Raw genomic sequence first — 173112 nt, forward strand, 5'->3', positions numbered from 1 at the left:
AGGCCGAGCAGGCCGGGGTCGTCGGGCGGCGGCTCGGGTTCGACGAAGACCGCGACGTTGTCCATCAGCCGGGTCAGCTCCGCCGGGATCCGGTCGAGCGCCTGCGCGACCAGTTCCTCGAACTCCTCGTTCGGCATGTCCAGCACATGGCCCATTCTGCGTCAGACCGCTGAATACCGGGGGGTCACACCGGGCATACGATGCGAATGGCCCGCGAAGTGCCTTTTGCGGTCTCCCCCGTCCGCGCCCTGTTCGAGCGGCTGCGCCGCGCCCCCGCCCGTGTCCGCCGTTTCCCCGCCGCCGTCCGCCGGCTGTCCGGCCGGGCCCGGCGGGCGGCGGGGCGGCGACGGGACCCCGGGGGCCGCCGGACCCGCGTCGAGTCGTCCCTCGTCCACCGCCCCCACCCCTACGCCCGTGCCCTCGGCTTCGCCGCCGTCACCGTCGTCGGGGCCGGGCTCGGGCTGCTCGTCGTCGGCGGGGTCGAGACGTCCGTCGGCCCCATGGACACCCGGATGGCGCTCACGCCGTCCGCGACCGGCGACACCCGGATCCGCGTCGCGCCGCTGGGCGCCATCGACATGGACAGCCACGACGCCCCCCTCCGCCTGGACGTCGAGGTCGAGCGGCTGGACCCCGACCGCTCCCGCGCGCTCGTCGCGCACCCCGAGGAGTTCTCGGGTCTGGAGGAGGAGGTGACCGCCGACATCCGCCGGAGCACCATCGACCTGGGCGTACGCACCGGCGGTGCCGCCCTCGTCGGAGCCACCGCGCTCGGGCTCGCCGTCTACCGCACGCCGCGCCGCGCGCTGGCCGCCGGCGGGCTGGCGCTCGCGCTGCTCGCCGCCTCCGGCGCCGCCGCCTTCGCGACGTGGAACCCGAAGTCCGTGCTGGAACCGAAGTACTCCGGGCTGCTGACCAGCGCGCCCAGCGTCATCGGCGACGCGCGCAGCATCGTCACCGAGTTCGACGTCTACCAGCAGGAGCTGGCCCGCCTGGTCACCAACGTCAGCAAGCTGTACGACGCCGCCTCCACCCTCCCCGCGTACCGGCCCGACCCCTCCACCGTCCGCTTCCTGCACGTCTCCGACATGCACCTCAACCCCGCCGCCTGGGGCATCATCCGCTCCCTCGTGGACCAGTACGAGCTGGACGCCGTCATCGACACCGGCGACACGATGGACCACGGCTCGGCCGCCGAGAACGTCTACCTCGACCCGATCGCCACCCTCGGCGTCCCGTACGTGTGGGTGCGCGGCAACCACGACTCGCTCACCACCCAGGCCGCCGTCGCCGGCCAGAAGAACGCGCGGGTCCTGGACGACGGCGAGTCGGTGGTCGTGGCGGGCGTGCGGATCGCGGGCATCGGCGATCCGCAGTTCACCCCGGACCGCTCCGTCGCCGCGGCCGGCGACCCGGCGGAGGTCGCGGCGGGCGAGCGGCTGGCCGCGGCGCTCGCCGGGCTGCGGGACCGGGGCCGGCCGGCGGATCTGGCGGTCGCGCACAACCCGGTGGCGCTGGAGCAGGTCGACGGCCTCGTGCCGCTGGCGCTCGGCGGCCACCGCCACCAGCGCAAGCAGCACGACCTGCCGGAGGGCACGCGGCTGATGGTCGAGGGCTCGGCGGGCGGCGGCGGGCTGCGGGCGGTGGAGGAGGACGTGCCGGAGAAGGTGTCGGCGTCCGTGCTCTATTTCGACCGGAGTACGCGCCGGCTGCAGGCGTGGGACGAGATCACGCTGGGCGGGCTGGGACTGACGTCGGCGGAGGTCAGCCGCCATCTGGTCGAGGAGAACCGGCCCGGTGGCGCCGAAGGGACGGACCCGCCGGCCGCCCCCGGCGAGGACTCTTGACAGCACTCCGTCACAAGAATTAACTCAACCAGACTCGAACAAACAGAGTGCAACACGCCAGTTCTCCCGGTTCCTCCTGCTCATCCGATGTGTAAGGAGTACCCGTGCCTCTCTTCGGCCCGCTCGGACGACGGCCGGCCGGCACCCTGCTGACCGCGTTCACCGTCCTGGCCACCGCCTGGCTGTCGCCCGCCGCGGCGACGACCGTCGCTGAGCCTCCGCCCCGTACGGCCACAACCTCCGATGTCTGGACCGTGGCCGCCCCACAAAACCAACACGATGCCCTCGCGGCCGACGTCGTACGCGACGAGGCCACCGGGGCGCTCACGCTCACCGTCCGCCGCGGCGCGGACACCGTGCTGCCCGACTCCCCGCTCGGCCTCCGCACCGAGGGCGCCGACCTGACCCGCGGGCTCGACGTCCTCGGCCGGGACGACCGCCGCGTCCACGAGCGGTACGAGATGACCACCGGCAAGCAGCGCCGCGTGCGCTCCGCCATGACGGAGTCCCGCTTCGCGCTGCGCGGCGACGGGGGCGTCCGCATGGACCTCGTCGTCCGCGTCGCCGACGACGGCGTCGCGTTCCGCTACGAGCTGCCGGACTCCGCGGGCACCGTCGTCACCGGCGAGGCCACCGGCTACACCCTCCCCGCCGACGCGCCCGCCTGGCTGCTGCCGCACACCGCCTGGTACGAGAACGTGCGCGGCGAGACCACGGCCGGCGGTGCCGCCGCCGACGAGTACGGCTACCCGGCCCTCTTCGAGGTCGACGACAGCTACGTGCTGCTGACGGAGTCCGGGATGGACTCCGGGTATCCCGGCAGCCGGCTCGACCATCCCGCCGGCGGCGGCGCGTACAACCTCGAACTCGCCGAGGCCGAGGTGGTCTCGGAGGGCGACCTGGCGACCCCGTGGCGTACCGCGATCGTCGGCGACCTCGCGACCGTCACCGAGTCGACGCTCGTCAGCGACCTCGCCCCTGACTCGGCGGTCGCCGACACCTCCTGGATCCGTCCCGGCACGGTCTCCTGGTCCTGGCTCGTCGAGCACAGCAGCCCGGCGGACTTCGAGCGGCAGAAGGACTTCGTCGACTACGCCGCCGCGCACGGCTGGGAGTACACGCTCGTCGACGAGGGCTGGAGCCGCGACTGGGTGCCGGAGCTGGTGCGGTACGCGCGCGCCAAGGGCGTCGACATCCTGCTGTGGTACCGCTGGTGGGAGGTCGACACCCCCGAGGAGATGGACACCGTCTTCGGCGAGCTCAACGACTGGGGCGTCAAGGGCGTCAAGGTCGACTTCATGAACCAGGGCGACGGCGACCCGGAGGGCGTCGGCCGGCACGCCTGGTACGAGGACGTCCTCGCCGCCACCGCCGAGCACGAGCTGCTCGTCAACTTCCACGGCGCGACGATCCCCAAGGGCATCCAGCGCACCTGGCCGCACCTGATGACGTACGAGGCGGTGCGCGGGCACGAGTACTACACGTTCAACCAGCCGCTCACGCCCACGTACAACACGATGCTGCCCTTCACCCGCAACGTCGTCGGCTCCGCGGACGTCACCCCGGCGACGTTCTCCATGACCAACAGGACCCACACCGACGCCCACGAGCTGGCCCTGCCCGTGGTCCACGAGTCCGGGCTCCAGCACCCCGCGGACAGCCCGGAGAGCTACGCGCAACTCCCCGAGGCCGAGCGGGTGCTCGACCAGCTCCCCACCGTCTGGGACGAGACCCGCTACCTCGGCGGGCGGCCCGGCGACGACGCGGTGCTGGCGCGGCGCGCGGGCGAGCGGTGGTTCGTCGGCGGCATCCACGCGGGCGCGGCCGGCGAGACCGAGGTGGACCTCGGCCGGCTGGGCGCGGACGACGACGACCGGCTGCTCGTCGAGCTGGTCACGGACGGCGCGGACGGGCTGGCGCGCGAGACCCGCAGGGTCGACGGCGACGCGGAGCTGACCGTGCCGGTGGCGGCGGACGGCGGGTTCGTGGCGCTCGTCTGCCCCGCCGAGCGCGGGCGTACGACGTGCGACGAGCCGGTGTCTCGAGCGCCGGCGACCGCGGTGACGATCACCCCGGAGACGGCCACCGCGGCGGCCGGTGACGAGATCGAGGTCTCCGGCCGCTTCGCGGCCACGGACGACGTGACCCTCAGGGACGTCACGCTGGGCGCCCGGCCGTGGGCCGGCTGGACCGCCGCGGGCGACGACGTCGAGCGGTCCGTGCTGCGGCCCGGCCGGTCGCTGGCGGGCACGTGGACGGTGCGGGTGCCCGAGAACGTGCGGCCCGGCTACGCCGACGTGCCCGTCGCCGCGGAGTTCCGCAGGCCCGGCGCGGCGCGCGGCGAGCCGCCCGTGCACGTCGAGCAGGCCGTCCGGGTGCTGATCGCCCCGCCGGTGCCGCAGGGCGAGGCGCACGTCGGCGACCTGCCGTTCCTGTCTGCGGCGAACGGCTGGGGCCCGGTCGAGACCGACACCAGCGTCGGCGACCAGCAGCCCGGCGACGGCGAGCCGCTGACCATCGGCGGCACGACGTACGCCAAGGGCCTCGGCGCCCACGCGCCGTCCCGCGTGACGGTCTACCTCGGCGGCGCCTGCACCTCCTTCACCGCCCAGGTGGGTGTGGACGACGAGGTCGGCGACCGCGGCTCGGTGAGCTTCCGGGTCCTCGGCGACGACACGGAGCTGGCGGCCACCGCCAACCTGCGCGGCACGGACGCCGCGCAGCCGGTGACGGCGGACGTGACCGGCGTCGACCTCCTCACCCTGGAGGTGGCGGACGGCGGCGACGGCATCAGCTACGACCACGCGGACTGGGCGGAGCCCGTGGTGTCCTGCGCCTGACGCACGCGCACGCGACGCGGAGAGCGCCGCGGTCGGCCGGTGGCCGCCGCGGCGCTCTTCCGTGTGTACGCCCCGGGCGCCTGCCCCGGGTGACCGCCCGTCATCTGTCGAGTTTCGCGAAGTCCGGAGCAATCCACTTCTTCACGGAGGAATACGGAACAAGGAGTCCATGACGGGCGCAGAGGTCGGAGGGCTTCAGAACACCGCGCTGGCGAGCGTCACATGGACGGCGGTGCCGCCGAGTATCGACAGCGGGACATTGCGCCGCCACAGGTGGACGGCCGCGGTGGCGGCCAGCGCCAGCAGCGTCGGCCACGCCGCCGCGGGGTCGCGCGGCGTGAGGTGGCGCAGCGTGTAGGCGGCGAGGATCACCATCACGCCCACCGGCATCGCCGCGGCGAGGTACGCCACGAGCGGGCTGGACCGCAGCGGCGCCAGCGCGGCGAACGGCAGGGCGCGCAGCGCCCAGGTGACGGCGACGGCGACCGCGACGGCGGCGAGGAGGTAGCCGGCGGCGGGGGTGTCAGGCACGGGCGCCCGCCTCCCGGCGCCGTACGAGCGCGTAGCGGGCGAGGAGCACGGCGCCGAACAGCAGGAACGCGGCGAAGAGTTGTCCTGACGGCACCGCGAGCCGCGCGGCCAGCGCGCAGCCCAGCGCCAGCGCGGGCACGGCGCGGCCGGGCCGGTCGCGGAGCGCGTCGAGGGCCAGCACGGTGAACAGGGCCGTGACGGCGAAGTCCAGGCCCTCGACGCCGGTGGGGACGGCGGCGCCGAGCAGCGCGCCGGCGGTGGCGCCGCCCGCCCAGTACAGGTGGATGAAGACCTGGAGCCACAGCACGCGGCGGCCCGGGTAGGACTGCGCGGCGGGGTGCGCGGTGACGGCGTACGCCTCGTCGGAGAGCGCGAAGGTGCTGTACGCCCTGGCCGCGCGGCCCCGGACGCGGTGCAGCGGGAAGGACAGCGCGTAGAAGACGTGCCGGAAGTTGACCGTGAACGCCGTCAGCGCGATCTGCCCGAGCGGCGCCGCGGCCAGCACCAGGCCGAGGAAGAGGAACTCCAGCGAACCGGCGTAGATGAGACCAGAGAAGACGCTCGCCCACCACCAGTCCAGGCCCGCGTGGGCGACGAGGACGCCGAAGGCCACGCCCATGGGGAAGGCGCCGAGCCCGACCGGTCCGGAGTCGGCGAGCGCCCGGGCGAGGTCGGCGCGCAGTTGGCGTGGCATGAGTCGATCCTAGAAACATCCACGCCTCATATGGTTGCAGATTATGGCAGTAAACTGATGGAGTGAGCAATGAAAAGAAACTCGATGACCTTGATCGCGAAATCTTGCGTCAGCTCCAGCACGATGGCCGGCTGACGAACGTCGAGCTGGCCCGCCGCGTCGGCCTGACCCCGCCGCCCTGCCTGCGGCGGGTGAAGCGGCTGGAGGAGGCCGGGATCATCACGGGCTACCGGGCCCGGGTGGACGAGGAGGCAGCGGGGCGCAGGCTCGAAGTGATCGTGTCCATCGAGGTGTCGGTGAGCGACCTCGACACCCTCGCCGGGTTGGAGGCGACGATCGGCGCGTACGACGAGGTGGTGGAGTTCCGGCGGGTGTTCGGTACGCCGGACTACTTCCTGCGGGTGCTGGTCGCGGACTACGCGGCGTACGAACAGTTCCAGACCGGGAAGATCATCGGCATTCCGGGCGTCGCCCGGGTGATCTCGCAGCCCACAATGAAGAAGATCAAGGTCGTGGACTGATTTCCCAGCACGCCCGCATTCGTCAAATAAATGGCCTGACACGTAAGTGAGTTGAGAAATCGAATTCAATTGGTCGGATCTCTTGCTACGCGACTGGTGCCCGACTACGTTACGGCTCGCGTCCCTTGGCGCGGCGCCTTTCGCCGCCGCCGGGAATTCCCCCACCGCAGGCCCGAACGTGAGGAAAACCCTCGTGACGATCTCCCGACGCAAGCTCATCGTCTCCGGCGCCGCCGCCTCCGCCGCGGCCGCCGCCGGCGGCGTGCTCTCCACGCAGTTCGCCGGCGCCGCCGAGGAGCCAGCGGCGGCGCCGCGGCCCGGCGCGAAGCCGGCCGCGAGCCCGATCGGCGACGTGGTCGGCAAGATCACCGTCGGCTACCAGGGCTGGTTCGCCTGCCCCGGCGACGGCGCGCCCATCAACGGGTGGTGGCACTGGAGCCGCGACATGAGCCGGCCGCCGTCCCCGGACAACACGACCATCGCGTCCTGGCCGGACATGCGCGAGTACGAGAACACGTACCCCACCGCCTATCCGGACCTCAACGGCGGCGGCCAGGCCACCCTCTTCTCCTCCTGGGACGACCAGACCGTCGACACGCACTTCCGCTGGATGGCCGAGAACGGCTGCGACACCGCCGCCCTCCAGCGCTTCAACCCCTTCGGCGGCGAAGGCGCCACGCGCGACGGCATGGCCGCCAAGGTGCGCGCGGCGGCCGAGAAGCACGGCCGCAAGTTCTACATCATGTACGACGTCACCTCCTGGACGCAGATGCAGTCGCAGATCAAGGAGGACTGGACGACGAAGATGAGCGCGTACACGTCGTCCGGCGCGTACGCCGTGCAGAACGGCAAGCCGGTGGTGTGCATCTGGGGCTTCGGCTTCAACGACGACGGCCGCCCCTTCGAGCCCGGGCCCTGCCTCGACGTCGTCAACTGGTTCAAGAACCAGGGCTGTTACGTCATCGGCGGCGTGCCCACGCACTGGCGCACCGGCCAGTCCGACTCCCGCCCCGGCTTCCTCGACGTCTACCACGCCTTCCACATGATCTCGCCGTGGATGGTGGGCCGGATCTCCGACGTCGGCGGCGCCGACCACTTCTACAACAACGTCAACGGGCCGGACAAGGCCGACTGCGACGCGCACGGCATCGACTACCAGCCCTGCGTCATCCCCGGCGACCTGCAGAGCGGCCACCGCGCACACGGCGACCTGATGTGGCGGCAGTTCTACAACCTGGTGCGGCTGGACGTCGCGGGCTTCTACATCTCCATGTTCGACGAGTACAACGAGGCCAACCAGATCGCCAAGACCGCGGAGACCGGCGCGCAGGTGCCGTCAGGCTCCGGGATCCGCGCGCTCGACGAGGACGGCACGTCGTGCTCCTCGGACTACTACCTGCGGCTGACCGCGGACGGCGGCCGGATGCTCAAGGGCGAACTCGCCCTCACCCCGGACCGGCCCACCCCGCCGCGGCCCTGATCGCGCCGCCGGGCCCGCGCGCAGGCGCCCCCGCGCGCGGGTCCGGCGGCGACCCGCGGCCCCAGGCGGCGCTCCCCGCGCCCGCCGGGCCGCACCCGCGCGCCCCGCGCGCCCCACCCCCGCACCACCCGAGTCTTCCGTCGCACGAACGATCTTCGAGGTGAGTGACATGTCCGGAGACATCACCCGCAGAGCCACCGTGAAGACCGCGCTCGCCGCCGCGGGCGCCCTGACGCTGGGCACCCCCGCCCTGGCGTACGCCGCCCGCCGGGCCGCCGCCGACCCCGGCGACGCCTGGCGCCTGTGGTACGACAAGCCCGCCGCCGACTGGGAGCGCGAGTCGCTGCCGCTGGGCAACGGCGCCTTGGGCGTCGGCGTGTTCGGCACGCTCGCCTCCGAGCGGCTGACGCTCAACGAGAAGACGCTGTGGACCGGCGGCCCCGGCTCCGGCGGCGGCTACGACTTCGGCAACTGGCGGGAGCCTCGGCCGGGGGCGCTGGAGGCCGTACAGGACCGGCTCGACGCCGAGGGCCGGCTCAGCCCCGAGACCGTCGCGCAGCAGCTCGGCCAGTCCAAGCACGGCTTCGGCGCGTACCAGATCCTCGGCGAGCTGCTGCTCGACCACCCGTCGGCGCCCGGCGGCCCCGACGGCTCGTACTGGCGCGACCTCGACATCGCCGAGGGCGTCGCGGCCGTGGCGTACGCGCACGAAGGGGCCGACCACCGCCGCGAGTACTTCGTCTCGCACCCGGACGCGGTGGCGGTGGGCCGGCTGACGGCGAGCCAGCCGGGGCGGGTGTCGTTCACCCTGCGCTACACCTCGCCGCGCAACGACTTCCAGGCCACCGCGAGCGGCGACCGGCTGACGATCCGCGGCGCGCTCCAGGACAACGGCATGGTCTTCGAGGCGCAGATACGGCTGCTGACCGAGGGCGGCAGCGTCTCCGCCGGCAACGGCACGCTGACGGTGAGCGGCGCGAACAGCGCCTGGTTCGTGCTGGCGGCCGGCACGAACTACGCCGACACCTACCCGGACTACCGCGGCGCCGACCCCCACGACCGCGTCACCGGCGCAGTCGACCGGGCCGTCCAGGCGGGCCACGGCACGCTGCGCGAGCGGCACGTCGCCGACCACCGCGGGCTGTTCGACCGCGTCGCGCTCGACATCGGCCAGCAGCAGCCCGCGCAGCCCACGGACCGGCACCTCGCCGGCTACGGGAGCGGCTCGGCGGCCGACCGGGCGCTGGAGGCGCTGTTCTTCCAGTACGGGCGCTACCTGCTGATCGCCTCCTCCCGGGCCGGGTCCACCCCGGCGAACCTCCAGGGCGTGTGGAACAACGTCACCAACCCGCCGTGGAGCGCCGACTACCACGTCAACATCAACCTGCAGATGAACTACTGGCCCGCCGAGGTCACCAACCTCGCCGACACCACCGGCCCGTACGACGACTTCGTCGAGGCCCTGCGCGCCCCCGGCCGCGTCTCGGCGCAGGAGCTCTACACCACCGGCGGCTGGGTCGTCCACAACGAGACCAACCCCTTCGGCTTCACGGGCGTGCACGACTGGGCGACGTCCTTCTGGTTCCCCGAGGCCGCCGCCTGGCTGACGCAGCAGATGTACGAGCACTACCGCTTCGACGGCTCGACGGACTACCTGCGCACCACCGCGTACCCGGTGATGAAGGAGGCCGCCGAGTTCTGGCTCGCGAACCTGCGCACCGACCCGCGCGACGGCAAGCTCGTCGTCACCCCCAGCTACTCGCCCGAGCAGGGCGACTTCACCGCGGGCTGCTCCATGTCGCAGCAGATCGTGTACGACCTGCTGACCAACACCCTGGAGGCGGCGCAGACCCTCGGCGACAGCCCTGACTTCCGCACCCGCCTGGAGCAGACGCTCGCCGACCTCGACCCGGGCCTGCGGATCGGCTCGTGGGGCCAGTTGCAGGAGTGGAAGGCGGACCTGGACGACCAGAACAACGACCACCGGCACGTCTCGCACCTCTTCGGCCTGCACCCCGGGCGGCAGATCGAGGTCGGCAGCCAGTGGGCGGAGGCGGCGAAGGTGTCCCTGACCGCCCGCGGCGACGGCGGTACGGGCTGGAGCAAGGCGTGGAAGATCAACTTCTGGGCCCGGCTCACCGACGGCGACCACGCGCACAAGATGCTCGGCGAGCAGCTCAAGTCCTCCACGCTGCCCAACCTCTGGGACACCCACCCGCCGTTCCAGATCGACGGCAACTTCGGCGCCACCTCCGGCATCGCCGAGATGCTGCTGCAGAGCCAGCACGGCCCCATCGAGGTCCTGCCCGCCCTGCCCGGCGCCTGGCCCGCCGGCTCCGTGACCGGGCTGCGCGCCCGCGGCGGCGCCACGCTCGACGTCACCTGGGCCGGCGGGCGCGCGACCCGGATCGCCCTGCACGCGAGCCGTACGCGCCAACTCACCCTGCGCAGCGACCTGCTCCCCGGCGGCGAGCAGGTCATCGACGCCGTGGCGGGGCAGACGTACACCTTCGGCGGCTGACCCCGCCCGCGTACCGCCCGGGCCCGCGACGTGCGCCGCGGGCCCGGGTCCGGGGCGCACCGGGCAGGCCCGTGCCCGTTTGTCAGGCAGTTGTTTTCCAGCCTTGCACACGGCGTCTTTTAATTCGCCTGACAATGCACCAGCGCCCTTTGCAGACCAGCAACTAAAAGGCGTTTTCAGGGCGTTGACTTAGTAACACACGTGGTTTTACATGTGCGACACGAGCCGCACAGGAGGCCACGCCATGCACCCCCACAAGCAGGCGACCGTGACCGCTGCCGCACCGCCCTCCGCCGAGGACACCGGTGTGCTGCGGCAGTGGGCGGCCGAGGGCGGGGCGCTCGAACTGCGGGCCCGGATCGTGCTGCTGGCCGGGCAGGGCATGCGGGACACCGACATCGCCCGCCGGCTCGGCGTCTCGCGGCAGACGGTCGGCACCTGGCGGCACAAGTGGGCGGACGAGGGCATCGCCGGGCTGCGGCACCGCGCCCGCCCCGGGCGGCCCCCGACCGTCGACGAGGCGGAGGTCCTGGCCCGTACTCTCCTCGCCAGCGACGGCGCCGCCGCCTCCCGGGCCGTGGGCCGCGAACTGGGCCTGTCACACGCCACCGTCGCCGCCATCCGGCGCCGCTGGTCCGACCACCCGCCCGCGGACCCGCCGCTGCCCGGCTCCGACCTCTGGATCGTCGGCCTGTACGCGGACGCCCACGGCGCGGTGCTCCTCGCCGGCGCCCGGCCCGGCTCCGCCGCCCAGCCGCGCCCCGCCGGCAACGCCGTGGGCGCCGACGTGCTCGCCGGGCTCGACCGCGCCTGCGACGCCCTGCCCGGCGCCGTCGCCGGCAGCCGCCCGCCGGCGCCGCACCGAGCGCTCGCCGCGTTCCTCACCAAGGCCCGCAGGCGGCATCCCCGCATCGAGTTGTCCGCGCTCACGCTCTGGACCGCGGACCCCGCGGCAGACCACCCGCACGCCTCCCCGCCCGCCGCACCCGTACCGGCACCCGGCCCCGTGCCCGGCCCCGTGCCCGCCGCCGCGCCCGGCCGGCCGACCGCCCGCCCCCCGCAGCCGCCGCCCGCCATCCGCCCCGAGGCCTCGCCCCCCGCCACCCTCCACCGCATCCCCGCCACCTGCACCTGGCGCAGCTACCTCCGCGCCCTCGTCGCCCTCGACAGCTCCCGCCACCCCGAGTCCTCCCGCCGCGTCTACCGCGACCTCACCGGCGCCGTCGAGGCGTACGCCCGGAAGCCCGCCGGCGAGCCGCTGCAGTGGCTGCGCGAGTCCATAGCCAGCCACGCCGCCCCGCCCCGCCCCCGTACCCGCCCCGGGGGCGGGGCCGGGACCGGGCGCCTGGACGCCGCCGGCGGCGCGAACCACATCGACCTCGGCTCGTTCAACGAGTGCGTCGTCATCGAGGCGGTCCGCCTCGCCGGCACCGTCACCCGCGGCGAGATCGCCCACCGCACCGGCCTGACCCAGCAGTCCGTGTCCCGGATCGCCCGCTCGCTGCTGGCCCGCGGCATCCTCGTCGAGGAGAACCGCCGCCAGGCGACCTCCGGCAAGCCGCGCACGCCCGTGCGGCTGCGCGGCGAGGCGGCGCACGCCGTCGGCATCCACATCGACCCGGAGGTCTTCACCGCCGTCGTCATCGACCTGGACGGCGCGATCGTCGCCGAGCGCACCCGGCCCGTACAGCCGACCTCCGACCCCGACGTGCTGGTCAGGCAGGTGGCCCAGCTCGGCCGCGGCGTGCTGGCCGACGCCCGCGGCGCGGTACGGCCCGGGGGGTTCCTCGGCATCGGCGTGGCCGTCCCCGGCCCTGTGGACACCGACTCCGGCACGGTGCTCGACCCGCCGCTCATGTCGGTGTGGACGGACCTGCCGCTGCTGTACCTCCTCAAGGACCACTTCCGGTGCCCGCTGATCATGGAGAAGGACGCGACCGCGGCGGCGGCGGGCGAGCGGTGGATCGGCCGCGACCGGCGGGCCCGCGACTTCGCGTACGTCTACCTCGGTACGGGCGTGGGCTCCGGCCTCTACCTCAACGGGGACCTGCACCGCGGCACCAGCGCGAACGCCGGCGAGTTCGGGCAGTTGTGCGCCGTCGCGCTCGGCCGCGCCGAGACCGGCGGCCGGCCGGAGGTGCTGCCCGAGTGCAACCCGCCGCTCGGCCTGTCCCGGCTCGCCGCCCGGCACGGCTACCCGCTCGACGGCGCGCTGGCCGGCACCACCGCCGGCTACCGCGCCGTCACCGAGGCCGCCGCGGCCGGCGACCCGGCCGCCACCGCCGCCGTACGGGACCTGGCGCGGGCCGTCGGGCAGGGCACCACGAGCCTGGTGGACCTGCTCGACATCGACCTCGTCGTGCTCGGCGGGCCGTTCTTCACCGACCCGGCCGCCCCGCTGTACCTGTCCCACATCGGCGAGATGGTCAACGACTTCCCCACCGCCCGCCGGCTGCGGCACGTCGACGTCGAGCGGTCGGTGCTCGGCCCCGAGGCCGCGGCGGTCGGCGCGGCCTCCACGATCTTCCACGCCGCCTTCACCCCGAGGCTGCGCGGCGGCACCGCCCTGCGGGCCCTGTGAACCGTACGGCCCGGGAACCCCGGGCACCCGCACGAACCGTCACCCCCGACGTACCAGGAAGGAAACCCATGAGACGCACCCCCCACCGGCGGTCCCGGCAGAGACGGACGGGCAGACCCGGCGGCGCCCTGCGCACGCTGGCCGCCCTCGCGCTGGTGCTCGGCGGCGGCACGCTGGCCGCCGGCGGCCCGGCCGCGGGCGACCCGGCCGACATACCCCCCGGCGACTACCAGCACGTCCAACTGGCCTCCGGCACGGCCGAGCTGGGCGAGCCGATGTCGCTCGCCGTGCTGCCGGACCGCTCGGTCGTGCACACCGCGCGCGACGGCACGGTCCGCTTCACCGACGCGGCGGGCAACACGAAGACCGCCGGGAAACTCGACGTCTACAGCCACGACGAAGAGGGGTTGCAGGGCGTCGCCGCCGACCCCGGTTTCGCCACCAACCGGCAGATCTACCTGTACTACTCGCCCACGCTGAACACCCCGCCCGGCGACGCGCCCGTCACCGGCGCCCCCGCCGACTTCGAGCCCTGGAAGGGCCACCTGAACCTCTCCCGGTTCACGCTCAACGCCGACGGCACCCTCGACATGGGCAGCGAGCAGGTCATCCTCGAAGTGCCCAACGACCGCGGCCAGTGCTGCCACGTCGGCGGCGACATCGACTTCGACGCCCAGGGCAACCTGTACCTGAGCACCGGCGACGACACCAACCCGTTCGCCTCGTCCGGCTACTCCCCCCTCGACGAGCGGGCCGACACCAACCCGCAGTTCGACGCCCAGCGCACCTCCGGCAACACCAACGACCTGCGCGGCAAGGTGCTGCGGATCAAGCCCACCGCCGACGGCTACACCGTTCCCGGCGGCAACCTCTTCGCGCCCGGCACCCCCGAGACCCGCCCCGAGATCTACGCGATGGGCTTCCGCAACCCGTTCCGGATGTCCGTCGACCGCGAGACCGGCGCCGTCTACCTCGGCGACTACGGCCCGGACGCCGGCACCACCGACCCCAACCGCGGGCCGAACGGCCAGGTCGAGTTCAACCGCATCACCGAGCCCGGCAACTTCGGCTGGCCGTACTGCACGGGCACGAACACCGCGGCGGAGACGTACAACGAGTACACCTTCCCCGGCGGCCCCTCGGGCGCGAAGTACGACTGCGCCGGCGGCCCCGTGAACAACTCCCCGCACAACACCGGCCAGGACAGGCTCCCCGCGGCCGAGGCCGCCTGGATCCACTACGGCGGCGACGCCGGCAGCCCGCCGGAGTTCGGCGGCGGCTCGGAGTCCCCGATGGGCGGCGAGGTCTACCGCTACGACCCGGACCTGGACTCGGACGTGAAGTTCCCCGCGTCGCTGGACGGCCGCTACTTCGCCGGCGAGCTGGGCCGGCAGTGGATCAAGGCCATCGAGGTCGGGTCGGACGGCTCCCCCGGGCTGATCGAGGACTTCCCCTGGGACGGCACGCAGGTCATGGACACCGACTTCGGCCCGGACGGCGCGCTGTACGTCCTCGACTACGGCACCGGCGGCGGCAACCAGGCGCTGTACCGCATCGAGTACCTCGCCGGCGCCAACCGGAACCCGGTCGCCGAGGCGACCGCGGACGTCACCTCGGGCGGCACGCCGCTGACCGTGGCGTTCAGCTCGGCGGGCAGCGCGGACCCGGAGGGCGGCGCGCTCACGTACCACTGGGACTTCGGTGACGGCGCCACCTCGAACGAGGCGAACCCCTCGCACACGTACACCGCGTCCGGCACCTTCACCCCGACCCTCACCGTCACCGACCCCGAGGGCCTCACGGGCACCGACAGCCTGGTCGTGACCGCCGGCAACACCGCGCCGACGGTGAACCTCCAGACGCCGGGCGACGGGCGGCTGTTCTCCTTCGGCGACGACGTGCCGTTCACGGTGGCGGCGAGCGACCCGGAGGACGGCGCGATCGACTGTTCCAAGGTCGAGGTCACGTACTCGCTCGGGCACGACAGCCACACCCACGAGATCACCTCGACGACCGGCTGCAGCGGGACCCTCGACGTGCCGGAGGACGGCGAACACGACAGCGCCGCGAACCTGTACGGGGTCTTCACCGCCGAGTACACCGACTCGGGCGGGCTGACGGGCACCAGCGCCCGCACCCTCCAGCCGCGGCACCGGCAGGCCGAGCACTTCGGCGCGATGTCCGGCATCCAGATCGCCGGGCACGGCGGCGCGGAGGGCGGCGCCACGGTCGGGTTCACGGACGACGGCGACTGGGTGTCGTTCGAGCCGTACGCGCTGGACGACGTGACCGGCGTCAGCGCGCGGGTCGCCTCCGGCGGTCCCGGCGGCACGATCGAGATCCGTACGGGCTCGCCGACCGGCGGCCTGCTCGGCACCCTGAACGTCCCGCCGACCGGCGGGTGGGACACGTACGTGGACGTCTCCGCCTCGCTGAACCCGGCGCCGGCCGGGACGACGACGCTCTACCTGCGGTTCGCGGGACCCACGGGGCAGGGGAACCTGCTCGACGTCGACGCCTTCACGTTCACGACGTCGTAGGGAGACGAACCGGCCGGAGAACCCGGTCCGTTGCGGCGGACCGGCCGAAGGACGGCCGGCACGGTGCGCCCGGCTGGGCGGAGCGCACCGTGCCGGTCTCTTCGACGCCGTCTCTCTTCGACGCCGTCCGCGTGACTCCCTCAGGTCACTCCGCCGCCGCCAGCGCCGCCAGCAGCTCCCGCTCCCGCGCCGGGCTCAGCCCCGCCCGCCGCGGCCGGTCGAGACCCTGCCCCCGTTCCCACGCCAGGGTGTCCGCCAGCATCTCCGCCCGCGGCCTGTGCGTCAGCCCCGCGGCCTGGGCCGCGGCGCCGCTGCGGGCCGCGAAGCCCTCCCAGCCCGGCTCCTCCAGCCACATCGCCAGCGACTCCGGCCCCATGAACGGCTCCACGCCCTGCCCGCGCAGCCACGTGGAACCGGCCTCGGCCACCGGCCCCGTGTGCCCGCCGACCTCCCGGGAGAGCCGGATCCACTCCTCCAGGGAGAGGACGGGCCCGACCGCGTTGTACGTCCCGGTGGTGCCGGACTCCGCGTTGTCGAGCATCCAGTCTGCGAGGTCCCGGACGTCCACGACCTGCGTCGACAGGTGCGGCCCGTGCGGGACGAGCATGGCGCCCAGGGGGTCGCGGGCGGCGCGGGCGACCCAGTAGCCCGTACGGTCCGTGTGGTCGCCGGGGCCGCCGATGAGCCCGGCGCGGGCGATGACGAGCCGGTCGCCGACCGCCTCCCGGGTCGCCTGCTCGCAGGCCGCCTTGGCCTCGCCGTACGTCTCGCGGTCGGCCTCGTCGCGGTCGGTGGGCTCCATCAGCGGCGCCGACTCGTCGGCGCCGGGCTCGTCGTGGGTGGCGTAGACGTTGCCGGAGGAGACGTACGTCCAGTGCCGGGCGCGGTCGGCGAGCGCGGCGAGGGCGCCGCGGACGAAGCCGGGCTGCCACGACACCTCGACCACGGCGTCCCAGGGGCGGTCGGCGCTGCGGGCGGGCAGCGCGTCGTACGCGCCGGGCTCGCGGCGGTCGGCGGCGACCAGCTCGGCGCCGTCCGCCACCCCGCCGCTCTCGCCGCGCGCGAGGCACGTCACGCGGTGCCCGCGGGCGAGCGCCAGCCGCGCCACTTCCCGGCCCAGCCAGGCCGTACCGCCCAGCACGAGAATGTCCATCCCCGCACCCAAGCACCGATTCCGGCCCGGCACAGCATCGCTACGCCGACAGCAGAAGCCGTCACCCGCGAACGGGCCGGGTGGGCGGTCCGGAGAGGCGGGCCTGAAGGCCGTCGAGGATGAAGTCCAGGCCGGCCGCGAAGGTGCCGTTCCAGTCGTCGTCGCGGAGGTAGTCGCTGGCGGCGAGCGTCGGGTAGCGGTCGGCCTCGGCGCGCACCCGCTCCTGGGCGAGGTCCCGCTCCTCGGCGCTGACGTCCAGCGCCGCCTGGGTGGAGGCGGAGCCGAGGACGTGGTTGTGCAGCGCCCAGGTGGCGGCGAGGAGGTCGCGGCCGGTGAAGCCGGCGCGTACGAGCGTGGCCTGGAGGACCTCCATCCAGGCGAGGAAGTGGGGGCCGAGGCCGGGCTTGCGGCGGGCCGGGACGGCGGCGGCCCAGGGGTGGCGCAGCAGCACGGCGCGCCAGCCGCCGAGGACGGCGGCGACGTCCTCGCGCCAGCCGCCGGCCGGGTCCGCGGCACCGGGCGCCGGCGGCTGCGTTTCGCCGAAGACCGCGTCGACCGCGAGGTCGATGACGTCGTCCTTGGTGTCGACGTGCCAGTAGAGGGAGGGCGCGACGACCGCGAGCCGGTCGGCGAGGCGGCGCATGGTGAGCCGGTCGATGCCGTCCTCGTCCAGCAGCGCGACTGCCGCCGTCCCGATCCGGGCCCGCGTCAGCGGCGGCTCGCCGCGGGTCGGCGTCCGCCCCGGGCGCAGCCAGATGCTCTGCGTACCGTCGCCCTTGCCGCGTTTCCGCTGGTCACCCTGCTTTTTCTCGCTACCCACCCGGCCGAGTGTAGTACGGTGTGCGACGCCCCCTAACACCGTTAGGGAGTCACATACACCGTTAGAGAAGGTGGGATACCGTGCCGGATGAGACGCACGCACGCGCCGGGGGCCGGCGCCGCTGGTGGACCCTGCTGGCCGTCAGCACCGCCCAGTTGCTCGTCGTGCTGGACAGCACGATCGTGAACATCGCCCTGCCGTCCGCGCAGCAGGCGCTCGGCATGACCGACGCGAACCGCCAGTGGGCCGTCACCGCCTACGCCCTCGCCTTCGGCGGCCTGCTGCTGATCGGCGGGCGCGTCAGCGGACTCCTCGGCCACCGCCGCGCGTTCGCCGCCGGCCTCGTGGGCTTCGCCGCCGCCTCCGCCCTCGGCGGCGCGGCGACCGGGCCGGAGACGCTGTTCGCCGCCCGGGCGCTGCAGGGCGTCTGCGCCGCGCTCCTCGCGCCCGCGGGGCTGTCGCTGCTGACGACGACGTACACCGGGAACCGCGAACGCGGGCGCGCCTTCGGGGTGTTCGCCGCCGTCGGCGCGGCGGGCGCGGCGGTCGGGCTGATCGCGGGCGGGCTGCTGACGCAGTACGCGGGCTGGCGCTGGTGCCTGTACGTCAACGTGCCCGTCGCGCTCCTCGCCGCCCTCGGCACCGCCTTCGTGCCGCACGCCCCGCGGCTGCGCGCCACGGGCCGGCTCGACCTGCCGGGCGCGCTGCTCGGCACCGCCGGCTTCGCCGCCGTCGTCTACGCGTTCAGCGAGGCCGAGCCGCGCGGCTGGGGCGACGCGAGGGTGCTCGCGCTGCTCGGCGGCGGGGTCGTGCTGCTGGCGGCGTTCGCCGCCGCGGAGCTGCGGGCGCCGCAGCCGCTGCTGCCGATGCGGGTGCTGCTGCACCGGGCGCGCGGCGCGGCGTTCCTGGCGATCACGCTGATGTTCGTCGCGGTGTTCGGCTTCTACCTGTTCATGAGCTACTACACGCAGGGCGTCCTCGGCTACTCACCCGTCGAGTCCGGGCTGACGCTCCTCGTCAACGCCGCGGCCGCCCTCGCCGGCTCGCTGCTCATCGCCGGCCGGCTGCACGGGCGGGTGGCGCCGGCGGCGCTGATCGTGCCGGGTCTTGTCGCCGCGGCGGCCGGGATGCTGCTCCTCACCCGGCTGACGGCGGACAGCTCGGCCGTGCTGGGCGCGTACCTCGTACCGGCACTGGTGCTCACCGGGCTGGGCCTCGGCTGCGTCATGCCGCCGACGGCGGCGCTGGCCACCGCGCACATGCGCCCGCACGAGATCGGCGCGGCGTCGGCGGCGTACAACGCGTCCCAGCAGTTGGGCGCCGCGCTGGGCACGGCGCTGCTCAACACCCTCGCCGCGAGCGCCGCCGCCGCCCACCTCTCGTCGGCGGCGGGCACCACGGCGACGGCGGCCACGGTGCACGGGTACACGACGGCGCTGACGGTGGGGGCGGCGGTGCTGCTGGGCGCGGCGTGCCTGACGTCGCTGCTCGCCACGCCGCGCCCGGAGCGGGAGCCCGCCGCGGCGCCGCCCGCGGAGCCGGAGGCGGCGGCGGCGGGGCAGGAGGCGGCGGCGGGGCAGGAGGCGGGCGTCGGGCCGGAGGCGGGCGTCGCTCAGCAGGTCTCGCGGACGTAGCCCGCGGCGCCCCGCGGGGACACCGCGACGTCGCGGCGGACGACGCTCAGGCGGTCGCCCCAGTCCCCGCAGGCCGCCGCGAGGCCGCCGGGCGTGTACTCGACGACCAGCACCCGGTCGTCGAACGCCCCGGCGTAGGCGGCGCACTCGTCGTACGCGCCGCACTCCTCCGCGACCGCGAAGTCCAGCCCGGTACGCGCCCGGTCGCCGGCCAGCTCCGGGGTGTTCTTCTGCGCGACGGCCAGCCCGCGGTCGTGCGCGCGGCGGGTGAGGAGCGCGGCGTACGACCGGGCGTGGGCGGCGGTCAGCAGGCGGGGGAAGCGGACGTACGTGTCGAGGTTGTCCGGCTCGACGGCCTGGAAGCCCCGCGCGGCGCAGCCGTCGATCCAGCGGCCGACCTTCGCGGCGATGCGCTCGCGCTTGCCCGCGGTGCGCAGGTCGAGCACGGCCTCGCCCCAGTCCTCGTCGTAGACGACCTCGCCGTCGGCGTCGCGCAGCAGCAGGTCGGGGTCCCACGCGTCCTCGGCGCCGGGCTGGGCCTGGAAGGCGTTGACGTAGCAGACGTTGTACGCGCCGGGGGCGGGGGCGTCGCCCCGGTCGCGGACGACGACGCCGACGCCGGGGGGCGGGTCGTACGCGCCGCCGATCTGGTAGTCGAGCCCGGCGCCCGGCGGGGGCAGCGCGGGCTCGCGCGGTTCGTCGCCGTCCCCCCGGGCGGCGAGGAGCAGGGCGGCGGCCACGACGGCGGCGCCGGCGAGGGCGGCGCCCACGAAGACGGCGCCGGCCGCGCGGTTTCGTACGCGGGTCACCCCCTCACTATCGCCTCCGCAGGAAGGCGCTCGTCGAGGCGACCCCCATCAGCTCGAACGCGGTGTCCCCGGCGAGGTACTCGTCCGCCGCCTCCTTCACCCCCGGCCAGGTGCGGTCCCCGTAGTCGTCCACGACCACCAGGCCGCCCGGCGCGACGATCTCCTCGACCCACTCCAGATCCGCGCGCACCCCCTCGGCGGAGTGGTCGCCGTCCACGATCACCGTCCCGTACGCGCGGTCGGAGACCGCGCGGCGGATGGCGGGGTCGCCGGAGAACCCCTGGTGCAGCCGGACCCGTTCGGCGGGCACGCCGGACAGCTCCAGGTTCGTCCGCACGACGGACTCGCTGACCGGAGTGCCGGAGGGGTCGGCGGTGTTGGCGGTGCCCGGCTGGAGCTGCACGTCGGCCAGCGGGTCCACGATCGTCAGCGAACAGTGCCGGCCGGCGCGCGCGAACTGCCGGGTGAGCGCGGAGGAGAACAGGCCGAAGAGGGTGCCGATCTCCAGCACGTCGTCGTTGGGCGGGCCGAGGAGCAGCGGGACGGTGAGCTTGCCGAGGATGTTGGGCGTGCCGCCCGCGATCCGGCCGACGCCGCGCAGCTCCACCTCGACCAGCGTGCGGAACGCGGCCACGACGTGGGCGCGGGCGTCCCGCTCCCCCGTCGCGGCCTCGACCTGCGTGACCAGGGTGTCGACGGACCCCTTGGTCGGCATGCGCGCCCCGCGTCCGTCGAGCCCGCCGAAGAGCAACTCCTGCGTGTAGCGGGCGACGCGGGCGTCCCGGAGCTCCTGTTCCATCGCGTCGACCCGCCCGCGGAGTTCGTCGACCTCGCTGACCCTGCGGTTCCTGCCGTTGGCCGGACCGGACTTCCGGACCGCGCGCTCCAGGCGGCGTCCGATGCGTTCGATGGTGCGGATATTCGACATGCACTGCACCCCATCAGAAACGGGGCGTACGGGACGAGGAAGAAACAGCCGCACAGGCGCCCGACATGAAGAGTTAATCTCCCGCTCATACGACCGGGCGGAGTGTCGCGGCCAAGCGCACCGTGTCCGTACACACCCGGAACGAACCTAGAATCGGCCACATGCGCGGCGGGGGTGGAGGGAACGGCATGGCGCAGCAGCGACCGGGCGACGCCGGGGCGCCGACGATGCGTGACGTCGCCGACCGCGCCGGGGTCAGCACCATGACCGTCTCGCGCGTGCTGAAGGACGACAGCCGGGTGAGCGAGACCACCCGCCGACGCGTCCTGGCCGCCGTCGACGCCCTCGGCTACCGGCTCAACGCGACCGCCCGCAGCCTCCGCCTCGGCGGCAGCGGCATGATCGGGCTGATCGTCACCAACCTCGCCAACCCCTTCTACTCGCGGCTCGCGCTCGGCGTCCAGGAAGTCGCCGCGCGGCACGGGCTGAGCATGCTGCTCAGCAACACCGGCGAGGACCTGGACCGCGAGCGCGGACTGGTGGAGGACCTGGCGTCGCGGCAGGTCGCGGGCATGATCGTGGTGCCGGCCGGCGACAGCCACGGCCACCTCACGCCCGCGGCGCTACGCGACATGCCCGTGGTGCTGGCGTCCCGGCCGCCCTCGGGCATGGCGGCCGACTGCGTCCTCGTCGACGACTTCGGCGGCGCCCGCGACGCCACCGCCCGCCTCCTCGCCGCCGGCCACCGCCGGATCGGCTTCCTCGGCAACCCGCCGGCCATCCACACCGGCACCGAGCGCTACCGCGGCTACCGCGCCGCCCACGAGGCGGCGGGACGTGAGCCGGACGACCGGCTCGTACGGCGCGGGCTGACGGACGTGGCGACGGCGGAGCGGGCGGCGCGGGACCTGCTGGCCGGGGCCGGCAGCCCCTACCCCGCGCCCACGGCGCTGTTCTGCACCAACAACCGCCTCACCCAGGGCGCCATCCGCGCGGTCCGCGCCCTCGAACTGCCCGTCGCGCTCGCCGGGTTCGACGACTTCGACCTCGCCGACGTCCTCGGGATGCCGCTGACCGTCGTGTCGTACGACGCGGACGAGATGGGCCGGCAGGCGGCGCGCCTGCTCATCGACCGCATCAACGGCGGCCCCGCCGCGCCCCTGCCCCCGCAGCGCACCGTCCTGCCGACGCACGTCATCCGGTACGGGCCGGTGGTGTGAGGTTGTCGTCAGACCTCCGCGTCGTACGCGACGGCGAGGTCGGCGTTCCCGGTGACCCGCAGCGGCACGCGCACCGCCGGGTCGAGACTGTCGTTGACGGCCTCCAGGCTCGCCCGCAGGTCGGCGGGGGGCGACTGCGTGTAGAGGTCGAAGCCCTCGTCGAGCACCGCCCGGATGCCGGGCGCCGCGCAGGTGTAGTTCAACAGCCGGTCGTGGGCGGTGTGCTGGATGTGCAACTCGACGGTCTCGGTCGCGTACGCCGCCTCCAGGAACTCCTGGACGTTGCCCTCGCGGAGCAGCATCCCCGTGTCGAGTTCGGACGTCATCGCCGGCAGCGCGAGCGAGGCCCGCAGGAAACCCTCGTGCGCGTCGAGGTAGAGCACGGCGCCGTCGGCGACGATCGCCTCGCCCAGGTCGTACAGATCGGCGCGCAGCCGCGGCGTCATCCGCACGACCATCGCGGGGCGGCGGGCGAGGCCCATGACGACCACCTGGTCCTCCTCGGCGAACATGCTGTGCTGCATGATCACCGCCACCGGCCCCGTACCGGGCGGGTGGAGCCCGCGGGCGTGCGCCGTGAGCCGGTCGCTGAAACTGGAGACCGTGATCCCCGGCAGCCGCCGCTCGCCGAGCAGCAGCCCCGGCCGCTCGACCGGCCCGGGACGGCGGGGGTCGAACACGTTGACCGAGATGCTTCCGGCCGTCCTGCCCTGGGTCTTCCGTGCGCGGTTACGCCGCCAGAACGCCATGCGGTGAGGTTAGTGCGCCCGCGCCGGGACGGGTCCCGGCGCGGCGCGGCGCGTTGGATCAGGCGCGCGTGGGGACGTCGTCAGCAGGACATGCCGTTGGGCGCGTCGATCTCGACCGAGCTGAAGAAGTCCCGGAAGGACGAGAAGAAGTTGCCCTTGCCGCCGACGCCGGTGACGGCCATGCAGCCGGTGTAGTCGGCGTCCGACCACAGATTGATCCGGTAACCCGTCCGGTTCCAGTCCGACTTGGCGCGGTTGTCCATGCCGACGGCGGCCAGGTTCGGGGTGTCGTCCTGGAGGGCGACCATCTCCCCGGTGCCGTCGAGGCCGGAGAACAGGCAGTAGTGGTCGGCCGGACAGCGGTCGTACCCGTCGGCCACCGCCTGGGCGGACGCGCCCGGGGCGGCGAGCAGGGCGCCGGCCGCGGCGGCGGTGACGAGGGCGGCGTACAGCTTCTTGGTCATCTCTCTCCTCGGTGGGGGCAGCACCCGAACACCCCGCCGCCGACTGGCAACCCGGGGCGGCGGGGGAGCAAACAGGAGCGGCGACGAGCGCCGCTCGGTTCTCGGACGGTCTCCGTCCACGGACGCGGGCGCGGGCGCCGTGACCGGCTTCCGCTTGATGGTCCGTGATCTGGTAGTCCGCCCCGAGTTTGTAGCATTCCTCCTTGGGCGTCAACGTATGCCCGCAGACACCACTTCTGCTCGCCGAACACCTCGGGGCGCCCGTCGGGGGGGTGTCGGGGTAGGTCACCGACCGTGGCCGCCACCTGTTGCTCTGCCCCCCGGAGCATCGGGGGAGCGTACGGGGGCGGACTAGGGAACCGCTTGGGGCCGACTTGGCGGCCGGCTGGTTCGCTAGGGTTCGTCAGCCGGCCGGTGAAACGGGCGTGCGGGATGTGGGAATCCCAAGTCGGCCCCAATTCAATCTCCAGTGCCGCACAAGGCGTCTGTCCCATGCTGTCCGCATCGGAGCCGGAACGCTTTGCCGCGGAGGCTGGAAAACTGAACGCGAATGCAAGGAAAAACGCGAACACGAACGCGGACATGAACGCGGGCGCGGCCGCGGGCGCGGAAAGGCGAACCGGCGAACCGGCGATCCGGTGAACACGTGAACGGGTGAATCGGTGAAGACGGCCCACAAGGCACAGGAGAACGCCCCGCCGGCCCCGCGCCGGCGGCAACGACTGGGAGAGACGGCAGACCACGTCGCCTACGGCGACGGCTGACGCCGTCCTTCGCGGACACCGCGCCCTCGTCCCCGGGTCGGTCGGGGACGAGGGCGCGGGAGTGTCTCGGGCGACGCGGCGGGAGCAAGAGGCGGGGGCCGGCCGAACCCAGGAGGGCCGAACCTAGGAGGAGGGGAGGTGGCCGGTAAAGGCGGTCTGGAAGGACGCGTTCTTGGTGAAGTGTTCGAGATAGCGGGGGTCGCTCACCTCGAGAGTGAAGGACGCCGAGCCGCCCTCTTCATCGTCGATGCCATCCATGTTGTCCTTGTCCTCCTCGATCTCCCACGAGACGATGATCTCCTCGGTCCGGCGTGCGAACGCGCCCGGCTCCGGAGTCAGGGAGAGGTAGTGGACGCCGTCCGAGAAGCCCCGGCCGCCGTACGGGTCGAGCCGGCCCTTGTAGACCTCCTCGGCTTTGACGCGGGGTATGCGCACCTCGGTGGAGCCGTCTTCCAGCAGGTACCCCTCCTCGTCCACACGTGCCTTCGGCCCGAAGTAGAGCTCGAAGAGCTCCTCGAACTCGGCTTCCGTCTGGGCCGAAACGGGTCCGGCACCGAAGTCGCCGCCCTCCTGCCAGGCGGCCATGATGAGCTGCAGCCCGAACGCGGGCCCTTGGCTGAACCCGTAGTTGTCGGGGTCGCGGTACTGCACGGTGCCGGAGAGGGTGGTACCGCGGGCCGCTTCGGTGAAGACGTCGAAGATCATGGTCATGCAGCAGGAGCGTAGTGAGCAGGACTGACATCGTGTCGGCTACGGCAGAAGAGGCAGGTCAGCGACCCGGGTTGGCGCGCGGGACCGGGGAGAGGGCGGGCGAGGGGGGCGGTGCCCGGAACCCGAGAGCCGGCAGCCAGCACCCGTCGCCTGTCGCCTGTCGCCTGTCGCCTGTAACCCGTCAGCCGTCAGCCGTCAGCCGTCAGCCGGAATCCGCTCGGAGGGGGATGCCCGGGCAATGCCCGTTCTCAGTAATACCCCTTCGTCCCGTCGAGCAGTTCCCGGACGATATCCGCGTGGCCCGCGTGCCGCCCGGTCTCCTCGATGAGGTGGATGAGGATCCAGCGGAGGTTGCCGTGGTTCCGCGGGAAGTCGGGGTGGCGGGCGACGTCGTCCAGGGAGGCGGAGGCGACGATTTCGTCGCTTCGGACGCATTGGGCGTCGTAGTCCGCGAGGACCTGCGCGAGGGTGAGACCGTCGGTGAACCAGTCGGCGTCCTCGTCCGCGGACACGTCGAAAGACGGGTTCCGCGTGCTGTCCCCGCCGAGGAACAGGATCTCGAGCCAGGCGTGCTCGACCCAGCGCATGTGGACGATGAGCCCGGCCATGGTCATGAGCGGCGAGGTCGGGACGACGGAGCGGTGCGCGTCCGCCTCGCCGAGACCCTCGCACTTCCAACGGAGGATCTTGCGCTGGAGCTTGAGCCAGCCGGTGAGCGCGGTGCGCTCGTCGGCGAGAAGGGGAGGACGTTCGAAGACAGGTGACATGGATGCGGACGTTAGCGCGACCGGTCACGGGGTGTCGTCGGATTTTCGCTGGCCGCAGGAAGGTGCAGACGCGCACGGGGAGGGGAAGGCGGTAGTGCCGGAAGGCACGGGCGCGGGGAGGTGCGGGCGCCGGGTAGCGAGGCCGGGTGCCGGGGGGCGCGAACGACGGGCAGAGAGACGGGTCCGGGGGGATCGCCGCCGGGGGCACCGCTGTGCACCCGATTCCCGAGTCCGGAGTCCCGATTCCCCACTCCCCCTCACACCCACCCAGGGTATGCGCCCGCTCTGACAACGCACCGGGCCACCGGCGCTGCGGTTGGTGCGATGTGGGCGTTGACCTGGTACGGGGGTGCGCGTGGGCCCGGCGCGGGAGAGCGGTGCGAGGGCGGGCGCCGGTCCGCGGGGCGGGCGCCGGGTGCGAGGGCCCGGCGCGGGGATGCGGTCCGTGGACCCGGTGCGGGGATGCGGTGCGTGGGCCCAGGGCCGGTCCGCGGTGCGGGGCGCCGGGTCCGTGGGTGCGGTTCGTGGGTGCGGTTCGTGGGCCTGGTGTCGGTCCGCGGGGCGGGCGCCCGCACCCCACGCACCGCCCCCGTACCACGCCACGCCCACGCCCACGCCCACGCCCCCAACGTGCCTGCCCGCAGCGCCGGTAGCCCAGTGCCTTGTCAGAGCGGGCGCATACCCTGGGCGGGCGTGAGGGGGAATGGGGAATGGGGAATCGCGATTCGGGTGGACAGCGGTACCCCCGGCGTCGATCCTTCCTACCCCTCCGGCTTCTTCGCCATCACCACCACCCCCGGCCCCGTCTGCCCCTCCCCCGGCAGTCGCAGGTCGGCGACCACCTTCAGCCCCGCCCCCTCGATCACGGCCACGAACTCCTCCGGCCGCCACCTGTGCGTCGTCCAGCGCACGCCCTCGCTCCCGTACGCCTCCGTCCGCACCCGGTCCCCCTCCCCCACATGCGTCCCCGTGAGAAAGTGCCCGCCCGGCTTCAGCGCGCTCGCGAACAGCGCCACCACCTGGGGCAGTACCGCGCGCGGAAGGTTGAACAGCGACCACCACCCCAGCACTCCGCCCAGCGAACCCTCGTCGAGTGCGAGATCGGTCGCCGAGGAGACGCTGAAGCGGCACTGCGGGTGCAGGCGGCGGGCGTTCTCGATCATGCCGGGCGAGAGGTCCACGCCGGAGACGTCCAGGCCGCGTTCGGCCAGGTACGCGGTCACCTGGCCCGGTCCGCAGCCGACGTCCAGTACGGGACCGGAGTCCGCCACGGCGTCGGCGAAGACGTCCATCGCGGCCTTGAGCCACGGGTGGCGGCGGATGTCGCCCATGCCGGTCGTCTGGAGCAAGTGGACGTAGTTGTCGGCCACTTTGTCATAGGACTCGCGGACGGCATCAAGGTCGGCCGGGCGGTCGATACGAGGCGCGTGTGCGTGCATCCCGCCAAGCTAGGGCAGGGCTCTGACAGCCAAGCTGGAGCAGAGCTCTGACAGCGACGACGCGGCGATGCGACGACGCGGCGACGCCCCCCGCCCCTCAGTCCTTGCGGCCCACGCCCGCGTAGATGCCGATCTCGCCGTACCGCGCCGGCGGCGGCGTGTCCGGGCGCCAGAACGGGACCTGCACCAGGCCCGGTTCGACCAGGCTGAAGCCGGCGAAGAACGGCTCGATCTCCGCGTGCGGGCGCAGGTTCAGGCCCGCCGTGGCCTTGTTGTAGACGGCCTGGGCGTCCGTACGGTCGGCGAAGTCGCCGGTGGCGTGCGAGAGCACGAGGAAGCTGCCCGACGGCATCGCGTCGCGCAGGGTGGCGACCACCTCCCGGGGCCGTTCCGCCTCGGTGAGGAAGTGGAGTACGGCCACGAGGAACACCGCGACCGGCTCGTCGAAGTCGAGGACTCTGCGGACGTCGGGATGGTCCAGGATCGTCTGTACGTCCCGGACGTCGGCGAGCACGATGCTCGTCGAGCCGGCGTCGCTGAGCAGCGCGTCCGCGTGGGCGCGGACGATGGGGTCGTTGTCGACGTAGACGACGCGGGTGTCCGGCGCGGTCTCGTGGGCCGTCTCGTGCACGTTCGGGGCGGTGGGCAGGCCCGTACCGATGTCGAGGATCTGGCGGATGCCGCTGTCGACGACGTAGCGGACGGCCCGCTGGAGGAACGCGCGGTTGGCGCGCAGGCCGATCCGCGCTTCCGGGGCGGCGGCGACGAGTTGTTCGCCGGCCTCGCGGTCGACCCCGTAGTTGTCCTTGCCGCCCAGCAGATAGTCGTAGATCCGCGCGGGATGCGGTCTGGTGACGTCTATCTCCTCGAAACGGAAGCCATCCGGTGTCACAACTGCGCTCCTCTCGACATCGCCAGCGTAGTACGCCCCTCCTGCCCTGTGATCGCGGACGCGGCATCGCCCCTGTCAGACGCACAGCACTGGGAGGACCGATGTCGATCAGTCTCCGGCGTGCTCGGACGGCCGCCGCCGAGCACCCCACACGGAGTCGGCGTCCGGCCGGGGTACGGCGATGCCCCCGTAGCGGTCCCAGCCCTCGGAGGTGCGGGTGTGGTACGTGTCCGCTTCGGCGGCGTCGCGGAGCCAGTCCCACTCGCCGCTCGCCGCCCGGTCGGGGTGGTCCCTGACGGCGTCGGCGATCTGCCGGGCGTCGTCCAGGCCGGTCCAGATCAGCGCCTTGAGCTCGTCGGTCCGCTGCTCGGGCCCCTGGACGTAGATGCGGTAGCCGAAGTAGGCGGTGGCGACGGCGTGGTGCTGCCGGGCGGTGAGCACGGTCCGCTCGAAGTAGGCGTTCAACTGCCGGTAGTCGGCCTCGGACAGGTGCGCCCTGGCCTGCTGGATGTCGCGTAGAGCGGCGCGCGCGACGTTCACGCCGTGCTTCTTCTCCGGGACACGTACCGCAGGTACTCGTGGTTCATGGCGTTGCGGTCGGTGACCCAGCCGTTCTCCCACACGTACGGGGCCTCCTCCCGCAGGGTGTCGGAGGTCTTGCACGTGACCGGGCCGAGGTACTCCACGACGTCGCGCCAGAAGTGGAACGTCCGGTTCACCGTGTGCCGGACGCAGCGTGAGGGCTGGGTCTGGGGTGAGCCGCTAGAGATCCTATGTATACGACACGTGGCTCAGACCGCACTTCGCGATAGTGCGCATGCAACCGCTTGCCGTCGAGCGTCTACCACCGAGTAGGGATTGACTGATCGGATCTATAACGAGATTCTGCGGCCGAACGTCATGCACGCTACGAGCCGCAGAGCCACCGCGAGCCCCTTGCCGAACGGTCCAGGAGATGAGGTGGAAGGCATGGCGCGACGTACGGTCACCTTGCTGGCATCCGTGGGGCTGCTCGTCGGCTCAGCGGCGCTCCCCACCGCTGCCGGACCGGCGCTCGCCGCCGACGCGACGACCGCGACCGCGGGTCTCCCGGCAGGTGCGGGCGCCGGCGCCGGGCCGGCACCCGCACCTGCCCTGGACGACGGGCTGGCGCGCACGCCGCCGATGGGCTTCAACAACTGGAACGACACCGCGTGCGGGGCCGAGTTCGACGAGGCGTACGTCAAGGCCATGGCGGACCTCTTCGTCTCGACCGGACTGAAGGACGCGGGGTACGAGTACATCAACCTCGACGACTGCTGGGCACGCCCGCAGAGCAGCCCCGAGGGCTCACGCGACGCGGACGGCCACCTCGTACCCGACCCGGTGCGGTTCCCGAACGGCATCGGCGCGGTCGCCGACTACGTGCACGACAGGGGCCTGAAGTTCGGCATCTACCACGACCGCGGCACCCGCACCTGCAACGACCTGGGCTTCGACGGCACCCTGGGCGCCGACTGGACGCCGGGCGCCCGCACGTACGAGGAGATCGACGCCCGCGACTTCGCGGACTGGGGTGTCGACTACCTCAAGTACGACAACTGCAACAACGAGGGCCTCGACGCCGTCGAGCGCTACACGGCCATGCGCGACGCGCTGCGGGCCGCCACCGCCGAGACCGGCCGCCCGATCGTCCACAGCATCTGCGAGTGGGGCGAGAACCAGCCGTGGACCTGGGGCGCGGACATCGGCGAGCTGTGGCGGACCACCGGCGACATCGCGCCCAACTACCCCAGCATGTCGCGGATCGCCCGGTTCAACCTGACGCTCGCCGAGTACGCGGGCCCGGGGCACTGGAACGACCCCGACATGCTCCAGGTCGGCAACGGCACGTGGAGCGTCACCGAGCAGCGGACGCACTTCAGCCTGTGGTCGATCATGGCCGCGCCGCTGCTGATCGGGACCGACCTGCGGCGGGCCACGCCGCAGACCATGGAGATCCTGCTCAACCGGGACGTCATCGCCGTCGACCAGGACCCGCTCGGGATCCAGGGCAAGGTGGTCGGATCCGCCGCCGACGGCCATTACGTGATCGCCAAGCCGCTCGCGAACGGGGACGTCGCGGTCGCGCTCTGGAACGACACCCCGACCACCGCCCGGATCGGCACCTCGGCGGCGGAGATCGGGCTGCCGAAGGCGCCCGCGTACACGCTGCGGGATCTGTGGACGCACACCTCCACCTCGACCGCCGGGAAGATCGCCGCCTCCGTGCCGGCGCACGGCGCGGTGATGTACCGGGTCCGGCCCGGCACCCCCGGCGAGGCGCCGCCGTCCACCGCTCTGGGCGTGCGGACCAAGCAGCGCTATCTCCTCCCGGGCCGGCAGAGCAGGGTCACGGCGACCCTGGAGAACAACGCCCGGGTCGCCGTCGAGGACGCCTCGCTCTCGCTGAGCACTCCCGACGGGTGGACGGCAGAACCGGTCGCACCGACGGACTTCGGCGCGATCCGGCCCGGCGGATCGGTGACGGCACGGTGGGTGCTGACCGCGCCCGAAGGGGCGGTACCCGGCCGGCACCCGGTCTCGGCGCGCGCGGCGTACGTCTACGGTGCCGACTCCACGCCGGCGAGCCAGGAGGCGTCCGACTCCGTCGTCGTGCCGCCGCCCCCGCGGAAGCTCTCCGAGTCGTACGACAACAAGGGGATCAGCGACGACGGCAATACCGACGCCGCGGACTTCGACGGCAACGGCGCCAGCTTCTCGGCGCAGGCCCTCGCGGCGGCCGGAGCCGTGCCCGGCGCGGAGCTGACGCACGGCGGGACCACGTTCACCTGGCCGGACGTGCCGGCCGGTGAGCCGGACAACGTGGTGGCCTCCGGCGAGACCCTGGAGCTGTCGGGCTCCGGCCGGACGCTCGGCCTGCTCACCGCCTCGGCGTACGGCCAGACCTCGGCCACCGGAGCCGTGCTGTACGACGACGGCAGCGCGCGGGAGTTCACCGTGTCGGTGCCGGACTGGTACGCCGCTCCGCCCGCGGACGGCGACTCGGCGATCGTCACGCCGTACCGGAACCGCCCCGGCAACGTCCAGCAGCCGCGCGCGTCCGGGGTCCACGTCTACTTCGTGGGCGTTCCGCTGGATCCGGCCAGGACCGTGCGCGGGGTGGTGCTGCCGGAAGTGAGCGAAGGGGTCGCCGCGGGCCAGAACTCCCTGCACGTGTTCAGCGTGGGCATCGGCTGACCGGCGCGGCTCGCATGCCCTGACCGACTCGATCACACCAGCCCCGACCCGCTCAGAGGAGACCCCCATGATCCCCAGTCGCAGAGCCGTCCTGGGCACCGCCCTCGGCGGCGTGACGGCAGCGGCCGTCCCGTCGGCACCGGGTGTCCACGCCGCGACTCCGGCCGCCGCCCTCGACAGTTGGGAGCTGCGCTGGTCGCCGTCCGCGGCGGCCGACGCTCTGCGCGCCTTCGAGACCATCGAGGACGACCGCGCCGACTCGCACCCCTCGGGCCAGCCGCACATCCGCCCGTCGGGAGACGACTACCGCTTCACCATGCACATGGTCGACCGCGACACCAGCACCGACCGGCAGCGCCAGGAGGTGACGGGGATGCGCACCCCGGCCGGGGGCTCGCATCTGGTCTGGCGGCTCGGCGAGACCTGGCGGATGACGTACTCGATGTACATCCCCTCCTCGCTGAAGGCGACGACCACCTTCACCCACATCCACCAGACGAAGCAGCCGGGCACCGGCACCAGCCCCATCACGGTGATGTCGCTGCGCCGCGTCGACGGGGCGCAGACGATCGAGTACAAGATCTTCGACAGCGATGTGCTGGTCGGGCGGACGGCGCTCGCGCCGCTGCACGACTCCTGGGTCGACGTCGACATCCAGATGGAGATCGGCAACGGCACGGCAGGGTCCGTCCGCTGGATCCTCCGCAAGGGGGGCACCACCCTCATCGACGCGTCCAAGGGCGGTGTCGACACCTTCCTCGCCGACCGGGTGCGCCCGAAGTGGGGCATCTACCGCTCCCTCGGCGACACCTCCGGCTCGCTCCAGGACTGCTATCTGCTGCTCCGCAACATGCGCGGCTACCAACTCGTCCCCGGCGCCGGCGGCGCCTGAGCGCCCGGGAACCTCGCCGTCTCACCCCGTTCCGGCGGGGTGAGACGGCGGTGTCAGGAGGAATCGCGTACGACCGGGCGCGGCACGATGACGGTCCCGCCCGCCCGGGAGCCCGCCGGTCGGGCGGCGACCGGGGACCGGTGGTCGCAGGCGCCGGCTTCACGGGCCGGCGGGCCGGCGGACCGGCCGCCGCCGGCCGCGGGACCGCACACGCCGCACGTGCCCGCGCCGGGGCTGCTGTCCCTGCGCGTGGCGGAGGAGCGCGAACACCGCACCCGAGGATCCGAGGAGTGACACAGATGGCAGCACGGCTTTCGAACCGCACCCGGCGCAGAGCACCGGTCCCCCGGTGGCGCGCCCTGTGCGCGGCGCTCGTCCTGGCGCTGGCCGCCGGCCTCCTTGCCGCCCCCGCCGCCCAGGGCGAGGTCCGGCACCCGCGGCAGGAGTGGCTGCGCGACTCCACCGCGGGGCTCTTCCTGCACTGGGGCATGTTCACCGCGCCCAGGCACCTGGACTGCGCGGAGTGGGAGCGCGACGTCACCGAGGGCGGCTGGAGCGCCGACTACTGGGTGGACGAGGCGAAGAAGCTCGGCGCCTCCTATATCGTGCTGGCGACCTTCCACAGCCGGCTGGGCTACGCCCGTCCCTGGCCCTCACAGATACCCGGAAGCTGCGCCACCGAGCGCGACCTACTCGGCGAGCTGGTCGAGGCCGGCAAGGAGCAGGACGTCAAGATCATCATGTATATGACCGACGACCCGCAGTGGCACAACGAACAGGGCGTCGAGACCCTCGACTCGGCCGCCTACTCGGCCCACAGGGGCGAGGACGTCGACCTGACCACCCGCCGCGGCTTCGGCATGTACAGCTACGACCTGTTCTTCGAGCTGATGGAGAACTACCCGGATCTGTCGGGCTTCTGGATCGACAACGACAACGAGTACTGGGAGGAGAACGACCTCTACGAGCAGATCCGCGAGCGCCGGCCGGACTGGCTGCTGAGCAACAACAACGAGGACACGCCGATCATGGACACGGTCAGCAACGAGCAGAAGACCGGCATGACGCCCTCGTACGACTACCCGGCGGCCGTCACCGTGCCCATGCCCCGGCTGACCGAGGCCGACTACAAGCTGCCGACCACCGGCGACTGGTGGTACGACGGCGGCGACCACGAGGTCGACTACCGGTTGAACACCGGCCGCTACGTCACCAACGCCGGCTCCTCCATCAAGTCGCTGATGGCCGAGACGCCGATGGTGAACGGGAAGATGCCTGCCCAGCAGGAGGAGTTCAACGACTTCATGGGCCGGTGGGTCGAGCCCGTCCGGGAGTCGGTGTATGGCGTCGAGGGCGGCGGCTACATGCACGGCGGCATGCAGCCGGGCTTCTGGAACGACGGCGCCCACGGCGTGGTCACCGTCGGCCGCGGTGAGGACGGCGACCGCGCCCAGTACGTCCACGTGGTGACCCGGCCCCGCACCGACACCGTCCGGCTGCGCGACATCGGCTACACCGTCACGGGCGTGACCGACGTGCGCACGGGCGAAGAGATGCGCTTCAGCCAGTCCGGCGGCCACCTGTCGATCCTGGACATCCGCGACTGGGACCCGTACGACACCGTCTTCAAGGTCACCACCGACGGCCGCCGGCCCTTCTACGACGCCTCCGGAGTCGCCGCCACCGCCTCGTCCGCGCGGGCGGGCCACCCGGCCGCCGACCTCGCCGACGGCGACTTCGAGACGTACTGGGACAGCGACGCCGAGCTGCCCGTCTCCGTCACGCTGGACCTCGGCGCGCGCAAGCGCGCCACCTCGCTGGCGGTGAACCAGCGCGAGTGGTCCCCGACGCACGCCCGGTCCACTTTCGGCCGCCCCGAGGACTCCGCGCGCATCAAGGACTACCGCGTCTACGCCAGCGCCGACGGCAAGCGCTGGAAGGAGGTGCGCGCCGGCGCGATGCGCAGCGCCCGCGGGGTGCAGTCCATCGACATCGGCGACCAGCACGCCCGCTACCTGAAGCTGGAGGTGCGCAGCCTGTGGGGCGGCCCGCAGGCGCCGCAGTTCCACAACCAGTTGCGCATCGACGAGATCCAGGTCGCCTACGGCCGGCCCCGGCCCACCGGCACCCCGCTGCCGCTGGAGGCGGAGGCGCGGGACAACCGGCTGCGCGGCGGAGCGCGCGTCGTCGACTGCGGCGCCTGCTCCGGCGGCCACCGGGTCGTGGGCCTCGGTGGAGGGGCACGCAGCTCCGTGACCTACCGCGACGTCGAGGTCCCCGAGGACGGCGACTACCGCCTCCAGCTCGACCACGCCGCGCAGGCCGCCACCTCGCTTTCGGTGAGCGTCAACGGTGCGGCGCCGGTGGAGGTCCCGGTCGCCGGCAGCAATGCGGAGGTGCCGGAGAGCACCGCGGTCTCCGTGCCGCTGAAGGGCGGCGCCAACACGGTGAAGGTCTTCAGCACCGCCCGCTCGGGACCCGGCCTGGACCGGATCGCGGTCGCGCCGCTGCCCCCGGCCTCGTACACGCCGCAGACGAGGCTGACGGTGGAGCCCCACGGCCTGCAGTGGGTCGGGCCCGGGCAGCGCTCCATGACGGTGACCGCACAGCTCCGGCTCGACGACGACGAGCAGCTCGACGGCGTCGTCCTCGCCCCGCGGCTGCCGGACGGCTGGACCGCGGACGGCGGCCCCGCGACGGCCCGCTCGCTCCGCCTCGGCGAGAGGCTTGAGGCGAGTTGGACCGTGACCTCCCCGCCCGGCCAGGACGTCGGCCCGACCGACATCCCGGTCACGGCGGACTTCGAGGTGCTGGCCCGTGAGAAGAGCGTGTCGGACGAGGTGGCGGTGCGGCCGCTGCCCGCGGACCGGGTCTGGGCGCGCGAGGCCGAGGACTCGGCCAACGACCTCGGCAGCACCGGCATCACCGGCTGCGGGCCCTGCTCCGGCGACGAGAAGGTCCGCAACATCGGCGGCAGCCCCGAGGCCGCGGTGACCTTCCCCGACGTCACCGTGGACGAGGGCGGCGAGCGCACGCTGTACCTCGACTACACGGTCAACGGCACGCGCTCGTTCCACGTCTCCGTCAACGGCGGCCCGCCGGTGGAGGCGACGGTGACGGACGTCGGCAACAACACGCCGCGTACGACGTCGGTGCCGGTAACGCTCAAACCGGGCACCAACACGATCAAGGTCTCCAACGACGCGGAGTCCGCGCCCGACCTCGACCGGCTCTCCCTCGGCTAGCCGCGGCTTGCCGGCCGCTTCGCGAACGCGCCGGACGTACAAGGGCCGACCGCCTCGGCGAAGCAGTCGGCCCTTGTACGGAACCTGTACGTGCCCCCAACGGGATTCGAACCCGTGCTACCGCCTTGAAAGGGCGGCGTCCTGGGCCACTAGACGATGAGGGCCGACGGCCCGCCGGGGCGCTGGCTGAACGGCGCTCGGGGGCTCCAGCAGGATATGGGATGGCGGGGGAGATCGCCAAAACGATTCCTTCCGGAGCCCTCCGCGCGCACCCGGCGGGCCGTGGGGAGGGGGTGAGGGACGGGTGAGGGGACGAGCGGGGCCCGTCAGGCGATGACGAAGAGGAGTGAGGCCAGGCCGAAGGCCGAGAGGCCGATCGTCGTCTCCCTCACCGTCCACGTCTTCAGCGTCGTCTTCACGTCCATGTTGAAGAACCTCCCCACCAGCCAGAACCCCGAGTCGTTCACATGGCTGGCCGTGACCGACCCCGCCGCCGTGGCCAGCACGATCGCGGCGAGTTGCACCGCGTTGCAGTCCGCGTCCATCACGACCGGCTGGATCAGCCCCGCGGCCGTCGTCAGGGCGACGGTGGCCGGGCCCTGGGCGACGCGGAGAGCGGTGGCGACGACGTACGCGACGCCGCCGCCTTGATGTCGCCCCTTGCCAGAGGAACACCCGCAGGTAGTCGACGCTTTCCGGTGATGGCGCGTCCATCTGCGCGGCGTCCGGTCGGCCCGCCACAATCGAGCGCGGCAGTGCCGTGCGCCTTCCCTTCTCAGATCATGAGATGGACGCCGTCGTTACCGACCCCCCTACGACGACGTGATCGACTACAGCGACTCCAGTGACATCTTCTGTGTCTGGGCCAAGCGCGCGTTGATGACCGCCGATCGAGCCCTGTCGCTGTCGATACACCCGGCGGGGGTGCAGGAAAAGGACGAGGAAGTCATCATCAAGCGCGGAGGAGCACCGGCGCGTGATCACCGTGACAAGAAGCATTACGCCACCATGATCGGCCGTGCCTACGCCGAGATGGCCCGTGTCGTCGACGACGACGGCGTGGTGACGATCGTCTTCGGCCACGGTGACCCTGAGGTGTGACACCGGATGCTCAAAGCACTGTCGGAGGCGGAGCTGGTCCTCACCGGGTCTTGGCCGGCGAAGACGGAGTCCGGTGGTGGCAGCGCAGGCTCCGCCAACATCGTCACCACGCTGACGATGTCCTGCCGACGGGCTCCCGAAGACCGCCCCGAGGGGCGGATGGCCCAGGTGGAGAACCAGATCAAGGCGCAGATCCGAGAACGCATGAATCTGTGGAACGCATCCGGCCTGGCGATCACGGACATGCTGATGGCCTCGGCGGGGCCCGCTATGGAAGTGGCTGGGACGTACAGCAAGATCACGACCAGCATGGCCGAGGAGGTCGAACTGGACCGCTTCCTGGTGACCGCGCGGCGCGCCGTCCGCGAAATCTCAGCAATTCCCAAACTGCGACTGGAGGACTAACACGGATCCTGCTGCTAGAGTGCTCAACGCCCCCCGCGAACTCGCCGGTCGATTGCGGAAAGTGAGCCTCCGCATTCGTTCGGAATTGCAGATTCCGCCCGCTCACCGGGGCTTTTCAGCCGTACCTGCAAAGCCTGGCCGCGGCTGCCCCGGGCCGCGAAGCTTGTCGATGAACCCGTTCATCGACCAAACGGGGAGACAGACCATGGCTGCACGCAAGGCGGGCGCCGCGCTCACCGCGTTAATCATGCTCTCGGTCGGCCGCACGCTGACCGGCACCACCACCGCGAAGGCCGCAAAAAACTGCTACGACGGCTTTAAGAGCCCAACCAAGGCCGGGGGTCGCTCCTACTACCCGACCAACCGGGACGCGTACTGCCAGAGCAGATGGAAGATCATGCCCAAGGACAAGTGGAGGTCATCGCCACGAACGTCAAGGATGGCACCAAGTTCCGGTTCAGATTCAAGGGAGCACCATAGCCCGCGGCATCTGAGCCGCCTGAGCCCACCCACGTCCGGAACTCCGGCGGGGGCCGGCCGGCGGCGTGCGGTGGAGCGCGAACGCAGTGGACACGATCGGTGATCCGAACCGAAAACCTCAGAAGACCCTTCGTGGGTGGCCCTCCCATGACACCGATCACATTGATCTAGTGGACACGTGCCTTGCCACTTCCTCAAGTCCAGTTCCTCAAAGAAAGGGATGCACACTATGACGACCTCCGGACGTTCACCAATCTCAGGTTTCGCACCGCGGCGAAGATCACTTCTGCTCGGTGGGACCGGTGGTGCCGCGGCGCTGGCTCTGGGGTTAGGCGGCAGGGCTGCCGCCGGCCAGCGCGACGAGCCGCTCCAGGTCGATTTCGACCTCGAGAACGGCAACTACATCGAGTTCACCCGGCCCGCCGATGAGGCGGACGCCGCGAATGACGCCTTAGCGAATTTTTTCGGCCCCATGGACGTGACCGTGATCCTATGGGTCGCCCAGCACATCCTGTTCTCGTGGTTCGACGCGTTGGCGCCTTACCACCCGACCGCGGTAGGCGTGCATTCCCGGATCGGCCGCCGTCCCTCCAGCGAGTCTGCCACCAACGGGAATATGAACATCGCCTGCATTTACGCACAGCAGCAGGTGCTGAAGAGCCTGCTGCCGACGCGGGCGCAGGACGTCCGGGATCTGATGACCGCGCTCGGTTTGGATCCCGACGACGAGTCGGAGAACCCGACCAGCCCGGTCGGCATCGGCAACATCGCCGGCAAGGCCGTCGTCAGGGCCCGCGAGCGGGACGGCATGAACTTCCTCGGTGACGAGGGCCGCACGTACAATGGTCAGCCCTTTGAGGACTACACCGGCTACCGGCCCGTGAACACCTCCTACAACCTCGTCAACCCCTCGCGCTGGCAGCCGGCGTCGGGCCCGCACGCCGGCCGCCGCGTCGGCGGAGGGCATGGTGACGTAGGCGTATTCGTCGACCAGCGGTTCATCACCCCGCAGCTGCGGCTGGTCAAGCCCTACAGCTTCGACGACCCGAGCCGGTTCCATGTCCCCCCGCCCGAGCACATCGACCACACCAGGCCCCGCGATTTCAAGCGCTCGGTGGACGAAGTCCTGAAGGCGTCGGCTGCGCTCACGGACAAGCAGAAGATGTTCGCGGAGGTCATGGACAACAAGTTGTGGGGCCTCGGCTACTCGTCGGTGGTCATAGCTCGGAACCACAGCGCCGAGCTGGACATGCACGGCTGGCTTCACATCACGCTCACGCACACCTTGGCGACGTTCGATGCGCTGATGCCCGTCTGGGACCAGAAGGTCAAGTACGACTCCGCGCGGCCGTTCAGCGCGGTCCGGCACGTGTACGGCAGCACCCCGGTGACCGCCTGGGGCGGAGTCGGCAAGGGGACGGTCAACGACATCCCCGCCGATGAGTGGTCCAGCTATCTGCCCGTGGGGAACCATGCGGAGTACCCGTCCGGCTCCACGACGCTCTGCGCCGCCGCGGCGCAGGCATCACGGCGCTTCTTCGACTCCGACACCCTGGACTGGCGGTTCACCGTGCCTGCCGGCTCGGGGCTGACAGAGCCGGGGATCGCCCCCGCCAACGACGTCGAGCTGCACTTTCCCACCTGGACGGACTACGTGAAGATCTGTGGTGCGAGCCGGGTATGGGCCGGGGTGCACTTCAAGAAGACGATCGAGCGGTCCATCGCATTCGGTGAGCAGTTCGGCGACCTGGCCTACGAATTCGTGCAGCGCCACATCAACGGCGACGTCAGGGACTGATCCCGCCGCCGCGGCGGCGGGGTGACTGACCCCGCCGCCGCGGCGCCGGCCGCTTGAGGGCCTTCGACAGGTACGGGCGCCTGGCGGCCATGGCGGCGAGGAAGGTGTTTTGGTTTCTGAGTGTGGTCGCCCGAGCCCGCCCACGAGGCTCTGGTGGACCTGGAGGCCTTCGTGCTGGCCCAGCAGGTCGCCGAGCGCCGGGCGCGCTCGCGCACCGCCGCCGGCGCCAACCGGCACCCCGCCACCCGCCGCAGTTACCCGCTGCGCAGCTACCTCTTCCACGCCGGCTGCGGACGCCGCACGGGATTCGAACCCGTGCTACCGCCTTGAAAGGGCGGCGTCCTGGGCCACTAGACGATGAGGGCCGACGGCCCGCCGGAGCGCTGGTGATCGGCGTTCGGGGACCCCAGCAGGATATGGGGTGGCGGGGGGATCGCTAAAACGATTCCTTCCGGGGGCGGCTAGGCGGCGACGAAGAGGAGGCAGGACAGGCCGAAGGCGGAGAGGCCGATGGTCGTCTCCATCACCGTCCAGGTCTTCAGCGTCGTCTTCACGTCCATGTTGAAGAAGCGGCCGACCAGCCAGAACCCCGAGTCGTTCACGTGGCTGGCCGTGACCGAGCCCGCCGCCGTGGCCAGGACGATCGCGGCGAGCTGGACCGCGTTGTAGTCCGCGTCCATCACGACCGGCTGGATCAGCCCCGCCGCCGTCGTCAGGGCGACGGTCGCCGAGCCCTGGGCGATGCGCAGGGCGGTGGCAACGAAGTACGCGACGACGATGACCGGCAGGCCCAGGTCGCTCATCGCGTCGGCGAGGGCGTCGCCGATGCCGCTGGCGCGCAGGACGCCGCCGAACATGCCGCCCGCACCCGTGATGAGGATGATCGCGCAGACCGGGCCGAGCGCGGAGTCGACGAGCTTCTCGATCGTCTCCAGGCCCTTCCCCCGGCGGGTGCCCAGGACGTACGACGCGACGAAGACCGTCAGCAGCAGGGCCACCGGGGTGGAGCCCAGGGCGCGGGCGACGTTGTACCAGGACTCCGTGTCCTCCACCCAGCCCGCCGCGCGGGCGGTGTCGAGGCCGGTGTTGGCGAAGATCAGCACCAGCGGGAGCATGAGGAGCCCGATAACGGTCGACGCGCTCGGCGGGTCGGCCTCCTTCTCCTCCTGCGGGCCGCCGGTGAGGATGTCCGGAACCTCCAGGACGATCTTCTCGCCGATCCACAGGCCGTAGAGGTAGCTGGTGACGTACCAGATCGGGATGGCCATGACCACGCCGATCGCCACGACGAGCCCGACGTCCGCGCCCAGCAGTTCGGTGGCGGCGACGGGGCCGGGGTGCGGCGGGACGAAGACGTGCATGACGGAGAACGCGCCCGCGGCCGGCAGCCCGTAGCGCAGGACGCCGCCGCCGAGGCGGCGGGCGACGGTGAAGACGATCGGCAGCATCACGACGAGGCCGGCGTCGAAGAAGATCGGGAAGCCGAAGATCAGTGACGCGAGGCCGAGCGCGAAGGGGGCGCGGTCCTCGCCGAACTTCCGGATCATGGAGTCCGCGAGGCTCTGCGCGCCGCCGCTGACCTCCACCAGCCGGCCCAGCATCGCGCCGAGGCCGACGAGCAGCGCGACGCTGGCCAGCGTCGAGCCGAAGCCCTCGGTCGCCACCGGGACCACCTGGGCGGCCGGGATGCCGGCGGCGAAGGCGGTGAGGATGCTGACGGTGACCAGCGCGAGGAAGGCGTGGACGCGCAGGTAGATCACCATGAACAGGAGCACGGCCACGGCCGCGCCGGCTATCGCGAGCAGCGGGCCCGCGGACATCGTCTGGGTCCAGTCTTCGACCTCTTGGGCCAGATGCACCGTGGTCATCGGAAAAGCTCCATCGCTTCTCGGTTACGGGGACGGTTGTGGGGACGGTTACGGGGACGGGGTTGCGTCGGACGTTCGGGGACGTGTGGGGTGTGCGTCGCCAGAGGCGTTACGGGGCCGGTCGTTGGGGTCCGCCGTGCCGCCCCGCCGTGCGGTCGAGGTACAGGCCCTACGGCCTACCCGCCCGCCTCGCCCGCCGGCACCGCCGGTCCCAGGCGGCGCAGCGCCTCCTCCGCCACCTCCTCCGGCGTCCCCCCGATGTCCACCACCACCCCGTCCTCGTCCGGCCCCAGCGGCTCCAGGTCCGCCAACTGCGAGTCGAGCAGCGCGGGCGGCATGAAGTGGCCGGATCTGCCCTCAAGGCGGCGGGCCACGGTGTCGTGGTCGCCGTTCAGGTGGACGAAGCGGACGCGGGGGCCGGCGTCGCGGAGGACGTCGCGGTAGGTCCGCTTGAGTGCGGAGCAGGTGACGATCGCGTTCTCGCCGGCGTCCGCCCACGCGGCCAGCCACGCGGCGATGGCCCGCAGCCAGGGGCGGCGGTCGGCGTCGGTGAGGGGGGTGCCGGCGCGCATCTTCTCGATGTTCTTACGGGGGTGGAAGTCGTCGGCCTCCGCGAGCGCCCAGCCGAGCCGGTCGGCGAGGAGCCGGGCGACGGTGCTCTTGCCGGCGCCGGAGACGCCCATGACCACGAGCCCGGTCTGGGTGCCCGGGGTGATCAGCCGTCGCGGCGAGGGCGAGGACATGACGGCCTCCCTAGAATGGTGTTACCAATCGCTGGGAAAGGTAGCACCAATGACCGAGACCGGGGAAGGGTCGCGCCCGGGATACTCTGCAGCGGTGGAGCTACGGGGCATTGGCCATGGAAAGCGGAAGAACACGACGACGTCCCCGCCGCCCCCCGCCGTGGCCGCCGTCGTCCTCCACAGCTCCGTCCTCGACACCATCGGCGAGGAGATCACCGGCAACGCCCTGCCCGAGGGCCACGTGCTCACCCTGGAGCAGATCCGCGAGCGCTTCGGCGTCTCCCGCACCGTCGCGCGCGAGACCATGCGGATCCTGGAGTCGATGGGCCTGGTCCGCTCCCGCCGCCGCGTCGGCATCACCGTCCAGCCCCGCGCCTCCTGGAACGTCTACGACCCCCGCGTCATCTGGTGGCGCCTCTCCGGCCCCGGCCGCAACGCCCAGCTCCGCTCGCTGACCGAGCTGCGCATCGCCGTCGAGCCGCTCGCCGCCGGGGCCGCCGCCCGCAGCGCCTCCGCCGCAGAACGCGAACGGGCCACCGAGATCGCCGCCACCCTCCGCGCCCTCGGCGAGGCCGGCGACCTCGACCGCTTCCTGGAGGCGGACGTCGCCTTCCACACCCTGCTGCTCCAGGCCAGCGGCAACGAGATGTTCGGCGCGCTCGCGGACGTCGTGGCCGTCGTGCTCCAGGGCCGCACCCAGCTCGGGCTGATGCCGCACCACCCCGAGCCGGAGGCGCTCGACCTGCACGAGGCCGTCGCGGACGCCGTCGCGGGCGGGCGCGCGCGGGACGCGGAGACCGCGATGCGCGAGCTGCTGGCGGAAGTGCGCCACGCGATGCTCCCGCTCTGGGAGCCGCGCACCCGCGGGTGACCCTCCGTACGCGTACGGAAATCGGAAAACGAGAAGGGCCCCGCCGGCCGTCCTTCGACGGCTGGCGGGGCCGCCTCGCGGGGTTGTCCGCGTTGTCCGGCGCTCAAGGGCCGGACAACGCTCAGTGCTTCTCCAGCTCCACCTTCGGCAGGATCTTCGCCAGCGGCGCCGGCAGCCACCACGCGCGCCGGCCCATCAGCTCCATCGCGGCCGGCACCACCATGCACCTGAGGATGACCGCGTCGACGAAGATCGCCACCGCGAACGCCAGTCCCGACTGTTGCAACAGCCGTGTCGGGCTGAGGATGAAGGCCGCGAAGATCACGATCATGATCGAGCCCGCCGCCGTGATCACCGTGCCGGTGCGGGCCAGGCCCTCCCGGACGGCGCGCGACGGGTCGCCGTCCTTGGAGGTGACCCATTCCTCGTGCATCCGGGAGATCAGGAAGATCTCGTAGTCCATCGAGAGGCCGAAGACGATCGCGAAGACCATCACCGGCACGAACGCCTCGATGGGTCCGCCCTCGAACCCGAACCTGCCGTCCTGGAAGACCAGCTTCATCACGCCGAGTGCGGCGCCGATGCTGAGGACGTTCAGGAACGCGGCCTTCAGCGGGATGAGGACCGACCGGAACACCGCCATCAGCAGGATGATCGCGAGCCCCACCACGATGATCATGAACAGTGGCATGCGGTCGGCGAGCTTGCCGGCGTAGTCCTCGGACCCGGCCGTGGGCCCGCCGACGAGGTACTCCGCGCCGTTGTCCTGCGTCAGCCCCGGCAGCACGTCGTCGCGCAGGGTGCCGACCAGCTCCGTGGTCTCCTCGTCCTGCGGCGAGGAGGCGGGGTAGACGATGAGCGTCGCGGCCTCGCCGTCCGGCGTGGGGATCGGGGGCGCGGTGGCCGCGACGCCCTCGGTCTCGCCGAGCGTCTGCGCCGCCGCCGCGGCGGCGTCCTCGGCGTTGCCGTCGCCGCCCTCGGTCACGATCAGCAGCGGGCCGTTGAACCCGGGGCCGAAGGCCTCGGTGAGCAGGTCGTACGACTGCCGGCTGGTGGAGTCGCTCGGGTCGTTGCCCGCGTCGTTGAAGCCGAGGCGGATGTTCAGCGCCGGGAAGGCGAGGGCGCCGAGGATCACCGCGGCGGCCAGCAGGGCGGCCAGCGGGCGCTTCTGCACCCCCGTGGCCAGCTTCCGCCAGCCGTCACCCTCCTCGCCCTTGCCCTTGGCCCTGCGCTTCTCGGCGCGCGCGAGGAACTGGCGGGCGAAGCGCTTGCCGAAGATGCTGAGCAGCGCGGGCAGCAGGGTCAGCGAGGCGATCATCGTCATCAGCACGGTCAGCGCCACGGACAGCGCCATGCCCTGGATCGAGCCGAGGCCGAGGGCGGTGAGGCCGAAGAGCGCCAGGATGACGGTGCAGCCGGCGAAGAAGACCGAGCGGCCCGCGGCGTCCATGGCCGTGATGGTGGCCTTCTCCGGTTCGACGCCGCGCACGAGTTCTGTTCGGTAGCGGGCGAAGATCAGCAGCGCGTAGTCGATGCCCACGCCGAGGCCGACGAGGAACATGGTCGGTGGCGTCCAGGACGCGATGGTGAAGAGGTGCGACGCCAGGAGGATGATGCCGACCGTCGAGCCGACCGCGAAGAGGGCGATCATGATGGGCAGGCCGGCGGCGATGAACGTGCCGAACATGATCACCAGGATCACCAGCGCGGCGACCAGACCCACCATCTCGCCGACGCCGGTCTCGCCCTCGGACAGCGTCCGGATGGCCTCACCGCCCAGTTCGACCCGGAGTCCCTCGCCCTCGATGTCCTGCGCGACTTCCTGGATGCGTTCTGTGTCCTCGACCGGGATGTCCGCCGACGCCACTTCCAGCTGCGCGGTGGCGTAGCCGATCGTGCCGTCCTCGGAGACCGCCGTCGGGTTGTCGTAGACGCTCTGGACGTCGCCGACGTTGGGCAGCTTCGCGACCTCCGCGAGCATCGGCTCGACGCGGTCCCTTACGCTGGCGAGCCCGCCCTCGTTCTGGAAGACGATGTCGATGGTGTCCCCGGCGTTGCCCGCGCCGTGCTCTTCCAGGAGGTCGGCGGCGGCCTGCGACTCGGTGCCGGGGAGTGAGATGTCGTCCTTGTACGCGTCGCCCGCGGCGGTGGCAATGGCCCACACGCCGGCCAGGACCGCCACCCACAGGGTCACGGCGAGCCATTTGCGGCGATAGGCGAAGCCCCCGACCCGGACGAACACCCCCTTCTGGAGGGGCGGTTCTGAGCTTTGTTCTCGGTTCTCGGTAATCGTCATGATCTCTTCCCCGGAGGGTCGTCAAGGGTCCCCGGGGTGGGCCCCGGGCTTCCGTAGCCTGTTGACGACGTAGCCTTCCGAGGTGTGACATGGACACTCGTCGGAGCGGGTCCGTGCCACAACGTGACCGTTTTTCGCCCAGTACGGGACAGGGGAATGATGAAGCGGGACGTACGGGACACCAGACGAAACACCCCACAAGACACCGCCCGGGACACCGAGGAGCTGCTCGCGCGGTCCTTCGAGGCCAACCGCCCCCGGCTGCTGCGCGTGGCGTACACCATGACCGGCTCCCTGGTGGAGGCCGAGGACTGCGTGCAGGAGGCGTGGCTGCGGCTGCGCCGGCTCGACGACCCAGGCACCGTACGGGACCTGGGCGCCTGGCTGACGACGACGGTCAGCCGGCTGGCGCTGGACGCCCTGAGCAGCGCGCGGGCGCGGCGCGAGCAGTACGTCGGCACGTGGCTGCCGGAGCCGCTGGTCGCGGACCGCTCATACGACCCGGTCGACCGGGTGACGCTGGACGAGTCGGTGAGCATGGCGCTGCTGGTGGTGCTGGAGCGGCTGTCGCCGGCCGAGCGCACCGCGTTCGTGCTGCACGACGTGTTCAGCGTCCCGTTCCCCGAGATCGCCGACGTCGTCGGCCGCTCGCCTGCGGCCGTACGGCAGTTGGCGTCGCGGGCGCGGAAGCAGGTGGAGGACGGCCGGCCGCGGACACCGGCGACGGAGGCCCAGCAGCGGGAGCTGGTGGACGCGTTCGCGGCGGCGTGCCAGAACGGCGACCTGCCGGGGCTGATCGCGCTGCTCGACCCGGACGTGGTGATGCGCGGCGACGGCGGCGGCAAGGTCGCCACGCTGCAGCACATCGAGCGCGAGGCGGCGCGGGTGGCGCCGATGATCCTGGGGCACGCCGACGCCGTGGGGCCGCTGGACATCCGCCCGATCGAGGTCAACGGCACGGCGGGGCTGGTGACCCGCGAGGCCGACGGGCAGATTGCTGTCACGTCGTTCACGGTGGACGCGGGGCGGATCAGCGCGATCAACATCATGCGCAACCCCGACAAGCTCGCGATGGTCCCGGACCTGGACTGAGCGGGCCGCTCACCTGCGCGGGACCGGGAAGGCCACCGGGCTGCGGCGGCCCTCCCGGTCCACCGCGCGGACGCCGAAGAAGAGGTTGTCCTTCGACTCCGGCACGGTGTGCCGGGTCACGTCGCCGACCGGCTCCACGTGCGTCCACTCCGGCGCCGTCGTCTCCCGCCACACCACCTCGTAGCCCGCGAGGTCCGGCTCCGTGCCGCGGTCCCAGACCAGTTCGGTGTCGTTGGTCAGCGCGGAGGTGACGATCCCGGCGCCCGTCGGCGTGCCCGGGGCCTGCGCGAGGGTCCAGACGGCGGCGAGGTTGACCCGCGCGACGCGCGCGATGTAGCCGAAGTCACAGAACTCGGGCAGGTCGCCGTACTGCTTGCCGTCCTCCACGCGGACGTCCTGGTGCTGGTGCGCGTAGTCCTCGGCGGGTTCGGTGAAGCGGGCGGCGGGGAAGCGGCGTTCGAGGAACGGGATGTGGTCGCCGCCGCGCAGATAGCGGTCGCGGCGGTAGATGACGCGGACGTCCATGCCCGTCGCGTCGCCCGCGGCCACGTCGCGTACGAAGCGGGCGAGCTGGCGCGCCGGGGAGTCGTTCTCGCCGCCGACCGAGCGGCGGGTGTTCGCCTCGTCGGGGGTCTCGGCGGTGGGGACGCCCTCGGCGAAGAGCCGCACGGTGTGCGGGTCGCGGGTGCCGTCGTCGGCGGTGGAGCTGCCCACGATGTCGTTGGTGAACATGCCCTGGACGCGGGTGCCGCGGACCCGGAACTGCTCCGCCATGTGCGCGGCCCCGTACAGCCCCTGCTCCTCCCCCGCCACCGCGGCCAGCACGATCGTCGCGGCGGTGCGGCGGGTGGCCAGGATGCGCGCCAGCTCCATGGCGATCGCGACGCCGGAGGCGTCGTCGTCGGCGCCGGGGGCGTCGGAGGTGGCGTCCATGACGTCGCTGGCGCGGGAGTCGTAGTGGCCGGAGACGACGTAGACGCGGTCGGGGTCGGTGTCGCCGCGCAGGGTGGCGACGACGTTGGTGATGCGGGTGGGGACGGGGATGCGGTTGGCGGGCTGCTGGACGTACGACTGCAGCTCGACGGTCATCCGGCCGCCGGACGCGGCGGCGTGCCGGCGCAGCCGGCGGTGGATCCAGTCGCGGGCGGCACCGATGCCGCGCTCGGGGTCGTCCTGGGCGGAGAGGGTGTGCCGGGTGCCGAAGGCGGCGAGGCGGCGGACGTCGGCCTCGATGCGGTCGGGGTCGATCTCGGCGAGCAGGGCGCGCAGTTCGCGGCCGGGGCGCTGGGCCGTGGCGGGTGGCCCGTCGAGGGCGCCGTCCGCGCCGGCGCCCCGGGCACCGGACTCGGGGGCGCCGGACTCCGGGGCGGTGGGCTCGGTGGCGGCGGGGCCGGCCGCGGGGGCGGCCGAGGCGGGCGGGCCCGCGGCGACTCCGGCGGTGGCGGCGGCGCCGGCCGCCAGGACCGTTCTCCGGTTCGTCCCTCTCGTACCCCTGGAACCTCGCGGTTGCGGTGACACGGGGATCTCCCCTCCACGGCGGCGGCTGTGGTCATGTCGGTCGGGTCAACGACGGGCGCTGTCATGCTCGTTGACGCCGGAGCGACTGACAACCCCCGCGGCCGGGAACAAGACGCCCCCACACCGGTGGTGGGCCGGGTGGGGGCGTCGGGCCCGGACACGGGGGTCCGGGGTGGGCGGGCGGGGGAGGGTCCGCCCGGCCCGTCAGGGGGCGGTGCCCCAGGTGAGCGCGCCGGAGGTGTAGACGCCGACGCGCGGGTTGTCCGCCCAGGCGGTGTGCGTCGCGCGGCTGTAGTCGTCGGACTCGTCGAAGCCCGACCAGTCGCTCTTCGCCAGCCGCACCTGGATCTCGCCGGTCGACGCGCCCGGCGCCAGCGTGCCGGAGGCGAAGCCGACCGCCAGGTACCGGTCCGCGCCGGGCGCCGCCGAGCCGGAGGCGCGTACGCCGTGCGTGACGGCGCCGCAGCCGGCGGCGGCCCAGTCGCACCATGTCGCGAACGACGTCGCGCCGGTGTCGCCGCTGAACCAGTAGCGGGCCTCGACCGTCGCCAGGTCGACGGGCGTGCCGCCGGTGTTGACGAGTCGGAGGCCCATCCGGATCTGGTTGTCGCTCATCGCCGTGTCGGTGTTCACGTACTGCACCTTCACCGGCCCGCCTCCGCCGCCGCCGTCGCCGGTGGTGGCGGTCACGGGTGCCGTACGCGCGGAGGCGTTGCCCGCCGCGTCGCGCGCGCGGACGGCGTAGGCGTACGAGGTGGCCGCCGTGAGCCCGCCGTCCGTGAACGCGGTGCCGGCCGTCGAGCCGACCTGCGTGCCGTCGCGGAAGACGTCGTACGCGGTGACACCGACGTCGTCGCTCGACGCCGTCCACGACAGGGAGACGCTCGCGCCCGTCGTCCCGGTCACCGCAAGACCGGCGGGCACGGTCGGCGCCTCGGTGTCGTCGCCGGGGCCGGAGCCGCCGACCGGCGGGTGGGCGTTGGCGACCAGCTCGCGGAACTGCGCGGGGAACCAGTGGCCGGCCAGCGGCGAGTCGGGCAGCGCGCCGGGCGGGTTGTTGCCGTTGCGCGGGTTGCCCTCGTACGTGGGGTCGCACATCCGGTCGAAGCCCTTGCCCTCGTCGTTGTCGATGGGCTCGCTGGAGCCGTCGGACTCGCCCGGCGGCTTGGCCCACACGTAGGCGTCGATGCCCGGCTCGGGCGCGGCGACCGGGCGCTCGCCGAGGCCGGCGCCTGACTGGTTGCACCAGTTGCCGGCGTGGATGCGCCGGTCGACGCGGCCGCCGTCGACGAAGGCGTCGACGGAGGTGGTGGGCCCGGGGCCGGTGGGCCGGGCGGCGCCGCCCCAGCCGTTGCGGGAGGTGTCGACCAGCATGCCGAGGCCGGGGTCGAAGCCGCCGCGGGAGACGAGCAGGTCGCGCAGCGCCTGCGCGTAGGTCAGCTCGTCCACGTACTGGTTCCAGTCGATCCACTTCGCCTGCCGCACGGGGGTGCCGCCGACGTTGCCGCCGACCTCGAAGTGCGGCTCCTTCAGGGCGGAGTAGTTGGCGGTGTTGACGATGAAGCCGTGCACGTCGTCGACGGTGGCGCCCTCGGAGGTGGCGGCATTCTTGAACTCGTCCACGGCCGGGGCGAGGTTGGAGTCCCAGCCGAGCCAGCCGTGGTGGGCGGCGTCGACGTAGGTGTAGACGTGCGGGATGGCGGCCAGGGTGTCCAGCGCGTAGCCGACGCCCTTCTCGTAGTTGCCGAGTTCCTTCATCCGTACGCAGGCGTCGGTGGAGCCGGCCGTGCCGCCGGCGTTGGTGACCATGTTGGGCAGCGAGTCGGGCTCGATGAGCGTGACGATGCGCAGGCTCGCGTACTTGGGGTCGGCGAGGATGTCGGCGATCGGGTCGATGTACTGGGACTTGTAGACGTCGAGTTCCTCGGGCTTCAGCTCGCCGTTGGAGGCGAGCGCGGCGCAGTCGCGGCCCGGCAGGTTGTAGATGACGACCTGGAAGAGGTCGGCGTCCTGCGCCAGCGCCTCGTCCAGGTGCCGCTTGAGGCCCCACGCCTCGCCGACGCCGCCGATGGCGGCCCGGCGGTCCATCCAGACGAAGGTGGGCTGGTCGGCGATGGCGGCGCCGCCGTCGGCCGCGGCCTTCGCGGACCACTGGGGGTTCACGTACGGGGTGGCGCCGGCGTACGGGTTGTCCACGCGGGCGGCGGCGCCGGCGGCGGGCGCCGCGGTGCCGGTGAGGACCAGGGCGGCGCCGACGGCGAGTGCGGCGAGGATCGCCGCGGGGCGCAGGGGTCTGCGTCCGGGTCTGTGCCGGGTACGGGCCGGGGTGCCGGTGCGTCGTCGTCGGCTGCCGCCGCGGCCGGGGCTGCTTCCACCGGTGCTTGTTCGCGCTGTCATCGCGGTTCTCGTGCTCCTCTCGGATAGCGGGACCGGTGGCGGGATGCAGCGGGAAGGCTCTCCCGCCACCGGGGCTTCGCGTGCGTGCGCGGCACGTGGGGGAGTGCCCTCGACGCTCTTGGGGCACATGTCCGGTATGGGCATGCGCCTCGTCACGTCCGTGCAAGGTGCGTACTGCGTCCAAGGCTTGAAGCTATGGGAGCGCTCCCACCATCTGGCAAGCCCGCGGGGCCGTCAACCCCCCGCGCACGACCCGTTCCCGCGCCCCCCGCCCCACCGGCGCCGTTCCTCGTACGGAGATCTGAAGAATCCGCCGGGGCGCAACCCTTTGCCCGCCGCGTCGTTTTCCGGGCCGGAAACACCTCTCGCATGGACGGGCGGACAATGCTGCGGCTACTGAACAGAGCACTCGGCCGATGGACCGGCCTCCAGATCCGGCGCGCCCCCCGGCCGCAAAAAAAGAAGACCAAGGCCGCAGCCCTCGCCGTACGCGCCGGCCGCCTGCCGGACTACCGCCCGCCCACGAACCCGCAGGTCGACCGGCTGGTACGGGAGCCCGTCTTCCTCATCACCCCGGTACGTTCCGGCGCCACCCTGCTGCGCATGCTCCTCGGCGGCCACTCCCGCCTGCACGCCCCGCACGAGCTGCACGTGCGCCGACTGGAGGTCACGGCCGGCACCGATCTCGCCGTCGAGGCGATGAGCGAACTCGACCTCCAGCGGACCGACCTGGAGCACCTGCTCTGGGACCGCGTGCTCCACCGCGAGCTCGTCCGCTCCGGCAAGGACGTCCTGGTCGAGAAGACGCCGAACAACGCCTTCGCGTTCCAGCGCATCGCCACCTGCTGGCCCGACGCGCGCTTCGTCTTCCTGCTGCGCCACCCCGTCTCCATCGCGCAGTCCTGGTACGAGGCCGACCCCTCCAGCCGCACCCCGGAGGAGGCCGCGGTCCAGACCCTGCACTACACGCGGGCCACCGAGCGCGCCCGCCGCGAGCTGCCCGGGCACGTCGTGCGCTACGAGGACCTGACCACCGACCCCGAGGGCGTGCTCCGCAGCATCTGCGGCTTCCTCGGCATCGAGTACGAGCCGGAGATGCTCGACTACGGCACCCGGGAGGAGGGCGAGCTGCCGAAGGGCCTCGGCGACTGGAAGGAGAAGATCCGCAGCGGGCGCGTCCAGCAGGGGCGCGCGCTGCCCGAGCCCGCCGAGGTCCCCGAGGCGCTGCGCGAGATCAGCATCGCCTGGGGCTATCTCAGCGACCCCGCTACCCCGGCCGGCACCCTCAGCGCCGAGGTCACCGGGGTCTGGCCGCGCGACGGCCTCATCCGCATCGCCGGCCGCTTCCTGGGCGCCCCGCCGGCCCCGGACCTGACCGCGGGCCTGACCTCGGACCCGACCGCAGACCCGGCTGCGGACCCGGCCGGAGACCCCGCCGTCCGGTGGCGGCTGGCCGTCTCGATGACCGGCGCGCCCGAGCACCACCTCGACTACCCGGCGACGCTCCACGGCGCGACCTTCGAGGTGAGCGTGCCCGTCGCCGATCTGGCGCCCCCGGGCATCGCGCTGCCCGCGAAGTGGGATCTCCACCTCACCGCGGACACGGACGGGGACGTCCGCCGCGTACGGCTCCAGGCCCCGCGGACGCTGCACGACATCGAGCAGAAGAAGAACATCGTGGTCTTCCCCGCGCAGTCCGTGTCGTCCGACGCCGACACGATCCAGGTGAAGCCCTACTACACGGTCCGGAACAACCTCTCCATCACGTGCCAGCTCCGCGACGACCTCTCCCGGACGGCCTCATGAAGATCCGTTATCTGCTCCTCAACGCGTACGGCAAGGGCGGCACCATCCGCACCGTGTTCAACCAGGCCGGCTCCATGGCGGCGGCCGGGCACGACGTCGAGGTCGTCAGCGTCGTACGCCGCCGCAAGTCGCCCCGGTTCCCGCTGGACCGCCGGGTGCGCGTGACCGCCATCGTCGACTCCTACGGCGCGCCGCCCGCCCCCGAGCCGTCCGCGTGGGCCGCCCGGTTCAGCGGCCGCGGCCGGGCCTCCCGGTTCGTACCGAACGGCGAGGTCGCGCGCGAGCACTTCACCCGGGACGTGGAGTCGCGGGTGATCCGCTGGATGGCCCGGCTGCGCGGCGGGGTGCTCGTCACCACCCGCCCCGCGCTCAACATCCTGGCCGCCCAGCACGCCAGCACGGACGTCGTCCGGGTCGGCCAGGAGCACATGAACCTCGCCACCCACCCGCTGGACGTGGGCACCGCCATCGTCCGCCTCTACCCGCGCTTCGACGCGGTCGCCGTGCTCACCGAGCGCGACCGCGAGGAGTACGCGCGGCTGCTCCCCGGCACCCGCGTCGTGTGCATCCCCAACGCCGTCCACACCGGGCGCAAGCGGCAGTCGTCGTACGCGAACCCCGTCGCCGTCGCCGCCGGCCGGCTGAAGGGCCAGAAGGGCTTCGACATGCTCATTCCGGCGTTCGCGAAGGCGGTCGCCGAGCGCCCCGAGTGGCAGTTGCGGATCTTCGGCAACGGCGACAGGGAAGCGCATCTGCGCAAGCTCATCGACAAGCACCACGTCTACAACCACGTCTTCCTCATGGGCTTCACGCCGCACCTCGACGACGAGCTGGCCAAGGCGTCGATGTTCGTGCTCAGTTCGCGCTTCGAGGGCCTGCCGATGGTGATGATCGAGTCCATGACGCACGGGCTGCCCGTGGTCAGCTTCGACTGCCCGACGGGCCCCGCGGACGTCCTCACCGACGGCCGGGAGGGGCTGCTCGTACCGCCGCGGGACATCGACGGGCTCGCGGTGGCCATGGGCGAGTTGATGGACGACGAGGGCATGCGCGTGGACATGGGCACGGCGGCGCTCGCCAAGTCGCGGATGTACGCGCCGGAGGCGGTGCACCCGCGGTGGGAGGAGCTCTTCGCGGAGCTGGCGGCGGAGCGGGCCGGGCTGCGGCGCAAGCTCGTACGGACGGCCGCCTGAGGGTCCGTACGGCGAACGGCCCCCGATCCGTCGCCGGATCGGGGGCCGTCCTCATCACTGCCGTACGGCGGTGCCGCACCTGTTCATCTGCGGTGCGGGCCGCCCGCGGTCACCGCGCCCGGTAGGCGTCGAAGATCCGCATCTGGACGCTGTTGCCCTGCTGGTCCACCGCCTTCGCCTTGAACGACACGCTCTTGCCCGCGGCCGGGTTGACCACGGTCACCTTGCCGTCCCGCACGGGCAGTACCTTCCAGGTCGCGCCGGCGTCGGTGGAGGACCACACGCTCAGCGACCTGAGGTTGTCCCCCGCCGCCGCGCCCAGCACCTTGACCGGCACCTTCTTCGCCGCCCCCGCGTTGGAGCTGCTCGCCGCCGACAGCGTCGGCGAGAAGCGCACCACGGACAGCGGCAGCTTCTTCGCGCTGTCGGTCCTGGCGGAGGCGAAGGTCCAGGTGGCGGTCACCTTCGTGGACGTCCGCGCGACGGTGGCCGGGCGGGTGGAGGAGGTGGTGAGCTTGTAGTCGGCGCTGCCCGCCGGCACCGTGAACCGGGTGCCGATCGGGATGTCGGCCACCGACTCCAGCTTCTCGCCGTTGCGGTACAGGGTGGTGTCCGCGTTCTCGTACGCCGAGTAGCCGAAGTGCGCGGTGCTGTCGAGATAGATCGGCACGAGGGTGTCGATCGTGTTGCCGTCGCGGTAGACGCCGGTGTCCCGGGTCAGAATCGGGCCGACCACGGCGGCGTTGAAGGACTCCTTGTACGTGCTGCCGCCGGCGTAGGTGCGCGGCTGCGTAATGTACGCGATGTCCTCCCACTCGTCGCCGAGCTGCCAGTACTCCAGCTCCCAGTTGATGCGGTCCCCGCCGCGTACGTACAGCGTGCCCTCGTACGGCAGGTCCCGCGCGGTGGCCGTGGCGCCCGTGCTGCCGCCGATGTACGGCACCGCCCACACCCAGCCCTGCCGGTCGTCCGCCGAGGAGCCGAGCGTGAGGTCCAGTTCGGCCAGCTCGCTCTGCGGGGTGGCCCGCGTGATGCCGGTCCACGCGGTGGTGCGGTTGGCGTCGCTGTAGACGGTCTGGTACTCGGTGCGCTCGTCGCCCGCGAAGTTCACCTGCACCTGCTGGTACAGCTCGCCGGCCGCGGTCGCCGGGCCGAGGTGCGCGGTGCGGGCGTCGACGTCGCCGTCGACGAAGGTGCCCATTCCCGCGCCCAGGTCACCCGCGTCGACTTCCAGGCTGATGTCGACGTTCGTCCGTACCGCGGCCTCGTCCGGCACGGTGACGTTGATCGGCTTCGCCGTCCTGGCGTCCAGGGTGACGGTGGTGTCCCCGGTGACGTCCAGGCGCGGCTGGTTGATCCAGTCGTACTCGGTCAGCTTCTCGCCCGCGTACGTCGCGACATCGCCGCTGACCAGGTAACGGCCCTTCGGGACGCGCACGGTGGCGGTGCTCTGGCCCTCGGTCCCCTCCCAGACCTCCCAGTTGCCCTCTTCCATGCCCGTCAGCAGCGCGGAGCCGCCCGTGGTCGGCTGCCCGTCGCGGCCCAGGAACGTGAGGGTGACGTCGTACGCCTCGCCCTCACGCTCCACGCCGCCCGGGGTGACGACACGCTGTCCGCCGCCGGTCGCCGTGACGTACACGGAGTACACGCCGTCGGTGCTCCCGAGGCGGGTGTCCGCGGTCACCGGCACCTCGGCGGTGCCGCCGGCCGGGACGGTGACCTCGTCGGCGCCCAGGGTGAACATCCCCGCGGGCGCGGCGGCGCCGCCGGGCTGCACGGTGGACGACGACAGTGCCAGCGTCACGTCCTCCTCGCCCAGGTTCCGGTACGTGATCGACTTCGTCACCGGCTCGTCGTCCTGGTGCGGCCACTCCTGCCTGCCGAAGCTCAGCGACGCCGGCTCGCTCACCACCGACTGCCCGAGCGCCTGGTCCGAGGCGATGAGCCCGGCGCCCTGGCCGAACGCGCCGCGCTTGGCGGCGGGCTTGGCGGACGCGGACAGCGCCGCCTTGAGCTGCGCGCCGGTCCAGTCGGGGTGCTGCTGCGCCAGGAGCGCGGCGGCGCCCGCGACGTGCGGTGTCGCCATGGACGTACCGTCGATCGTCAGATACCCCTCGGGGTTCTGGCCGACCTCCTGGTCGATGACGCTGCCGGGCGCGGCGGCCGCGGTGATCGCCACGCCGGGGGCGGTGACGTCGGGCTTGACGGCGCTGTCGCCGATCCGCGGGCCGCGGGACGAGAAGCCCGCCAGGCCGCCGTTCGGGCCCACGGCGCCCACGGTGAGCGCGGCGTCGGCGGAGCCCGGCGAGGAGATGGTGTGGCTGCCCGACCCCTCGTTGCCGGCGGCCACCGCGAACAGCACGCCCTCCTCGGCGGAGATCCGGTTGACGGCCTCCTCCAGCGGGTCGACCTCGGGGGTGTCGCCGCCGCCGAGGCTGAGGTTGACGATGTCGGCGTCCTGGGCGACCGCCCACTCGAAGCCGGCGAGGATGCCGGAGTCGTCGCCGAAGCCGTCGTCGTCGAGCACCTTGCCCGCGAGGAGCTTCGCGCCGGGTGCCACGCCGGTGAGCTTGCCGTCCGACTTCGCACCCGTACCGGCCGCGATGGAGGCGACGTGGGTGCCGTGGCCGTAGCGGTCCTCGGCGTCGGCGGCGGGGGTGAAGTTCTCGGTGCCGACGACCTGGCCCGCGAGGTCCGGGTGGGTCTCGTCGACGCCGGTGTCGAGTACGGCGATCTTCACGCCGTCGCCGTCGTAGCCGGCGTCCCAGGCGGCCGGGGCGCCGATCTGCGGCACGCTGACGTCCAGGCTGGCGCGGCGCACGCCGTCCAGCCAGACGCGCCTGACGCCGGACTCGGCGGCCAGCGGCGCGGCGGCGGCGGCGTCTCGTTCGACGCGGGTCAGCGCCTTCCAGACCGCGGCGGCCTCGCCCTTCTCGGTGGTGACGGCCTCGGCGTTGAGCCGCGGGAAGCGGTGCTCGACGTCGGTGCCGTCGGCGGCGTGCAGCCGGTTCTGCGCCGGAGGGCTCTCGCCGCGGTAGTCGACGATGAGCTTCAGGCCCGCGCGCTGCTGGCGTACGTACTCGGGGCGGGCCTGCAGCGTGACGTCGAACAGGCGGCGGTCCAGCGTGCCGTCGGCGACGAGCGCGGTGGCGTCGCGCGGGACGACGTAGGTGTGGCCCTCCGACTCGAAGGTGCGGATGGGTATCTCCGCGCGGCCCGGCCCGCGGGCGATCGCCGCGGCCTTGCCGTCGGCGTCGACCCGTACCCGGTCGCCGGTGATCAGCGTCACCCAGGTGCCGCCCTGCTTCGCGAACTGCGCCTGGCCGTTCCCCCCGGCTGAGCCGGCCGATCCCGCTGATCCGGCTGAAGGCGAAGCGGACGCCGCGGGCGCGGCCGTGAGGCCCGCCGTGAGCGCCGCCGCCGCGGCGGCCGCTAAGGCGGCGGAACCCGCCCTCTTGATGTGTCTGCGCACTGAACCCCTCCCTGTGCCTCAAGGGGTCAGGAGTCACTGGCGCCCCCACCCCTCCGTCACGCAATAATCCGCCAAACTTCACGGATTGGTTCCCTCCGTTTTGCGGCTCCCTCGGGCGGGGCGGGCGAAAGCGCAGGTCAGGGAGGAACAGGCGGGATTGTTCAGAGCGCTTTTTTGTTCAGCGGCGACAAGTACCGGCGTGCGTACGGCTGCTGCGTCCCGTACCGCTCACCGCACGTCGTCCTCGCGGAACTCGGCCCAGATCGCCTTGCCGTCCCCGCGCGGCTCCACGCCCCAGCCGTCGCACAACTCCTGCAGCAGCAGCACCCCGCGGCCCGACGACGCCATCTCGCCCGGGTGCCGGCGGTGCGGGAGGTTTCCGTCCGCGTCGGCGATCGTCATGCGCAGCAGGCGCCGTCCCGGCGGTCCCGTCACGTCGGCCATGACGTTGGCGGTGCTGTCCGTGTGCATCATGACGTTCGCGATCATCTCCGAGAGCGCCAGCTCCGCCGCGTCGATCTGGTCCGCCGTGGCCCAGTCGTAGAGCATGCCGCGCAGTTGGTGCCGGGCGTCCGAGATGCGCTGCTGCTCGGTCTGCGGCACCGCCAGGTACATGTGCCGCTCCGACTCCGGGTGCGCGAGCCGCGTCGCGCCCGCGGTGCGGAGCAGGACGAAGGCGATGTCGTCCTGGCTGCGCCCGGAGTGCGGTCCGCGGGTGACGTACGCGCCGGGCCCCGCGACCGCGTCCACGATCGCGTCCGCCACCGTCTCCAGGCCCGCGCCGAGCGTCGCCGCGAACGCGGCGCCGAGCCGGGCCTGCCCGCTGTAGAGGTCGTGGCCGCCGGTCTCGACCAGGCCGTCGGTGCACAGGAGCATGGTCTCGTCCGGGTCGATCTTGTGCTCGGAGACGGGGTACACCGGATCGTCCTCGATCCCGAGGGGCAGGCCGCCGTCGCTGGGGTGGATGATCATCGTGCCGTCGGGCAGCGCCACCGCGGGGTCGAGGTGGCCGGCGCGGGCCACGGTCAGGGTGCCGGCCGCCGGGTTGGCCTGGAGGTACAGGCAGGTGGCGAAGCGGGCGTCGGCGGGGTCCTCGAACTGCCGCTCGTTGAGCCGGGTGAGGAAGGCGGACGCGCGGGTCAGCACGGCGTCCGGGCGGTGGCCCTCCGAGGCGTACGCGCGGATCGCGATGCGGAGCTGGCTCATCAGCCCCGCCGCCCGTACGTCGTGCCCCTGGACGTCCCCGATGACCAGGGCCGTCTGACCGGAGGGCAGCGCGAAGACGTCGTACCAGTCGCCGCCGATCTGGAGCCCGCCGCCGGAGGGGACGTACCGCGCCGCCACGTCGAAGCCGGGGACGAGCGCGACCGCCGGCTTCATGCTGCGCTGCAGCCCCTCCGCCAGTTCCCGCTCCGACTCGTGCACGTGCACGTCCGACAGCGCCTGCCCCAGCATCCGCGCCACCGTGGTCAGCACCGACCGCTCGTCCGGCGTGAACGACACGACCTCCTCGAACGCCGCCATCCAGGCCCCGACCGTCCGCCCCTCCGCCATCAGCGGCAGGAACGCCCACGACCGGTGCGGCACGCCCTCGGCGCGCCGCCACGCCTCGGGGTAGCGGCGCGCGTACTCCTCGCGGCCGGCGATGTACACGGCGCGGCCGGTGCGCGCGGCCTCCGGGGCGGGGAACGGGAAGTCCATCGGGGTGGTGCGGAAGGGCTCGGCGTTCTCGGCGCGGTGGCCCTGCTGGCCGATGAGGACGAGGTCGTCGCCCTCGACGGCGAAGACCGCCATGCCGTCCGGCGAGAAGCCCGGCATCGACAGCGACGCCGCCACCCGCAGCACCTGGTCGGTCGAGCGCGCCTCCGCGAGCGAGCGGCCGGCGGAGAGCAGGAACGCCTCGCGGGACAGCCGCCAGTCGCTGGTCCCCCGCGGCCCCTCGCCCCGCCCGGAGGGCTCCTCGCTGAGGTCCTCGATGGTCCCGACGACGTCGATCTGCTCCGCCGCCGACTCCTGCGCCCGCATCCGCCAGCGCACCACCCGTACGACGTCGCCGCCGGTGTCGACGACGCGCAGCCGGCCCTCGGCGAGGGTGCCCTCGGCGAGGGCGAGGTCGAGGATGCCGTTGAGCTCGATGAAGTCGACGCCGTGCACCCGGGCGCGTACCGCGGAGCCGTGGACGTTGACCCGCACGGGCGGCAGCCCGAGCAGCCGGGCGGCCTGCGCATCCAGCACCACCCGGTCGGTGTGCGCCGCCCAGCGCCAGACGCCCGTACCCAGCCCGGAGAGGACCTCTTCGGTACGCATTGTCCACATTTTATGTCTCCGTGCGCGGAGTGGGGCGCTTTGGGCCGTGCGTCCGGCGCGGGCGGGGCGGGCGGAGGAGCCGGGGGCCCGGAAACGGCTTACGCGCGACGTCCCGCCTGGTGGACGATCGAGACGGGCACGTCGTCGCCTCACGTGGGCCGAACGGGAAGACGGGTACTGTGACCAGCACTGATGCCGAACGGGACCGGATCGCGGCGTTCCGCCGCGCGCTGGGCCTCGACCACCTGATCGACGTGCACACCCACTTCATGCCGCAGCGGGTGCTGGCGAAGGTGTGGGCGTACTTCGACGCCGTCGGCCCGCTGGTCGGCCGCTCGTGGCCGATCACGTACCGGCAGGAGGAGGCCGAGCGGGTGGCGCTGCTGCGCGGCTTCGGGGTGCGCGCGTTCACGTCGATGCTGTACCCGCACAAGCCGGGCATGGCGCGGTGGCTCAACGACTGGTCCGCCGACTTCGCCGCCCGCACGCCGGACTGCCTCCACACGGCGACGTTCTTCGCGGAGCCGGGCGCGGCGGACGACGTGCGGCGGGCGGTGGCGCAGGGGGCACGGGTGTTCAAGTGCCACCTCCAGGTCGGCGCGTACGACCCGAACGACCCCGTCCTCGACGAGGTCTGGGCCCTCCTCGCGGACGCCGCCCTCCCGGTCGTCACCCACTGCGGCTCCGGCCCCGTCCCCGGCCGCCACACGGGCCCGGCGCCGATCGCGGCGCTGCTGAAGCGGCACCCGCGGCTGCGGCTGATCGTGGCACACCTGGGCATGCCGGAGTACGAGGACTTCCTGACCCTGGCGGAGCGCCACGAGGACGTCATGCTCGACACGACGATGGCCTTCACGACCTTCGCCGAATCCGCGGCCCCCTTCCCGCCCCACGCCCGCCCCCGCCTGTCGGCCCTCCGGGACCGCGTCCTCCTCGGCACGGACTTCCCGAACACCCCGTACACGTACGCGGACGCCCTGGACGCGCTCACGACGCAGGACCTCGGCGAGGACTGGCTCCGCGCGGTCTGCCACGACAACGCGGCCCGCCTCTTCGGGCTGTAGGGCCCCGCCGCTTCGTTTAGGGGCCGGGGCGGGGGTTCTGCTACGCTGATCCAGCGACGTCACGGCCCGTAGCCGACGATGGAGAATCCCGGTAGGGATCACGCGTCACACTGTGCGAGACTGGCTCTCGTGCAAGCCTGGTCCTGTGGAGCAGTTTGGAGTGCTCGCCACCCTGTCAAGGTGGAGGCCGCGGGTTCAAATCCCGTCAGGACCGCCACCCTCAGGCACGCCTGAGGGCCACCCGACTGGGGACCCCGGTCCCCAGCCACCGGGCTGGGTAGCTCAGTTGGTACGAGCGTCCGCCTGAAAAGCGGAAGGTCGCCGGTTCGACCCCGGCCCCAGCCACATAGTGTGAGCAGCACAAAGACCCGGACAGTGATCTTGTCCGGGTCTCTTCTTGTGCCGGTGACATCACCAGCCGACATCAGTGGGTCAGGTAAGCCAACGCCGGCACGCCTACGTCTCGTAGTCCCAGTCGATCTCCCACACCAGCGCATCGCCGTCCGCCATCCCGGTGATCGCATGGTGGGCGTCGGGGGTCATGGCGGCGGAGGCGATGTAGCCGAGTTCGCGCTGGTGCAGGCACTGTCCCGTGGCCAGGTCCCAGAGGCGTAGCGTGCCGTCCTCGCTCACGGACAGGGCGTGGCGCCCGTCTGTGCTGATCGCCACCGCATTGATCTGCGCGGTGTGACCGGTGAGCGTGCGCAGGTGGCCGGGCGCCGCCAGATCCCAGGCGTGGAGCGTGCCTTCGGCGTCACCGGAGACGGCCCGCCGCCCGGTGGGGGTTGCCGCGACCGCGGTCACATGGGCGGTGTGCTCGGTGAACTCGTGCACCAGCCGGCCGGTGTTCAGGTTCCACCACCGAAGGCCGGTGCCGGGACCGCTGGACAGCGCCCGGAGGCCGTTCGCGAGGACGGCCACGGGGCTGAATCCGCCCTCGATCGCCTTGAGGCAGCGGCCTGCGGGCAGGTCCCACCACCGCAGCACCCCGTCGGCCCCGGCGGACAGCGCGCGGCGGCCGTCGGGGGTCATGGCCGCCGCGAACACCGGCTTGTCGGTCGGTACGGTGATCTCGCGCTGGCAGGTGCGGCGTGTCAGCTCCCACCACCGGAGGGTTTCGGTCGCCGTGAGGGCACGTCGTGCGTCCGGCGTCACGGCGAGGGAGAGGAAGCCGTTGTGGCTGGGGAACGTGGCCACGCACTCGTCGGTCTTCAGATCCCACCACCGCAGCACGCAGTCGCCGGCGGCGGTGAAGGCATACCGTGCGTCCGGAGTGATCGCCACCGACTGCGCCAGGTGCGCGGGGGAGGGTAGCCGCCGTAGCAGGCGGGTGCCGAGCACCGTGGTGCGCCGCCCGCCGTGACCGGCTTGGCGCCAGAGCGTCGCGAGCGTCGTGTCGTTCTCGAACCCGGGTACGGCGCGCGCCCGGCGCAACTCGGCGATGGCGGAGCGGGCGTCACCGTGGGCGAGCCGGGACCGGGCGGTGTCCAGCCTGCGTTCGAAGTCGTCGGCGTCCGCGTGGAGGTCGACGGCGGTACGCGGGCGGCTGTAGGCCCACGCGGCCGGTTCACCAGGGGTGAGGTCCCTCCGGTGCACGGTTCCGTCGATGCCGGCGGACAGCGCGGCGCGGCCGTCCGCGACGAACCGCACCGAGCGCACCGCTCCGCGGTGCCCGTGGAACGAGCGGAGACATCGACCGACGGCCAGGTCCCACCACGTCACCAGGCCCTCGCTGTCAGCGGCGAGCGCGTGACGTCCGTCCGGGCCGACCGACAGCGCGACCTGATTCGGCGCGAGCATCTCCACGATCGGGTGCGGGTAGGCCCGCACCCACAGGCACCCACCGCCGGGTATCTCCCAGAGCCGGATGCTGCCGTCCTCCCCGCACGAGAGGAACCTCTCCTCGCCGGGGACGGGCTCGACCACGTTGACCTCGTCACGGTGGCCCGTGAACACGCGGACGCACGTGCCCGTGCCCAGGTCCCACAGCCGCACGGTGCCGTCCGCACCTGCCGACAGCGCCCGCGTTCCCGTCACCCCTGCCACGTGATTGACCACACCGTCGTGGCCGGTCAGGGTCCGCAGGCAGCGACCGGTGCCGAGATCCCACCACCGGACGGTGCCGTCGGCGCCACCGGAGAGTCCCCGGCCGTCGTCGGTGCACGCCACCGCGGAAACCCGTCCGTCGTGGCCGGTCAGCGTGGTCACGCAGGCGCCGGTGCCGGAATCCCACCGGCGGATACGGCCGTCCTCGCCGCCCGACAGCGCGCTGCCCCCGTCGGCGGAGAGTGCGACCGAGGACACCTCGCCCACGTGCCCCGCGGCGGTGCGCAGGCACGCGCCGGTACGAAGGTCCCACCAGCCCACCGTGCCGTCCGCGCCGCCGCATACGCCCTGACGGCCGTCCCCGGACAGCGCGAACGTACCGGCCGGGCCACCGGCGGCACTGCCGGCGGCAAGACTCACCGGGCTGTGGTCGACGGTCTTCCGCCCGGCCAGCGCGTCCTGTACCGCCACGACTTCCGGATCGGCCGGCAGAGCCCGCGCCGCCCGTCCCACCAGGTCGGCTGCGGCAGGGATGTCGTTGCGTTCCAGGTGCACGGTGCCGATCAGGAAGTCCATCCGGTGCCGGCCGGGATCGGTGCCGGGCAGGGCGGACCGAAACCGTTCGAGCCGTTGGACCAGCTCGCCGTCCGCGATCTGACCGGTCCGCCACCGCGCGAGGTACCGGTTGAAGGTCGAGTACACGTGATGCGGGTCGACTTCCAGCGCCTGGCGCCAGGACGTCTCGGCCTGGTCGGCGCGGCCCAGGTCCATCAGGGACAGAGCGGCGTTGTTCCGCCCGTCGGCCAGCCAGGTGGTGGCATCGGCCGCGGTGCGCGGATAGGGGACGCCGACCTCGGCGTGGTACACGGCGATCAGGCGCTCGGCCAGCGGACCGAGGTCGGCGGGACGCCCGGCCGGATCGGGGACGAGGCACTCCCGCAGCAGGTCGACGACGCTCCGGGGCATCGCCGCGTCACTCAGCGCCTCGGCGGCGAGCGCGCCCCACCGCCACGTCACCTGCCCGGCGAACAGCTCCAGTACCGACACCGCCCACGACCAGACGTCGCTGCGCCGCCCCACGCGCTGCCCGGCGGTCTGCTCGGGCGAGGCGTACGCCGGGGTGAGCCCGCGACGCGTGGCGAGAATCGACTCGCCGACGGCGACGTCGCCGGTTCCACCCGTACGCTGCTGGGCACTGGCCAGCCCGAAGTCCGTGATCTTCACCAGGCCGTCCGCCGTGATGAGCGCGTTGGACGGCTTGACGTCCTGATGTACCACCCCGGCCTGATGGGCGGCACGCAGGCCCCAGGCCATCTGGATGGCCACGTCGAGGATGTCCGCCACCGTGCGCAGCCGCCCGGCCCGCAACGCCTGCGCCACGGTGCCGCCCTCGACGAGCTCGGCGAAGATCCGCGGCACACCGCCGATCACACGCACGTAGTGACACGTGCACACGTGCGGGTGCGGCGGCAGTCCCACCCAGACCCCGGCCTCGTCGATGAACGCGTCGGCCCCCTGGCTCCACAACGTCGGCCGGGGACTCTTCACGGCGAGGTCCACCTGCCAGCCGAGGTGCCGCACCCGGTGCACCTCACCCATGCCGCCCTGCCCGAGCAACTCCCCGATCTGATACGTCCCGAGCAGCACCTCCCCGGTCCGCCAGGCCACGGGCCGCGGTACGACGCCCCCCGCTTCCGGGTCCAGGGTCGTGTCCTGCGGACGGGCGTCGTGTGTCATCGCGGTCCCCTCAGCCGGCGAAGTCGTAGGCCCAGTCCAGCGCCCACCGCACGATCGAGCCGTCCCGGCCGGCCGACAGCGCGTGCTGGCCGTCCGGGGTGAGCGCGAGGGCGGAGACTTCGTCGGCGTGCGCGACCACCGAACGCAGCCGCTCGCCGGAGCGCAGGTCCCAGCAGCACAACGTGCGGTCGTGGCTCGCCGACAGCGCGTGCGTGACGTCGGCGGTCGCCGCCTGCGCGATGACGCTGCCCTGGTGCCCGTGGTACTCGTCCGCGTGGCGTCCGCCGGGCAGCCGCCACATGACCAGGTTGCCGCACTCCTCACCCAGGAACGCCCGGTCGCCCTCGGGTGAGACCGCGACGGAACGCACCCCGCAGTGGTGGCTCCGGCGCAGCGCCTTGTGCTCCCCGGTGCCGAGGTCCCACAACCGGACGGTGCCGTCGGCGCCACCCGACACGGCCTTGCGTCCGTCCGGCGTCAGGGCCACGGCGACGACCTCGTCCTCGTGCCCGGACAGGACGCGCAGGCACTCCCCCGTGGCCAGGTCCCACCAGCGCACGGTGTGGTCGGCGCTGCCGGACACGGCGCGGTCGGCGGCGGGCGAGAGCGCCACGGAGGTGACCGCACCGCCGTGGCCGACGAGCACCCGGCGGCACGTCCCGGGCGCGAGATCCCACCAGCGCAGTGTCTGGTCGGTGCCGCCGGACAGCGCGCCGCGCCCGTCCGGCACGACGGCCACCGCGGCAACGGCGTCGTCGTGGCCGTACAACTCGCGCACGCACTCGCCTTCTGCCAGGTCCCACACCCGCACCGCCGTGTCCCAGGCCCCCGACACCGCACGGGCCCCGTCCGCCGTGACGGCCACACCCGTGGCTCCCGACGGATCCTCCACCGTCCACACGGGACGGATGTCGAGGAACGCCGTACGCCGCCCGTGCGCACCGAGCTGACGCACGGTCTCCAGCAGCTCCGGCCGACGGGCGTGCCCCGGCACGGCCCGCGCCCGCCGCAACCGGTCGGCCGCCGCCACGACCTCCCCGTCACGCGCCAACCGCCGGGCGGCCGCCAGGTGGGAGCCGAACTCCCGGGCCGAGGTCTCAAGGTCGACGGCCGGGCGCCGCGCCCACGGCGCGGCCGTCCGGTCGGCGAGACGCCAGGCGCGCACGTCCCCGTTGCTGAAGGTGGCGACCGCCTGACGCCCGTCCGGTGTCAGCGCGACACCGAGCACCATGATCTCGTGCTCGATCGTGCGCAGGCACCTGCCGGTTGCCAGATCCCAGAACCGCACGGACCGGTCCGAGCTGCCCGACACGGCGAGCCGCCCGTCCGGCGTGACGGCCACCGTGCTCGCCATGGTGGTGTGCCCGACGAGCGTACGCAGGCACTCGCCGCCGGCGACGTCCCACCACCGCACCTCACCGTCGGCACCCGTGGACAGGGCATGGCGTCCGTCCGGTACCAGGGCGACCGTGTAGACCGCGTCCGTATGCCCGGTGAAGGTCCGCAGGCACTCCCCGGTGCGCAGGTCCCAGTACCGCACCATCCCGCGGTTCTCCCCGGACAGCGCATGCCGCCCGTCAGGCGCCAGCGCAGCGCTGTAGATCGCGAGTTCGCCGGCGGCTCGGCCGAGCTGCCCGCCGGTGTTCAGGTCCCAGAGGATGATCTGACCGTCCGTCCCCGCGGACAGGGCCGACCTGCCGTCCGGGGTGAACCGGACGGAGCGCACCGACCGGCTGTGACCGGTCAGCGTGCGCAGACAGGAGCCGGACGTGAGATCCCAGTGGCGGATGGTGCCGTCGTCGGCCGCGGACAGCCCGAACCGGCCGTCGGGAGTCATGTCCACGCGGCGGACACCGTCGGTGTGACCGGTGAGCTTCCGGGGTCTCCTGCCCTTCTTGCCGGGAGACCACAGGCGCAGCGCCCCGTCCTCGGCGCCCCACAGCGCCCTCGTGCCGTCCGGGGTGACGGCGACCGACCAGATCCAGCCGGACTCGCACCGGAGCTTGACGGGATCCGGCCCCTCGGCGCCGTGCGCGTGCGCGAGCGCCGCGGCGATGTCCGGGTCGTTCGGCGCACGCGCGGCGGCCTCCCTCAGGTGGGTGACCGCAGCGCCGGGATCCCCGCGTTCCAGGTGGACGAGCCCGGTGAGGTACCGGGTACGCACCTCGGCGCCGTCCAGCGCACGGTTCGCCTGGCGCACCGCCGTCAGGCGCCGCAGCACCTCGTCGTCGGTGACCTCCCCGCCCCGCCAGTGGAGCAGGCCGAGGTTGTACGTGGCGTCCGGGTCGCGCGGGTCGAGTTCCAGCGCCCGCGCCCAGGCCGCCTCGTCCGGCCCGGCCGCCTTCTCCCCGCCCGGCCACGGCACGGCGTCGGTCCACGGTCCGGCGTCGGTCCACGGTCCGGTCTGCCCGGCGGCACCGTCGCGCGACCTGCGCCTGAAGAGCGCCCAGTTCCGGCTCACCCGACAACCTCCACAGCCACCGTCGACGTGGGTCCAAGATTTCACACCGGCACGGGAGGGGTCCCTGACTTCGAGTTGCTTGCCCGGTCACACCAACGGGCGGTCCGGAGGGCGGGTGTTCAGGTGTCGGCTGTCAGGAGGCGGTAGCCGGCGTCGAGGCTGTCGCGGGGGAGCAGGCCGGCGTGGCGGTGCTGCCAGCGGCCGGTCGACAGGTCGGCGGCGAGTGCGGCCAGGCCGGGGGCCAGGGCGGCCTCGCCGGTCTGGGCGAGGAGGGAGATGGCGGCGCGTACGCGGGGGTCGAGGTACGCGTGGGGGCGGCGCCAGTAGGCCGCGGCGAACCCGTCCGTGCAGTCGTGCGGGACGGGGACCGGCTCCACGCGGGCGCCGCCGAGGAGCGCGGCCAGGCGGTCGACCGGGGTGGCGCGGGTGTCGTCGAAGTCGGCGGCCTCGGGGAGGTACTCGCGTACCAGCCAGAACCGCTCGCGGAAGACCCGCTGGTCCCAGGTCAGGATGACGACGCGGCGGCGGGCGACCCGGCGCAGCTCGGCGATGCCGGCCGCCGGGTCGGTCCAGTGGTGGAGGGTCAGCACCGCGAGCGCGGCGTCCGCGGCGTCGTCGCGCAGCGGCAGGCGCTCGGCGACCCCGCGCACCGCGGGCGCGGATCCGGGTGGGCGCTGGGCGAGCATGACCGGGCTGGGCTCGACGGCGAGCACCGTGTGCGCCGGTTCGTACGAGCCGGTGCCCGCCCCGACGTTGACCACGTCCGCGGCGTCGCCGAGCGCGGCGTGGAGCCGGGCGGCGATCCGCGGGTCGGGCCGGCGGGTCGTGGCGTACGTGGTGCCGATCGTGTCGTAGACGGCCATGCTCTAGTGATCCCCCACCGGCTCCTGGAAGAAGCGCATCCGGTGGGCGATCGCCGCCGCTTCTCCGCGGCTGGCGGCGCCGAGCTTGGCCATCATGTGGGAGACGTGCACGCTCGCCGTCTTCGGCGAGATGAACAGGTCCTCCGCGATCTGCCGGTTGCTGCGTCCCGCCGCGACCAGCCGCAACACCTCGCGCTCGCGCGCGGTCAGGCCGAACCCGTCCAGCGGGTCGCGCGCCGCGGGGGCGTCGGCGCAGGTGGTGGTCAGGGCGATACGGGCGCGGCCGGCGAGGAGTTCGGTGTCCTCCCGCAGCGGCTTGGCGCCGAGGCGTACGGCCTCCGCGTGCGCCTGCGCCAGCAGCTCCGCCGCCTGCTCGCGGGGCCCGGCCGCGGCGTCGGCCCCGGTCCCGGCCGCGGCCCCCGGACCGGACCCGATCCCCGCCACGCCGGCGGCCAGGAGCGCCTCCGCCCACCGGCACCGGATACGCGCCAGGACGTGCGGGCACCCGCTCGGCTCGACGGCGTGGGCCGCCCGGGCCCACAGGGCGGGGTCGTCCTCCTCCCGGGCGCGGGCGAGTTCGGCGGCCAGCCACGGCAGGAGCGCCGGCCAGCCGGGAGCCAGGCCCGCCGCCGCGCCGGACAGCCGGTCGACCACGTCCCGTCGCTCCGCGGCGTCGAACCCGGGCAGGCCCGCGGTGTCCCCCGCCAGTTGGGCGCCGGAGATCAGCAACTGCGTCACGTACCAGTCCTGGCCGGCCAGCGGCAGCGACGCGAGCGAGGTCCGCAGCACCTCGAACGCCTCGGCGTACCGGCCCCGGCCGGCGGCGGTGTCCAGTTCCACCACCGCGACGGGCAGCTCGAACTGCGGCTCCCCCAGCCGGCTCACCTGCTGCCGGGCAGCGGCCAGCAGCGCGGGAACCGCGTCGTACGCGCCGCGGGCGGCGGCGGTGCGCGCGGCGACCAGGTGCAAGGACGCGTAGCCCCGGGAGGTCGAGCCGTCGCGCCACTTCTCGACCAGCGTCTCCGCCGCGTCCCACTCGCCCAGATGGAACAGCGACTCGGCGACGTTCGCGGCGGTGAACGAGGCGGCCCCGTACAGCCGCCGGCGGCTCAGCTCCTCGACCCCGGCCCGGCCGGCCTCGACGGCCTCGGCCGCCCTGCCGAGCTTGTGCAGCGCGTCGGTCAGGTTGATGTTCACCCGGCCGAGCAGCCGGGGCGCGTCGGCCCGGGTGGCCGCTTCGCGCAGCTCGTACAGCTCGGCGATGGCCGTCTCGGTGTCGCCCAGTTGTGCGCGCACGTGCGCCAGCGTGGCGCGCGCGTTCAGCTCCAGCTCGCCGGCCCCGGTGGCCCGGGCCAGCTCCACGGCGCGGGCGGCGAGCGCGACGGTGTTCTCGTCGGCGTCGTGCAGCCGTTGCCGGGAGGCGAGGTAGTGCAGGACGTCCGCGTGGGTGGGCGACGGGGGCGTGTCGCGTACGAGGTCGTAGGCGTGGTCCAGCTCCGCCCCACCGTCGCCGCGGTCCGAGAAGGCGGTCAGCCGCGAGCGCTCCATCCAGAACCAGGCCGCCCGCAGCGGGTCCGCGCGCTCGTCGACCAGCCGCTCCGCCTGCCGGACGAAGGTCAGTCCGCGCTCCGGGGCCCAGCTCAGGAGGGCCGCGCGGGCGGCCTCCGCGAGCAGGTCGATCAGGTGCAGGCCGGGCTCTCCCTGCCGTTCCTCCCGCGGCGGGTACGACTCCAGCGAGGACCGCCACACGAGGTCGCGGCGCTGCTCCTCCGGCACCCGGTCCCACAGTTCGATCGCCCGCTCCAGCAGCTCCAGGTGGGCGTCGTAGACGTGGCGCTCGCGCGTCTCCGCGAGCGCGTCGAGCAGCGCGGGCAGCGCCCGGGCCGGCTCGCGGGCGTGGTACCAGTACCCGGCCAGCCGGACCGCCCGCTCGTCGCTGCCGACGAGCGTGGCGTCCGCCGTGAGCGCCTCCGCGTAGCGGCGGCCGAGCCGGCGGCGGTCGCCCGGCAGCAGGTCGTCGAGCACGGCCTCGCGCAGGAGGGCGTGCCGGAAGCCGTAGCCGTCGGCTCCCAGGGCGCGGACCGGCATGAGGATGCGGGCGCCGACCGCTTCCCGCAGGCCGTCCAGCAGTTCGTCCTCGTCGAGGCCGGCGACGGCGGCCAGCAGCTCGTGCTCGACGACGGCGTCGAGGGCGGCCGTACGCACCACCTCGATCGCGGGCTGCGCCAGCGACTCCACCCTGATCAGCAGCAGCTCCCGCAGCGAGTCGCTCATCCCGTGCCCCGCCGCCTCGCTGAGGCTCAGCTCCTCGACGAAGAAGGGGTTGCCCTCGGACCGCCGGTAGACCTCGTGCGCGGCGGGCCCGGGCGCGGTGCCGCCGCGGATGCCGGCGAGCTGGGCGAGCACCTCGTCCCGGCCGAGCGGGGCGAGGTCGACGTGCCGTACGGTGCCGCGGAGCCGGTCCAGCTCGCCGAGGAAGGCCCGGAGCGGGTGCGTGCGGTGCAGCGCGTCGGAGCGGAACGTCGCCAGCGCCAGCAGCCGGGCGGGCGGCATGGCCCGTACGAGATAGCCGAGCAGCTCGCGCGTGGACCGGTCCGCCCAGTGCAGATCCTCCAGCACGACGACGACGGTGCGGTCGGTGGCGAGCCGCTCCAGCAGCCGGACCGTCGTCTCGAACAGGCGGGTACGGCCCTCGGAAGCGACGTCGCCCAGCTCGGGCAGCAGCCGGGCCAGGTCGCCCTCCATGCCCGCGGCGTGCTCCGCAAGCGCGGGGCCGAACTCGCGGTGCAGGGCGCGCAGTACGGCGACGAAGGGGGCGAACGGCAGCCCGGCCGCGCCCTGGTCCAGGCAGGCGCCCACGGCGACGACGGCGCCGCCCTGCTCCGCGTCCCGCTGGAACTCCTGCACCAGGCGGGTCTTGCCGATCCCGGCCTCACCGCCCACGAGGCGCACCTGCGACTCGCCCGCGCCGGCCTGCCGGAGCGCCGACCGCAGTGCGTCGAGCTGCTCTTCCCGGCCGACGAACACGGGACTGACGAACCGGGTCTTCACCCGACCGAGGATGGCACACGCGCCGCCCGGCGGCCCGGACGCGCTCTTCTAAGGCGGTAACCGGGGAACTCTCCCGATGTCTGGCCGCCCCGCCCCCGACAGGCTGTCACCGACAACCGCCGCTGCCTTGGGGAGCAGACCATGACCGCACCGACAGACGCCGATCCGCGGCGCTGGGTTGCGTTGGCCTTCATCGGGCTGGCGCAGTTGATGATCGTCCTGGACGTCACGATCGTGAACATCGCGCTGCCGTCCGCGCAGGCGGATCTGGACATCTCCGACGGGGACCGGCAGTGGGTGATCACCGCGTACACCCTGGCCTTCGGCGGCCTGCTGCTCCTGGGCGGCCGGATCGCCGACTACACCGGCCGCCGCCGCGCGTTCCTGACCGGGCTGCTCGGCTTCGCCGCCGCCTCCGCGGTGGGCGGCGCGGCACCGAACTTCGCCGCCCTCCTCAGCGCCCGCGCCGCACAGGGAGCCTTCGCCGCCCTCCTCGCCCCGGCGGCGCTGTCGCTGCTCACCACGAGCTTCACCGAGCGGCGCGAACGCGCCCGCGCGTTCGGGATCTTCGGCGCGATCGCCGCCGGCGGCGGCGCGATCGGCCTGGTCACGGGCGGAGCGCTGACCGAGTACCTGGACTGGCGCTGGTGCCTGTACGTGAACGTGCCCATCGCGGTGGTGGCCGCGGCCGGCTGGTGGGCCCTGCCCGCCGACACCCGCACGGCCCCCCGCCCGAAGATCGACGTCCCCGGCGCGCTGCTCGCGGTGACCGGCCTGGTCGCCCTCGTCTACGGCTGCAGCGAGGCGGAGTCCGAGGGCTGGGACTCGGCGCTCGTCCTCGGCCTGCTCTTCCTCGGCACCGCCCTGCTGACGGGCTTCGTGCTGCACGAGCGCATCGCCGCCGAGCCGCTGCTGCCCCTGCGGATCCTGATCAGCCGCACCCGCGGCTCCGCCTTCCTGAGCATCGCCCTGGCCACCGTGGGCATGTTCGCTATGTTCCTGTTCCTGACGTACTACATGCAGGTCGTCATGGGCTACTCCGCCCTGAAGACCGGCGTGGGCTTCCTGCCGCTGACCGCCGGCGTCCTGGCCGGTGCCGGCGGCCTGGCCACCCGCCTGCTGCCCAGGGTGCCCCCGCGCGCACTCATCGCCCCCGGACTGCTGTTCGCCGCGGCCGGCACCGGCTGGCTGGCCACGCTGGAGATCGACACCTCCTACGCGGCCGGGATCCTGCCCGCCGAACTGGTCATGGGCCTCGGGATGGGCATGGTCATGGCCCCCGCCATCAACTACGCCACCCACGGCGTGGGCGAGGACGAAGCCGGCATCGCCTCGGCCACCGTCAACACCTCCCAGCAGATCGGCGGCTCGATCGGCACCGCCCTGCTCAACACCGTCGCCACCAGCACCACCACCGACCACCTCACCGACCGCCTGCCCGGCCCCGGCGCACTCGAAGAACGACGCGCCGCCGGCGGGCCCCTCCCCGACGTCGTCAAGGCCGGCCTCGTCGAAGGCTTCGCCTCCGCGTACGCCGTGGCCTCCGCCCTCATGCTCGCCGCCGCCCTGGTGGTCGCCGCGCTCATGAACACCCCCCGCCCCGACCGCACCAAGCCCCCCGCGACCGAACTCACCCGGTCCGACTTCGTCCACCTCGTCTGACGGCCCCCGGGGGCGCCGGCGCGCTACGGCGCCGGTGCCCCCTCCCCCGGTACCGGCTCCCGGCCGCCCGGGTGGCGGTGGCGCCAGGTCCAGAAGACCGCCGTGCCGGCGATCGCCCACCCCGCCAGCACCAGGTACGGGAACGGGTGCTGGTGGCCCGCGAAGTACACCGCCGTGTGCTGGGCGTTGACCGACGCGCCCGGCGGCAGCCAGCGGCCGATCTCGCCCAGCGGCGACGGCAGCAGCGGCCACGAGACCGCCCCGCCGGACGACGGGTTGCCGACCACCACCATCACCAGCCACGTCGGCAGGACCGCCCACCTCCCCAGCAGGGTGTTGAACATGGTGAAGACCATGCCCGACGTGAACATCGTCAGCGCCAGCGTCAGCCACGACTGCGGGAAGGGCAGCCGCACCACTTCCAGTTGCCAGTCCACCACCGCGTAGATCGCGAAGCCCCCGAGCAGCGCGTACGCGACCGTGAACCCGACCCGCTCCGCCGGGTTCAGCGAGGGCGCGTGCACGCTCAACTGGAGGGCGCCCATGAAGCCGATGATCACCGCCGCGAGCGTGATGTAGAAGAGCGCGAGCCCCTGCGGGTCCCCGGACTGCATCGGCTTGATGTCCCGTACGGTCAGCGCCACCCCCGCCCGCTTCGCCACCCTCGGCGCCTCGTCGGTCAGCAGCCGCGCCACCGACGCGCCGGCTGCGCCCGAGAGGTCCATCCGGACCCGGTCCTGCCCGACCCGCAGGATGGCGAAGACCCGCTGCTCCTCGACCGCGTTCCTGGCCTGCGCGTACGTGGCGTACGGGCGCAGCTCCACGGACGCGCCCGTGGCGTCCTCCAGGCCCCGCACGAACGCCCGCGCCCCCGGTTCCGCGGCCACGTCGCCGACCACCGCGACCGGCAGGTCGCGCGGTGTCGGGTTCGCCATCGCGGCGGTGTACGAACCGGCGAAGAGCCCCGCGACGGCGGCCAGGAGCAGCACCAGCACCACCGGCGTCAGGAAAGGCCCGGCGCGGAAGGCGCGGATCTGCTCGGGTACGGGCCGCGGGGGCGGCCGGCGGCGCGTACCGCGGGAACGGCCCCCGGTGTCGTCCTCGCGCCGCCCGTCGTCCTCCGTCACGAATGACCAGCTTAGTGTGATATACGCCTTTTACCCGTCTCAGACCCTCCGCCGAAATGGTTCGCCGCCGCCCCCGCCCGGGTGAGATCCTTGAGTCCGTATGTCCACTTCCGCCATCCCCAGCTTCGCCGACCTCGGCGCCCGCCTGTCCGCCCTCACGCTCCGCGACGAGCAGCGGCTCGGCCGCCGCCTCGACGGCGCCCGCCGCCTCCGCAAGCCGGAGGCGCGGGCCGGCGTGCTCGCCGAGATCGCCGCCGCGGTCGACGCCGCGGAGCTGACCGCCGAGCGCCGCCGCGCCGCGGTGCCGCCCGTGTCGTATCCGCACGAGCTGCCCGTCAGCCAGAAGAAGGACGACATCCTCGCGGCCATCCGCGACCACCAGGTCGTGATCGTCGCGGGCGAGACCGGGTCCGGGAAGACGACCCAGATCCCCAAGATCTGCCTGGAGCTGGGCCGCGGCGTGCGGGGCCTCATCGGCCACACGCAGCCGCGCCGCATCGCCGCCCGTACGGTGGCCGAGCGCGTCGCCGAGGAGCTGCGCACCCCGCTCGGCGAGGCCGTCGGGTGGAAGGTGCGGTTCACCGACCAGGTCGGCGGCGACACGCTCGTCAAGCTGATGACCGACGGCATCCTGCTCGCCGAGATCCAGACGGACCGCGAGCTGCGGCAGTACGACACGATCATCATCGACGAGGCGCACGAGCGCAGCCTGAACATCGACTTCCTGCTCGGCTACCTCGCCCGCCTCCTCCCCCGCCGCCCCGACCTCAAGGTCGTCATCACCTCCGCGACGATCGACCCGGAGCGCTTCTCCCGGCACTTCGGCGATGCTCCGATCGTCGAGGTCAGCGGCCGTACGTACCCGGTCGAGGTGCGCTACCGCCCGCTCCTCGAAGAGGGTGCGGAAGACGCGGACCGGGACCAGATCACCGCCATCTGCGACGCCGTCGACGAGCTGCAGGCCGAGGGCGACGGCTCCGGCGACATCCTCGTCTTCCTCTCCGGCGAGCGCGAGATCCGCGACACCGCGGACGCGCTCGCAAAGCAGAAGCTCCGCGACACCGAGGTCCTGCCCCTCTACGCGCGCCTCTCGCACGCCGAGCAGCACCGCGTCTTCCAGAGACACGGCGGCCGCCGCGTCGTGCTGGCCACGAACGTCGCGGAGACCTCCCTGACCGTCCCCGGCATCCGGTACGTCATCGACACCGGCTTCGCCCGCATCTCCCGCTACAGCCACCGCACCAAGGTCCAGCGCCTGCCCATCGAGCCCATCTCGCAGGCCAGCGCCAACCAGCGCAAGGGCCGCTGCGGCCGGCTCGCCGACGGCATCTGCGTCCGGCTGTACGCGGAGGAGGACTTCCTCGCCCGCCCCGAGTTCACCGACGCCGAGATCCTGCGGACGAACCTGGCGTCCGTCATCCTCCAGATGACCGCCGCCGGCCTCGGCGAGATCGAGAAGTTCCCCTTCATCGACCCGCCGGACAGCCGCAACATCAAGGCCGGCGTCCAGCTACTCGAAGAGCTGCACGCGCTCGACACGGACCAGAAGGATCCGAAGAAGCGGCTGACCCAGACCGGCCGCAGGCTCGCCCAGTTGCCCGTCGACCCGCGGCTGGCGCGCATGGTGCTGGAGGCCGAGCGCAACGGATGCGTGCGCGAGGTCATGGTCATCGCCTCCGCGCTGTCCATCCAGGACCCGCGCGAGCGCCCCGCCGACAAGCAGCAGCAGGCCGACCAGCACCACGCCCGCTTCCGCGACGAGTCCAGCGACTTCGTCACGTTCCTCAACCTGTGGACGTACGTGCGCGAGCAGCAGAAGGCGCTGTCCTCGTCCGCGTTCCGCCGCATGTGCAAGCGCGAGTTCCTCAACTACCTGCGCATACGCGAGTGGCAGGACATCTACTCCCAACTGCGCACCATCGCCCGCGGCATGGACATCCACCCGGCGGACCAGGACGCGGCGCCCGAGCTTGTCCACCGGTCGCTGCTGGCGGGGCTCCTGAGCCACATCGGGCTGAAGGACACGGACGCGAAGAACGAGTATCTGGGCGCGCGCAGCGCCAAGTTCGCCGTGTTTCCGGGCTCCGCGCTCTTCAAGAAGCCGCCGCGCTGGATCATGTCGGCCGAGCTGGTCGAGACCTCCCGGCTGTGGGCGCGGGTCAACGCGAAGGTCGAGCCCGAGTGGGTCGAGCCGCTGGCGCAGCACCTGGTCAAGCGCACGTACAGCGAGCCGCACTGGGAGAAGGACCAGGCCGCGGTCATGGCGTACGAGCGCGTCACGCTGTACGGCGTGCCGCTGGTGGCCCGGCGCAAGGTCAACTACGGCCGCATCGACGCCGAGACGTGCCGCGACCTGTTCATCCGGCACGCGCTGGTCGAGGGCGACTGGCGTACGCACCACAAGTTCTTCGCCGCCAACCGCCGCCTCCTCACCGAGGTCGAGGAGCTGGAGCACCGGGCGCGCCGCCGCGACATCCTGGTGGACGACGAGACCCTCTTCGACTTCTACGACCAGCGCGTCCCCGCGGACGTCGTGTCCGGGGCGCACTTCGACTCCTGGTGGAAGAAGAAGCAGCGCGAAGAGCCGGAGCTGCTCAACTTCGAGAAGTCGATGCTCATCAACGAGCGGGCGGAGGGCGTCACCAAGGACGACTACCCGGACTCGTGGCGGCAGGGGAAGCTGAAGCTGCGCGTGACGTACCAGTTCGAGCCGGGGACGGACGCGGACGGCGTCACCGTGCACGTACCGCTGCAGATCCTCAACCAGGTGGTCCCGGACGGCTTCGACTGGCAGATCCCGGGGCTGCGCGAGGACGTGGTCACCGAGCTGATCCGCTCGCTGCCGAAGCCGATCCGGCGCAACTACGTGCCGGCGCCGAACTACGCCAAGGCGTTCCTGGAGCGTGCCGTGCCGGTGCAGGAGCCGCTGACGACGGCGCTGGCGCGGGAGCTGCAGCGGATGGTGGGGGTGCCGGTCGCGGCGGAGGACTTCGACTGGGCGAAGGTGCCGGAGCATCTGAAGGTCACGTTCCGGGTGACCGACGAGCGGCGGCGGCAGCTCGCGGAGTCGAAGGACCTGGAGGAGCTGCGGCTGAGGCTGAAGCCGAAGACGCAGGCGGCGATCACGCGCGCCTTCGACGAGGCGTCGGGCACGTCGGGCGGCGGGAAGGGGTCCCGCGGCGCCGAGTCGGCGGGCGACGGCGGCGGACCCGCGCTCGACCGGCGCACCGGCCTCACCTCCTGGACCGTCGGCGCCCTCCCCCGCACCTTCGAGACCCGGCGCGGCGGCCACACCGTCAAGGCGTACCCGGCGCTGGTGGACGAGGGCGAGACCGTCGCCGTGCGGCTGTACGACACGGAGGCGGAGCAGGCCGCGGCCATGTGGGCCGGCACCCGCCGCCTGATCCTGCTCCAACTCCCCTCCAACCCCGCGAAGTTCGCCAACAGCACGCTGTCCAACCAGGCGAAGCTGGCCCTCTCCCGCACCCCCCACGGCGGCGTACAGGCCCTCTTCGAGGACTGCGTCACCGCCTCCGCGGACCGGCTCATCGCCGCCCGCGGCGGCCCCGCGTGGGACGAGGAGGGCTTCCGCAAGCTCTTCGACTCCGTACGGGCCGACATCGTGGACGCCACGATGCAGACCATCCGGCAGGTGCAGGAGGTGCTGGCGGCCTGGCACGCCTGCGAGGGACGGCTGCGGGGCGTCACGAGCCCGGTGCTGGCCGAGTCCGCGGCGGACGTGCGCGAGCAGTTGGCGTGGCTGGTGAAGCCGGGCTTCGTCACCGAGCACGGCGCGGGCCGGCTGCCGGACCTGCTGCGGTACCTCGTCGCGGCGGACCGCCGGCTGCAGCAGCTCCCCACGAACGCGGAGCGGGACCGGGCGCGGATGGCGAAGGTCAAGGAGATGCAGGACGAGTACGCGTGGCTGCTGGAGCAGCAGCCGCGGGGGCGGCCGGTGCCGCGGGCGGTGCGGGACGTGCGGTGGATGATCGAGGAGCTGCGGGTGAGCTACTTCGCGCACGCGCTGGGGACGGCGTATCCGGTCTCCGACAAGCGGATCGTGAAGGCGGTCGACGCGCTGGTACCGCCGGCGCGGTGAGTCGCAGGGAAGTGGTTCGACCGGGGGCCTGAGCTGCTGTAGAGTCGGGCACGCGCGTTCGCGCCAGCAAGGTCCTGTGGAGCAGTTTGGAGTGCTCGCCACCCTGTCAAGGTGGAGGCCGCGGGTTCAAATCCCGTCAGGACCGCCTAGTTCTCGCAGGCCCTGTCTGAGGCCGCGCCCGCGGCGAAGCCGCAGACGGATGCAGCAAATCCCGTCAGGACCGCCTAGTTCTCGCAGGCCCCGCCTGAGGCCGCGCCCGCGGCGATCCCACCAGCCTCCGTCGTCACGGCGGAGGCTTTCTGTCTCTCCCGTGACGCATTCCCCCTGGTACGCGGTCTAGACCGGCTGCTCGTTTCCTTGACGGACGTGCGGCCCCCCGGTACTCAAGCTCTATGACGACGACCGCGCGGCACGAGACGAAGGCCCTCCTGCGCGCCCATCTCTCCGCCGCGTCGTCGTACGGTCACCTCACCCCCCACTGCGCCGTCTGCAGCCGCCTGCTGCGGCTGGCGATGGAGTCGGCGCCGCCGGAGACCGCGGACGCGAACGACGCGGCGACGGCAGACGACGCGGCAGACACGGCCGAGCCGGACGGGGCAACGCTCCCGACCTAGGGCAGAAGTTGACGGGGGGTCATTATCGCAGCGGTCAGCACGGCGCAAGCGGACGAGAGTGTGACGGGGATCACTCATCTTGTTTCGAAACAAGGGGATTTACGCACCCCTTAGGTCGGGTCAATTTTGTATATGCCATTGCACCCGTGCCCGGACGGGCATCCGCCCCGGCCGCCGTCGCGTACGCGAACGGCCCCCGGCGGCCGCCCCGGCGAGGGCGGCCACCGGGGGCCGTGCGGCAAATCGCGCTGGACCCGGCGGAGTCCAGCGCGATCGACGATGCTGCGTCGCGGGTGGTGCGAGGGGCGTGAGCCGGGCTAGGGGGTCCCGGCCGGCCCCGGCGACGCGGGTGGTCAGGCCTCGCTGCGCTGCTGCGGAATGCCCGCCAGCAGTGCGCGGACCTCCGCCTCGCGGTAGCGGCGATGCCCGCCGAGCGTGCGGATCGACGTGAGCTTGCCGGCCTTCGCCCAGCGCGTGACCGTCTTCGGGTCAACGCGGAACATCGTGGCTACCTCGGCGGGGGTCAGCAGCGGCTCGGCGTCAGGGGTGCGAGCGGTCATGAGCGGCCTCCTCGGGAGAACCGAACCTTCTCGGTTCTTTCCTCTAAATTCTGCACCTTGACCCTCGTTGACCGATATGGCCAACGGGGGTCGAGTCGGTAATAGGACGAACGGCTTGTCCTCGGCACTACAACTACACCATCTGTCCAGCGGCGTCGGCCAAACCGATGGAATTGCCCTCTGAGGTGTTCAACCTCGACGGATCCCGCTGGACCGTGCCATAGCGGACAGTCACACCCTCGTGACGATCAGTCACAGCACCACCAGGGGCCACAAGGTCTCCCACGAGTGGATCAATGCTCGGCATTCCACCCCAAGTTGGACGGAACATACCCCATCTGGACTCCTTGCCCTATATCGTCACCCAGGCTATGCGGTGACGGCAAGACCCAGGTACGTGCTTTCCATCACGCTTGACCAAATAGCCTGGTTCGGGACCTTCGTCCGGGACCAAGGTCCCCATGGGCAGGGACCGGTCGGCCCCTTCCGTGCCGGGGTCTGGCGGGACACTAGTCCGGATTTGTTCGTCGCACTAGTGAGCCCTCGTCCGACCTCTTGACCCGCAGCCCGACCGGCCATGGCCGAAACCCGTCCGCCGGGCGCCCGTCGCCCCGCGCCCGCCGCCCGCGCCCGTACGCGCTAGCTGGCGAACTGCCGCTCGCGCACCACGCCCCAGCGGTCCGTCAGCCGCTGGTACGCGCGCCCGGCCCGCTCCTCGTCCCCCGCCGCCAGCGCCGCCAGGCCCTCGGCGACCTCCGCCGCGGACCGGTCCTCCGCCAGGTGCTCCCTCGGCAGTACGTGGACGAGCCCGCCGTAGTCCAGCTCCACCAGCGACCGCGGATGGAACTCTTCCAGCCACTTTCCGACGTCCACCAGGCCCTCGACCAGCGGCGCCTGCCCGACCGCGTCGCGCAGCGCCTTCAGGCCGCGCGCCACCCGGCGCCGGGCCTCCACCATCGGCGTGCGGTAGCGCAGCAGGGTGCGCTCGCCCGTCTCGTACTCCCTCTCCTCGTCCGAGAAGAGCACGAACCAGCGCATCGGCACCGTCCAGACCGCCGACCTGATCCACGGCCGGGCGTCCGGGTTGTCCACCCGCCAGCGCGCGTGGTCGGCGAGCGCCTGTTCGCGTACGACCTCGGGCAGCGCCGCCTCCAGCACCGGCGGGGGCAGCTCCTCGACCAGCTCGTCCAGCGCCAGCCAGCTCCGCAGCCGGGTGCGCCAGGGGCAGACGCAGGTCACGCCGTCGACGTCGGCGACGAAGGCGTCGCCGCTCTCGTGCGCCGGGGCCGCCGTCGGCGGGGTGCCGGCCAGCCCGGCCAGCGCCCGCAGCAGCTCGTCCTGACTGGTGGGGGCGGTCTCGCGGGCGGCGTAGCGATACCAGTGGGTCCGTTCGGGTTCGGGGAAGGCGGCCAGCGGCTCGTACACGCGCAGATATGTCGCGTACGGGATCACCAGTGACGACACCACGGACACGCCCTCTCCCTCTCTCCCGCTCCCCCGTACGTCTCCGAGTCTGCCGCAGACTAGGGTGCTGAGTCCTCCGGGGGGACGCCTCCGGGGACCCGAGACCCGCCGGGGGGTTCCGGGAGGCGGGCGCCGCTCTACGCTTGAGCCACTACCTGCCCTCCCCCACCCCTGGGGGGCAGCAGCCCGCGACCAAACCGGAGTCACCACCGTGACCGACGTTCTCTCCACACTCTTCCGCTCCGACCAGGGCGGACATGAACAGGTAGTCCTCTGCCAGGACCGCGAGACCGGCCTCAAGGCGGTCATCGCCCTCCACTCCACCGCCCTGGGCCCGGCACTCGGCGGCACCCGCTTCCACTCCTACGCCTCGTCGGACGACCCCGAGCAGGCCGCGGTCCTGGACGCGTTGAACCTCTCCCGCGGCATGTCGTACAAGAACGCCATGGCCGGCCTCGACCACGGCGGCGGCAAGGCCGTGATCATCGGCGACCCCGACAAGGTGAAGACCGAGGCCCTGCTGCTGGCGTACGGCCGCTTCGTCGCCTCGCTCGGCGGGCGCTACGTCACGGCGTGCGACGTCGGGACGTACGTCGAGGACATGGACGTGGTCGCGCGGACGAACCGGTGGACCACCGGCCGCTCGCCGGCGAACGGCGGCTGCGGCGACTCCTCGGTGCTGACGGCGTTCGGCGTCTTCCAGGGCATGCGCGCGGTGGCCGAGCACCTGTGGGGCACGCCGTCGCTGCGCGGGCGGCGGATCGGCGTCGCCGGGGTCGGCAAGGTGGGGCACATCCTCGTGGACCACCTGGCCGCGGAGGGCGCGGAGGTGGTGATCACCGACGTGCGGGCGGCGTCGGTGGCGCGGGTACGGGCCGCGCATCCCGGCGTGACGGTCGTCGCGGACACGGACGCGCTGATCCGCGAGCCGCTGGACGTGTACGCGCCGTGCGCGCTGGGCGGGGCGCTCAGCGACGACACGGTGCCGGTGCTCGCCGCGAAGGCCGTCTGCGGCGCGGCGAACAACCAGCTCGCGCACCCGGGCGTGGAGAAGGACCTGGCCGACCGCGGGATCCTCTACGCCCCCGACTACGTGGTCAACGCGGGCGGGGTCATCCAGGTCGCCGACGAGCTGCACGGCTTCGACATGGACCGGGCGCGGGCGAAGGCCGCGCGGATCTTCGACACGACGGTGGAGATATTCCACCGGGCGGCGTCCGACGGCGTACCGCCGGCGGTGGCGGCGGATCGAATCGCGGAGCAGCGCATGGCGGACGCCGGGCGCCGCGCCTGACCGCCCGGCGCTCCTCGGCCCGCCCCGCGCACGCCGGGGCGGGCGGGGCGATGTGTGCACCTTCACCAAAGCAAAGCAGCGACGTCGCGTAACGCATGTCACCACCGTGCGGCGGGTCGCTCCTCGTCAGACGATAGAATCGGGTCTTGACCAGCGGGGACGCGGGCCTCACCGGGATCGGCGGCGGGGCCTGTGCTGCCAGCGACGTACCGTCAGGGTGCAGAAACAGGTACCGTTGAACCCCGATGGACGGTCCCTCTTCACCGAGGGTCCGCATCCGATCATGAACGCGTATCAGACTCTGGGGCCATCGAGCCCCGTCGTTTGAGGGGGTCGACCCATGGGGCGCGGCCGGGCCAAGGCCAAGCAGACGAAGGTCGCCCGCCAGCTGAAGTACAGCAGCGGTGGGACTGACCTCTCACGCCTTGCCGAAGAGCTGGGCGCATCGACGGCGAAGCCGCCGTCGAACGGACAGCAGCAGCAACAGCACGTCGAGGAAGAGTCGCCCGACGACGACCTGTATTCGCGCTACGCGGAGCTGTACGAGGACGAGGACGACGAAGACGGCGAGGACTCGGCCGGCTCGTCGGAGCAGCGCCGCGGGGCCTGAACCGCAGGCAGCAAATCGGAGCTCGGCTCGGGGACATCCCCGGACGGGCCCTTTTTGCTGCCGAAAACCGGCCGTGACCGGGGGCCTGAGCGGGCCCGGTCCGCCTGCGGCCGGGGGCCTCAGCGGGCATAGTCTCCCGTAAGCTCGACGTCACCCGCCCCCGCCTCCTCCTGCCCGCGCACCTCGCCGGCGACCCAGGCGTCGACCCCGCGGTCCGCGAGCAGCGCCAGCGTGACGTCGACCGACTCCTGCGGCACGACGGCGACCATGCCGACGCCCATGTTCAGCGTCCGCTCCAGCTCGGCCCGCTCGACCCGGCCCACCTCCCCGACCACGTCGAAGACGGCGCCCGGCGCCCACGTCGTCCGGTCGATGACGGCGCACAGCCCGTCCGGCACGACCCGGGCCAGGTTGGCGGCGAGGCCCCCGCCCGTGACGTGCGAGAAGGCGTGCACCTCGGTGGCGCGCAGCAGCGCGAGGCAGTCGAGCGAGTAGATCTTCGTCGGCTCCAGCAGCTCCTCGCCGAGCGTGCGGCCGAACTCCGGCACCGCCCGGTCCAGCGCCCAGCCGGCGCGGTCCAGCAGGACGTGGCGTACCAGCGAATATCCGTTGGAGTGAAGGCCCGAGGAGGCCATCGCGACGACCGCGTCACCCGTACGGATGCGTTCGGCGCCCAGCACCGCGTCCGCCTCGACCACGCCGGTACCGGCGCCGGCCACGTCGTACTCGTCGGGGCCGAGAAGCCCGGGGTGCTCCGCCGTCTCGCCGCCGACCAGCGCGCAGCCGGCCAGCACGCAGCCCTCGGCGATGCCCTTGACGATCGCCGCGACCCGCTCCGGGACCACCTTGCCGACGCAGATGTAGTCGGTCATGAACAGCGGTTCTGCGCCCGTGACGACCAGGTCGTCGACGACCATGGCGACCAGGTCGTGGCCGATCGTGTCGTGCACGTCCATGCCCTGCGCGACCGCGACCTTCGTGCCCACGCCGTCGGTCGCGGAGGCGAGCAGGGGGCGCTCGTAGCGCTTGAGCGCGGAGGCGTCGAAGAGGCCGGCGAAGCCGCCGAGCGCGCCGACCGACTCCGGCCGCCGGGTCTTCTTCACCCACTCCTTCATCAGCTCGACGGCGCGGTCACCGGCCTCGATGTCGACGCCCGCCGCCGCATAGGAGGCGGCGGGGGCCGCGGGGGCGGGGGGCTGGCTGGCACCAGACATGGGCTTGGGGTCCTCCGGGTCGTTCACCTGGGTCGGGTGGGGCCTGGGCGCCGGCGCTACGGGCGGCGCAGCGCGTCGGCGGCGTCGTGCCCGCCGGCGACCTCGGTCTCCAGCAGGTGCTTGCCCAGCAGCTCCGGGTCGGGCAGCTCCATCGGGTACTCGCCGTCGAAGCAGGCGCGGCAGAGGTTGTTCTTGGGGATGCCGGTGGCCTCGATCATCCGGTCGGTCGAGATGTACGCGAGCGAGTCCGCGCCCAGCGACTGGCCGATCTCCTCGACCGACATCCCGTTGGCGATCAGCTCGGCGCGGGTGGCGAAGTCGATGCCGAAGAAGCACGGCCACTTGATCGGCGGCGACGAGATCCGCACGTGCACCTCGGCGGCGCCGGCCTCGCGGAGCATCCGCACCAGCGCGCGCTGCGTGTTGCCGCGGACGATGGAGTCGTCCACGACGACGAGGCGCTTGCCGCCGATGACCTCCTTGAGAGGGTTCAGCTTCAACCGGATGCCGAGCTGCCGGATGGTCTGGGACGGCTGGATGAAGGTCCGGCCCACGTAGCTGTTCTTGACGAGCCCGGCCCCGTACGGAATGCCGCTGGCCTCCGCGTACCCGATGGCGGCGGGGGTGCCGGACTCGGGCGTCGGTATCACCAGGTCGGCATCCGCGGGGGCCTCGGCGGCGAGCTGGCGGCCCATCTCGACGCGGGCGAGGTAGACGTTCCGGCCGGCGATCTCGGTGTCGGGCCGGGCCAGGTACACGTACTCGAAGACACACCCCTTGGGCTTTGCTTCGGCAAAGCGACTGGTGCGCAGCCCGTTCTCGTCGACCGCGATCAGCTCGCCGGGCTCCACCTCACGGATGAAGCTCGCCCCGACGATGTCCAGCCCGGCGCTCTCCGACGCCACCACCCAGCCCCGGTCGAGACGCCCGAGCACGAGCGGCCGGATGCCCTGCGGGTCGCGGGCGGCGTAGAGCGTCTGCTCGTCCATGAAGACGAGGCTGAACGCGCCCTTGGCCCGCCGCAGCACCAGCGGCGCGGCCTCCTCCACGGTCAGCGGCTTGCCGTCGTCGTCGACCTGCCCGGCGAGCAGCGCGGTGATCAGGTCGGTGTCGTTGGTCGCCGCGGCCCGGCCGCCGCGCGATCCGCCGTCCGGGGGCAGCGCGGCGACCAGCCCGGACAGCTCGGCGGTGTTGACGAGGTTGCCGTTGTGACCGAGCGCGAGCGACCCGTGGGGGGTGGCCCGGAAGGTGGGCTGGGCGTTCTCCCAGACGGAGGCGCCGGTCGTCGAGTAGCGGGCGTGACCCACGGCGATGTGGCCCTGGAGGGAGCCGAGGGAGGTCTCGTCGAAGACCTGCGAGACCAGGCCCATGTCCTTGAAGACGAGGATCTGCGAACCGTTGCTCACCGCGATGCCCGCGGACTCCTGTCCCCGGTGCTGCAGCGCGTACAGTCCGAAGTAGGTGAGCTTGGCGACCTCCTCGCCCGGGGCCCAGACGCCGAAGACGCCGCAGGCGTCCTGGGGGCCCTTCTCGCCGGGAAGCAGGTCGTGGCTGAGTCGTCCGTCACCACGTGGCACGTATTCGAGTCTAAGGCAGGTTGGCCCGGCACCCGCACGGCCGGAACGTGGCCCGGATCACGTCCCGGCCCCCCGCCGGGAGGGTGGGGCGGGCCGCGCGGGGGCGGCGGCCACCGGGGGGCTGGACCCCGTACGTGGTCCCGGGGTGGTCTCCCATCAGGCGAGCTCAGCCCAGGTCGAGCACCATGGCGTCGTACACGGGCGAGTCGTCACCCGGCTGCGACCTGCCCACGCGCCGGTACCCCCAGCGCGTATACGCGGCCCGTGCGGGCGCGGCCTCGGGCTCCGGCCGCACCGTCAGCGTCACCCGCTCCACCGGCAGGCCCGCGAGCAACGCCGCGTGCAGCCGGCGGGCGACACCACCGCGGCGCCATGGCCTGCGCACCGCCAGCTCGATGACGGCGAAGGTGCGCCATCCGCTCTCCGCGGTGAACTCCGCCGGGGCCGGCGCGAGGAGGTTGTGCCACCAGCCGGTGTCCTCGGGCAGGCAGAAGCCGTAGGTGAAGCCGACGAGCTCGGCCCCGTCCCGGGCGAGCGCCACCCGGAAGCCCGGGCGGGTGGCCTGGCGGGCGAACATCTCCACGAACTCGGCGACGTCGTCCGGGCCCTCGCGGTACGGCGGCTCTGCGTAGACCTCGCGGTAGGCGGGCAGGAAGGCCTCGCACATCCCGGCTGCGTCGGGTCCGTCGTAGCGCTGCACCGTCACCTCGGCCATGTGGACACCCCTTCACCGGACGTGCGGGTGATGCTGCGGCCGCCTCTCGCGCCGGCCCGGTGTCGACTGGCGGAGTTGCGCGAACGGCCAGGTGGCCGTTGCTTTCCTTGTACGTGCCCGGCCGGGGCATCCCGGCAGACTCAGCCGAGCCACGCGGTTGAGCTGATTGGTTACCCGCCGGCAGTCGCGCACGAGTTTTGTGTGCTTACCCCTGCGGGTTCGGCAACGCCTTCATCCCCTCGTACGCCTCACGCAGCTCCGCCGCTTCCGGCATCGTCCGCGACTCCGCGGCCTTCACGACCTCCAGGGCACGCCAGTGGTTCGACGGCACCACCCGTCCGCTGAGTATCGCCAGCCGGGCCGCGTCGCACGCCTCGTCGAGCCGGCCGTCGGCGAGCAGCACCAAAGCGAGATCGATGTTGGCGGAGGCCACCCGACGCGGCCACTTCAGCACGTCGTCCGACGGGCTCAGCCGGGCGATCACCTCGCGCGCGTACGGCTCCGCGGCGCGGTCCCCCAGCCACGCGAGCGTCGTCGCCGTGTAGGCGAGCGCCTTTGCCGGGTCGTACTGGTAGTGGTGTTCCCTCGGGCGGTCCGACAAGCCCATGGCGGCAGACATCCACTGGACGCGCTCGACAGCCGCGTAGGTCTCCCGCGCCTCGCCCAGCCGCGCCAGCGCGCGCCCCTCCTGCGCCGTCGCCTGGACCTGCGCCGAGCTGCCGGCCGGGGCGATGGACTGTGCCGCGCGGGACAGTTCGAGGGCGCCTGCGTAGTCCCCCGCGGTCAGTACGCGCCAGGCGTCCGTCTCGTAGCACCACGCCTCTATCTCGCGGTGCTCGGCTTCGCGCGCCAAGGTCCCGGCGGTCCGCATGTGCGCCGTCGCCGCGTCCCCCTGGTCGAGGTCGACGTGCGCCGTCGCGCCCAGGAGCGACAGCCAGCCACCCACGGTGAGGAGGCGGCGGCGCTCGGCAAGGGTCGCGCGTTTGTCGAGGAGTTGCGCGACGTACGCCGTGTGCTTGCGAACTCGCCGTAGGAGGACCTGCGGGGGCGTGACGGGATAAGCCGTGGCGAGATCATCGAAGGCCCGCTCAAGGCGCGTCAGCGTCTCGCCGCCCACGTCGCTGGCGTTCACCCGCCGCGCCAGTTCCCACGCCGCGGCCTCGTCGTCCACCTGTTCACTGTCGGGTGTGGCCCAGTGCGCCGGGTGCGGGGCCAGGAACGCGGAGAGCTGAGCGGCGGTCACGTCCAGAGCACGGGCCAGTTTCGGGCGTTGCCAGGGCTGCGGGTTGCTTTCGCCGCTCTCCCAGCGCTGCACCGTCGATAACGCGACGCCGACGCGTTCGGCCAGGTCTTCCTGCGAATATCCCAAGGATCGTCGACGCTCGGACATACGTACTCGTCTGGCAGCCATCGCCTCACCGCTTCGAATCGTATATCTCCCCTGGTCAGCCTACCCGTTGGGGTATCGGTGGGGCCGAGATGCGGTGTTCTTGCTCTGGTCTCGCCGTGCGCCGATCGGTTGCCTGGTTACCGGCAGTTGCATACCCGTACTGCCGCTGCGGCGATCCCATCTGCGCATTCCCACGGAGACGAACATGGAGAACGATTCGAGGCAGACCGGCACCGGTACGCCTTTACCGCGAAGAACCCGCGGCGCAAGCCTCGACCACCGGGGCCGTATCGTCCGTCCGGGCCGGATCCCGGATCCACCCGCGGAAACCCCTCCGGCCAAACGGCAGTTCGCGCGGAGGGCGCGGGACGTGGCGCGGGCACGGGAGTTCGTCGTGGGGCTGCTCGCTCCCGGGGTCGAGGCCGGGGTCGCCGACGACATCCGCGTGTGCGTCTCCGAACTCGCCACCAACGCCCTGCGGCACACACCCCCCGGCCGCGAGTTCCTCGTACGCGTCCTGCCCCGCGACGACGTCCTCCGCATCGAGGTCCACGACGCCGGCACCGGCACCCCGCACCTGTGCGCGCCCTCCGGGTCCGGCGACCGCGGGCGGGGCCTGCGTCTGGTCGACGCCCTCGCCGACGACTGGGGTGTCAGCGCGCGGTCCGGGCCCGGGAAAGCCGTCTGGGCCGAGTTCAAGGTCGCCGGACGTGCGGCCTCTACGGCCCGGGAGTAGCCGGGCGCCGGGCGCGGGCCCGGACCCCGGCGCGCAGGCCGTCACGAACCGGCGGCGTGCTCCCCAGCCTCCTGGGACAGGCTGAACTCCACGCCCTGGTCATCGGTGCAGTGGGCGTACGCGCCGGACGGGATGGTGACCGGGTCCTCCGCCGTGCCGCCGAGTTCGCGCACCCGGGCGACGGCGGCCTCGATGTCGTCGACGGCGAAGTAGATCCGCGGGTGCCGTGACTCGTCGCCGTGCGGCGCCCCGCCCATCGGCTCGGGCCCCTTGATCATCGAGTAGCCCGGGAAGTTGCCCTCGTAGAACGTCCAGCCGAACAGCGAGCCCCAGAACTGCTGGGTGGTGGCGATGTCGCCGCTCGGCAGCTCGAAGTACGTGACCTGTCCACTCATGACCGCGCTCCCTTATGTCAGCTTCCTGACATCCACCGTATGTCAGACTGCTGACATGGAGCAAGCGGAGACGGTCGGCGACCTCGAACTGTCGGTGGGCTACGTCCTCAAACAGGTGCACGCCGCACTGCGCACCGCCATGGACGAGGTGCTGCGGCCGATGGACCTGACCGTCCCCCAGTACGCCTGCCTGGAACTCCTCGGCCGGCACCCCGGGCTGTCCAACTCCGAACTCGCCCGCCGTGCCTTCGTCACCCGCCAGTCGATGAACCTCGTTCTGCGCCGCCTCCAGGAGCGAGGGCTGCTCACCCGGCCCGAGCACGCACCCCACGGCCGGGCGCTGCTGGCCGAACTCACGGAGGACGGCCGGACGACGCTGCGCAGGGCCAGCGTCGCGGTCCGCGCCGCCGAGAAGCAGCTCTTCTCGCCCCTCTCCCGCGAGCAGCAGCGCCGGCTCCGGGAGGAACTCGCCTCCTGCGTGGCCGCGTCGTCCGTCGCCGACCCGCCCGAGCTGCCCTGACCGCGTCGGGAGCCCCAGGGCTGCCGCTCAGGACGGCCGGCCGCCGAAATGCCAGTCGTGCACCTCGACCGCCGCGTACGCGTCCGCCGTGAGGACCGCCCCCGCCGCGGCCGCGTCCGGGGCCCGTAGCAGCGCCGCCGTGCCCAGCCAGAGCGCTCCGTCGTCCGACAGCAGCGGGCCGTACGCGATCAGCTCGTCCCGGTCCTGCGGCGGGGCCAGGTCCGCGGGGCTGCCCGTGCCGAGGCCCAGGACCAGGTAGCGGTTGCCGTCCGTGGCGCCGCCGGGGAAGTCCCACATCGTGCGGCCCAGCGTGTTGCGCCAGCGGCGCAGCATCACGTCGCGGTACGCGCCCGCCTGGTAGCCGGGCTCGGCGAAGGCGAACGCGCGGGCGGCGGCCGCGTCCGGGAGGTCGAGGATGTGCACGCTGCCGGTCGGTACCTCGCCGTCGTCGGTCAGGGTCGGACCGCGGGCGATCATTTCCGCCGCGTACCCGTCCATGTAGGACCAGTGGTCCTCCAGCAGCTCCATGCGCAGTTCCAGAGAGCCGGGCCGGTCACGGTGGTAACAGAAGAACTCCATTCCCTCAGTGTGGCCTCCGGGCCGCGGAGTACAGTCGGGCACCGGACCGGTGGGGAGGGGGTGCGGGTGTGCGTGGCCGGGGGGTCGGGTTCGCCGGGGTCGTGGCCGGGCTGTTGCTGGGGCTGTTGCCGGGGCTGGGGCTCGGTGCCGTGCCGGCCGCCGCCCAGGACGGGGAGACGCAGGCCGACTACCTCGCCCAGCGGCTGCGCGAGGACCCCGTCTACGTCTCCGATCAGGTGCCTCTCGCCGTCCCGCGCTCGGCGGCCGGGGAGTTCGCCAAAGTGGCCGAGCGGACCGGCGTGCCGACGTACGTGCTCGTGCTGCCGAACGAGCCCCTGTTCGTGGACCAGTTGCTCGCCGCCGTGCGCGACCGCCTGGGCGAGGACGGGCTGTACGTCGTCATCGACGCGGGCATGTCCTGGATCGACGCCGCGGCGTACGGGGTGGACGTTCCCGTACGGGACGCCAGGTCGGTGACCACGTACGAACTGCCCCACGACGCCTGGCCGATCGAGTCGTTCCGGCTCTTCGTCGAGGCGCTGACCGATGACGACGTCGCCGCGCGGGCGCAGGCCGCGCGGGAGAAGTACGGCAGCGGGCCCGACGGGCAGTCGCCGACGGCCACGCCCCCGCCGCTCCACGGCGCCCGGGAGGAGCCGCAGACCGACGACACGGACGAGGTGTCGGTCACCGATCGGAAGAACCAGAGCTTCCTCACCGGGATCTCGCTGGCCGGGCTGCCGTTGCTCATCCTCCTCCTCACCGCCTACGCCCGGCGGCTGCGGCGCCTCCCGTACGCCGCCGGACGGGGGCGGCACTGATGTGGAGGTGGCTGCGCAGGCGGCCGGAGATCGCCGTCGCCGTCCTGGTCGCGGTGCTGATCGCCGTGGTCGCACAGCAGCGGTTCGGGGACCGCTCCGCGACCTCCGCCGACAGCCGGCCCGCCCCCGGGCCCTCCGCGGCGCACGTGCCGGGCGCGGCCGATCTGCGGCTGCGGGTGGAGCGAGTCGGGGCGGCGCTCGCCGAGGAGCCGCTCTACGAGGATCCGGAGAGCGAGCGGGCCCTGGACGCCGCGGAGCGCGGCGAGTTGCTCGACCGGATCCGTGCCTTCGACCACGGGGTCTACGTCGCGATCGTGCCGATGCAGCGGGAGGACGAGTCCGGCGGCGACTCCCTGGAGCTGATGCGGCGGCTGCACGAGCGGGTCGGACGCGACGGCGTCTACGTCGTCGCCGACCCGTACGTCGGCGACATCGACGTCGCCAACTACGGGACGCTGCTGGACAGCGACTACCTCGCGTACGAGCTGCCCGAGCGTCTGCCGCGCGCCGACGCGAACGCCGACGTCGACGACGTGCTGCTCCCCGAGCGGCTCGGCGCGCTGCTGACCCTCCTGGGGGAGGCGCCGCGGAACAGTACGCCCGGCGAACCGCCCTATCAGCCGCTGCCGGAGGACGACGAGGAGTACGAGCCGGAGCCGCTGCCGTCGGTGTTCGGCGCGGACTTCGGGCCCGGCCTGGCCATCGGCGCCGTGCTGGCCGCGGCGCTGTTCGGCCTGGTGGTCGCGGCGTTCACCCCGCTGCGGGTGCGGCGGCGGCGCCGGGCCGCGATGTGGGTGCCGCTGCCCGCCCAGCTCCCTGCCAAGCCGCTGGGAGCGAGGGCGGCGGGCGCGGTGCCGGCGGTCGCGCCGCGCGCGGACGACTTCCGCGCGCCCGGGCGGGCGGAGCTGCACCGGGCCGCGCAGGACGCCCTGCGGTCGCTCGCCCAGCGGTACGCGGCCGTGGCCGACGGCCCCGGCGGGCCCGGCGGAGCCGGCGTCGTCCGGGCCGCGGACTGTCTCGACGCCGCGCTGCTCGCGGTGGACGGGCGGCAGGACGGGCGCGTCGACCGCGACGCCGACGCCGCGGCCCTGGTCTGCGCCCTCGTGCTCGCCCGCGCCGGCCACGCGGCGCTCAGCGGTGCCCCCCACCACCCCGTGGACTACCGCTGCTGCGCGACCAACCCGCTGCACGGGCCCGAGCTCCCCAGACCGGACCCCGTACCGCTCTGCGCCGCCTGCCGGCACTCCGCCGTCCCGACGCAGGAGTTGCGGCTGCTGCTGCCCACCGCCCAGGGGCCCCTTCCGTACGACGAAGTTCCCGGACCGCCGGCCGCCGCCGCGACCGGGATCACCGCACTCATCCGCCAGGTCCGGGAGTACGCCGGTGTGCCGCACTGATACCGCTCGACGCCTGCTCGTCGCCCTGCTCGCCGGGGCCGTCGCCGTGCTGCTCGGCGCCGGGCCCGCCGGAGCGCAGCCCAGCGCCGCCGAGGAGATCGCCGACGCGCTGCGGCGGTCGCCGGTGTACGTGGACGACGGGTACGAGACCGCGCTGCCGCCCGCCCGGCAGCGGGAGCTGGCCGCGCAGGTCGAGGAGACCGGGCTGCCGCTGTACGTCGTGGTGGTGCCGCTCACGGCGGGCGACGCGTTCGGCGGAGACGCCGGTCAGCTCGCCGGCGCGGTGCACGACCGGCTGGGTCACGATGCCGTCATCCTCACCAACAGCGCCTCCGCGGACTCCCTGGAAGGCTGGGAGTGGCCGCACGGCAAGCACCAGGCCGGGCCGGCGGCTTCCGCCGTCTTCCACCTCGACGAGACGCGGGACGCCGGCCTCGGCACCCAGTTGGCCAGGGCGGTCGAGATCGTCGCCGCGGGCAACGGGGACGAGGTCTACGAACGGGCCACCGCCGACCTCCGCACCCCGACGCCGACCCGCACCACCGATCCGGCCCCGACCGACCCGGCGTCGGCCGGCAGCGACGCCGCGGAGCCCGGCGGCGGCGTGGGCACCGGTACCGCCGTCCTGATCGCCGCCGCCGCGGTCGCGCTGACCGCCCTCGCCGGGCTGCTGCTGGCGCGCCGCCGCCGGCGTTCCGGAAGTCCGGCTCCGTTCACCTTCCCCCGGGCGGTGTTCGCCGCCGCCGCGGCCGCCGACGAGGCGGATCTGCGCCGCCGGGCGGAGGCCGAGGTCATCGCCCTCGGCGAAGCGGCGCGGGCCCATCCGGACGACGCCGACCCGGCCGGCCTCCAGAGCGCGCTGGACGCGTACGCCGCCGCGGGCACCGTGCTCGACGGCGCCCGTGGCCGCGCCGACCTGGCGGGCGTGCTGGCGCTGGTCCTCGAAGGCCGCGACGCGCTGCAGGGCGCGCGGACCGCCCGGCCGCTGTGCTTCTTCAACCCCCTGCACGGCCGCGGCGCCCGCCGCCTCAAGTGGCGGCCCCTCGGCCGCCGCGACCACCTGCGCGTCTGGGCCTGCGCCGCGTGCGCCACCGCGGTCCAGGCCCGCCGCGCCCCGGAGGTGCTGACCGAGCGGGTGGACGACCGCGACGTGCCGTACTTCGAGGTCCCGGCGGAGCGCAGCCTGTGGGCCGCGACCGGCTACGGTTCGCTGGCCGGCGACCCGCTGGCGGCACGGGTGGCCCGCGGCGACTTCACCCGCGCCCTGGAGCACTGACCCCCGCCACCACCTCCGGAACGCTCCGGCACCCGGCGTGGCCCGGCACCCCCGCGCCGCCCAGACCGGCGCACCGCGTCACGCCAGCACCGGGAGCACCCCGCTCAGATCCGCCCGCTCCCCGCTCGCCGCCACGGCCCCCTCCGCCAGCGCCGTCGACCACTCCGTACGCCCCGTCGCCAGCCGGACCCACGTCAGCGGGTCCGTCTCCACCACGTTCGGCGGCGTGCCCCGGGTGTGGCGCGGGCCCTCGATGCACTGGACCGCCGCGTACGGCGGAACGCGCACCTCCACCGCCGCGCCCGGGGCCTTCGCCGCCAGGGCGTCCGCCAGGACGCGGACGGCGGCGGCCAGCGCGCCCCGGTCCAGCGGGACGTCGACCCCGACGGCCCTGGCCAGGTCGTCGCTGTGCACGACGAGTTCGACGAGGCGGGTGACGGTCATGTCGAGTGCGGTCATCGGGCCGAAGCGGTGCGGCACCAGGCGGTCGGTCCGTACGGCCTCGGGCCCGGCCGCGGCCAGCCGCTCCGCCGCCGCGTCGAGCGCCGCGGCCGGCGCCGAGGGCCCGTCCCCGTACTCCGCGGCGATGCGGGCGGCCTCGCGGCGGGTGTGATCGTCCAGCCGGTCGGCGATGCCCGCCGTCGACACGGCCCACCGGTCCAGGGCGACCACGTCCTGGCCGGCGCCGCCCGGTCCCGCGCCCCTCCGCGCCGCCGGCGGGGCCTCGGCGAGCAGCCGCGGCGTCGTCTCGATCTCGTCGACGACGTGCGCCAGCAGCAGCCGCACGTCCCAGCCCGGCAGGCCCGACGGCAGCGCGAGCAGGCGCTCGTCCAGCGCGTGCGCCGCGGCGCTGAGCGCGCGCACCTGCGCCGTGAGCGCCGTCCACGTCTTCTGCGGGTCGTACGTACGCGCCCTGCGGGCGCCGCTGCGTCTGGCGGTCGGCATGACAGGAGCGTACGACCGATGTGTGACAACGCGGTCCTGTGCCACCATGCGCGCATGCCTATCGCCGACCGCTACCTCGCAGAAGACGAGTCGCTGGTGTACGTGACCCGCCAGCACTGGACCACGCTGGTCAACGAGTTCCTGGCGTTGTGCGTCATCGCGGTGGCCGCGGGGGCGCTCGTGTGGTGGGTGCCGCGGGACGAGGACTGGGGGAAGTACACGAGCTTCGGGGTGCTCGCGGTGGCGGCGATCTTCGCCTGCTACTTCTGGCTCATCCCGCTGCTGCAGTGGCGCAGCACGATGTACATCCTCACCACCAAGCGGCTGCACAAGCGCAGCGGCTTCCTCTCCAAGTCCGGCCGCAGCATCCCCCTCGCGCGCGTCAACGACGTGTCGTTCCGCGCCAACCCGTGGGAACGGATCATGCGCTACGGGACCCTCAACGTGCAGTCCGCGTCCGAGCAGGGCGTGATGACGCTGCGGCACGTACCCGACCCGGAGGGGCTGAAGGCCGAGATATACCGCGCCGTGGACGCCCTCGGAGGCGGCCCCGCGCCCGCCCGCTGACCCGCCCCCGCACCCCGGCCCGTCGTCGCGGGACCGGGGCGGCTTCCTCGCCGCTACTCCGGCGGCTGCCGTACGGGGTAGGGCGGTTGGGTGGACAGGCCCACGGGGAAGAGGTGGGTCTCCCCGCCTTTCGCCTCCCAGTCGTCCTTCACTTCCACCGACCTCACGCCGGCGGCCAGCCACCGGCCGTCGGGCGACCACGCCAGTTCGTAGCTCTGCAACGGGTACCAGCCCCGGCCGATGGCGTGCCGGGTGACGACCCGGTGGTCACCGACGCGTCGGATGAGCACTTCCAGCCGCCCCGCCGACTCCCCTGAGATCGCCAGATGGTCACCGCCGGGACTCACCCGAAGGGAACGGATCTCGATCCCCTCGTTCCCGATCACCTCCAGGATGCGGCCGTCCGCCGGGTCCACCACGTACACCCGAGACCCGCGGCCGACGAACATCCTCGACTCGTCCGCGGAGAACGCGACGGCCTCGTACGGATCGGGCGCCACCGGCCCCGGCTCGCCGTCCTCCTCGTCGCCGCTCCCGTCCAGCGCCACCACTCGCGTCTCCCCGGCCGGGGAGAGCAGGCCGACGGCGGGCCCGGACACCCATTCGGTGCGGTACCGGCCGGTGGGCGAGCGCAGCCTGCCCGACTGCGGGGGTGCCTCGACCGGCGTGTCCCGCACCGCGTCGTATGCCACCTGCGGGCGCAGGTCCTCGTGGTGGCGGAGGGTGACGACCGGCTCGCCGGGCACCCACATCAGCCAGGGAGAGACGTAGTCGTCTGCGCGGGCACGAAGGCGCTCGCGCCATCCGGCCGTCTCGTACACGACCAGTTCGCCCTCCTCGCTGGTGACGGCGAGAAAGCGGCTGTCGTCCGAGAACGCCAGATGGCGCGGCTCGTCGTCCCCGCCGAAGGGCGTCAGCACGGCTGCCGGACGGCGCAGATCGGGGATCGCGCCGGCTTCGCCGGCGAGCGGCCGGTCGGCGTGCGTGGGGTACGACGCGGTGCGCCACCAGTCGCCGGCCGTCAGGTGCTCGATCCACCGGGGGTCGGTGACCACCACGTCGTAGTCGGCACCGACGTTCGTCTCCTCGCTGAGGACGAGGTCCGCGGCGGCCTCCGGGGTCATCTCGCCGAACCGGGGCTGTTCTTCCCAGGGGAAGCCGCCGCGGTCCTCGTCGTCCAGCAACTCGTCGACCTCCTCGTCCGTGAGGGGGTGGTGACGCGTCGCGACGCGCTCCACGCTCTCGACGAAGAACCGGGTGTGGGCGTCGACCCAGGTCTCGTCGAGGCGCTGGTCCTGGGTGAGCACGTCACCCAGCGGCGCACCGTCCGCTCTCTCCCCGAAGACGCGGAGGAAGAAGCTCGCGTCGTCGGTCAGGGGCGCGTGCGAGCCCCTGTCGTAGTAGATGACGGTGGTGCGCAGGCGGATGCGGCGCCGCGGCAGGTCGACGGCCAGCACCCGCACGCCGTACAGATCAGTCATAGCCCCCGGTCTCCGTCGTTCGGCGATCGTCCCGGCGCCGGCATGAGCGCCATGAGCGCCATGAGCGCCGGGACAGCCTAGGCGAACAGCTCCGGGATCGTCCGCTCGTACGTCTCGCGGAGTTCCGTCAGCGGAAGCCTGAAAAGGCCCTGGAGCTCGACGGTGTCCCCGTCGACCACGCCGATCCGCGTCGCCGGCAGCCCCCGTGCACCGCACATGTCCGTGAACCGCATCTCCTCGCTGCGCGGCACCGCCACCACCGCGCGGCCCTGCGACTCCGAGAAGAGGAACACCGCGGGATCCAGGTGTTCCGGGACCACCAGCCGGGCGCCGTGACCGCCCTTCAGGCAGGACTCGACCACCGCCTGGACCAGCCCGCCGTCCGACAGGTCGTGCGCCGCGTCGATCATGCCGTCGCGCGACGCGGCGATCAGGATCTCGGCGAGCAGCCGCTCCCGCTCCAGGTCGACGGCCGGCGGCAGCCCGCCCAGGTGGTCGTGGACCACCTGCGACCAGGCCGAGCCGCCCAGCTCCTCCTTCGTCTCGCCGAGGAGGTAGAGCAGTTGGCCCTCCTTCGCGAACGCCATCGGCGTGCGCCGCGCCACGTCGTCGATCACGCCGAGGACGCCGACGACCGGCGTGGGGTGGATCGGCTGGTCGCCGGTCTGGTTGTAGAGGGAGACGTTGCCGCCGGTGACCGGGGTGCCCAGGGTGCGGCAGGCGTCGGCCAGGCCGCGGCACGCCTCGGCGAACTGCCACATGCCCGCCGGGTCCTCCGGGGACGGGAAGTTGAGGCAGTCGGTGACCGCGAGCGGGCGGGCGCCGGTGGCGGCGACGTTGCGGTACGACTCCGCCAGCGCCAGTTGCGCGCCCGCGTACGGGTCGAGCTTGGCGTAGCGGCCGTTGCCGTCGGTGGCCAGCGCGACGCCGAGGCCGGTCTCCTCGTCGATGCGGATCATGCCGGAGTCCTCGGGCTGCGCCAGGACGGTGTTGCCGAGGACGAAGCGGTCGTACTGCGAGGTGATCCACGACTTGTCCGCCTGGTTCGGCGAGCCGACGAGCCGCAGCACCTGCTCCCGCAGGCCGGCGCCGTCCGCGGGCCGCGGCAGCTTCGCGGCGTCGTCGGCCCGGAGGTCGTCGAGCCAGCCGGGGCGGGCCATCGGCCGCTCGTAGACGGGGCCGTCGTGCGCGACGGTGCGCGGCGGTACGTCGACGATCTGCTCGCCGTGCCAGTAGATCTCCAGCCGGTCGCCGTCGGTGACCTCGCCGATGACGGTGGCGGTGACGTCCCACTTCTCGCAGACGGCCAGAAAGCGGTCCACCTTCGCGGGCTCGACCACCGCGCACATGCGCTCCTGCGACTCGCTCATGAGGATCTCCTCGGGCGAGAGCGTCGCGTCGCGCAGCGGTACGACGTCGAGTTCGACGCGCATGCCGCCGGTCCCGTTGGAGGCCAGCTCGGACGTCGCGCAGGACAGCCCGGCCGCGCCGAGGTCCTGGATGCCGACGACGAGGTCCTCGCCGAACGCCTCCAGGGTGCACTCGATGAGCAGCTTCTCCTGGAACGGGTCGCCGACCTGGACGCTGGGCCGCTTGCTGGGCTTTGCGTCGTCGAAGGTCTCGGAGGCGAGGATCGAGGCGCCGCCGATGCCGTCGCCGCCGGTGCGGGCCCCGTACAGGACGACCTTGTTGCCGACGCCCGCGGCCTTGGCGAGGTGGATGTCCTCGTGCCGCATGACGCCGACGCAGAGGGCGTTGACGAGCGGGTTGCCCTGGTAGCAGGGGTCGAAGACGACCTCGCCGCCGATGTTGGGCAGGCCGAGGCAGTTGCCGTAGCCGCCGATGCCGGCGACGACGCCGGGCAGCACGCGCCTGGTGTCGGGGTGGTCGGCGGCGCCGAAGCGCAGCGGGTCCATCACGGCGACGGGGCGGGCGCCCATGGCGATGATGTCGCGGACGATGCCGCCGATGCCGGTGGCGGCGCCCTGGTAGGGCTCGACGTACGAGGGGTGGTTGTGCGACTCGACCTTGAACGTGACCGCGTAGCCCTGGCCGACGTCCACGACGCCCGCCTGCTCGCCGATGCCGACGAGGAGGGCGTCGGAGGGCGGGGCCTTGTCGCCGAACTGCTTCAGGTGCACCTTGCTCGACTTGTACGAGCAGTGCTCGGACCACATGACGGAGTACATGGCCAGCTCGGCGCCGGTCGGGCGGCGGCCGAGGATCTCCCGGATCTGCTCGTACTCGTTCCGCTTCAGGCCGAGTTCGGCCCAGGGCTGCTCGGCGTCGGGGGTACCGGAGGCGTGCTTGACGGTATCCAGGGGGGTGCGCGTCATACGGAGATCAGCCTCTTGAGGATCGAGGTGAAGAAGCCCAGGCCGTCGGTGCGGCCGGTGCCGACGAGGGCTTCGACGGCGTGCTCGGGGTGGGGCATGAGGCCGACGACGTTGCCCGCCTCGTTGGCGATGCCGGCGATGTCGCGCAGCGAGCCGTTGGGGTTGCCGTCCAGGTAGCGGAAGACGACGCGGCCGGTGGCCTCCAGCTCGTCGAGCGTGCGCTCGTCGGCGGTGTAGCGGCCGTCGATGTTCTTGAGCGGGATGTGGATGTCCTGGCCCGCGGTGTAGTCGGCGGTCCAGGCGGTGCCGGCGTTCTCGACCCGCAGCTTCTGGTCACGGCAGATGAAGTGGAGGTGGTTGTTACGCAACATCGCGCCGGGCAGCAGATGAGTTTCCGTGAGCACCTGGAACCCGTTGCAGATGCCGAGCACCGGCAAACCGGACCTGGCCTGCTCGATGACCGTATCCATCACGGGCGCAAAGCGCGAAATGGCGCCCGCCCGCAGATAGTCGCCGTAACTGAAACCCCCGGGGAGCACGACCGCGTCGACCTGCCGCAGGTTCTTGTCCCGGTGCCAGAGCGAGACCGGCTCGGCGCCCCCCAGCCGAACCGCCCGGAGCGCGTCCCGGTCGTCGAGAGATCCCGGAAAGGTGACGACGCCGATACGAGCGGTCACTTCGCGTCTCCCCGGTGCGCGACTTCCTCGACACGTACGGTGAAGTCCTCGATCACGGTGTTCGCAAGGAACGTCTCGGCCATCGTGTTGATCTGCGCGAGGGCGGCGTCGTCGACCGGGCCCTCCACTTCGAGCTCGAAGCGCTTGCCCTGGCGGACGTCGGCGATCCCGGCGAAGCCGAGGCGCGGCAGCGCACGCTGCACCGCCTGTCCCTGCGGGTCGAGGATCTCCGGCTTGAGCATGACGTCGACTACGACGCGGGCCACTGGCTACTCCCGGTAAGGGTTGTGAAGAAGCGGTGACGCCAGCGTACCTTGCGGACAAATCTACCCGGGTAGATATGCGTCGGGCCGGTTACGGTTCCGCATCGCCCGTGATATCCACTTGGGTAAAGGGCCCAATAAAAGTAGGGTCCGCATTGCGACGTGACACGCGGGCCCTTTTGCTCGGCTTCCGCATCGGAATCCGTCGCGATACAAAGGGAAAGCACTGATCAAATGAGCCGGCGCTCCCGCAGCCCCGGTCTTCCGCGCAGGTCGCGCGGCGGGCGGGAAAGCGGCAGGCGCGACCGACGGAAGGACCGGTTTCGTGGCGCAGCGCGTAGTGGTCAGCCTCTTCGACGACATCGACGGCGGAGAAGCGACCGAGACGGTCAACTTCGGACTCGACGGGAAGTCGTACGAGATCGATCTCAATGCCTCGAACGCCAAGAAACTGCGCAGCACGCTCGCGCCCTTCCTGCGGGCCGGGCGGAAGCGGGCCGCGTCCGGGCGGGCGTTCACCCGCACCGACGTCGCGCCCAACCCCGCCACCGTGCGGGCCTGGGCCGGGTCGCAGGGCATGGACGTGCCGGCCAGGGGGCGTATTCCGAAGAAGGTCTACGAGGCGTTCGAAGCCGCACACTGACGTGCGCATGGCGCCGCTTCCGGCCGCCGCGCGGCCGGTCTTGTCGCCGTTCGACGGCCCGGGTTGCCATCTGCCCCCCGGGATCCGCTAGAGTCTGGCTACGCGCCAAGGGGCCACCCCCCGAGGCCACGCGGGTGTAGCTCAGTAGTAGAGCGCCCTCTTTCCAAGAGGGAGGCGCAGTGTGCGATTCCTGTCACCCGCTCCGCCACCCGGCCCCTTGTGAGTAGTGGGGTAGAGTGGAGCACGCGCCGGACGGTGAGAGCTGTTCGGATGCACGCGGACGTGGCTCAGTTGGTAGAGCATCACCTTGCCAAGGTGAGGGTCGCGAGTTCGAATCTCGTCGTCCGCTCAGTGGAGGGCCCCGGCTTCGGCCGGGGCTCTTTTCGTGCGCCGCCGCGATCTTCCTGCATCGTCTCCGTGATGAGCTCCGCCATGACATCTGTCATCGCGTCCGATGACAGCGTGCACTGCACCGGCGCCCGCTGCGGCGGAAGCCTGGAGACATGATGACCAGTGCACAGGAGAACGTGATCAGCGTCGCGGGGCTACGGCGCGCGTACGGGGACTTCGAGGCGGTGCGCGGAGTCGACTTCGCCGTCCGCCGGGGCGAGTTGTTCGCCCTGCTCGGTACCAACGGCGCCGGCAAGACCTCCACCGTGGAGCTGCTGGAGGGGCTGGCGGAGCCCAGCGGGGGCGAGGTGCGGGTGCTGGGGCGCGACCCGTACCGCGAGCGCGGACAGGTGCGCCCGTACACCGGCGTGATGCTGCAGGAGGGCGGGATGCCCTCGCAGCTCACGGTCGCCGAGACGGTACGGATGTGGGCCGGCTGCACGGCGCGCCCGCGGCCCGTGGCGGAGGCCCTGGAGCTGGTCGGGCTCGCCGACCGCAGGGACGTACGGGTGGCGCAGTTGTCCGGCGGCGAGCGGCGGCGGCTCGACCTGGCGCTCGCGCTGCTCGGGCGGCCCGAGGTGCTCTTCCTCGACGAGCCGACCACCGGACTCGACGCCGAGGGGCGGCACGCGACGTGGGAGCTGGTGCGCGAACTGCGCGCCGGCGGTACGACGGTGCTGCTCACCACGCACTACCTGGAGGAGGCGGAGGAGCTGGCGGACCGGCTGGCGATCATGGCCGGCGGGCGGATCGCGGCGGCCGGCACGGTCGAGGACATCGTCGGCTCGCACCCGGCGACCGTCTCGTTCCGGCTGCCGCTGGGCTGGCTGCCGGGCGACCTGCCGCCGCTGCCCGCGCTCGGCGTGACGGGGCACGAGCTGGCGGGGACGAGCGTACGGCTGCGTACCGACGCGCTCCAGCGGACGCTCACGGGACTGCTGCTCTGGGCCCAGGACAACGGCGTGGAGCTGGCCGGTCTCGACGCCCGGTCGGCGTCGCTGGAGGAGGCGTTCCTGAAGATCGCGGGCGCCGCGCACGACGACCGCAGGGCGGCGCCGGCCAAGCGGCCCGGCAAGGACGCCGCGCCCGCGACGCACACCGCCGCCGCGGTCCGTACCGACGAGAGGAGCGGCCGATGACCGCCGCCACCACCACCGCCACCCACCCGCACCACCTCGACGACCGCACCGCCGACGTCCCGGGGCCGCTCGCCCGGCTGGCCGCGATCGGCCGCGCCGAGCTGACGCTGATGTGGCGCAGCAAGCTCGTGCTCTTCGGCGCCCTGGTCACCCCGGCGGGCTTCGCGTTCGCCACCCGGTCCGCCGTCGAGGAGATGGACCTGTCGGACACCGGCCTCACCGCGGCCACCGTGGTGCTGCCGAGCGCGGTCGTCTTCGCGCTGATCTTCGTCGTCTACGCGAACCTCGTCATCGTCTACGTCGCCCGCCGCGAGGAACTCGTCCTCAAGCGGCTGCGCACCGGCCTGCTCGCCGACCGCGAACTGCTCGCCGGCGCGGCGCTGCCCGCGCTGTGCGTGGCGACGGCGCAGTGTCTGGTGCTGGCCGTCACGGTGAGCCTGGCGATGGACTCGCCCGCGCCCGAAGCGCCGCATCTGGCGGTTCTGGGGGTGCTGCTGGGGATGGCGATGCTGACGGTGCTGGCCGCGGCGACCGCGGCGGTGACGAAGTCGGCGGAGAGCGCGCAGTTGACGAGCATGCCGCTGCTGCTGGTGTCGATGTTCGGCTCGGGGCTGTTCGTGCCGTTCGAGGTGCTGCCGGACTCGGTCGCGGAGGTGGCGCAGCGGCTGCCGCTGTCGCCGGTGGTCGAGCTGGTGCGCGGCGGCTGGACCGGGGAGATGGGCACCGGCGCGGTCGTCGAGGCGCTCGTCGTGGCGGTGGCGTGGACGGCGGCGGGGGCGTGGGCCGTGAAGCGGTGGTTCCGGTGGGAGCCGCGCGCGTGAGCGGGGTGCGGGCGGCCGTGCGGCCACCGGGGGGCGGTGGGCGTACGGTACGGCCGTACGGGGCGATCACGCCGGCCGGGACGACCGGGGCGAGCGGGACGGAGGTGACGTACCAGATGACCGAGCCGGACACGGACACGGACGCGGACGCGGGCCCCGCCCCGGATCCGGGACCGGGACCGCGGCGGGGAGGCGGCGTGCTGCGCTGGCTGCACCGCGCCCGGCGCATGAGCGGCCCCGAGCGCTGGCGCCGCTACACCGTCTCCACCATGTACTTCCTCGCGCTGGTCGAGGGCGTGCTGCTCATCGTGTGGCTGAACAACACGGGCGACGAGATCGGCGAAGCGCCCGTCGCCGGCGTGGTCGTGCTGCTCGCCGTGCACCTGACGCTCCAGGTCAAGCTCTCCCTCACCGCCCCGTTCCTCGGTGCCGCGGGACCCACCCGGCCGCTGGTCGCCCTGCACCTCGCCGCCGCGTCGGCGCTGCTGGCCGCCGGCCTCGCGCTGCGCGCCGCGGACCGGGTGGACACCTCGGAGCTGGGGCCCTTCCTGGTCTGGGTGCTGATGTTCTCGGCCGGCCCGGTCGTGCTGGCGCTGCCGCTGCGCCGCGGGGTGGCGGTCGTCGGCGCGCTGTGCGCCGTCACGCTGCTCGCCGCGCTGGCCATCGGGCCGCGCGGACAGTGGGTGGCGGCCACCGCGTTCAGCACCGCGATCGGCGCGCCGTTCATGGGGCTCACCTACCGCCTCTCCGCGTGGGGCGTGAAGCTGGTCGACGAACTCGACGCCGCCCGCGCCGCTCAGGCCCGGCTGGCCGTCGCCGAGGAACGGCTGCGCTTCGGCCGCGACCTGCACGACGTACTGGGCCGCAACCTCGCCGTCATGGCACTCAAGAGCGAGCTGGCCGTCCAGCTCGCGCAGCGCGGACGGCCCGAGGCCGCGCACCAGATGGCCGAGGTACAGCGCGTCGCGCAGGAGTCGCAGCGCGAGATCCGCGCGGTCGTACGCGGCTACCGCGCCGCCGACCTGCACGCCGAGCTGGCCGGCGCCCGCGCGGTGCTGCGCGCGGCGGGGGTCGACTGCGAGGTGGACGAGGCGGACGTGACGGCTCCGGGCGCGCGGGTGGAGGTGCCGGAGCGGGTGCAGTCGGCGCTCGCGTGGGTGGTCCGCGAGGGCACGACGAACGTGCTGCGGCACGCGGACGCCCGCATGTGCACGATCACGTTGCGGGCCGGGGACGGCGTGGCCGAACTCGTCATGGACAACGACGGCTCCCCCGACTCCGAGCCCGGCACCCCCGCCGACGGCGCCGGGCTCACCGGGCTGCGGGAGCGGCTGGCGCCCGTCGGCGGCACGCTGAGCGCGCAGCGCAGGACCGGCGGACGGTTCCGGCTGGCGGCCCGTATCGACCTGGAGGTGTGGTGATCCGAGTCCTGCTCGCCGACGACGAGCACCTGATCCGCGGCGCGCTGGCCGCGCTGCTGGCGCTGGAGGACGACCTCACGGTCGTCGCCGAGGCGGCGGGCGGGGACGAGGCGCTGGCCATGGCCCGCGCCCACCGGCCGGACGTCGCGGTGCTCGACCTCCAGATGCCGGGGCTGGACGGCGTCGCCGTGGCCGCCTCGCTCCGTACGGCGGCACCCGGCTGCGCGGCGATGATCGTCACCAGCCACGGGCGGCCGGGCGCGCTGAAGCAGGCGCTGTCCGCGGGGGTACGGGGCTTCGTGCCCAAGACCGTCTCGGCGCAGCGGCTGGCGGAGGTGATCCGCACGGTGCACGCGGGCGGCCGGTACGTCGACCCGGAGCTGGCGGCGGACGCCATCGCGGCGGGCGACTCGCCGCTGACGCCGCGGGAGGCGGAGGTGCTGGAGCTGGCGGCGGACGGCGCCCCGGTGTCGGACATCGCCCGCCGCGCGTCGCTGACGCCGGGGACGGTACGGAACTACCTGTCGTCGGCGATGACGAAGCTCGACGCGGAGAACCGCCACGCGGCGGTCCGTCTGGCGCGGGAACGCGGCTGGCTGTGAGGAGGGCCGGGCCCGGCGGGGACGCCCGGCGGGCCACGGACCCGGGCATCCGGCGCGGGGGCGGCGCCCCGGCGCCGGCGGACCCCGGCGGAAAGCCCGCCCGGGCACCGGCACGGGGGCGGCCGCCCGGCGTCCGGTGACCCGGGCCGCGTACACCCGGACCGGCGGCGTGCCTCAGGCGCGCTGCCGGAATGCGGCCCTCCGCGGGCACGCGCCCGCTGTCGCAGCCGCTCTCCCGGCCGGCCGCAGCCCCTGCGTTCCCCTGCCCGCGCCGCCCCCGCCCCCGCCCGGTCCGCGGCCCATCGCGGGGTCCGCGGCCCCGGTACCGCGATATAGTGAGCAACCGTCCCACGGCCGCGCGGACGTAGCTCAGTTGGTAGAGCACCACCTTGCCAAGGTGGGGGTCGCGAGTTCGAGTCTCGTCGTCCGCTCCACGCACCGGCGCACCGCTCCCTTTACGCCTCCCGGTGCCACAACACGCAAGGCCCCCGGCGCTGCCCGGGGCCCCGCCCCTTTCTGTGCCAGGATCAGGGGTGCCATGACTGCGACCACAGCAAGTACCGCATCCGCGCCCGCCCCCGCCGGCGGTGCGCCCGCCCCCGCGCCCGAGCCCGCGGCGCTGCACGGGCCAGTCCTCCAGTGGTTCCGCGAGCACGCCCGCGACCTGCCGTGGCGCCGGCCGGAAGCCGGCCCCTGGGGCGTCATGGTCAGCGAGTTCATGCTGCAGCAGACGCCGGTGAGCCGCGTGCTCCCCGTCTACACGCAGTGGCTGAAGCGCTGGCCCCGCCCCGCCGACCTGGCCGCCGAGGCGCCCGGCGAGGCCGTGCGCGCCTGGGGCCGGCTCGGCTACCCGCGCCGTGCCCTGCGGCTGCACGCCGCCGCCACCGCGATAAAGGAGCGGCACAACGGCGACGTGCCCAAGCGGCACGCGCAGCTCCTCGCGCTGCCCGGCATCGGCGAGTACACCGCCGCCGCCGTGGCCTCCTTCGCGTACGGGCAGCGGCACGCGGTGCTCGACACCAACGTCCGCCGGGTCTACGCCCGGCTGGTCGGCGGCACCGAGTTCCCGCCCGGCGCGACGACCGCCGTGGAGCGCCGCGTCGCACGGGAGCTGCTGCCGGAGGAGGACGCCGAAGCGGCCCGCTGGGGCGCCGCGACGATGGAGCTGGGCGCGCTCGTCTGTACGGCCCGCAAGCCCGAGTGCGGCACCTGCCCGGTGGCGACGCTGTGCGCCTGGCGGCTCGCCGGGCACCCGGCGCACGCGGGCCCGCCGCGCCGTACGCAGACGTACGCCGGCACGGACCGGCAGGTGCGCGGCCGGCTGCTGGCCGTGCTGCGGGACGCGGACGGGCCGGTGCCGCAGCAGCGCCTCGACGCCGTGTGGCACGAGCCGGTGCAGCGGGCGAGGGCACTGGACAGCCTGGTGTCGGACGGTCTCGTGGAGCCGCTGGCGGACGGGCTGTACCGGCTGCCGCAGAGCTGACGGCCGCCGCCTGCCGCCCACGGGGGCGGCGGGCGGCGGATCCGCCCGCCTCTCCGGCCGGCTCCCGCCGGCCGCCGCGGGCGCCACGGGACGGGCCCCTCCGGGACGTCAGCCCCAGGGCTTGCTGTGGTCCAGTCCGCCCTCCTGCCGCTGCGTCAGCGAATACCAGTTGCCGCTGTCGTCACGGAAGATCGCCTCGGTCCCGTAGGGCCGCTCCTGGGGCTCCTGGATGAAGTCCACGCCCCGGTCCCGCAGCTTCTCGTACGTCGCCCGGCAGTCGTCGGTGTGGAACGCGCCGGCGCCCAGCACGCCCTTGCTGACGAGCGTCGTCAGCGCCTCGGCCGACTCCGGGTCGAGGCCGGGTCCCGTGGTCCGCATGAGGGCGAGCATGACGTCCGGCTGGCCGGGGACCCCGACCGTGATCCAGCGCATGCCCTCGCCCATCTCGATGTCGTCCCGGATCTCGAAGCCGAGCTTGTCGGTGAAGAAGTCGCGGCTCCGCTCCTGGTCGGTGGTCCATACGGTGGTGATGGCGAGGTTTGTGATCATGGCGTTCTCCCTGGTGGGGTGGTGCTTCGGTACGCGGCCACGCTAGGCGGGCGCGGCCTCAGCCCGCTTCCTCAGAGTTGCGCTCCCTGATCCGGGGGTCGAACCCGCCGGCCCACAGCAGCGCGAAGCAGCCGGGTATGAGCGCGGTCCCGCGGCCCACGTGCGCGTCGCGGTAGGCGCTGGGGGACAGCCCGGTCCGCCGTTTGAAGCTGGCGGAGAACGTGCCGAGGGCGGAGAAGCCGACCAGGTGGCAGACCTCGGTGACGGAGAGGCTGCACGTACGCAGCAGGTGCTCGGCGCGCTCCAGGCGGCGGCGCGTCAGATACTGGCCGGGGGTCTCGCCGTAGGCGGCCTTGAAGGCGCGGATGAAGTGATACCGGGAGTAACCGGCGCGCGTCGCCACCGCGTCCAGGTCGACCGCCGGGTCGGCCCAGTCGCGGTCCATGGCGTCCTTGGCGCCGCGCAGCGCGCGCAGATCGGGGCGAAGCACTCTTCGAGCATGGCACGCGCCACCGACAACCGGCCCGCGCACGCCGCCGCGCCCGCGGCACCGCACGCCGTACGGGCCCGGCCCTCCGGTCCGTACGGACACGGAAGGGCCGCGCGCCCCCCGCCCGCTACCGCGGGAGGCGCGCGGCCCGGCCGCCGGGGCCCCGGCCCGCTCTCAGACCTTCGCCGGGGCCTCCGTCTCCGCTTGCGCGGAGCCCGGACCGGCGTCCCCGGCCGGTCCGGCGTCCTTCTTCGCCGGGGCGGCCCCGCGCAGCGGGACCTCCTTGACGAACCACGAGGCGAGGAACGCGAGCGCCGCGATCGCCGTGCCCCACAGGAAGACCTGGTGGGTGCCGTTCGAGACGGCGTTCAGGTACGCCTCCTTGATCTGCGCGGGCAGTTGCTCGATCCGCTCCGGGGTCAACTGCCCGCCGCCGCCCGCCGCCTTCTCGCCCGCGGGCCCGGCCTCCTCGGCCATCGTGTCGGCGACCCGGCTGCTGAAGACCGCGCCCATCAGCGCGACGCCGAAGGAGCCGCCGATGGTGCGGGTCAGGGTGATCGTCGAGCTGCCGGCGCCCATGTCGCGCATCTCCAGGCTGTTCTGCCCGACGAGCATCGACATCTGGATCATGAAGCCCAGCCCGGCGCCCATCACCGCCATGTAGATCCCGGAGGTCAGGCGGCTGGTGTCGGTGTCCATCGTGGACAGCAGGTACATGCCGGCGATCAGGGCGGCGCCGCCGACGATCGGGAAGACCTTGTAGCGCCCGGTCTTCGTCACGGTCCGGCCGACGAACAGCGAGACGACCATGACGGGCAGCATCATCGGCAGGAGCAGCAGCCCGGAGTTGGTGGCCGAGGCGCCCTGGACGCTCTGCTGGAAGAGCGGGAGGAAGGTCACGCCGCCGAACATCACGAAGCCGACGATGAACCCGATCACGTTCATCACCGTGAAGTTGCCGTTGCGGAAGATGCGCAGCGGGATGATGGGTTCCTCAGCGCGGGTCTCCGCCCAGCCGAAGGCCGCCAGCGCGGCGGCGCCGAGCACGGCCAGGCCGATGATCTGCACCGACGCCCAGTCGTACTCCGTACCACCCCAGGAGGTCACCAGCACCAGCGCGGTCAGCCCGATCGAGAGCAGGGCGGCGCCCGTGTAGTCCACGCGCGCCTTGATGCGCTTCTTCGGCAGGTGCAGCACGGTGGAGATGACGAAGAGCGAGACGGCGCCGAGCGGCAGGTTGATGTAGAAGGCCCAGCGCCAGCCGAGGTGGTCGGTGATCGTCCCGCCGACCAGCGGGCCGCCGATGGTGGCGATGCCCATGACGGCGGCCATCATGCCCTGGTACCGGCCGCGTTCGCGGGGCGGCACGAGGTCGCCGATGATCGCCATCACGCCGACGATGAGACCGCCGCCGCCCAGGCCCTGGACCGCGCGGAAGGCGATGAGCTGGCCCATGTCCTGGGCCATGCCGGAGAGGGCGGAGCCGACCAGGAAGAGGACTATGGAGGACAGGAAGATGCCCTTGCGGCCGTACAGGTCGCCGAACTTGCCCCACAGCGGGGTGGAGACGGCGATGGCCAGGGTGTACGACGTGACGACCCAGGCGAGGTGGTTCAGGCCGCCCAGCTCGCCGACGATCGTGGGCATCGCGGTCCCGACGATCAGGTTGTCCAGCATGGCCAGCATCATCGTGATCATCAGACCGAGCATGATCAGCCTGATGTTGCGCGGCGGTGCCGGGACCGCCTCCTCGTCCTTGTCCGCCATGGGCCTCTCCCTACTTACTTGCCGCCCGGCTAGTGGGTACCATGTGAACGTACGCCGCTACTTGCCGGGCGTCAAGTAAGTTGCTGACGGAAGCAGGGATCATGGGAACGACCAGGGGAGACACCCGCCAGCGCATTCAGGACGTGGCGCTGGAACTCTTCGCCGACAAGGGCTACGACAAGACTTCCCTGCGTGAGATCGCCGAACAGCTCGACGTCACCAAGGCCGCGCTGTACTACCACTTCAAGACCAAGGAAGACATCCTGGTCAGCCTGGTCGAGGACCACTTCGGGCGGGTCGACGAGCTGATCGCCTGGGGCCGGAGCCAGCCGCCCACGCTGGAGACCCGGCTGGAGCTGCTGGCGCGGTACAGCGCGCTGCTCGCCGGCGGCAGCACGCTCTTCCGGTTCATGCAGGAGAACCAGGCGAGCATCCGCGACCTGAGCCTCGGCGAGTCCTTCAAGGCCCGGATGGGCGACATCATCGGGATGCTCCGCGACAAGGACGCCGACCTGAGGGACCAGGCCCGCAGCGTCTCCGCGATCTTCACCATGCACGCCGGGATGTTCGCCCTGAACGACGCCAAGGGCGACCCGGAGGAGAAGCGGCTCGCCTGCCTGGAGGTCGCGCAGGAGCTGGTGACGGCGGCGTACCGGGGCTGACCCGCGCCGCCCGCCCCGGCACGTACACGAAGAGCCGCCCCGGACCGGCTGGTCCGGGGCGGCTCTTCGTGTCGTGCGGCGGAAGCCGAGCCGCTACGGGCTCACGCCTCCTTGGTCAGGTTCGGGCCCGCGCCGCCGGCGGCGGCGTCGACCGGCGGGGCGTCGGGCAGCGCCGACTTCTCCTCGCCGCGGAAGGTGAACGTCGCGTCGTCACCCTCGCCCTCCGTGTCGACCACCACGATGTGGCCCGGGCGCAGCTCGCCGAAGAGGATCTTCTCCGAGAGCACGTCCTCGATCTCCCGCTGGATCGCGCGGCGCAGCGGCCGGGCGCCCAGCACCGGGTCGAAGCCCCGCTTGGACAGCAGGTCCTTGGCCTCGGTGGAGAGCTCGATGGCCATGTCGCGGTCCTTGAGCCGGTTGTCCAGCTCGGCCAGCCGCAGGTCGACGATCTCGATGATGTCGTCCCGGGTGAGCTGGTGGAAGACCACGACGTCGTCCACACGGTTGAGGAACTCCGGCCGGAAGTGCTGCTTGAGCTCCTCGCTGACCTTGGACTTCATCCGCTCGTAGCCGCTCTTGACGTCGCCCCCGGCGGCGAACCCCAGGCCGAAGCCCTTGGAGATGTCCTTGGTGCCGAGGTTGGTCGTCATGATGATGATCGTGTTCTTGAAGTCCACGACCCGGCCCTGGGAGTCGGTCAGGCGACCGTCCTCCAGGATCTGCAGCAGCGAGTTGAAGATGTCCGGGTGGGCCTTCTCGACCTCGTCGAAGAGGACGACCGAGAACGGCTTCCGGCGCACCTTCTCCGTGAGCTGACCGCCCTCCTCGTACCCGACGTAGCCGGGCGGGGAGCCGAACAGCCGCGAGACGGTGTGCTTCTCGCTGAACTCCGACATGTCGAGCTGGATGAGCGCGTCCTCGTCGCCGAAGAGGAACTCCGCCAGCGTCTTCGACAGCTCCGTCTTACCGACGCCGGACGGGCCGGCGAAGATGAACGAACCACCGGGGCGCTTCGGGTCCTTCAGGCCCGCCCGCGTACGGCGGATGGCCTGGGAGAGCGCCTTGATGGCGTCCTCCTGCCCGATGACGCGCTTGTGCAGCTCGTCCTCCATGCGCAGCAGCCGCGAGGACTCCTCCTCGGTCAGCTTGAAGACCGGGATGCCGGTGGCGGTGGCCAGGACCTCGGCGATGAGCTCCTCGTCCACCTCGGCGACGACGTCCATGTCGCCGGCCTTCCACTCCTTCTCCCGCTGCGCCTTCTGCGCCAGGAGCTGCTTCTCCTTGTCGCGCAGCCCGGCGGCCAGCTCGAAGTCCTGCGAGTCGATCGCGGACTCCTTCTCGCGCCGCACGTCGGCGATCTTCTCGTCGAACTCCCGCAGGTCCGGCGGCGCGGTCATCCGGCGGATGCGCATCCGCGAGCCCGCCTCGTCGATCAGGTCGATCGCCTTGTCCGGCAGGAAGCGGTCGGAGATGTACCGGTCGGCGAGCTGGGCCGCGGCGACCAGCGCGGCGTCCGTGATGGACACCCGGTGGTGCGCCTCGTACCGGTCGCGCAGACCCTTGAGGATCTCGATGGTGTGCTGCAGCGACGGCTCCGCGACCTGGATCGGCTGGAAGCGGCGCTCCAGGGCCGCGTCCTTCTCCAGGTGCTTGCGGTACTCGTCGAGCGTGGTGGCGCCGATGGTCTGCAGCTCGCCGCGGGCCAGCATCGGCTTGAGGATGCTCGCCGCGTCGATCGCGCCCTCGGCGGCCCCCGCGCCCACCAGGGTGTGCAGCTCGTCGATGAACAGGATGATGTCGCCGCGGGTGCGGATCTCCTTGAGCACCTTCTTCAGGCGCTCCTCGAAGTCACCGCGGTAGCGGGAGCCCGCGACCAGCGCGCCGAGGTCCAGGGTGTAGAGGTGCTTGTCCTTCAGCGTCTCGGGCACCTCGCCCTTGACGATGGCCTGCGCCAGGCCCTCGACGACGGCCGTCTTGCCGACGCCGGGCTCGCCGATGAGCACCGGGTTGTTCTTCGTCCGGCGGGACAGCACCTGCATGACCCGCTCGATCTCCTTCTCGCGCCCGATGACCGGGTCGAGCTTGGACTCGCGGGCCGCCTGCGTGAGGTTCCGGCCGAACTGGTCGAGCACCAGGGACGTCGACGGCGTGCCCTCCGCGGGGCCGCCGGCGGTCGCGGTCTCCTTGCCGCCCTGGTATCCGGAGAGCAACTGGATGACCTGCTGCCGCACCCGGTTCAGATCGGCGCCCAGCTTCACGAGGACCTGGGCGGCGACGCCCTCGCCCTCGCGGATGAGGCCGAGCAGGATGTGCTCCGTGCCGATGTAGTTGTGCCCGAGCTGAAGGGCCTCGCGGAGCGACAGCTCCAGGACCTTCTTCGCCCGGGGGGTGAAGGGGATGTGGCCGGAGGGGGCCTGCTGCCCCTGGCCGATGATCTCCTCCACCTGCTGGCGGACCGCCTCGAGCGAGATCCCGAGGCTCTCCAGTGCCTTTGCGGCGACACCCTCACCCTCGTGGATCAGGCCCAGGAGGATGTGCTCGGTGCCGATGTAGTTGTGGTTGAGCATCCGGGCTTCTTCCTGAGCCAGGACGACAACCCGCCGCGCGCGGTCGGTGAACCTCTCGAACATCGTTAATCGCTCCTCAGAGCGGTCAGGCAGATCGGGGACGTTCCCCTCCCTGTCCTTCCGCAGCTTAGTCCCGCAAGCGGGGACCGCTCATTCCAACTGCCGACACCCGGACGCTGACTCCCTCAGTCTCCTGCAGTCTCCTGCACCGAACAGCCGGCACCTGCTCCAACCCGATGGTGCGAGACGATGTTCCCGCAGGCCAGGCGAATACGCTCAATGCCGCTACGCCCATGGCGAACGCCGCCCGCCGAGGCCTGCCGAAGTCACCGCTCTCACCAGCGCCACTAGTCCAAGTCTTACCCGCGTCATGGGCGGTGCCATCAGATTTTCCGGCCTCTTCACTGCGCTGACGGCGAACACGGCGGAACGGCCGCGGGCACCGCCGCGGGGAAGGAGAAGCGCGCTATGCGACCGGGATGACACATGTCGTAACCAAGGCGGGCGCGGCCCCGTTGCTCAGGGCGTGACCGGCTCCGTGATCCCGCGCCAGACCGGCTCGCAGGGCAGGCCCGGCCCGGCGGGCGGGAGCGGCGCGGGCGGCCGGAATGGGTCGGGTGCGGAGGCGGGCGGAAAGCCCGCCGCGGGACCCGGGCCGGAGTCCGCGGCCGGGTCCGTGGCGGGGCCCGCGGTGGGGCCCGCCACGGGGTCTGGGGCCGGGTCTGTGGCGGAGCCTGCGGCGGGGCCCGCGCCGGTGTCTGTAGCAGGGTCTGTGCCGGGGTCTGCGGCGGGGACCGCCTCAGCCGGCGCGCTGCCGCCCGCGGCGCTGCGCTGCGACGTGCTGGACATGCCCGCGGAGGCGGGCTGGGCGGTGCTGCGCGGGCGGCCGGCCACGGGGCCGGTGGGGCTGACCGGCGGCCGGATGCGCTTCCTGATCGCCGAGGGCGGCGCGGCCGACCTGCCGGGGCTGCTGGACTGGCTGGAGTGGGGCGGCATCCCGCTGGACCTGAGCGCGGCGCCGGCGGCGGTACGGAGCTGGCCGCCGACGCTGTGGCTGCGCCCCCCGGTCAGGGCGGCGCTGGCGCGGCTCCCCGCGGTGCGGCTGCCCGTGGGGACGGGCGCCGGCCGCTGGGGCGGAGTCGTGGACGGGGATGTCGTAGGAGAGGGGACGGACGGCGGCGGGGATGCCGACCGGGATGCCGTCGTCCGGGATGCCGTCGAAATCGACGGGGACCTGAGTGACGCGAACGGCGATGCCGTTCCGGCGCGGAACCGGGTTGCGGACCGGCCGGATCTGGTACGGCTGGTGAGCGCGGCGGCGACGGCCTGCCACCGCCTCGCCCTGAACGTCAGCCGTTCGCCTTTTCGTATGCCTCGCGGATGTTCGCCGGAACACGGCCACGCTCGCTGACCTCGTAACCCTGCTCCTTCGCCCACGCGCGGATCTTCGCCGTGTCCTGGCTGCCGGACGCCCCGCCGCGAGAACGCTTCGTGGCGCGGCCACCGGTCCTGCGACCGCTCTTCACGTACTGCTCCAGAGCGGTGCGCAACTTTTCCGCGTTGGCAGTCGTGAGGTCGATCTCGTAGGACTTGCCGTCGAGAGCGAACGTCACGGTCTCGTCTGCCTCACCGCCATCGAGATCATCGACGAGAAGGACCTGAACCTTCTGAGCCACCGGGCTTCCCTTTCATCGGAACAATGTGTGCTGGCGAAAGCAAACCGCTTTTCAGCGGAAAACTCAAACCCTGCCGGAGAACTCGCTCGACTATATCTTCGCGATTCGGACATAGCGACATCACAGATGCAGCAGCATCCTGCTGTTGCCGAGGGTGTTGGGCTTCACCCGCTCCAGGTCCAGGAACTCGGCAACGCCCTCGTCATACGAGCGGAGCAGCTCGCTGTAGACGTCCTGGTCCACCGGAGTCTCGCCGATCTCGACGAAGCCGTGCTTGGCGAAGAAGTCGACTTCGAAGGTGAGGCAGAAAATGCGGACGACACCGAGCCAGCGGGCGGTGTGGAGCAACTTCTCCAGGAGTTGGTGGCCGATGCCGGTGCCCTTGCTGGCCGGATCCACGGCCAGCGTACGCACCTCCGCGAGGTCCTCCCACATCACGTGCAGCGCCCCGCAGCCGACCACGGCGGCGTCCGCGTCCTGCTCGGCGACCCAGAACTCCTGGATGTCCTCGTAAAGCGTCACGGTGGCTTTGTCGAGAAGGATGTCACGGTGCACGTAGGGGTCGAGCAGCCGCCGGATGGCCCGGACATCCGAGGTGCGGGCACGCCGGATGGTGACCCCGTGAGAATCGCTGGGCATGGCATGACGCTATCGTCACGCGCTTGCTTCGCCGTCACCGGCTTCGGTGTCACCGGGTGAGTCCAGCGACACGACGCGTAGCGCGTCGCGCAGGGCCTCGAGCTGGGCCGGAGACATCATGCCGAAGAACGCGACAAGGGCGGCCGCCGGATTGTCGCTGGCGGACCACGCCTCGTTCATGAGTGCGGCGGAGTACGCCGCGCGGGTGGACACCGCTTCATATCGATAGGCGCGGCCCTCCGGAGCCCGCCGCAGCCAGCCCTTCTGGCGGAGGTTGTCCATTACGGTCATGACGGTGGTGTACGCCAGAGAGCGTTCCTGCTGGAGGTCTTCCAGCACTTCCCGGACCGTGACCGGGCGGTTCCACTCCCACACCCGGGTCATGACCGTGTCTTCGAGCTCTCCCAATGGCCGTACCACGCCAGCACAATACCCGTAGGAGCGTGAACAACGGGACGATTGGGACGGTGAAGGGTGCGACGGGCGTGGCGATTCGCGCCGCGCGGGAGCCCGCTCTGCCGGGTGCTGAGTTACCCGGTGTTGCGCGGTGTTGCCCAGTGGTGCCCGGCGTTACCCGGCGGACTTCTGCTCCGACGCCTCCGCCTGCGCGAATGCGGCGTCGACGGCGGCGTCTTCCTTTGCCTTGTTGGGGCCGCCCTGGTTCTTGACGATCGTCACGATCATCACGGTGAAGGCGACGGCCATGACGGTCGACGGCAGCAGCGCGGAGAGGTAATCCATGAGAGCCATCCATCGTTGCGGGCTACTGGGCGCGGGCGCCGCGGAGGTGCCGCGGGCTCCAGCGTAGCCCGCCCCCGTCGGCGCGGGGGCGGAGGGGTGCGGCGGTGCCGCCGGGGCGTTCGGGGGCTCAGGCCGTACGTGCCGCGTGGGGGCGCAACAGGTGCTCCCGGGGCGGGGCCGGGCGGCGGCGGGGCGGGAAGACCTCGGCGGGGGTGGGCACCGGCCGGTTCGGGGACGCGGGCTGCCGGTCCGGGGGGTTGTCGCGGGGCGGGCGCTGCTGCGGCCGCTCGCCGGGCTTGCGCGGGCGCCGCCCGGGTGACGGCTCCGGCTCCTCGGACCCCAGCGCCTCGCCGTGCCCTCTGCCGCCGGGCAGTGCGCGCAGCGCGGGGCGCGGAAGGAGGCCCGACGGCACGGGGGGCGGAGACGGCGCCGACCCTGCGCCGGGCGGCGGCGCCGGGCGGCGGCGGGGCGGCACCTGGGCCGCCGTCAGCGCCTCGCAGCGCCGCAGCAGCCGGCGCCGGCGCTCGGCCAGGCGCGAGTCCGCCGGCTCGGCGCACAGGGCGCGCAGGGCGGCGACGTCCGCCTGCCGCGGGACGTAGCCGGCGGCCAGGGCGTCGTGCAGCACCTCCGCGTACCCGGAGGCGCTGCCGGGCAGCGCGGCGCGGTAGCGGGCGAGGTCGGTGCTGCGGAACAGGCGCATCCGGTCCGCCTCGGCCGCCGCCTCGTCCAACGCCGCGGCCAGCTCCGTGCAGTCCCGTACGACGGCACCGCGCGGGACCGCCGGCGCGGCGGCCGACTCCGTCCCGTCACCCCTGGCGGGCCTGGGCAGGCCCCAACTCGACTCGATGGCGATGGCCAGCGCGTCACGCACGACGCGGAGCTCGTCGGCGCTGAGCGCCACACCGCCTCGGGAACCGTATGGCGTAGGCATAATCCGACTTTAGGCCCTGAAAGGGACTCATGCCGCGAAGGCGCGCGGAAGGGGCCGGGCGTCGCCGGTCGCGGCGCCGCCGCGGGCGCGTCAGGTGGTCGAGACGTTCCGCTCGTAGACGAGGCGGAGGCCGACCAGCGTCAGCCACGGCTCGTGCTCGTCGATCACCGAGGAGTCGGCCAGCATCATCGGCGCCAGCCCGCCCGTCGCGATGACGGTGACCTCGTCCGGGTCGTCCGCCAGCTCCGCGGCCATGCGGTTGACCACGCCGTCGACCTGGCCCGCGAACCCGTACAGGATGCCGGACTGCATCGCCTCGACCGTGTTCTTGCCGATCACCGAACGCGGCCGGGCCAGTTCGATCTTGCGCAACTGCGCGCCGCGCACCCCCAGCGCCTCGGTGGAGATCTCGATGCCGGGCGCGATGACCCCGCCGACGTACTCGCCGCGCTCGCTGACCGCGTCGAACGTCGTCGCCGTGCCGAAGTCGACGACGATGGCCGGGCCGCCGTACAGCTCGGCCGCCGCGAGGGCGTTGATGATCCGGTCGGCGCCGACCTCCTTGGGGTTGTCCATCAGCACGGGGACGCCGGTCTTCACGCCGGGCTCGACGAGGACGGAGGGGACGTCGCCGTAGTAGCGGCGGGTGACCTCGCGCAGTTCGTGCAGGACGGACGGGACGGTGGAGCAGACGGCGATGCCGTGGATGCCGTCGCCCAGCTCCTCGCCGAGCAGCGGGTGCATGCCCATCAGGCCCTGCAGCAGCACGGCCAGTTCGTCGGCGGTGCGGCGCGCGTCGGTGGAGATGCGCCAGTGTTCGACGATCTCCTCGCCGTCGAAGAGGCCGAGGACGGTGTGGGTGTTCCCGACGTCGATGGTGAGGAGCATCTAGCCCTCGCCCTCCTCGCGCAGGTCGAGGCCGATGTCGAGGATGGGGGTGGAGTGCGTCAGCGCGCCCACGGCCAGGTAGTCGACGCCCGTCTCCGCGTACGCGCGCGCGTTGTCGAGCGTCAGCCGTCCGGAGGACTCCAGCCGGGCGCGGCCAGCGACCAGCGCGACGGCCTCCTCGGTCTCCACGGGCGTGAAGTTGTCCAGCAGGATGAGGTCGGCGCCCGCGTCGACCGCCTCGCGCACCTGGTGCAGGGTGTCCGCCTCCACCTCCACGTCCAGGTCCGGGAACTCGGCCCGGACGAGCCGGAACGCCTCGGCCAGGCCGCCCGCCGCGACCACGTGGTTGTCCTTGACCAGCGCCGCGTCCGACAGCGACATGCGGTGGTTGACGCCGCCGCCGCAGCGCACCGCGTACTTCTCCAGCGCGCGCAGGCCGGGCGTCGTCTTGCGGGTGTCGCGCACCCTGGCGGCGGTGCCCTCCAGGGCGTCGGCCCAGGCGCGGGTGGAGGTGGCGATTCCGGACAGGCGGCAAAGGAGGTTGAGCGCGCTGCGCTCGGCGGTGAGGAGGTCGCGGGTGCGGGTACGGACGGTCAGCAGCGGCTGTCCGGCCGCGACCAGGTCGCCGTCCTCGGCGTGCCGCTCGACCTCCATGTCGTCGGTGCAGACGACGGACAGGACCGCCTCGGTGACGCGCAGGCCGGCGACGACGCCGGCCTCGCGGGCGGTGAAGTCGCCCGTGGCGACGGCGTCCTCGGGGACGGTGGCCACGGTCGTCACGTCCACGCCGTGGTCGAGGTCCTCCTCGACGGCGAGGTGGGCGACGTCCTCGACGTAGACGGGGTCGAGGCCGGCGTCGACGAGGAGCTGGGCGAGGCCGGGGTCGAGGCCGCACTCCAGGGGGTCGTGGCCGTACGCCGCGCCGGCGTCACCGCCGTCCGCCCCGCAGCCGCAGGCGTCGCCGCAGCCGCCGGAGCCGGTGTCCGGGCCGCCGAGGGGCAGGAGCGTCAGCTCCACGGGCTGGGGTCGCTGGGGCTCTGGGGTGCTGCTCACGGGGTCTCCCGGTGGAAGGCGGTGCCGGCCGTGGTCCGGACGGCGAGTGCGGGGTCTGCGAGGTCTGTGCGGGCCGCGGGGGCCTCGTCGGCCTCGGGGGCTTCGGTGCGTACGGGATCGGGGGTGAGGGTGACGAGGAAGTGCCGGGCCCAGCGGGCGTCGTCGCGGTCGGCGTGGTCCTCGCGCCAGTGCGAGCCGCGGGTCTCGGTGCGGCGCCGGGCGCACTCGACGAGGACCTGGGCGACGAGCAGGAGGTTGGTGGCCTCCCAGGTCTCCACGCACGGCGCCGCGGGGGCGGGCCGCGCGGCGTCCCGTACCGCGCGCAGTTCCGCCGCTGCCCCGTCCAGGCTGGCGGCGGAGCGCAGCACGGCGGCGCCGAGGGTCATGACGCGCTGGATGTCAGCGCGGGCCCGCGCCGGGAGGAGGGGGATCTCCCACGGCGGACTCTTCGCCTCCGGTGCCGTCGGTGCCGTCGGTGCCGTCCGTTCCTCCGGTACGGGTCCGGCCGCGACGTCCGCCGCGATGCGCTCGGCGAAGACCAGGCCCTCCAGCAGGGAGTTGGACGCCAGCCGGTTGGCGCCGTGCACGCCCGTACAGGCCACCTCACCGCAGGCGTACAGGCCCGGGACGCTCGTCCGCCCGCGCAGGTCCGTGACGACGCCGCCGGAGGCGTAGTGGGCCGCGGGGGCGATCGGGACGAGGTCGTGGACCGGGTCGAAGCCGTGCGCGCGGCAGGCCGCGAAGATCGTGGGGAAGCGCTGCTTCCACATCTCCGCGCCGAAGTGCCGCCCGTCGAGGTACATGTGGTCGGCGCCGTGCTCGCGCATGCGCCGCATGATGCCCTTCGCCACGATGTCGCGCGGCGCCAGCTCCGCCAGCTCGTGCTGCCCCACCATGAACCGCACGCCGTCCGCGTCGACGAGGTGGGCGCCCTCGCCCCGTACCGCCTCGGAGACCAGCGGCTGCTGGCCCTGGGCGTCCGGGCCCAGGAACATCACCGTCGGGTGGAACTGCACGAACTCCAGGTCCGACGCCTCCGCGCCGGCGCGCAGCGCCAGCGCGACGCCGTCGCCGGTGGAGACCGCCGGGTTGGTGGTCGCGGAGAAGACCTGACCCATGCCGCCGGTGGCAAGCACCACGGCGGGGGCGTGCACGGCACCCACGCCGTCGCGCGCGCCCTCCCCCATGACGTGCAACGTGACGCCGGCCGCACGCCCTTCCGCATCCTTGATCAGGTCGAGTACGAGTGCGTGCTCGACGGTCTCGATACCCGCCTCGCGCACCGCCCCGACCAGCGCGCGGGAGACCTCCGCACCGGTCGCGTCGCCGCCCGCGTGGGCGATGCGGCGGCGGCGGTGGCCGCCCTCGCGGGTCAGCTCGATGGCGCCGGTGGCGGGGTCGGTGTCGAAGGCGGCGCCGGTGGCGATGAGGCGGCGTAGGGCGGCGGGGCCCTCGGTGACGAGGGTGCGCACCGCGTCCTCGTCGCACAGCCCGGCGCCGGCGACGAGGGTGTCCGCGAGGTGCTGTTCCGGGGTGTCGCCGTCGCCGAGGGCGGCGGCGATCCCGCCCTGGGCCCAGCGGGTGGAGCCGTCGTCGAGGCTGGCCTTGGTGACCACGGTGACCCGGCGGCCCGCCTCGGCGCAGCGCAGCGCCACGGTGAGGCCGGCGACGCCGGAGCCGACCACGACGACGTCGGTGTCGAGTACCCAGCCGGGGAGCGGTGCGTCGAGCCGTATCGCGGTCACCGGGCACCTCCGAAGGTGAGGCGGATGTTGTCGATGAGGCGGGTGGCGCCGACCTTCGCGGCGACGGCGAGGACGGCCTCGCGGGCCGTGCCGTTCCCGGGTGTCGCGCCGCCCGCCTGCTCTGCCGTGCCGTCCGGGACCGGGGTGAAGTCCGCGGGGTCCACCAGCGCGGCGTAGTCCAGCTCCAGCGGGGGCGTCAGGGCGCCCGCGTCGTGCAGCACAGACTGTGCCGCCGCCAGCGCTTCCCGCGGGCCGCCCGCCGCGCCGCGCGCCGCGAACAGCGCGCGGGACAGCGCGAGCGCGGTGCGGCGCTCCGGCGCGGAGAGGTACACGTTGCGGCTGGAAAGCGCCAGCCCGTCCGCCTCGCGTACGGTCGGCACGCCGAGGATCCGTACCGGGAAGTTCAGATCCCGCACCATCCGCGTGATCAGGGCGAGTTGCTGGGCGTCCTTCTGCCCGTACAGCGCCACGTCCGGCCGCGTGAGATGCAGCAGTTTGGCGACGACGGTCAGCACGCCGTCGAAGTGCCCGGGCCGGAAGGCGCCCTCCAGCCGCTCCCCCATGGGCCCGGCGCTGACGCGCACCTGTGGCTCGCCGCCCGGGTAGACCTCGTCGGCCGGCGGCGCGAAGACGACGTCCGCGCCCTCCTTGCCCGCGAGCAGGACGTCGGCGTCGAGGGTGCGCGGGTAGCGGTCCAGGTCCTCGCCGGGGCCGAACTGCAGCGGGTTGACGAAGACGGTGACCACGACCTGCCCGTACGGGCCGACGTCGGCGCGGGCGGCGCGGATCAGGGCGGCGTGGCCCTCGTGCAGCGCGCCCATGGTCATCACCACGGCGCGCGCCGGGCGTTCGGGCGCCGCATCCGGCGCATCCGGCGCGTCCTGGGGCTCATGCGCCCCCGGCGGCTCCGGCAGATCCGCGGCGTGGTGTACGAGTAGAGCGGTCATCGTCGCCGTCCCTCAGCGTCCTCCGTCGGCGAGGACCCCGAGCAGGTCCTCGGCCAGCTCCGGCTTGAGCAGCCCGCCCGCGAGCGCGCGGTCGGCCGTCGCGCGGGCCATCGCGACGTACGCCGGCACGGCCTGCGGTGCGTGGACACGCAGCTCCGCGATGTGGGCCGCCACGGTGCCCGCGTCGCCGCGCGCGACCGGGCCGGTGAGCGCGGCGTCGCCGCTGCGCAGCGCGTTGTCGAGGGCGGCGCCCAGCAGCGGGCCCAGCATCCGGTCGGGGGCGGCGACACCGGCCTTGGCCAGCAGCTCCGTCGACTGCGCGACCAGGGTGACGAGGTGGTTGGCGCCGATGGCGAGCGCCGCGTGGTACAGCGGCCGGGCCGCCTCCTCCACCCACTCCGGCTCGCCGCCCATCTCCACGACCAGCGCCTCCGCCGCCGTACGCAGCTCGCCCGGCGCGGTGACGCCGAAGGAGCAGCCGGCGAGGCGCTGGACGTCGACGGCGGTGCCGGTGAACGTCATCGCGGGGTGCAGCGCGAGCGGCAGCCCGCCGGCGCGGGTGGCGGGCTCCAGCACCGCGGCCCCGTACCGGCCGGAGGTGTGCACGAGCAGTTGCCCGGGACGGACGGCGCCGGTGCCCGCCAGGCCCTCGGCGAGGCCGGGCAGCACGTCGTCGGGGACGGTGAGCAGCACGAGGTCGGCGCGGGCCAGCACCTCGGCGGGCTCGGTGACGGGCACGTCGGGGAGCAGTTCGTCGGCCCGCCGGCGGGCGCCGTCGGAGACGGCGTGCACGGCGACGGGACGGTGTCCCGCGAGCGCGAGCGCGGCCGCGAGCGGCGGGCCGACCCGGCCGGCGCCGACCACGCCGACGGCGAGCCGGGCGGGCTTCTCCTGCGGCTCGGGGGTGGGGCTGGGGTTCACGTCGCCTTCCGTTCCAGTCCGCTTCGGGTACCGGACGTACGGGTTCATGGTACTTGCGGCGGGGGGCCACCGCCGTTGTGTGCCTGACCACGGTGCACCGGCACGGGCGGAGGTGCGGCGGACGCGCGTACGCGCGCGCGTGCCGCCCTGCCTCCGGTGCGGCGTCCGGCTGCCGCGGGGGCGTAAACCCGGTGTGGCGGAGGTGCGGCAGCGGGCATGATCTGGCCTCATGACCGACGCGGACGACCTCATGACCCGTAGGCGCGCGACGTGGGCGGCGGCCGAGCACACCCTCTCGGCGCCCTTCCCCACCATCTCCGCACGCCTGGCCCGCCTCGCCACCACAAGCCCCGGCGGCATCGACCTCCACCAGCAGGTCGACATCTACGGCGGCGGGATCGTCGCCGAGCTGGAGGAGCGCACGGCGGACCTGCTCGGCTGCGAGGAGGCGGCGTTTTTCCCCACCGGCACGATGGCCCAGCAGGTCGCGCTGCGCTGCTGGGCGGAGCGCACCGGCAGCAGCGTCGTCGCCTCGCACCCGCGCGCCCACCTGGAGGTGCACGAGCGGGCCGCGTACGCGGTCGTCAGCGGGCTGCGCACCGTCCACCCCACGCACGCGCCGCGGATCGCGACGGCGGCGGAGGTACGCGCGCTGGGCGAGCCCTTCGGCACGCTGATGCTGGAGCTGCCGATGCTGGAGCCGGGGTACGTGCTGCCGGAGTGGGAGGCGCTCCAGGAGGTCGTCGCGGCGGCGCGGGAGCGGGACGCGGTGGTCCACTTCGACGGCGCCCGGCTGTGGGAGTGCACGACGCACTTCGGGCGCGGGCTGGCGGAGATCGCGGAGCTCGCGGACAGCGTGTACGTCTCGTTCTACAAGTCGCTGGGCGGGCTGTCCGGCGCGGCGCTGGCCGGGCCCGCGGGGTTCGTGGCCGAGGCGCGGGCGTGGCGGCACCGGTACGGCGGCCAGGTGTTCCAGCAGTGGCCGGCGGCGCTGGCCGCGCTGGAGGGGCTGCAGCGGGAGCTGCCGCGGCTGCCGTCGTACGTGGCGCACGCGCGGGTCGTCGCGGAGGCGCTGCGGGAGGGGCTGGCGGGGGCGGGGGTGCCGTACTTCCGGGTGCATCCGCGGGTGCCGCACACGCACCAGTTCCAGGTCTGGCTGCCGTACGGGGCGGAGGCGCTGATGGAGGCGGGGACGGCGCTGACGGAGGAGACCGGGACGTGCCTGTTCCGGCTGTGGACGGAACCCGGCGATCCGCCGGGGCTGTCGGTGACGGCGGTCACGGTGACGGAGCCGGGGCTGGCCTGGACGGCGCAGGACGTGGCGCGGGAGGCGGCGGCGCTGGTGGAGCGGGTGCGGAAGGCGGAGGCGGCGGGGAAGGGGACGGGCTGACCCGACCGCGGCGCCGCGGCTACGCGCCGGAGGCTCCCGCGCTGTCAGTCCCGTGCCCGACCATGGCTTCATGAGCGTCACCCTCGACATCACCGGCCTGCCGGTCGAGCGCATCGGCTTCACGCCCTCCCCGCTCGCCGAGCTGGGCGCCGCGCTGCACGCGCTCGCCTCGCCCGGGCACCACCCCGGGGCGGCCGGCTGGGCGGACGCGACCGCGGCCACGCTCGACGCCGGGCTCGCGGACCGGCTGAGTGAGGCGGAGTTCCTGTGGAGCGCCGGGCGGGCCGACATCCTGCTGCCCGCCGCGCCGGGAGCGACCCTCGCCGAGGAGCTGGACGCCCTCGACCGGATACCGGACGACGCGTTCGTCACCGCCGCGTTCGAGATCGTCTGCAACCCGGCGTACCAGCACGGCAGCCCCTCCCCGCTCGCCGACCCGGCCACCCGCAGGATGGCCGTCGAGCGCGCCGCCGCCCGCGGCCCGCGCCAGGCGGGGTTCGTGGAGCGGATGCTCGCCGACCCCGACGGGCTGCGGGTGTGGCTGCGGCGGCTCTTCGAGGACTGCGCGCGGGCGTTCTTCGACGAGACGTGGGAGCGGGTCAGGCACTCCCTGGCCGCGGACGCGCGGCACAAGACGGACCTGCTGCGGCGCAAGGGCCTGGCGGTGGCGCTGGCGGACGTGTCGGGGGCGCTGCGTCTCGACGAGGGCGAGGACGGCTCGGTCCGGATCGTCGCGGACAAGCTGAGCAACGGAGGCGCGGTCGCGAGCGAGAGCGTGACCTTCCTGCCGACCGCGTTCGGCTGGCCGCACATGCTGGTGGTCTACGCGCCGGGCTGGCAACCGGTGATCCAGTACCCCATACCGTCGCCCGATCTGCCCCGGACGCCGCCGCTGGAGACGCTGCAACTGCGGCTGGAGGCGCTGGCGCACCCGGTGCGGCTCCGGCTGTGCCGCACGATCTCGCGGACGCCGACCACGACCGGCGAGCTGGCCGCCGTGCACCAGTTGACGGCGCCGGAGGTCTCCCGCCACCTGGCGGTGCTGAAGAAGGCGGGGCTGGTCGTCACGCGGCGCCGCGGGCGGTACGTGCAGTACGAGCTGTCGCTGCCGGCGGTCGCCCGCCTCGGCGGGTCGCTGCTGGAGGGCCTGCTGCGCTGAGGCGGGCCGCGGTCAGCCCCCGGCCCGTACCAGACCCGTCTCGTAGGCCAGGACCACCGCCTGCACCCGGTCCCGCAGCTCCAGCTTCGTGAGGATCCGCCCCACGTGGGTCTTGACCGTCGCCTCCGACAGCACCAGCCGAGTCGCGATCTCCCCGTTCGACAGCCCCTGCGCGATCAGCAGCAGCACCTCGCGCTCCCGGTCCGTCAGCCGCTTCAGCTCCGGGTGCGCCCGCTCGCCCGCCGGGGCGGGCATCACGGCCGTGAACCGGTCGATGAGCCGCCGCGTCGTGCTCGGCGCGACGACCGCGTCGCCGCTGTGCACGGCCCGGATGGCGGTCAGCAGGTCCCCGGGCGGCACGTCCTTGAGCATGAAGCCGGACGCCCCGGCCTGCAGGGCCGAGAAGGCGTACTCGTCGAGGTCGAAGGTGGTGAGGATGAGCACCTTCGGCGGCGCCTCCGCCGGCTTGTTCGCGCAGATGCGCCGCGTGGCCTCGACGCCGTCGAGGCGCGGCATGCGGACGTCCATGAGCACGACGTCGACCTTCGTGACGTCGAGAAGCTGCACCGCCTCGTCGCCGTCCCCCGCCTCCGCGACGACGTCCATGTCGGACTGGGCCGCCAGCACCATTCGGAAGCCGGTGCGCAGCAGCGCCTGGTCGTCCACGAGCATGACCCGGATCGTCACGTGAGTCCCTTCCTTCTCGGCAGGGCCGCGTGGGCCGCCCTGGGTTCCCGCCTTCTTCCGCGTTCGACGGTAAGCCGCCGGCCCGGCCGCCCGTCAGGCGGCCGTCTTCAGTGGCAGCACGGCACGTACGCGGAAGCCGCCGCCGGGCCGCGGCCCCGCGTCCAGCTCGCCGCCGGTCATCCCCACGCGCTCGCGCATGCCGATGAGCCCGTGGCCCTGGCCGTCGGCGCCGCCCTCCTCGTACAGCTCGGGCAGCGATCCGCGGCCGTCGTCCTCGACCAGCACCTCCAGCTCGCCGTCCGCGTACGTCAGCCGCACCGCGGCGCCCGCCTCGGGACCGCCGTGCTTGCGGGTGTTGGTCAGCGCCTCCTGCACGATGCGGTACGCCGCGAGCTCGATGCTGCTCGGCAGCTCCCGCGGCGAGCCGGCCACCTCGAACGAGACCGTGAGCCCCGCGCCGCGCACCTGCTCGACCAGCTCCGCCAACTGCTCCACGCCGGGCTGCGGCACGTACTCGCCGCCCGCGCCCGCCTCGCCGGTGCGCAGCACGCCGAGGAGCCGGCGCATCTCCGCCAGCGCCTGCCGGCCGGTGCCGGAGATGGTGGTGAGCGCGTCCTTGGCCTGCTGCGGCGCGCTGTCCAGGACGTACGCGGCGCCGTCGGCCTGCACGACCATGACGGAGACGTTGTGCGCCACCACGTCGTGCAGCTCGCGGGCTATCCGCGCGCGCTCGGCCGCGACCGCGATCCGCGACTGCGTCTCCCGCTCCCGCTCCAGGCGGGCGGCCCGTTCCTCGAGCTGCGCGTAGTAGGCGCGGCGGGTGCGCAGCGAGTCGCCGAGCACCCAGGCGAGCAGGAACGGGACGGTCAGGAAGGCGAGGCCGACGCCCTTCTCGAAGACCGTCTCCTCGGCGGCCGGCCACCGCAGCAGGTTGACCGCCGGCGCGACGGCGGCGCCGACGAGCGCCAGCCGCGACGCCCAGGGCACGTCGCCGGCGGCGACGGTGAAGATGACGACGAGCATGGCGAAGTTCGCGGGGCCCGGCGACGAGTCCAGCACGACCTGGGCGACGCCGAGCGCGCCGGCGACGAGCAGCATCCGCGTGGGCTGGCGACGCCGCAGCGCGACGACGGCGGAGTAGCCGAGGCCGATGACCAGGGCGACCGTCTTCTCGATGTCCGTGAGGGGGACGTGCGGGTTGTCGTCGACGGTCGTGTCCACGGTGACCAGCCAGGCAACGGTCATCATGACGAGGCAGACAGCCCAGAAGCTGTCGACCAGCGTCGGATGCCGGCGGAGGAAGTCGTAGACACGTTGCACGTCACCCAGCGTAGGCACGCGCGCGTAAGCGGGAGTCAGACCCCGGGGCGATCCCTGGCCGATGCATCTACTCCGCAGGGTGGAGGATGCGCCTGTGGAGAACGGTGGGACGAGCGGACGGGGCGCGGCAGCCGGGCCGCGTGCGGAGGGCCTCCCCGGCGAGGGCCGGGGAACGGGCCCGGGAGCGGGTGGACCGCTGCGCTGGCGGGAGGCCATGCGGCGGGCGCTGTACGGGCCGGAGGGCTTCTACCGCCGGGGCGGGCCCGCCGCCGGGGCGGGGGCGCACTTCCGTACCTCGGTGCACGCGTCGCCGCTGTTCGCGAGTGCGGTGGCGGAGCTGGTGCGGCGGGTGGCGGTCGCGCTCGGGCGGCCGGCGGAGCTGGACGTGGTGGACGTCGGGGCGGGGCGCGGGGAGCTGCTGACGGGGGTGCTGGCCGCGTACGACGGTCCGGGGCGGTTGCGGGCGTACGCGGTGGAGGTCGGCCCGCGGCCGGAGGGTCTTGACGAGCGGATCACGTGGCTGGCGGAGCCGCCGCCGGGGGTGCGGGGGCTGCTGTTCGCCAACGAGTGGCTGGACAACGTGCCGGTGGAGGTCGCGGAGACGGACGAGGGGGGTGTGCCGCGGTACGTGGAGGTCGCGCCGGACGGCACCGAGCGGCTGGGCGCGGAGGTCGGCGGCGCCGACGCGGAGTGGCTGCGCCGCTGGTGGCCGCTGGCGGGCGCGCCGGCGGGCAGCCGCGCGGAGATCGGCGCCCCGCGCGACGCGGCGTGGTCGGCGGCGGTCGCGACCCTGACCGCCGGCCTGGCGCTGACCGCGGACTACGCCCACACCCGGGCGGCCCGCCCCCCGTACGGCACGCTGACGGCGTTCCGCGACGGGCACGAGGTGGCGCCGGTGCCGGACGGGAGCTGCGACGTGACGGCGCACGTGGCGCTGGACGCGGTCGCCGCCGCGCTGGGCGGGCAGACCGGAACGGGCCCGGCGGAGGGCGCCCCGGGCACGCCCGGCGCCCGGGAGCGGGGCGGGGCTCCGGCGCTGATGTCGCAGCGGGAGGCGCTGCGGGGGCTCGGGCTCGACGGGAGGCGACCGCCGCTCGCGCTGGCCTCGACCGACCCGTCGGGCTACCTGCGGCGGCTCGCCGCCGCGGGGGAGGCGGCCGAGCTCCTCGACCCCGCCGGGCTCGGGGGCTTCACCTGGCTGGCCCGCCACGTGGGCATCGCCCCGGTCCTCCCCTGACACCGCGGGCCCGTACACCCCCGCGGCAGCGCCTCACACCTGCGGCAGCGAGTCCAGCTCCACCTCCGCCCGCGCCACCGCGCGCGCGTCCGCGTCGATCGACCGCCGCAGCGCCTCGTGCAGGCTCGCCGGTGTCAGGACGCCGGCGAACCGGCCCGTCTCCTCGTGGTCCACCACCGCGATCCACCCCGCGTCGTACTGCAGCATCGTCGCGAACGCCTTCTTCAGGCTCGCCCCCAGCGGCAGCCAGGCGTCCATCCGGCGCGCGTAGTCCGACACGGCGCCGCCCTTGGCGATCTCGTCCGCGGCGACCCACCCGTGCAGTTCGCCGTCCTCGTCCAGCACGACCGCCCACCGCGCGCCCCCGTCCCGCAGCGCCGCCGCGGCAACGCGCGCGTCGTCGTCGAGCCGCACCACCGGCGGCTGCTCCAGGTCATCGCGCTCGATCTCCGTCACCGACAGCCGCTTCAGCCCCCGGTCGGCGCCGACGAAGTCGGCCACGTACGGGGTGGCGGGCTTGCCCAGGACCGCCGCCGGCGAGTCGAGCTGCTCGATCCGCCCGTCCCCGAAGACCGCGATGCGGTCGCCGAGCCGTACCGCCTCCTCGATGTCGTGTGTGACGAAGAGCACGGTCTTGCGCATCCGCGCCTGCAGCTTGAGGAACTCGTTCTGCAGGTGCTCCCGCACCACCGGGTCGACCGCCCCGAACGGCTCGTCCATCAGCAGCACCGGCGGGTCCGCCGCCAGCGCCCGCGCCACGCCGACGCGCTGGCGCTGGCCGCCGGAGAGCTGGTCGGGGTAGCGGCGGCCGTGCTCGTGCGGGTCGAGGCCGACCAGCTCCAGCAGCTCGGCCGCCCGCTTCAGCCGCTTGTCGCGCGGCGTGCCCAGCAGGTGGGGCACGGTGGCGGTGTTGTCGAGGACGTTCTTGTGCGGGAAGAGGCCGACGTTCTGGATGCAGTAGCCGATGTGGCGGCGCAGCTCGACGGGGTCGGTCGCCATGACGTCCTGCCCGTCGACCTCGATGCGGCCGGCGGTGGGCTCGATGAGCCGGTTGACCATCTTCAGGGTGGTGGTCTTCCCGCAGCCGGACGGGCCGACGAGCGTCACCAACTCGCCCGCGGCGACGTCGAACGACAAGTCGCTCACCGCCGTAGTCCCATCGGGGTACCGCTTGGTCACGTGCTCGAATCGGATCATGCTTCCTCATTCTGCCCCGCCCTCCCCTCCCCGTGTCAGTGGTGGAGGGTCTAATAGAGCTGCCTACGGGAAGGAGCGGTGGCGTGAAAGCCTCCGGCTGCCTGGCAGCGAACGAGTGGATCTGCGGTGAATACGTCCGCAGCCGCACAGAAGAACTCGTCGACGCCACGGTCCAGCACGTCTGGATCACGCTGGCGTCCGTGGCCATCGGCCTGCTGATCTCTTTCCCGCTGGCGCTGATCGCCCGCCGCTGGCGGGTGCTCACGGGCCCCGTGCTCGGCCTGACGACGGTGCTGTACACGATTCCGTCGCTCGCCATGTTCTCCCTGCTCGTCCCGCTCATGGGCATTTCGGCGTCCGTGGTCGTCACGGGCCTCGTGCTCTATTCGCTGACGATCCTCATCCGGAATCTGCTGGCGGGCCTCGATTCCGTACCGGCGGAGACGCGGGAGGCGGCGCGCGGAATGGGGTACGGGCCGACGCGGCTGCTGTTCGCCGTCGAGCTGCCGCTCGCGCTGCCCGCCGTCATGGCGGGGCTGCGGATGGCGACGGTGTCGACGATCGCGATGACGACGGTCGGCGGAATCATCGGCTACGGCGGGCTGGGCAACCTGATCGTCGAAGGCATGCGCAGCCTGTTCAAGGCGCAGGTGCTGACGGCGTCGGTGCTGTGCGTGCTGCTCGCCGTGCTGGCGGATCTGCTGCTCCTGGGCCTGCAGCGGCTGCTGACGCCGTGGGCACGGGCGCGGCGGCGCAGGAGCGGTGGCGGCGGCAGGTTCCGCGCGTGGGCAAGGACAGCCGGGCGGCACCAGGGGGGCGTTGCCTGATGGGCACCATCACGGACGCGTGGACGTGGCTGACCACGGGGTCGAACTGGTCGGGCCCGAGCGGGATCGGCGTCCGGCTGGGCGAGCACCTGTATCTGACCGGCATGTCGCTGGCCCTCGCCTGCGCCGTCGCGCTGCCGATCGCGTTCTGGCTGGGCCACATCGGCAAGGGCGGCACCCTGGCGATCAACATCTCGAACGTCGGGCGGGCCGTGCCCACGCTCGCCGTGCTCGGGCTGCTGATGCTCACGCCGCTGCGCATGCATGGTGACTGGCCGACGGTCATCGCGCTGGTGCTGTTCGCGGTGCCGCCGCTGCTGACGAACGCGTACGTGGGCATCCGCGAGGCCGACCGGGACGTGGTGGAGGCGGCGCGGGGCATGGGCATGTCCGGGCCGCAGTTGCTGCGCCGGGTGGAGCTGCCGCTGGGCTATCCGCTGGTGATGACCGGGCTGCGGTCGGCGACCGTGCAGGTGGTCGCGACGGCCACGCTGGCGGCCATCGCGGGCGGTGGCGGGCTCGGCCGGATCATCACCGCGGGCTTCCGGACGTACAACACACCGATGGTGGTGGCCGGCGCCTTCCTGGTGGCGGTGCTGGCCCTGGTGCTGGAGGCCGTGCTCGTCGCCGCCGAGCGGCTGCTCGACCCGATGCGCGGCCGTCGCGACGGCCGCCGCGGGCGCGGGCGCGGGACACCCGGGGACGACCTGGCGGGGCCGGGAGCGGAGGGGGCGGACGTGCCGCCGGGGAAACAGAAGCCCGTGCCGGCGTCGCTGTAGGGTTCGGCGACACGTCATGCGCAGCGCAGCGCCTTGTCACGTGGCGTCGGTGTGCGCGTAGAACGTCGGCATTCTCCTCCGGAAAAACTCCACCAGACCGCGCGTGACCCCACACCCCTCGCTTTCCGAGACACCACGAACACCGACTCCCAACGGATGGAGAATCCCTTGATCACCAACCGCGTTCGAGCCCGCGCCGCCGCCTCGGTGCTGGCCGCCGCCGCCCTGACCGCGGGGCTCGCGGCCTGCGGCGGCGACAGCCTGGAGGAGAAGGGCGGCACGGACTCCTCGGACGACGACAAGTCATCCCTGGTCGTGGGCCAGGCCGGGTTCACGGTCTCGACGGTGACCGCCGAGCTGTACTCGGCGATGCTGGAGGACGCCGGCTACGACGTCACGATAAAGAAGCTGGAGAACCGCGAGCTGTACGAGCCGGAGCTGGAGAAGGGCAGCATCGACGTCTTCCCGGAGTACGCCGCGACCCTCGCCGAGTTCCTCAACGCGAAGGAGAACGGCGTGGAGGCACCGGAGAAGAACCCCGTCGCGTCGAACGACGTCGACGAGACGGTGACCGCCCTGCGTGAGCTCGCCGAGCCCCGCGGCCTGAAGGTGCTCTCCGCCGGCGACGCCGTCGACCAGAACGCCTTCGCCGTCTCCAAGGACTTCGCCGCGGAGAACAAGCTCAAGACCCTCAGCGACCTCGGCAAGACCGGCGAGGCCGTCCGCCTGGCGGCGGGCGACGAATGCCCGGAGCGCCCGTTCTGCGAGCCGGGCCTGGAGAAGACGTACGACATCGACATCGCGAAGATCGACCCCCTGGGCGTGGGCACCCCGGCGGCCAAGCAGTCGGTCCAGGACGGCACCAACCAGCTCGTCCTGACGACGACCACGGACGCCACCCTGGACGACTTCGACCTGGTGCTTCTGGAGGACGACAAGGGCCTGCAGAACGCGGACAACATCCTCCCGGTCGTCAACGAAGAGGAAGCGGGGACGAAGGAGATCGCGTCCACGCTGGACAAGCTCACGAAGGTGCTGACGACGGAGGACCTGATCGAGCTGAACCGCAAGGTGGACGCGGAGCGGATGAAGCCGGCGGACGCGGCGAAGGAGTACCTGGAAGAGAAGAACCTCCTCGGCTCGTGAGACGAGCGGTCCCGCCGGGCCCCGGGCCCGGCGGGACCCGCGGATGTGACGGCGGAACGGGCAACCGATCCGGCCCGGGCGGCAACCAGGTAACGCGCGAAGCGCGCACCCCCCACTACCCGGGAGTTGGTCGACCATGGGACGAGGCAAGCCCGGCAGCAGCCGCAGGGTGAGTGGCCGTGAGAGCCGTCACGGCACCGGCAACGACGACACCGGCGGGGCCGGCCGGACCGGCGGCGACGGCCTTCGCCGGCGGCGCACGGCCGCGCTCACCGCCGCCTGCCTGACGGCACTGGCCGCCGCAGCCGCCACGCTGACGGTCCAGGGCAGCGCCCACGGCGAGGAGCCGGCCCCGGCGCCGCTGGCGTGCGGCGACGGTTCGTACCACGCGGAGGCGGTGAAGAGCGGCAGCACGTGGACCGCCCGCCGCGGCAGTTCGGTCGTCTACACCGGCGACGACATGCTGTCGGCCATGAGCGCCGCCGTCGGCAGCCTCACCCCGGGCCGTACGGCCAAGGAGCGCGTCGTCGTCCGCGGCTCGGGCACGATGAGCCGCGGATCGAGGCTGTCGCTGCCGAGCTACACCACGTTGGACGTCTGCGGCACCATCGACGTCACCGGCTCGGGCTCCGGCGACCAGGCGCCGGTCTACGCCCGCGGCGTACGCGATGTCGAGGTCCAGCACCTGAACGTCACCGGTAGTCCCGTATACGGCATCTTCATGCGCAACGTCACCAACGTCACCCTCGGCCAGATCGACATGCGCCTGTCGGCCGGCCTCGGCGTCCGCATCGACAACCGCGGCGACACCAGCCAGTGGACCCGTAACGTCCGGATCGACAACGTCTACGTCTCCGGAGCGAGCGCGCACGCGGTCGAGACCTACGGCGTCGACGGCCTCACCATCGGCACCGTCACCGCCCGCGGCGTCGGCGAGTCGGGCCTGCTGCTCAACCAGACGATCAACGCCGACATCGGCACCGTAGACGCCGTAGACGCCGGCACCGGCACCGGCTACGCGGCCTTCCGCATGGCCAACCGCAACGGCCGCGTCGGCGACAGCTACGCCACCAACATCCGCGTCGGCCAGGTCATCGCCCGCGGCGGCGGCCGCGGCGTCTTCTGCGTCTCCGAAAGCGGCGGCGCGGTCATCGACCGCGTCGACATCGCGAACACGGGCGGCAACGCCATCCTGCTGGAGAACTGCTACAACGTGAGCATCGCCGGCCAGAGCGGCTCCGTGTCCGGCCCCGGCGACATCCGCATCGCGGCCCGCTCGGAGTTCGCGAACTCCCGGGACATCACGCTGCAGAACCTGACGGTGACGAACTCCGCCCTCAACGAGAACCCGTGCGCCGACAACCTGACCGTACGGAACGTCCAGTTCGTCAACTCCAGCCGGAACACCTGCTGACGCCTACTCCTGGGGCGAGGGCACGGCGAATCCGACGGTCTGCAGAACGGCGGCGGTCATGTCGCAGAACTCGCCCCAGTAGTCCGTGGCCGCGGTGTCGAGCGTGAAGACGGCGGTGTAGGGCCCGGTGGGAAACGGGACGTGCACCTGGATCTGCCCGGTGCGGAGGGTGGTCTCCTGTCCGTCGGCCGCGAGCTCCGCGGGCACGGTGAACTCCCGCAGGGTCGTGCACGAAACGGCGGGCCCGCACGGCAGTTCGAGCCACCGCACGTCGTTGGTCGGATCCCGTACGAGGACTTCCCGGATCCCGGTGCCGGCGGCCTCGACGGAAGGATGCCCGCTCTCCCACGCACCCACGTGGAAAGCACAGTGCGCAACCCCGCCCTCGTCCCGCGCGAAGAGCCCCACCGCCGAATACTCCAGCCCGGCACTCCCCATCAGCTCCCCCATCCCGGCGTAGTAGGGCGCGGCGGCGGCCCACAGGGTGTCGTCACCGTTGGGGAAGAGTTCCCGGACGAACTCGTCGGCGAGGGTGGCGCGTTCGTCGGGGGTGGCGGCGATGGGCAGGGAGTGGAACCCGTCGGGAACGGTGAACCAGACGGGAGGTACGCCGTCGGGGCGTGGAGAGGCCATAGGGGTGTGTCACCGATTCAGTCGAGGTCACCGGGCTGCAGTGTGGGGTGTTCGCCTTCCGGCCCGATCAAGTGCATGGTGTAGCCGTCAGAGCAATTGCCGCCGATCGGATCCGCGGGTTCGGACCAGGCTTCGAACAGAATGTTGCCGCTCGGCCGTCTGGTGACGATGCGATAGGGATATCCGGAACCGCGGTTGGAACCGGCACGCATCTCCAGATAGGCGTCGATGGCGTTCCGCTGAGCCGGAGTGAGTTGATCCAGCGGAAGGAAGTCCGACGAAAGGTGCCGAAGGAACGAATTTACCGCGTCATCGTCGTACGAGTGGAGTCGGCACCACGATCCGTCGGTGAACGCGATCGTGAAATTCCGTTGACCCGTGCTGAACTTCTTCCGCTCCACCTGGGCGATGACCGAGCGGTCCGCTTCCCAGAGGAGTTCGTCACGGGACGTGTCGTCGTCGGGAAAACCGACCACGACCAGTCGCACATCGGTGACGATCGCGTGGCTCCTGTAGTTCCCGGGGCGGCGTGCGGGGTCGAGCTGCCAGGGAAGTGTTCTGGCGATCGCCCCCGCCTGCCCCCAGACGACGGGGAAGTCGTCAACTTCGTTCTCCGGGTCCTCGCTCTTCCCCCGCGATTCCGGGGCGCCGAACGGCGTGCCCACGGCCCCCAGCGCGCCGGCGGCGAAGGCGACCACCGCATGGGACACGACGCCCACCCCTCTGGCCGTACGCCGGGTGCTCTGGTCCGCCCGGCTGCGCACGGTGTACGTCGGCCCTTCCGGCCAACCGAGCAACTCGTGCTGGATGTCACGGCGCTCGGTGTCGCGGAACCAGCGCTTGCCGGAGACGGGCGCCGCCATACCCGTGGCGAACTCCGCCGCCCCGCGGCTGAGTAAGGTCTCTCCCGTGCGCGGCTCCCAGGCTGCCATGATCCGCCCTCTCCTCAACGGCCGAAAGCCGCCTCGAAACGATCACCGATGTTCACGTCCATGCCGACGTGCTGCGGGAGGGTCACCAGCTTCGGTGCCATCTTGATCCCGGAGTCCAGCATTCGGCCGCCGGCGGAGAACGGATCGATGGCCACGTGCTTGCCGCTGATGAGGCTGAGCCCTCGGGTGCCGAGCCACTGGCCCTCCCCGTAGCCCTTGTGCGCAACGCCGGCCATGCGGCTACGCAGCCCACTGCCCGCGTACTCCACCAGGCCGACCTTCTTCCGCCCCCACAGCGCCACGTTCTTGCCGAACGGGCTGATCTTGAGGCCACCCGTGACCTTGCCGGCGGCGTCGCCGAAGGAGGCGAAGTTGCGCGCCCGGTGCGGATTCGCGACATAGTTCGCCCCGAGTTGGCCAGCTCGTGTCCGAGCCGCCCCCAGGTTGGCCAGCTTCGCGCCCTTCGAGAACGCCCCCGCGACCGGCAGCACGCCGAGGACGTCCAGCCCGATGGTCGCCCAACTGACATCCGCCCCCGCCGCCTTCGCGATCCCGTGCGTGGCCAGCGTCAGCCCTCCCGTGATCAGCGCCGCCGTCGCGAACGCCGCCCCGATCCCGAAGGGCGCTGTGACGATCGCCAGCACCGCCAGCGCTGCCGTGACGTAGCTGAGGACGTCGCCGATCGCCTTGATCAGGTCCGCGTGGTCCTTGACCCAGTCGAGGGTGTCCCCCAGGACGTCCGACACGCCGCTCGCGATGCGGTCGAACAACCCCGGCTCGTCCGGGGCGATGTCCGCTGCGGTGTCCAGGTGCCGGCCGGTCGCGTCGGCCGCCTGGAAGTAGCGCTCCCGTAGCTCCTTCGCCCGCTTCCGTACGGCTTCGAGCTCGTCGCCCGCCGCCTCGGCCGCGGCCTCCCGCTTCTCCTGCTGCTTCTTCTCCCGCTCCGCCTCGCGCTCCTCCGCGGCCCCGCCCGTCGCCGGGGCGTCGAGGTACGGCGTCGCCGCCCCCGCCGCCACCAGGCGCCGCGCTTCGCCGAGGGCCTCCTTCTTGCGCCGCGCCTCACGCTCCAGGCCGGCTGCCTCCACCTGGAAGCGTTCCAGGTCCACGGCCCAGCGCCGCAGCGCCGTGGCGGCCTTGTCGAACGAGGTGTGCGCCCGCTTCATGTCCGGCGCCACGTCCTCGGCCACGTGGTCGGTGAACGCGGTCGCCGCCTTGCCCTTCCACTGGCCGCCGTCGAGGCGCTCCAGTTCCGTCACCGTCGTGCCCAGTTCGTCGGCGAGCCTGCCGAGGGCGCGGGAGAGCTGCCGCGTTTCGTGCACGTCTCCGGGGGCCGGGTCGAAACCCAGGTGGGGGAAGTCCCTGTCGGCCACGTCAGCTCCCCTTGGGCTGCAGGGCCGCCTCGAGCTCGCGCTCCAGCCCGTCGAAGTCCTTGGCGATCTTCCGCAGCATCCGCGCCGCCCCGTCGGCGTGCTTCCCCAACTGCTCGATGCCGTAGTCCCACTCGTCGGCGAAGTCCCGCACCTGCTTTATCAGCGTCCAGGCGCCGACGACCTCGCTGTCCGCGCCCTTCATCGACCTGCCTGCTCGGTCCATTCGCTTGGCGATGGTGGTGAAAGTGTGATGGAGCTCGTCGAGGGTGTCACCGGTGATACGTAAGTCCGGCACGCGTTCCCTTTCGGGGAGGGTATAGGTCTCAGGTGACGCTATCGGAAGCGGAACTCGTTGCACCAGCGTCGACTTTTCGTCAGGCATTGCCTCTTCCGGCAATGATGAAATTCCATTAAGCGTTGCTTCCCAGCCGGTCGGCGTCCCTCCCGCTAAACGGACACCGCTCATTCGCGGCCCCTCGCCCGGCCCCGGCCCGCGCCCGGTCCGCGGCCTCCGGGGCGCGGGCCGGGCTCCGGGGTGGCCGGGGCGGGGGTGCCGGGTGAGTGGTGACGTAACTGGCGGGAAACAATTGGTTCTGGGCCACTCCATTTGGTACATCTGCACGGTAAGTTGCGGCCTATGCCACGTGGACGCCACCGCTTCTCCTCGCCGATGCGCGGGCTGCTGCCGCCCGTGTCGTTCGCCGCGGTCGCGCTGGGTTGCGCGGCCGGCGCCTGGCTGGTTTCCGGGGACGGGTCCGCCGTGCGGTGGCTGGCCGCGGGGGCCGCCGGGGCCGCCGTGGGGGCTTCGGCGCTGATGCGGCTGCGGGATCGTACGGCCGCCCTCCAGGTGACCGAGGCCACCGGGGCGCTGGCGCGGGCCGAGCGGCGGCACGAGGAGCGGCTGGCCGAGCTGAAGGGCGACCTCGAAGAGGCCCGGCGGATTCGCGGGGAGTTGGAGAAGCGGCTCGGGTCGCGCCACGGCGACCTCGCCCGGTTGCGTACGGATCACGCCGCGCTGCTCGCGCGGTACGCCACCGCCGAGTCCGAGCGCGCCGCCGCCCTGGAGGGCCGGCGGCAGTTGGCCATCGAGGCCGCGGCGCCCGTCAAGCAGTTGCTGCCCGCCGGCGCGCAGCCGCAGGCGCGGCCGCCGTCCCCGAGTACGTACCTGCGCGCCTCCCGCGCCCTCGACGACCTCGCCGGCAACGCCGCCCGGCAGGGCCACGGGCAGACCCACGAGCAGGCGCCCTCCGGCGACGCGGGCGGCTTCAGCTACTTCGCCCGGCCGCAGCAGGCACAGTCCCCCCGACAGCCTCCGGCCGACGGTTCCCGCGGGGTGCCGCGCCCCGCGTCCGGCCGGCAGGCCGGCGGCGGTCACCGTTCCGGCCCCGGCGAGCCCGGTGACCCCGGCACCGACCTGGCCGACGTCGTCGGGCCCGAGGTCCTCGCCGAGGCCGAGGCCGAGGCCGGAGCCGGGGCGGAAGGCGGCCGGGGCGCCGAGGCCGTCGCGGCCTCCTCCGGCGACGCCGACGACCCCGACGACGACCCCCACGGGCCCGTCGGGCGCGTCATCGACCTGGAGCAGGCGAGCTGAACGGGGATTCGTCCCCGTTCCTCCTCACTTGTCGATGTCGCCGACGACGAAGAACAGCGACCCCAGGATCGCCACCATGTCCGCCACCAGCGTCCCCGGCAGCAGTTCCGTGAGCGCCTGTATGTTGTTGAACGACGCGGAGCGGAGCTTCAGCCGGTACGGCGTCTTCTCGCCCTTCGACACCAGGTAGTAGCCGTTCAGCCCCAGCGGGTTCTCCGTCCAGGCGTACGTCTCCCCCTCCGGCGCCTTCAGCACCTTCGGCAGCCGCTGGTTCACCGGCCCCGGCGGCAGTTCCGCCAGCCGGTCCAGGCAGGCGTCGGCCAGTTCGAGGGCGTTGTGCGTCTGCGCCAGCAGCACCTCGAAGCGCGCCAGGCAGTCGCCCTCCTCGCGGGTCACGACGCGCAGCGTGTCGCCCAACTCCCCGTAGGCCAGATACGGCTCGTCGCGCCGCAGGTCGAAGTCCACCCCCGAGGCGCGCGCGATGGGCCCGCTCACGCCGTAGGCGTGCACGATCTGCGGCGACAGCACGCCCACGCCGCGGGTGCGGCCGCGGAAGATCTCGTTGCCCAGCACCAGGCGGTCGAAGACCTCCATGCGCGCCCGCGCGGCCCGTACGGCGGCGCGTGCCCGGTCCGTCCACCCGGCGGGCAGTTCCTCCTTGAGGCCGCCGACGCGGTTGAACATGTAGTGCATCCGCCCGCCGGAGACCTCCTCCATGACGGCCTGGAGGTCCTCGCGTTCGCGGAAGGCGTAGAAGATCGGGGTGATGCCGCCGAGTTCCAGGGGGTACGAGCCGAGGAACATCAGATGGTTGAGCACCCGGTTCAGCTCGGCGAGCAGCGTGCGCAGCCACACCGCCCGCTCCGGCACCTCCATGCCGAGCATGCGCTCGACGGCCAGGACCACGCCGAGCTCGTTGGAGAAGGCCGACAGCCAGTCGTGGCGGTTGGCCAGGACGATGATCTGGCGGTAGTCGCGCGCTTCGAAGAGCTTCTCCGCGCCGCGGTGCATATAGCCGATGACCGGCTCCGCGGTGACGATGCGCTCGCCGTCGAGGACCAGGCGCAGACGCAGCACGCCGTGGGTCGAGGGATGCTGCGGGCCGATGTTCAGCACCATGTCGGTCTGCTCGGCCGCGCCTCCGATGCCGACCGTCAGCGGGGCGGTGCGTGCGGCGGGCGCGGCGTCTCCGGTGGGCGCGGCAGTCATGCCGTCGAGCGTAGCGGCCGTACGGAACGGGCCCTAGGGCCGCGGGGCGGAAACGGCCGCGGAGCGGAGGGGCGCGGGGCGAAGGGGCGCTGGGCGCCGGGGCGGCGCGGCGGAAGGGGGCTGGGTCCGCGGGGCGGGGGGCGCTAGGACCGCGGCGGGGGGCGGTCGTCTTCGTCATCCTCCTCGGGCAGCTTGCACACCCGTTCCAGGAAGAGTGCCGCCACCACCACCAGCGCCGCGGCCACCACCGCCAGCGCCGCGTACACCACCTGGGCCCTGCGCGTGCCGTAGTCCAGCCCGTCCAGCACCAGGAAGAGCCCGAGCCCGCCGTACAGCCCCGCCACCAGCGCCGAGACCAGCGCGCTCGCCTGGCCCAGCACCACGGCCCGCGCCGCCATCAGCGGGTCGACCGCCTTGGCCCGCGAGTCGCGCTCGCGCTGCGCGCGGAGGCGGGCGCGGAGGGACAGCGCGGTCGCCGTCAGGATCGTGGCGATCACCGCCAGCACCACCGGGGCGGCGACGGGGACGCTCGGCAGCGTACCCACCGAGTTCCACAGCCGGGATCCCGCCCAGCCCAGCACCCCCGCCACCACGAAGATGCCGGCCAACACCCCGACACGCAGTTGCCTCACCGAACGCGCTCCTCCCAGAACTCCCAGAGATCGTAGCCCCGTAGGGCCCGCAGAACGCGCTCAGTCGGGCAGCCGCAGGTCGAGGTCCGCGCGCTGGCGCACACCCTGCCGGCCGACGTGGGCCAGCAGCTCGGCCACCGGCCCGTGCCCCGGCAGCTCGGCCGCGGGGTCCACGTCGTACCACGGGACGAGGACGAAGGCGCGCTCGTGCGCGCGGGGGTGCGGGAGCGTCAGGGCGGGGTCGTCGGAGACGACGCCCTGGTACGCCACGATGTCGACGTCCAGCGTGCGCGGGCCCCACCGGTCGTCCCGTACGCGCGCGAACGCCTCCTCGACGGCGTGCGCCCGCTCCATCAGCGAGGAGGGCGGGAGGGTGGTCCGGACGAGCAGGACGGCGTTGAAGAACGTCGGCTGGCTGCCCGGCTCGACGCCCCAGGGCTCGGTCTCGTAGACCGGAGAGACCGCTTTGACGCGCAGGCCGGGGGTGTCCTCCAGGGCGTCGACGGAGCCCTGGAGGGTCTCCAGGCGGTTGCCGAGGTTGCTGCCGATGGAGAGCACCGCGCTCTTGGGGTTCTGCAGGGTCGAGTCGGCCGCGTCGACCTGCTCGACCACGGAACGCGGCACTGGCTGCACGGTCGGGTCGCTGCGATTCAATGGTCAACCTCTGCTTCGGGTGATGGTGATGGTCACGTCGTCGAACGGAACGGTGATCGGCGCGTCCGGCTTGTGCACCGTCACCTCCACCTGCTGTACGGGCGCGTGCGTCAGGCACTTCGCGGCGATCCGCTCGGCGAGGGTCTCGATCAGGTCCACCGGCTCGCCCTCGACGACGGCGAGGGCCTCTTCGGCCACGACCCCGTAGTGCACGGTCCGGGTCAGGTCGTCGGTCGCGGCGGCCGGGCGGGTGTCGAGGTGGAGGACGAGGTCGACGACGAACGGCTGGCCCTCGGCGCGCTCGTGCGCGAAGACGCCGTGGTGACCGCGGGCCCTGAGGCCGTGCAGCGCAACTCGGTCGGCTTCGGTCATGGCTCGCCTCACCTTCTGCGTCTTGCGGCTCTCCGCCTTGCGGCTCTCCGCCTTGCGGCTCTGCGCCTCGTCTCGGTCGATGTGCGGTGTCCGCGGAGGTACGCGAACGTCGAAGCGGTGATGTTCCGATACTCGGCCCTGCTCGGTCCAGCCCCCGGGACCCTCGGTCGAATGTACCTGCGGCCCCTGACGGACCCGACGACCGGGGCTGCCCGCGCCTGCCTGTGAGCTGCGGGTTGGGCTGTGGCCGCGCCTACGGGGAGGGTCGACGGGACAGCGGTATGGAGGATGACGTCGACTCGAACGGGCTATGAACGCGCCCCCGGCCTTTGAGCGTACGAGGTACGTCGTACGCCCCTGCACTCCCCGCACTCCCCCGCACTCCCGCCCAAGGGTAGGCCGCTGCTCGGACATCGATCGCCGGCTCCGCGGCCGGGGGTTCCGCGGCCGGGGGTTCCGCGAGACCGGTTGGGCAGGCTGCCCGTACGCCGGTGTACGCCTCTTCCCGCGCCGCTACGCCCCGTGGCCTTCCAGTGCCGACGCGACCCGTACCGCATCCGCCGTCGGCCGCACCTCGTGCACCCGTACCGCCCACGCGCCCTCGCGCGCCACGATCGCCGACACGGCCGCCGTCGCGGCGTCCCGCTCGCGGGCCGGCGGCGGCGAGCCGTCGGGGCCGGCCAGGACCCGCCCCAGGAACCGCTTCCGCGACGCGGCCACCAGGAGCGGACGACCCAGCTCAGCGCCCAGCCGGGCGAGGCTGTTCAGCAGCACGAGGTCGTGCCGGGCCTCCTTCGCGAAGCCCAGGCCGGGGTCGACGATGATCCGCTCGAAGCCCACCCCGCCGGCCACGGCCCGGTCCAGGCTGCGGCGCAGTTCGTCGACGACCTCGGTGACGGTGTCCTCGTAGACCGCGCGGTTGTTCATGTCGATGGACTGGCCGCGCCAGTGCATGACGACGAACGGCACTCCGGCCGCGGCCACCGTCGGCACCATCGCGGGGTCCGCCTGACCGCCGCTGACGTCGTTGACGAGGCGGGCGCCGGCCGCGACCGCCCGTTCGGCGACGACGGCGCGCATGGTGTCGACGGAGACGAGTACGCCTTCGGCCGCGAGGCCCCGTACGACGGGCAGGACGCGGCGGAGCTCCTCGTCCTCGTCCACGCGGGGTGCGCCGGGGCGGGTGGACTCGCCGCCTACGTCGACGATGTCGGCGCCGGTGGCGACGAGGTCGATGCCGTGCTTGATCGCGGACGCGGGGTCGAACCAGAGGCCGCCGTCAGAGAAGGAGTCGGGGGTGACGTTGACGACGCCCATGACGGCGCAGCGGCCGAAGTCCGGCAGCCCCGCCACCTGCCCCCTGCGCGTATCCGTCATACGACCAGCGTAGGCGCCGCCGGCAGGACCGGCCCCGGCGGGGCGCGGGGCCCCTGGGCGGCGCGGCCTGCTCGCGCCGGGGCAGGGCGCGGGGCCGCGGGGCGCGGGCGGGGCGCGGGGGCGCGGGACGCAGGCGGGGGGGGCAGGGATGTGGGGCGTGGGCATCTGACGGTGCCTGGGGCGGGGGCGTGGGGCGGCTGACGCGACGCGAACGGCCCGGAGCGATGTCAGCGGGCGCGCCTACCCTTGGGCGGGTGTGCGGGGGAGGTGGGGCGGCCACTGAGGCGCGGGCCCGGCGGGCTTCCGGCCCGGCGGACGTACGGCCCGGCAGAAGTACGACCCGGCAGACGTACAGCACCGGAGGGCCGCTCCGCGAACAAAGGTCGCGGCCGGCAGCGAAGGCGCAGCCGGCGACGCAGCCCCGTGCGATGTCAGAGGACGCGCCTACCGTTGGGCGGGTGTGCGGGGAGGCTTCAGAGCGCCCGAATCGGGCGGAAGCCCGTGTTGCCGCTTGAGCTGTCCGGCGTGTTCCCCATCCGCGCCGACGTCCGGTACCGCAGGCAGTACGACTCGTGGCACATGTGCGACCCCCCCTTCAGCACCCGCGTCTGCCCCAGCCGCGGCCCCCGCGGGTTGTCGCGCGGCCCCTTGCGATGGTGCCTCGCGTGGAACCAGTCCGCGCACCACTCCCACACGTTCCCCGTGGCGTTGTACAGCCCGTAGGCGTTCGGCTCGAAGGCGTCCACCGGGCACGTGCCCCGGTAGCCGTCCGCCGCCGTGTTCCGGTCCGGGAAGCTGCCGCGCCAGATGTTCATCCGGTACGCGCCCTCCGGCTCCCGCTCCGCGCCCCACGGGTACGGCTCGCCCGCCAGCCCGCCGCGCGCCGCGTACTCCCACTCCGCCTCCGTCGGCAGCCGTCCGCCCGCCCAGGCGCAGAAGGCCAGCGCATCGGTGTGCGAGACGTGCACCACCGGGTGGTCCCACCGGCCGCGCAGGCCCGAGCCGGGACCCTCCGGGTGCCGCCAGTCCGCCTGGTGGACCTGCCGCCACCACGGCGTCTGCGGCGGCGAGGCGGTGGGCGGGAAGTTCTTGGGCAGGAAGCCCGCGAAGACGAAGGACCAGCCGAAGCGCTCGGCGTCCGTGACGTACGACGTGGCGTCGGCGAAGGCCGCGAACTCCTCGTTCGTCACCGCCGTCGCCGCCACCGCGAAGCCGTCGACCGTCACCTCGCGCGACGGGCCCTCCCCGTCCGCCGGGTACGGCCCGTCGTCGTAGCCCATCCGGAACACCCCGCCGGGCAGCTTCCGCCACCCTCCGCGCGGCTCGTACGTGCCCGCTCCCGCGGCGACGGCCTCCGTACGCGCCGTCGCGACGGCCCGCGCCGGCACGGCGGCCCCTTCCGTCCCGCGTCCCGGTGCGCAGCACGCCTTCGGCTCGGTGCCCCCGTCCCCCATCAGCGCGCCTTGATCAGGCTCATCGCCTCGGCCCGCGTCGCGGGGTCCCGCAACTGCCCGCGCACCGCCGACGTCAGCGTCTTCGCGCCCGGCTTCCGCACGCCCCGCATCGTCATGCACAGGTGCTCGCACTCGATGACCACGATCACGCCCCGCGGCTCCAGTATCGCCATCAGCGAGTCCGCGATCTGCGTGGTCAGCCGCTCCTGCACCTGCGGCCTGCGCGCGTACACGTCCACCAGCCGCGCCAGCTTCGACAGCCCGGTGATCTTCCCGTCGTGCGACGGGATGTACCCCACGTGCGCGGAGCCGACGAAGGGCACCAGGTGGTGCTCGCAGGTGCTGAGCACCTCGATGTCCTTGACCAGCACCATCTCGTCGTGGCCCAGGTCGAACGTCGTCGTGAGCACGTCCTCGGGACGCTGCCGCAGCCCCGCGAATATCTCCTTGTACGAGCGCGCCACCCGCGCCGGCGTCTCCAGCAGACCCTCGCGGTCCGGGTCCTCGCCGACGGCGATGAGCAGCTCCCGCACGGCGTTCTCGGCGCGCTTCTCGTCGAAGTCGCCGTACCCCGCGCCGGCCGCCCCCGCGCCGCCGTACCCGGCGCCGCGGAAGCCCGCGCCGCCGTGCTCCGGGCCGTTTCCCGGTCCGACCGCCGCATCCGTCATCGTCGTGCCTCTCGTACCTGCGCTCATGGCCGCGCCCCCAAGGCTAGAACCTCGGGGGCGCTGCTCACATTCCGGCGGTGTCCGCTACGGCTGACCGCCCTCGCTCGGCGACGGCTGGTGCTGCGGGCCCTCGCCCGGCAGCGAGCCGCCCTGGAGGCCGCCCGGCAGCCCGCCGCCGGCCGGCGGCGTCTCGGCCTTGTCGAGCATCCTCGGGCCCGAGCCGTTCGTCTCCCGCGGGGAGGTGACCGGCGGCCGGGTGGAGGGCGTACGCCGCGAGGAGCCGGTCCACGCCGGCCGCAGCGGGCGCTTGACCAGCGGGCGGAAGATCTCGGCGATCTCCTCCTTGCCCAGGGTCTCCTTCTCCAGCAGCTCCAGCACGAGGTTGTCGAGCACGTCGCGGTTCTCGACGAGCATCTCCCACGCCTCGTTGTGCGCGGTCTCGATCAGCTTCTTGACCTCCTCGTCGACCAGCGCGGCGACCTCCTCGGAGTAGTCGCGCTGGTGGGCGAGCTCCCGGCCCAGGAAGGGCTCGGACTGGTCGGAGCCGAACTTGATCGCGCCGAGCCGCTCGGTCATGCCGTACTGGGTGACCATCTTGCGGGCGAGGCCGGTGGCCTTCTCGATGTCGTTCGCGGCGCCGGTCGTCGGGTCGTGGAAGACCAGCTCCTCGGCCGCGCGGCCGCCCATCATGTACGCGAGCTGGTCGAGCATCTCGTTGCGCGTGGTGGAGTACTTGTCCTCGTCGGGCAGCACCATCGTGTAGCCGAGGGCGCGGCCGCGGGAGAGGATCGTCACCTTGTGCACCGGGTCACCGCTGGGAGAGGCCGCCGCGACCAGGGCGTGCCCGCCCTCGTGGTACGCGGTGATCTTCTTCTCCTTCTCCGACATGATCCGGGAGCGCTTCTGCGGGCCGGCGACCACACGGTCGATGGCCTCGTCCAGCATCTCGTTGTCGATCAGCTTCCGGTTGCTGCGCGCGGTGAGCAGCGCGGCCTCGTTCAGCACGTTGCTGAGGTCGGCGCCGGTGAAGCCGGGCGTGCGCCGGGCGACGGCGGACAGGTCCACGTCCGGGGCGACCGGCTTGCCCTTCTGGTGGACCTTGAGGATCTCCAGCCGGCCCTGCATGTCGGGGCTCTCCACGCCGATCTGCCGGTCGAAGCGGCCGGGGCGCAGCAGGGCGGGGTCGAGGATGTCGGGCCGGTTGGTGGCCGCGATGAGGATGACGCCGCCCTTGACGTCGAAGCCGTCCATCTCGACCAGGAGCTGGTTCAGCGTCTGCTCGCGCTCGTCGTGGCCGCCGCCCATGCCGGCGCCGCGGTGCCGGCCGACCGCGTCGATCTCGTCGACGAAGACGATCGCCGGCGCGTTCGCCTTGGCCTGCTCGAACAGGTCGCGGACGCGGGAGGCGCCGACGCCGACGAACATCTCGACGAAGTCGGAGCCGGAGATGGAGTAGAACGGCACGCCCGCCTCGCCGGCGACCGCGCGGGCCAGCAGCGTCTTGCCGGTGCCGGGCGGGCCGTAGAGCAGCACGCCCTTGGGGATCTTGGCGCCGACGGCCTGGAACTTCGCGGGCTCCTGCAGGAAGTCCTTGATCTCATGGAGTTCCTCGACGGCCTCGTCGGCCCCGGCCACGTCGGCGAAGGTCGTCTTCGGGGTGTCCTTCGTGATGAGCTTGGCCTTGGACTTCCCGAAGTTCATGACCCGGGAGCCGCCGCCCTGCATCTGGTTCATCAGGAAGAGGAAGACGAGCACGATCAGGACGAACGGCAGCAGGGAGAGCAAGATGCTGAGGAACGGGTTGTCCTTGGTCTCCTTGACCGAGTACCCGTCGGGGATCTTGCCGTCGTTGAACTTGCCCTGCAGCCGGTCGGCGAGGTCGGCACCCTGGGTGTCGATGTAGTTCGCCTGGACCTTGTCGCTGCCGTCGATCTTCTTGCCGTCTTTGAGCTGGACCTTGATGGTCTCGCTGTTGCCGGTGGTCAGCTCGGCGGAGCTGACGTCGTCCTTCCGGATCGCGGCGACGACCTTGGCGGTGTCCACGGACTTGTAGCCCTCGGAGGAGCCGACCAGTTGCATCAACAGGACCACGGCGAGGACGGCCAGCACGATCCACATGACCGGCCCACGGAAGTAGCGCTTCACGTCCATCCACACGGGGCGGCGTACGCCCCGTCCCTCCTGCCCAGTGAGGCACGGCTGGCTCCTGACCGAGCCCGTGGCCGTGCGTATGCCTGTATGGGTCCAAACTGAAACGACTGACGTTCGGACGGTACCCCAGAATTGTCACCCGTCCCCGGCGGGGACGGCTAACAAACCGGCTTTCCCATGCTCCAACGGCGGGAAACCCCCCGGTGTTCCCCGGACGGGACCCGCAGGCCCGCGTCCGGCCACCCGGGGGGCGGCGGCGGGCGGTCCCCCGCCGGCCCGCGTCAGTCCGGGCGGCAGTCGCCGCTGACTGCGTCAGCCACCGTACACGTGCGGTGCGAGGGTCCCGACGAAGGGCAGGTTGCGGTACTTCTCCGCGTAGTCGAGGCCGTAGCCGACGACGAACTCGTTGGGGATGTCGAAGCCCACCCAGTCCACGTCGATGGGCACCTTCGCCGCCTCCGGCTTCCGCAGCAGCGTGAAGACCCGCAGCGAGGCCGGCTGCCGCGACCCGAGGTTCGACAGCAGCCAGGAGAGGGTGAGGCCCGAGTCGATGATGTCCTCGACGATCATCACGTGCCGGTCCTGGATGTCGGTGTCGAGGTCCTTGAGGATCCGCACGACGCCGGAGGACTGGGTGCCCGCGCCGTAGGAGGACACGGCCATCCAGTCCATCGTCACCGGGGTCGACAGCGTGCGGGCGAGGTCCGCCATGACCATCACGGCGCCCTTGAGCACCCCGACGATCAGGAGGTCCTTGCCGGCGTACTCCGCGTCGATCTTCGCGGCCATCTCGGCGAGCTTGGCGTCGATCTCTTCCTTGGTGATGAGCACTTTCTCGAGGTCCGCGCCCATGTCCTTCACATCCACCCGGGGTCACTCTCGTTCGTTCGACGACCACTGCCGGACGAACAGTCTGCCATCCGTTCTCCCACCGGTCAGGAGCGCGTAGGACACGTTTTCCGCACGTCCCGGCCCTCGCCGGCGCCGGTACGGCCCCGCCGGCCGGGCGGCGCACCGGCGGGATCCGGGGCGTACGGGCCCTCAGTCCACCCGCCGGACGACCAGCCGGCCCTGTTCGCGGCGGGCGGACACCCGGCCCGGGAGGTTGAGGGCGCTCTGTCCGCGCCAGCCGGTGATGAGCTTGTCCATCTCCTCGACGTGCCGGCTGAAGAGGGACCCGGCGGGCGAGCCGGCCGCGAGGGCGGCGCGGCGCAGGACGCGGCGGCGGACGGCGGGCGGCAGCGCGTACAGCCCGCGGACGTCGAGGCCGCCGTCGGCGTCGCGGACGCCGCGCTCGGCGTCGGCGGCCCAGGCGTCGAGGGCGTCGGCGTCGTCGCGGGAGAGCCGGGCGGTACGGGCCAGGGAGGCGACGACGCCGCGGCCGAGCGCCTTCTCCAGCACGGGCAGCGCCTCGTGGCGGACGCGGGAGCGGGTGTAGGCGGGGTCGACGTTGTGGGGGTCGTCCCAGACGGGCAGCGACTGGACCATGCACGCCTTGCGGGCGACCTGGCGGTCGATCTGGAGGAACGGGCGGCGGTAGCGGCCGCCGGCCCCCGACGTGCCGGCCATGCCGGAAAGCGAGCGCACGCCGGAGCCGCGGGCGAGCGCCAGCAGCACGGTCTCGGCCTGGTCGTCGCGGGTGTGGCCGAGGAGCACGGCGGCGGCGCCGAGGCGCTCCGCGGCCTCGTCCAGCGCCGCGTAGCGGGCGTCGCGGGCGGCGGCCTCGGGGCCGCCGTCGCGGCCGACGTCGACGCGCACGGACTCGACGGGGTCCAGCCCGAGGGCGCGCAGGCGGCCGGCGACTTCCCGCGCGCGCAGGTCGGAGCCGTCCTGGAGGCCGTGGTCGATGGTGATGCCGCCGGCGCGGACGCCCCGGCGGGGGGCCTCGAAGGCGAGGGCGGAGGCCAGCGCCATGGAGTCGGCGCCGCCGGAGCAGGCGACCAGCACGAGAGGCGCGAGAGGGTCGAGGGGCGCGTGAGGGTCGAGAGGGGAGTGGGGGGCCGTGGCGGGGGCGGAGGGAGTGCCCGCCGGGGCCGGTCCGGTTGCCGGGGCCGTGGCGGCCGCGGGAGCCGCGGGGGCGGCTGCAGACGCCGGGGAGGCCGCGGCGGCGGGGGGAAGGTGCGCCGTCGCGTACTCGGTCAGCACGTCGTGCAGGACCTGCCGTACGGCGAGACGTATCGCGGCGACCGCTGGATGGGGACCCATGGCTTTCACTTCACTTTCGCTGGCGGCGGAAGAGCTCGCTCGTCGCTCACCTCCGCGACCGTCACTGTCAGTGCGTCGATGGTGACAGAGGAGAGCGGCCAACCGAGCATTGCACGCGGGCGACGCCCGGTTCGCTCCCTCGGACGGGTGAAAGTCGCGCGAATACCGCCGCCACGGGAACCGCCGGAAGCGGTCGTCAGCTCTCGGCGCGGCTGTGCACCCGCGCGATCCAATCCGCCGGTTTGGCGATCTCCGACTTCGTCGGCAGGGTGTTGGGCGAGGTCCACACGCGGTTGAAGCCGTCCATGCCGACCTGGTCGACGACGTGCCGTACGAAGCGCTCGCCGTCGCGGTACTGGCGGAGCTTGGCGTCCAGGCCCAGCAGCTTGCGCAGCGCCTGGTCCAGCCGGCCCGCGCCGGCCTGCCGGCGCTTGGTGAACTTCTCCCGGATCTCCGCGACCGACGGCACGACCTGCGGCCCCACGCCGTCCATCACGTAGTCGGCGTGCCCCTCCAGCAGGGACATCACCGCGGTCAGCCGGCCCAGGATCTCCCGCTGCGCCGGGGTCTGGACGACCTCGACGATGCTGCGCTCCTCGCCGCCCTCCTCCCGGCCGCTGCTGAGGCTCTGCAGCGCCTCGCGCACGCGGTCCAGCAGGGTGGCCGGGTCGACCTCGGTCTCGCCCAGGAACGACTGGATCTCGCCCTGCAGGTGGTCGCGCAGCCACGGCACGGCCGTGAACTGCGTGCGGTGGGTCTCCTCGTGGATGCACACCCACAGCCGGAAGTCGTGCGGGGCGACCTCCAGCTCGCGCTCGACATGGACGATGTTCGGCGCGATGAGCAGCAGCCGGCCCTGGCCCGCGCCGCCGTCGGCGGAGCCGGCGTGGGCGGCGGGGCCGCCGGGCAGGTCGCGGGTGGCGGGGGCGAAGGTCTCGTACTGCCCGAGGACGCGGGAGGACAGGAACGACAGCAGCATCCCCAGCTCGACGCCGGTGACCTTGCCGCCGACGGCGCCCAGCACGGCCCCGCCCGGGAGGCCGGAGCGGCGCTTGTCCATCTTCTCCAGCAGCGGCGCGAGGACGGCGCGGAAGCCCGCGACGTTCGCCTTGATCCAGCCGGGCCGGTCGACCACGAGGATCGGGGTGTCGTGCCGCGGGTCGGCGCCCTCGGGATACATCCGGGAGAACTCGCGTACGTGCTCCTCGGCCGACCGGGCGTGCGCCCGCAGCTCGCCGACGATGGCGCGCGCCTCGTCCCGGCTCACCTCGGGCCCCGGCCGCACGAGCCGCGTCGCGGTCGCAACCGCGAGATTCCAGTCGACCATCTCCGCACCACCGATGCTCGTCATCTCTTCACCGTACGTGCCCACGCGGCCGAGCGGGAGCGCGCGGCCCCCGGAACCGGCTGCGGGAGCACCCGTAGGGGAGCCGTCCGGCCCGGCGCGGAGCGGTACGGAGGGGGGCGGAGCAGGGCCGGGGCCGGGGGCCGGACGGGCCGGTCGCTCGAACGAGGGACGAGATTCACTTTTCGTTCACTTCGAACGTCGAACCGATTCACCTGTTCTGCCTAACTTCGGCAACGAAAGGTGAATCAGCGCAGGCGAGACGGGTGCGAACGCGCATACCTGAGGTAGAGGTCTCGCTCCAGAACCGCAAGCACCGCAAAGGACACCCACCGTGAAGCTCCCCCGCACCACCCGGCTGCGCGCCGCAGCCGCCGGTTCGCTCGCCCTCGCCGGCGCCCTCGTCCTCGGCGCCTGCGGGTCCGACGACAACACCGGCGACTCCACCGACACCGGCGGCGGCGCCCAGGCCGCCACCGGCGACGTGAAGTGCTCCGGCTCCGGCGAGCTGCTGGCGTCGGGCTCCTCCGCGCAGAAGAACGCCGTGGACCAGTGGGTCAGCGACTTCCAGGGCTCCTGCCCGGACATCACCGTCAACTACAAGGCCACCGGCTCCGGCGCCGGCATCCAGGAGTTCCTGCAGGGCAAGACGGGCTTCGCCGGCTCCGACTCGGCGCTCAAGCCCGAGGAGGTGCAGGCGTCGAAGAAGGTCTGCAAGGACGGCGAGGCCATCAACATCCCGATGCTCGGCGGCCCCATCGCCATCGGCTACAACGTCGAAGGCGTCGACGACCTCGTCCTCGACCCCGACGTCCTCGGCCGGATCTTCGACGGCTCCGTCACCACCTGGAACGACCCGGCCATCGCCGACCTCAACCCCGACGCGGACCTGCCGGACACCAAGATCCAGCCGGTGCACCGCTCGGACGAGTCCGGCACCACCGACAACTTCACCCAGTACCTCTCCGCCGCCGCCCAGGACGCCTGGCCGCACGAGCCCGGCAAGAAGTGGCCCGTCGAGGGCGGCCAGGCCGCGGACGGCTCCGCCGGGGTCTCCTCGCAGGTGCAGCAGACCGACGGCGCGATCTCGTACTTCGAGCTGTCGTACGCCACCGCCAGCGACATCGACACGGTCAAGCTCGACACCGGCGCCTCCGAGCCCGTCGAGGCCACCAGCGCGAACGCCTCGAAGGCCATCGCCAACGCCAAGGTCAGCGGCACCGGCAAGGACCTGGCGATGAAGCTCGACTACACCACCGACGCCGAAGGCGCCTACCCCCTGACCCTCCTCACCTACGAGATCGCCTGCGACAAGGGCAACAACCCGGACAGCCTCGACAAGGTCAAGTCCTTCCTCGGCTACACCGCAAGCGAGGCCGGCCAGTCGAAGCTGAGCCAGCTCGGCTACGCCCCCCTGCCCGACGACATCGCCGGGAAGGTCCGTACGACCGTGGAGTCACTGTCCTGACCCCCGACCCGCACCCCCGCAGCCCCCGCGCCGCCCGGCGCGGGGGCCCGGAGGGCGCGGGCGACGCATCCGGTGCACCGCCGCCGGGACGACACGCGCACAGCTATGCGCCGCCGCCCCACCCAGACCGGAGGCCGCACGTGAGTACCGACACGGACATACGCACACAGACCCCTCCGCCGCCGCCGAAGGCGCCACCAGAGAAGCGCCGCGGCAAGGCCGCCACCCGCCTGGGCGACCGCGTCTTCGCCGGCCTGTCCAAGGGCTCCGGGATCACCCTGCTGGTGATCATGGGCGCGATCGCGGCCTTCCTCGCGTACCGCGCCGCGCTCGCCCTCGCCAAGAACGAGGGGAACTTCCTCACCACCTTCGAGTGGGACGCCAACGCCGACCCGCCCGTCTTCGGCATCGCCGTGCTGGCCTTCGGGACGATCGTCTCGTCGGTCATCGCGATGGTCATCGCTGTGCCGATCGCCGTGGGCATCGCGCTGTTCATCACCCACTACGCGCCGCGGAGGCTGGCGGCGCCCCTCGCGTACCTCATCGACCTGCTGGCCGCCGTCCCGTCCATCGTCTACGGCCTGTGGGGCGCCCTGTTCCTCGTCCCACGCCTGGTCGGACCGTACGAATGGCTGGACGACCTCTTCGCCTGGACCGTCGTCTTCTCGTACGACGGCGGCGTCCCGCGCTCCCTGATGACCGCCGGCATCCTGCTGGCGATCATGATCTTGCCGATCGTCACCAACGTCAGCCGCGAGGTCTTCCGGCAGGTGCCGCAGACGCAGCAGGAGGCGGCGCTGGCGATGGGCGCCACGCGCTGGGAGGTCATCCGCATGACGGTGCTGCCCTTCGGCCGCTCCGGCGTCATCTCCGCCTCGATGCTGGGCCTCGGGCGGGCGCTGGGCGAGACGATGGCGGTCGCCACCGTGCTGTCGCCGTCGGCGATCCTGTCGGCGAAGATCCTGGAGCCCGGTGGCGGGACGTTCGCGCAGAACATCGCCTCGGCGTTCAAGGAGGCGGGTGAGTTCGGGCGGGACGCGCTGATCGCCTCCGGCCTGGTCCTGTTCGTCATCACGCTGCTGGTCAACGGCGCGGCCCGGCTGATCATCGCGCGTCGCAAGGAGTACTCGGGGGCCAACGCATGAGCGCGCCCCGGACGGCGCCCCGGACCGCCGACAGTGCCGACGCCCTCGGCATCCACCAGCCGCGCCTGCCGCGCTGGGCGCCCGCCGGCGTCGCCGTCGCCGCGGTGGCCGCGGCGACGGCCGTGGGGCTGGGCGCGGGGCTGTCCAGCCGTACGCAGTGGGGGGTGATCGCCGCGCTGCTCTTCGTCGCCGGGCTGTACGCCGTCTCGGCCCGCGCGGAGGGCACCCGCAAGGCGAAGGACCGGCTGGCGACGTCGCTCGTGTGGGGCGCCTTCCTGCTGGCCGTCATCCCGCTGGCGTCGCTGATCTGGGAGACCGTACGGCAGGGCGTCAAGGTCCTCGACGGCTACTTCCTGACCCACTCCATGAACGGCGTCGTCGCCATCGCCCCCGGCGGCGGCATCTACCACGCCCTCCTGGGCACCATCCAGCAGGTCGCGCTGGGCACCCTCATCGCCACCCCCATCGGGCTGCTGACGGGCGTGTACCTGGTGGAGTACGGGCGGGGACGGCTGGCCAAGGCGGTGACGTTCTTCGTCGACGTCATGACGGGCATCCCGTCGATCGTCGCCGGCCTCTTCGTCCTCAGCGTCTGGATCATGGGGCTGGGCTTCGGCTACTCCGGCCTCGCCGGCTCGTTCGCGCTGGCCATCCTGATGATGCCGATCGTCGTGCGCTCGACCGAGGAGATGCTGAAGCTCGTGCCGAACGAGCTGCGGGAGGCGTCGTACGCCCTGGGCGTACCGAAGTGGAAGACGATCCTGAAGGTCGTCCTGCCCACCTCCCTCGGCGGCATCACCACCGGCGTCATGCTGGCCGTCGCCCGCATCACCGGCGAGACGGCTCCTCTGTTGCTGCTCGTCTTCGGCAACCCCGCCATCAACGACAACCCCTTCGAGGGCGCCCAGGCGTCGCTGCCGCTCTACATCTACGAGCAGTGGGCCAACGGCAACAACGCCTCCTACGACCGCGCCTGGGCCGCCGCTCTGGTGCTCATCATCTTCGTGATGATCCTCAACCTGCTGGCCCGCGGCATCGCCCGCTGGAAGGCCCCGAAAACCGGCCACTGACGGCCACGTAAAGAGAGAGATTCCAGCCCCATGGCCAAGCGCATCGACATCAGCGGCCTCACCGCCTACTACAGCGACTTCAAGGCGATCGAGGACATCTCGATGGCCGTCGAGCCCCGCTCCGTGACCGCCTTCATCGGCCCGTCCGGCTGCGGCAAGTCCACCTTCCTGCGCACCATCAACCGCATGCACGAGGTCATCCCCGGCGCCCGCGTGGAGGGGAAGGTGATGCTGGACGACGAGAACCTCTACGCCAGCGGCGTCGACCCCGTCTCCGTACGCCGCGTGGTCGGCATGGTCTTCCAGCGCCCCAACCCGTTCCCGACCATGAGCGTCTACGAGAACGTCGCCGCCGGCCTGAAGCTCAACAGCCGCTACAAGAAGTCCGAGCTGGACGACGTGGTGGAGAAGTCCCTGCGCGGCGCGAACCTGTGGAACGAGGTCAAGGACCGCCTCAACCGCCCCGGCTCGGGCCTGTCCGGCGGCCAGCAGCAGCGCCTGTGCATCGCCCGCGCCATCGCGGTCGAACCCCAGGTCCTCCTCATGGACGAGCCCTGCTCGGCCCTCGACCCGATCTCCACCCTCGCCATCGAGGACCTGATCGCCGACCTCAAGGAGCGGTTCACGATCGTGATCGTGACGCACAACATGCAGCAGGCGGCGCGGGTCTCCGACCGCACCGCGTTCTTCAACCTGTCAGAGGTCGGGGAGCCGGGGCGGCTGATCGAGGTCGGCGACACCGACATGATCTTCTCCAATCCCGAGGAGAAGGCGACGGAGGACTACATCTCGGGCCGCTTCGGCTGACGGGCCGGCGGCCGAGGCGAAACGCTTCAGCGCTACTCGAAGGCCAGGTGCGCGAGCCAGTACATCGCCGCCGCCACCCCCGCGGCGGCGGGCATCGTGATGAACCACCCCATCACGATGTTCTTCGCGACCCCCCACCGCACGGCCTTGACCCGCTTCGTCGCGCCGACGCCCATGATCGCCGAAGTGATCACGTGCGTGGTCGAGATGGGGGCGTTGAACATGAACGACGCCGAGTACATGATCCCCGACGCGGTCGTCTCCGCCGCGAACCCCTGCGGCGGCTGCAGGTCGATGATCCGCCGCCCCAGCGTCCGCATGATGCGCCAGCCGCCCGCGTACGTACCGAGCGACAGCATCAGCGCGCACGCCACCTTCACCCACCACGGGATGGCGTCGCCCTCGTCCTCCACGTCCGCGATGACCAGCGCCATCACCACGACGCCCATCGTCTTCTGCGCGTCCTGCAGCCCGTGCCCCAGCGCCATCGCCGCGGCCGAGACGGTCTGCGCCACCCGGAAGCCGCGCTGCGCGCGGCGCGGGGTGGAGCGGCGGAACCCCCACATGATCGCGCACATCGCCAGATAGCCGACGCACAGGCCGACGAGCGGCGAGACGAACATCGGGATGACGATCTTCTCCAGCACCCCGGACCAGTACACCGTCGACGACGCCGCCAGCGCCGCGCCGACCATGCCGCCGAAGAGCGCGTGCGAGGACGACGACGGCAGCCCGAAGTACCACGTGATCATGTTCCACGTGATCGCCCCGACCAGGGCGGCGAACAGGATCCACATCCCGTGCGAGCCGTGCGGGGTCTCGATCAGCCCTTCGCTCACCGTCTTGGCGACGCCGCTGCCGAGGAAGGCGCCGGCGAAGTTCATCACCGCGGCCATCAGCAGCGCGGCGCGCGGCGTCAGGGCACGGGTGGAGACGGAGGTCGCGATCGCGTTGGCGGAGTCGTGGAAGCCGTTGGTGTACGTGAAGAAGAGCGCAACCCCGATCGTGACGACAAGCGCGAAGGTGTCCACCGGGCTCAGGACTCCTTGACCGCGATCGTTTCCACGGTGTTCGCGACCTTCTCGAAGGCGTCGGCGGCCTCTTCCAGGACATCGACGATCTGCTTGAGCTTGAGCACCTCGATGGCGTCGTACTTGCCGTTGAAGAGGTGGGCGAGGAGTTTGCGGTGGATCTGGTCCGCCTGGTTCTCCAGCCTGTTGACCTCGATCCAGAACTCCGGCAGGTGGTTGAGCGTACGGAGGTTGGGCATCGCCTCCGCGGTCAGTTCCGCGGCCCGCGCGAGCACCTCGATCTGCTGCTCCACGCCCCGCGGCAGTTCCTCGATCTGGTAGAGGACGACGAGGTCGACGGCCTCCTCCATGAAGTCCATGATGTCGTCGAGGGAGCTGGCCAGCCGGTAGATGTCCTCCCGGTCGAAGGGCGTGATGAACGAGGCGTTGAGCTGGTGCAGGATGGCGTGGGTGGCGTCGTCACCGGCGTGCTCCGCAGCGCGCATCCGCTCGGCGATCTCGGCCCGGGCGGAGGAATCCGCCCCGAGCAGTTCCATCAGGAGCTTCGAGCCCGTCACGATGTTGTCAGCCGAGGCGGCGAACATATCGTAGAAGCTCGTCTCCCTGGGGGTCAGACGAAATCGCACGTGATGATCCTCAGTGCTGCGAATATCGGCGAATAGGTCCTGATGATGCTAGGCGAGCCACACCGGCGGAGCGAACCGGCTGTGCGGCACAGCCGCAGGACAGAATGCCACGAACGCGGTATCATATACCCCCAGAGGGTATATCCTGCACCGTTCGCATACGGTGGTACGCATACAGCGATACGCGCACCGGGCGGATCGAGGGATGGGAACGGAAGGACGGGCACGTGACCGACACCACGGCAACGACGGCCGCCGTCGAGACGGCGCCGGGCTCCGGCCCACACGGGTACAGCAAGGACAAAGAGGCCCACCTCAAACGACTCCGCCGGATCGAGGGCCAGGTCCGCGGCCTGCAGCGGATGGTCGAAGAGGACGTCTACTGCATCGACATACTCACGCAGGTCTCCGCGAGCACGAAGGCGCTGCAGTCCTTCGCGCTGCAACTGCTGGAAGAGCACCTGCGGCACTGCGTCGCCGACGCGGCCGCCCGGGGCGGCGACGAGATCGACGCGAAGGTCGAGGAGGCCACCGCGGCCATCGCCCGGATGCTGCGCGCGTAACGCCGGGCGGACGTCCGCCGCCCGTGCGCTACGGCGTGATCTCCTGCCGTCCGCGCCTGCGGTCCCGCTCGGAGCCGCGCCGCGCGGCTTCCACCCTCAGCACTTCGTCGATGCGGTCCTCGCTCAGGCGGTCTTCCGGTGCGCTCGTCGCCGCGATGATCAATTCGCCGCACAACTCGATTTCGGCGAGAGCCACATGGTCCTGGACGGCCGACCCCCGACCCACGTGCAATCACCCCACTTCCCCATGCACACCCGCCGGCAGCCGGGCTCACCGCTCAGAGTAGGGAGGGCGGCACAGTCCGCGCATGACACGTCTGGACCATTTACGGCCCCGGCCTTCCCGGGCGAATCCCGACGCGCCCGTGCAAAAGACCGGAATCAACTCCCGTCAGAGAGCGGGCTGTTGGCCGCTCTGGCGAACCGTTCCGGCATAGATGTCGCGCTCCGCGGGCAGGGTCACGTCGGCCGGCGCCCCGAAGTCGTAGGTTTCGACGGTCGACGCCACCCGCACCGGTGAGTCGCCGGACAGCGCGAACTCGTGCCGCACCCGCCGCGGCCGGCCGTCCGCGTCCAGATACACGTCGAAGGCGACCGCGTCCTGGACGAACCCGTCGGCCGCGGCGGCCAGCGCCCCGCGCGCGTACGCGGACGCGGAGCGGGCGGCGCGGCCGAGGCCGGCCGTGCCCTCGTAGTGCCGGACGACGCTGTCGCCGACGCGCTCCTCGCCCACGTAGCGCACCTCGCGGGCGCCGCGCAGCAGTTCGGCGGCGGTCAGCGGGTCGGTGGCGCCGTTGGTGACGAGGTTGCCGTCGGCCAGCCGGGTCGTGTCGAGCCGGAGCCACTTGTCGGCGGGGACGCCGGCGCCGCGGTTCTTCATGTACAGCGCGCCGCCCGCGTACAGCTCGGTGATCGGCTCCCCTTCGGCCTGCGGCAGCACCACGCGCAGCAGGCCGCGCCGCCCCGCGTAGTCGAAGGCGCCGTCGCCGCTGACGGTGACCCGGGTGCCGCCGCTGGTCATCTCCATCGCCGTACGCGCCCGGGAGCTGCCCGCGTCGGCGAGTGCGTCGGCGGCGCGCTGCACCGCGCTGAGCGGATCACCGCCCGGGTGTCCGTCGGCCGCCGCGCCGCGCTCGGAGCAGCCGGCGGTGGCGGACAGGGCCGCCGCTGCGAGTGCGGCGAGGAGCGCGAGCGCGGCGGCGGGCCGGGCCGCGGGGGCGGGGCGAGGGCCGGGACGGCCGGGGGTGCCGCCGGGGCGTGCGGGCGTGGTGCCGGTACGTACGGTCCGCCGCTGCTCCGCCGCCATCTCTCGCTACCCCCGGCCGGTGGTCTCTCCGGTTCGCTTAACGAGGTGGAGGGGGCCTCGTCACGGTCTGTCCCACCCGCGGTAGCGTGGCCGCGTGCTCAGCGACGGACCCGGCCCCGGGCCGGGTGACCCCGACGGCGGCGCGCGCTCCGGCGGCCCGTACCGCGACGAGAGGCACCGCACGTCGACCGCCGAGCGGGGCGCGTTCGTGTGCGCCCGCTGCACCTGCGGCTGGACCGGGCCGGCCCGCCGCGCCCGCTCCCGCGCCCGCGCGGACGCCGCGGACCATCTGCCCGACCTGCCGGACGGGACCGGCTGAGGGGTACGTACCGCCAGGCTTTGCTACTTGGGGGTAGCGAAGGGCGGACGTGATGCGCTGTGCTGTGCGGATGGACAGGCGCACAGTGCTCCGTACCGCCCTCGCCACCGCCGCGGGCGCGGGCGCCGCCGGCCTCGCCGGCTGCTCGGGCGACGACGACGGCGGGAAGCCCGACCCCAGGCCCGGCGGCTCCGGCGGCGGCACGACCACCGGCCCGCCGGACTGGCCCGCGCTCGCGCAGACCCTCGCCGGCCGCCTGGTCCTCCCCGGCCACAACGACTACAGAGTCGCCGCGCAGCAGTACAACACCCGCTTCGACGACCTGCGCCCCGCCGCCGTCGCCTACGTCGACCACGCCGACGACGCCGCCGAGTGCCTGCGCTTCGCCCGCGCCGCCGGCGTCCCCGTCTCCGTCCGCAGCGGAGGCCACTCCTACGCCGGCTTCTCCAGCGGCAACGGCCGCCTCGTCGTCGACGTCTCCGCCCTCTCCGCCGTCGACGCCGACTCCGACACCGCGACCGTCGGCGCCGGGGCGCGCACCATCGACGTCTACGAGGCCCTCGCCGTCCGCGGCCGGACCATACCCGCCGGCTCCTGCGCGACCGTCGGCATGGCCGGCCTCACCCTCGGCGGCGGCCACGGGGTGGTCTCGCGCGCGTACGGGCTCACCTGCGACCACCTCCGCGGCGCCACGGTCGTCACCGCCGACGGCAGGACCGTCGAGTGCTCGGCGGACGAGAACGAGGACCTGTTCTGGGCGCTGCGCGGCGCGGGCGGCGGCAACTTCGGCGTCGTCACCGAGCTGCGCTACGAGACCCGCGAGGCCGCGGACGTCGTCGCGGCGAACATGGTGTGGCCCTGGTCCAAGGCGGAGGCGCTGCTGACCACCTGGCAGCAGTGGGGACCCGACCAGCCCGACGAGCTGTGGTCCGCCGTCCACTTCGGCAACACCCGCGGCGGCGAGCCGACGATCTCCGTGGCCGCGCTGTCGCTGGGCACGGAGGACGACATGCACGACGCGGTCGACCTCCTCGCCGACCAGGCCGGCGGCCCCGGGCCGGCCGAGGACGTCTCCATCGGCCCGCAGACGTACCTCCACGCCATGCGTTCGTACGCGGGCTGCGCGGAGGCGAGCCGCGAGCAGTGCCGGCTGCAGGGCGGGGTGCCGGGGCGCAACGCCGTCGGCATCCTGCAGCGGGACACGTTCGCGGCGCGCTCCGACTTCTACGACGAGCCGCTGAGCGCCGGCGGCATCGGCACGCTGCTGGACCGGGCGGAGAAGGCGTCGCGGTCGGCGGACGCGCTGTTCATCCTCACGGCGCTGGGCGGGGCGGTGAACCGGGTGCCGGTGGCGGAGACCGCGTTCGTGCACCGCGGGTCGCGGGTGCTCGCGCAGTACATCTCGTCGTGGGACGAGGGCGAGGACGGCGGTCCCGGCGAGCGGTGGCTCGCGGACACGCACGCGGCGATGCGGACGCACGCCTCGGGCGCGGCGTACCAGAACTACACGGATCCGGGTCTGCGGAAGTGGCGCGGCGCGTACTACGGGCCGGCGGCGGAGCGGCTGGCGAAGGTGAAGGAGCAGTACGACCCGGAGCGGCTGTTCGACTTCGCCCAGGCGGTGTAGGCGCCCGGGCCCTCCGAGGGGGCGCGTGGGCGCACGCGCCCCGCCGGGGATGCTTCCGTACGCCCCCGGGCCGGCGCCTCGGCCCCCGCTGCCGAGCCGCTACCGCTCCCCTGTGCCGTGGCCGCTACGCCCGTGCCGTACCCGCTACGCCGCCAACTCGTCGCCGTCCCGGCCGCCTCCGCCGCGCTCCAGCGGCTCCGTCCGCGGCGCCGGGACCCCGCCGGGATCGTCGCCGGGCCCGGCCGCCGGGCCGGTGCCGGCGTCCGGCGCCTCCGGGTCGCCGACGAGCCAGTCCGGCGCCCGCCGCACCAGCGGCACCAGCGCGGCGATCGCGGCCGGCGCCAGCAGCAGCGCCACCGACGTGCCGAGCGCGACGCCGCCGACGACGTCCGAGGGGTAGTGCACGCCCAGGTAGACCCGGCTCAGCCCTTCCAGCAGGGCCAGCGCCAGCCCCGCGAGCCCGTACCGCTTACCCGCCATGAAGAGGCCGACCGCCAGCGCCATGGCGACCGAGGTGTGGTCGCTGACGAAGGAGTACCCGGTCGTGCCCGGCAGCAGGACCTCCAGGCCGTCGTGCTCCCGGAACGGCCGCGGGCGCTCCACGATCGCGCGGATCGGCATGTTCGCCACCCACGCGAGCACCGCCGCCAGCGGCCCCCACAGCAGCGCGGCCACGGCCGGTGCCGCGCCCGGGCGCCGGCGCACGCGCCACCAGCACACGACCAGCAGGACGCCGAGCAGCCCGATCAGCCCGTACTCACCGAGGAACGCCGCCCCGCGGTCGAACCAGGGCGGGGTGGAGTCCGCGACGCCGTTGATGTCGTACAGCACGGAAACGTCGGCGTTCGACCCGCTCGGGGGTGTCCCCGCCAGGTGCAGCGAACGCATGTCCACTCGGCTCCTCTCCCCACCCGTTTCCCGCTGATCGGCGACTGCCGTCTTTCCTATTGCAACGGTGTCGCCCGCCCTTTGCAACGGCGCCGCGGGGGTCGGCGTTCCGCCCGCGACCGAAAGATCACCGGGAGGTTATCCAAGAGTGACCGTCTCCGCCGCCGCTCCGGCGTCCGCGTGCCGCGGCGCGTCGCACGTCAGCGCGCCGCCGACGCGCACCGCCGACGCTCCGTCAGGGCTGCGGCAGCGCCGCGGCGCCGGCCTCCGTGACCCGGGTCGCGCCGAAGTAGTCCGGCGAGTCGATCGGATCGAAACGGATCACGGCGCCGGTGTAAGGGGCGTCAATCATGTAGCCGCCCCCTACATACAGCCCGACGTGGTGGATGGAGCGCGAGTCGTTCATGTCGTACGCGAAGAACACCAGGTCGCCGGGGAGCAGTTCGTCCCTTCCAGGGTGCGGCCCGGCGTTCCACTGGTCGTTCGCCACCCGCGGCAGCTCGATGCCCACCGAGGCGTACGCCGCCTTCGTCAGCCCCGAGCAGTCGAACCGGCCGCCCTCCTCGGGCGTGCCGTCGCCGCCCCACAGATAGGGCGTGCCGAGCTTGTCCTGCGCGTAGTGGATGGCGCCCGCGGCCTGCTTCGACGGCGACAGCCGGGAGGTGGGGGCGGCGAAGCTCTGCTCCAGGGCCTGGATGACCTGCACGTAGTTCTGCGTCTCGCGGTAGGGGGGCACGCCGTTGTACTTGATGACGGCGTACGGGCCGGCGTTGTAGGCGGCGAGCATGTTCTCCGTCGGGTCGCCGGGCACGTCCTCGACGTAGCCGGCGAGCTTGCAGTCGTACGTGGCCGCCGACGGGATGGCGTCCTCGGGGTCGTTGATGTCGCGCTCGCCGTCCCCGTTGGCGTCGATGCCGTGGGTGGCCCAGGTGCCGGGCATGAACTGCGCGATGCCGCGCGCGTCGGCGGGGCTGACGGCCTGGGGGTCCCAGCCGCTCTCCTGGTACAACTGCGCGGCGAGCAGGGCGGGGTTGAGGGCCGGGCAGAGGTTGCCCCACTTCTGCACCAGCGGCTGGTACGTCGCGGGCACGGCCCCCTTCGCCAGGCCGACGCCGCGCCCGGCGAGGCCGGACGCGGCGGTGTAGGTGCCGACGACGAGCAGGGCCAGGAACGACAGGACCATCCCCGACCCCAGCGCGACGAACAGCCAGAGCTTGCGCACCCCTCAACCATCCCTCATCGGGCCCCGGCTGTCTGCCCGTTCCCGGCGGGGCGGGCCCGTCAACGTCCCCCGCGCGTACGGTCCTTCGCGCACAGCGCGGCATCGGCCGCCCCCTGGAGGTCCGCCAGCCGGTCGCCCTCGGCGGCCCACGTGGTGGTGTAGACGGTGACCGTGCCCCGCCCGCGGTCCGCGCGCCCGCCGGCGACGGAGTCGCCGGGCAGGTCGCCGCCGTGGCCCCAGTACACGCCGCCGCAGCTCAGCGGGAAGGACGCGACGCCGTAGCCGTAGCGGCTGCCCTCGGGGTAGGTGTCGAGGCCGCCGACGTCGCTGGTGTCGTGGGTCATGATCCGCAGCGCCCAGCGCGGCAGCACCTTGCCGCCGAAGAGGGCGTTCCAGAAGGCGTTCTGGTCCTTCGGGGTGGTCACGAGGCCGCCGGAGGCGCCGAACTCGTACCCGGGCAGCTCGGTCACGTCGGTGACGCCGGCCTCCGGGTCGACGGGGTTGACGCCGTAGTTGCGGGCGTGCGGGCCGCGGATCGTGTACTCGCCCTGCGCGGGCCAGTACGTGTCCTTCAGGTGCAGCGGCTCGATGAGGGTGCGTGCGATGTACGTGCGGTAGTCCTCGCCGGTGACGTGCTTGATGAGCAGGCCGAGCGCGAGGTAGTTGGTGTTGGAGTAGCCCCAGCGCGCGCCGGGTGCGAAGTCGGCGGGGTGGTCGAGGGCGAGCGCGAGGTAGTCCTCCTCGGTCGCCGCGCTGCTCCAGTCGACGAACCGCAGGTACTCCGGCAGCCCGCTGGTCTGCTTGAGCAGGTGCCGCACGGTGACGCCGGTGCCGGCGAGCCGCGGCACGTACCGCGCGGCGGGCGCGCCGAGCCGTACCTCGCCCCGGGCGACGAGCCGCATCACGGCGGTGGCGGTGAACGCCTTGGTGTTGCTGGCCATCCGGTAACGGCCCTCGGCGCCGACCATGGGCCGGCCGGTCGCGGTGTCGGCGACGCCGGCGGTACGGGTCGTGCGGCCGTCGTACGCCAGGGCGCCGGGGACGCCGTCGCGCTCGACGAGGGCGTCGAGGCGGCTCTGTACGGGGTCGGGGGCGGCGGTGCCGCGGGCGGCGGCGGGGGCCGCAGCGCCGGCTGCACCGGCTGCACCGGCTGCACCGGCGAGAACGGCGGCGGCGAGGAGGGCAGCGGCGGCGGCTTTGCGGCGGGCGGCGGGGCGGGTGCGGTTCACGGCGGTCTCCCTGTCTCGTGGTGCGGCGGGTTCCACCCTCGTCCCCGTACGGGCCGTGCTCACTGGTGGGGACCGCCGGACCGGGGGTGGCACCAGCACCACCGCCGCACGCGCCGTAAGGCCACCTCCGCCCGCCCCCACCGGGGGTGTTGACTTAGAGAACACTCCAAGTGGTGCACTCACCGTCCGACCCGACCGGCACCCGGAGGCCCGTACCCCATGACCCACGACTCGCCCGTCACCCTCATCACCGGCGGCGGCAGCGGCATCGGCGCCGCAGCCGCCCGCCAACTCCTCGCCCGCGGCGGCCGCGTCACCGTCACCGGCCGCGGCGCCGAGCGGCTGCGCCGCTTCGCCGAGGACGCCGGCGACCCGCCGGAGCTGCTGACCCTGCCCGGCGACGCCTCCGACCACGAGGCGGTGGACGAGGCGGTACGGGCGACGCTCACGGCGTTCGGCCGGCTCGACGCCGTCGTCGCCAACGCCGGCTTCGCCACCCACGACGACCTCGGCACCGGGGACCCGGCCGGCTGGCGGGACATGGTGCTCACCAACGTCCTGGGGCCCGCGCTGCTGATCCGCAGCTCGCTGGCGGCGCTGCGCGAGTCGCGCGGGCGGATCGTCATCGTCGGCAGCGTCGCGGGCTTCGTCTACGGCGCGGGCAACATCTACGGCATCACCAAGTGGGCCATGACGGGCCTGGCGGAGAACACCCGCCGCATGGTCACAGGCGACGGCATCGGCGTCACGCTCGTCGCCCCCGGCCGCACCGACAGCCTCTTCTGGGACGGCCGGGGCGGGGCGCCGGAGGGCATGGAGATGATGACGTCCGACCAGGTCGCCGAGTCGATCGTCTGGGCGCTGAACCAGCCGGAGGGCGTCGACGTCAACACGGTCGTGATGCGCCCCATCGGCCAGCCCGTGTAGGGCACGCGGACACGCCGCCCGCGCGGCCCCGTACGACACCGCGGCCGCGCCGGGCCGGTCCGGGCCGCGTCAGGCACCGGCCGGCCCCTGCCCGCCGGCCCCCGCGCTCCCCGACGTCTCCGGCACGTCCGCCACCTCGGCGGCCCCGGCCACGGCCCCGGCCGCCTCCGCCGCCGGCCCGGCGGCCTCGTGGAGGGACGCCCCGACGCCGCTGACCGCGCCGGCGAGCACCACGATCCCCGAGACGACCGTCATCCCTTCGAACACATCCGCCGCCTTCCCTGGGGCCTGTTTGAGTCAAATCCACCAACGAGGCCCGCCCGGCGCCCGTCACCGCGACGCTCACTCTTCACATACTCCGATTCGGCGCAGGTCGGACAAGCCGACCGCCTCTCCGACCCCCCAGGCACGCAGCGTTGCCAATAGTCACCTAACGTGATACACACAGGAAAGTCAGTGGAGAGCACCGAACACCCTTGTGAAATCCCCGCGGTTGACGCCAAATCGACTCTCACGAGGGCATCATCAGAGAGGATGGACGATGACTCCTGCCGTCCATCCCGGACGGCAACACAGCGCATGGGGCGGTGAGTTACGACATGTTCCTGGCAGCCGACAAGGGCGACATCAACACCATCATCGGCGGTATCGCCCCTGACTGGGGCCCCTTCGGAAGCCTGGGCCAAGAAGCGCGCGTGATGATCGAAGTGGTCATGGCGGTCGCGATCCTGCTGTGCCTGGGCATCGCGATCTGGGGCGCGGCCAAGCAGCGCATCGGCGCGACCGCGCTGCGCGACACGTTCAGCGCGGAGCAGGGCAAGGGGCTGATCGTGGCCGGACTGACGGGAGTCTTCATCATCGGCTCCCTCGGCACCGTGTTCACGATCGTGTACGGAATGGCGGTGTAGGCCGGGCCGTGACTTCAGGGCCAGGCGTACGGCGAACGGCGGTGCGGCACACGCAGACGGGGCAGTGCCCGAGCCCGCGACCCGGGAGGCGACCGCCCCCCGGCCGCGGCCCGGGGACCCCCGTGCGGCGGAGGACGGCGCACCGCTACCTTCTTGTGCCTACGGCACGCCGGTGCAACGCAGCACCGGCGCACGAAGGGGGTGACCCGGCATGAGCCACGACGACGACTACGTCGACTACACCGACTACGCCACCCCCGAACCCGGCACCCGCACGCGCTTCGCCGAAGGCGACCACGACGCCCGCTACGGCGCCCCGCGCCGCGGCGGCCGCGTCTCGCCGTCCCGCGCGATGGTCACGGTCGTGGGCGTCGTCGTCCTCCTCATCGCCGCCATCGCGTTCGCGAACCGCGGCGGCAGCACCCAGGACGACCCCGGCACCACCGCCGACCCCGACAACCGGACCCAGCCCACGTCCCCCACGGGCGACTCCCCGGTCAGAAACTCCACGAACGGCATCCCCTCAGGCTTCCCCCGCTCGGCAGCGGGCGCCCAGTCGGCGGCGGCGAACTTCGCCGTCGCGCTCGGCGGCGACCAGATGTTCACGTCCGAAGGCCGCCACAAGCTGGTCGACGCCCTGTACACACCGGACCTGGCGGAGAAGACCAAGTCGGACATGGACGCGGCGTACTCCGAGGACTTCCTCGCCAACCTCGGCCTCGACGCCGAGGGCCGGCCCTCTTCCGGCATGACCTTCATCTCCCGGACGGTCCCGATCGGCACGACCGTCAAGGAGTACGAGGGCGGAAGGGCCACCGTCGCCGTCTGGTACACCGGCCTGATCGGCGTGGCAGGCCCCGACTCGGACGTGCCCGTACGCACCACCTGGCATACCTGGACCTTCGAACTCCAGTGGTCGGACGGCGACTGGAAGATCGCCGCCGACTCCCAGAAGCGGGGTCCCGCCCCCGTCCCCGGTGACGTACCGGCGGCGACCGACGAGCAGATCGAGGACGCCGTCGAGCAGTTCGGAGGCTTCACCTATGCCCGGTAGCCCGCGGCGTCGCGTCGCCTCAGCCCTCGGCCTGCTCGCCGGTGCGCAGGCCGCCCTTCTGCTCGCCGCCCCCCGCGCGCTCGGCGCCGTACCCGCGCAGGACGACGGCGGTGCCTGCGACAGCCTCATCGGCCCCGCCCGGGACTACTGCGAGAAGGAAGACGACGGCGGCCGCTCCGCGCCCAACTCGCCCGGCGACGTCACCGAGTCCGTCGACCCCCTGTCCTCGCTGGCGAAGGGCTGTGCCGAAGCCGCCGCCTGGACCATCGACAAGCTCTCCGACGCCGTCACCTCCACCACCACCGTCGACTTCACCAACACCACCTTCCTGCGCCAGTACGCCGTCGTCTTCGCCGCCTCCACCATCCTCACCCTCACCCTCTGGCTCCTCGCCGTCGCCAAGCGCGCCATCCGCGGCGTCCCCCTCACCGAAGCCCTCGGCGAGGCCCTCGGCTTCCTCTGGCTCACCGTCCTCGCCTCCGCCTTCACCCCCCTCGTCCTCTACACCCTCGTCACCGCCACCGACTCCGTCACCGAAGCCATCGCCTCCGGCACGTCGTCCAACACCGACACGTTCTTCGGCGGCTTCTCCGAAGCGCTCAAGAAGGGCGAGGACATCGGCGGCGGGCCGATCATGCTCATCGTCGTCTCCCTCGTCTCCGTGCTCGCCGCAGGCGTCCTCTGGCTGGAGCTCGTCATCCGCGCCGCCCTCCTCTACGTCGGCGCCCTCCTCGGCACCGCCGTCTACGCCGGGCTCGTCGACAAGAACATGTGGCACCACGTCCGCCGCTGGGCCGGGATCATGATCGCGGTGATCCTCGTCAAGCCGGTCATCGTCATCGTCCTCGGCCTCGCCGGCGCCCTCTCCGCCGAGGAGGGACCCGACGCCTTCTCCGCCGTCGTCTCCGGCCTCGCGATCATCCTGCTCGCCATCTTCGCCAGCGCGATGATCTACCGCTTCGTGCCCGGCTTCGGCGACGAGATCATGACCGCCAAGCAGGGCCGCCGCGCCACCTCCGCCAACCCCGCCTCCGCCGTCATGGCCACCCCCGCCGCCCTCGTCACCGCCGGCATGAAGACCCACGGCTCCCGCAGCTCGTCCTCCGGCCCCGCCGGCGGCACGAGCGGCGAGTCCCGCTCCGCCGCCAAGCCCGCCAACCCCGTGGCCGGCGGCGTCTCCGCGCACAGCACCCGCCCGCAGCAGTCCACCCCGTCCAAGCCCCGCACCGCCAACCACAGTTCCGGCGCACCCGGCCCCGGCTCCGGCGCGCAAGGCGGCCGCGGCGCGTCCTCGCAGTCCGCCCAACAGCCCGGAAACAGGAGGTGACCTGCGGTGACCACGCACGACACACCACCGATCACCCCCCGTCGCACGTACCTCATCGGCAAGGCCCGCCCCAACGCCATCGTCGGCCGCAACCGCGAGACCGGCGAGATCGGCATGATCATCGGCGGCGCCTTCCTCGGCATGATGTGCGGCCTCCTGGTCCCCGTGCTGACGCTGCGCATCGTGCTGCTCATGGGCTTCCCGCTGCTCGCCCTCGCCGCCGTCTACGTCCCGTACCGCGGCCGCACCTTCTACCGCTGGTTCGAGATCAGCCGCAGCCACCGCCGCCTCCTGCGCAGCGGCGCCGCCGTCTACCGCTCCGGCGCCCAGGAAGCCGGCACGCGCCTCAACGGCGAGGAGGTCGCCGTCGGCACCCCGCCGGGCATCGGCCGCATCAACTGGCAGGTCGCCCCCTTCGGCCCCGACGAGATCGCCGTCCTGCTGCACGCGGACCGCCGCACCGTCACGGCCGTCATAGAGATCGAGGGCCCCGGCGTCGGCCTGCGCGACAGCGAGGACCAGGAAGCGCTCGTCGACCGCTTCGGCACGCTCCTCAAGCACGCCGCCAACGGCGACGGCTTCGTCCGCCGCCTGCAGATGCTCGCCCGCACGCTGCCCGCCGACCCCGACGCGCACGCCAAGGACGTCTCGCAGCGCGGCGACCCGCGCGCGCCGCAGTGGATAAAGGGCTCGTACGACCAGCTCCAGTCCATGGTCTCCACCTCCTCCGAGCAGCACCGCGCCTACCTCGTCGCCTGCATGCCCTACACCCGCGACCTCGGCCAGGAGGCCACGGTGATGGGCCGCGCGACCAAGCAGAGCCGCGACGAGTGCATCGCCGTCATCATGGCCCGCGAGCTGGGCGACATCTGCGCCCGTCTCGCCGAGGCCGACATCCGCGTACGGCAGCCGCTGGGCATCGCGCGCCTGGCGGCCCTCGTACACTCCATGTACGACCCGGACCACCCCATCGACCACATCCAGGCGATGACCCAGCGCAACGCCTGGCCGGCCGAACTGGACGCCGTGGACCCGCAGTACCTGCGCGCCAAGACCCGCGAGTCGGCGACCCGCGACCCCTGGTGCCACGCCACCGCGTGGGTGAAGGAATGGCCGATGACCCCGGTCGGCGTCAACTTCCTCGCCCCGCTCCTCGTCCACACCCCGGACGTCATCCGCACGGTCGCCGTATGCATGGACCTGGAGCCCACAGAAGTGGCCATCGAGCGGATGCTGACCGAGAAGACGAACGACGACGCCGAGGCGTCCCGGCAGGCGAAGATGAACCGCGTCGTCGACCCCCGGGACATCGCCCACCACGACCGCATCGACCAGCGCGGCGAAGACCTCGCCTCCGGCGCCGCCGGCGTCAACATCGTCGGCTACCTCACGGTCTCCGCCCGCTCCCCCGAGGCCCTCGCCCGCGACAAGCGCACGATCCGCGCCTCGGCGGGCAAGTCCTACCTGAAACTGGAATGGTGCGACAGAGAGCACCACCGCGCGTTCGTGAACACCCTGCCTTTCGCGACCGGGATCAGGTGACCCATGGCTGAGCGGCTGATGCTCCCCCACGAGACGGCACGCGCCATGCGCCGCGGTCCGTCCCCCCACGCTCCGGTCCCCGCCCGGAAGGGCACACCGCACCACCGCGCGTTCGTGAACACCCTGCCCTTCGCGACCGGGATCAGGTGACCCCCCATGGCCGACCTTCTCGATCTGGCGACGCGCGCCTTCGCGGGCTTCGTCTTCGGCAAGACGGAGACCCAGCGGCTGCCCGTGCGCACCTCCAGCGCGCAGGCGCAGGCCGTCTATCTCCCCACCGCCGCGCCCGGCCTGGGCGACTCCGGCGTCATCATCGGCCGCGAGGTCTACAGCGGCAAGGGCTACATCTACGACCCCTTCCAGCTCTACGGCCAGCAGCTCCCCGCGCCGCACTGGCTGGTGCTCGGCGAGTCCGGCAACGGCAAGTCGGCGCTGGAGAAGACCTACGTGCTGCGCCAACTGCGCTTCCGCGACCGCCAGGTCGTCGTGCTCGACGCGCAGGGTGAGGACGGCGTCGGCGAGTGGGCGCTCATCGCGCAGGAACTGGGCATCACCCCGATCCGCCTCGATCCCCTCGCCGCCCTCGACAGCGGCATCCGCCTCAACCCACTGGACCCGGCGATCACATCCACCGGCCAGCTCGCCCTGCTCCGTACGATCATCGAGGTCGCCACCGGCAGCGGCCTCGACGAGCGCTCCGGCTTCGCCCTCAAGGTCGCCCACGCGTACGTCAACGAGACCGTGACCGACCGCCAGCCGGTGCTCACCGACATCGTCGAGCAGCTCCGCCACCCCGCCCCGACCGCCGCCGAGGCCATGAACGTCGACGTCGAGGACGTCCGCAACTGGGGCCTGGACGTCGCCCTCGTCCTCGACCGCCTCGTCGACGGCGACCTGCGCGGCATGTTCGACGGCCCGACGACGGTCGGCATCGACCTCGACTCGCCGCTCATCATCTTCGACCTGTCCCACATCGACCGGAACTCGATCGCCATGCCGATCCTCATGGCGATCGTCGGCGTGTGGCTGGAGCACACCTGGATCCGCCCCGACCGCAAGAAGCGCATCTTCCTGGTGGAAGAGGCGTGGCACATCATCAACTCCCCCTTCGTCGCCCAGCTCTTCCAGCGGCTGCTGAAGTTCGGCCGCCGCCTGGGCCTGTCCTTCGTCGCCGTCGTCCACCACCTGTCGGACGTCGTGGACGGAGCAGCGGCACGAGAGGCGGCGGCGATTCTCAAGATGGCCTCGACTCGCACGATCTACGCCCAGAAGGCGGACGAGGCGCGCGCGACGGGCAAGGTCCTCGGGCTGCCCCGCTGGGCCGTCGAGATCATCCCGACGCTGACGCCCGGCATCGCCGTCTGGGACGTCAACGGCAACGTCCAGGTCGTCAAGCACCTGGTGACCGAGGCCGAACGCCCGCTGGTCTTCACCGACCGGGCCATGACGGAGTCCGCCCCGGTACCGGCCCTGGAGGCGGCGGACGACGCCGGTCCGGTGGTGATGGAGAAGGAATCGACGGTGGCCTGAAATGGCGCAGGGTCACGGTGGACGAAACCGGGGCGGACGCGAGCAGGGAGGTCCCGAGCGGGGCATCCCCGACGCCCTGCTCCTCGGCGTACTGGCGTTCCTGCTCGGCGTGACGATTCTGGTGTGGACGGCGACGGGCCTGTCCGGGCTGCTGGCCCACGGGGCGTGGCCGGACGGCGTCACGTTCACGCGGACGCCGCTGGCGATGCGCGAGCTGGTCTCGGAACCGCACGATCTGCCGGCCGCCTGGCCGAACACGCCGCCGAAGTCCCTGTCGGGGTGGGGGCTGTTCTGGGGCGTGTTCATCAGTCAGTTGATGGTGCTCGGCACGTTCACGCTGGTGGGCATGACGACGGCGGCGAGCTGGCGGGCCCGCCGGACGGCGGCACGCAAGGCCGCGGCGGGAGACGAGGCGCTGGCGGGCGGCCTGGAGGACCGGTACGAGGAGAGCGAGCGGTACGCGCGGCACGAGGGGGACGAGCAGACCCGGCCCCCGGCACCCACCCCGCAGCCCGGGCCGCCCGTCCGCGGAACGCGGGAACCACGTCAGCAGCCCACGCGCCCCCTCCCGGGGGTCCCGCAGCAGCCGCCGGCCCCGGCGGGGACGCCGCCGGCGCACGCGGGCCCGCTGGTGTTCCGCAAGGGCAGCCCGACGGCCGTGACGCTCACCCGGGAGAAGCTGCTGGGCGCGGAAGGCCCGGCGCTGGTCGTCACCTCCGACGCCTCTCTGTGGTCGGACACCAAGGACGCCCGCGCCAAGCTCGGCCCCGTCCTCGTCTACGACCCGGGCCAGCTCTGCGACACCCCGGACCGCCTCCGCTGGTCCCCCGCCACCGGCTGCCAGGACCGCCCCACGGCCGCCGCCCGCGCAGCGGCCCTCCTGCGCCCGGTACGCCCCCAGCACCGTACGGACACGACCGTGGCGGACACGGCGGAGACGATGCTCGCGTGCTGGCTCCACGCCGCCGCCGTGGCGGCCCGCCCCTTCGCCCAGGTCCACCGCTGGGCCCAGGGCACAGGCGCCCACGAACCGGTGGGGATACTCCGCTCGACTCCCGAAGCGGCCTCCGGCGCGGCCGGCGAGCTGGAGTCGGCCCTGACCGGCCATCCCGAACGGCGGGACGAGGCGGCGGAGTTGGTGGCGACGGCGCTGGAGGGCATGTCCTCGATCCACATCCGCAACTCTTCAAAACCCACGCGAGCAGATTCGCTCGTTCTGGAGTCATTCATCGACGAAGGGGGAACGCTCTATCTGGTGGGTGAAGCCATCGAGGGCCCCCGGTCCCGCCCGGGCGCGATGCCACTGCTCACCGCCCTCGCCGCAGACGTGGTCGAGCACGGCCGCCGCATGGCCGCAGGGTCATCCACCGGCCGGCTCGACCCACCACTCACCCTCGTCCTCGACGACGTCGCCGCAGTCGCCCCCCTCGCCCAGCTCCCCGCCCTCCTCACCGAAGGCGACCGCGAGGGACTGCCGACCATGGCCACGATGCGCTCGCCGGAGCAGGCGCGCAGCCGGTGGCCCGGACTCTCGCTGGGGGTGTGAGGGGTCTGGAAATGGGTCAACCCCCGGACGCTGTCCGGGGGTTGACCCATAAAAGTTGTTCGGCGGTGACCTACTCTCCCACACGGTCCCCCATGCAGTACCATCGGCGCGGTCGGGCTTAGCTTCCGGGTTCGGAATGAGACCGGGCGTTTCCCCAACGCTATGACCACCGAAACACAATGAAACAATGCAACCACCACCAGGGGTGGGGGTTGTTGTCTCAGAACCTACACAGTGGACGCAAGCAGCTATGGACAAGCCCTCGGCCTATTAGTACCGGTCACCTCCACCCCTCACAGGGCTTCCAGATCCGGCCTATCAACCCCGTCGTCTACAGGGGGCCTTAACCCCTCAAGGGGGTGGGAGTCCTCATCTCGAAGCAGGCTTCCCGCTTAGATGCTTTCAGCGGTTATCCCTCCCGAACGTAGCCAACCAGCCATGCCCTTGGCAGAACAACTGGCACACCAGAGGTCCGTCCGTCCCGGTCCTCTCGTACTAGGGACAGCCCTTCTCAAGACTCCTACGCGCGCAGCGGATAGGGACCGAACTGTCTCACGACGTTCTAAACCCAGCTCGCGTGCCGCTTTAATGGGCGAACAGCCCAACCCTTGGGACCGACTCCAGCCCCAGGATGCGACGAGCCGACATCGAGGTGCCAAACCATCCCGTCGATATGGACTCTTGGGGAAGATCAGCCTGTTATCCCCGGGGTACCTTTTATCCGTTGAGCGACGGCGCTCCCACAAGCCACCGCCGGATCACTAGTCCCTGCTTTCGCACCTGCTCGACCCGTCAGTCTCGCAGTCAAGCTCCCTTGTGCACTTACACTCACCACCTGATGACCAACCAGGCTGAGGGAACCTTTGGGCGCCTCCGTTACCCTTTAGGAGGCAACCGCCCCAGTTAAACTACCCACCAGACACTGTCCCCGATCCGGATCACGGACCCAGGTTAGACATCCAACACGACCAGAGTGGTATTTCAACGACGACTCCACAACCACTGGCGTGGCCGCTTCACAGTCTCCCACCTATCCTACACAAGCCGAACCGAACACCAATATCAAGCTGTAGTAAAGGTCCCGGGGTCTTTCCGTCCTGCTGCGCGAAACGAGCATCTTTACTCGTAATGCAATTTCACCGGGCCTATGGTTGAGACAGTCGAGAAGTCGTTACGCCATTCGTGCAGGTCGGAACTTACCCGACAAGGAATTTCGCTACCTTAGGATGGTTATAGTTACCACCGCCGTTTACTGGCGCTTAAGTTCTCAGCTTCGCCACCCGAAGGTGACTAACCGGTCCCCTTAACGTTCCAGCACCGGGCAGGCGTCAGTCCGTATACATCGCCTTACAGCTTCGCACGGACCTGTGTTTTTAGTAAACAGTCGCTTCTCGCTGGTCTCTGCGGCCACCCCCAGCTCCAGCCGTAAAGGCCATCACCGGAAGCGGCCCCCCTTCTCCCGAAGTTACGGGGGCATTTTGCCGAGTTCCTTAACCATAGTTCACCCGAACGCCTCGGTATACTCTACCTGACCACCTGAGTCGGTTTAGGGTACGGGCCGCCATGAAACATCGCTAGAGGCTTTTCTCGACAGCATAGGATCATCCACTTCACCACAATCGGCTCGGCATCAGGTCTCACCCTCATGTTGCACGGATTTACCTGCACAACGGGCCACACCCTTACCCCGGGACAACCACCGCCCGGGCTGGACTACCTTCCTGCGTCACCCCATCACTCACCTACTACAAGCTCGGATCACCGGCTCCACCACACCCCGTATCACCCGAAGGATCAACAAGGGGGCTTCACGGGCTTAGCATCACCTGATTCGATGTTTGGCGCCTCACAGCGGGTACCGGAATATCAACCGGTTATCCATCGACTACGCCTGTCGGCCTCGCCTTAGGCCCCGACTTACCCTGGGCAGATCAACTTGACCCAGGAACCCTTAGTCAATCGGCGCACACGTTTCCCACGTGTGTATCGCTACTCATGCCTGCATTCTCACTCGCGAACCGTCCACACCTCCCTTACGGGGATGCTTCACCCGGCACACGACGCTCCCCTACCCAACAACACACCCGTTAAGGCTATCTGTGCTGCTGACACGACTTCGGCGGTACGCTTGAGCCCCGCTACATTGTCGGCGCGGAATCACTTGACCAGTGAGCTATTACGCACTCTTTCAAGGATGGCTGCTTCTAAGCCAACCTCCTGGTTGTCTCTGCGACTCCACATCCTTTCCCACTTAGCATACGCTTAGGGGCCTTAGTCGATGCTCTGGGCTGTTTCCCTCTCGACCACGGAGCTTATCCCCCGCAGTCTCACTGCCGCGCTCAACTTACCGGCATTCGGAGTTTGGCTAAGGTCAGTAACCCGGTAAGGCCCATCGCCTATCCAGTAGCTCTACCTCCGGCAAGCAACACACGACGCTGCACCTAAATGCATTTCGGGGAGAACCAGCTATCACGGAGTTTGATTGGCCTTTCACCCCTAACCACAGGTCATCCCCCAGGTTTTCAACCCTGGTGGGTTCGGGCCTCCACGACCTCTTACAGCCGCTTCACCCTGCCCATGGCTAGATCACCCCGCTTCGGGTCTAGAGCGTGCAACTCGAGTCGCCCAGCTAGGACTCGCTTTCGCTACGGCTACCCCACACGGGTTAACCTCGCTACACACCGCTAACTCGCAGGCTCATTCTTCAAAAGGCACGCAGTCACGACACACAGCCCGAAGGCTGCATGCGACGCTCCCACGGCTTGTAGGCACACGGTTTCAGGTACTCTTTCACTCCGCTCCCGCGGTACTTTTCACCATTCCCTCACGGTACTATCCGCTATCGGTCACCAGGGAATATTTAGGCTTAGCGGGTGGTCCCGCCAGATTCACACGGGATTTCTCGGGCCCCGTGCTACTTGGGAAACAAACAAGCAAGCCGCCACGATTTCAGCTACGGGGGTCTTACCCTCTACGCCGGGCCTTTCGCATGCCCTTCGCCTAT

Annotated in this window: 143 protein-coding genes, 8 tRNA genes and 2 rRNA genes (2 of these 153 cut by a window edge); 68 read left to right on the forward strand and 85 right to left on the reverse strand. The window is 72.6% G+C overall.

The window, feature by feature from the left end:
- A protein-coding gene (locus O7599_RS16985) for a metallopeptidase family protein (protein ID WP_281622999.1) crosses the window boundary here: on the reverse strand, positions 1-146 show its 5' portion. The gene continues 205 nt to the left of window position 1, outside the view; the window shows 146 of its 351 coding nt (coding positions 1-146); it begins with the start codon at positions 144-146; the stop codon falls past the left edge of the window.
- A gap of 60 nt (positions 147-206) precedes the next feature.
- On the opposite strand from O7599_RS16985, the gene O7599_RS16990 reads away from it, so the two are divergent.
- Entirely contained in the window at positions 207-1847 is a 1641-nt protein-coding gene (locus O7599_RS16990) for a metallophosphoesterase (RefSeq protein WP_281623000.1), read from the forward strand.
- A gap of 104 nt (positions 1848-1951) precedes the next feature.
- Entirely contained in the window at positions 1952-4687 is a 2736-nt protein-coding gene (locus O7599_RS16995; protein ID WP_281623001.1) for a glycoside hydrolase family 97 catalytic domain-containing protein, read from the forward strand.
- A 195-nt stretch (positions 4688-4882) separates the two neighbouring features.
- Here O7599_RS16995 and O7599_RS17000 read toward each other — a convergent pair whose 3' ends face one another.
- Together O7599_RS17000 and O7599_RS17005 are read right to left on the reverse strand one after the other, a co-directional pair.
- On the reverse strand, positions 4883-5218 hold the full coding sequence (locus O7599_RS17000; protein ID WP_281623002.1) for an AzlD domain-containing protein: 336 nt from the start codon (positions 5216-5218) through the stop codon (positions 4883-4885).
- On the reverse strand, positions 5211-5912 hold the full coding sequence (locus O7599_RS17005) for an AzlC family ABC transporter permease (protein ID WP_281623003.1): 702 nt from the start codon (positions 5910-5912) through the stop codon (positions 5211-5213). The genes O7599_RS17000 and O7599_RS17005 overlap by 8 nt, the downstream gene beginning before the upstream one ends.
- 62 nt (positions 5913-5974) lie before the next feature.
- Between O7599_RS17005 and O7599_RS17010 the strand changes: the two genes are divergently transcribed.
- The 5 genes from O7599_RS17010 to O7599_RS17030 all read left to right on the forward strand — a co-directional run bounded on the left by O7599_RS17010 (position 5975) and on the right by O7599_RS17030 (position 15555).
- Positions 5975-6433 carry an Lrp/AsnC family transcriptional regulator gene (locus O7599_RS17010; RefSeq protein WP_281623004.1) on the forward strand — a complete coding sequence of 153 codons (459 nt, stop codon included), beginning with the start codon at positions 5975-5977 and terminating at the stop codon, positions 6431-6433.
- Between the two features lie 193 nt (positions 6434-6626).
- Positions 6627-7913 (forward strand): glycoside hydrolase family 71/99-like protein, encoded by a 1287-nt coding sequence (locus O7599_RS17015; protein WP_281623005.1) that lies wholly within the window; start codon positions 6627-6629, stop codon positions 7911-7913.
- Between the two features lie 169 nt (positions 7914-8082).
- On the forward strand, positions 8083-10434 hold the full coding sequence (locus O7599_RS17020) for a glycoside hydrolase family 95 protein (RefSeq protein ID WP_281623006.1): 2352 nt from the start codon (positions 8083-8085) through the stop codon (positions 10432-10434).
- A 244-nt stretch (positions 10435-10678) separates the two neighbouring features.
- Positions 10679-13015, forward strand: coding sequence for an ROK family protein (locus O7599_RS17025; RefSeq protein ID WP_281623007.1), 2337 nt, complete (start codon positions 10679-10681; stop codon positions 13013-13015).
- A 68-nt stretch (positions 13016-13083) separates the two neighbouring features.
- Positions 13084-15555, forward strand: coding sequence for a PQQ-dependent sugar dehydrogenase (locus tag O7599_RS17030; protein WP_281623008.1), 2472 nt, complete (start codon positions 13084-13086; stop codon positions 15553-15555).
- 145 nt (positions 15556-15700) lie between these two features.
- Here the strand turns inward: O7599_RS17030 and O7599_RS17035 are convergent, their stop codons facing one another.
- Positions 15701-16708, reverse strand: a complete 1008-nt coding sequence (locus O7599_RS17035; RefSeq protein ID WP_281623009.1) for an NAD-dependent epimerase/dehydratase family protein — start codon at positions 16706-16708, stop codon at positions 15701-15703.
- Between the two features lie 61 nt (positions 16709-16769).
- Positions 16770-17528 carry a TetR/AcrR family transcriptional regulator C-terminal domain-containing protein gene (locus O7599_RS17040; protein ID WP_281623010.1) on the reverse strand — a complete coding sequence of 253 codons (759 nt, stop codon included), beginning with the start codon at positions 17526-17528 and terminating at the stop codon, positions 16770-16772.
- A gap of 80 nt (positions 17529-17608) precedes the next feature.
- On the opposite strand from O7599_RS17040, the gene O7599_RS17045 reads away from it, so the two are divergent.
- Complete coding sequence (locus O7599_RS17045) at positions 17609-19162, forward strand: MFS transporter (RefSeq protein ID WP_281623011.1); 1554 nt, start codon at positions 17609-17611, stop codon at positions 19160-19162.
- Here O7599_RS17045 and O7599_RS17050 read toward each other — a convergent pair.
- Both O7599_RS17050 and O7599_RS17055 read right to left on the reverse strand, forming a co-directional pair.
- Positions 19141-19971 (reverse strand): endo alpha-1,4 polygalactosaminidase, encoded by an 831-nt coding sequence (locus O7599_RS17050; protein ID WP_281623012.1) that lies wholly within the window; start codon positions 19969-19971, stop codon positions 19141-19143. The two genes, O7599_RS17045 and O7599_RS17050, sit on opposite strands and share 22 nt — an antisense overlap.
- 7 nt (positions 19972-19978) lie before the next feature.
- Positions 19979-20899 carry a class I SAM-dependent methyltransferase gene (locus O7599_RS17055; protein ID WP_281623013.1) on the reverse strand — a complete coding sequence of 307 codons (921 nt, stop codon included), beginning with the start codon at positions 20897-20899 and terminating at the stop codon, positions 19979-19981.
- A gap of 188 nt (positions 20900-21087) precedes the next feature.
- On the opposite strand from O7599_RS17055, the gene O7599_RS17060 reads away from it, so the two are divergent.
- A complete protein-coding gene (locus tag O7599_RS17060; RefSeq protein ID WP_281623014.1) occupies positions 21088-22119 on the forward strand; it encodes a LacI family DNA-binding transcriptional regulator in 1032 nt (343 codons plus the stop codon).
- Between the two features lie 8 nt (positions 22120-22127).
- Here the strand turns inward: O7599_RS17060 and O7599_RS17065 are convergent, their stop codons facing one another.
- Complete coding sequence (locus O7599_RS17065) at positions 22128-22868, reverse strand: hypothetical protein (RefSeq protein WP_281623015.1); 741 nt, start codon at positions 22866-22868, stop codon at positions 22128-22130.
- An 80-nt stretch (positions 22869-22948) separates the two neighbouring features.
- Positions 22949-23332 (reverse strand): peptidase inhibitor family I36 protein, encoded by a 384-nt coding sequence (locus O7599_RS17070; protein WP_281623016.1) that lies wholly within the window; start codon positions 23330-23332, stop codon positions 22949-22951.
- A 492-nt stretch (positions 23333-23824) separates the two neighbouring features.
- Here O7599_RS17070 and O7599_RS17075 point away from each other — a divergent pair, with 492 nt between their 5' ends.
- Positions 23825-23974 carry a hypothetical protein gene (locus tag O7599_RS17075; RefSeq protein ID WP_281623017.1) on the forward strand — a complete coding sequence of 50 codons (150 nt, stop codon included), beginning with the start codon at positions 23825-23827 and terminating at the stop codon, positions 23972-23974.
- Between the two features lie 245 nt (positions 23975-24219).
- Here O7599_RS17075 and O7599_RS17080 read toward each other — a convergent pair whose 3' ends face one another.
- From O7599_RS17080 to O7599_RS17105, 6 genes are all read right to left on the reverse strand, one after another.
- Entirely contained in the window at positions 24220-24807 is a 588-nt protein-coding gene (locus O7599_RS17080) for a hypothetical protein (RefSeq protein ID WP_281623018.1), read from the reverse strand.
- 248 nt (positions 24808-25055) lie between these two features.
- Positions 25056-25574: a DinB family protein gene (locus tag O7599_RS17085; protein WP_281623019.1), complete on the reverse strand. Its 519-nt coding sequence runs from the start codon at positions 25572-25574 to the stop codon at positions 25056-25058.
- A 761-nt stretch (positions 25575-26335) separates the two neighbouring features.
- The gene (locus tag O7599_RS17090) at positions 26336-27013 is read right to left on the reverse strand and encodes a class I SAM-dependent methyltransferase (protein ID WP_281623020.1); all 678 of its coding nucleotides are present in this window, start codon (positions 27011-27013) and stop codon (positions 26336-26338) included.
- A 97-nt stretch (positions 27014-27110) separates the two neighbouring features.
- Entirely contained in the window at positions 27111-27905 is a 795-nt protein-coding gene (locus O7599_RS17095) for an SAM-dependent methyltransferase (RefSeq protein WP_281623021.1), read from the reverse strand.
- A 108-nt stretch (positions 27906-28013) separates the two neighbouring features.
- Positions 28014-28445: a hypothetical protein gene (locus O7599_RS17100; protein ID WP_281623022.1), complete on the reverse strand. Its 432-nt coding sequence runs from the start codon at positions 28443-28445 to the stop codon at positions 28014-28016.
- Positions 28442-28624, reverse strand: coding sequence for a hypothetical protein (locus O7599_RS17105; RefSeq protein ID WP_281623023.1), 183 nt, complete (start codon positions 28622-28624; stop codon positions 28442-28444). Before O7599_RS17105 ends, O7599_RS17100 begins: the two co-directional genes overlap by 4 nt.
- Before the next feature lie 250 nt (positions 28625-28874).
- Between O7599_RS17105 and O7599_RS17110 the strand changes: the two genes are divergently transcribed.
- From O7599_RS17110 to O7599_RS17120, 3 genes are all read left to right on the forward strand, one after another.
- A complete protein-coding gene (locus O7599_RS17110; RefSeq protein WP_281623024.1) occupies positions 28875-31124 on the forward strand; it encodes an NEW3 domain-containing protein in 2250 nt (749 codons plus the stop codon).
- Positions 31125-31191: 67 nt separating this feature from the next.
- The gene (locus tag O7599_RS17115; protein ID WP_281623025.1) at positions 31192-32016 is read left to right on the forward strand and encodes a Tat pathway signal sequence domain protein; all 825 of its coding nucleotides are present in this window, start codon (positions 31192-31194) and stop codon (positions 32014-32016) included.
- Between the two features lie 299 nt (positions 32017-32315).
- A complete protein-coding gene (locus O7599_RS17120; protein ID WP_281623026.1) occupies positions 32316-35261 on the forward strand; it encodes an alpha-L-fucosidase in 2946 nt (981 codons plus the stop codon).
- 91 nt (positions 35262-35352) lie between these two features.
- Here the strand turns inward: O7599_RS17120 and O7599_RS17125 are convergent.
- Together O7599_RS17125 and O7599_RS17130 are read right to left on the reverse strand one after the other, a co-directional pair.
- Positions 35353-35425, reverse strand: a tRNA-Glu gene (locus O7599_RS17125).
- Between the two features lie 162 nt (positions 35426-35587).
- Complete coding sequence (locus tag O7599_RS17130) at positions 35588-36004, reverse strand: hypothetical protein (RefSeq protein WP_281623027.1); 417 nt, start codon at positions 36002-36004, stop codon at positions 35588-35590.
- A gap of 79 nt (positions 36005-36083) precedes the next feature.
- Here O7599_RS17130 and O7599_RS17135 point away from each other — a divergent pair, with 79 nt between their 5' ends.
- From O7599_RS17135 to O7599_RS17145, 3 genes are all read left to right on the forward strand, one after another.
- Entirely contained in the window at positions 36084-36362 is a 279-nt protein-coding gene (locus tag O7599_RS17135) for a hypothetical protein (protein ID WP_281623028.1), read from the forward strand.
- Positions 36363-36368: 6 nt separating this feature from the next.
- Positions 36369-36767 carry a hypothetical protein gene (locus O7599_RS17140; protein WP_281623029.1) on the forward strand — a complete coding sequence of 133 codons (399 nt, stop codon included), beginning with the start codon at positions 36369-36371 and terminating at the stop codon, positions 36765-36767.
- 709 nt (positions 36768-37476) lie between these two features.
- Positions 37477-39045, forward strand: coding sequence for a DUF6851 domain-containing protein (locus O7599_RS17145; protein ID WP_281623030.1), 1569 nt, complete (start codon positions 37477-37479; stop codon positions 39043-39045).
- 299 nt (positions 39046-39344) lie between these two features.
- Here O7599_RS17145 and O7599_RS17150 read toward each other — a convergent pair.
- The 3 genes from O7599_RS17150 to O7599_RS17160 form a co-directional block, all read right to left on the reverse strand.
- Positions 39345-39403, reverse strand: a tRNA-Glu gene (locus O7599_RS17150).
- Positions 39404-39506: 103 nt separating this feature from the next.
- Positions 39507-40913, reverse strand: a complete 1407-nt coding sequence (locus tag O7599_RS17155) for a GntP family permease (protein ID WP_281623031.1) — start codon at positions 40911-40913, stop codon at positions 39507-39509.
- A gap of 176 nt (positions 40914-41089) precedes the next feature.
- Positions 41090-41656, reverse strand: a complete 567-nt coding sequence (locus tag O7599_RS17160) for a gluconokinase (RefSeq protein WP_281623032.1) — start codon at positions 41654-41656, stop codon at positions 41090-41092.
- 94 nt (positions 41657-41750) lie between these two features.
- Here O7599_RS17160 and O7599_RS17165 point away from each other — a divergent pair, with 94 nt between their 5' ends.
- Positions 41751-42527 carry an FCD domain-containing protein gene (locus O7599_RS17165; RefSeq protein WP_281623033.1) on the forward strand — a complete coding sequence of 259 codons (777 nt, stop codon included), beginning with the start codon at positions 41751-41753 and terminating at the stop codon, positions 42525-42527.
- A 121-nt stretch (positions 42528-42648) separates the two neighbouring features.
- On the opposite strand, the gene O7599_RS17170 is transcribed toward O7599_RS17165, so the two are convergent.
- Complete coding sequence (locus tag O7599_RS17170; protein ID WP_281623034.1) at positions 42649-44823, reverse strand: MMPL family transporter; 2175 nt, start codon at positions 44821-44823, stop codon at positions 42649-42651.
- A gap of 156 nt (positions 44824-44979) precedes the next feature.
- On the opposite strand from O7599_RS17170, the gene sigJ reads away from it, so the two are divergent.
- Entirely contained in the window at positions 44980-45915 is a 936-nt protein-coding gene (gene sigJ / locus O7599_RS17175; protein WP_281623035.1) for an RNA polymerase sigma factor SigJ, read from the forward strand.
- Between the two features lie 9 nt (positions 45916-45924).
- On the opposite strand, the gene O7599_RS17180 is transcribed toward sigJ, so the two are convergent.
- Positions 45925-47433: a M28 family metallopeptidase gene (locus O7599_RS17180; RefSeq protein WP_281623036.1), complete on the reverse strand. Its 1509-nt coding sequence runs from the start codon at positions 47431-47433 to the stop codon at positions 45925-45927.
- A 204-nt stretch (positions 47434-47637) separates the two neighbouring features.
- Positions 47638-49830: a glycoside hydrolase family 6 protein gene (locus O7599_RS17185; RefSeq protein WP_281623037.1), complete on the reverse strand. Its 2193-nt coding sequence runs from the start codon at positions 49828-49830 to the stop codon at positions 47638-47640.
- 369 nt (positions 49831-50199) lie between these two features.
- Between O7599_RS17185 and O7599_RS17190 the strand changes: the two genes are divergently transcribed.
- Complete coding sequence (locus O7599_RS17190) at positions 50200-51636, forward strand: sulfotransferase (protein ID WP_281623038.1); 1437 nt, start codon at positions 50200-50202, stop codon at positions 51634-51636.
- Entirely contained in the window at positions 51633-52829 is a 1197-nt protein-coding gene (locus O7599_RS17195) for a glycosyltransferase family 4 protein (protein ID WP_281623039.1), read from the forward strand. The genes O7599_RS17190 and O7599_RS17195 overlap by 4 nt, the downstream gene beginning before the upstream one ends.
- Before the next feature lie 109 nt (positions 52830-52938).
- On the opposite strand, the gene O7599_RS17200 is transcribed toward O7599_RS17195, so the two are convergent.
- Both O7599_RS17200 and O7599_RS17205 read right to left on the reverse strand, forming a co-directional pair.
- Positions 52939-56301, reverse strand: a complete 3363-nt coding sequence (locus tag O7599_RS17200) for a S8 family serine peptidase (protein ID WP_281623040.1) — start codon at positions 56299-56301, stop codon at positions 52939-52941.
- A 228-nt stretch (positions 56302-56529) separates the two neighbouring features.
- On the reverse strand, positions 56530-58608 hold the full coding sequence (locus O7599_RS17205; RefSeq protein WP_281623041.1) for a SpoIIE family protein phosphatase: 2079 nt from the start codon (positions 58606-58608) through the stop codon (positions 56530-56532).
- Positions 58609-58787: 179 nt separating this feature from the next.
- Between O7599_RS17205 and O7599_RS17210 the strand changes: the two genes are divergently transcribed.
- The 3 genes from O7599_RS17210 to O7599_RS17220 all read left to right on the forward strand — a co-directional run bounded on the left by O7599_RS17210 (position 58788) and on the right by O7599_RS17220 (position 60017).
- On the forward strand, positions 58788-59672 hold the full coding sequence (locus O7599_RS17210; RefSeq protein ID WP_281623042.1) for an amidohydrolase family protein: 885 nt from the start codon (positions 58788-58790) through the stop codon (positions 59670-59672).
- Positions 59673-59811: 139 nt separating this feature from the next.
- Positions 59812-59889, forward strand: a tRNA-Asp gene (locus O7599_RS17215).
- A 54-nt stretch (positions 59890-59943) separates the two neighbouring features.
- Positions 59944-60017, forward strand: a tRNA-Phe gene (locus O7599_RS17220).
- 111 nt (positions 60018-60128) lie between these two features.
- Here the strand turns inward: O7599_RS17220 and O7599_RS17225 are convergent.
- The 4 genes from O7599_RS17225 to O7599_RS17240 all read right to left on the reverse strand — a co-directional run bounded on the left by O7599_RS17225 (position 60129) and on the right by O7599_RS17240 (position 69830).
- Positions 60129-63455, reverse strand: a complete 3327-nt coding sequence (locus O7599_RS17225; RefSeq protein ID WP_281623043.1) for a serine/threonine-protein kinase — start codon at positions 63453-63455, stop codon at positions 60129-60131.
- A 10-nt stretch (positions 63456-63465) separates the two neighbouring features.
- Positions 63466-65916, reverse strand: coding sequence for a hypothetical protein (locus O7599_RS17230; RefSeq protein ID WP_281623044.1), 2451 nt, complete (start codon positions 65914-65916; stop codon positions 63466-63468).
- 119 nt (positions 65917-66035) lie between these two features.
- Positions 66036-66779: a methyltransferase domain-containing protein gene (locus O7599_RS17235; protein ID WP_281623045.1), complete on the reverse strand. Its 744-nt coding sequence runs from the start codon at positions 66777-66779 to the stop codon at positions 66036-66038.
- A 3-nt stretch (positions 66780-66782) separates the two neighbouring features.
- Positions 66783-69830 carry a LuxR family transcriptional regulator gene (locus O7599_RS17240; RefSeq protein ID WP_281623046.1) on the reverse strand — a complete coding sequence of 1016 codons (3048 nt, stop codon included), beginning with the start codon at positions 69828-69830 and terminating at the stop codon, positions 66783-66785.
- Positions 69831-69971: 141 nt separating this feature from the next.
- On the opposite strand from O7599_RS17240, the gene O7599_RS17245 reads away from it, so the two are divergent.
- Complete coding sequence (locus O7599_RS17245; protein WP_281623047.1) at positions 69972-71492, forward strand: DHA2 family efflux MFS transporter permease subunit; 1521 nt, start codon at positions 69972-69974, stop codon at positions 71490-71492.
- A 23-nt stretch (positions 71493-71515) separates the two neighbouring features.
- Here O7599_RS17245 and O7599_RS17250 read toward each other — a convergent pair whose 3' ends face one another.
- Positions 71516-72526 carry an ABC transporter permease gene (locus tag O7599_RS17250; protein ID WP_281623414.1) on the reverse strand — a complete coding sequence of 337 codons (1011 nt, stop codon included), beginning with the start codon at positions 72524-72526 and terminating at the stop codon, positions 71516-71518.
- Between the two features lie 193 nt (positions 72527-72719).
- On the opposite strand from O7599_RS17250, the gene hrpA reads away from it, so the two are divergent.
- From hrpA to O7599_RS17265, 3 genes are all read left to right on the forward strand, one after another.
- Positions 72720-76718: an ATP-dependent RNA helicase HrpA gene (gene hrpA / locus O7599_RS17255; protein WP_281623048.1), complete on the forward strand. Its 3999-nt coding sequence runs from the start codon at positions 72720-72722 to the stop codon at positions 76716-76718.
- A gap of 70 nt (positions 76719-76788) precedes the next feature.
- A tRNA-Asp gene (locus O7599_RS17260) sits at positions 76789-76863 on the forward strand.
- Between the two features lie 247 nt (positions 76864-77110).
- On the forward strand, positions 77111-77332 hold the full coding sequence (locus O7599_RS17265) for a DUF6274 family protein (protein ID WP_281623049.1): 222 nt from the start codon (positions 77111-77113) through the stop codon (positions 77330-77332).
- A gap of 353 nt (positions 77333-77685) precedes the next feature.
- Here the strand turns inward: O7599_RS17265 and bldC are convergent, their stop codons facing one another.
- On the reverse strand, positions 77686-77892 hold the full coding sequence (gene bldC / locus O7599_RS17270) for a developmental transcriptional regulator BldC (protein ID WP_003949541.1): 207 nt from the start codon (positions 77890-77892) through the stop codon (positions 77686-77688).
- A 639-nt stretch (positions 77893-78531) separates the two neighbouring features.
- Positions 78532-79365 (reverse strand): hypothetical protein, encoded by an 834-nt coding sequence (locus O7599_RS17275; protein WP_281623050.1) that lies wholly within the window; start codon positions 79363-79365, stop codon positions 78532-78534.
- Between the two features lie 202 nt (positions 79366-79567).
- On the opposite strand from O7599_RS17275, the gene O7599_RS17280 reads away from it, so the two are divergent.
- Both O7599_RS17280 and O7599_RS17285 read left to right on the forward strand, forming a co-directional pair.
- Entirely contained in the window at positions 79568-80650 is a 1083-nt protein-coding gene (locus O7599_RS17280; RefSeq protein ID WP_281623051.1) for a Glu/Leu/Phe/Val dehydrogenase dimerization domain-containing protein, read from the forward strand.
- A gap of 340 nt (positions 80651-80990) precedes the next feature.
- Complete coding sequence (locus tag O7599_RS17285; protein ID WP_281623052.1) at positions 80991-81260, forward strand: DUF3073 domain-containing protein; 270 nt, start codon at positions 80991-80993, stop codon at positions 81258-81260.
- A 119-nt stretch (positions 81261-81379) separates the two neighbouring features.
- Here O7599_RS17285 and purM read toward each other — a convergent pair whose 3' ends face one another.
- From purM to O7599_RS17305, 4 genes are all read right to left on the reverse strand, one after another.
- A complete protein-coding gene (purM, locus tag O7599_RS17290) occupies positions 81380-82474 on the reverse strand; it encodes a phosphoribosylformylglycinamidine cyclo-ligase (RefSeq protein WP_281623053.1) in 1095 nt (364 codons plus the stop codon).
- Positions 82475-82530: 56 nt separating this feature from the next.
- The gene (purF, locus tag O7599_RS17295; RefSeq protein WP_281623054.1) at positions 82531-84051 is read right to left on the reverse strand and encodes an amidophosphoribosyltransferase; all 1521 of its coding nucleotides are present in this window, start codon (positions 84049-84051) and stop codon (positions 82531-82533) included.
- 166 nt (positions 84052-84217) lie between these two features.
- A complete protein-coding gene (locus O7599_RS17300; RefSeq protein WP_281623055.1) occupies positions 84218-84766 on the reverse strand; it encodes a GNAT family N-acetyltransferase in 549 nt (182 codons plus the stop codon).
- 205 nt (positions 84767-84971) lie between these two features.
- Entirely contained in the window at positions 84972-86177 is a 1206-nt protein-coding gene (locus O7599_RS17305) for a helix-turn-helix transcriptional regulator (protein ID WP_281623056.1), read from the reverse strand.
- A gap of 286 nt (positions 86178-86463) precedes the next feature.
- Here O7599_RS17305 and O7599_RS17310 point away from each other — a divergent pair, with 286 nt between their 5' ends.
- Positions 86464-86892: an ATP-binding protein gene (locus O7599_RS17310; protein WP_281623415.1), complete on the forward strand. Its 429-nt coding sequence runs from the start codon at positions 86464-86466 to the stop codon at positions 86890-86892.
- 41 nt (positions 86893-86933) lie between these two features.
- On the opposite strand, the gene O7599_RS17315 is transcribed toward O7599_RS17310, so the two are convergent.
- A complete protein-coding gene (locus tag O7599_RS17315; RefSeq protein WP_281623057.1) occupies positions 86934-87287 on the reverse strand; it encodes a VOC family protein in 354 nt (117 codons plus the stop codon).
- Between the two features lie 55 nt (positions 87288-87342).
- On the opposite strand from O7599_RS17315, the gene O7599_RS17320 reads away from it, so the two are divergent.
- The gene (locus tag O7599_RS17320) at positions 87343-87807 is read left to right on the forward strand and encodes a MarR family transcriptional regulator (protein WP_281623058.1); all 465 of its coding nucleotides are present in this window, start codon (positions 87343-87345) and stop codon (positions 87805-87807) included.
- Positions 87808-87834: 27 nt separating this feature from the next.
- Here O7599_RS17320 and O7599_RS17325 read toward each other — a convergent pair whose 3' ends face one another.
- Entirely contained in the window at positions 87835-88386 is a 552-nt protein-coding gene (locus O7599_RS17325) for a YciI family protein (protein ID WP_281623059.1), read from the reverse strand.
- 68 nt (positions 88387-88454) lie between these two features.
- On the opposite strand from O7599_RS17325, the gene O7599_RS17330 reads away from it, so the two are divergent.
- The 3 genes from O7599_RS17330 to O7599_RS17340 are packed head-to-tail and all read left to right on the forward strand — an operon-like array spanning position 88455 to position 91880.
- Positions 88455-89207 (forward strand): hypothetical protein, encoded by a 753-nt coding sequence (locus tag O7599_RS17330; RefSeq protein ID WP_281623060.1) that lies wholly within the window; start codon positions 88455-88457, stop codon positions 89205-89207.
- Complete coding sequence (locus O7599_RS17335; RefSeq protein WP_281623061.1) at positions 89207-90604, forward strand: hypothetical protein; 1398 nt, start codon at positions 89207-89209, stop codon at positions 90602-90604. Before O7599_RS17330 ends, O7599_RS17335 begins: the two co-directional genes overlap by 1 nt.
- A complete protein-coding gene (locus O7599_RS17340) occupies positions 90591-91880 on the forward strand; it encodes a hypothetical protein (RefSeq protein ID WP_281623062.1) in 1290 nt (429 codons plus the stop codon). Before O7599_RS17335 ends, O7599_RS17340 begins: the two co-directional genes overlap by 14 nt.
- A 78-nt stretch (positions 91881-91958) precedes the next feature.
- Here O7599_RS17340 and O7599_RS17345 read toward each other — a convergent pair whose 3' ends face one another.
- A complete protein-coding gene (locus O7599_RS17345; RefSeq protein WP_281623063.1) occupies positions 91959-92825 on the reverse strand; it encodes a sterol carrier family protein in 867 nt (288 codons plus the stop codon).
- Positions 92826-92879: 54 nt separating this feature from the next.
- On the opposite strand from O7599_RS17345, the gene O7599_RS17350 reads away from it, so the two are divergent.
- Positions 92880-93392 carry a PH domain-containing protein gene (locus O7599_RS17350; protein ID WP_281623064.1) on the forward strand — a complete coding sequence of 171 codons (513 nt, stop codon included), beginning with the start codon at positions 92880-92882 and terminating at the stop codon, positions 93390-93392.
- A gap of 53 nt (positions 93393-93445) precedes the next feature.
- Here the strand turns inward: O7599_RS17350 and O7599_RS17355 are convergent, their stop codons facing one another.
- The 4 genes from O7599_RS17355 to purS all read right to left on the reverse strand — a co-directional run bounded on the left by O7599_RS17355 (position 93446) and on the right by purS (position 98152).
- Positions 93446-94873, reverse strand: coding sequence for a hypothetical protein (locus O7599_RS17355; protein WP_281623065.1), 1428 nt, complete (start codon positions 94871-94873; stop codon positions 93446-93448).
- 77 nt (positions 94874-94950) lie between these two features.
- On the reverse strand, positions 94951-97209 hold the full coding sequence (purL, locus tag O7599_RS17360; RefSeq protein WP_281623066.1) for a phosphoribosylformylglycinamidine synthase subunit PurL: 2259 nt from the start codon (positions 97207-97209) through the stop codon (positions 94951-94953).
- Positions 97206-97886, reverse strand: a complete 681-nt coding sequence (purQ, locus tag O7599_RS17365; RefSeq protein ID WP_281623067.1) for a phosphoribosylformylglycinamidine synthase subunit PurQ — start codon at positions 97884-97886, stop codon at positions 97206-97208. The genes purL and purQ overlap by 4 nt, the downstream gene beginning before the upstream one ends.
- Positions 97883-98152, reverse strand: a complete 270-nt coding sequence (purS, locus tag O7599_RS17370) for a phosphoribosylformylglycinamidine synthase subunit PurS (protein ID WP_281623068.1) — start codon at positions 98150-98152, stop codon at positions 97883-97885. The genes purQ and purS overlap by 4 nt, the downstream gene beginning before the upstream one ends.
- A 322-nt stretch (positions 98153-98474) precedes the next feature.
- Between purS and O7599_RS17375 the strand changes: the two genes are divergently transcribed.
- From O7599_RS17375 to O7599_RS17415, 9 genes are all read left to right on the forward strand, one after another.
- Complete coding sequence (locus tag O7599_RS17375; RefSeq protein WP_281623069.1) at positions 98475-98792, forward strand: Lsr2 family protein; 318 nt, start codon at positions 98475-98477, stop codon at positions 98790-98792.
- A 130-nt stretch (positions 98793-98922) separates the two neighbouring features.
- A tRNA-Gly gene (locus tag O7599_RS17380) sits at positions 98923-98994 on the forward strand.
- 74 nt (positions 98995-99068) lie between these two features.
- Positions 99069-99141, forward strand: a tRNA-Gly gene (locus O7599_RS17385).
- Between the two features lie 157 nt (positions 99142-99298).
- Positions 99299-100321: an ABC transporter ATP-binding protein gene (locus O7599_RS17390; protein ID WP_281623416.1), complete on the forward strand. Its 1023-nt coding sequence runs from the start codon at positions 99299-99301 to the stop codon at positions 100319-100321.
- On the forward strand, positions 100318-101142 hold the full coding sequence (locus O7599_RS17395; protein ID WP_281623070.1) for an ABC transporter permease: 825 nt from the start codon (positions 100318-100320) through the stop codon (positions 101140-101142). The genes O7599_RS17390 and O7599_RS17395 overlap by 4 nt, the downstream gene beginning before the upstream one ends.
- Complete coding sequence (locus O7599_RS17400) at positions 101082-102563, forward strand: histidine kinase (RefSeq protein ID WP_281623071.1); 1482 nt, start codon at positions 101082-101084, stop codon at positions 102561-102563. Before O7599_RS17395 ends, O7599_RS17400 begins: the two co-directional genes overlap by 61 nt.
- Complete coding sequence (locus tag O7599_RS17405) at positions 102560-103165, forward strand: response regulator transcription factor (RefSeq protein ID WP_281623072.1); 606 nt, start codon at positions 102560-102562, stop codon at positions 103163-103165. Before O7599_RS17400 ends, O7599_RS17405 begins: the two co-directional genes overlap by 4 nt.
- 358 nt (positions 103166-103523) lie before the next feature.
- Positions 103524-103599, forward strand: a tRNA-Gly gene (locus tag O7599_RS17410).
- 104 nt (positions 103600-103703) lie between these two features.
- Positions 103704-104648 (forward strand): A/G-specific adenine glycosylase, encoded by a 945-nt coding sequence (locus O7599_RS17415; protein ID WP_281623073.1) that lies wholly within the window; start codon positions 103704-103706, stop codon positions 104646-104648.
- A gap of 108 nt (positions 104649-104756) precedes the next feature.
- Here O7599_RS17415 and O7599_RS17420 read toward each other — a convergent pair whose 3' ends face one another.
- The 3 genes from O7599_RS17420 to O7599_RS17430 form a co-directional block, all read right to left on the reverse strand.
- Positions 104757-105197, reverse strand: coding sequence for a VOC family protein (locus O7599_RS17420; RefSeq protein ID WP_281623074.1), 441 nt, complete (start codon positions 105195-105197; stop codon positions 104757-104759).
- 58 nt (positions 105198-105255) lie between these two features.
- The gene (locus O7599_RS17425; RefSeq protein WP_281623417.1) at positions 105256-105642 is read right to left on the reverse strand and encodes a helix-turn-helix transcriptional regulator; all 387 of its coding nucleotides are present in this window, start codon (positions 105640-105642) and stop codon (positions 105256-105258) included.
- A gap of 219 nt (positions 105643-105861) precedes the next feature.
- Complete coding sequence (locus O7599_RS17430) at positions 105862-107454, reverse strand: MDR family MFS transporter (RefSeq protein WP_281623075.1); 1593 nt, start codon at positions 107452-107454, stop codon at positions 105862-105864.
- A 101-nt stretch (positions 107455-107555) separates the two neighbouring features.
- On the opposite strand from O7599_RS17430, the gene O7599_RS17435 reads away from it, so the two are divergent.
- Positions 107556-108116: a TetR/AcrR family transcriptional regulator gene (locus O7599_RS17435; protein WP_281623076.1), complete on the forward strand. Its 561-nt coding sequence runs from the start codon at positions 107556-107558 to the stop codon at positions 108114-108116.
- A 101-nt stretch (positions 108117-108217) separates the two neighbouring features.
- Here O7599_RS17435 and O7599_RS17440 read toward each other — a convergent pair whose 3' ends face one another.
- Complete coding sequence (locus O7599_RS17440; RefSeq protein WP_281623077.1) at positions 108218-110746, reverse strand: ATP-dependent Clp protease ATP-binding subunit; 2529 nt, start codon at positions 110744-110746, stop codon at positions 108218-108220.
- Between the two features lie 748 nt (positions 110747-111494).
- Here O7599_RS17440 and O7599_RS17445 point away from each other — a divergent pair.
- Positions 111495-112094 carry a hypothetical protein gene (locus O7599_RS17445; RefSeq protein ID WP_281623418.1) on the forward strand — a complete coding sequence of 200 codons (600 nt, stop codon included), beginning with the start codon at positions 111495-111497 and terminating at the stop codon, positions 112092-112094.
- Here the strand turns inward: O7599_RS17445 and O7599_RS17450 are convergent.
- From O7599_RS17450 to O7599_RS17495, 10 genes are all read right to left on the reverse strand, one after another.
- Positions 112033-112359: an Lsr2 family protein gene (locus tag O7599_RS17450; protein WP_018839280.1), complete on the reverse strand. Its 327-nt coding sequence runs from the start codon at positions 112357-112359 to the stop codon at positions 112033-112035. The two genes, O7599_RS17445 and O7599_RS17450, sit on opposite strands and share 62 nt — an antisense overlap.
- Positions 112360-112479: 120 nt before the next feature.
- Positions 112480-112998, reverse strand: coding sequence for an amino-acid N-acetyltransferase (locus O7599_RS17455; protein ID WP_281623078.1), 519 nt, complete (start codon positions 112996-112998; stop codon positions 112480-112482).
- Between the two features lie 15 nt (positions 112999-113013).
- Positions 113014-113418, reverse strand: a complete 405-nt coding sequence (locus tag O7599_RS17460) for a BlaI/MecI/CopY family transcriptional regulator (RefSeq protein ID WP_281623079.1) — start codon at positions 113416-113418, stop codon at positions 113014-113016.
- Positions 113419-113568: 150 nt separating this feature from the next.
- On the reverse strand, positions 113569-113748 hold the full coding sequence (locus O7599_RS17465) for a hypothetical protein (protein ID WP_281623681.1): 180 nt from the start codon (positions 113746-113748) through the stop codon (positions 113569-113571).
- Between the two features lie 118 nt (positions 113749-113866).
- Positions 113867-114670 carry a hypothetical protein gene (locus O7599_RS17470; protein ID WP_281623080.1) on the reverse strand — a complete coding sequence of 268 codons (804 nt, stop codon included), beginning with the start codon at positions 114668-114670 and terminating at the stop codon, positions 113867-113869.
- Positions 114671-114760: 90 nt separating this feature from the next.
- Positions 114761-115558, reverse strand: coding sequence for a type III pantothenate kinase (locus O7599_RS17475; protein WP_281623081.1), 798 nt, complete (start codon positions 115556-115558; stop codon positions 114761-114763).
- Positions 115559-116575 carry a carboxylating nicotinate-nucleotide diphosphorylase gene (nadC, locus tag O7599_RS17480; protein WP_281623419.1) on the reverse strand — a complete coding sequence of 339 codons (1017 nt, stop codon included), beginning with the start codon at positions 116573-116575 and terminating at the stop codon, positions 115559-115561.
- A 32-nt stretch (positions 116576-116607) separates the two neighbouring features.
- Positions 116608-118356: an L-aspartate oxidase gene (locus O7599_RS17485; RefSeq protein ID WP_281623082.1), complete on the reverse strand. Its 1749-nt coding sequence runs from the start codon at positions 118354-118356 to the stop codon at positions 116608-116610.
- Positions 118353-119303, reverse strand: coding sequence for a pantoate--beta-alanine ligase (gene panC, locus O7599_RS17490; protein ID WP_281623083.1), 951 nt, complete (start codon positions 119301-119303; stop codon positions 118353-118355). The genes O7599_RS17485 and panC overlap by 4 nt, the downstream gene beginning before the upstream one ends.
- Before the next feature lie 12 nt (positions 119304-119315).
- Complete coding sequence (locus tag O7599_RS17495; protein WP_281623084.1) at positions 119316-120224, reverse strand: Rossmann-like and DUF2520 domain-containing protein; 909 nt, start codon at positions 120222-120224, stop codon at positions 119316-119318.
- 229 nt (positions 120225-120453) lie between these two features.
- Here O7599_RS17495 and O7599_RS17500 point away from each other — a divergent pair, with 229 nt between their 5' ends.
- Both O7599_RS17500 and O7599_RS17505 read left to right on the forward strand, forming a co-directional pair.
- Complete coding sequence (locus O7599_RS17500) at positions 120454-121614, forward strand: beta-eliminating lyase-related protein (RefSeq protein ID WP_281623085.1); 1161 nt, start codon at positions 120454-120456, stop codon at positions 121612-121614.
- A gap of 70 nt (positions 121615-121684) precedes the next feature.
- Positions 121685-122773, forward strand: coding sequence for a DUF5937 family protein (locus tag O7599_RS17505; RefSeq protein ID WP_281623086.1), 1089 nt, complete (start codon positions 121685-121687; stop codon positions 122771-122773).
- A 12-nt stretch (positions 122774-122785) separates the two neighbouring features.
- On the opposite strand, the gene O7599_RS17510 is transcribed toward O7599_RS17505, so the two are convergent.
- Together O7599_RS17510 and O7599_RS17515 are read right to left on the reverse strand one after the other, a co-directional pair.
- Positions 122786-123460, reverse strand: a complete 675-nt coding sequence (locus tag O7599_RS17510) for a response regulator transcription factor (RefSeq protein WP_281623087.1) — start codon at positions 123458-123460, stop codon at positions 122786-122788.
- Positions 123461-123553: 93 nt separating this feature from the next.
- Entirely contained in the window at positions 123554-124780 is a 1227-nt protein-coding gene (locus O7599_RS17515) for a sensor histidine kinase (protein WP_281623088.1), read from the reverse strand.
- 94 nt (positions 124781-124874) lie between these two features.
- Between O7599_RS17515 and O7599_RS17520 the strand changes: the two genes are divergently transcribed.
- Positions 124875-126017 (forward strand): SAM-dependent methyltransferase, encoded by a 1143-nt coding sequence (locus O7599_RS17520; RefSeq protein WP_281623089.1) that lies wholly within the window; start codon positions 124875-124877, stop codon positions 126015-126017.
- Between the two features lie 33 nt (positions 126018-126050).
- Here the strand turns inward: O7599_RS17520 and O7599_RS17525 are convergent, their stop codons facing one another.
- A complete protein-coding gene (locus O7599_RS17525; protein WP_281623090.1) occupies positions 126051-127214 on the reverse strand; it encodes a betaine/proline/choline family ABC transporter ATP-binding protein in 1164 nt (387 codons plus the stop codon).
- Between the two features lie 83 nt (positions 127215-127297).
- Between O7599_RS17525 and O7599_RS17530 the strand changes: the two genes are divergently transcribed.
- The 4 genes from O7599_RS17530 to O7599_RS17545 all read left to right on the forward strand — a co-directional run bounded on the left by O7599_RS17530 (position 127298) and on the right by O7599_RS17545 (position 131380).
- Positions 127298-128041: an ABC transporter permease gene (locus O7599_RS17530; RefSeq protein WP_281623091.1), complete on the forward strand. Its 744-nt coding sequence runs from the start codon at positions 127298-127300 to the stop codon at positions 128039-128041.
- Positions 128041-128820, forward strand: coding sequence for an ABC transporter permease (locus O7599_RS17535; RefSeq protein ID WP_281623092.1), 780 nt, complete (start codon positions 128041-128043; stop codon positions 128818-128820). The genes O7599_RS17530 and O7599_RS17535 overlap by 1 nt, the downstream gene beginning before the upstream one ends.
- A 156-nt stretch (positions 128821-128976) precedes the next feature.
- Positions 128977-129966 (forward strand): ABC transporter substrate-binding protein, encoded by a 990-nt coding sequence (locus O7599_RS17540; RefSeq protein WP_281623093.1) that lies wholly within the window; start codon positions 128977-128979, stop codon positions 129964-129966.
- 136 nt (positions 129967-130102) lie between these two features.
- The gene (locus O7599_RS17545) at positions 130103-131380 is read left to right on the forward strand and encodes a hypothetical protein (RefSeq protein ID WP_281623094.1); all 1278 of its coding nucleotides are present in this window, start codon (positions 130103-130105) and stop codon (positions 131378-131380) included.
- 3 nt (positions 131381-131383) lie between these two features.
- Here O7599_RS17545 and O7599_RS17550 read toward each other — a convergent pair whose 3' ends face one another.
- From O7599_RS17550 to O7599_RS17565, 4 genes are read right to left on the reverse strand one after another with little or no spacing between them, the layout of a single operon-like run.
- Positions 131384-132013, reverse strand: a complete 630-nt coding sequence (locus O7599_RS17550; RefSeq protein ID WP_281623095.1) for a hypothetical protein — start codon at positions 132011-132013, stop codon at positions 131384-131386.
- A gap of 17 nt (positions 132014-132030) precedes the next feature.
- Complete coding sequence (locus tag O7599_RS17555) at positions 132031-132945, reverse strand: hypothetical protein (protein ID WP_281623096.1); 915 nt, start codon at positions 132943-132945, stop codon at positions 132031-132033.
- Between the two features lie 14 nt (positions 132946-132959).
- On the reverse strand, positions 132960-134315 hold the full coding sequence (locus O7599_RS17560) for a putative T7SS-secreted protein (RefSeq protein ID WP_281623097.1): 1356 nt from the start codon (positions 134313-134315) through the stop codon (positions 132960-132962).
- A 1-nt stretch (position 134316) separates the two neighbouring features.
- A complete protein-coding gene (locus tag O7599_RS17565; RefSeq protein WP_281623098.1) occupies positions 134317-134610 on the reverse strand; it encodes a hypothetical protein in 294 nt (97 codons plus the stop codon).
- 342 nt (positions 134611-134952) lie between these two features.
- On the opposite strand from O7599_RS17565, the gene O7599_RS17570 reads away from it, so the two are divergent.
- Positions 134953-135906, forward strand: coding sequence for a hypothetical protein (locus O7599_RS17570; protein ID WP_281623099.1), 954 nt, complete (start codon positions 134953-134955; stop codon positions 135904-135906).
- Positions 135907-135930: 24 nt separating this feature from the next.
- On the opposite strand, the gene O7599_RS17575 is transcribed toward O7599_RS17570, so the two are convergent.
- From O7599_RS17575 to O7599_RS17625, 11 genes are all read right to left on the reverse strand, one after another.
- Positions 135931-137115 (reverse strand): NADH-quinone oxidoreductase subunit D, encoded by a 1185-nt coding sequence (locus O7599_RS17575; protein WP_281623100.1) that lies wholly within the window; start codon positions 137113-137115, stop codon positions 135931-135933.
- A gap of 143 nt (positions 137116-137258) precedes the next feature.
- Positions 137259-137747: a DUF3180 domain-containing protein gene (locus O7599_RS17580; protein WP_281623101.1), complete on the reverse strand. Its 489-nt coding sequence runs from the start codon at positions 137745-137747 to the stop codon at positions 137259-137261.
- A 60-nt stretch (positions 137748-137807) separates the two neighbouring features.
- Positions 137808-138401 carry a 2-amino-4-hydroxy-6-hydroxymethyldihydropteridine diphosphokinase gene (gene folK / locus O7599_RS17585; RefSeq protein WP_281623102.1) on the reverse strand — a complete coding sequence of 198 codons (594 nt, stop codon included), beginning with the start codon at positions 138399-138401 and terminating at the stop codon, positions 137808-137810.
- Positions 138402-138404: 3 nt separating this feature from the next.
- Positions 138405-138773, reverse strand: coding sequence for a dihydroneopterin aldolase (folB, locus tag O7599_RS17590; RefSeq protein ID WP_281623103.1), 369 nt, complete (start codon positions 138771-138773; stop codon positions 138405-138407).
- 513 nt (positions 138774-139286) lie between these two features.
- Positions 139287-140150, reverse strand: a complete 864-nt coding sequence (gene folP, locus O7599_RS17595) for a dihydropteroate synthase (protein ID WP_281623104.1) — start codon at positions 140148-140150, stop codon at positions 139287-139289.
- A gap of 473 nt (positions 140151-140623) precedes the next feature.
- A complete protein-coding gene (locus O7599_RS17600) occupies positions 140624-141604 on the reverse strand; it encodes a formylglycine-generating enzyme family protein (protein ID WP_281623105.1) in 981 nt (326 codons plus the stop codon).
- Positions 141604-142272, reverse strand: a complete 669-nt coding sequence (folE, locus tag O7599_RS17605; protein WP_281623420.1) for a GTP cyclohydrolase I FolE — start codon at positions 142270-142272, stop codon at positions 141604-141606. The genes O7599_RS17600 and folE overlap by 1 nt, the downstream gene beginning before the upstream one ends.
- 84 nt (positions 142273-142356) lie before the next feature.
- Positions 142357-144423 (reverse strand): ATP-dependent zinc metalloprotease FtsH, encoded by a 2067-nt coding sequence (gene ftsH / locus O7599_RS17610; protein ID WP_281623106.1) that lies wholly within the window; start codon positions 144421-144423, stop codon positions 142357-142359.
- 312 nt (positions 144424-144735) lie between these two features.
- The gene (gene hpt / locus O7599_RS17615) at positions 144736-145275 is read right to left on the reverse strand and encodes a hypoxanthine phosphoribosyltransferase (protein ID WP_047017100.1); all 540 of its coding nucleotides are present in this window, start codon (positions 145273-145275) and stop codon (positions 144736-144738) included.
- A gap of 189 nt (positions 145276-145464) precedes the next feature.
- Entirely contained in the window at positions 145465-146628 is a 1164-nt protein-coding gene (gene tilS, locus O7599_RS17620; RefSeq protein WP_281623107.1) for a tRNA lysidine(34) synthetase TilS, read from the reverse strand.
- Positions 146629-146824: 196 nt separating this feature from the next.
- Entirely contained in the window at positions 146825-147979 is a 1155-nt protein-coding gene (locus O7599_RS17625; protein ID WP_281623108.1) for a zinc-dependent metalloprotease, read from the reverse strand.
- A 328-nt stretch (positions 147980-148307) separates the two neighbouring features.
- On the opposite strand from O7599_RS17625, the gene pstS reads away from it, so the two are divergent.
- The 4 genes from pstS (at position 148308) to pstB (ending at position 152463) form a co-directional block, all read left to right on the forward strand.
- Complete coding sequence (gene pstS / locus O7599_RS17630; protein ID WP_281623109.1) at positions 148308-149441, forward strand: phosphate ABC transporter substrate-binding protein PstS; 1134 nt, start codon at positions 148308-148310, stop codon at positions 149439-149441.
- A 140-nt stretch (positions 149442-149581) separates the two neighbouring features.
- Positions 149582-150586 carry a phosphate ABC transporter permease subunit PstC gene (pstC, locus tag O7599_RS17635; protein ID WP_281623110.1) on the forward strand — a complete coding sequence of 335 codons (1005 nt, stop codon included), beginning with the start codon at positions 149582-149584 and terminating at the stop codon, positions 150584-150586.
- Positions 150583-151656, forward strand: coding sequence for a phosphate ABC transporter permease PstA (gene pstA / locus O7599_RS17640; protein WP_281623111.1), 1074 nt, complete (start codon positions 150583-150585; stop codon positions 151654-151656). Before pstC ends, pstA begins: the two co-directional genes overlap by 4 nt.
- 30 nt (positions 151657-151686) lie before the next feature.
- Complete coding sequence (gene pstB / locus O7599_RS17645; RefSeq protein WP_281623112.1) at positions 151687-152463, forward strand: phosphate ABC transporter ATP-binding protein PstB; 777 nt, start codon at positions 151687-151689, stop codon at positions 152461-152463.
- Between the two features lie 32 nt (positions 152464-152495).
- Here the strand turns inward: pstB and O7599_RS17650 are convergent, their stop codons facing one another.
- Both O7599_RS17650 and O7599_RS17655 read right to left on the reverse strand, forming a co-directional pair.
- A complete protein-coding gene (locus O7599_RS17650; RefSeq protein WP_281623113.1) occupies positions 152496-153494 on the reverse strand; it encodes an inorganic phosphate transporter in 999 nt (332 codons plus the stop codon).
- 5 nt (positions 153495-153499) lie between these two features.
- Entirely contained in the window at positions 153500-154120 is a 621-nt protein-coding gene (locus tag O7599_RS17655; RefSeq protein ID WP_101423001.1) for a DUF47 family protein, read from the reverse strand.
- Positions 154121-154347: 227 nt separating this feature from the next.
- On the opposite strand from O7599_RS17655, the gene O7599_RS17660 reads away from it, so the two are divergent.
- Positions 154348-154683, forward strand: coding sequence for a metal-sensitive transcriptional regulator (locus O7599_RS17660; RefSeq protein WP_037743628.1), 336 nt, complete (start codon positions 154348-154350; stop codon positions 154681-154683).
- Positions 154684-154711: 28 nt separating this feature from the next.
- Here the strand turns inward: O7599_RS17660 and O7599_RS17665 are convergent, their stop codons facing one another.
- A complete protein-coding gene (locus O7599_RS17665) occupies positions 154712-154909 on the reverse strand; it encodes a hypothetical protein (protein ID WP_348652613.1) in 198 nt (65 codons plus the stop codon).
- Between the two features lie 165 nt (positions 154910-155074).
- Positions 155075-155989: a hypothetical protein gene (locus O7599_RS17670; protein ID WP_281623115.1), complete on the reverse strand. Its 915-nt coding sequence runs from the start codon at positions 155987-155989 to the stop codon at positions 155075-155077.
- Positions 155990-156083: 94 nt separating this feature from the next.
- Here O7599_RS17670 and O7599_RS17675 point away from each other — a divergent pair, with 94 nt between their 5' ends.
- Together O7599_RS17675 and O7599_RS17680 are read left to right on the forward strand one after the other, a co-directional pair.
- Positions 156084-156308 carry a hypothetical protein gene (locus O7599_RS17675; protein ID WP_281623116.1) on the forward strand — a complete coding sequence of 75 codons (225 nt, stop codon included), beginning with the start codon at positions 156084-156086 and terminating at the stop codon, positions 156306-156308.
- Between the two features lie 85 nt (positions 156309-156393).
- Positions 156394-157935, forward strand: coding sequence for an FAD-binding oxidoreductase (locus O7599_RS17680; RefSeq protein WP_281623421.1), 1542 nt, complete (start codon positions 156394-156396; stop codon positions 157933-157935).
- A gap of 144 nt (positions 157936-158079) precedes the next feature.
- On the opposite strand, the gene O7599_RS17685 is transcribed toward O7599_RS17680, so the two are convergent.
- From O7599_RS17685 to O7599_RS17695, 3 genes are all read right to left on the reverse strand, one after another.
- Entirely contained in the window at positions 158080-158823 is a 744-nt protein-coding gene (locus O7599_RS17685) for a phosphatase PAP2 family protein (RefSeq protein WP_281623117.1), read from the reverse strand.
- 235 nt (positions 158824-159058) lie between these two features.
- Positions 159059-160045: a bifunctional lytic transglycosylase/C40 family peptidase gene (locus tag O7599_RS17690; RefSeq protein WP_281623118.1), complete on the reverse strand. Its 987-nt coding sequence runs from the start codon at positions 160043-160045 to the stop codon at positions 159059-159061.
- Positions 160046-160104: 59 nt separating this feature from the next.
- Complete coding sequence (locus tag O7599_RS17695; protein ID WP_281623119.1) at positions 160105-161274, reverse strand: serine hydrolase domain-containing protein; 1170 nt, start codon at positions 161272-161274, stop codon at positions 160105-160107.
- 219 nt (positions 161275-161493) lie between these two features.
- On the opposite strand from O7599_RS17695, the gene O7599_RS17700 reads away from it, so the two are divergent.
- Entirely contained in the window at positions 161494-162201 is a 708-nt protein-coding gene (locus tag O7599_RS17700; protein ID WP_281623120.1) for an SDR family NAD(P)-dependent oxidoreductase, read from the forward strand.
- Positions 162202-162270: 69 nt separating this feature from the next.
- Here the strand turns inward: O7599_RS17700 and O7599_RS17705 are convergent, their stop codons facing one another.
- Entirely contained in the window at positions 162271-162456 is a 186-nt protein-coding gene (locus tag O7599_RS17705) for a hypothetical protein (protein WP_281623121.1), read from the reverse strand.
- Between the two features lie 344 nt (positions 162457-162800).
- Here O7599_RS17705 and O7599_RS17710 point away from each other — a divergent pair, with 344 nt between their 5' ends.
- The 6 genes from O7599_RS17710 to O7599_RS17735 all read left to right on the forward strand — a co-directional run bounded on the left by O7599_RS17710 (position 162801) and on the right by O7599_RS17735 (position 170108).
- Positions 162801-163109 (forward strand): hypothetical protein, encoded by a 309-nt coding sequence (locus O7599_RS17710; RefSeq protein ID WP_018840935.1) that lies wholly within the window; start codon positions 162801-162803, stop codon positions 163107-163109.
- 211 nt (positions 163110-163320) lie between these two features.
- The gene (locus O7599_RS17715; RefSeq protein WP_281623122.1) at positions 163321-164163 is read left to right on the forward strand and encodes a hypothetical protein; all 843 of its coding nucleotides are present in this window, start codon (positions 163321-163323) and stop codon (positions 164161-164163) included.
- Positions 164153-165490 (forward strand): hypothetical protein, encoded by a 1338-nt coding sequence (locus tag O7599_RS17720; RefSeq protein WP_281623123.1) that lies wholly within the window; start codon positions 164153-164155, stop codon positions 165488-165490. Before O7599_RS17715 ends, O7599_RS17720 begins: the two co-directional genes overlap by 11 nt.
- Positions 165491-165496: 6 nt before the next feature.
- A complete protein-coding gene (locus O7599_RS17725; protein ID WP_281623124.1) occupies positions 165497-167032 on the forward strand; it encodes an SCO6880 family protein in 1536 nt (511 codons plus the stop codon).
- A gap of 156 nt (positions 167033-167188) precedes the next feature.
- The gene (locus tag O7599_RS17730; RefSeq protein ID WP_281623125.1) at positions 167189-168562 is read left to right on the forward strand and encodes an ATP-binding protein; all 1374 of its coding nucleotides are present in this window, start codon (positions 167189-167191) and stop codon (positions 168560-168562) included.
- A gap of 1 nt (position 168563) precedes the next feature.
- Positions 168564-170108, forward strand: coding sequence for a type VI secretion protein (locus O7599_RS17735; protein ID WP_281623126.1), 1545 nt, complete (start codon positions 168564-168566; stop codon positions 170106-170108).
- A gap of 57 nt (positions 170109-170165) precedes the next feature.
- Here O7599_RS17735 and rrf read toward each other — a convergent pair.
- Together rrf and O7599_RS17745 are read right to left on the reverse strand one after the other, a co-directional pair.
- Positions 170166-170282, reverse strand: a 5S ribosomal RNA gene (rrf, locus tag O7599_RS17740).
- 76 nt (positions 170283-170358) lie between these two features.
- Positions 170359-173112: ribosomal RNA gene (locus O7599_RS17745) — 23S ribosomal RNA — on the reverse strand (it continues 373 nt past the right edge of the window).

The sequence above is a fragment of the Streptomyces sp. WMMC500 genome (assembly GCF_027497195.1).
Classification (GTDB): Bacteria; Actinomycetota; Actinomycetes; order Streptomycetales; family Streptomycetaceae; genus Streptomyces.

What these genes read in the sequence shown, in the direction of transcription:
- O7599_RS17315 (WP_281623057.1), bottom strand. Translation starts at nt 87,287, where the DNA reads ATGAGTGGACAGGTCACGTACTTCGAGCTGCCGAGCGGCGACATCGCC.
- O7599_RS17475 (WP_281623081.1), bottom strand. Translation starts at nt 115,558, where the DNA reads ATGCTCCTCACCATCGACGTCGGGAACACCCACACCGTCCTCGGCCTC.
- O7599_RS17550 (WP_281623095.1), bottom strand. Translation starts at nt 132,013, where the DNA reads ATGGCCTCTCCACGCCCCGACGGCGTACCTCCCGTCTGGTTCACCGTT.
- O7599_RS17160 (WP_281623032.1), bottom strand. Translation starts at nt 41,656, where the DNA reads ATGTCCTCGCCCTCGCCGCGACGGCTGATCACCCCGGGCACCCAGACC.
- O7599_RS17430 (WP_281623075.1), bottom strand. Translation starts at nt 107,454, where the DNA reads ATGGCGGACAAGGACGAGGAGGCGGTCCCGGCACCGCCGCGCAACATC.
- O7599_RS17685 (WP_281623117.1), bottom strand. Translation starts at nt 158,823, where the DNA reads ATGCGTTCGCTGCACCTGGCGGGGACACCCCCGAGCGGGTCGAACGCC.
- O7599_RS17190 (WP_281623038.1), top strand. Translation starts at nt 50,200, where the DNA reads ATGGACGGGCGGACAATGCTGCGGCTACTGAACAGAGCACTCGGCCGA.
- hpt (WP_047017100.1), bottom strand. Translation starts at nt 145,275, where the DNA reads ATGGGCGCGGACCTCGAGAAAGTGCTCATCACCAAGGAAGAGATCGAC.
- O7599_RS17030 (WP_281623008.1), top strand. Translation starts at nt 13,084, where the DNA reads ATGAGACGCACCCCCCACCGGCGGTCCCGGCAGAGACGGACGGGCAGA.
- O7599_RS17500 (WP_281623085.1), top strand. Translation starts at nt 120,454, where the DNA reads ATGACCGACGCGGACGACCTCATGACCCGTAGGCGCGCGACGTGGGCG.
- O7599_RS17555 (WP_281623096.1), bottom strand. Translation starts at nt 132,945, where the DNA reads ATGGCAGCCTGGGAGCCGCGCACGGGAGAGACCTTACTCAGCCGCGGG.
- O7599_RS17035 (WP_281623009.1), bottom strand. Translation starts at nt 16,708, where the DNA reads ATGGACATTCTCGTGCTGGGCGGTACGGCCTGGCTGGGCCGGGAAGTG.
- O7599_RS17455 (WP_281623078.1), bottom strand. Translation starts at nt 112,998, where the DNA reads ATGCCCAGCGATTCTCACGGGGTCACCATCCGGCGTGCCCGCACCTCG.
- O7599_RS17465 (WP_281623681.1), bottom strand. Translation starts at nt 113,748, where the DNA reads ATGGCTCTCATGGATTACCTCTCCGCGCTGCTGCCGTCGACCGTCATG.
- O7599_RS17415 (WP_281623073.1), top strand. Translation starts at nt 103,704, where the DNA reads ATGACTGCGACCACAGCAAGTACCGCATCCGCGCCCGCCCCCGCCGGC.
- O7599_RS17325 (WP_281623059.1), bottom strand. Translation starts at nt 88,386, where the DNA reads ATGGAGTTCTTCTGTTACCACCGTGACCGGCCCGGCTCTCTGGAACTG.
- O7599_RS17335 (WP_281623061.1), top strand. Translation starts at nt 89,207, where the DNA reads ATGTGGAGGTGGCTGCGCAGGCGGCCGGAGATCGCCGTCGCCGTCCTG.
- O7599_RS17145 (WP_281623030.1), top strand. Translation starts at nt 37,477, where the DNA reads ATGACGACCTCCGGACGTTCACCAATCTCAGGTTTCGCACCGCGGCGA.
- O7599_RS17470 (WP_281623080.1), bottom strand. Translation starts at nt 114,670, where the DNA reads ATGCCTACGCCATACGGTTCCCGAGGCGGTGTGGCGCTCAGCGCCGAC.
- O7599_RS17395 (WP_281623070.1), top strand. Translation starts at nt 100,318, where the DNA reads ATGACCGCCGCCACCACCACCGCCACCCACCCGCACCACCTCGACGAC.
- O7599_RS17570 (WP_281623099.1), top strand. Translation starts at nt 134,953, where the DNA reads ATGCCACGTGGACGCCACCGCTTCTCCTCGCCGATGCGCGGGCTGCTG.
- O7599_RS17060 (WP_281623014.1), top strand. Translation starts at nt 21,088, where the DNA reads ATGGCGCAGCAGCGACCGGGCGACGCCGGGGCGCCGACGATGCGTGAC.
- O7599_RS17305 (WP_281623056.1), bottom strand. Translation starts at nt 86,177, where the DNA reads ATGGCTGCCAGACGAGTACGTATGTCCGAGCGTCGACGATCCTTGGGA.
- O7599_RS17525 (WP_281623090.1), bottom strand. Translation starts at nt 127,214, where the DNA reads ATGATCCGATTCGAGCACGTGACCAAGCGGTACCCCGATGGGACTACG.
- tilS (WP_281623107.1), bottom strand. Translation starts at nt 146,628, where the DNA reads ATGGGTCCCCATCCAGCGGTCGCCGCGATACGTCTCGCCGTACGGCAG.
- purL (WP_281623066.1), bottom strand. Translation starts at nt 97,209, where the DNA reads ATGACGCGCACCCCCCTGGATACCGTCAAGCACGCCTCCGGTACCCCC.
- O7599_RS17435 (WP_281623076.1), top strand. Translation starts at nt 107,556, where the DNA reads ATGGGAACGACCAGGGGAGACACCCGCCAGCGCATTCAGGACGTGGCG.
- O7599_RS17710 (WP_018840935.1), top strand. Translation starts at nt 162,801, where the DNA reads ATGTTCCTGGCAGCCGACAAGGGCGACATCAACACCATCATCGGCGGT.
- O7599_RS17005 (WP_281623003.1), bottom strand. Translation starts at nt 5,912, where the DNA reads ATGCCACGCCAACTGCGCGCCGACCTCGCCCGGGCGCTCGCCGACTCC.
- O7599_RS17575 (WP_281623100.1), bottom strand. Translation starts at nt 137,115, where the DNA reads ATGACTGCCGCGCCCACCGGAGACGCCGCGCCCGCCGCACGCACCGCC.
- O7599_RS17625 (WP_281623108.1), bottom strand. Translation starts at nt 147,979, where the DNA reads ATGACGAGCATCGGTGGTGCGGAGATGGTCGACTGGAATCTCGCGGTT.
- O7599_RS17320 (WP_281623058.1), top strand. Translation starts at nt 87,343, where the DNA reads ATGGAGCAAGCGGAGACGGTCGGCGACCTCGAACTGTCGGTGGGCTAC.
- O7599_RS17090 (WP_281623020.1), bottom strand. Translation starts at nt 27,013, where the DNA reads ATGCACGCACACGCGCCTCGTATCGACCGCCCGGCCGACCTTGATGCC.
- O7599_RS17055 (WP_281623013.1), bottom strand. Translation starts at nt 20,899, where the DNA reads ATGTCGAATATCCGCACCATCGAACGCATCGGACGCCGCCTGGAGCGC.
- O7599_RS17265 (WP_281623049.1), top strand. Translation starts at nt 77,111, where the DNA reads ATGACGACGACCGCGCGGCACGAGACGAAGGCCCTCCTGCGCGCCCAT.
- O7599_RS17205 (WP_281623041.1), bottom strand. Translation starts at nt 58,608, where the DNA reads ATGCGTACCGAAGAGGTCCTCTCCGGGCTGGGTACGGGCGTCTGGCGC.
- O7599_RS17720 (WP_281623123.1), top strand. Translation starts at nt 164,153, where the DNA reads ATGCCCGGTAGCCCGCGGCGTCGCGTCGCCTCAGCCCTCGGCCTGCTC.
- O7599_RS17705 (WP_281623121.1), bottom strand. Translation starts at nt 162,456, where the DNA reads ATGACGGTCGTCTCGGGGATCGTGGTGCTCGCCGGCGCGGTCAGCGGC.
- O7599_RS17225 (WP_281623043.1), bottom strand. Translation starts at nt 63,455, where the DNA reads ATGACACACGACGCCCGTCCGCAGGACACGACCCTGGACCCGGAAGCG.
- O7599_RS17715 (WP_281623122.1), top strand. Translation starts at nt 163,321, where the DNA reads ATGAGCCACGACGACGACTACGTCGACTACACCGACTACGCCACCCCC.
- O7599_RS17350 (WP_281623064.1), top strand. Translation starts at nt 92,880, where the DNA reads ATGCCTATCGCCGACCGCTACCTCGCAGAAGACGAGTCGCTGGTGTAC.
- panC (WP_281623083.1), bottom strand. Translation starts at nt 119,303, where the DNA reads ATGACCGCTCTACTCGTACACCACGCCGCGGATCTGCCGGAGCCGCCG.
- folE (WP_281623420.1), bottom strand. Translation starts at nt 142,272, where the DNA reads ATGACGGATGCGGCGGTCGGACCGGGAAACGGCCCGGAGCACGGCGGC.
- purM (WP_281623053.1), bottom strand. Translation starts at nt 82,474, where the DNA reads ATGTCTGGTGCCAGCCAGCCCCCCGCCCCCGCGGCCCCCGCCGCCTCC.
- folB (WP_281623103.1), bottom strand. Translation starts at nt 138,773, where the DNA reads ATGACCGAAGCCGACCGAGTTGCGCTGCACGGCCTCAGGGCCCGCGGT.
- O7599_RS17600 (WP_281623105.1), bottom strand. Translation starts at nt 141,604, where the DNA reads ATGGGGGACGGGGGCACCGAGCCGAAGGCGTGCTGCGCACCGGGACGC.
- sigJ (WP_281623035.1), top strand. Translation starts at nt 44,980, where the DNA reads ATGATGAAGCGGGACGTACGGGACACCAGACGAAACACCCCACAAGAC.
- O7599_RS17195 (WP_281623039.1), top strand. Translation starts at nt 51,633, where the DNA reads ATGAAGATCCGTTATCTGCTCCTCAACGCGTACGGCAAGGGCGGCACC.
- O7599_RS17155 (WP_281623031.1), bottom strand. Translation starts at nt 40,913, where the DNA reads ATGACCACGGTGCATCTGGCCCAAGAGGTCGAAGACTGGACCCAGACG.
- O7599_RS17235 (WP_281623045.1), bottom strand. Translation starts at nt 66,779, where the DNA reads ATGGCCGTCTACGACACGATCGGCACCACGTACGCCACGACCCGCCGG.
- folP (WP_281623104.1), bottom strand. Translation starts at nt 140,150, where the DNA reads ATGACGGATACGCGCAGGGGGCAGGTGGCGGGGCTGCCGGACTTCGGC.
- pstA (WP_281623111.1), top strand. Translation starts at nt 150,583, where the DNA reads ATGAGCGCGCCCCGGACGGCGCCCCGGACCGCCGACAGTGCCGACGCC.
- O7599_RS17080 (WP_281623018.1), bottom strand. Translation starts at nt 24,807, where the DNA reads ATGACCATGATCTTCGACGTCTTCACCGAAGCGGCCCGCGGTACCACC.
- O7599_RS17020 (WP_281623006.1), top strand. Translation starts at nt 8,083, where the DNA reads ATGTCCGGAGACATCACCCGCAGAGCCACCGTGAAGACCGCGCTCGCC.
- O7599_RS17730 (WP_281623125.1), top strand. Translation starts at nt 167,189, where the DNA reads ATGGCCGACCTTCTCGATCTGGCGACGCGCGCCTTCGCGGGCTTCGTC.
- hrpA (WP_281623048.1), top strand. Translation starts at nt 72,720, where the DNA reads ATGTCCACTTCCGCCATCCCCAGCTTCGCCGACCTCGGCGCCCGCCTG.
- O7599_RS17540 (WP_281623093.1), top strand. Translation starts at nt 128,977, where the DNA reads ATGGAGAATCCCTTGATCACCAACCGCGTTCGAGCCCGCGCCGCCGCC.
- O7599_RS17115 (WP_281623025.1), top strand. Translation starts at nt 31,192, where the DNA reads ATGATCCCCAGTCGCAGAGCCGTCCTGGGCACCGCCCTCGGCGGCGTG.
- O7599_RS17070 (WP_281623016.1), bottom strand. Translation starts at nt 23,332, where the DNA reads ATGACCAAGAAGCTGTACGCCGCCCTCGTCACCGCCGCCGCGGCCGGC.
- O7599_RS17505 (WP_281623086.1), top strand. Translation starts at nt 121,685, where the DNA reads ATGAGCGTCACCCTCGACATCACCGGCCTGCCGGTCGAGCGCATCGGC.
- O7599_RS17300 (WP_281623055.1), bottom strand. Translation starts at nt 84,766, where the DNA reads ATGGCCGAGGTGACGGTGCAGCGCTACGACGGACCCGACGCAGCCGGG.
- O7599_RS17535 (WP_281623092.1), top strand. Translation starts at nt 128,041, where the DNA reads ATGGGCACCATCACGGACGCGTGGACGTGGCTGACCACGGGGTCGAAC.
- bldC (WP_003949541.1), bottom strand. Translation starts at nt 77,892, where the DNA reads ATGACCGCTCGCACCCCTGACGCCGAGCCGCTGCTGACCCCCGCCGAG.
- O7599_RS17170 (WP_281623034.1), bottom strand. Translation starts at nt 44,823, where the DNA reads ATGACGATTACCGAGAACCGAGAACAAAGCTCAGAACCGCCCCTCCAG.
- O7599_RS17120 (WP_281623026.1), top strand. Translation starts at nt 32,316, where the DNA reads ATGGCAGCACGGCTTTCGAACCGCACCCGGCGCAGAGCACCGGTCCCC.
- O7599_RS17440 (WP_281623077.1), bottom strand. Translation starts at nt 110,746, where the DNA reads ATGTTCGAGAGGTTCACCGACCGCGCGCGGCGGGTTGTCGTCCTGGCT.
- pstB (WP_281623112.1), top strand. Translation starts at nt 151,687, where the DNA reads ATGGCCAAGCGCATCGACATCAGCGGCCTCACCGCCTACTACAGCGAC.
- O7599_RS17355 (WP_281623065.1), bottom strand. Translation starts at nt 94,873, where the DNA reads ATGACTGATCTGTACGGCGTGCGGGTGCTGGCCGTCGACCTGCCGCGG.
- ftsH (WP_281623106.1), bottom strand. Translation starts at nt 144,423, where the DNA reads ATGGACGTGAAGCGCTACTTCCGTGGGCCGGTCATGTGGATCGTGCTG.
- O7599_RS17140 (WP_281623029.1), top strand. Translation starts at nt 36,369, where the DNA reads ATGCTCAAAGCACTGTCGGAGGCGGAGCTGGTCCTCACCGGGTCTTGG.
- O7599_RS17085 (WP_281623019.1), bottom strand. Translation starts at nt 25,574, where the DNA reads ATGTCACCTGTCTTCGAACGTCCTCCCCTTCTCGCCGACGAGCGCACC.
- O7599_RS17285 (WP_281623052.1), top strand. Translation starts at nt 80,991, where the DNA reads ATGGGGCGCGGCCGGGCCAAGGCCAAGCAGACGAAGGTCGCCCGCCAG.
- O7599_RS17545 (WP_281623094.1), top strand. Translation starts at nt 130,103, where the DNA reads ATGGGACGAGGCAAGCCCGGCAGCAGCCGCAGGGTGAGTGGCCGTGAG.
- O7599_RS17065 (WP_281623015.1), bottom strand. Translation starts at nt 22,868, where the DNA reads ATGGCGTTCTGGCGGCGTAACCGCGCACGGAAGACCCAGGGCAGGACG.
- O7599_RS17075 (WP_281623017.1), top strand. Translation starts at nt 23,825, where the DNA reads ATGCTGTCCGCATCGGAGCCGGAACGCTTTGCCGCGGAGGCTGGAAAA.
- O7599_RS17110 (WP_281623024.1), top strand. Translation starts at nt 28,875, where the DNA reads ATGGCGCGACGTACGGTCACCTTGCTGGCATCCGTGGGGCTGCTCGTC.
- O7599_RS17390 (WP_281623416.1), top strand. Translation starts at nt 99,299, where the DNA reads ATGACCAGTGCACAGGAGAACGTGATCAGCGTCGCGGGGCTACGGCGC.
- O7599_RS16990 (WP_281623000.1), top strand. Translation starts at nt 207, where the DNA reads ATGGCCCGCGAAGTGCCTTTTGCGGTCTCCCCCGTCCGCGCCCTGTTC.
- O7599_RS17700 (WP_281623120.1), top strand. Translation starts at nt 161,494, where the DNA reads ATGACCCACGACTCGCCCGTCACCCTCATCACCGGCGGCGGCAGCGGC.
- O7599_RS17425 (WP_281623417.1), bottom strand. Translation starts at nt 105,642, where the DNA reads ATGGACCGCGACTGGGCCGACCCGGCGGTCGACCTGGACGCGGTGGCG.
- O7599_RS17670 (WP_281623115.1), bottom strand. Translation starts at nt 155,989, where the DNA reads ATGGCGGCGGAGCAGCGGCGGACCGTACGTACCGGCACCACGCCCGCA.
- O7599_RS17025 (WP_281623007.1), top strand. Translation starts at nt 10,679, where the DNA reads ATGCACCCCCACAAGCAGGCGACCGTGACCGCTGCCGCACCGCCCTCC.
- O7599_RS17735 (WP_281623126.1), top strand. Translation starts at nt 168,564, where the DNA reads ATGGCGCAGGGTCACGGTGGACGAAACCGGGGCGGACGCGAGCAGGGA.
- O7599_RS17420 (WP_281623074.1), bottom strand. Translation starts at nt 105,197, where the DNA reads ATGATCACAAACCTCGCCATCACCACCGTATGGACCACCGACCAGGAG.
- O7599_RS17345 (WP_281623063.1), bottom strand. Translation starts at nt 92,825, where the DNA reads ATGCCGACCGCCAGACGCAGCGGCGCCCGCAGGGCGCGTACGTACGAC.
- O7599_RS17245 (WP_281623047.1), top strand. Translation starts at nt 69,972, where the DNA reads ATGACCGCACCGACAGACGCCGATCCGCGGCGCTGGGTTGCGTTGGCC.
- O7599_RS17185 (WP_281623037.1), bottom strand. Translation starts at nt 49,830, where the DNA reads ATGACAGCGCGAACAAGCACCGGTGGAAGCAGCCCCGGCCGCGGCGGC.